Genomic DNA, 226187 nt, shown 5'->3' with positions numbered 1-226187 from the left:
TGCTTTGGGTGGTGGTCCTCGCGGCCAAGGTCCACTACTACCTTCAGGCTAGCGCGCCGCCGGCCTGACGCGCTTCGCCTCGAGCACGGCTTGCACCAGCTCCGCGAGCGAGCTCACGCCGAGCTTCTCCATGATGTGCGAGCGGTGGGCCTCGACGGTCTTGATGCTGATGTCGAGCTCCTCGGCGATGACGCGGTTCAGCTGTCCGGCCACCACGCGGTCCATGACCTCCCGCTCGCGCTGCGTGAGCGCCGCGACGCGATCGGCGAGCATGCGCCGTTGCTCGCGCTCCGAGCGCAGCCGCGAGTCGCGCTCGAGGCACTCGCGCACCAGGGCCACGATGCGCTTGTAGTCGAACGGCTTCTCGACGAAATCGAAGGCGCCGCTCTTCACCGCCTCGACGGCCCGCGATACGTCGGCGCGGCCGGACAGGAAGATCACCGGCACCTCCACCTCGTGCGCGTTCAGGTACTGCTGGAGGTCGAGCCCGCTCATGCCCGGCATGAAGAGGTCGAGCACCAGGCAGCCGGGCTGGTTCGGCCGCCATGCCTTGAGGAAGCTCTGGGCATTGCCGAACGCCTCGACGCGCAGCTTCTCGCGCTTCATGAGCCAGGTGAGCAGCTCGCGGATCGACTCGTCGTCGTCGATCACGTAGACGATCGGCTCGGTGTCCTGCCCGGCTGCGCGCGGATCGGCGATCACGGTCCGGCCTCCGGGCGAAGCGCCGCGCGATCGGCCAGCCCGAGCAACGCGCGAACGCGCGCCACCAGCTCGCGCGTCGCGAACGGCTTCGTGAGGTAGTCGTCGGCGCCGGCCTGCAGCCCTTCGTCGCTCGAGCCGCCGCGGGCGGTCAGCATGAGCACGCGGGTCCCGCGCCATTCGGGCCGCGCGCGGATCTCCGCGCAAACCTCCAGGCCGCTCTTGAACGGCAGCATGAGGTCGAGGATCACCAGGTCCGGATGGAAGTCGGCCAGCCGCTCCAGCGCCTCGCGGCCATCCGCGGCCGTACAGGTGTCGAAGCCGTCGCGCCGCATGAGGAATTCGAGCGAGGTCACGATGCTCTCCTCATCTTCGGCGATCAGGATGCGCTGGGGCATGGCAGCACGAAGGAGAAGACGGAGCCGCGGCCGGGTGCGCTCTCGACCCACAGGCGGCCGCCGAAGTGGCCGATGATGCGCCGGCAGATCGAGAGCCCGAGGCCGGTGCCCGAAGGCTTCTGGGTGAGCGTGTCGCCGACCTGGCGGAACTTCTCGAAGATCATCGCCTGGTGCTCGGGGCTGATGCCCGGTCCGTTGTCGCGCACGTCGACGCGCACGCCGCCGCCGTCGGCCTCGAGCCTCACCTCCACGCGTCCGGTGCCGGCGGGGCAGAACTTCACCGCGTTCGAGAGAAGGTTCAGGAGCACCTGCGTCAAACGGTCGCGGTCGGCGACCACGGAAGGGACGAGCGCGGGCATCGCCGTCTCGATCGACACGCCCTTCGAGCGGAACAGCGGGCTCGTCGCATTGACGGCGTCGACGACCACTTCGCGCAGGTCCAGCTCCCCGGTGTTCCACAGCGCGTGGCCGGACTCGATCTTCGCGAGGTCCAGCACCTGGTTGATGAGGCGCGTGAGGCGCTCGGACTCCTTGATCACGAGGCCGAGGAAGCGCTGGCGCTCGGCGCCGTCGAGGTCGGGATTGTCGTGGAGGATCTCCGAGAACGCGCGGATCGAGGTGAGCGGCGTGCGCAGCTCGTGCGTCACGGTCGAGATGAAGTCGTCCTTCATCCGGTCGAGCTCCTTCAGGCGCTCATTCGCGGCCTTGAGCTCGCTCGTGGCCGCTTCCAGCTCGCGCTGCTGGTCCTCGAGGCGGTGGCTGTACGCGATCACCTGCGACGCCTCGTCGAGGATCGTCATGACCTCGTCGATGCCGAGCGGATCCTCCTGGGCGACCGTGGCCACCATCGCCCGCGCCGAGGCCGTGCCGATCGTCCCCGCGAGCTGCAGCTCGGCGTGGCGGACCAGCTCCGAATCGCCTTCGAGCTCGTCCACGCTCTTCAATCCCCGCTCGCGCGCGTAGGCGCTGAAGAGCTCGGCGGCGCGCGCCGGCCCCTGGAACCGTCCGAGGAGCGTCTGCAGCGAGGAGGCCGAAGCCGTGCCGCGCCACTGCACGCCGCGCTCGCCCGTCTGCTTGTAGACGTCGACGAACATCGTGGCCTGCGCATGCTCCGCGGCGCTCTGGCGCCCGAGCACGGAGACGCCCACGTAGAGGCCGATGTTGGCGATGAAGCTCCAGATCATCGCGTGGGTGATCTGGTCCAGCCCCGCGAGCCCGAAGAGCTGCGTCGGCCGCAGGAGATCGATCCTGAAGGGGCCCTGGTCGAGGAACTCGAGGCCGAAACCGAGCCAGCCCGATTTCGCGAACGCCGGAAGCAGCAGCGTGTACGTCCACACCAGGAAGCCCGCGGTGAGGCCGGCAAGCGCCCCGGCGCGCGTCGCACCCTTCCAGAAGAGGCCCCCGATGATCACCGGGCCGAACTGCGCGACCGCCGAGAACGAGATCAGCCCGATGGACACGAGCGCGTACGCCTCGCCCGCGAGCAAATAATAGAAGTAGCCCATCATCAGGATCGCGACGATCGCCGTGCGGCGGATGTCCAGCAGCAACGACGAGAGGTCGCCCGCCGTGACGCGGAACTTGCGCAGCCGCAGCACCACCGGCATCACGAGGTCGTTGCAGACCATGGTCGAGAGCGCGATCGTCTCCACGATCACCATCCCCGTGGCTGCCGAGAGCCCGCCGATGAACACCAGCAGCGCCAGCGCCTCGTTGCCGCGCGCCATCGGCAGCGTGAGCACGAACGTGTCGGCATCGACCCCGCTCGGAAAGTGCAGCAGGCCGCCGACCGCGATCGGCAGCACGAAGAGGTTGATCGCGAGCATGTAGAGCGGGAACACCCACATCGCGCGCTTCACGTGCTGCTCATCGACGTTCTCGATCACTGCTACTTGGAACTGGCGCGGCAGGAACATGATCGCCATCATCGAGAGCACCGTGAGCCACACCCACGAGGCGTAGCCGCCCGCCGCCTCGCCGAAGGGCGCCATCAGCGCGGCGAGATCGGGCCGCTCCGCGGCGCGGCCGAAGATGTCTCCCGGGCCTTCGTACATCACGAACGTGACGTAGACCCCCACGGCGAGGAACGCCACCAGCTTCACGATCGATTCGAACGCGATCGCGGCGACCATGCCCTCGTGGCGCTCGGCGGCGTCCAGCTGTCGGGTGCCGAAGGCGATGGTGAACATCGCGAGGAAGAGCGCCACGTAGAAAGCCGTGTCCTGCATCACGCTCACGGTGCCGGCCTTCTGCGGCATCACGATCTGCGGGTACTCGAGCAGGATCTGGAAGCTGGTGGAGATCGCCTTCAGCTGGAGCGAGATATAGGGAAGGATGCCGATCACGGCGATCACCGTGACCAGCCCGCCGATGAGGGCGCTGCGCCCGTAGCGCGCGGCGACGAAGTCCGCGAGCGAGGTCGTGCGGTTCAGCTTCGCGATGCGGATCATCTTCCGCACCACCAGCCACCACAGCACGATCATCAGCGTGGGGCCGATGTAGATCGGCAGGAAGCCCACGCCGTCGCTCGCCGCGCGCCCGACGCTCCCGTAGAAAGTCCACGCCGTCGCGTACACCGCGAGCGACAGGCTGTAGATCCACGGGTTCGCGATCACCGAGCGCCCGGCATCGGCGCGCTGGTCGGCGTAGTACGCGATGGCGAAGAGCAAGCCGATATACGCGAACGACGCGCTGACGATCACCCAGCCTTCGAGCATGGCCGCTTCAGTCCTTCCGTTCCATCACGACGGCCAGCAACACGATGAGCAGCAGCCAGGCCGCGAACATGTACGCATAGAGGACCGGGATGCCGAGGATCCGCACCGGCACGTTGAAGATCGCCAGCAGCGGGAAGTTGAACAGCACGCAGCCCAGCAGGAACAGGCAGGCCAGCTGGGTGCCGCGGCGGCCGGGACGCTTCATCGGTCGGCTCTCCGCGGCGCCAGGCGCCTACAGGTTCTGCTTCAGCTGGTCGAGGATGGCCGGGTTCTCCAGCGTCGAGACGTCCTGCGTGATCGCCTCGCCCTTCGCGATCGAGCGCAGCAGCCGGCGCATGATCTTGCCGGAGCGCGTCTTGGGCAGGTTGTCGCCGAAGCGGATGTCCTTCGGCTTGGCGATCGACCCGATCTCCTTCGCAACCCAGGCGCGGAGCTCGTTGGCCATCGCCTTGGCTTCCTCGCCGCTCGGGCGCGGACCCTTGGTCACGACGAATGCGACCACCGCTTCCCCGGTAAGGTCATCGGGGCGGCCTACCACCGCGGCCTCGGCCACGAGCTTCGAGTTGGAGACCAGCGCCGACTCGATCTCCATCGTGCCCAGGCGATGCCCCGAGACGTTCAGCACGTCGTCGATGCGGCCCATGATGGTGATGTTGCCCTTCTCGTCCTTGGTGGCGCCGTCGCCCGCGAGGTAGTACTTGCCCTGGAAGTCCTCGGGGAAATAGCTCTTCTTGAAGCGCTCCGGGTCGCCCCAGATGGTGCGGATCATCGAGGGCCAGGGCTTCTTGATCACGAGGATCCCGCCCTTGCCGTTGCCCACCGAGTGGCCGGTCTCGTCGACGATGTCGGCGATCACGCCCGGCAGCGGCGCCTGGCAGGAGCCGGGCTTCAGCGCATGCACGCCCGGCAGCGGCGTGATCATGTGGCCGCCGGTCTCGGTCTGCCACCACGTGTCGACGATCGGGCAGCGGCTGCCTCCCACCGTCTCGTAGTACCAGCGCCACGCCTCGGGGTTGATCGGCTCGCCCACGGAACCGAGGATGCGAAGGCTCTTCAGGTCGTAGTTCTTCGGAAGGTCGCCCCCCGCCTTGATCAGCGAACGGATGGCCGTGGGCGCCGTGTAGAAGATGTTGACCTTGTGGTCCTGGATCATCTTCCAGAAGCGCCCGGCATCCGGATACGTCGGCACGCCCTCGAACACCACCTGGGTGGTGCCGACCGCGAGCGGGCCGTAGGCGATGTAGGTGTGGCCCGTGACCCAGCCCACGTCGGCCGTGCACCAGAAGATGTCCTTGGGCTTGATGTCAAAGACCCACTTCATCGTGATCATCGCGTGCAGCAGGTAGCCGCCCGTCGAGTGCTGCACGCCCTTGGGCTTGCCGGTCGAGCCGGAGGTATAGAGGATGAAGAGCGGGTGCTCGGCGCCGACCCAGGTGGGCTCGCAGTCCGTGGGCTGGCCGGCGACCACGTCGCTCCACCAGGCGTCGCGCGGCGCGGTCATGGGAATGCTGGTGCCGGTGCGCTTGTAGACGACCACGCTCTTGATCGCCTCGCAGCCGCCCATGGCGAGCGCCTCGTCGATGGCGGGCTTGAGCGGGATCTCCTTGCCGCCGCGGAACTGGCCGTCGGCCGTGATCACCGCGACCGCGCCCGCATCCACGATGCGCTCCTGCACGCTCTTCGCGGAGAAGCCCCCGAACACGACGGAATGGGTGGCCCCGATGCGCGCGCAGGCCTGCATGGCGACGATCGCCTCCACGGACATCGGCATGTAGATGAGGACCCGATCACCCTTCGCGATGCCGCGCTTCTTCAGGCCGTTGGCGAACTGGCAGACCTTCTCGTAGAGCTGGCGGTAGGTGACGTGGGTCACCTTGCCGTCGTCCGCCTCGAAGACGATCGCGATCTTGTCGGGCTGCGTCTTCAGGTGCCGGTCGAGGCAGTTGTAGGAGGCGTTCAGCTCGCCGTCTTCGAACCACTTGAAGAACGGGGCATTCGACTCGTCCAGGATCCTGGTGAACGGCTTGTGCCAGAGCAGGTTCTCGCGCGCGAGCCTGGCCCAGAAGCCCTCGAAATCGCGCTCGGCCTCGTTGCACATCGCCTCGTAGGCGGCCATGCCCGAGATGTTGGCCTGCTTCACGAAGGCTTCGGGCGGCGGAAAGGCGCGGGTTTCCTGCAGGACCGACTCGATGGTCGACGACATGAATCTTCTCCTCGGGGAGTCGTTCGGAAAGGACGACGTGTTTTGTCCGATTTATAGCACAGGGCCCCGGTGGTTGCGCCCCAGTCACCGAGGGAAAACCCGGGGTTTGGCCCCAAGTCCCATATCTTATATAAGACCTATTGACGCAGCGCAACACGGGGTGCTAGCTTGGCGTCGCGTCCCCCGACCGGAACCGCCATGAACGCCCCCCTCGCCACCTCCCGCCTCACGCCCGACCGCGAAAGCGCCGCCCTCCTGGGCGACTACTGGCCCGGCATCCAGATCTACTACCCACCGGTGAAGTACGCGCCCTCCCTCGGCATCTACGAGGACCTGGACCAGGCGGCCCAGCGCTTCAAGAAGCACGCGTGCCACACCACCGCCCACACGCTGCTGTTCGACCTCGAGGACGGGTGCCGGCAGAAGGAGATGAGCCGCGAGCTGCTGCGCCGGGAGCTCCCGGGCCTCGCGCGGAAGAAGCAGGTGCAGATCGCGGTCCGCATCAACCCGTTCCGCACGGAGGAGTACGAGAAGGACCTGCAGATGATCCGCGACCTCGCCGGTTGCTTCGACGTGGTCATGCTGGCGAAGGCGGGCGAGGCCTACGGCTCGCCGGAGATTCGCGACCTTTCCGCCGTGCTCGTGGGCCTGAACGGAAACATCACCATCCAGCCGATCATCGAGCATCCGAAGTCGCTCAAGATCGCGCCCGACCTCATGCAGTACCCGACGGTGAAGCACGTCGTCTTCGGCATCCACGATTTCTCCAAGGCGATGGGCATCCACATCACGCCGAGGAACTGGATCGAGGAGCTCAAGTTCTACCTGCACGACATCCTCTTCGAGGCGCGCATCGCGGGCAAGGGCGTGATCGGCGCGGTCGAGACGCTGATCGGGCAGTCGACGATGCCCGAGGCCTGCGTGGAATCCGACGACGTCCGCCGCTGGCTGGACCTCCACGGCGACGAGGAGTCGCGCGTCGTCTACAACCACGCGCTCGCCGAGGCCTCGATGGGCCTTTCCGGCAAGCAGGTGATCCATCCCTCGCACATCCACCCGTGCAAGGTCGCGTTCACGCCTTCGCCCTCCGAGATCAAGACCAAGATGGCGATCCTCGCCGCGGCCATCGAGGCCGACGCGCTGCTGGGCGGGGCCATCAAGTTCAACGGCGAGATGCTCGACCCGCCGATGTTCGGCAAGGCGCTGCAGACGCTGCTGCGCGCCCACGCCTTGCACGCGCTCTCGGATGCGGACACCGCCTTCGCCATCGATGTGCTGAAGCGCCTCCCCGCGCAGGTCGTACGCGAGAACTGGCCGTACGGGGTCATCCTTTGAACGCCGTTCGCGAAACCGCGCGGCCCGCGCCCTTCCCGCCGTGGAAGTGGCAGGTGCCGGAATTCCTCAACATCGGCGTTGCCTGTACCGATGCTCACCTCGAAACGCCCGCGGCCGGTCGCGCCGCGATGATCGTCGAGGACGACGCGCTCGGCACGAGCACGATCACGTATGCGGAGCTCGCCGAGCGCACCAGCCGTTTCGCGCAGCTGCTTCGCCACCTCTGCGTGGGCGCGGGCGAGCGCGTGCTGATCCGGCTGCCCAACGCGATCGACTATCCCACCGCCTTCCTCGGCAGCCTGAAGCGCGCCGCGATCGCGGTGCCGACCTCGACGCTGCTCACGGCCGACGAGGTGCTCTTCCTCGCGCGCGATTCGGGCGCCGCGGCGATCGTCGTCGACAAGGCGGCCTGGCAAACGCTGGGACCGCGGCTCGCCGGCTCGGGCCTTCGCTTCGCCCTGCTCTCGGGTGCCGGCGCGGTCACGCACGTGGCCGGCATCGAATCGGTGGATCTCGACCCGGCGCTGGAGCGCATCGAAAGCTGGGAGCCGTCCGAGCCCACGCGCGCCGACGATCCCGCCTACCTCGTCTACACCTCGGGCACGACGGGATTTCCGAAGGGCGTGCTCCACGCGCACCGGTCGCTCATCGGCCGCTCGCCGGCATCGACGTATTGGTTCCCTTTCGCGGGCGACGGCGAGGGCGCCCCTGTCGACAGGATCGTCCATTCGGGCAAGTTCAACTGGACCTACGTCCTCGGCTCCGCGCTGATGGATCCGCTCTACCGCGGCAAGACCGTCATCGCCCACGAGGGCCGCAACGACGCCGCCACGTGGCCGCGCCTCATCGCGAAGCACGGCGCCACCATCTTCATCGGCGTGCCGACGATCTACCGCCAGATCCTGCAGAAGACCGAGTTCGGGAAAGCCGACGTGCCGACGCTTCGCCATTGCATGAGCGCCGGCGAGCACCTGTCCGACGAGGTCTTCGGCCAGTGGAAGGCGCGCTTCGGCCTCGACATCTACGAGGCCGTGGGCATGAGCGAGTTCAGCTACTACTTGTCGCAGGGCAAGCAGCGGCCGATCCGTCCGGGCAGCGCGGGCTTCGCGCAGCCGGGGCACGACATCGCGTTGCTCGATCCGGCGACGATGAAGCGGGTGAAGGAGGGGGAAGAGGGGATGATCTGCGTCCCGGACACAGATCCGGGCCTGTTCATCGGCTACTGGAACCGGCCGGAGGAGACGGCGCAGTCGCGCCGCGCCGGCTGGTTCCTCACCGGCGACTACGCACGCCACGACGAGGACGGCTACCTGTGGTTCCTCGGCCGGCGCGACGACATCATCAAGAGCTTCGGCTATCGCGTCTCTCCGTACGAGGTCGAGCGCGTCCTGAAGGGCCACCCGGATGTCGCGGATTGCGCCTGTGTCGGCGAGCAGGCCGGAGCCGACAAGCTCCTCGTGGTCGCGTACGTGATTCCCCACCCCGGAGCGAAGGTCGCGCCGGAAGCGCTGCTCGCCTATGGCCGCGAGCATCTCGCCGCGTACAAGGCACCCAAGGCGGTCTATCTCGCCCGGGATTTTCCCCGCACCCGCAATGGTAAGATTCTGCGTCGGGAAATCACGCCTTCGATCGCCGTTTCGCGCTCCTCCGCCTGACATCCCGCCGCAACCTCACGCCCGGAACATGACGCTTCCGGGTGTTTTCCATTTTTTGGCGCACACAATGAACGAACAAAAGCCCTTCCAGCCCCTGAAGCCCCTCCCCAACCTGATCTTCATGAGCCGGTGGCTGCAGCTGCCGCTCTATCTCGGCCTGATCGTCGCCCAGGGGATCTACGTCTGGGTCTTCTGGCAGGAGCTCTTCCACCTCGTGATGGCGACCTTCGGCAACGCCGACTCGCTCACCCACGTGCTCGATGCGGTCACGGTGGAAGGCGGCCAGCGCGCCGCCAAGCCCAACGAGACGGTGCTGATGCTCGTGGTGCTGGGCCTGATCGACGTGGTGATGATCTCCAACCTGCTCATCATGGTGATCGTCGGCGGCTACGAGACCTTCGTCTCGCGCATGGGTCTGCAGAACCATCCGGACCAGCCGGAGTGGCTCTCGTCGGTGAACGCCTCGGTGCTGAAGGTGAAGCTCGCGACGGCCATCATCGGCATCTCGTCGATCCACCTGCTGAAGACGTTCATCAACGCCGCGCACTATCCCGACCGCGTGATCATCGCCCAGGTCGGCATCCACCTCGTCTTCCTGTTCTCGGCGCTGGCGATCGCCGCATCCGACCGCCTGATGCCGCACGGTCCCTCCCCCGACAAGCCAGCCAAGCATTAGAGGCCCGCCATGACCACGATCCGCGAAGAAGACTTCATCCAGTCCGTCGCCGACGGCTTCCAGTTCATCAGCTGCTATCACCCGATGGATTACATCTTGCCGCTCGTGGAGGCCTACGAGCGCGAGGAGTCTCCCGCCGCGAAGGATGCGATGGCGCAGATCCTCATCAACTCGCGCATGGCAGCGGAGGGCCGGCGCCCGATGTGCCAGGACACGGGCATCGCGATCGCTTTCATCAAGGTCGGCATGGATGTCCGCTGGGACACGAAGAAATCGCTGCAGGAGCTGGTGGACGAAGGCGTTCGCCGCGCCTACACCGACAAGGACAACCCGCTGCGCGCCTCGATGCTCGCGGATCCGGACGGCAAGCGGAAGAGCACGGGCGACAACACGCCGTCGGTCACGCACGTCGAGCTCGTCCCGGGCAACACGGTCGACGTGGTCGTCGCCGCGAAGGGCGGCGGCTCGGAGAACAAGTCGAAGTTCGCGATGCTGCTGCCCTCCGACAACATCGTCGACTGGGTGCTGCAGCAGGTGCCGACGATGGGCGCGGACTGGTGCCCGCCCGGCATGCTCTCGCTCGGCATCGGCGGCTCGCCTGAGAAGGCGATGCTGATGGCCAAGTGGGCGATGATGGAGCCGCTCAACATCCATGAGCTGAAGGCTCGCGGACCGAAGACGCGCAGCGAAGAGCTGCGCCTCGAGCTCTACGAGAAGGTGAACGCGCTCGGCATCGGCGCCCAGGGCCTGGGCGGCCTGACCACCGTGCTCGACGTGAAGGTCACGGACTACCCGACGCACGCCGCGTCGAAGCCCGTGGCGCTCCTGCCCAACTGCGCCGCCACGCGCCACGTGCACTTCGTGCTCGATGGCTCGGGCCCCGCCAAGTTGGAGCCCCCCTCGCTCGACGCGTGGCCGAAGCTCGCGTTCGACACGTCGAAGAGCAAGCGCGTGAACCTCGACACCCTGGACAAGGCCGAGATCGCCACGTGGAAGGCCGGCGACCGCCTGCTGCTGAACGGCAAGCTGCTCACCGGCCGCGACGCGGCGCACAAGCGGCTGGTCGAGATGCTCGACAAGGGCGAGAAGATGCCCGTCGACTTCACCAACCGGTTCATCTATTACGTGGGCCCCGTCGATGCGGTTCGCGACGAGGTGGTCGGCCCCGCGGGCCCCACGACCAGCTCGCGCATGGACAAGTTCGTTGAACCGATGCTGGCGCAGACCGGTCTCATCGGCATGGTGGGCAAGAGCGAGCGCAAGGAAGCGGCCACCGCGTCGATCAAGAAGCACGGCGCGGTGTATTGCATTGCCGTCGGCGGCGCGGCGTACCTCGTCTCCAAGGCCATCAAGGGCTCGAAGCTCATCGCGTTCGAGGACCTCGGCATGGAAGCCATCCGCGAGTTCGAGGTGAAGGACATGCCGGTCACGGTGGCCGTGGATTCCACCGGCAACGCGGTACACAAGAGCGGGCCGGCGGAGTGGAGAGCCAAGATCGGCAAGATCCCCGTCGCGGTGGTTTGACGGCGCAACACCCTCCCGTCGCCGCCACGGGAAGCTCTGACGCGCTCCACCTCGCGCGTCTCGCGCGTGAACGCCGTCCGCTGCTGGTCCTCGCCGCCTCCGCCCTCGACGCCGAGCGCCTGCGCGCGGAGATCGCGTGGTTCGATCCCCACCTGCGCGTGCACCGCCTGCCGGACTGGGAGATCCTTCCCTACGACCAGTTCTCGCCGCACCCCGATCTCGTCTCCGAGCGCCTTGCGACGCTTTGGCAACTGGCCGCAGGGGCGTTCGACGTAGCCATCGCGCCGGTGACCACCGCGCTGCAGCGCCTGGCGCCCAAGGCCTACCTCGCGGGCCGCACCTTCGACCTGAAGCAGAAGGAGAAGCTCGACCTCAACGCGCTGCGCGACCAGCTCGTCACCGCCGGCTACGCGCACGTGCAGCAGGTGATGTCCCCGGGAGAGTTCTGCATCCGCGGCGGGTTGATCGACCTCTTCCCCGCGGGCAGCGCGATTCCTTACCGCATCGACCTCCTCGGCGACGAGATCGAGACCATCCGCACTTTCGATGTGGACACGCAGCGATCGATCTACCCGGTGCCTTCGATCCGCATGCTGCCCGCGCGCGAGTTCCCGCTCGACGAGACCGGCCGCGCGAAATTCCGTGACGCGTTCCGCGAGCGCTTCGAGCGCGACCCGACGCGATCGCGCATCTACAAGGATGTCTCGAGCGGCCTGGCACCCGCCGGCGTGGAAGGCTACCTGCCGCTCTTCTTCGAGGCGACCGCGACGATCTTCGACTACGTCCCCGACGACACGGCCTTCGTGCTGCACGGCCCGGTGTCGCAGGCGGGCGAGGCCTTCTGGAAGGATCTCAAGTCGCGCTACGAGCTCCTGCGCGGCGATGCGGACCGTCCCCTGCTCGAGCCGCGCGAGCTCTACCTCCCGGTCGAGGACCTTTTCGTGGGCCTCGCGGAGTTCGATCGCTACGACGTGAAGGCCGCGCTGGGCGACGAGGCCGCGCAGCAAGGTCTTCCGCGCCTCGACGTCGACCGCCGCTCGGTCGAACCGCTGCGGGCCTTGAAAGCCTACGTGGATGGTTTCGACGGACGCGTGCTCATCGTCGCCGAAGGCCCCGGCCGGCGCGAGACGCTGTCGCAGTTCTTCGGCGAGCACGATTTCCATCCGGCGCTGGTCGACGACTGGGACCGCTTCCGCCATTCCGCCCACCCCCTCGCACTCACCTATGGCCCGGTTGCCGCGGGCTTCCAGGTTCCGGGGGAGAACATCGCGATCCTCACCGAGGCCGAGCTCTATCCCGGCCAGGTGCGCCAGGCGCGAAGGCGCGATGCGCGCGCGCGTTCGAGCGCCGAGGGGATGGTGCGCGATCTCGCCGAGGTGAAGGCGGGAGACCCCGTCGTCCACAGCCAGCACGGCATCGGCCGCTATCACGGCCTGGTCACGATGGACCTCGGCGAAGGGCCTACCGAGTTCCTGCACCTCGAATACGAAGGCGGCGACAAGCTCTACGTGCCGGTGTCGCAGTTGCACGTGATCAGCCGCTACACCGGCGCCGCACCGGACCAGGCGCCGCTGCATCGCCTCGGCAGCGGCCAGTGGGACAAGGCCAAGCGGCGCGCCGCGAAGCAGGTGCGTGACACGGCGGCGGAGCTGCTCGACCTCTACGCCAAGAGGGCTGCGCGCCAGGGCTATGCCTTCCCGCTCTCGGCGAAGGACTTCGAGGCGTTCTCGGCGGGCTTCGAGTTCGAGGAGACGCCCGACCAGGCCGCGGCCATCGAGGCCACGGTGAAGGACATGACGAGCGGCAAGCCGATGGACCGGCTCGTGTGCGGCGACGTGGGCTTCGGCAAGACCGAGGTCGCGATGCGCGCGGCGTTCGTCGCGGTCGCTGCCGGAAAGCAGGTTGCCATCCTCGTGCCCACGACGCTCCTGGCCGAGCAGCACTTCGGCAACTTCAGCGACCGCTTCTCGCAGTTCCCGGTGAAGATCGCCGAGCTCTCGCGCTTCCGCAACGCGAAGGAGATCGACGCGGCGGTGGCGGGGCTTGCCAGCGGCGGCATCGACATCGCGATCGGCACGCACAAGCTGATCCAGAGCGACGTCGTGTTCAAGAACCTGGGGCTCGTGATCATCGACGAGGAGCATCGCTTCGGCGTGCGCCAGAAGGAGCAGCTGAAGAAGCTGCGCTCCGAGGTCGACGTGCTGACGCTCACCGCCACTCCCATCCCGCGCACGCTCGCGATGTCGCTGGAAGGGCTGCGCGATTTCTCCGTGATCGCCACCGCGCCCCAGCGCCGCCTGGCGATCAAGACGTTCGTGAACCGCTACTCGAAGGGCATCGTGCGCGAAGCGGTGCTGCGGGAGCTGAAGCGCGGCGGCCAGGCCTATTACCTGCACAACGAGGTCTCGACGATCGAGAATGCGAGGGCCGATCTCGAGGAGTTGCTGCCCGAGGCGCGCATCTCGGTGGCGCACGGCCAGATGCGCGAGCGCGACCTCGAAGGCGTGATGCGCGACTTCTACCACCAGCGCAGCAACGTGCTGCTGTGCTCGACCATCATCGAGACCGGCATCGACGTGCCCACGGCGAACACGATCCTCATCAACCGTGCCGATCGCATGGGCCTGGCGCAGCTCCACCAGCTGCGGGGCCGCGTCGGCCGCTCGCACCACCAGGCGTATGCCTACCTGCTCACGCCGCCCGAGGAAGCGCTGAACGCCAACGCGAAGAAGCGCTTGGAGGCGATCCAGATGATGGAAGACCTCGGCGCCGGCTTCTACCTCGCGATGCACGACCTCGAGATCCGCGGGGCCGGCGAGGTGCTGGGCGATTCGCAGTCGGGCGGCATCCACGACGTCGGCTTCGCGCTCTACACCGAGATGCTCGATACCGCGGTGAAGTCGCTCAAGGCCGGCAAGGAGCCCGACCTCTCGCAGCCGCTCAACGTGGCTACCGAGGTGAACCTGCACACGCCCGCGTTGCTCCCGGAGGTGTATTGCCCGGATGTCCACGAGCGCCTCGTGCTCTACAAGCGTCTCGCCAACTGCAACAGCGACGAGGACCTCGGCCGCCTCACCGAGGAGCTGGTCGACCGCTTCGGCCCGCTGCCGGATCCGACCCGCACGCTCCTCGAGGCGCATCGGCTGCGCGTCCAGGGCGCTCCCCTCGGCGTGACCAAGATCGACGCCGCCCCCTCCGGCATCGTGGTGCAGTTCATGGCCGAGCCTCCGATCGATGCGCGCAAGGTCCTCAAGCTCGTGCAGTCGGACCGCACGTACAAGCTTCCGGGTCCGGACCGCGTGCGCATCGACATGAAGCACGACGACCTCAAGGCCCGCGCCGGCGAGGTCCGCCAGTTCCTGAAGAAGCTCGCATGACGACCGACCTCGTGATCCAGGGCGAAGACGTCCCCACGCCGGATCTCAAGCGGCTGCACGCGATCGCGCATGGGGATTTCATCCAGCGCGCGGGCGAGGCCTTCCGCATCACGGGGGCGGATCCTGCGACGCGTACAGCGGTGGCCGAGCATTGCGCCGAAGCGAAGCTCGACTGGGCCTTCGTGCCCGCGGGCCGCAAGCTCGCCGACTTCGGCCTGCTCGCGATGGACATGGATTCGACGCTGATCTCGATCGAGTGCATCGACGAGATCGCCGACTTCGCCGGCCGCAAGGCGGAGGTGGCCGCCGTCACGGCCGCGGCGATGCGCGGCGAGATCGACTGGCCGGAGAGCCTGCGCCAGCGTGTGGCCCAATTGGCCGGCCTCGAAGAGTCGGTTCTCCGCCGCGTGTACGACGAGCGCCTGCGCTTCAACCCGGGCGCCGAGAAGCTCATCGCCGCCGCTCGCGCCGCGGGCGTCACCACGTTGCTCGTCTCCGGCGGCTTCACCTATTTCACCGACCGCGTGCGCGATCGCCTCTCGCTCGATCACGCCTATTCCAACGTGCTGGTGATCGAAGGCGGCAAGCTCGCCGGAACGACCACCGGCCCGCTGGTCGATGCGCGCGGCAAGGCCGCCCATGTGGCACGCGTCGCGGCTTCGCTCACGCTGCCGCGCGACCGTATCCTCGCGATCGGCGACGGCGCCAACGACCTGCCGATGATGGCCGAAGCCGGGACCAGCATCGCCTATCACGCGAAGGCGGTGGTGAAGGCGCAAGCCACCTACGCCCTCGACTTCGTGGGGCTGGACGGCGTGCTGGGCTTGTTTCCCGGGACGTGATCCCGGGCGGTGCTACTTCGGGTGGGGAAAGTAGACGTACGACGAGGCGGGCGAATCCGACTCGCGCCGCTCCCGGGCGGTCTCGAGGTCCTGCGGGCGGTCCCACCAGGTGGCACGGAGCTTGCGACGCTGCTCCTCCAGCTGCGGATTGTGGGCGAGCAATTCCTTGAGGAACTTCGTGGCTTCGGATTCGTACATGGCTCGGGAGGACCGTTGATCGATTCGGCGATAATGGTAGCACCCACACCCGCGGGCGAGGCATGAGGCTCACCTATCCGCGCTCCTTCCTGTCGCTGCTGCTGATCGGCTTCACGATCGTGGCCGCACCGCTGCTCTTCGCGCTCTTCTCGAATGCCGTCGCGTTCGAGCGGCTGGCCGCGATCTCCGAGCAGGCGGTGCTCTCGGCGGTGAAGGTGACGCAATCGTCTCGCGCGCTCACGGGGAACGTGACGGCGCTCGAGCGCTCGGCCCGCCAGTACGCGGTCGCCGGCGAGGCGACGTTCCTGGAGGCCTACCGCGCCAACCGTTCGGCGTTCCAGGGCGCGGTGAAGCAGCTGGAGGAAATGGCGCTCACGGACGAGCAGCGCGGTGAGCTCACGTCGCTCTCCCGTCAGGAAGAGTCGATCGCCGCCGCCATCGGCCGCAGTGCACCCACGCCGGATCTTTCGATTCGCCTCGCGAGCGAGTTCGCGCAGCTCTCCACGCGTGCCCAGGCCCTGGTGCGCCTCGGCGACCTCGTCATCGACGAGGGCATCGAGGAGCTGCGGGTCCAAGCCGTCAAGTCCCGCAACCGCGTCTTCTGGCTGATGATCGCGATGATCCCCACCGCCATCCTGCTCATCGCGTCGTTCACCTTCCTCATCGCGAAGCCGATCTCACAGGTGAGCGCGGGCATCCGCGGGCTGGGCGAGGGACAGTTCGCGCGTCCGATCCGCATCGAAGGCCCGGGCGACATGGTGCGGCTCGGCGAGCAGCTCGATTGGCTGCGGGAGCGCCTCGTGACGCTCGAGGCGCAGAAGACGCGCTTCCTGCAGCACCTCTCGCACGAGCTGAAGACGCCGCTCACGGCGCTGCGCGAGGGCTCCGACCTCCTCTTCTCCGGCGTGGTGGGAAATTTGAATCCGGAGCAGCGCGAGATCGCGCGCATCCTGCAGGAGAACTCGATCGAGCTGCGCCGCCTGATCGAGGGCCTGCTCAACTACAGCGCCGTCCACCACCAGGCCTCGTACATCGACGCGAAGATCGTGCAGCTGCGCGAGGTGGTCCGCCGCGTCGTCAACGACCGGAAGCTCGCGCTGGTGGCGAAGGGAATCCGAATCGAGCTCAACTGCGAGAACGTCACCGCGTTCTGCGACGAAGAGAAGGTCCGCGTGCTCCTCGACAACCTGATGTCCAACGCCGTGCGGTTCTCCCCCGAGCGCGGCCTCATCTCGATCAAGCTCTACAAGGATGCCGCCGACGCGGTGTTCGAAGTGCTCGACGAAGGCCCGGGCATCCCGGAATCCGAGCGCGACAAGGTCTTCGACGCCTTCTTCCGCGGGACCGACGCGCCCGTCTCCGCGATCAAGGGCAGCGGCCTGGGCCTGTCGATCGTGAAGGAGTACGTGCAGCTCCACAAAGGGCAGGTGGAGATCCTGGAAGGCCCCGGAGCGCACTTCCGCATCCGCATTCCCCGGAAGAGAGACATGGAGGAGGCCGCATGAGGCGGAGCCTGAAATACCTCGGAACCCTCCTGCTGGCCGCCACCCTCGGCGCCTGCAGCGTCCTGCCCGAGTCCTCGACGTCCACCACCGCACCGCCTCCGCCCCGCCCGCCCTCCACCGCCGACGAGCTGGTGGCCTACCTGGCGCGGCTCCGCGACCTGGACGACACCGGCCTCACGCTCGAGGCCACGCGCCAGCGGGAGTTCATCAAGCAGCAGCCCGGCGAGGTGAGCCGCCTCAAGCTCGCCCTGGCGCTCTCGGCCCTGCAATCGGAGGAAAGCGAGATCCTGATGCTCGTGGAGCCGCTGGCCCGGGAGCCGAAGGGAATCGATCCGGATGTGCGTGCGATGGCAAGCTTCTTGCAACACCAGACGGTCGAACGCCGGAAATTGAAGGAAACCGCGGCGGCCGCCGGTACAAAAGCCAAGGATGACCGGCGGGCCCTCGAGTCCCAGCGGCAGCGCGCGGACACGCTCCAGGAGCGAAACGCGCAGCTGCAGCAGAAGCTCGATGCGCTGACGAACCTGGAAAAAAGCCTCTCGGGGCGCAAGGGAAATTGATGTCGAAGGAAGGCAAGGCTTCGCTGCTGCTGGTCGACGACGATCCGGATCTCCTCCGGCTCCTCTCCATTCGCCTGAAGGCCAACGGATACGCGGTGACGGCGGTCGAGAGCGGGCAGCGCGCGCTCGCGTCCATCTCGCACTCGCGTCCCGAGCTCGTGCTCACGGATCTGCGCATGGACGGCATGGACGGCATGGCGCTCTTCCAGGAGATCCAGGCCTCTTATCCCGGGTTGCCGGTGATCATCCTCACCGCGCACGGATCGATTCCCGAAGCCGTGACCGCCGTGAATCGCGGCGTCTTCGGCTACCTCACCAAGCCCTACGATGCCGACGAGCTGCTGGCGCAGATCGAGCGCGCGCTCACCCTGCATGGCGGGGCGCTGCGCTCCGGCGGCGGCCAGGTGTGGCGCGAGGATCTCGTCACGCGCTCCTCGCTGATGGAAGACCTGCTCGCGAAGGCGCAGCGTGTTGCCGCGGGCGACGCGAGCATCCTCATCCAGGGCGAGAGCGGCACGGGCAAGGAATTGCTCGCGCGAGCCATCCATCGCGCCAGCCCGCGCGCCAACCATGCCTTCGTCGCGATCAACTGCGGCGCCATCCCCGAGACGCTGCTGGAGAGCGAGCTCTTCGGCCACACCAAGGGCTCGTTCACGGGCGCGATCGCCGACCAGCGCGGCCTGTTCGTCGCGGCCGACAAGGGAACGCTGTTCCTCGACGAGATCGGCGACATGCCGCTCGCCCTCCAGGTGAAGCTGCTGCGCGTGATCGAGACGCGCGAGGTCCGGCCCATCGGCGCCACGCGCGCCATTCCGTTCGACGTGCGCATCATCTCCGCGACCCATCGCGACCTCGCGCGCGAGAAGGAGACGGGCGGCTTCCGCGAGGATCTCTACTACCGGCTGAACGTCGTCACGCTGCGCCTGCCTTCGCTCGCCGAACGGCCCGAAGACATCCCGATGCTCGCCGATCATTTCCTCGAGAAGCTCGCGCCGCGCTATGGACGCGAGAAGTCCGCGTTCGCGCCGGAAGCGCTCGAGCTCCTCGTGAAGGCGAAGTGGCCGGGCAACGTGCGCCAGCTCTACAACGTGGTCGAGCAGTCGATCGCGCTCTGCCCGACGCAGATCATCCCGCAGGCCTTCGTCGAGCAGGCCATTCAAGTGGAAATGCACGAGATGACGTCGTTCGAGGACGCGAGGAAGCGCTTCGAGCGCGACTACCTCACGCGCATCCTCAAGCTCACCAAGGGAAGCGTCACGCAGGCGGCGAAACTCGCGCGGCGCAACCGCACGGAGTTCTACAAACTGCTGCAGCGCCACGGCATCGAGGCCGCGCTTTTCAAGCCGGACGTCAAATGACACCCTGTCGTTTTTCAGCGACATGAATTTTCGTAACTAAATCAACACGATAGGCCAATACAGCCCACCCCCTGTCGCCGGAACCCGACACATTGGTGGGTACTCACCGTAACGCCAGAACTGTGACAAATGTCATATCGTTGGGATTCAGGGACTTGGACAATGTGGCATCGACCTTGCTGAATAGCTGTGAGCACTCCCCCGGGAGTGTCGCTCCCTCCCGAAGGGAGCGATGACCGAAGCGGTTCCATCCCCCCGCCAAGTCATTCACCCTCCTGTATTTAAGAGTGCGCCTTGTGGGGCAGGTTTCCTGCCCCTTTTTTTTGCCCTTTTTTCCCGTGAGGATGGCGCCATGGCCACCGAGCGCTGGACGAACGAGGAGGGCAAGGCGCTCACCCTGCGCCCGCTGGTCCCTGCCGACTTCGACATCGCCCGCGAGGCCCTGCGGCGGCTGTCGCCGCGCTCGCGCTACCTGCGCTTCTTCATCCGCGCCTGGAAGCCGAACGACGAGCGCCTGCGCAAGACCGTCGATCCCGATCCGAAGCTGGCCCACGCACTCATCGTGACGGCCGAGGACGCCGGCCGCGAGATCGCCGTGGGCGCGGGCCAGTTCTTCGTCGTCGCTCCGGGGGACCGCGCCGAGTTCGCGCTGCTGCTGGCCGACGAGTGGCAGGGCAGCGGCATCGGCACGCGCATGTTGCGGGCCTTGGTCGACGAGGCGCGGCGGCGGGGACTACGCGAGCTCTTCGGAGAGATCCTCGCGGGCAATGCCGCGATGCTGGCGCTCGCCCGCAAGGTGGGTTTCTCCGTCACGCCCCATCCCGGCGACCGGGGCATCCGCGTAGCGAGCCTCGCGCTTGCTCCCGGAAGCGATCCTGGAAGCGAATCCTAGAAACGATAACGAACCGTGAGCGATCCCATGGCGTTGCGCGGCGGCGCCGGTTCGAAGAAGCGTCGATTGGCCTCGTTCACGATCACCGAGCCCGCGTAGTTGCGATCGGTCGCGTTCTCGAGACGAGCCAGGGCCGTGGCCTCCCAGTCGCCGAAGCGCCACGTATAGGCGAGGCGCAGGTTGGTCACGGTGACCGACGGCGCGCTGTCCTCGTTCGCATCGTTCACGAAGAGGCGCCCGGTGTGCACGACCTCGACGCCGGCCTGCAGGCCGGGCCAGGCGCGCGGCACCCACGCAAGCTCGGCGAACGCGCTCTTGTCGGGCGTGGCCGGAAGGAAGCCGCCGCTGTCGAACGTGGCATCCAGGCGCGTGGCGGAGAGGGTGTAGCGCAGGTCGCCGCCGAGCGGTCCATTGGCCGAGATCTCCGCGCCGCGCCGCGTGGTCCCGCCGGCGTTGCGAAAGGTCGAGCGGCCGCCGACGTTGGTGTCGACGACGATCTCGTCGCGCGTGCGGATCTCGTACACGGCCGCATCGATTGCGTGCGCGCCGACGCGCCACTTCACACCCAGCTCGCCGTGGCGGCTCTTGGAGGCGTTGAGGCTGGTGTTGAGGCCCGATGCCCCGTTGCGATACGCGAGCTCGGTGAAGGTCGGCGACTCGAAGCCGCGCCCGGCGTTGGCGTAGACATTCACCGACGGCGCGGCGTGCCAGGTGAGCCCGAGCGCGGGGCTGGTCGAGGTGAAGTCGAGCGAGCCGCTGTCGTCGGGGTTGCCGGGCGCGATGTAGTGGTCCTGCGTCTTGAAGTGAACGCCGCTGTAGCGGGCACCGCCGGCCAAGCTCCAGCGCTCGCCGAGGTCGAGCGTGGCGAGCACGAATGCGTCGCCGTTGTAGACGGTGTTGTCCTCGTCGCGCTTCAACGCCCCGCGCTGGCCGGCGTTGTTGATGTAGCCCTGGCGATCCTCTTCCATGCGGTCGTACTCGAGGCCCGCCACGACGCGCCCGCCGATTCCGGCATCCCAGGTGAAGCGGCGCGCGACCTGCGCGGCTGCACCGGCATAGATGCGCTCGAACACGACGATGCCGCCCGCCGAAGTCGGCGCGACCTGGTTCGCCAGCGGCGTGGAGAGCGCGTTCTCGAGATCGCGCTGGCCCACGTAGGCCCGCGCGGTGAATTGCGTGCGGTCGTCGAACGCATGCTCGAGCACCGTGCCCACCTGCTTCTGGCGCACGGTCTTGCTCGCGTCCTGCGTGTAGGCGATCGCGGGAGCCTGGCGCGGGTTCTCCTCCCACTGCGCGCGCGTGAGCCCGAGAGGATCGAGCGAATGCGGCTGGTCCAGCACGTTCACCACGGTCTCCAGCCGCGTGGCCCCGCTCACGTCCCAGCGCCACTTGGCGTTCAGCTGGTCGCGGCGCGCCTCGCTGTGGTCGCGATAGCCGTCGGTGGAGAACGTCGCGGCGTCGACCGTGTAGGCATGCGCTCCGCTGGATCCGGAGAACTGCAGGTCGTAGCGCTGTGCGTCATAGGAGCCGATCGAGCCGCCCGCGGTCAGCGTCGGTTGCGGCGAGCCGGCCTCGGAGAAGGCCTGCACGACCCCGCCGGCCGAGTTCCCGTAGAGGAGTGCGAGCGGGCCGCGCAGCACCTCGATGCGGCTCGTGGACGACAGCATGATGTTCGACGCCTGGCCCTGGCCGTCCGGCATGGTCGCGGGAATGCCGTCGACGACGAGGCGCACACCGCGGATGCCGAAGGTCGAGCGCGAACCGAAGCCGCGGATCGAGAGCTGGAGATCCTGCGCGTAGTTCTGGCGATTCAGGATCGTGAGGCCGGGCACGCGCGAGAGCGCCTCGGAGAGGTTCACCTGCGGGCCCGCGAGGCGGATCACCGAGCCGTCGACGACGCTCACCGAGGCGGGCGTGTCGAACACGCGCGTCTCGCCGCGCGTTGCGGTGACGACAATCGGATCGAGGGGAACCGGATCTTCTGCGCCCGGTGACTGGGCCGCAACCGGCAACGCGGCGAACGCCGCGGTCAACGCAAGGGAACCCTTCAAGGCTTCTTCTTCAGCTCGATGGCGATGGCCGAATAATACGCGGCCAGCTCGGCGATCTCCGCGTCGGTGAGCGGCTTCGCGATCACGCCCATCACCTCGTGCGTGCGCTTGCCGCTGCGATAGGCACGCAGCTGGTCACGCACGTAGATCTCGGGTTGTCCCGCGAGGTTGGGTGCGTCCGGCTGGACGCTCAGGCCTTCCACGCCGTGGCAGGCGACGCACAGCCTGGCCTTTTCAGGAGGAGCTGCGGCCGCGGCGCCCGAGAGCGCCGCGACCAGCAGGATGGATACCGCTCGCCTCACCGGGCGGGCGGCGCCTCGCCGACGTAGACGACGCGGTAGATGGCGCCCGCGAAGTCGTCGGAGATGAGCATCGAGCCGTCCTTCATCATCGCCACGTCCACCGGGCGCCCGCGATACAGGCCCGTCTCGGCGTCGAGCCAGCCGTCGGCGAAGACTTCCGTCTTGTCGGCGGTGCCATCGGCCTTGAGGCTGGTGAACATGATGCGGGCCCCGATCGGCGTCGTGCGGTTCCAAGAGCCGTGCTGCGCGCTGAAGAGCCCGCCGCGGTACTTCGCGGGGAACTTGTTGCCCGTGTAGAACGCGAGCCCGAGATCCGCGGCGTGCGCATCCATGTACACCTGCGGGTTCGTCACGTTGTTCGGCAGCGGATCCTTGTCGTAGCCGAACTCGGTGATGCGGGTCTTGCCCTGGATCCACGGATAGCCGAAGAACTGGCCGGCCTGCGTCGCGCGGTTGATCTCGCCCGCGGGGATGTCGTCACCCATCCCGTCGGTCTGGTTGTCGGTGAACCAGAGCGTGTTGTCCTTCGGGTTGAACTCCAGGCCGACCGAGTTGCGGATGCCGCGTGCGTAGACCTCGCGCTTGCTGCCGTCGAAAGCGTTCATGCGCACGATGCCGCCGATGCCCCACTCGTCGAAGATCTTCAGCTTCTCGCGCGGCTGCACGTTGAACGGCTGGCCCAGCGTGATGTAGAGCAGACCGTCCTTGCCCACGCGGCAGGTGCGCGCCCCGTGGTTGTACGACTCCTCTTCCACGGGGATCAGCTTGCCCTGCGGCACCACCTCGATCACCGCGACGTCCGGGCCTTCATAGAAGAACTCGGCCGCGGGGAAGTTCAGCACGCGGTTGTGGTCGATTACGAGGAGGAAGCCGTCCCTCGTCCAGCACACGCCGTTGGGCACGCTGAACTTGAGCGAGGGCGCGAACGCCTTCACTTCGTCGGCCACGCCGTCGCTGTTGCGGTCGGTCACCGCCCACACCGTGGTTTTCCGCGTGCCGACAAACAGCATGTTCGTCGACGGCGCGACCGCCATGTGGCGTGCGTCCGGGACGATGGCGTACAGGTCGATCTTGAAGCCCGGCGGCAGCTTGACCCGCTTCAGGTTCTCGCGGATCGCCGTGGCATTCGGTCCGGTTTGCAGCACGGGCGGGATGTTCAGGTCCGTGCCCGAGACCTTCATCTGCTTCAGCTTCTCGATGTTGGGCGCCTGGGCGGAAGCCGGGATCGAGAATCCGATCGCGAGCGAGCCGACCAGCGCACAGCAAAGCGCGGCGTGGCGGTTCATGCGTTCTCTCCTCTGAGTGGCCCTCAGGACGGGGCCTTCGAAGATCGTACGCCTGGCGACCCCGGTGTCAAACCGGGGACCCACCACGCCGGTATGCAGCGCCGTTACTTAATCCGGCAGCGCGTTCAGCAGGTACATCATCAGCAGCGGCGGCGTGGGCTTGCCCAGCGGCGAGAGCCACTGCGCGTAGATCTGGTCGATCTCCGTGCGATAGACGTTGGCGAGGATGCGATCCACGGCGAGGCGGAAGTCGGGATCGCCCCGGCGCAGCACCAGGCCGTACGGCTCCATCGAGAGGTCCTCGCCGAACACCACGAGCCCCTGCGCGCCGCCGCCGCCATAGAAGGTACCCACGAGCACGGTGCGGTCGCCGGCCATCGCGTCGACCTTGCCGGCCTTCAGCAGCTCGAAAGCCTCGGCCACCGTCTTGGTCTTCACGATCTCCGCTTTCAGCGAACGGCGAGCAAGCGCGCGTTCCACGGCACCGACCGTCGTCGTGTTCTCGGCAACGGCGATCTTCTTGCCCGCCATCTGCACCATGGTGTTGGCCGACGACTCGCGGCCCATCAGCGTCGAGGAGTCCACGAAGATGGGGACGCTGAACTCGACCTTCTCGCGGCGCCCGAGGGAGGTCGTCGTGGTGCCGCACTCGAGGTCCACCTTCCCCGAGGCCACGGCCGTCACGCGATCGGCCGGCGTGAGAGCGACCCATTCGGTCTTCAGGTCCGCCAGCTTCAGCTGCTTCGCCACGCCCGCGGCGACGCGCTTGCAGAGCTCGACGGAGTAGCCAGCGACCTCGCCGCCCTCCGCCTTCTTCCACGAGAACGGGACGGAGGTCTCGGAATAGCCGAGGCGGATGGTGCCGCGCTTCTTGATGTCGTCGAGCGTGCCGGCCTGGGCCGACGCGATCAGGCCGGCGCAAAGGATGCCGGCGAGGGCAATACGTTTCATTCGGGGGACTCCCTGGAGGGTGGAAGCGCCATTATCCACGCCCCCGCCGGGACCCGCTTCCGCTACGGGCTTCCTTACACCTGTATTCCTCGGTGAATCCCCTTTGTGATCAGTCACACACGCGTCCGCGGCCCTCGCCGATACGATGCCCGGCATCCCATATGAACAACGTTGCAACACAACAAGAAAGAAAGTGACGATGCGCACATTTCTGCTGATTGCCGCCCTGCTCCCCCTGGGTGCCGCCCTGGCCCAGCCGGCGAACAACAACGTCTCCAGCGCCGCGATCTCGGCGAAGGCGGCCGCCGCCTCGTCCCCGAAGGCCGTGCCCCCCGGAGCGAATCCCTTCCGCATCGGCAACAGCGGCCCGTCGAGCGGACCCAACTCCGCCTCGATGCTCGAGCTCCTCGACGGCGCCAAGCTCTACTTCGACATGGTCAACGAGACCGGCGGCGTGAAGGGCCGGAAGATCGAGGTCCTTCAGCGTGACGACAACTTCGAGGTGACCCGGACCATCAAGAACGTCGAGCAGCTGGTCGACGTCGATCACGTGGACGCGCTGCTGCTCGTGCGCGGCACGCCGCACAACGAAGCCATCCTGCCGATCATCGACAAGGCCGGCGTGCCCCTCATCGGCCCGTCCACCGGCGCGATGGTGCTGCACAAGCCGGTGAAGAAGATGGTCTTCAACGTCCGCACCGCCTACCGCTCCGAAGCGACGAAGCTCGCCTCCTTCCTCGCCCTGCTCGGCAAGCAGCGCATCGCGCTCATCCACGTGCAGGACTCGTTCGGCGACGATGTGGCCGAAGGCATCGTGGCCGGCCTCGCCGAGCGCAACCTGAAGCCGATCGGCGTCTACAAGTTCGACCGCAAGACGGTCGACATCGCGAAGCTGGTCCCGGACGTGAAGAAGGCGAACCCCGATTCCATCGTGCTGATCGGCGCCGGCCAGGCCGTGGCCACGGGCATCGAGGCCCTGCGCGGCCAGGGCGTGATGGCTCCGGTGGCCACCGTCTCCAACAATGCGTCGACCGGATTCGTGAAGTCGCTCGGCGGAAACGCGACCGGCGTGATGGTCACGCAGGTCTTCCCCGACGAGCGCGTGGCCAACGTACCCCTCGCGCGCGAAGCGACCCGCCTGGCCCAGAAACGCAACATGCAGCTCACCCCCGCCATGATGGAGGGCTACGCGGCGGCCAAGGTGACGGTGGAGGCACTGCGCCGCTGCGCCGGCACGTGCACGCGCGCCGACCTGCAGCGCTCACTGGAAACCCTCGACATCGACCTGGGCGGCGTGCGCCTCGCCTACTCGCCCACCGACCACAGCGGGCTCGAATTCACCGACCTCTCGATCATCGACCGGTCGGGCGCCTTCCGCCGCTAGGGCAGCATCACCGGCGGGAAGGCGAAACGCTCAGTCGGCTTCCTCGATCCAGGTCATCTGGATCGCCTCGAGGATCTTCTCGCCCGAGCGCTTCGGGTCGTCGTCGAAGCCGTCGAGGGCCAGGACCCAGTTGCGAAGGTCGACGAAGTTCACGGCCTTCGGATCCACGTCGGGATGCTTCTCGCAGAGCGCGATGGCGATCTCGCGCGTGTCGACCCACTTCATTTCTCGTGCCTTTCGAAGGATGGATCCCTGCCTTCGCGGGGATGGCGAGATGCTACTTGCTCTCGCTCACCTGGTTCAGCGTGTACTTGGGAATCTCGATAGTGAGCGGTGAGCCGTCCACGCGCGCCTGGCAGGAAAGCCGCGAGGTGAGCTCGAGGCCCCAGGCCTTGTCGAGGAGGTCGTCTTCCTTGTCGCTCGCGGTCTCGAGGGAATTGAAGCCCTCGCGCACGATCACGTGGCACGTGGTGCAGGCGCACGACTTCTCGCACGCATGCTCGATCTCGATGCCGTTCTCGAGCAGCACGTCGCAGATCGAGCGGCCCTCCGCGGCCTCGATCACCTTGCCGCCCGGGCACAGCGTCTCGTGCGGCAGGACGGTGAGCTTGGTCATCGCGAGGCGACCTCGTCCACGGTGCGCCCCGTGAAGGCCGTGGCGACCGCGCGATTCATGCGGCGCGCGGCGAAGGCTTCGCTGCCGTGGTTCACGGCCTCGATCGCCGCCTTCAGCGCCCGGTGGTCGGAGCCGAGGCGCGCGGCCTCCAGCTTCGCGAGCAATCCGTCCAGCGAAGCGCGCTCTTCCTTCGAGAGGAGGTCGCCGTCCTTGGCGAGCGCCGTGCCGACCGCGGCGATCATCGCCTCGGCCTCGACCTGCTGCTCACCCAGCGCCCGCGCGTCGCGATCGCCCTCCGCGTGCACGAAGCCTTCCTGCAGCATGCGGGCGACCTCGTCGTCCGTGAGCCCGTACGAGGGCTTCACGACGATGGAGGACTCGACGCCGGTGGTCTTCTCGCGTGCGGAGACCGCGAGCAGGCCATCCGCGTCGACTTGAAAGGTGACCTGGATGCGCGCGGCACCGGCCACCATCGGCGGAATGCCGCGCAGCTCGAAGCGCGCGAGCGAACGGTTGTCGGCCACGAGCTCGCGCTCGCCCTGAACGACGTGGATCGCCATCGCCGACTGGCCGTCCTTGAACGTGGTGAATTCCTGCGCACGCGCGACGGGGATCGTGGAGTTGCGCGGGATGACGCGCTCGACCAGGCCGCCCATCGTCTCCAGCCCGAGCGAGAGCGGGATCACGTCGAGCAGCAGCCAGTCGTCGCCGGTGCGGTTGCCCGCGAGCACGTTGGCCTGGATCGCCGCGCCGAGCGCGACGACCTGGTCCGGGTCGAGATCCTTCAGCGCGGGCTTGCCGAAGAACTTCTCGACGCCCGCCTGCAGGTGCGGCATGCGCGTGGCGCCGCCGACCAGCACGACGCCTTCGATCTCCTCCACGCGGAGGTTCGCATCGCGCAGGGCCTTCCTCGTGGGCGAGAGCGTCTTCTGCACCAGGCTCGCGGTGATGTCCTGGAATTCCGCGCGCGTGAGATGAAGATGAACCTTCTGCCCGTGCGAGAGGGCCACGTGCGCATCGGCTTCGGTCGCGGTGGTCAGGGCTTCCTTCACCTGGCGCGCGGTCGCGAGCATCCTGCGCGTGTCGCGGCCCGACGCGTCGGCGAGCTGGTGGCGGGTGCGCCAGTGCGTCGCGATGGCCATGTCGAAGTCGTCGCCGCCCAGGGCCGAGTCGCCGTTGGTGGAGAGCACCTCGAACACGCCGCGCGTGAGGCGCAGGATCGAGATGTCGAAGGTGCCGCCGCCGAGATCGAAGATCGCGAAGGTGCCCTCGCTGCGATGGTCGAGGCCGTAGGCGATGGCCGCTGCCGTGGGTTCGTTCAGCAGCCGCAGCACGTTCAGGCCCGCGAGGCGCGCGGCATCCTTGGTGGCCTGGCGCTGCGCGTCGTCGAAGTACGCGGGAACCGTCACGACGGCACCGAAGAGCTCGCCGCCCAGCGCGCGCTCGGCCTGGTCCCGCAAGCGCTTCAGGATCTCCGCCGAGACCTGCACCGGCGAGCGCACGCCCGCGGCCGTCTCGATGCCGACCATGCCGCCGCCGCCGCGGAAGCGATAGGGAAGCGCGCCGTACTTGGCGACATCGGCCACGCCGCGGCCCATGAAGCGCTTCACGGAGACGATGGTGTTGGCGGGATCGTCGGCCTGCGCGGCCCGCGCCTCCTCGCCGACCACGATGGAACCGTCAGGCAGGTAGCGGACGATCGAGGGCAGCAGCGGACGGCCCGCCTCGTCGGCGATCACCTCCGAGGACCCGCTGCGGATGGTGGCCACGAGCGAATGCGTGGTGCCGAGGTCGATGCCGACCGCGCGGCGGTGCTGGTGCGGGTCCGGGGTCTCGCCCGGCTCGGAAATCTGCAGCAATGCCATCGGTCAACACTCCACCGTTTCGCGCAGCGCGTGGCACACCACGCTGCTCGCGACGCGGCGATAGAGATCGTCGCCCGAGTGGCCGCATTCCTCCCAGCACGAGTAGGCGAGCTTGATGTCGTGCTCGTCGGTGCATCGGATCGCCCGCGCGTGGATGTCCTTCCAGGCGAGCGCGTCGCTGCCCTTCAGCGCCTCGCCTTCGGCGGCGGGACTGCCCGCGCCGAGGTAGGCCGCGACGACCGCCTGCCACAGCTGCGCGGTGGCGAGCGCGGGGGCGGACGAGAACGGCGCCAGCAATCGGAACGCATGCGTGCCGGTGACGCCGTGCAGCATCGTGAAGTCCGTGGACGCCGCGTAGACGCGGATCATGGCCGCGGCGATCGAGGCCACCGAGAGCTTCGCGGGATCCACGCGGGCGACGAGGCCTGCGAAGGCCGGGTCGCGCGAGGCGGACTGCAGGCGCTCGGCGATGTTCTTGCCGGGAAAGCGATGCTTCGCGAAGCGCGGATCGCGCGAGATCGCGATCAGCACCTCGTGCGGCGTCTCGCTGCCCGTGAGCGCGGGCGGCGCGGGCAGCGGCTCGAAGGCGAGCGTCCAATAGGCGAGCGCATGCGCCATCTCCCGGTCGCTGCCCGATTCGAGCGCGAAGGCCGTGCGGATCGCGCCATGGAAGGCTCCGCTGCCGGTCCCGGTGACGAGGTGACCGATCGTGGAGCGCAGGACCGCGTCGCGGCCCTCGAGCGCGATGCGTTGCGCGAAAGCTTCCACGGCCTGCGCGAAGCGCGGATCGTTGCCGATCGGCTCCAGGTGCGTCTCGACGTGCTGCGCCTCGAAGCGCTCCAGCGTCGCCTCGTCCGCACCCATGCGGTCCAGTGAGGCGAGCGCCATCGGCAGGTGGTTGGCGAGGTAGCCGCGATAGAAGGCGCCGAAGCGATGCGCCGCCTCGATCCGTGCAACCGTCGAAGGCTTGAGGCTCATCGCGCTTCCTCGTGCATCAGCTCGAGCGCCTCGTCGAGCTCCTCGTCCAGTTTCTCGAGGAAGCGGAGCTTCCTCACGAGCGAGCAGCCCGCGTCGTAGTTATGGTCGGCGTCGAGGGCGCGGCCAAGCTGGCGGATCATGTCGTCGCGGCTGGCCGCCAGGGTCTTGTGCAGGCCCTGGAGGGCGGAAGCGTCGCGGGCGGCGCGCGCCTCGGCGGCGGCCTCGCGCAGCTCCATCTGCTCCATCAGGAAATCGGGCGGCATGGAAGTGTTGGTCTCTTCGCCGGTGTCGAACCCCTTGAGCGAGAGCATGTAGCGAGCCCGGGCGACGGGATCCTTGAGGGTTCGGTACGCCTCGTTGGCGCGCGTGGCCCATTGCATGGCGAGGCGCTTGTCGGTGCCCGAGCCGGCGGCGAACTTGTCGGGGTGCACGCGGGACTGCAGCTCGCGGTAGGCACGCTCGAGCTTGGGAGCATCGATCGCGAAAGCGACCGGCAGTCCCATCAGCTCGAAGTGGTTCGCGCCCTCATTCAAACGTTGAACGACTCACCGCAGCCGCAGCGATCCTTCTCGTTCGGGTTGTTGAACTTGAAGCCTTCGTTGAGGCCTTCCTTCACGAAGTCGAGCTCGGTGCCGTCGAGGTAGGCAAGGCTCTTCGGGTCGATCAGCACCTTCACGCCGTTCGATTCGAATTCCTGGTCGCCATCCTGCGCGGTGTCGGCGAACTCGAGCTTGTACGCAAGACCCGAGCAGCCGGTCGTCTTCACGCCCAGGCGAAGGCCGATACCTTTCCCACGCTTCGCGATATAGCGCTGAACGTGGTCGGCCGCAGCAGAGGTAAGAGTGACCGCCATGTCAGTCCGCCGCCCTCAAACCGGGCTTCTCCGTGTTCTCCGTGCTCTCCGGGGTTCCATGCTTCTTGCGGTAGTCCGCGACAGCGGCCTTGATCGCATCTTCCGCAAGGATGGAGCAGTGGATCTTCACGGGGGGGAGTGCCAGCTCCTCCGCGATCTGCGTATTGCGGATGGTCTCCGCCTCGGCGAGCGTCTTGCCCTTCACCCACTCGGTCACGAGCGAGGAAGAAGCGATGGCCGAGCCGCAGCCGTACGTCTTGAACTTCGCATCGGCGATGCGCCCGTCCGGGCCCACCTTGATTTGAAGCTTCATCACGTCGCCGCACGCAGGTGCGCCCACCATGCCGGTGGCCACGCCCGACTCGTCCTTGCCGAAGGAGCCGACGTTGCGCGGGTTCTCGTAGTGATCGATGACTTTTTCGCTGTATGCCATTTTAGGTGCTCCTCAGTCTTGCTCTAGTGCGCGGCCCACTGGACCGTATTGAGGTCGATGCCGTCCTTGTACATCTCCCACAGCGGGCTCATCTCGCGGAGCTTGCCGATGCGCTCCTTGAGAAGCTTCACCGCGAAGTCGATGTCGGCCTCGGTCGTGAAACGGCCGAGGGTAAAGCGGATGGAGCTGTGCGCGAGCTCATCGTTCCTGCCCAGCGCACGCAGCACGTACGAGGGCTCGAGCGACGCCGAGGTGCACGCGGAGCCCGACGAAACCGCCAGCTCCTTGATGCCCATGATCAGCGACTCGCCCTCGACGAAGTTGAAGCTCACATTGAGGTTATGCGGGACGCGTTGCTCGAGGTCGCCGTTCACGTAGACCTCTTCCATGTCCTTCAGGCCCGCGAGCAGGCGGTCGCGCAGCATGCGGATGCGCTCGCCCTCGGTGGCCATCTCCTCACGCGCGATGCGAAACGCCTCGCCCATGCCGACGATCTGGTGCGTGGGCAGCGTGCCCGAGCGGAAGCCCTTCTCGTGGCCGCCGCCGTGCATCTGCGCTTCGAGGCGCACGCGCGGCTTGCGGCGGATGTAGAGCGCGCCGATGCCCTTCGGGCCGTACGTCTTGTGCGCGCTGAAGCTCATGAGGTCGACCTTCAGCTTCTCGAGGTCGATCGGCGCCTTGCCGGTGGACTGCGCGGCATCGACGTGGAAGATGATGCCCTTGGAGCGCGTGATCTCGCCGATCTCCGCGATGGGCTGGATCACGCCGATCTCGTTGTTCACGTGCATGATCGAGACGACGATCGTGTCGGGGCGGATCGCGGCCTTGAACACCTCGAGGTCGAGCAGGCCATCCGGCTTCGGATCGAGGTACGTGACCTCGAAGCCCTGGCGCTCCAGCTCGCGCATCGTGTCGAGCACGGCCTTGTGCTCGGTCTTCATCGTGATGAGGTGCTTGCCCTTCGTCTTGTAGAAGAAGGCGGCGCCCTTGATCGCGAGGTTGTCGCTCTCGGTGGCCCCGGAGGTCCACACGATTTCCTTGGCATCGGCGTTCACGAGCTTCGCGACTTCCGCGCGCGCGTTCTCCACCGCTTGCTCGGCTTCCCACCCGAAGGCGTGGCTGCGCGAGGCGGGATTGCCGAACTGCTCGGTGAGCCACGGGATCATCGCCTGCGCCACGCGCGGGTCGACCGGCGTGGTCGCCGAGTAATCGAGGTAGATGGGCCGCTTCATGTTCAGGCCGATACGGGTTCCGGCTTGGCGGGATTGCGCACCATCGCCACCGGGCGCGTGCGCTGCTTCTCGACCAGCTGCGAGAGCTTCACCGTCGACAGGAAGCCGTAGACGGTCTCGTTCAGCTCTTCCCAGAGGTCGTGCGTCATGCAGCGCTCGTTGTCGCGGCAGTTCTCGCGGCCGCTGCACTGCGTGGAATCGATCGGCTCCTCGACGGCGCAGATGATGTCGGCGACCGTGACTTCGGTGGCCGGGCGGGCGAGGTTGTAGCCGCCGCCGGGGCCGCGGACGCTTTCCACCAGCTCGCGCCGGCGGAGCTTGCCGAAGAGCTGCTCCAGGTACGACAGCGAGATCTTCTGGCGGCCGCTGATGCCCGAAAGCGTGACCGGCCCGTGTGTCGAGTTCAGCGCCAGGTCGAGCATGGCGGTGACCGCGAATCTACCCTTGGTGGTGAGTCTCATAGTGGCCTCATTCTAACAAATCCGACTAATTTAGTCGACTTTAGTTCTGGCGCCCCGGTAAGCCCTTGCTAACGCTGGCTGCCCGCCGAGCGCCGCCCGGATTCTTCAGCTGGTGTTTCAAGCGCTTGAATCCGAAGGAGAATCTCTTCCAACCGTCCGTCGATGTCATCGGACCGGGTTCCCAGGGCCTGGATCACCCGGTTCAGCGGATCATCCAGGTCCGCGCTGACGGCATACGCGTCGAAGGCCATGCGGCCCGCCTCCGACTTGCTGTTCATCTCCACGACCCGGGCGGGGATGCCCACGACGGTGGCCCCCGGGGGGACCGCTTTCACGACGACGGAGTTGGAGCCCACCTTGGCGCCGTCCCCGACGATGAAGGGGCCCAGGATCTTGGCCCCCGCGCCGACAACCACCCCCTTACCCAATGTGGGGTGCCTTTTGCCCTGATTCCAGGACACGCCGCCGAGCGTAACTCCGTGGTAAAGGGTGCAATCGTCGCCGATCTCCGCCGTTTCACCGATAACGACGCCCATCCCGTGGTCGATGAAGACCCGCCGGCCGATCGTGGCGCCAGGATGAATCTCGATGCCGGTGAAGAAGCGGCCGAAGTGGGAGCCCAGGCGGCCGAGCCACTTGAAGCCGGCATTCCAGAGGCCGTGGGAAATCCGGTGGAATTGCAGCGCGTGGAAGCCCGGATAGCACGTGAGCACCTCCCAGACCGTGCGGGCGGCCGGGTCGCGCTCGAAAACGCACTGGATGTCCTCGCGGATCTTTCGGAACATGGCTGGGCTCAGGGGGCGTCTGGACCGAATATATAATTCCCGAGTAAAGTTATCAACTATTGCCCCGGGGCCACCCGGGCTTTTTTCCTCGCTCCCGACCCTCGCATGCAGCCGTTTTTCCGGCGGTACCTCGATTTCCTTCGCCAGCCCGACGTCGCCACCCTGATGGTGGTCGCGCTGCTGTCGCGCATGCCGATCGGGATGGTGGGGTTCGCGATGCTCATGTTCCTGCGCGAGCACCTCGGCTCTTTCACGCTGGCGGGAAGCGCCAGCGGGATCTTCTTCCTCTCGATGGCGATCGCCGCTCCGATCCAGGGCCGGTTGATCGACCGCAAGGGGCCGCGCCTGCCGCTGATCGTGACCGGCCTCGTGCAACCCATCGCGCTCGCGTGCGTCATCGCCTCCACGCTCGCGGGGATGTCGTTCGCCGTGGTCGCGATCGCGGTCGCGGTATCGGGCGCATTCGCGCAGCCGATCACGGTCCTCACGCGCACGATCTGGCGCCATCGCTTCGAGAGCGAGGAAGACCGGCGCACGGCCTTCTCGCTCGACTCGGTGCTGATCGAGATCAACTTCACCGCCGGCCCGGCGATCATCGCGCTGGTGCTCGCGGTGTTCGGGACCACGGTCGCGTTCGGGCTCGCGATCGGAGTCGTCGTGGCCTCGTTCGTGATCTACCAGGTGTCGCCCGCGCTCTCGTACTTCAAGCGCGAGCCCGCCGGCGAGCGCCACTTCCTCGGCCCGCTCACGGAGCCGCGCCTGTGGCTGCTTTTCCTCGCCTCCTTCGGCCTCACGACGTCCTTCGGCCTGCTCGAAGTCGGCTATCCCGGCTACGGCACCTACCTCGGATCGCCCGCGACCGCCGGCCTGCTGCTCGCGTTGAACGGGCTGGGAAGCGCGTTCGGAGGCGCCATCTTCGGGGGACTGAGGCTCAAGCTTCCGGTGGAGCGGCAGTTCGTGGCCGCGATGGGCCTCATGACGATCCCGCTGCTGCTGCACCTTCCGGTGATCGACGTGCCGGTGCTCTTCGCCGTCGTCGCGTTCCTGGCCGGCATGCTGATCGCGCCGTCGATCGCTTCGCAATCGGTGCTGGTGTCGCGGCTGGCACCCGCCAAGTACGCCACCGAGGCGTTCACGTGGTCCTCGACGTTCATCGTGACGGGCCTCGGCGCCGGGATGGCGCTGGGCGGCACGCTCATCGAGACTTACGGGCTCCCGAGCGTTTTCGCGACGGCGGCCGCGCTGGCTTTCGCGATGGCGCTGCTCGCTTTCGCGCTGCCGGTTTCGCCGGCGCCTTCGGTTTCGCCGCGGCCCGCGGAGTAGCCGCGCTCGCCGCCGCCGCGGCCTTCGCCTCGAGCGCTCCCAGCAGCCCGCGCAACAGCTTTACCTCCGGCCGCTCGAGCCGCGCCCGCGCGAAGAGCCGGCGCATGTGCTCGAGGAATCGCCCGGGCTTCACGGGATCGACGAAGCCGGTGTGCAGCGAGGCTCGCTCCAGGTGCGCGAACAGGCCCTCGAGGTCGTCCATCGTCGCGGGCAGGCGCTCGCGCCCTTTCGCAGGGACGTGCGCGTTGGCGGCGACCGCGACCTCGTAGCAGGCCACTTGCACGGCCATCGCGAGGTTGAGCGAGCCGTACGCGGGATTGGCGGGGATCGTGGCGAAGGCCTGGCAGCGCGCGAGCTCGGCATTGCTCAGGCCCGAAGTCTCGTTGCCGAACACCAGCGCCACCCGCCCCTCGAGCGTGGCCGCGACGATCGCCGGTGCCGCCTCGCGAAGGGCCACGACGGCATGCGAAAGATCCCGGCGCCGCGCGCTGAAGCCCACCGCGTGCACGCAGCCCGAAAGCGCCGACTCGAGCGTCTCGTGCACCGTGACGTTCGCGAGCCGATCGGAGGCACCCGCGGCCATCGCGGTGGCTTCCGGGTGAGGGAAATGGCGCGGCTGCACGAGCGCGAGGTCGGCGAAACCCATCGTCCACATCGCGCGCGCCGCAGCGCCGATATTGCCCGGATGGCTGGTGCGGACGAGGACGATGCGAGTGCCCGAAAGGGCGTTGGCGGGCTCCATAGTAAAATTCTGCCATGCATCCCATGCTCAATACCGCCGTGAAGGCCGCGCGCAAGGCGGGCGCCGTGATCAACCGGGGGGCGAACGACCTCGATCGCCTCACCATCCACCGCAAGCGGCAGAACGATTACGTCTCCGAGGTGGACCACGCCGCCGAGGCCGAGATCATCAAGATCCTCAAGGAGGCCTATCCCACCCACGGCTTCCTCGCGGAGGAGAGCGGCAAGGACCGCGCGAAGAACGAGTACGTCTGGTGCATCGATCCGCTCGACGGCACGACCAACTTCCTGCACGGCAACCCGCAGTACTGCGTGTCGATCGCGCTGCTGCACAACGGCGTGCCCGAGCAGGGGGTGGTGTTCGATCCGAACCGCAACGAGCTCTTCACCGCCACCAAAGGCTCGGGCGCCTACCTGAACGAGCGGCGCATCCGCACCTCGAAGCTGGAGAACTTCAAGGACTCGCTCATCGCCACGGGCTTCCCGTTCCGCGAGGAGTCGCAGTTCGACGAGTACATCGCCCAGTTCTCCGCGATGGTTCGCGCGACGGCCGGCCTTCGCCGCCCCGGCGCGGCCGCACTCGACCTCGCGTGGGTCGCCTGCGGGCGCGTGGACGGCTTCTGGGAGATCGGCCTGTCGCCGTGGGACATGGCCGCGGGAGCGCTGCTGGTGCGCGAAGCCGGCGGGCGCATCGGCGACCTGCAGGGCGAGGATAAATTCCTCGAGAGCGGAAAGGTCGTCGCCTCCAACCCGAAGATCTTCACGCAACTGCTGAAGACGCTCGGCGCGCGGGCCGAGTCGCCTCAGTAGTCCACGACGCCGTCCAGCTCGGGCGGCACGGGCAATCCCGCCATCCGCAGGTACATCCGCACGACCCCCGCGACCGTGCGATGGACCGCGCGGTTGCGGTACGCGGTGTACGTCCCGAACTGGATGTGCGGATAGGGATTCGCCTCCCAGACGACGGGCTCGCCCTGCGCGTCGAGGCCATAGTCCACAGCGATCATGTCCAACCCCATCGCCTTTCGCAGGGCCTGGAAACGGGTGTGGAACGGGTCCGGGTTCCCGACGTAGGCGAGCTCCTCGGCCTGTGTCTGCTCGTTCGTGATGCGCTTGTTGCCCCGCGTGATCCACGATTTCGAGACCTGCACGTGGCCGGAGACGCCGGTCTCGCCGCACGCGAAATACCGGTACTTGTGGAAGAGGCCGTCGCGCGGATCGCGCACGTCGATCAACTCCACGGCCACCGGCCGCCGGTAGCGCTCGAGGGGAACGAGGCGCGCGGCCTCCGGTGTGTCGGCCTGGTGGATCACGGAGCCGTGCTCCCAATCCTCGCGCACGAAGAGCGGGAACGCGAGCCCGCCGAAGTCGCGCCGGAACGCGGCCGCATCGGTGATGAGCGACATGCGCGGCGAGCGCAGTCCCAGAGAGGCGGCGATCTCGGAACCGCGGGCCTTGCCTGCGTTCGCGAGCCGGTCCACACGGTTCACGACGGGAATGCCGGTCGCATCACATTCCGCTTGCAGCGCCATCACGAGGTCGTAGGTCTCGCGCGACCAGGCTTCCACCGGGTCCTGGAGCCACGGCACCAGCAAGCGCGCCCCCGCACCCAATTCGCACGGCAGCTCGCGAATCGACAGCAGCTCCGACAAGTGCGGAAGGTTGTTGCCGATCCACGCCGGGATCACGTCGAACAATCGCTTCTGGTAGCTCGCGTGGCGGACGATGCGGATAGGCCCCATCAGCCGTCCTCGCGCCGGTCGGCAAAGTAGCGCTCGAGGCCCCGGTGCATCTCCGGCTTGTCGCTGGCCCAGCGCCAGCTTCCCGCCGCGTGGGGCGCGATGTCCGTGTAGGGATCGAACTCGTGCGCGGCCAGGAGCCGGTGGCGATCGTAGCTCTTGCGATCCAGGAGCGTCCCGTGGTGCAGGTGCAGCAGGTGGCCCTCGAGCGCGTGCACCTCGCGCTTCACGTCGGCGAACCAGGGCTCGGCCCATGCGCGGTAGTAGTCGCGATGTCGCGGCGTCATGGCATGCCGCATCTCGACGGCGTCGAACGCGCCCCACCCGGCGCAAAGCATCGCCGTATCGCCGCCGCCGATGATGTTGCCGTCGAAGAGCCCGTGGCGATCGAGCAGGTCGCGCCGGTAGGCCCAGGCGAAGCCCGGCGTGCAGCGGCCCCGGCCATGCGGCCCCGGTTCGCGAAGACGATCGAGCGTCACGGCTCCCGAGCGCAGCGCCCAGCCGTACCCCGGGTCACCCCCTTCGCGCCCCTGCTCGAGAACCTCCTCGACCCGGTCCGAAGGCTCGAGGTAGTGCATGCGCTCGAACAACTGCAGCACCGGCACCGTGCGCAGGCGCTCGCGGGCCGCCTCGGTCCAACCGCGCCGCGTGAAGACCACATCCGCGTCGAGCATCGCAACCGCCTCGCATTCGGCCGGCAGGTGCGCGCGGCCGAGATTGAGGAGTCGCTCCTTCTGCCACATCACGTCGCCGCCCTCGACTTGCACCAGCACGTCGGCGTCTTCCGGACCGAGCTCGAAGCGGCCATCGAACGAGAGCTCCACCGCGACCAGGGGCACCTCGAGGCGGGAGCGGAACTCGCGGAAATTGGCGATCCGCGCGCGATAGCGGCGCGGATTGAAGAGGCAGGAGATCGCCCAGATCGGGGACGCGCTCATGGGACGTCGCGCCGGCGCACGACCGTGAGGCCGTCGGCCAGCGGGAGGTCCAGCACCTGCAGGTCCGGGTCCGTGCGCAGCGTCTCGATGAAATCCACCACGCTGTGCTCGTACGCCTTGTCCGGGCCATAGATGCGCGAGGTCCGCTGCCGCACGCTGTCGTGGAAGAGCACGGGCGCGCCGGGCAAGAGCTTGTCGCGGAAGGCCTCGTAGTCATAGCGCGCCTGCTCGTGCGTATGGAGGCCGTCGATGAAGAGCAGGCCCACGTCCGCAAGCGCCCGATAGACATCGGTCTCGACGAACTGCTGCGTGGTCGCGCGGTGGTGGGTGACGTTGGGAGCACCGCTCGCCTCGAAGTGCGCCGCGACGGCCGCGGGGTCCTTCCAGAAATCGTCGACGAGCGAGGGATCGATGAACACGACCTGCCCGCCCTCGACGTTGTCGGCCAGCGCGCGCGCGAGCACGATGGGCACGAAGCCTCGCCACGAGCCGATGACGACCACGCGCTGCGGACGCAGCGCCCGCGCGAGCGCGTAGTAGATCCATCCCAGCCCGAGGTTGCCGTCCTCCGCGCGCTGCCCGTGGCCCATTTGCCTCATCGCGGAATTCGCGAGCAGGCCATCGATCCACTGCCGCATCTGCCGTGCACCCTATAATTTGTCCGATGCAGCCTACCGCAATCGCCTCCAACCCGCAGCCGCACATTCCGCACCGCATCGTCATCGTTGGCGGCGGCGCGGGCGGCCTCGAGCTCGCCACCAAGCTCGGCAATTCCCTCGGCCGCTCCGGCCGCGCCGAGGTCACGCTCGTGGACCGCGACCAGACGCACTTGTGGAAGCCGCTCCTGCACGAGGTCGCCGCGGGCAGCATGGACATCCACCAGCACCAGCTCGACTACCTCGCGCAGGCGCGCTGGCACCGCTTCACGTTCGCGCTGGGCGCGCTCTCCGGCCTGGACCGCGAACGGCGCGAGGCGATCGTGGCTCCGGTTCGCGACGACGAAGGCGCGGAGGTGCTTCCCGAGCGGCGCCTCGCGTACGACACGCTGGTAATCGCGATCGGCAGCCAGTCGAACGACTTCGGCACGCCGGGCGTCCGCGAGCACGCGTTCACCATCGACCAGGCCCGCGACGCGAACGTATTCCACCGCCGCCTGGTGAACGCCTGCTTCCGCGCCAACTTCGCGGCCGACGGCAGCGTGCTGCACATCGCGATCGTCGGCGCCGGCGCCACGGGCGTGGAACTGGCGGCCGAGCTGCACAACACCACGCGCACGCTGGCCGCGTACGGGCTCAAGAACTTCGATCCCACGAAACAGATCCGCATCACGCTGATCGAGGCCGGCCCGCGCATCCTTCCCGGCCTGCCCGAGTACGTGGCCGAGGAGACGCTGAAGGTCCTGCAGTCGCTGGGCATCGAGGTGCTCGTGAACGAGAAGGTCGTGGGCATCACGGAAGAGGCGGTGAAGACCGCGACCGGCCGCGAGGTCCCGGGCCGCTTCACCGTGTGGACCGCCGGCATCCGCTGCGCCGACGTGCTCGCGACACTCGGCCTCGAGACCGACCGCATCAACCGCCTCGTCGTGAAGCCCTCGCTCGAGACCACCCGCGATGCGAACATCTTCGCGATCGGCGATTGCGCCGCCGCTCCGTGGACCGAAGGCAAGACCGTGCCGCCGCGCGCGCAGGCCGCGCACCAGCAATCGAGCCACCTCGTGAAGACGATCAAGCGCCGGCTCGCCGGCAAGGCGAGCCAGCCGTACCACTACCGCGACTTCGGCTCCCTCATCTCGCTCGGCCACTACGACACCATCGGCCAGCTGATGGGCTTCGCGGGCGGCGGACGCATGCGGGTCGAGGGCTACCTCGCGAAGCTCTTCTACGTTGCCCTTTACCGGCAACACATCTGGGCGCTGCATGGCTTCTGGCGCATGGCGCTCGATACCCTCGCCCGCCTCATCAAGCGGCAGACCGAGCCGAAGGTGAAGCTGCACTAGATTCGCCCTCGCAGCGTTGAACGCCGCCCCCGGTACGCTGTCGATCATCGGTCCATACTGAGGACACGGAAGTCCCATTCCAAGGAGGTCCCGATGAGCGACACCCCCGATTTCTCCAACGTGCAAAGCGGCGGCAGCTCTACCGCGACGAAGATCTATGTCGTGAAGTCCGGCGATTCATTGTCGAAGATCGCCAAGAACGAGTACGGCGACGCCAACGCCTGGAAGCGGATCTTCGAGGCGAACAAGGACCTCATCAAGGATCCCGACAAGATCTTCCCCGGCCAGAAGCTCAAGATTCCCCCCAAGGCCTGACCTCCGGAGACCCGACATGAATACCTACCTGCGTTACCTCGCCGTGGCCGTCATCGGATTGGGCCTCGTGGCCTGCGGCAAGAAGGAAACCCCGCCCCCGCCCGCACCGGCCCCCGCACCGGCACCCGCGCCCGCACCGGCTCCTGCCGTGGTGGCCGTGTCGTCCGCGACGCTCGGCACCGCCGTGGGTGCGGACAAGAACATCACCGCTCCGACCGAATCGTTCGCGAAGAAGGACACGATCTATGTCGCGGTCGCCACCACGGGCTCCGGGACTGCCACGGTCAAGGCGCGCTGGACCTACACCACGGGCGGCAAGTCGGTTCCGGTGAAGGAAGACACGCAGACGATCCAGGCCACGGGCCCGGCCGTCACCGAGTTCCACATCAGCAAGCCGGACGGATGGCCCGCCGGCGACTACCAGGTCGAGATCCTGCTGAACGACCAGGTCGTGCAGACGAAGAAGTTCGCGGTCAAGTAACGGCAGGCCGAACGGGGCGTGCCGCTCGCGGCGCGCCCCGTTTTCTTTTCAGCGCGGCGGGGCGCGGCCCTCGATCTCGGCCGCCATGCGCTCGATGTCGGGATTGCCGGGCTCGAGCTCGCGCAAGAGCTTCATGCGCGCACGCGCGGAGGCGAGGTTCCCCGCTTCGCGTTCGTACGTGGCCAGAGCGACCAGCGTCTCGCGGTCGTAGGGATTGCGCGCGATTCCCGATCCGAGCGCCTTCAACGCCTCCTCGCGCTTGCCCATGTCGTGCAGCGCCACGCCGTAGACGTAGGCATAGCGAGCGTCGTCCGGTGCGAGCTTCGCCGCCTCGCCCAGCAATCCGAGCGCTTCGGCCGTGCGCCGTTCGCGGATCCTGAGCAGCCCCAGCGCGTGCTTCACCGGCGCGGAAGCCGGGTTCGCCTTCATCGCCTCCGCCAGCACCGCCTCGCCCTCCGCGTCCTTGCCCTGGCCGCGATAGAGGTCCGCGAGGTTCACCGCCGCCTGGATATAGGAGGGATCGATCCTGAGCGCGGTGCGGTTCGCCGTGATTGCCGTGGCGGTGTCGCCCCGCGCGAGCGCCACGGCCGCGATCGCGCCTTGCGCCTCCGGACGATCGGCATTGAAGCGCTGCGCCGCGAGGAACTCCTCCAGCGCTTTCGTGAACGCCTCGCGCCGCGGGGCCTTGAGCTTGCGCTCCGGCTCGCCCGCCAGCGCGCTCGCCGCTTCCATGCGAACGACGCGCAGCGGATCGGCGAGCATGCGCGGGAGGTAGCGCAGCTTCATCTCCGTGTCGCCGCGGCCGAGCGCCTGCGTGGCCGCCATGCGCACGTTGGCATCGGGATCGTTCAATGCGCCGGCGATCACGTCGACGCTCTGGGGATCGAGACCGCGGCCGAGGCGCGCGATGGCACTGGCTCGCGCGATCGGCGATTGCGACGCGTCCTTCGCCACGCCGCGCAGCGCGCTCTGCGCCCCGGGCGCTCCGAGATCTCCCGCATGCAGCGCCTCGGCAAAACCCTGGAAGCCGGGATTCGCCTTCGGGAACCAGCCGCGGAGCGCCTCGGCCGCCCACGGCGGCTTCTTGTCGCCGTGGCAAGCGTTGCACGCGTTGGGTGCGCCCATCGAGACGGTGCGGTCGGGGCGGGGAATGCGAATCGAGTGATCGTGACGCGGGTCCACGACCATGTACGTGTTCGTCGGCATGTGGCACGCGGCGCATTCCGTGCCCTTCGAGCCCGCGCGATGATGATGATGCGATTCCGCCTGGTACTTGGCGGGCGCGTGGCATTGCGAGCACGCCTCGTTGCCGGGAGCGCGCAGCTTCTGCGTGTGCGGATCGTGGCAGTCGGAGCAGGTCACGCCATGCGCGTGCATGCGGCTCTGCAGGAAGGAGGCGTAGTCGTAGACCTCGTCGCGTTGCTGGCCGTCGGGCCAGTAAAGGCCGCGCTCCAGCACGGCGGGACGGAAGGCAGCGTGCAGCGGCTGGCCCGCGACGTGTTCGTCGGTGAACTGGCCGCGCCGGGCATGGCAGCGCGCGCACACCTCGATCTCACGGTCCGATACCTTCGCCTTCGAGCGCTTCGCGTTGCCGCTCGCGGCGTCGATCGCCCAGCTCACGCCACGGCGTTCGTCGAGCGCGGCGGTGAGCCCTCCCTTGCCCTTCGCGTTCACGTGGTTCGAGCCCGGCCCGTGGCAGCTCTCGCACGCGACGTTGATCTCCGACCACGTTGTCTTGAACGTCGAGGTCGCCGCATCGTAGTTCTTGCGCAGGTTGGTGGAGTGGCAATCGGCGCACTGGTAGTTCCAGTTCTGGTCGATGCCCGTCCAGTGGAGCGCGCTCCCGGGCTTCGGATTCGCGGGCGTGACAGCGAACCAGCGCTGCCCGCCCTCGGCTTTCCCGCGCGTGTCCCAGGCGAGGCCGAGCGCCTGCATGCGCCCTCCCGGCATCGCGATGAGGTATTGCTGCAGGGGCTCGACGCCGAACGTGTACTTCACCTCGAAGTCCGCGAGCTTGCCGTCGGGTCCGTCGGTGCGGACGAAGTAGCGGCCTTCCTTCGTGGTGAAGGTGGACGTGACGCCCGCGACCGTGGCCTTCGCGTTGGCGAAATCGCCACGAACGCTCGACGCATTCGCCTCGATCATCGCGGCCGCATGCTGCGAGCCGCTCCATTGCTTGTGTTGTTCCGCATGGCAGGACGCGCACGCCGCGGAACCGACGTAACTCGCGGGAGTAACCACGGCCGTCGCGCGCTCGGCGGGAACCGGTGCCGGGGAAACGCCGCGCTTCAGGACCTGCGAGGCGAAGAGGCCGATCGCGAACGCACCCGCCAGGGCCGCGAGCAACCACCATCCCGAGCGGGACTTCGAAGGCGCGGGGGCCGCGGCAGCTTCGGGCTTCGAGGGCGCGCTGCCCGCGCGATTCTTGCGCTTCGTCATGGCTGCGGGCGATGGTATCACCGTGGCATCATGGGCAGACTCGATGGAAGGAGCCGCCATGAATGCACGCGTTGCCACGGTAGTAGCACTCGCGTTCGCTGCAATTCCTACATTCGCTCAAGAGAAGAAGTCGCTGCAGGCCGCCGCGCCTGTGCCGGTGACGATCGAGAACTTCGCGCGCGCGGAAACCGACATGTACTCGGCTGCCAACGCGAAGGACGGCGCCTTCGGCAAGCTGCTGCACCGCCGGGAGCCCGCCTCGATCGACAACCAGACGGTGATCCGGATGAACCGCGACACCCTCTACTCCTTTGGCGTCTTCGATCTCCGGGCAGGCCCCATGACCATCGAGATGCCCGATGCGGGCAAGCGCTTCATGTCGTTGATGGTCATCGACGAGGATCACTACGTGCCCGGCGTGTACTACGGCAAGGGCAAGCGCACGCTGACCGAGAAGGACGTGGGAACCCGCTACGTGAACCTCGCGATCCGCACACTGGTCGACCCCAACGATCCCGCCGACATCAAGGCCGTGCATGCGCTGCAGGACGCGATCAAGATCACCCAGAAGGACCCGGGCAAGCTCGAGCTGCCGAACTGGGACGCGGTGAGCCAGAAGAAGGTGCGCGACGCGCTCCTCGTGCTCGGCTCCACCGTGCAGGATTACAAAGGGTCCTTCGGCACCAAGGCCAACGTCGATCCGGTGAAGCACCTGATCGGTACCGCGACGGGCTGGGGCGGCAATCCGGACAAGGATGCGTCCTACGCGAATATCACGCCGGCCGAGAACGACGGCAAGAAGGTCTACCGGCTCACCGTGAAGGACGTTCCCGTGGACGGCTTCTGGTCGATCAGCGTCTACAACGAGAAGGGCTACTTCGAGAAGAACGCGCTCAACTCCTACTCGGTGAACAACATCACGGGCAAGAAGGCGGCGGACGGATCGATGGCGATCCAGTTCGGCGGCTGCGACGGCAAGATTCCGAACTGCATCCCGATCATGAAGGGCTGGAACGCCGCCGTGCGCCTCTACCGGCCGCGCGCCGAGATCCTCAAGAACACCTGGAAATTCCCGGAGCCGGTTCCGGTCTCCTGAAGCGGGCGTAGCGGGACGGTAGAATCGGGGGCTTGAACGATCGAGCCCCCGCCGCCCACACCCCGATGATGCAGCAGTACTTCGCCTTGAAGGCGGGGTACCCCGACATGCTGCTTTTCTACCGGATGGGCGACTTCTACGAGATGTTCTTCGCCGACGCCGAGCGCGCCGCGAAGCTGCTCGACATCACGCTCACGACGCGCGGCGCCACCGCGGGCCAGCCGATTCGCATGGCGGGCGTGCCCTTCCATTCGGTCGAGCAATACCTGGCGAAGCTCGTGAAGGCCGGCGAGTCGGTCGCGATCTGCGAGCAGGTGGGCGACGTCGCGACCTCGAAAGGCCCGGTCGAGCGGAGGGTCACTCGCATCGTGACGCCCGGCACGCTCACGGATTCGGCGCTGCTTCCCGCAACGCGCGAGAGCCTGCTGGCTGCCGCGTACGTCGCGGGATCCACCGCGGGCATCGCGTGGCTGTCGCTCGCGAGCGGCAGGCTGCGCGTCACCGAGGTACCGCGAATTCGCCTGGCCGCCGAGCTGGAGCGCCTGCAGGTGGCGGAGCTGCTCCTGCCCGACGATCTCGAGGCTCCGGTGATCCGCGAGGCGCCGTCCGTGAGGAAGCTCGAGGCGTGGCGCTTCGATCCGGAAGGCGCCAAGCGCGACCTTGCCAAGCAATTCGGAACCGCGGACCTCTCGGGCTACGGCGTCGAGGGCCTCGAGGCGGCCCTCGGTGCGGCCGGCGCGCTGCTCGGCTATTGCCGCCACACGCAGCAATCCGCGCTGCCGCACGTGACCGGCCTGGCGGTCGAGCGCGAGAGCGAGTTCGTGCAGATGGACGCGCCCACGCGCCGCAACCTGGAGATCACCGAGACCATCGCCGGCGCGGATTCACCCACCCTCTTCTCGCTGCTCGACCGCTGCGCGAGCTCGATGGGCAGCCGCCGTCTTCGCCACTGGCTGCACCATCCGCTGCGCGACACGGTGGTGCTCCGCCAGCGGCAGGGCGCCATTGCCGCGCTCGCCGATCGGCAAGCTACCGTGCGTCATCCGCATGTCGCCGCCGAGCTGCGTGGGTGGTCGGACGTCGAGCGCATCACCTCGCGCATCGCGCTGCGCAACGCCCGCCCCCGCGATCTCGCCGGCCTGCGCGATACCCTTGCAACGCTACCGGGGCTGCACGAGCTCCTCGCGAGCAGCGCCCAGCCCGCGCTCGAGCAGGCCGCGCGCGCCCTCCAGCCGGTTCCCGCGATCCACGCTCGCCTCGCCGCCACGCTGCAGGACGAGCCCGCGGCCGTGATTCGCGAGGGCGGCGTGATCCGCGACGGCTTCGATACGGAGCTGGACGAGCTGCGCGCCATCCAGAACGACTGCAGCGCCTTCCTCCTCGAGATGGAAAAGCGCGAACGCGAGCGCACCGGCATCGCGAACCTGCGCGTCGAGTTCAACCGCGTGCACGGCTTCTTCATCGAGGTCACGCAGGGCCAGCTCGACAAGGTGCCGGTGGAGTACAAGCGCCGCCAGACGATGAAGAACGCCGAGCGCTTCATCACGCCGGAGCTGAAGGCCTTCGAGGACAAGGCGCTCGCCGCCGGGGACCGGGCATTGGCGCGCGAGAAGGAGCTCTACGAAGCGCTGCTGGACGAGCTCGGCACCCATGTGGTCCGCCTGCAGGAGATCGCCGACGGCGGCGCGGGCCTCGATGCGCTCGCCGCGCTCGCCGCCTCCGCCGAGTCGCTGGGCCTCTCCTGCCCGGAATTCATTTCGGAAGACTGCTTCGAGATCCGCGAGGGCCGCCATCTCGTCGTCGAGAGCCAGGTCGATGCGTTCATTCCCAACGACACGGACCTCTCGCGCTCGCGCCAGCTGCTGCTGATCACGGGGCCCAACATGGGCGGCAAGTCGACGTACATGCGGCAGGTGGCCCAGATCGCGCTGCTCGCCTACTGCGGCGCCTTCGTCCCCGCGGCATCGGCGCGCATCGGGCCGATCGACCGCATCTTCACGCGGATCGGCGCCTCCGACGATCTCGCCGGCGGCCGCTCGACCTTCATGGTGGAGATGACGGAGGCGGCGACGATCCTCAACAACGCCACGACGCGAAGCCTCGTGCTCGTCGACGAGATCGGCCGCGGCACTTCCACGTTCGACGGCCTCGCCCTCGCCTACGCGATCGCCCGTCATCTCGCCGAAACCACGCGCTGCTATACGTTGTTCGCCACGCACTACTTCGAGCTCACGCAGCTCGCCACGGCGCTCACCAACATCGCGAACGTGCACCTGGACGCCGTCGAGCACAAGGACCGCATCGTGTTCCTGCACAAGCTGGAGGGCGGCCCCGCGGACAAGTCGTACGGCATCCACGTGGCGCATCTCGCGGGGATCCCGAAGGAAGTCGTGCGTACCGCGCGCAAGCACCTGGGCGAGCTGGAGCAGCACCTCCGCCCGGCGGGCGCGCAGCCGGATCTCTTCTCGGCGCCCGCGGCAGCCGTGGCCGAGCCGGAAGTGTCGCCATTGCACGACGCACTCGACGAGATCCGCCCCGATGAGCTTTCGCCGCGCGAGGCCCTCGAGGCGCTCTACAAGCTGAAGCGCCTCGCCGATGACGAGGCTTAGCGCCCTCCTCCTCGCCGCCGCGCTCGCCCTCGCGGGCTGCGCGACCCGGCCGCCGCACCCCGAGGCTTTCGCCTTCGGCATCCTCGGTGATGCGCCCTACAGCGCGAACGAGACGGTGCGCTTCCTCGAGCTGATCCATTACATCAACGTGGAGCCCCTCGCCTTCGTGGTGCACGTGGGCGACATGAAGGCCGGCGGCAACTCGCCGTGCACCGACGCGCTCTACGAAGAACGCCGCGCGCAGTTCGAGCGCTTCAAGGCGCCGTTCCACTTCGTGCCCGGCGACAACGACTGGGTCGACTGCCGGCGCCCCACCAACGGCAGCATGGATCCGCTGGAGCGCCTGGAGAAGCTGCGCTCCGTGTACTACGGAACGGGCGGGCCGTTCGCCCCGACGGCGAAGCGCATCGAGGGCGAGCGGCAAGCGGGGTACCCGGAGAACCTCCGCTGGACGCGATCGGGCGTGGTCTTCACGACGCTCAACGTGCAAGGCAGCAACGACAACTTCGGGTTCGACGCGGCCAACGACGCGGAGCACGCGAAGCGCCTCGCCGCGAACCTCGAATGGCTTTCGATCGCCGTGCGCGCGGCGCAAGCGCCCGGCATGCGCGGCCTCGCCGTGATCCTCCATGCCAATCCGTGGGAGGCGAGCAGGCAGGACATCTACCGGCGGTACCTCGACGCGATCCCCGGCGCCGCTGCCACGCTCGGCAAGCCCGTGGCCTTCATCCATGGCGACACGCACCACCAGAGAGTGGACCATCCCTTCAAGGATTCGCGCGGCGAGGCGATCCGCAACCTCACGCGCATGGAAACGTTCGGCAGCCCGTGGGTGGGCTGGGTGAAGGTCTACGTGGATCCGGACGACCCGCAGCTCTTCAGTTTCGAGCCTCGGCTGCCGTGATGCCGAGATCTTCGGCGGCCTGGCCTTCTTCCAGCTCCTCTTCGGTGGCCTTGCGCACTTCCTTCACCGTGGCGTGGAAGATCAGGCGCTCGCCCGCGAGGGGATGGTTGCCGTCGACCACCACCGCTTCGGGCGTCACGTCCGTCACGGTGTAGATCAGGGCTTCTTCGTCTTCCTCGCCGGGCACGCCTTCGAAGCGCATGCCGACCTCGAGCGTCTCGGGGAATTTCTTGCGCGGCTCCACGCGCAGGAGCTCCGCGTCGTAGTCGCCGAAGGCATCCGCGGGATCGAGCGAGAGGTCGAGCACGTGGCCCACCTCCTGGCCCTGAAGCGCGCTCTCCACCTTGGGGAAGATGCCGCCGTAGCCGCCGTGCAGGTAGGAGACGAGTGTGCCTTCCTCGAGGGATTCGCCGTCGCTGTCGCGCACGTCGCACGAGAGCGTGACCACCATGTCGCGATCGATCCGCACTAGTTCGCCGGGCCGTTTCCGTTCAGGGTCTTGACGACCTTCAGCACCTCGTCCGCGTGGTTGCGCGGATTGACCTCGGAGAGGATGTGGCGCACGAAACCCTTCTTGTCGATCACGAACGTGGAGCGGCGCACCATCGTCTTGTTGCGGCCTTCGTAGCTTTTCTCGGCGAGCACGTCGTACATCTTGCAGACTTCCTCTTCAGTGTCGGCGAGCAGCTGGACCGTGAGGCCATGCTCGTCGCGGAACGCGGCGTGCGAGAGGACATCGTCGCGCGAGACGCCGAAGATGACGGTGTCGAGACGCTGGAATTCCTTCTCGCGATCGGAGAAGTCGATCGCCTGGATGGTGCAGCCCGGCGTGCCGTCCTTCGGATAGAAATAGAGGACAACGTTCTTCTTGCCCCGATAGCTGGAAAGACTCATCATTTCCATGCTCGCGTCGGGGAGGGAAAATGCCGGTGCCGGTTGTCCTATCTGAAGCATGGCGTTTTTCGCTCGACCTCTCGAACCAATATTAATCCAAATCCATGACGTGCAAGCTGTGAAGCACGGCTTCCTCGGCGGCCTCGATGCCCGCGCTTTCCTCGCGCGCCACTGGCAAAAGAAGCCGCTGCTGATACGCGGCGCGTTTCCTTCGTTCGCCGATCCGCTCACGCCCCGCGAGGTGCTGCGCCTCGCCGGCGATCCGGATGCGAGCGCTCGCTTGGTACAACACCGCGGCAAGACGTGGACGCTCGAGCATGGCCCCTTCTCCGCGCGCGCGCTGGCCCGCCTTCCGAAGCGCGACTGGACCGTCCTCGTGCAGGACACCAATCACTTCTCCGCGGCGGCCGCGAGCTTGCTCGAGCGCTTCGACTTCATTCCGCACGCCCGAGTGGATGACCTCATGGTGAGCTACGCGGTTCCCGGCGGGACCGTCGGCCCCCACGTCGATTCCTACGATGTCTTCCTCCTGCAGGGGCACGGGCGGCGTCGCTGGCAAGTGTCGACTCGCAAGGATGTGCGATTCGTGCCGGGACTGCCGCTGAAAATCCTGCAACGATTCGAAGCAGAATCGGAGTGGGAGCTGGGCCCGGGGGACATGCTCTATCTCCCGCCCGGCGTCGCGCACCACGGCGTGGCGACCACGGAATGCCTCACCTGGTCGATCGGATTTCGCGCACCGAGCGACCGCGAGTTGGTCGGCGGCTTCCTCGATTTCCTGCACGATCGCCTCGCACCCACGGGCCACTACGCGGATCCGCGCGCGCAAGCGCCGCGCCATGCGGGAGAGGTGCCGGGCGAGATGGTGCACCACGCATCGAAGGCGCTGCGCGGCATTCGTTGGACGCAACGCGACGTCGCGGAGTTCGCCGGACGCTTCCTCTCCGAGCCCAAGGCCCACGTCGTCTTCGATCCGCCGGAAAAGCCGCTGTCGCCCTCGCGCTTCCAGGCCCGCGCATCCCGCGCCGGCCTCGTGCTCGACCGGCGCTCGCGCTTCTTCTTTTCTGGCAGGATGTTCTTCATGAACGGCGAGGCCCTCGCAGCAGGCGGTGGAGCGCGCGAGCTGCGCGCGCTGGCCGACGCTCGCGCCCTGCCGGGGCCGGTGAAGGCGGGCGCCGCGTTCTGGCGCCTCGCGCACGGCTGGTACGTGCAGGGATTCCTCCATCCAGGCGGCGGGAGCGCACGATGACCGAGAACGCAACACCCGAGCCGAGCTACCGGCAGATCTCCGGCATCGCCGAGTCGAACGCGGCGATCGAGCAGGTGATCGGCAGCGCGAAGCGCACGCTTCGCATCTTCGACTTCACGCTTTCCAACCGCGGCTTCAATTCGCCCGCTCGCGCCGACCAGCTCCGCGCCTTCTTCGTGTCCGGCCGCGTGCATCGGCTGCACATCGCGCTGCACGAGCCCGAGCACCTGGTGCGCGAGTGTCCGCGCCTGCTCACGCTGCTGCGCCAGTTCCCCATGTCGATCGAGATCCATCGCACGCTCGCGCAGGCCCGCAATGCGGCGGATCCTTTCGTGATCGCCGACGACCACAGCGTGTGGCACCAGATGCACCACCTGCAGCCGCGCGCGATTGTTGCACTGCACTCGCCCGCGGACACGCTGCCGATCCTGCAGCGCTTCGAGGAGATCTGGGAGCTCACGGAGCCCGCCGTTTCCGCGACAACCCTGGGCTTGTGACTCCCGAAAGGGAACTTTGGTAGAATCTTCGGTTGGCTACGGTCGTTCCTGCGTTTCGTTGCACTGCAGCGAGCCCCGGATGTCACGAAAAATTAAAGCGCCTCACAACAATCCACCGCTAAAACCAACCAAGGAAGCTCGAATCATGAACGCGAAGTTCCTTCTCGCCGCCCTTTTCGCCGTTGGCCTGACCGCCTGCGGCAAGACCGAAACCCCGCCGGCGCCGGCTCCCGCCCCCGCCCCCAAGGCCGAGGCTCCGAAGCCCGCCGAAGCCCCCGCCGCCGCGCCCGCCACCGGCGCTGCCGATGCCGCCAAGCCGGCTGACGCCGCTGCTGCCCCGGCCGCCGCTGCTCCTGCCGCTGCTGCTCCCGCCACCGCCGCTCCGGCTGCCGCGACCCCGGTTCCCCCGGCCGCCGGCACCGCCCCGGCTGATGCGGGCAAGTCGCAGGTTCCGGAAGCGCCGAAGAAGAAGTAATTCGGTTCTCCGAATGGAAAAGCCCGCTTCGGCGGGCTTTTTTTTCGTCTGCGTGGACCGCTGCTTGAACCCACTCGGGACCCCTTGAACCACGGAGGCGCGGAGACACGGAGGGCCACGGAGAAAAGCTTTAAGGGAAGTCAGTTGCGGGTAGTCGCGATTCGCCACCGACCGCGTCACTCACGTTCATTCGAGCATTCCTCCGTGGCCCTCCGTGTCTCCGTGCCTCCGTGGTTCAAGGGGTCCCGAGTCTCCCAAAAGCAAGCCGCTAGGCTTCCCGCCAGTCGAACCCCGTCTCCTGCTGCGCGATGCCCACCCACGTGTGCTCGCAACCCAATGCATGGGCAAGCGCAGCGATGGCAAGCGCCGGCGTGTTGTTCTGCTTGGAGAGGTGCGCCGCGACGATGTGCTTCAAGCGCGAGCAATCCACGTTCGCGAGGATCGCGCCCGCATCGCGATTCGACAGGTGCCCGAACCGCCCCGACACGCGATGCTTCAAGCTCACCGGATACGCCCCGCCCATCAGCATGTCGAGGTCGTGGTTGCACTCGAGCACCAACGCATCGCAGCCGCTCAGCTTTTCTTCCACGTGGGCCGTGGTGCAACCCAGGTCGGTGACGACGCCCACGCGCGACGCGCCGTCGCCGAAGACGTATTGCACCGGCTCGCGCGCATCGTGCGGGACCGGGAAGGGTTCCACCTGCAGGTCGCCGATCGCGAAGACGGTGTGCGAGTCGATGATGTGCACGAGGCTCAGCGGGAAATCCTCCGGCAGCCACTGCGCGGTACCGCGCGTGAGGTAGACGGGGATCGCGAAGCGCTTGGCGAAGCGCGCGACGCCGCCCAGGTGATCGTCGTGCTCGTGGGTGACGACGATGGCGGTGAGCTGCGAGGGGGCGAGGCCCAGGCGCTCCAGCCGCGCCTTGGTTTCGCCGAGGGCGAAGCCGCAATCCATCATCACGCGCGTGCCCGCGCGCTCGACGATCGTGGCGTTGCCCGAGCTCCCGCTGCCCAGCGAGGCGAAGCGGATCACGCCTACTTGAGCTGGTCGTACAGGAGGTTGAGGATCTTCTTGCCGGTGGGGCTCGCCTCGGGCGTTCCCGCCTGCGACTGCACCTCCACCTGCGAGACGTTGGTGCCGGCGTCGGCCACATGGATGCGGTACTGGGGCTGCGCGGCCTTCGGCGCCGGCTTCCAGAACGCGAGCTTCTCCATGAAACCCTGCTTCTCGCCCGTCTTGAGATCCACTTCCGGGTCGATGTAGCGCACGAAGAACACGCCCTTGGAGCGGTCGCGGTCCTCGACGGTGAAGCCCACGCGGTCGAGCGCCAGGCCGACGCGGCGCCAGGCGCGGTCGAAACCGTCGTTCACCACGAGCGGGCCGGCGCCGTTGTTCTCGAGCACGGCGTTGCGCGATTCGGGCGTGGGCAGCGTCGTGCCGCCGGTGGTGGCCGAGGCGGCCTTCGTCGCCGGATTGAGGCCCGCCGCGGCGACGGTCTTCTTGTCGTCGTAGCCGAACTTGAGGGCCAGCAGCTGCAGGAACTCGGCCTCGAGCTCCGGGTTCGGCGGGCGCGGTTGCCAGATCGTGCGTTCTTCGGCGTTGCTGGTGTAGACCTCTTCCATGCCGCGGTGGCTTACGTACACCTCGGTGGAGGTGCCGTCGGCGCTCTTCTCCAGGCGCGTGCGGAACTTGTCGCGCTGCGGCGTCGAATACAGGCCGTCGAACACGCGGCCGATGGTGCGGCGGATCACGTCCTGCGGGATCTTGGCGCGGTCCTCGGCCCAATCCGTTTCCATGATCCCGGCCTGCGGATTCTCGCGCTGGATGGTGAAGCCCTTCTCGATCCAGAACTCGCGGGCGACCGGCCACACCTTGTCCGGCGTGGTCTTCACCACGAGCCAGCGCTGGCTGCCCGAGCGCTCGACGCGGATGCCGTCCACGGCCGGAAGCACGCCCGCGGTGGAGGGAATCTGCGGACCCGCGGCGCGATCGCGCGAATACGTGGAGAACGTGGTCTGTGCCTTCGGATCGGGGACGGCGAAGCGGTCGTCGATCGTCGGGCTGCTGAGCTCCGGCGGGATTTCGAGCGGCGCGTTGTTCTGCTTGGTCTGCGCGCTGCGGTATTCCATGCTCTTGTTGCCGGTGGAGGAGCAACCCGCCATCAGGAGGAACGCGAACAGGGGCAGGACGACGAGGCGGATGTGCTTCATGGGGAAATCCTTGTTCTAGGCGATGCACCCGGCTTCGCGAAGCGCGGTGGCCAGGGTGTCGTGGTGCGGGGCGGCGAAAGGTGTGAGCGGGAGGCGGATGCCCTCCGCGATGCGCCCCATCTTCGCCAGGGCCCATTTCACGGGAATCGGATTGGTTTCGAGGAACAGGTTCTTGTGCAGTCCGAGCAGGCGGTTGTTGATCTCGATGGCCTTGCGCGAATCCCCCGCGCGCGCCGCGGCGATCATGTCGTGCATGAGGCGGGGGGCCACGTTGGCCGTCACCGAGATTACGCCGTGGGCGCCCAACTGGACGTAGGCGAGCGCCGCGTCGTCGTTGCCGCTGAAGACGAGGAAGTCCTTCGGCACGCGCTTCATGAGCTCGGTGACGCGCTCGATGTTCGAGGTGGATTCCTTGATGCCGACGATGTTCTTCACCTTCGAGAGGCGCACCACCGTGTCGTTCTGGAGATCCGCGACCGTGCGCGAGGGCACGTTGTAGAGGATCACGGGGATGTCGGCGGATTCCGCGATCGCCTTGAAGTGCTGGTAGAGCCCTTCCTGCATCGGCTTGTTGTAGTACGGCACGACCGACAGGACGTAGTTGGCGCCGGCCTTCTTGGCGTACTGGGTGAGCTCGATCGCTTCCTTGGTCGAGTTGCCGCCGGCGCCCGCGATGATCGGCACGCGGCCGGCCGCGTACTCCACCGAAGAGGAGATGACGCGGTGATGCTCGTCGAAGTCGACGGTGGGCGATTCCCCCGTGGTGCCCACGACGACGATCCCGTCCGTTCCTTCCTGGACGTGCCAGTCGATGAGCGACTTCAGGCGGGGGAAATCGAGCCCGCCGTCGGCGAGCATGGGGGTGACGATCGCAACCAGGCTTCCGGCCAACATTCCAGACACGCTTCTCGGGCCTTGAAAAACCGCGATTTTAGCACCTCATTCGCGCCGGGCGGCCATGCGCTGGACGGCGGCGGGCCGGGGCTCCAGGACGGTGACGTCCTCGTACCCGATGACCCTCAATCGTCCGCGAACGGCGTCCAAAAGCTCGCCCGGAGCCAGCAGGAAGGCCGGATTGGAGGGCTTCCCGAAGCGTTCGTTGCCCCGGGCGAAGGTCTCGTAGACCAGCAGGCCGCCGGGCTCGAGGGAATCCACCAGCACGGGCAGCAAGGGGCGATGGAGGTAATTCGTGACCACGATGGCGTCGAACCGCTGTCCGGCGTAGGGCCACGGGCTTCCGTCCTCGAGATCGGCGGCGCGCAGGGTCACCCCGGACGGCGGGCCGGTAAAGAGCGACGTATCGCGGTCCACGGCGTCCACCTCGAAGCCGAGGGCCGCCAGCCAGCGCGCATGCCGGCCGGAACCGCACGCCACGTCGAGCACGGCACCGCCCGGGCGGATCATCGACGCCCAGCGCGTGACCCACGGGGACGGCGAAGCGATCGGTTCGTGGCTCATCCGAAGAGCTCCGCGATCGTTTCCTCGCCGATGGCGAAGCCCGTGCTCATGCCCAGGCCGTTGGTGACCGCGATCACGCGGGAGCGCGGCGTGGGCGATTCGGCCAGCAGCGGCTTCGCGTCCGCCACGGGATAGATGCCGGTCCAGCGGTCGACTACCTCGGCTCCGGGCGCATGGACCAGCGCGGCAAACTCATCGAGGATGAGCGCTTCGTCTTCGCTGTCGCACTCGCGATCGTAGCGATGCGAATCGCCGACGACGAGCGAGCCGTCCGCGCTTTGCGCGACGATCACGTGCACGCCCGCGGCGACATGGCGCGGCTGTTCGGCCGCCACGCGCTCACGCAACGCCGCGGCCGAGCGCAGCGTGGCAAAGCCTTCGTAGCGCAGGAAGCTCAGGTCACCCATCACGACCCCGGGCAGCTCCACGCCGGGTGCGCGCAGGCGCAGCATTTGAAGGCGGCAGTCGTGCGCGCGCGTCCGTGTGGCGAGCCCCGGTGCGAACGCGGCGACATTCGATCCGGGCACCACGACGACCGCGCCCGCGTCGATGAAGCCCGCGTCTGTTGCAAGACCGTTGGCCTCGATCGCGAGCGCCGTACGTCCACGATGCACCGTGACGCCTTTCGCCTCCTCCAGCCAGCGAAGGATCGCGGGAATCGCATCTCGCGCCTCGACGCGAAGCTCGTCCGGTGAATGAAGGCCACCCACGATGCCGGCCGAGGCGGCGGCGAATCGTTGGCGCACCGCCGCTGCCGGAAGCAACTCGCAGCGAGCGCCGCTCGGCGTGGCGCCGTATTCCTCGAGTACGGCGAGCGACTCGGCGCGCCGAGCCACGAGGAGCGCCCCGCGCTGCAGTACCGGAATGCCGGCGCTGTCCGTCACCTCGAGCCACACCTCGCGCGAGCGCAGGACGCGCGAACGCGTCACGCCCTCCGCCTGTCCCGCGAGCGTGACGAAACCGAAGTTCTGGACGGAAGAGCGCCGGGCGTGCGGGTCGCGTTCGACGATCGCGACCTTCAGGCCCCGGCGTGTCGCGGCGAGCGCGTGGGCGAGGCCCAGGATGCCCGCGCCCGCGACGACGAGGTCGAATGCGGCCATGCCGCCATCATAGCGGCACGGCCGTGACGGGCTTACTTCAGGCCGGCGAGACCCGCGGCGGCGACCATGCCGTCCTGCTCGGACGTGACGCCGGAAACGCCGATGCCGCCGACGATCTTGCCGTCGACCGTGATCGGGATGCCACCTTCCACCGGGCTCGCGTAACGCAGCCCGAGGAATCGCACGCCCGCGCCGCCGGCGGCGAGCGCGTCCTGGATCACTTTCGTCGGACGGCGCAGCATCGCGGCCGACACGGCCTTGTCCTGCGCGATCATCGTGCTCGCGGTCTGCGTCTGGTCGAGTCGCTCGAATGCGACGAGCTGGCCCGCGGTGTCGACGACGGCGATGGCCACGGGCCAGTTGTTCTTCTTGGCCTCGACGACGCCGGCCGCAACCATCTTGCGGGCCTGTTCGATCGTGACGTTGGGGCCGTACTGCGGAACCTGCGCGAACGCGATGCCGGCCGTGAGCGCTGCAATGCCGCCCCCAAGGGCGGCCAATCGGGCGAATCTCATCGTCTTTCCTCCATGGATTTGTTGGTTTGGCCTGCGATAAACACCTGCACACGCAAAATACTCCCGGCATTGCGCGAAGGCTAATATGGAGCGCTAGTCGTTCGAATGATGAAAACAGACCAAGACCCTGGAGGGGACACCATGCGAATCACCCGGATCGCCGCTTCACTGGCACTCGCCGTGCTCGCCGCCGCGTGCGCCGAGCTCACGCAGCAAACGCCCGCGCCGGTTCGCGGCCACAACCCCGAAGCCACGCCCAAGTTCGCCGTCGATCCGTACTGGCCGAAACCGCTGCCGGAGAACTGGATGCTCGGCCAGGTCGCGGGCATCGCCGTCGACAAGAACGACCACATCTGGATCGTGCATCGTCCCAAGTCGCTCGTGGACGACGAGAAGGGCGCGCAGTTGAACCCGCCGACGACGAAATGCTGCAAGGCCGCGCCGCCGGTGATGGAGTTCGATCGCCAGGGCAATCTGCTGCGCAGCTGGGGCGGCACGGGCACCGACCAGTATCCGTGGCCGAAGAACGAGCACGGCATCATGGTCGACGCCGACGGCAACGTCTGGATCGGCGCGCAGGACGACAACGACAACTACCTCCTCAAGTTCACGCCCGACGGCAAGTGGCTGATGACGGTGGGCACGCCCGGCAAGACGGGCGGCAGCAACGATCCGAACTTGCTCGGCAAGCCCGCGCACATGATCGTGGACGAGGCCGCGGGCGAGCTCTACATCGCCGACGGCTACAAGAACCGCCGCGTGCTCGTGGCCGACGCGAAGACCGGCGCCTACAAGCGGCACTGGGGCGCGTACGGCAACAAACCGAACGACGACAAGCAGGCACCGTACGACCCGAAGGCCCCGGCCCCGCAGCAGTTCTCCAACCCCGTGCACTGCGTGCGCCTCTCGAACGACAACCTGCTCTACGTGTGCGACCGCGCCAACGACCGCATCCAGGTGTTCCAGAAGGACGGCAAGTTCGTGAAGGAATTCAGCGTCGAGCCGCAGACGCGCCAGAACGGCTCGGCCTGGGACCTCGTGCTCTCGGAGGACCCGCAGCAGCGTTGGATGTTCGTGGCCGACGGCGCAAACGGCGAGGTGCACACGCTTCGCCGCAGCGATGGCGCCGTGGTGGGCACCATCGGCCGCCCGGGCCGCATGGCCGGCGAGTTCCGCTGGATCCACAACATCGCCATCGATTCGGCCGGCAACCTTTATACGGCCGAGGTCGGCAACGGTCGCAGGGCGCAGAAATTCAATCGGACGCAATGACCGCCGTTCCGGGCCGCAGGTCGCGGCCCGGCTAGGGCGGGAAGATTCGCTCTTTTCGCGAGAAATTCAGCAAGTTCTGCGAGAGATACACCTGAACCGACCCTTCGTCGATTTCGAAGAGCAGTCCCTTCCCGTCCATCGAATCCGGGACAACGCCTCGAATCGGGATTGCCAGGCTTCGCTGACGGCCATCCGAGGGAATCCACGAAAGGTAGGCGGCATCGGGCACGGGTGAGAACTCGAAGCGGGACACTCTCGCCCTTGGCCCCAGGACCGACCTGTCGATGTCGAACGCGTTTGCGTACTGGAACTGAACGTTTCGCAGATCCGCGCTCCCGACATTTGCGATCTCGATCGCCTGTGATTGCTGCCGCGAACCGGGGCCTGCACAGCCGGCGAGCAGGACAACGGTCGAAAGGAGGAGAGTCCTTCGGGGCCTGTTCATGCGAGTGATCATGAACGAAAGAAACCTCGCTCGCTAACCCGTTCGCCCATTCCGTCCGTTCACAGGGGCTGATCCCGAAAAAAGGAGAAGCCCCGTGAAACGGTTCCCGATCGTTGTCCTCGCCGCGGCGCTCATTGCGGCCGCCCTGCCCGCCACCGCCCGTTCGCTCATTCCCATTCCGCCGGCCAAGACGCTGACCGCGTTCAAAGACGAGGCGGAGTTGAAGGACTGGCTGGAGAAGGAACGCAAGCGGCAGGCGCCTCCCGGCCGGCGCGCGCTGGGGGCGATGGCCGACTCCATGTCGGCGCAAAACGCTCCCGCACTCACCTCCCCCGCTGCACCCGCCGCGAAAGCAATGGCGGGCACCGCGAAGGAAGAATCGATCACCAACACGCAGACCGTCGGTGTCGACGAGGGCGGCATCGTGAAGGTGCACGGCGAGCACCTCGTGATCCTGCGCCGCGGGCGTCTCTTCACGGTGGCGATGGGTGCCAGCCTCTCGCCGGCTTCCTACGCGGACGCGTTCGGCGAAGGCGTCGATCCGCGCGGCGCGTGGTACGACGAGATGCTGATCCACCGCAACACCGTGATCGTGATCGGCTACTCGTACGCGCGCGGCGGCACCGAGGTCGGCCTCTTCGACATCGACCGCGCCGGCAAGCTCTCGCATCGCGGGACCTATCACTTGAAATCCAACGACTACTATTCCTCGCGCAACTACGCGAGCCGCCTGGTCGGCGACAAGCTCGTCTTCTACACGCCGCTTTATCTCAATTTGCACGGCGACACGCTCGCGGGCTTCCCGGCGATGCGCAAGTGGAGCAAGGACGCGGTGCCGGCGGACTTCAAGCGCATCGCGCCCGCCACGCGCATCTATCGCACCGACGACGCGGTCGAGGGCCAGGGCCTCACGCTGCACACGGTGACCTCCTGCGATCTCGCGAAGCGCGACATGGCGTGCGAGGCCACGGGCGTGCTCGGCCCCGCCGGCCGCGTGTTCTACGTGTCGCAGGAGAACGTGTTCGTGTGGACGACGGATCACCGCCGTGTCGCGAAGGAAGCGCGCTCGGCCTCCGCGGTCTTCCGCATGCCGCTTTCCGGCGCGCCGCCCACCGCGCTGAAGGCGAGCGGCAGCCCCATAGATCAATTCAGCTTCCTCGAGAGCGACGGCTTCCTCAACGTGCTCGTGCGTTCGGAAGGCCGCGGCGAGACAATGTGGTCGTCGGAATCCTCCGCCGGATCCACCGCGCTGATGCGCGTCTCGCTCGATCGCTTCGGCAACGGAACCGATGCCGCGCCCGCCGAGGCTTACCGCAAGCTGCCCTCGCCCGCCGGCTACACCGTGCAGAACCGCTTCGTCGGCTCGTGGCTGCTCTATGGGTCCGGCAGCACCTGGGGCGGACCGAACGCGACGAAGCGCAATCCGCTCCACGCCGTCCGCTGGGACCTGTGCGATGCGCCGCAAACGATCTCGCTCCCCCATGGCGTCGATCGCATCGAAGCGCTCGGCCGCCACGCGCTCGTCGTCGGCACCGCCGGCAAGGACCTGCTCCTCTCGAGCGTTCGCCTCGACGACACCGCGACCGTCGCGCACCGCTTCACACGCGAGGACGCGGCGCAGGGCGAGACGCGCAGCCACGGGTTCTTCTACAAGCCGGACACCGACGACACGGGCCTGCTTGGCCTTCCCGTCGTGGGCGGCGGCCGCGCGGGCCACAAGCAGCTTCGCGACGGATCCGCGGCCGTGATGTTCATGCGCAACGACGCGCTGATGCTCGGCGACATCGGCGAGCTGGGCGCGAAGGCCACCGGCACCGACGATGCGTGCAAGGCCTCGTGCGTGGATTGGTACGGCAACGCCCGCCCGGTGTTCCTGCGCGGGCGCATCTTCGCGTTGCTGGGCTACGAGATCGTCGAAGGACGTTTCTCGAGCGGCACGATCAACGAGGTGGGACGAGCGAGCTTCGCACCGGGCGCGCAACGCATCGCCCGTGCGCCCTAGGGAGCACGCGGGAGTTGCATGGGAGAATGTCCGCCCCGCACCTGACGACATTCTCCCGGGAGTCCTGATGAAATCCCGTATCGCCGCCACACTCCTGATGTCCGCCGCCGTCGCATCGTGCGCCATCCAGGACGCACCGATTTCCACCGATCAATATCGCGCCCTGCTCGCGAATCCGATCCGCACCGACCGCGACCGGAAGATGGACGAGACGCGCCGTCCCGTGGAGCTGCTGCAGTTCGCCCAGGTGCGGCCCGGCATGGAGGTGCTCGACATGGCCACCGGTGGCGGCTACACCGCTCAACTGCTGACGCTGGCGGTGGGACCGTCCGGAAAGGTGTGGGCGCAGGCGCAGCAGCCGGGCACGGTGCTGAACGAACGCATGGCCGCGCATCCGCAGGCGAACCTCGTGGTGGCGAAGCGGACGTTCGACGATCCGGTCCCGCCGGAAGCGGCCCCGCTGGACCTCGTGACCCTGGTCCTCAACTATCACGACATCAGCTACCTGCCGGTCGATCGCGACGCGATGAACCGGAAGATCTTCGCCGCGCTCAAGCCCGGCGGCCGCTACGTCGTCATCGATCACTCGGCGCTGCCGGGCACGGGCATCAGCGCGGGCAAGACGCTGCACCGCATCGAGGAGGCCTTCGTGATCGCCGAGATCCGGCGCGCGGGATTCGTGCTGGACGGCGAAGGCTCATTCATGCGAAACGCCGCGGACACGCGCGCGGAATCGTCGAACCAGGCCACGCCCCCGTCGGACAAGTTCGCGCTGAGGTTCGTGAAGCCCCGCTAACCCGGCGCAACTACGGCTTGCGCGCGAGGAAGAAGTACATCCCGGCGAAGGTTTGCGGATGCGCTTCTTCGAACGACTGCCAGTTGCCGAGCACGAGGCCGTGGGGATCCTCGGGAAACTGCCTCGCGTAGAGCTGGCGCGTGGACGGTGGCACGCTGAAGCCCGCGAAGGCGAGGCCCGCGGATTCGAGGAGCGCAGCGATCTTCGAAACCGTGAAGCGATGCTCCTGCACATGGAAAAGCAGGTCGCGGCACTCGCTGCCCACGAAGAAATCGTCGAACGACATCACCTGCGCGAGTTCGCCCGCATCGGCCGCGAGGATGTCGCGCCGGCAGCGTCGGATGCCGTCCGCGGTCGGCGCGTAGCCTCGCTCCGCGATGTGGCGCCGCGCTGCGACCACCGCACGGCGGCCGAGCTCGCTGTACAGGCCCAGCATCATGTATCCCCCGGGGCGCAGCAGCGGCACGAGGTTGCGTAGCCCTTCGGCGGGATCCGCGAGATGGTGCAAGACGCCGCTCGACGAGATGTAGCCGAAGGTGCGCCCGATCGAGCCCAGCCGCACGATGTCGGCCTGCGCGAACTCGACGTTGTCCGCGCCGAGCTCCACCGCCTTGCGCTGCGCATAGCCGAGGCTCGCGAGGCTCAGGTCCACGGCCAGCACCTGCGAGCCCGCCACCTGGCGTGCGAGGCCGATCGGTTCGCGGCCGGTGCCGCACCCTGCGACGAGCAATTGCGTTCCTTCGATCGGTTCGCGCGGAAGTCCGGCAACCCGTTGGCGCAGGTACGTGTCGAGCGCAACCGGCGCACCCGCGGGTTCGAGGCTCGACCAACGCGGATACGGACTCTCCTCGTATTGCGCACGCACCGCTTCGGAAACGCCGTCCGCGATGTCGGTGAGCCGCGGCATCCGCGCGCGAAGCCCGCGCTCCTCGATCGGCTCGCGCACGTGGACGCGAAGCACATCTTCGAGACGAGCACTCCACGCAGGGTCCAGCAGCGCCGCCGAGTGCGTGAGGCCCACGAGCGGAAAGTAGCAGGCCGCGGCGAGCAAGCGACGCTCGCCGACCGGTCTTCCGGATCCCAGCGCGGCCTCGAGATCGCTTCGCAACCGCGCCACCACCGAGAGCTCGTCGTCCAGGGCATCGAAGACGAAGTCGTTCCGCAGGCACACGTGCGCCAGCGCCGCTTCGAAATCCGTCACGACCGAATCGTCGTCGCGCACGGCCGCCTCGAGCAACTCGCGGCGCGCTTGCGTGAGGAAGCGCTCCAGCTTGGCGTCCGGCACCGGCGACGTTTCCAGCAGCGCGAGCAAGAGCGGATCCGTGCGATCGATCGGCGGGGAACCGCGCAACAGGCTCACGGCACCGCGAGCGAGGTCCTCGGGGCGGATCCAGGCCTCGCGCAGCGCCCGCACCACCAGCGCGCGCACCCGCGACGGCACGCGCGTGAGCCGGGCGCTCTCGATGCAGCGCGTGAAGACGTACCGGGCTTGCGGTGTTTCGGCGCGGTCGAGCTCCGCGAGGGCAATGCGGATCGCCTCGTCGACGCGGCCGGCCTCGGCCAGCCCGAGCGCCTCCCCGAGCGTCAAGCCGCGGCCAGCAGCTTCGGCGCGACCTTCTGGACGCCCATTTCCTTGAGCGTCTCGGCGACCGCGGAGACGACGTTGCGCATCTCGTTGTGGTCGATGGCGCCGATGCAGCCGACGCGGAAGGTCTCCACCTGCGTGAGCTTGCCGGGGTAGAGGATGTAGCCGCGCGCCTTCACCTTCTCGTAGAAGTCCTTGAAGGTGTACGCGGGATCGCCGGGCGCGTGGAACGTGACGATCACGGGCGCCTGTACTTCCTTCGAGAGGAACGTGCGGAACCCGAGCGCGCCCATGCCCTCGATCAGCGTCTCGCAGTTCTTTCGGTAGCGTGCACCGCGCGCCGGTTGCCCGCCCTCGGCCTTGAACTGGCCCAGCGCCGCGTGGAACGCGGCTACCACGTGCGTCGGCGGCGTGAAGCGCCACTGCGTGGTCTTCTGCATGTACGTCCACTGGTCGTAGAGGTCCATCGCCAGCGAGTGCGAGTTGCCCTGGCACTTCTCCAGCACGGCCTTGCGGGCGATCACGAAGCCCATGCCGGGCGGGCCTTCGATGCATTTCCCCGACGCGGCGATGACGGCATCCATCGGATGCTTCGACACGTCGATGTCGAGCGCGCCGAAGGAGCTCATCGCATCGACGATCAAGCCCTTGCCGTGCTTCGCGCAGACCTCCGCGATCTCCGCCAGAGGATTGAGGATGCCGGCGCCGGTCTCGCAGTGCACCTGCGCCACGTGCGTGATCGACGGATCCTTCACCAGGGCTTCCTCGATCATCGCGGCGGTCGGATGCTTGTCCTCGGGAATGTCCAGCGCCACGTGCGCGCGGCCGAGGTACTTGCAGATCTTCAGGATGCGAAGGCAGTACGCGCCGTTGTTCGGCACCAGCACCTTGCCGTCGCGCGGCACGAGGTTGCCGATCGCGGCCTCCACCGAGAACGTGCCCGAGCCCTGCAGCGGCACCGCGACGTGCGTCGCCTTGCCGTGGACCACGTCCACGACATCCTCGCAGATGCTCGCCGTGATGCGGTTGAACGTCGCATCCCAGGAGCCCCAGTCGCGGAGCATCGCCTGCTTGGTCTCGAGCGACGTCGTGAGGGGGCCGGGGGTGAGGAGGATGGGGTCGTTGCCTTTGATCATGGTCTTTCCTTTCGGATCTCTACTTCTGCGCTACCGCGCACACAAGCTGAACCACGGAGGCACGGAGACACGGAGGGCCACGGAGGAATTCTGGTATTGCAATGGCGATCATCGTCCAAGGGTCCCCACCGCGCCACTTCCCGCCCATTCAAGCCTTCCTCCGTGACCCTCCGTGTCTCCGTGCCTCCGTGGTTCAAGGGTTGCCTCTAAAGCCGCCAGGCTTGCGTCCTGCGGTCGAGCCAGACCTGGAGGAAATAATAGACCACGCACATCGCCGCCGACGTCAGCACCACCAGCGTGGCCATCGCCGCCGCCGGCCCGATGTCGCCCGCCTCGTCCAGGTTCACGATCGCCACCGAGGCCAGCGTCGTCTTGGGCGAATACAGGAACACGACCGCCGACACGGTCGTCATGGCGTTCACGAAGAGATACCGGCTGATGTCGAGCATCGCCGGCAGGCACACCGGGAAAGTCACCTTGAAGAACGTGCGCCAGAACGGCACGCGCAGCGACGCGCTGACCGCCTCGAACTCGTTGTCGATCTGTTTCAGCGCCGTCACGGCCGTGAGGTGCGAGGAGGTGTAGTAGTGCACCGTGGTGCAGATCACGAGGATGCCCATGCTGCCGTAGAGGAAGTGCAGCGGGTTGTCCGCTTGCACGAAGAAGAAGATATAGCCCAGGCCCAGCACCATGCCCGGCACGCCCATCGGCAGCACGGCCATCAGGCGCACGAAGGGCCGCAGGGGGTCGACACCGCGCGTTTTCTCCATCAAGTAAGCGGTGGCGAAGATGAAGACCGCGCCGAGTGTCGCGCACCAGAGCGCCATCTTCACGCTGTTCCACCACGAGACGATCACGCCCGCATCGATGAGGCCGAGGCGGTAGTGGTCCAGCACCAGCGAGAAGTTGTACGGCCAGAGCTTCACCAGCGAGCCGTAGATCGCCATGCCCAGCACGGCGAGGAAGACGATGGCGAGCAGCCAGCAGTACGCGGCCATGATCCAGTCGTAGAGCTTCGAAGGCTTGGGCACGTACGGCACCGATCGTGCCGAGAGCAGAGCCTGCTGTCGCTTCTGCACGTAGCCGTCCACCACGTATGTCACCGCCACGGGCACGAGGAGGATGATCGCGACCACCGCGCCCTTGGGGAAGTCCTGCTGGCCGATCACCAGCTTGAAGATGTCGGTGGCGAGCATGTTGAAGTTGCCGCCGATCACCTTCGGGATGCCGAAGTCGGAGAGCGCGTAGGTGAACACCACCATCCATGCGCTGATGATCCCGTACTTGGCGCCGGGCAGCGTGATGGTCCAGAACTTCCGGGCCGAGCTGGTGCCCAGCGCATCGGCCGCCTCGTAGAGCCGCGCGTCGGTGAGAGATAGCGCGGTGACGAGGATCATGAGCGCGTGCGGGAACGTCGCGAACACCATCGAGATCACGATGCCGGGCGCGCCGTAGATCTGCGAGCCCATGAGCCAGCTCTTCAGCAACCCCTGGTTGCCGAACCAGAAGATGAACGAGATCGCCGCCAGCAGCGAGGGCGCGAGGATCGGCACCAGAGCGATGTTGCGCAGCAGCGGCTTGAAGCGGATGCAGCTTCGCGTGAGCGCGTAGGCGAACGTGAAGGCGAGCGGGATGGTGACCGCCGTCACCAGCGTGGAGACCCACACGCTGTTCCAGATCGACTTCGCGAGCGAGGGCGTGTGGAAGTACTGCTCGAAGTTGGCGAGGGCCACGAAGGCGCCCGATTTGTCCTCGAGGCTCTTCATGAGGATCATCGCGAGCGGCGCGATGAGGAACACGGCGAGCGAGATGCCCGCCACGACCAGCAGCACGTTGCCGATCCGGTCGGTCCAGTGGACCTTCAAACGCACCGTCGTCCCCGCGGAGGCGGGGACCCAGTCTGGATTCCCGACGTCTCGGGAATGACTGCTCGCGGCGTTCAAGGGGTCAGGCGTTCGCGAAGACCCGCAGGCGATCGGCGGGGACGGCCACGCGCAGCGTTCCGCCCGGACGCGGCGTGAACTCCGCCATGTCGTTCAGCGACAGATCCGCCGTGAGCGGCTGCTCGATGCCGTTCAGCCGGAACGTCACGCGCGAGAACGAGCCGAGATATTCCACTTTCTCGATCACCGCGGCGGCGGAGTTGGGCGTGGCGCTGGTCACGCCTCGCACCATCACATCCTCCGGCCGGAAGAAGACCTGTACGGCGCCCTTGCAGGTGGCGCCGTTGGTGTGGCATTCGAAGCGCTGCTCGCCGACCTGCACGCGGTTCTCCACCGTGCACTGCGCGGGCAGCAGGTTGGTCTTGCCGACGAAGTCCGCGACGAACGGCGACGCGGGCCTCGCGTAGATCTCGGTGGGCGTGCCGATCTGCTCGATCTCGCCCTGCTTCATCACCACGATGCGGTCGGCCATGGAGAGCGCTTCCTCCTGGTCGTGCGTGACGAGGATGGTGGTGATGCCCACGCGCTGCTGGAGGCTGCGGATCTCGCCGCGCAGCCGAGCCCGGACGCGCGCATCGAGCGCGGAGAGCGGTTCATCGAGGAGCAACAATCCCGGCGAGGTGGCGAGCGCTCGTGCGATCGCGATGCGCTGCTGCTGTCCGCCGGAGAGCTGCGCGGGAAACTTGGGACCGCTGTCCGGGAGACCGACGAGCGCAAGCAACTCCTGCACGCGCGCCTCGCGCTCCGCGCGGGGCTTGCCGCGATTCACGAGACCGTAGGCGACGTTCTCGGCAATCGACAGGTTGGGGAACAGCGCATACGACTGGAACACGATGCCGTAGTCGCGCTTCATCGGCGGCAGCCGGGAGATGTCCTTCCCGGCCTGCACGATGCGTCCCGAGGTCTGCGTCTCGAGGCCGGCGATGATCCTGAGCAGCGTGGTCTTGCCGCACCCGGAGGGCCCGAGGAAGCAGATCAGCTCCCCCTGGCGAACCTCCAGGCTCACACCCTTCAGCGCGGCGAAGGTACCGAAATCCTTGCGGATATCGGTGAGTTCGAGGAACCCCCGGATCCCCGACGAATCGGGGATGACGTTGCCATCCGGGGTCTCGCGCAACGTCACTTGGGCTCGGTCTTCGACGCGTAACGCTTGTTCCATTCCGTGAGGATCTTGTCGCGGTTCTTCGCGGCGAACGCGAAGTCGTTCTTGATGAGGAGCTTCTCGAGATCGGCCGGGACGAACTCCAGCTTCATGTTGAGCCCCGGGTAGGCGACGATCGCGAAGTTCTTGGCATAGGCCTCGTTGGCTTCCTTCGAGGCGACCCAGTCCATCAGCTTCTGGGCGGCGGCCATCTTCTTCGTGGACTTCATGATCCCCGAGCCCTCGATGTCGTAGCCCAGGCCCTCCTTCGGGAACACGATGTCGACCGGCGCGCCTTTCTTCTTCACGTCGTTGGCGCGGTACTCGAACGAGATGCCGATCACGAACTCACCCGCGCCCGACTGGCGGCACGGCTTGGAGCCCGAGTGCGTGTACTGCGCGATGTTCTCGTGCAGCGCGTCCATGTACTTCCAGCCCTCGGCCTCGCCGAAGAGCTGCAGCCACGCCGTCACGTCGAAGTAGCCGGTGCCCGACGACGCGGGGTTCGGCATCGTGATCTGGCCCTTGTAGATGGGCTTGGCGAGATCCTTCCACGTCTCCGGCTTCGGGATGCCTTTCTTCGCGGCTTCCACGGTGTTGAAGCACACGGCGGCTGCGTACACGTCCTGCCCCACCCACATCGGCGGGCGTGCCTTGTCGCTGTACGTCGCGTTCAGCTTCTCGAAGCCCTTGGGCGTGTAGCCCACGAGCATGCCCTCGGCCTTGAAGATCTCCATGCCGGAAGCCGCGACGCCGAGCACCACGTCGGCCTGCGGGTTGGCCTTCTCGGCCAGCAGCTTGGCGATGATGACGCCGGTCGAGTCGCGGACGAACTTCATCTCGACGTCGGGCGCCATCTTGGCGAACGACTCCGAGTAGGCCTTCAGCTGGTCGGTCTCGAGCGCCGTGTAGACCAGCAGCTCGGTCTTCTGCGCCCACGCCGGTGCGGCGGCGAGAACGGCGGCGGCGAGAAACAGCGCCTTGCGAATGGGATGGGTCATGATCCTCTCCTGGGTGTCTGCGTTGGTTTTCTGGGGTTGGGTCGGCGAGGCGGCTCGATGAGATTATCAGAGCCGGCTGATGCTCGCACTTGCCGCAGCGCCTTCGCGATCTCGAAGAAAGCGCGCACCACCCGGGCGTCGCGCCGCTCCTCGAGGCACACCACGTGGGCGAAGGTGTAGATCTCGGCGTCGGCGATGCGCACGGCGCGAATCTGCGGGTGCGGGATGTATTCGACCTCGGAAACCGTGCCCAGGCCCACGCCCATGATCACCGCCTCGCGGATCGCCTCGCGCCCGCCGATCTCCATCACGATCCGCGGCTTCACGCCCGAGCGCCGCAGGGCGTCGTCGAAGGCCTTGCGCGTGGTCGAGCCCTCCTCCCTCAGGATCATCGCCTCCCCCTCGAGCTCCTTGATGCGGATCGACTTCCTCGCGGAAAAGCGGTGGTCCTTGTGCATGAAGACGACGACGGGGTGGCGGCTGTAGGGCATGGAGTGGAAGCGGGCGTCGTGGGTGTATTGCGCGAGCACGGCGACATCGGTGTGGTACTCGATCAGCTCCCCCAGCACCGCGGTGGAGTTGCCCACGCGCACCGACACCTGCATCTGGGGATAGCGCTGATTGAACCGCGCCAGCATTTCAGTCACGTGAAAGGGGCCGACCGCGCCCACCCGGAGCGACCCCGAGCGCAGCTCCCCCGAATCCTGCAGCAGGTGGATGGTCTCGCCCTCGAGGGCGAAGACGCGCTGCGCGAGCTCGTAGAGCTGCTCGCCCAGCGGCGTGAGCTTCACGGTCCGGCCGCGGCGATAGAAGAGCTCGATGCCGTAGGTCTCCTCGAGGAAGCGCACCTGGGTCGTGACGGTCGGCTGGCTGATGTGCAGCAGGCGCGCGGCCCCCGTGAAACCGCCGGCGCGGGCCACGGCGTGGAAGGAGCGGAGCTGGGTGAGGCGCATCGAATCCTCCGTGACGGTTCCGGGACCAAGAATAGCTTTTTTGAATGGACAACCCAAAATAAAAGAATTTGATCTATGGCAGCGCGGACCCCGACACTCGCCGCACCGGTCGACAGAACCGGGACTGGAGGAGAAGTCGTGTCGCACCGCTATCACAACCCGGTTGCCATCCGTTTTGGCGCGGGCGCGATCGGCGAGCTGCCGGAAATCCTCGGCAAGCGCCGCGCGATGCTCGTCACCTTTCCGGAAGCCGAAGGCCTCGGCCTCGTCGCGAAGCTGCGCGCCATCCTCGGCGGCTCCCTCGCGGGCGTGATCGACCGCATCGAGCCCAATCCCGACGTGAGCTACCTCGCGTCGATGTACGAATCCTTCTGGCGCGAGCACGCGGACGTCGAGGCGATCGTCGCCGTCGGCGGCGGCAGCGCGATCGACACCGCGAAGGCGCTGATGGTCGGCACCACGACAGGCCGTTTCGACGATCTCGTGGCGCTCCTCGCGACCGGCAAGCCTTTCGTTCCCGCGCGCATCAAGTCGCTCATCGCCGTGCCCACCACGGCCGGCACCGGCAGCGAAGTCACGCCCTGGGCCACGATCTGGGACAAGGCCGCGGGCCGGAAGCACTCGCTGCACCTCCCGCAGACCTGGCCCGAGGCCGCCGTGGTCGATCCGGACCTCATGCTCACGCTCCCCAATTCGGTGACCGTGCAAAGCGGACTCGACGCGCTGTCGCATGCGCTCGAGTCGATCTGGAACGTGAACGCGAACCCGATCTCCGACACGTATGCGATCGCGGCGGCGCGCGAAGTCATGGCGACGCTCCCGCGCCTGCTTCGGGAGCCGGGCAGCCGCGAGCTTCGCTCGCGCATGGCGCTGGCGGCGCTGAAGGCCGGCATGGCCTTCTCGAACACCAAGACCGCGCTCGCCCACTCCATCTCGTACGAGATGACGCTGCGCTTCGGCCTGCCGCACGGCATCGCCTGCTCCTTCACGCTGCCGATGGTGCTCGAGCGCGCCGCCGGGACCGACCCCGGGCGCGATGCCGTGCTGGCCGCCATCTTCGACGGCGACCTCGCCACGGCGCCCCGGCGCCTGGCGGCTTTCCTCGAGGAGGTGGGCGTGAAGACGGATTTCTCGGCGTACGGCGTGACCGAGGACGATTCCCGCCGCATGATCGCGAACGCGCTGGACGGCGTGCGCGGCAAGAACTTCATAGGAGCGCGCGCATGAGCCGATCGACCGACTGGATCGACCGCGTCACGCCCGTCGTCGATGCGATCAGCACCGCGGCCGGAAAGATCGTGTCCTGGCTGATCGTGCCGATGTTCGGCGTGCTGTTCTTCGAGGTGATCGTGCGCAAGTTCTGGACGCCCACGCTCTGGGCGAACGATATCGCCACCATGTGCTTCGGCGCGCACTTCTTCCTGGCCGGCGCCTACACGCTCAAGCTGCAGAAGCACATCCGCACCGACTTCTTCTCGAAGAACTGGTCGCTCAAGAACCAGGTGCGCATGGACATCGCGCAGTACGTGCTGCTCTTCCTGCCCGGGATGATCATGTTCACGTACATCAGCTGGGGCTACGCGGCCGAGTCGTGGGAGCTCCGCGAGGCGCTCATGACCACGTGGCGGCCGCCCGCGTACTGGTACAAGTCCGTGATCCCGCTGAGCTCGGCGCTGATCCTCCTGCAGGGCATCGCCGAAGTGCTGAAGTGCTTCAAGACGCTGCAGACCGGCATCGATTACCGCGAAGGCGAGGGCCCCAGTGAGCTCACCTGACCACCCCGCCGCGGAGGCGCGCGCATGAGCCCGGAAGTCCTCGGCCTGGTCCTGCTCGGATGCATGTTCGTGGTGATCCTCGGGGGCTTCCCGATCTCGTTCACCCTGATCCTGCTCGGCCTCGTCTTCGGCTACATCGGCCTGGGCGACAAGGTCTTCCACCTGATGACCTACCAGGTGTTCGACACGATGACCGACACGGTGCTGGCCGCCGTGGCGATGTTCACCTTCATGGGCTACGTGCTGGAGAGCGCGGGGCTCATGAACCGCCTGTTCCACGCGGTGCAGCTGATGTTCGGGCGCGTGCACGGCTCGCTCTTCCTCGCGACCATCTTCACGGCGACGCTCTTCGCCGCGGCCACGGGCATCGTGGGCGCCTCGGTGACGATCATCGCGCTGATGGCCGCGCCCGTGATGCTGCGCTCCGGCTACGACGTGCGGATGTCGGCCGGCACCATCTGCGCCGGCGGCACGCTGGGCATCCTGATCCCGCCTTCGGTGATGCTGGTGGTGATGGGCCCGGTGCTGCAGGTCTCGGTCGCGCGCCTCTACGCCGGGGCGCTGCTGCCCGGGCTGCTGCTGGCGGGCCTGTACCTCATCTACACGATGGGTCGGGTGTGGCTGAACCCGAAGCTCGGGCCGCCGCTGTCGGAGAAGGAGCTCGACGTCCCGAAGTCGTACGTGTTCAAGGAGCTGGCGTTCGGCTTGGTACCCCCGACGGCGCTCATCGTCGCGACGCTGGGCTCGATCGTCACCGGGTGGGCCACGCCCACCGAAGGCGCGGCCATCGGCTGCATCGGGGCTCTGGCCGTCACGGCCGCGCACGGCAAGCTCACGTGGGCCGTGTTCAAGGACTCGACGTATCGCACGGTGCAGACCGCGAGCATGGTGATGATCCTGCTCATGGCGTCGAACTTCCTCGGCAGCGTGTTCTCCGCGCTGGGCACGCCGAGCTTCATCGCCGAGACGCTGGTGAGCTGGAACATCCCGCCCACGGCGCTGATCCTCTCGATCCTGGTGCTGTGCTTCATCCTCGGCTGGCCGCTGGAGTGGGTGCCGATCGTCGTGATCATCGTGCCGATCTTCCAGCCGATCCTCGAGACGCTGAAAGTCGACATGGTGTGGTTCAGCATCCTGCTCGCCGTCACGCTGCAGACCTGCTGGCTGTCTCCACCGGTGGCGCTCTCGGCGTACTACCTCAAGGGGATCATGCCGAAGTGGGACCTGGCGGACATCTACAAGGGAATGATGCCTTTCATGATCCTGCAGTGGATCGCGGTCCTCATCCTGTATTTCTTCCCGCAGATCATCCTGGTGCTGCCCAACCTGGTTTTCGGAGCGAAGTAGCAACCCCCAACGAAGGAGGAGAAAACGATGCAACGCAGAAGATTCCTGGCCGGCGCCGGACTCGCCGCAGGCGCCGTAGCCGTTCCCTCGGTCGCCAACGCACAGGCGACCCACCGCTGGAAGCTGCAGAGCGCCAATCCGTCGGGCACGCCGCACATGACGCTGCTGAACCGCTTCGCGTCGCACGTCGACAAGATGTCGGCCGGGCGCCTGAAGATCGAGATCCTCACCTCCGGGGCCATCGTGAAGCCCGATGCGATCCTCGACGCCGTGAACAAGGGCGTGGTCGACGCCGGCCAGTGGTGGGCGCACTACGCCACGGGCAAGCATCCCGCGGGCGGGCTCTTCAGCGCTCCGCTCGGCGGCTCGGGCAGCGGCCTGGACCAGATGGGCCAGCTCGCCTGGTACATGCAGGGCGGCGGCCGCGATCTCTACGTCGAGTACTACCAGAAGATGCTGAAGACCGACGTGATGCCGTTCCTCTACGCGCCGGACGGCCCGGAATGCTTCGGCTGGTTCAAGAAGCCGATCACCTCGGTGGCGGAGTTCACGAAGCTGCGCTTCCGCATCTCCTCGGGCCTGCCCTCCGACGTGCTGAAGGACATGGGCGGAATCCCGGTCAACCTCGCCGGAGCCGAACTGATCCCGGCGGCCGAGCGCGGCGTGATCGACGGCGTCGAGTGGATCAACCCGGCCAACGACATCAAGGTGGGCCTGCAGGACGTGTTCAAGTTCTACTCGATCCAGGGCCTGCACCAGGCCATCGACATCGCCGACATCGTGATCAACGGCGCCAAGTGGAAGGCGCTGGGCCCCGACCTGCAGGCGATCGTCGAGACCGCGCTCACCACCTCGCTCTTCGACGCGCTCGTCTACTTCCAGTTCGAGAACGCGAAGGCGCTGGCCGAGATCAAGACCAAGGGCGTCACGGTGTTCGACGCGCCCGCCGACTACGCGCCCGCCTTCATCAAGAGCGCGAAGAAGGTGCTGGGCGAGCTGGAGAAGAAGGACGCGTTCTTCAAGAAGGTGCTCGATTCCCAGCGCGCCTACGCGAAGATCACGGTTCCGTACACGCGCGAGACCGCCAAGCTCTCGCAACTCATCGCAGGCGCAGCCGAGGTGTAAATGAAACGTCGTGAGCTGATCGTGTCGACCGGGGCGGCGCTGGCCGCCCTGGGGTTGAAGGAGCTGCTGGGCCCGTTGGACGCCCTCGCGCAGGGCGCGCCCAAGCGCGGCGGGAAGTTCGTCTACACGAACCTCTATCCCAACAATCGGATGGGCGACGCGAAGACCGGCCGCCATCCTTACTACCTGCTGGACATCAACACGCGCAGCGCCTTCAACGGCCTCGCCTACGTGAACGCGAAGCTCGAGGTCGAGCCCGAGCTCGCCACGTCGTGGGAGCCGGACAAGGACCTCAAGGTCTGGGACATCCAGTTGCGCGAGGGCGTGAAGTTCCACAACGGCCGCGACATGACCGCCGACGACGTCATCGCTTCCTTCCTGTTCCACCAGGAGAAGACGTCGTTCGCGAAGCAGATCGTCAGGATCGAGAAGACCGGGCCGTTCAAGGTGCGCATGCACCTCGATGCCCCGAACAGCGAGTTCCCGTACATCCTCGGCGAGTACCAGCTGATGGTGATGCCCGCCGAGCCCATCGCCACCATCGGCCTCTCCGGCATCGGCACGGGCCCGTTCAAGATCGTGGAGCTCGACCCGAAGCGGCGACTCATCATGGAGCGCCACGAGGCTTATTGGCGCAAGGGCATGCCGTACGTCGACCGCCTCGAGGTCGTGAGCACGCCCGGCAAGATGGAAGGCGCGCTGAACGGTTTCCGCGGCGGCCTCTTCGACGCGGTGCTGGGCGTGGACCCGGGCCTGCTGCCGGACCTGGAGCGCATCCCCGGCACCAAGATCGACTTCTCCGAAGCCGGCGACCAGGCGCTGATGATCCTGCCCAAGCACGAGGGCTCGATCTTCAACGACAAGCGCATCCGCCAGGCGCTCTCGCTCGCCATCGACCGCGACAAGGTCATGAAGATCGTCTACGGCGCGAAGACCGGCTGGATCGGCAACGACTCGCACCTGACGCCCGCCAACGACGCGTTCGTCCCCTTCCCGAAGCGCGACGTCGCCAAGGCGAAGAAGCTCCTCGCCGAAGCGGGCTACCCGAACGGCATCACGCTGCCCACGTTCTACTTCACCGCGTCGTGGCCCGAGATCCCGCGCGTCTTCCAGGTCGTCGCCCAGACCGTGAAGGAAGCGGGCATCACGCTGCCGATCGAGCAGCGCCCCGCCGATGGCTATCGCGACTGGCGCGTGGAGAACAAGGAGAAGACCACCAAGCACAAGTTCGCGTACGGGCCGTCGGGCGTGCGCAACGCCGGTGTCAGCCTCTACCGCATGCGGCCGGACAACAACGAGAGCGGCTACTGGAGCGGCCCGGCGTGCGAGGAGTACATGAAGCTCTACGCTTTCGCGGTGGCCGAGCGCGACCCCAAGCAGCGCCTGCTCATCTACCGAAAGATGCAGCTGATCCTCCTCGAGGACGTTCCCGCGGTGCATCCCGTGGGCCGCAAGAACATGCTGATCCACAAGCCGGGCGTGCGCGGGCTGGGCAACCACTCGCAGTTCTGGTCGATCCGCTTCGACGAGGTGTGGAAGGCCTGACATGCTGAAGGCGATGGCGCGCCGGCTGGTCCTCTCGGCGCTCGTGGTGTTCCTCGTGACCGTGCTCGTGTTCGTCGCCACGGAAGTGTTGCCGGGCGACGCCCTGCAGGTGAGTCTCACCGCGGACGAAGCCTCGCAGATGAGCGACGCGGATTTCGCCAAGCGCCGCGCCGAGCTGGGCCTCGACCGCCCCGCCGTCGTGCGCTACGGAAGCTGGCTCGCCCACGCGGTCACCGGCGATTTCGGCAAGACCATCATCGGCCGCGAGGACGTGGCCACCGTGATCGGCTACCCGCTGCGCAATTCCATGCTGCTGGGGCTCGTGACGGCGCTCTGCGCCATTCCCATCGCGCTCGCGATCGGCATCGCGGCGGCGTATTGGCGAGGTCGGACCCCCGACCTCATCGCCTCCACGGGGGCCATCGTCGGCTACTCCATTCCCGAGTTCGCCTCGGGCAACTTCCTCGTGCTGTGCTTCGCGATCTGGCTGCCGATCTTCCCGGCGATGATCACGGCCTTCACGAGGGATGCGCCCACGACGCTGATCGCGGCCTCGTTCCTCCCCGTGCTCACGGTGGTGATCGGCTCGATCGCCCACCTCGTGCGGTTGGTGCGGGCCGGCTTCATCGAGTCGCTCAACAGCGATTACGTCGAGCGCGCGCGCCTGGCCGGCGCCTCGAACCTCTCGCTCGTGCTGCGCCACGCGCTGCCGGCCTCCGTGATCCCGGCGCTCAACTCCGCCGCGCTCTACGTCGCGGGGCTGCTGTCGGGGATCATCGTGGTCGAGAAGGTGTTCGCCTATCCGGGCCTCGGGCTCGTACTCATCAACGCCGTGGAGAAGCGCGAGGTCGCCGTGGTGCAGGCCATCAGCCTCATCGCCGCGCTGGTCGTGATCGGCATGAACTTGCTCGCCGACGCCGCCGTGATGGCGCTCGACCCGCGCGCGAGGAGCCGCTAGCCATGGCCCTGCGCATCGACCGCTTCGCCTTGAAGAAGCCCGCGGCCATCCTCGGCCTCACGCTGGTCGCGATCCATCTCTTCCTCGCGCTCTTCTCGCCGTGGATCGCGCCCTACGATCCCACCGCGCTCGTGGGCGGCCGCGCCGAGTCGCCCGGGGAGTTCCTGCTCGGCACCGACGTGCTCGGACGCGACTATCTTTCGCGCCTGCTCTACGGCGGGCGGATGGCGTTGCTCGTCACCTTCACGGGCGTCGTGGCGGCCGTGTCGATCGGAAGCCTGCTGGGTGTCGCCGCCGCGTACTTCGGCGGCCTGCTCGACGACATCGTGATGCGCATCTGCGACATCAAGCTGGCGCTGCCCGGCATCCTCTTCGTCTCGCTCTTCATCACCGGCTTCGGCGAATCGCTGCCGGTGCTGATCACGCTGATCGGCCTCGTGTACTTCCCGGGCGTGATCCGCATCGTTCGCGCTCAGGCGATGACGCAGGTGAACCTGGGCTACGTGAAGGCGGCGCAGCTGCGCGGCGAGTCGTCCGCGTCGATCATCGCGCGCGAGATCCTGCCCAACACGATGGACGTCGTGTACGTGGAGTTCGCCATCCGCATGTCACATGCGGTGCTGCTGCTCTCGACGATGTCCTATCTCGGCCTCGGCCTCTCGCCGCCCACGCCCGACTGGGGCCTCATGGTTTCCGAAGGCGTGGGCCAGATCTCGTTCGCGCCGTGGCTGGTGCTCTTCCCCGCGGTCTTCATCAGCACCCTCGTGGTCGGCCTCAACTTCGGGGCCGAGGCACTCGCGAATGCGCTGGGCATGGACGCCGCGCGCGGCTACGTGGGAGGCGTATGACGCCGGTGCTCGAAGCGAAGGGCGTCAACGTGAGCTATCGCCGCCCCGACGGCGCCCTGGCCCCGGCCGTCATCGACGCGTGCCTCTCTCTCGCCGAGGGCGAGAGCCTGGGCCTCGTGGGCGAGAGCGGCTCGGGCAAGTCGACGCTCGCCCGAGCGCTGATGGGCTACTGCCGGCCCGGCGGCGTGATCACCTCCGGCGACATCCGCATCGACGGCCGCGACATCCGCCAGATGGCCGCCGCCGAGATGAAGCTGCTGCGCGGCGGCAAGGTCGCGTTCGTGCCGCAGAACCCGCTGTCGTCGCTCACGCCGCACCTGCGCGTGGGCAGCCAGGTCGCGGAGGCGGTCCGGATCCAGCGCGGCTGCGGCAAGGCCGAGGCGCGCGAGGTGACGCTGTCCCTCTTCGCGCTCACCAACCTGCCGGATCCGGCCACGCTCTACGATCGCTTCCCGCACGAGCTCTCCGGCGGGCAGCGCCAGCGCGTGGTGATCGCCGCGGCGCTCGCCGGCAATCCGCGCCTCGTGATCCTCGACGAGCCCACGACGGCGCTCGACAAGACGACGGAGATCCAGGTGCTGGAGCTGGTGCGCGACCTCCGCAAGCGCCTCAACACCTCGCTCATCTACGTGAGCCACGACCTGAACGTCGTCTCCGAGATGTGCGACCGCGTGCTGGTGATGCTGCGCGGCACGGTGGTCGAGCAGGGTGTGACGCGCGCCGTCTATCGAACGCCGGAGCACGACTACACACGAAGGCTCATCGCCGCGGTGCCGCGCATCGATCGCGAGCCTACGGGCGTCGCGCCGCCCTCGTCCGCGCCCGCGTTGCTCTCGGTTTCCGGTCTCGGCTTCCGCTATGCGCGCCGCGGCGGCTGGTTCACGCGCGCGCCCGAAGCGGGCCGGCCCGCGCTCGAGGGCCTCTCGTTCGACATCGCACCCGGCGAGACACTGGGCCTGGTCGGCGAATCGGGCAGCGGCAAGAGCACCGCCGCAGCCCTCGTCTCGGGATTGCTCGCGCCCGCCTCGGGCAGCATCCGCTTCGACGGCGCCGAGCTTCCCGGCCTCGCCCGCGAGCGCACGCAGGAACAACGCCGCCGCATCCAGATCGTCTTCCAGGATCCGCTCTCGTCGCTCAACCCGCGCCAGCGCATCGCCGCCATCCTCGAGCGTCCCCTCGCGCTCTTCGAGGGCGTGACGGGTGCCGAGGCGCGGCAGAGATCCCTCGCCCTCTTCGAGCAGCTCCAGTTGGACCCGCACCTGCTCGACTGCTATCCGCGCCAGCTCTCCGGCGGCCAGCAGCAGCGTGTCGCCATCGCGCGCGCCTTCGCAGCCAAGCCCGATCTCGTGATCTGCGACGAGGTCACCTCGGCGCTCGATGTCTCGGTACAGGCCCAGGTGCTCGCATTGCTGAAGGAGCTGCAGCAGCGCTCCGGGACGGCGTGCCTCTTCATCAGCCACGACCTCGGCGTGATCCGGCAGGTGGCCGGGCGCGTGGTGGTGCTACGCGACGGGACGGTGCGCGAGGCGGGTGCCACCGGCGCCGTCTTCGCGAGGCCCGCCGACGACTACACTCGAAAGCTCATCGATGCCGCGAGCCGCGGATACGGCAACCTGCCGGACCCCGCGCCCGCCTGACCGCCATGAAACTCGTCCACATCACCGACACGCACCTCGTGACCCCCGGGCAATCGCTCTACCAGACCGATCCCTACCAGCGCCTCGCGCAATGCATCGACGACGTGATCGCGAACCACGCCGACGCCGCGTTCTGCGTGCTGACGGGAGACCTCGCGCACAAGGGCGAGCCCGCCGCCTACCAGGGCCTCGCGAAGCAGCTTGCGCGGCTCGCGATGCCCGTCTATCCGCTGCTGGGCAACCACGACTTTCGCGCTCCGTTCCGCGAAGCATTTCCGAACGCGCTGCGCGACGAGCACGGCTTCGTGCAGGGCGTGCTGAAGCGCGACGAAGGCGACTTCCTCTTCCTCGACACGCTCGACGAAGGCGTGAACGGCGGCAAGTACTGCGAGAAGCGCGAGGCGTGGCTGCGCGCACGGCTGGACGAGGCCGGGAAGCGCCCCGTGTACCTCTTCATGCACCATCCGCCGTTCTCGATCCGCATCCCCTGCGTGGACCGCATCGCGCTCGCCGAGCCGGAGCGCTTCGCCGCGCTGGTGAAGGACCGCGACATCCGCCACCTCTTCTACGGCCACGTGCACCGCCCCGTGTGCGGAAGCTGGCGCGGCATCCCGGTCTCCACGATGCGCGGGCTCAACCACCAGGTGCCGTTCGACTTGCACACCGTGACGCCGGTGCCGAAGAGCCATGAGCCGCCGGCCTACGCCGTCGCGTTCATCGATCCCGACCAGGTGACGGTCCACTTCCACGACTACCTCGATCGCACGACGTTGCGCCGCGTGGGCGAGGACCACTACGAATACGTGAGATGAAGGGCGCGGTCCTCGTGGTCTGCGACAGCCTGCGCGCGGACCTCATCGACGACGCGACGGCACCCACGCTGGCGCGGCTGCGGCGCGAGGCAGCCAGCTTCACCGCCTTCCGCGGCGTCTTTCCCTCCACCACGCGCACCAGTGCGGCCTCCATCGCCACGGGCTCGCGTCCCGCATCGCACGGCCTCCTCGGCAACACCATGGTTCTCGACGAAGGCGCGGGCCTCAAGTGCTACTCGGCCGGCAAGCCCGATTTCCTCGAGCGCCTGCGCCGCGTGACCGGCCGCGCGCTGCATCGGCCGACGCTCCACGAGCGCGTGGCCTCGCTCGGCCCCGCGGTGCTGATGTCGAACGTCTCGCCCGGCGCTGCCTACGTGCACGATCCCGAAGGCGCGGGATACGTCTATCACCGCTCCGGCTCGTTCGGCCCCGGCCGCGCTCCGCTCGCCGACGGCCTCGACATCCGCGTGGGAGCGGATGGCGACGACACGATGACCGCGCGCTTCTGCTCCGAAATCCTCGAGCAGCGCCGCCCGCCCTACGCCGTGCTGTGGCTCTCCGAGCCCGACCACACGGGGCACCACACGCCGCTGGGTTCGCCCGAGCACCGTGCCGCCATCGGGCGTGCCGACGCCAATGTCGCCCGCGTGCTGGAAACCGTCGATCGCCTGGATCCGGGTGGCAAGGAGACTCTCTTCGCGGCGTGCTCCGACCACGGGATGCAGACGATCCGCCGCAAGGTCGACCTCGATGAAAGGCTGGTCGAGGCAGGCTTCAAGGCGAGCCTCGATTCGAGCGATGTGGTCGTCGCACCCCAGGGCACCTCCGCGATCCTGCACTTCTCACCCGCGGCCGCCGATCGCATTCCCGCCGTGCTCGCATGGCTGCCGAAGCAGGACTTCGCGGGCGAGATCGCGAGCGGCGAGACGCTATCGCAGTGGGGCCTGCCGCGCGGCGGCACGCTGGCGATCGCGGTCAGCCTCGCGGGCGACGACGAGCCCAACGCGTTCGGCGTCCGCGGCCGCAGCGATGTCGCGGAGAACGCGCTGGGCGGCGAATCGCTCCCGGGCCATGGCCAGCACGGGGGCCTGGGACGCTACGAGCAGCGCCCCTTCCTCGTGATTCGCGCGCCCGGCATCGCGCACGGCTCGCACTTCACGAACGCGAGCCTGGTCGACATCGCACCGACGATCCTTCGCCACCTGGGGCTGGCCGAAGACACCCTCGACGGCCGGGCGCTGACGGGCGCGTGAACGCGCGTGGCTCAGGCGGACGCGAGCGTTCGCGTCCATTGCAGCTTCCCGTCGGCGTCGAAGCAGCGCGCGACGAGCGTGCGGCCGGCGCCCGCGCCCGAGAACTCCAGCGTCCCGAAATTCTGCGTCTCGACGGCACAGTCCTTGTCGAGCCTCGGATTCGCGAGGTCGTGCTTGTTGAGCTTGACGATCTTCGACGTCATGGGCGAGCACGAGAACTCGTGCACCGGCGGCCGCCCTTTCGTCTCGCGCCGGAAGAGTTGCGTGTTGTGCCGGTCGCCCGAGAGCAGCACCAGCCCCTTCACGTCGGAGCGGTCGAGCCAAGCGAAGAAGTCGTCCCGCTCCCCCGCGTAGCTGTGCCAGCCCGACTCGACGCCGTTGGGCGCCTCGCTCAGGAACTGCGTGCCGGCCGCGACCACCTTGAACGTGGCGCGCGACTCCGTGAGCGAGCGCTTGAGCCACGCCATCTGCTCGCGGCCGAACATGACCTTCGCGGGATCCGCCGGAGCGGTCTCGGCATCGCGATACCAGCGGTTGTCGAGCAGGAAGAACTCCGCGTCCTGGTGCGTGAACTTCGTCCACGTGCCCGGCAGCGCTTGCGAGCCCATGTCCGGGTTCGGCCAGTAGCCCTGGAACAGGCGCAGGCTCTCGTCCCTCAGCGGGAAGGTCCTGTCGCTGTTGTTGTTGCCGAAGTCGTGGTCGTCCCAGATCGCGTAATGGTGCGTGGCGGCGAAGAGCTTGCCGAGGATCGGCTTGGCGCGGACCTCGCGGTAGCGCCGCGCCATCGCCTCGGCCGTGGCGAAGTCGTCGGGATTGCCGTCCTTGCCCGAGCCGCGCAGGTAGAGGTTGTCGCCCATCCACAGCATGAAGTGCGGCAGCGCGTCGGCGGCCATGCCCGCGGCCATGGTGTCGAAGATCTGGTGGTTGGCTCCGTAGACGTTGCCCCCGCGGGTCATCACCTCCGTGTAGGCGCAGGAGCCCATGTACACGCGGAAGTCGCGCGGGCTTGCACCCGGCGCGGGCGCCGTGCGGAACGTGCCGGCGATGCCCTCTCCTCCGCCTTCGAGCGTCGCGCGATAGCGGTAGCGCGTGTCCGCGCGCAGCCCGGCGATGCGGGCGATGCCGCAATCCTCGCGACCCAGTGCCACGGCGACGGTTCGCGCGTCGGCCTCGGTGCCGTCGACGGGCCAGTACTTCAGCGCGGCCACCCCGGGTCCATTCGCCTGTACCCAGAGCCGCACCGCGTCTTGCGTGAAGTGCCCGGCCACCGCCACGGTCGGCGTGGGCGCGGCGCGTGCATCGAGCGGCAGCGTGGCGAGCGAGGGAATCAGCAGGGCGGATTTGAGGGCGTCGCGTCGGGAAGTCATGGTTTCGTCGGCTTGCGGGAAGTTTGCAGATTGTCTACAATCTACCACATGCCCACGCCCGCCCCGGCCGCGACCATCGCGTTGCTGCGCAGCCATTCCCTCACCACGGTGGTGCTGGGCGAGCTGGAGCGGCGCATCCTCGCCGGCGAACTCGCCCCGGGCGACAAGCTGAACGAGGCCGACCTCGCCGCCGAGCTCAACGTCTCGCGCGGCCCGGTCCGCGAGGCCTTCCGGGCCCTGGAGCAGGCGGGCCTCGTCCGCACCGAGAAGAACCGCGGCGTCTTCGTCCGCCAGGTCTCCCTCGAGGAAGCCGACGAGATCTACGAGGTCCGCGCCGGGCTGGACGAGATGATCGGACGCCTCGCCGCCGAGCGCGCCACCGCCGAGGAGGCCGAGGAGCTGCGCGAGATGGTGAAGCGCATGCAGCAGATCGCGCGCGGCAAGGACGTCGCCGCCTACTACCCCCTCAACGTACGTTTCCACGACCGGCTCGCGGACATCTCCGGCAACAAGAAGCTCGCCGCGACCTACCGCCGCCTCGTGAACGAGTTGCACCTCTACCGCCGCGAGACGCTCGCACGCGGCCCCAACAGCTTCCCCATCTCCACCCGCGAGCACGCGCAGATCGTCGATGCGATCGCGCGGGGCGACGCGGAAGGAGCCGGCGAGCTGCTTCGCGAGCACGCCATCGAGAGCCGCGACCGGCTCCACGCCACGATCGTCAAGAAAGGCAAGGTCACCAAATGAAGACCCTCGAAGTGAATGGCCGCCAGTACAAGTGGATGCGCGAGCCCATCGTCGCCGTGTGCGTCGACGGCTGCGAGTTCGACTACCTCGAGGAAGCCGCGAAGTCGGGCACCGCGCCCTTCATCGCGAAGATGCTGCGCTCCGGGTCGGTGTTCAAGGGCGATTGCGTCGTGCCGTCCTTCACCAACCCCAACAACCTCTCCATCGTGACCGGCGTTCCGCCCGCGGTGCACGGCATCAGCGGCAACTTCTTCTACGACCCGCAGGCCGACGCGGAAGTGATGATGAACGACCCGAAGTACCTGCGGGCCGGCACCATCCTCGCCGCCTTCGCCGACGCGGGCGCCAAGGTCGCCGTCGTCACTGCAAAGGACAAGCTGCGCCGCCTGCTGGGCCACAAGATGAAGGGCATCTGCTTCTCCTCGGAGAAGGCCGCGGAGGCCACGGTGGCCGAGAACGGCATCGACAAGGTGGTCGAGCTGGTCGGCATGCCCGTGCCCTCGGTCTACAGCGCCGAGCTCTCGGAGTTCGTCTTTGCGGCCGGCGTGAAGCTGCTCGAGACGCGCCACCCCGACCTCATGTACCTCTCGACCACGGACTACATCCAGCACAAGTACGCGCCGGGCACGGAAGGCGCGAACAAGTTCTACGCGATGATGGACAAGTACCTCGCCAAGTACGATCGCCTCGGCGCCGTCGTGGCCCTCACCGCCGACCACGGCATGAACGCGAAGACGAAAGCCGACGGCAAGCCGGACGTGATCTACCTGCAAGACCTCATGGATTCCTGGCTGGGCACGGCCACCGCGCGCGTCATCCTGCCGATCACCGACCCGTACGTGGTCCACCACGGCGCCCTCGGCTCCTTCGCCACGATCTATTTGCCGGAGGGCAAGCGCGAGGAAGTGCGCAAGCGCCTCATGGAAACGCGCGGCATCCAGGTCGCGCTGCCGAATGCCGATGCCGCCACGATGTTCGAGCTGCCGCCCGACCGCATGGGCGACCTCGTCGTGGTTTCCACCAAGCACGTGGTGCTGGGCACGAGCGAATCGCGCCACGACCTCTCCGGCCTCGATGCGCCGCTGCGCTCGCACGGCGGCATCTCCGAGCAGACGGTCCCCCTCCTCTTCAACCGCAAGACGGCCGGCATTCCCGGCAAGGCCAAGCTGCGCAACTTCGATCTCCTGGACATCGCCCTCAATCACGTCGAAGTCCGCGACCACGCGACGGCGGTGGCCTGACATGAGCGCCGTCCTGAAGTCTTCGCGCGTCATCGAGGTGCACAGCCCGTTCACGGGCACCGTGTCCGGGACCGTGCCCATGGCCACCGTGGACGACGTGCGCCAGGCCTTCGCCACGGCACGCGCCTACAAGTCGAAGCTCACGCGCTATGACCGCGCCTCGATCCTGCAGAAAGCCGCCACGCTCCTGCGCGAACGCGTGGAGGCCGCCTCCGACCTCATCACGTCCGAGTCGGGCCTGTGCAAGAAGGATTCGATCTACGAAGTGGGCCGTGTCTGCGACGTGCTCAACTTCAGCGCCACCGAGGCCCTGAAGGACGACGGCCAGTCCTTCTCGTGCGATCTCACGCCCCACGGCAAGAACCGCCGCGTCTTCACCAAGCGCGAGCCGCTGCTGGGCGCCATCTCCGCGATCACGCCGTTCAACCACCCGATGAACCAGGTGGCGCACAAGGTCGCGCCGTCGATCGCCACGAACAATCGGATGGTGCTGAAGCCCTCCGAGAAGACGCCGCTCTCCGCGATCTACCTCGCCGAGCTGCTCTACGAAGCCGGCCTGCCGAAGCCGATGTTCACCATCGTGACGGGCGACCCGCGCGAGATCGCCGACGAGCTGATCACCAACGTGGACGTGGACCTGGTGACCTTCACCGGTGGCGTCTCGGTCGGCAAGTACATCGCGTCCAAGGCCGGCTACCGCCGCATCGTGCTCGAGCTGGGCGGCAACGACCCGATCATCGTCATGGAAGACGCCGACCTCGAGGAGGCCGCCACGCTGGCGGTGCAAGGTTCGTACAAGAACAGCGGCCAGCGCTGCACGGCGGTCAAGCGCATGCTGGTCCAGGAGAGCGTCGCGGAACGCTTCGTCGACCTCGTGGTCCAGAAGACGAAGGCGTGGAGCTACGGCAACCCCACGGACCGCAAGATGGAGATGGGCACGGTGATCGACGAGGCCGCGGCCAAGCAGTTCGAGGCGCGCGTGAACGAGGCGGTGGCGCAAGGCGCGCGGCTGCTCGTGGGCAACCTCCGCCAGGGCGCGCTCTACTCCCCCACCGTGCTGGACAACGTGAAGCCGGAGATGACCGTCGTGAAGCAGGAAACCTTCGGCCCGGTGTCGCCGATCATCCGCTTCGGAAACATCGATGAAGCCATCGCCATTTCCAATGGCACGGCCTACGGACTCTCCTCGGCCGTCTGCACCAACCGCCTGGACTACGTCATGAAGTTCGTGGCCGAGCTGCAGGTCGGTACGGTGAACGTGCGCGAAGTGCCGGGCTACCGCCTGGAGCTCACGCCTTTCGGAGGCATCAAGGACTCGGGCCTCGGCTACAAGGAAGGCGTGCAGGAAGCGATGAAGAGCTTCACCAACCTGAAGACCTTCAGCCTGCCGGGGGCCTAGCAAGGGATTGGAAACTCTCCTCAACCTGATGGCGAGCGTGGCCCTGCTGGTGTGGGGCACGCACATCGTCCGCACCGGCATCCTGCGTGTCTTCGGCGCCAACCTGCGCCGGTTCCTCTCCCGGAGCGTGGCCACCCGCCCCTCGGCGTTCCTCTCCGGCCTCGCGGTGACGGCGCTCGTGCAGTCCTCCAGCGCCACGGCGCTGATCGCGAGCTCCTTCGTGGCCCAGGGCCTGATCGCCCTCGGCCCGGCCCTCGTGATCATGCTGGGCGCGGATGTCGGCACGGCGCTGATGGCGCTGGTGCTCTCGCTCGACCTGCGCTGGATCTCGCCGATCTTCATCTTCTTCGGCGTGGTCTTCTTCCTGTCGCGCAAGAACACGCGCGCCGGCCAGCTCGGGCGCGTGGCCATCGGCCTGGGGCTCATCCTGCTGGCGCTGCAGCTCGTGAACCAGGCCACCGCGCCCATCACGCAGGCGCAAGGCGTGAAGGTGATCTTCGCCTCGCTCTCGGGCGACATGCTGCTGGACATATTGATCGGCGCGGTGTTCACCATCCTCTCGTGGTCCAGCCTCGCGATGGTGCTGCTCTCCGCCTCGCTGACGGCCTCCGGCGTGATCACGGTGCCCGAGGGCATGGCGCTGGTGCTGGGCTCCAACATCGGCAGCGGCATCCTCGCGCTCCTGGTGAACCTCCGCACCCCCGGCGAGGGACGGCGCGTGGCCGTCGGCAACCTCATCTTCAAGGCTGTGGGCTGCGTCATCTTCCTCTTCGGAATGCAATACGCGATCCGCGTCATCTCGAACTTCGACCTCGATCCCGGCCGGCAGGTGCTGCACTTCCACGTACTCTTCAACCTCACCATCGCGGTGCTGTTCTTCTTCCTCACCGACAAGGTCGCCGCGCTCGTCACGCGCTTCGTGCCCGGCGTGGCGTCGAACGTGGCCCAGGTGGAGCCGCGCCACCTGGACAGCGGCGCGCTCGGCACGCCCGCCCTCGCGCTGGCCAACGCGGCTCGCGAAACGCTTCGCATCGGCGACCTGATCGAGCAGATGCTGAACGGCATGCTCAAGGTCATCAAGACCGACGACAAGGCGCTGGTCGACCAGATGATCAGGCTGGACGACGACGTGGACCGCCTCTACACGGCGGTCAAGCTCTACCTCACGCAGATCAGCCGCGAGGCGCTCGACGAGCGCGACGGCCGGCGCTGGACCGAGATCATGCAGCTCACCATCAACCTCGAGCACGTGGGCGACATCCTCGAGGGCACCTTCCAGGCCCTGCGCGACAAGAAGATCGGCCAGCGGCTGCAGTTCTCCCAGGAAGGCATGAAGGAGCTGGAGGAGATGCACGAGAAGCTGATCGAGAACCTGCGGCTCGGCCTCTCGGTGTTCCTGAACGGGGACCTGAAGAGCGCCCAGATGCTGATCGCGGAGAAGGAGCAGTTCCGCGACCTCGAGCGCAAGTATTCCGGCACGCACCTGGACCGCCTCTCGGGGCAGTCGGTGCAGTCGATCGAGACCAGCTCGCTGCACCTGGACATCATCAGCGACATGCGCCGCATCAATTCCTTCTTCTGCTCCACGGCGTATCCGATCCTCGAGCAGGCCGGCCAGCTTCGCAGCAGCCGCCTGCGCTCCGGCATGTCCACCGGGGTCTTCGCCGCCGCCGTCCCTGTCCCTGCCGCCAATCCCACTCCCGCGGAGGCCGAAAATGGCTCTCACCCTCCCCGACATCGAGAAGCTCTTTAAGGCCCACGGACACATCGAGTACAGCGGCGAGGGCGTGACGCAGCTCGAGCACGCCCTGCAATGCGCCCAGCTCGCGGAATCCGAGGGCGCCGGCGACGCACTGGTGGCCGCCGCGTTCCTCCACGACCTGGGCCATATGCTGAACCCCCAGGGCGAGTCGCCGACCGTTCGCGGCATCGACGATCAACACCAGTACTTCGCGGTGCCGTTCATCCGCCCGCTCTTCCCGCCCGATGTGGTCGAACCCATCCGCCTGCACGTGGATGCCAAGCGCGCGCTCTGTGCGCTGGAGCCGGGCTACTACGACGCGCTCTCCGCCGATTCGAAGCGCTCCCTCGAGCTCCAGGGCGGCACCTACACGCCCGAGGAAGCCAGGATCTTCGCCGCCAAGCCCTATGCCCGCGATGCGATGCGCGTGCGCCGCTGGGACGACCAGGCCAAGGTCCACGGCAAGCCCACACCCGACCTCCAGCACTACCTCGGTATCGTCTCCCGCTGCGTCCGATAAATGGGGTCAGACTCCATTTAGGCTAATCTTTGTCGACGTGAATGGAGTCTGACCCCATTTAATCGGAGGCAGGGAATGGCGAAGGATGTCGTCGAAGCAATCCGCAAGTCGAACGCAGGCAAGGTCAAGGTCGCGGTCTCGGACATCGACGGCGTCCTGCGCGGCAAGTACCTCCATCGCGACAAATTCTTCTCCGCGGTCGATGGGGGCTTCGGCTTCTGCGACGTCGTATTCGGCTGGGACATGCACGACCAGTGCTACGACAACGCGCAGCTCACGGGATGGCAGCACGGCTTCCCGGATGCATTGGCGCGGCTCGACCTCTCCACCCACCGCAAGGTGCCGTGGGACAACAACGTCGACTTCTTCCTCGGCGATTTCGTCACCGCCGACGGCAAGCCCCACCCCGCCTGCCCACGCCAGACGCTGAAGCGCGTGCTCGCCCGCGCCGAGAAGATGGGCTTCGGCGCGATGGTCGGCGCCGAGTACGAGTTCTTCAACTTCGCCGAGACGCCGCAGAGCTGGAACGAGAAGAAGGGCGTGGGACCCACCACGCTGACGCCCGGCATGTTCGGCTACTCGCTGCTGCGCGCGAACCTGAATCGTGAATATTTCAATGCGCTCATGGACGAATGCGCGGCGTTCGGCATTCCCATCGAGGGCCTGCACACCGAGACCGGGCCGGGTGTGTACGAGGTGGCGATCCAGTTTTCCGAAGCGCTCGAGCAAGCCGACCGCGCGCTGCTCTTCAAGACCGCGGCCAAGGAGATCGGCCATCGCTTCGGGATCATGCCGTCGTTCATGGCGAAGTGGAACGCGAGCTACCCGGGCTGCTCGGGCCATTTGCACCAGAGCCTCACCGACGGCAAGAAGAACCTCTTCCACGACGCGAAGGGGAAGAACGGCGGCATGTCGAAGCTCTTCGAGAGCTACCTCGCCGGCCAGTGCGCGGTGCTGATGGAGATGGCGCCGATGTTCTGGCCCACCATCAATTCGTACAAACGCCTCGTCGACGGTTTCTGGGCACCGGTGAAGCCCACGTGGGCCGTGGACAACCGCACGGCCTCGTTCCGCGTGATCCCCGGATCATCGAAGTCGATGCGCCTCGAGACACGATGCCCCGGCGCCGACATGAACCCCTATCTCGCGACGGCCGCCGTCATCGCCGCCGGACTACACGGCGTGGAGAAGGGATTCAAGCTCACGCAGAAGCCGATCCACGGCAGCAACCAGGGCTCGGAGCACATTCCCCGTGCTCCGCGCACGCTGATCGAGACCACGCGCAACCTCAAGCAATCGAAGGTCGCGCGGGACTGGTTCGGTGACGAGTTCGTCGACCACTTCGCCGCCACCCGCGAGTGGGAGTGGCGGCAGTGGCTGGATGCCGTGACGGACTGGGAATTGAAGCGCTACTTCGAGATCATCTAGCGCTTCACTGGATCCGCCACGTGTAGGTTGCCGGGGTCGCATCGAAGACCCCGCTGCTGTTGCGCGCGCGCACCTGGAACGTGTGCGTCGTGTGAGTAAGCCCGCCGTACGTCGTGCCGCTCGGTGAGCAGCCCACGAACGGCTCGCCATCCATCTTGCATTCGTACCCTGCCGCGCTGGGGCTCGCCGAATAGCGGAACGTCGCCGTCGTCGACGTCGTCACGGCCGCCGGCATCTGGGTGATCGTCGTCTCCGGCCCCGCCTGGAGGGAGAACGTGACCTGCGACGGCGTGGGATCCACGTCGTTGCCGAACCGAGCGCGCACGAAGAGCACGTGGACGCCCAAGGGGCCGGTGACCGTGTACGGGCTCGCGCAAGGCGCGTAGCCGCCGCCGTCGAGGCGGCATTCGAACGTGGAGCCCGGGAGCGAGGACGTGAAGGTGAACGTCAAGCTCGAGGCCGCCGGCGGCGCGCTGGGCGAGACCGACGTGTTCGGCACAGCCGGCTGCACCTGGTTCCAGCTCGAGATGGCCGGCGTGGGGTCCGGCATGCCGCTTGCGATCGCCCGGACCTCGAACGTACGCGGCCCGAGGGGGGGCATGCCGAGGGTGATCGGGCTCGAGCACGGGAAGGGCGAGCCGCCGTCCACGCGGCACTCGAACGTCGCCGGCGAAACGCTCGACGTGAAGGTAAAGGCCGCGATGCCGGTGGACACGCCGCTCGGCCCGCTCGTGATCGTCGTGTCCGGCGCACCGGCAGCCGCCTGGGTCCAGCTCGCGGTTGCGGGCGTGGGATCCGGCATGCCGTTCGCGATCGCCCGGACCTCGAACGTGCGCGGTCCCGGCGGAGGAGTACCGAGGTTGAACGGGCTCGCGCAGGCGAAATACGAGCTGTTGTCCACGCGGCACTCGAACGACGCGGGCGACGCGCTGGCGGTGAACGTGAAGACCGCCGGGGCGCTGGAGACGCCCGTCGGCCCGCTGGTAATCGTCGTCTCCGGCGGAGCCAGGGAAGTCGTCCACTGGTAAACCACCACCTGGCTCACATTGCCCGCGAGATCCTTGGCGCGCAACGCGAACACGTGCGACCCCGGCGGCAAGCCCGTGCGCGTGAACGGCGACGCGCAGGGCGCGAAGTCCATCCCCTCGTTGAGGCATTCGAACGTCGCTGCGGACTCGTTGGCCGAGAACACGAAGGTCGCAGTGCTGCTCGTCGAGGGATTCTCGGGCTTGCTCGTGATCATCGCCATCGGCGGTTGGGTGTCGATCGTGAAGGTGCGCGAGACCTCGGGCGAAGATTGGTTGCCCGCATCCATCGCACGCACATACAGCGTGTAGGTACCGTCCGAGCCGCCCCAGAGGTAAGGCGTCTGGCACGGGCCTTGCCACATCGGCCCCATCGGACTCTCGAAGCGGCAGTAGAACGTCGCGGCGGGATCGTTCGACAAGAACGTGAACGTGATCGGCATCGCGTTGGTCGGAGCCGTGGGTCCACCCGTGATCTCGACCGTCGGCGGCAGGTCGACGATCCACGCGCGCTCGGCGGGAGTCGGGTCCTTGACGCCTGCCGCGTCGATCGCACGGACCCGGAACGTGTGCGTGCCCTCGGAGAGGTTCGTGAACGACACCGGGACCGTGCAGGGCGTGAAGTCGCTGCCGTCGAGCGAGCACTCGAACGTGGACCACGGCTTCGACGACTGGAAGGCAAACATCGCGTCGCGGACCGGCGTCGGCGACTGCTGCGGCGAGAAGTAGTCGATCACTGTGTCGGGCGGCACCACGACGTCCGGCTCGAAGCGCGCGAGGATCCACGCCGCGCCCTCCGGCGAAGAATCGCTGCCGGCGACCACGACGCGGCCGTCGGCCTGCATCACGGAGGTGACCGCGTCGCCGTTGGTGACCGGCAGATTGGAGCCCGTGCCCGAAACGGCAGGATCGAGCGTTCCGTCGGCTCGCACGAGCGCGATGCCCAGGCCGCCCAGGTGGTCGATGGCCGCGAAGGTCTTGCCTTCGGCCGTGACATGCGCGGAGACGGCGCGCTCGCCCGAGGGCGTGAGCGTGTGCACCACCCGCCCGTTGACGCCGAAGCCCCAATCGAGCTGGCCGTTCGACTCGAGGCGCGCGAAGCAGGGATGCGCCACCGTATTGCCGCACGCCCCCGCGAGCACCACCTTGCCGTCGGCACCGATCGCGATGCCGCGCGCCGCGCTCGACATGCCGAAATCGACGATCGAGAACGCGCCGCCGCCCCACCCCGCGTCGGGCTGCAGCATGTCGGTGTAGCGGTACACGACCATGCCGAGCGTGCTCGACATGCGCGTATAGCCCGCGGCGAGCGCATTGCCGTTCGCGTCGAGCGCCAGGGCGGCCGGGACGTGTGCCTCGGCGCCGGTCCCAAGTAGAGTCGCGCTCGCCTGGATCGAACCGTCCGTCGCGAACTGCGTGAGGGCCATGCGTTCCGGTGCCGTGACCGCGGTGAGAAGGACCACGCGTCCGTCGCCCTTGATGGCGATCGCGGCCGGCTTGCCGTCGACCACGTACGAAATCCAGGTCGCATCGCGAGTGCCGTCGGCGTTGAGGCGGATCACGAGGACGATGGCCTGGCCCGCGTTGAAGCCCTCCAGCACCGCACTGCGAAGTGCCACGAGGATCTTGCCGTCGGCTTGCACGGCCGCGGCCTGCGCGGCGAGCGAGCGTGTGTTTCCTTCAATGCCAAGGTCGTAGTAACCGCCGGTACCGAATGTCGTGTCGGGTTGCCCGGACGCGGTGAGGCGTCCGACGCGCGCTGCACCTGCCTGGGAAGTGGCGGCGACGATCAGCTTGCCGTCCGGCTGGACGGCGAGCCCATTCACCGCGACCTGCGAAGCAGCCCAGGGCGCATAGATCCCCGCGCCGTTCGTGCCGTAAGCGGTGTCGATGGTGCCCTCGTAGTCCGAGAAGCGTGCGACGGCCACGGCATCGCCCTTGCGGCCGACGGAGAGGAACTTAAAGTTGCTCGTGACGTAGAGGCCGAGCACGCTGCCGCCGTCGGCCGGCGGCGGTCCGAAGTAGCGCCCGCCCTGGCCACAGTACGTCGCGATCCGGTTGTCCGGGTAGATACAGGCATACGCCGTGCGCGTGCCAGTGGCGTTCGAGACCGTACCCGCCACCATCACGATCCAGCCATCCTGCGTGATGTGCAGTGCCGAGGCCGACGCGTTGGCGTCGTTCGCCACGTCCATCGGGATGTCGATCGCTTGCGCGCCCTCGGCCGTGGTGTAGCCGGTGTCGGCAATGCGCCAGATATAGAACTTGGAGCTCGACTGCCCGTTCCAGTGCGTGTAGCTCGCCGTGCCTGCCACGACGATGGTGCCGGAGTTCTCGATGGCGACCGCGCGCGCCGTATCGCCTTCTCCCGTGTAGGACACCCAGGCGTTGTTCGTCATGCCGAAGGGGCCGACCTGGCCGTTGGCCTGGAAGCGCGTCGCGATCATGACGCGCGGGGCGCCCAGGCTCGCCGTGCCGTAGCCGACGCCGACGATGCGATCCGTGGCATCCACCGCGAGGGCGAGCAGCTCATCGTCGCCCACGGCCAGGGATTGGGTCGAAAGGCCCGGGGTGCTGAATTGATTGCCGAAGCTCGCATCCGGCGTTCCGTTGGGGAGGAAGCGCCGCATGAACGCGTTCGAAGTCCCCGTGGGCGTCTGGCGGCGGCTGCCGCCGATGATGATCCGCCCCTGCGAATCGACGGCGACGGCGCGCGCCGTCAGCACGCCCGCATCGTCGATGCGCCAGCCCGCGCCCCAGGGCCCGAAGCCGCTGGTCGGCGTGCCATCGGGAGTGATGGAGAAGAGCCCGATGCGGCCGCCACAGGAGGCCAGCGCGACGATCGAGGACCCGCCGCGCGCGATGCCCGTCGCGGTGCAGGAAAGATTGGTGCTCGGCCACCCGTCGGTCATCGGCGCCGGCATCGTGACCCAGCCCGCGTCTCCGAACGTGGCATCGAAGGTGCCGTCGCTGTTGAGGCGCGAGAAGACGACGTGCTGCAGGCCGTCGACCGGCGAGGCCATGTCGCCCACGACCGCGATGCGACCGTCATGGAGCTTCACGGAGCCCATCACGTTGACCGCGCGGCCTTCCGCGTAGGACAAGCGCGCGATGCCGGCGGTGCCGAACGTGGGGTCGAGATCGCCGGTTCCCGCGCTCGCCTGGGCGGTTAACAGCAGGAAACACGAAGTGACGAAAAGCGTCAGCAGATTGCGCATGATCTTTTTTCTCCCTGAGTACGCATGGTTTACCACGACCGATGCGCTTCCTCCAACCGGCTAAGATGACGATTCCAGGGGGAAAATTCGTGAGACAAATCCGCATCGCCGCAATCTCGGGCATGGCCGCCTTGCTGCCCGTGCTGGCCGCAGCCGCCGACACCTACATCACCGCCGAACGTCTTCTCGACGTGCGCGCCGGCAAATATCTCGAGAAGCCCGCGATCCTTGTTCGCGACGGCAAGATCGTGGACGTGAAGACGCAGGCGCAGTTACCCGCACCCGCCGATGCGAAGCGCATCGATCTCGCCGGCCTCACGCTGCTGCCCGGCCTCATCGACATGCACGTGCACATGGACAGCGATCCGACCTATGGCGGCTACACCTACCTCCAGTTCACCGACCGCTTCTGGTCGATGATCATGGTGCCGCAGGCGCGCCGCACGCTGGACGCCGGCTTCACCACCGTGCGCAACCTCGGCGCCTCCGACTGGAACGACGTGGGCCTGCGACAAGCGATCGAGGCCGGAAAAGTGATCGGCCCGCGAGTCGTGACGGCCGGATATTCATTTGGCTCTACCGGTGGGCACTGCGACCGCACGTACCTCCCGCCCTCGTTCAAGGCGAGCAACCCCTACAGCTTCGACAGCCCCGATGAAGCGCGCAAGAGTGTCCGTGCGGTCCGCAAGTACGGCGCGCAGGTCATCAAGATCTGCGCCACCGGCGGCGTCTTCTCGCGCAACACCGAGCCCGGGCAGCAACAGGTGAGCCTCGCCGAGATGAAGACGATCGTCGAGGAAGCGAGGATGCAGGGCCTGCAGGTCGCCGCGCATGCGCATGGCACCTCCGGCATCAAGGACGCCATCCGCGCCGGCGTGAACACCATCGAGCACGCGAGCCTGATCGACGACGAGGGCATCGCGCTCGCGAAGCAGCACGGAGCCTGGCTCTCGATGGACATCTACAACGGCACGTACACCGCGCTCGAGGGCAAGAAGAACGGCGTGCTCGAGGAGAACCTCAAGAAGGACCGCGACATCACCGACCTGCAGCGCGAGAACTTCCGCAAGGCGGTGGCAGCCGGCGCAAAGATGGTGTTCGGCACCGACGCGGGAATCTACCCGCACGGCGACAACGCGAAGCAGTTCGCGGTCATGGTGAAGTACGGCATGACGCCGCTGCAGGCCATTCAAGCGGCCACGCTGAATGCTTCGCAGGCGCTCGCCCGCGACGACGTGGGCATCGTCGAGAAGGGCCGCTACGCCGATCTCGTTGGCGTGAAGGGTGATCCCTTGAAGGACGTGACGGTGCTGGAAACCGTCGCCGCTGTCGTGAAGGGTGGGGAAGTCATCCCGCCCGCACGCTGAACCGCTGCTCCCATAACAACCCGGAGGAGATGGACATGGAAACGCTCGCTCGCCGCCGCACCCTGCGCTTGTGGACCGCACTGGCCGCGTTCGTTCCCGCGGCCGCCCTGGCACTCTCCCCGCTGCCGGCCGCGAAGCCGGAGGACGTCGGCATGTCCTCAGCCAAGCTCACGCAGATCGACAAGGTGATGAAGCAGGAGGTCGCCGACGGCAGCTTCCGCGGCGGCGTCGTGATGGTCGCGCGCAAGGGCAAGCTCGTCTATCACAAGGCCTGGGGCAACCAGACCGCGTCGGGCAAGCCCATGGTCGAGGACTCCATCTTCCGCATCTACTCGATGACCAAGCCGCTCACCTCGGTCGCGGCCATGCTGCTGGTGGAAGACGGCAAGATCCAGCTCACCGACCCGGTGTCGAAATACCTGCCGGGCTGGGACAAGATGCAGGTGAGTGTCGCGACCAAGGACGCCGCGGGCGCGACCACCTACGCGACGGTGCCGGCCGATCGTCCGATCACCGTGCAGGACCTGCTGCGCCACACATCGGGGCTCGCGTACGGCGAGATCACGCAGAACGCGCCCGTGAAGGAAGGCCTGGAGAAAGCGGGCGTCTATCGCAAGGACCTCGACTACGACTCGCGCGGCGTGACGCCGGCCGAGCAGGTCGAGCGCATGTCCACCGTGCCGCTCGCGTTCCAGCCGGGCACCACGTGGAACTACAGCCTGTCGGTGGACATTCTCGGGCGCGTGGTCGAGGCCGCCTCAGGCAAGCGGCTCGCCGAAGTGATCGAGGAGCGCATCACGAAGCCGCTCATGATGGTCGACACCGGCTTCTGGGTCCCGGCCGCGAAGATGCCACGCGTCACCGAGACGCTCGACAAGGACCGCTTCGCGCCGCGCGGCTTCCCCCTGCTCGACGTCTCCGCGCAACCGAAGAACGATTCGGGCGGCGCGGGCGCCGTTTCCACGGCCAGCGACTACCTGCGCTTCAGCCAGATGCTGCTGAACGGCGGCACGCTCGACGGCAACCGCATTCTGAGCCGCACGACCGTCCGCCTCATGACCTCCGACTCGCTCGGAGGCAACATCGCCACGCCGTTGCAACCCGGCGAGCTGCTGATGGGCGTGAAGGGCTACACGTTCGGCCTGGGCTTCATGGTCCGGCAGGGCGACGGCGTCGCAGGCGTGGCCGGTTCCGCGGGCGAGTTCATGTGGGCGGGGTACTCGGGCACGTTCTTCTGGGTCGATCCGAAGGAACAGCTGGTGGCGGTGTTCATGACGCCGGCGGCGAGCCCGAATCGCCCCTACTTCCGCCGCATGATCAAGAACCTCGTGTACCAGGCGATCGTCGACTGACGCCCGGCCCGGATTACGTGGCCCGAAGTCGCTAGGCGTCGGCGGCGTCGGGCTCCACGTCGCGCAGGAAGACCGTGAGATCCATCGTCGGCGGCTTCACCTTGTCGCGATAGAGCATCTCCGCGATGTAGCCACGGTGGTAGGTCTTGTGGTTGACGATGTGCAGCAGCATGTCGACGCGCGCCATCCTGGCTTCTTCGCCTCCGACGAACGTGAACGGCACGACCTCGCCCAGTTTCTCTCCGCTCAGGCCCGCCGCGTAATCCACGTACCAGGTGTCGATGCTGCGCTGCTCGACGGTGAGCTCCGCGAACGCCGGCAGCGTCGGGGTGTTGCGCGCCGTATAGCCGTGCTCCCGGCCTTCGAGGTTCGCCTGCCAGATGCGGTCCACGATGTGCATGTGGTTCAGGGTCTTCAGGATGCTGCCGGCACCGCCGCCGTCGCGCGCGAGCGCCTCTTCCGGCAGCGACTCCAGCGCCTTGAAAAGGCGGGCATGGGCCCACGCGGAATACCGCGTGAGCATTCGAACCTGTCGCAGGGCGCTCATGGGCGAATTATACGAGGCCGGGCTGGTACGATGATCGCGTCCCTATAGCAGCCATCCGCCATGTCCATCGACAAGTTCTCCTTTCCCACCACCATCCATTTCGGCGCCGGCGCCCGCGCGCTTGTGGCCAAGCACCTCGCCGACAACGGGCTCAAGCGCCCGCTCATCGTCACCGACAAGGGCCTCGCCGCGCTTCCGATCCTTGCGGACTTCCGTGCGTCGCTGAAGGGCCTGGAGGTCGAGACCTTCGGCGGCGTCTTCGGCAATCCCACCAAGTCGCAGGTCGATGCCGGTGCCGCCGCGGCGCGCGCCCACAAGGCGGATTCCATCATCGGCTTTGGCGGAGGCGCGGCGCTCGATGTCGCGAAGGCCGTGGCACTCATGGCCACGCATGACGGCGATGTCCTCCAATACGCGTGGGACCACCCGCAGGTGTTGCCGATCAAGAACGCCCTGCTCTACTTCGTGGCGCTGCCGACGACCAGCGGCACGGGCAGCGAGGTCGGCCGCTCGAGCGTGATCTCGCACGACACGACGCACGTGAAGAAGGTGATCTTCAATCCGGCGCTGCTCGCCAAGGCGGTGTTCGCCGATCCGGAGCTGACGCTGGACCTCCCCGCGAAGGTGACTGCGGCCACGGGCATGGACGCGCTCACGCACAACGTCGAGAGCTATCTCTCGCCCGCGTACCACCCGCTCTGCGACGGCATCGCGCTGGAAGGCGCGCGCCTCGCGGCGCGCTCGCTGGAAAAGGCCGTCGCGTCGCCGAAGGACATCGCCGCGCGCTCGGACATGATGATGTCCTCGCTGATGGGCGCCATCGCTTTCCAGAAGGACCTCGGTGCCGTGCACTCCTGCGCGCACGCGTTGGGCACGGTGGTGGACATGCACCACGGCTTCGCCAACGCGATCATGATCGACCACGTGATGCGCTTCAACGCGGACGCCGCGGCGGAGAAGATGTCGGAGCTTGCGCGGGTGTGTGGCGCCGGCTCGACCCCCGGGGACTTCATCCAGTGGCTCACGGCGCTCAAGTCGCGCCTCGGCATCCCCGCGAAGCTGGGCGAGGCCGGCGTCACGAAGGACAAGATTCCGGCGCTCGTCGCCATCGCCGTCGACGACATCTGCCACCAGACCAACCCGAAGCCGTGCACGAAGGCAGACTTCGAGAAGCTCTTCGCAGACGCGATCTAAAGCAGGGGTCAGACTCCTTTATTCGAATCGTCACCGGGCATCAGCCCGGCCGAACCGACTCGAATAAAGGAGTCTGACCCCTGGCTTTTGATGTGCTCGACGATGTGCCCGACCAACTCGTCGTGCAACACCGTCGGCAAGTCGTGCCCCATCCCCTTCACCACCACGTGCTTCACGCTACCACCCGCCTCGCGAATCACGCGTGCGGTGTCGGCGCCGCAGGGCGGGCGCAGCAGCGGGTCTTCGTCGCCATGAAGCACGAGCGACGGAACGCGGATCTTCGCGACGGTCTTGGTGCGGTCGCCCGCCGAGGCGATCGCCAGGATCTGCCGCGCGGCACCCGCGGGATTCGAGCCCTGCGAAACGTGGCGCTCGCAGAAGGCGCGTAGCTCGGCTTCAGGCGAAGGATGCGTCCGGCTGCCGATCACGCGCAGCAGGAACATGAGGTGGCGCACCGAGCTCTCGTAGTCGCCCGGCTTCGCGGGAGGCGAGAGCAAAGCCTTGAACGCCCGCCGCTCGGGCTTCGGCAGCTTCCGGCTCCCCGTCGTCGACATCACCGAGGTCATCGTCGAGATCCTCTCCGGGAACAGCGCCGCGAGGTTCTGCACGATCATCCCGCCCATCGAGGCGCCGATCACGTGCGGCTTCACGAGCCCCAGCGCATCGATGAACTCCGCGGTGTCGGCCGCCATGTCGTCCAGCGAATAGGGAGAATGGATCGGCAGGCGCAGCAGGTACTTGATCGCTTCCTTCGGGATGTTGGGCGTGCCGAGGAAGTCCAGCTGCGTGGAGCGGCCCGCGTCGCGGTTGTCCATGCGCACGACGTGGAACCCCGCGGCCGCGAGCTTCTCGCACAACGCGGAAGGCCAGAGGCGCATGTTCGCGCCCAGGCCCATCACCAGCAGGATCGAAGGATTCGAAGGGTCGCCGAGCGTCTCGTACTCGATCGAGACGCCGTTCGCGGAGACGCTAGGCACGCTTCGGGTCGTGGAAGGCCCACTGCCGCCAGCCGCGGCGATGGAACGGCTTCCAGCGTCCCTCGCGTTGCGCGAGCCGGTCCGCGATCGCATACCAGGCGGCGGGGTTCAGCCCCATGCCGACGTGGCTCGCGGTGAGCTCGATGTTCTCCGCGAGCGGGCTCGGCTCCTGGTACGAGCACTGCCACGACACGATGCCGTCGGTGCGGCTGAAGATGGACGTGGTCGGCACCGGCGGCGGCGAACGCACTTCCTTGAACACGTCCGGCTCGTCCAGCTTGTGGCCGCTCGCGAATTCGTAGATGCGCCAGGCATTCGTGGCCTTCGGGTCGCCGGTGAAGGGCGAGCCCAGCGTGACCACGCAGCGCACGTCGCGCGGAAGCCGCTTGGCGATCTCGCGCGCGTACACGCCGCCCAGGCTCCAGCCCACGAGGCTCACCTTCCGCCCGCTGGACTTCCGCAGTGCGAGAACGCGCTCGATGCTTTCGTCCAGCACGCCCTCGCGCGGGCCGAAGTTGCGCTTCAATTCCCAGCCGTGGGCGTCGAAGCCCATGTGGCGCAGGAAGAGGCGCAGGGGAAGCGTGCTGGTATCCGTGAGGACGAGGCCGGGATAGACGATGACGGAGTGCCCGTCGCCGGAAGCGGCCTTCCGCAGCCAGGGCATGGCGGCGAGGGTGGCTCCGGCCTCCCAGGGCGCGCGGCCTTCGAGGGCGAGGAGGAGCGGTCCGGGCGGCAACAGAGCCTGTTCGGCCTCTTGTGGAACACGTGTCGTTTTCGGCACCCCGTCATTCTGTCACAAGAACCCTTGTCGTCCAGCGGCGTCGAAAAGGGATAAATCCGGCAAAATGACCCCATGGACCCCCTGAAGATCGGCCTCTCCGCCCGGCTCCTGTACCCGGATCCGTCGCGCACCTTCCTGCCCACCAAGACCGTGCAGTACATGGAGCAGTCCGCGGCCAACTGGGTGATGTCCGGCGGCGTGCTCGCCTACATGATCCCCGAGATCAGCCTCGCCTCGCCTCACCTGCCCATCGGCATCACGGTGAAGGACTACGTGAACTCGCTCGATGGCCTCGTGCTCCAGGGCGGCGCCGACATGTCGCCCGAATCCTATGGCGAGACGCCGATGAGCCCCGCATGGTCGGGCGACAAGATCCGCGACCGCTACGAGATCGAGCTCTTCAACGAGTTCGTGCACCAGGGCAAGCCGGTCTTCGGAATCTGCCGCGGTTGCCAGGTCATCAATGTGGCCCTCGGCGGCACGCTCTACCAGGACCTTGCCACGCAGGTCTCGGCCGGCCACCACCGCGACGAGGCGAAGTACGAGAACAACTTCCACGACCTGGTCGTGCTGCCCGACACGTGGCTCGCGCGCATGTATCCCAAGGTCACGCGCACCCGCATCAACACGATCCACCACCAGGCGGTCAAGACGCTGGGCGAGGGCCTCGTGGTCGAGGCAAAGAGCGATCCGGACGAGATCGTCGAGGCCGTGCGCTGGGAGGGCCACAGCTTCGTGGTCGGCGTGCAGTGGCACCCGGAGTTCATGGATCCGAAGGATGTCTCGTTGATGGATGGGAAGCCGCTGCTCGACGCCTTCCTGGGCGCCTGCACGCAGCGCAAGCAGACAGGGAAGCCGTCGCCGGTCCTGGCGCAAGCGGCATAAGGGGAATCATGGCGAAGTTGAAGGTAGTGAACCCGGCGACGGGCAAGGTCGCCGCGTCCCTCGACGCCGACGACGCGAAGAGCGTCAAGGCGAAATACGAACGCGCCCGCGCGGCGCAGGCGAAGTGGGCGAAGGTCCCGCTGAAGAAGCGCCTCGCCGCCATCTCCGCCTTCCGCGAGAAGATCGTCGCGGAAACGGAACACCTCGCGAAGGTGCTCACCACCGAGGTCGGCAAGCCCATCTCGCAATCGCGCAACGAATTGAAGGGCCTGCTGCCCCGCATCGACTTCTTCCTCGAGCAGACGGCGAAGACGCTGCGCCCGAAGACGGTCACCCAGGGCGGTACGGAAGAGCGGATCTCGCTGGAACCCCTGGGCGTCGTCGCCAACATCTCGGCGTGGAACTACCCCTACTTCGTGGGCGCGAACGTCTTCGTGCCGGCGCTGCTCGCGGGCAATGCGGTTCTCTACAAGCCTTCCGAGTACAGCGCGATGACCGGCCTCGAGATCGCGCGCCTGCTTCACGCGAGCGGCATTCCCGCCGACGTGTTCATCCCGTTGATCGGCGCGGGCGACGTGGGTGCCGCGCTCTTGAAGCAGCCCGTCGATGGCGTGTTCTTCACCGGCTCTTACGGCACGGGCAAGAAGATCGCCGAGGCCGTGCGCGGCCGCATGATCAAGCTGCAGCTGGAGTTGGGCGGCAAGGACCCGGTGTATGTGTGCGAGGACGTGGATGTCGCGAAAGCCGCCGCCGGCATCGCCGATGGCGCGTTCTACAACACCGGCCAGAGCTGCTGCTCGGTCGAGCGCATCTACGTGCACCAGAAGGTCTTCAAGTCCTTCGTCGATGCCTTCGTTGCGGAGGTGAAGGGCTTCAAGTCCGGCGACCCGATGGACGACAAGACGTACATCGCCCCGCTCACGCGCGCCCCGCAGGTGAAGGTGCTGGAGGCGCAGGTCTCGGACGCGAAGAAGAAAGGCGCCAAGGTCCTCACCGGCGGCAAGCGCGGCAAGGGCAGCTTCTTCGAGCCCACGGTGCTGGTCGACGTGAACCACTCGATGGCGGTGATGCGCGAGGAGAGCTTCGGCCCGATCATCGGCCTCATGCCCGTCGCCGACGACGCCGAGGCCCAGCGCCTCATGAACGACACCGACTACGGCCTCACCGCCGGGGTCTACACCGCCAACCGCAAGCGCGCCGAGAAGATCCTCGCAGGCGTGAATTCGGGCTCGGTGTACTGGAATTGCTGCGACCGCGTAAGTCCTGCACTTCCGTGGTCAGGCGTGGGACACTCGGGGGTCGGCCTGACCCTGTCCAGGTACGGCATAGAGACCTTCGCCAGAACGAAGGCGTGGCACCTCCGCAAACCCTAGGAGATTCCCCCATGAGTGCGTCGTCCCGCACGACCTTGTCCCGCGCCTTCGCCTCCGCGATCGCGCTCGCGGCGAGCGCAGCCGTCATGTCCGCAGACCATGCGGAATCTCCTGGCACCGATGCGGATCCCGCGGCCGACCTCGCCGACGTCTTCATCTTCACCTCGCCGCAGTCCGGCGCGAAGACGGTTGCCGCCATCACCTTCGGCGGCCGCGCCGCGCCGCGCTCCCGCATCGACGGCAGCTTCTACTGCGACCCGAACGTCCTCTACACCCTGCACATCGACCGCGAGGCGCCCAACGGAACGTTCGACAACGTCCCGGACGTGGAGATTCGCGCTCGCCTGGGCACCAACGGCAAGGGCGAATGCGGCCTGCAGCTGGAAAATGTTCCCGGCGCGGGCGGCACCTTCTCCGGCCCCACGGAAGAGGTGTTCACCTCGCCCACGGGCATGCGGGCGTTCGCCGGCCTTCGCAACGATCCCTTCTTCTTCGATGGGGAAGGCTATGCGGCGCTGGTCGCCTCCTTCGCCGCGCCCGGGCAGAACGGCGACGTCGTGGGCGCCTTCCGCCTCGTCGGCAACCAGCCGCGGCGCGACTCGTTCGCGAACCGCAACGTCTCGGCGATCGTCTTCGAGATGCCGAACGTCGACCTGGCGCCTCCCTCGGGCAATTTCCGCCCGCGTGTGCGCGTGTGGGCCACCACCGCACGGCTCGTGAGCTGACCGCCATGATGACCCTTCCGCGTTCCTTCCTTTTCCTCCCGGCCGTTGCCGTCCTGCTCTCGGGTTGCGGCGGCGACAGCGACAGCAATGGCAACTTCAGCTTCAAGAGCGACGCACCCGACCGCTACGTGCGAGTGGATCGCACGGGGCAGCCGGCGCTCGCCACCGCGCTCCTCTCGCGCGACCCGGCCGTGCCCGCACCGGGGCCGACCGGCGCGCAGCTGAACCCCGGCAACGCCTCCAACTCGTTCAACAACCAGCGCGATGCGTTGAACCGGGGCGATCCGGTCAACGACGCGCGCGACTTCGCGGTCCTGCTCACGGTGGGCGCGCAGTCGAACTCGCTGCGCAACATCCACTACAAGGTCGGGCCGCAGCTGCGGGCGCTGGGCCTCACGCCCTGCTCCACCGAAACGGCCACGCCGCCGGCGAGCAGCGCACAGGTCGACATCTCGGTCTGCGCCGCGCAAGCGGCACCCGTCGTCGTCCCGGACGTGATCACGTTCGACCTCGGTGCCCCCAGCGGCTGGCCCAACGGCCGCGGCTTCGACGATCCCGTGGTGGACCGCCTGCTGGCCGCCGCGCTGCTCAGGATCTCCGGCACGGCACCGCCCCACACGCTGAACGCGCTCGTGGGCGTGATCAACCCGACGCGAGACGAGGTGAACACCATCCTCCCGCTCGCCTTCCCGCACCTGCGGGACCGCCATCCTTGAGATGGCCGGGCACAGGGCGCGGCCTTGCCGCGGCCCTGTCGGTGCTGGTGCTGTCCGTGACCGCGGGCTGCGACCGGTCCGCCGTCGCATCCACGGCGCCCGCGGCGAAGCCCGCCGCGGCAAAGCCGTCCTATGCGAGTGAGCTCGCCAACCTCGACGCGGCGATCGCCGACGGCGTAGCCCTCGCCGCGAAGCGGCCCGACGACACACTGGTGCCCCTGGAGGTCGTCACGCTCTACCTCGAGCGCGCACGCCTCACGGGCAACTACGAGGATTACCGCCGCGCCGAGCTCCTCCTCGACGCGCAGCCCGGCGCCCGCGTGCCCACGGCTTCGTTCTGCCTCGCGCGCGCCCGCCTCCACTTCACGCTGCACCGCCTGAAGCAAACCGCCGCGGCGCTCGACACCTGTCCCGCCGGCACGTCGGCGCCCGACATGGCGGCCCTGCGCGCGGACATCGCGATGTACTCGGGCCGCTACCGCGACGCCGAGGAAACCTACCGCGCGCTCGTGAACCAGCTCGGCGGCTCGCAACACTTCACGCGCCTGGCCCTGCTGCGCAAGTCCCTGGGCGCGCCCGGCGAGGCCGCGGCGTTGCTCGAGGCGGCCGAATCGCGTTACTACGGCGTCTCCGCGACGCAGAAGGCCTGGTACAAGCTGCAGCGCGGGCTGGTCGCGCTCGAGCGTGGCCGCTACGACGAAGCACTCGCGCTCTACCGCCGCGCCGAAGAAGCGCTGCCGGGCTGGTGGCTCGTGGAAGAGCACATCGCGGAGGTGACGCACTTCCGCGGCGACAACAATGCGGCGGCCACGCTCTATCGATCGATCGTCGAGCGCACGCGCGCTCCGGAGTTCATGGACGCGCTCGCCGCGATCGAGCACGCCCAGGGCCAAGAAGAAAAAGCGCGTGAACTGTCCGCCCAGGCACGGGCCCTGTACGAGCGCCGGCTGTCGGAATTTCCGGAGGCTGCCGCGGGCCACGCGCTCGACCACTTCCTCGTGCATCCAGTCGACGCGCCTCGCGCGATCACGCTCGCCGAGTCCAATTTCCGCGTGCGTCCTTACGGCGAATCCGCCGTCGGTCTCGCCAAGGCCTGGATCCTCTCCGGGCAGCCGAAGCGCGCGGTTCCCATCCTCGCCACGCAGGTCGCGAACGGCTGGGATACGGCCGAAGCCCGCTGGGTTCTCGCCGAGGCGATGGACCGGTCCGGCCAGCGCTCCGATGCCGAGCGCGAACGCGCCCGGGCCCTCTCGAAAAACCCCGAAAGCGCGAGGATGTACGCGCTTCCCCAATGACAATCCCGTGGAGATTGCCGTGAGAAAAACCCTGCTCGCCTTCGCCCTGCTCTCTTGCGGTGACCTCGCCGCGCAATCGCGGCCGGTGTACGTCGACGAGACCAGCGACGCCTACAAGTCCGGCTTCAAGGAAGGCTACTCGCAGGGATTCCGCGAAGGCCTCGCCGAGGCGCAGAAGCGCGGCGTCTCGGTGCAGCCGCCCCCGCAGGTCATCGTCGCGCCGCCGAGGCCGGGCCCGAGCGGGCCGATCACGATCTCCAGCGCCGTGTATGGCTCCGAGAAGAAGAGCTGCAACGCCCTGGGCTGGCTCTCGCGCCGCGTGAACGGGCGCATGACGGCGAGCGTGGAGGTGGAGAATTCCATCTGCGGCGATCCGGCGCCGGGCGCGCGCAAGCAGCTCGAGGTCGCCTACATCTGCGGCGGCTTCGCCAAGACCGCTTCGGCCTACGAGCACCGCACGCTCTACCTCGACTGCACCAGCTAATCAGGCCCCGTCGCGGTTCGCGGCGACCCAGCCCATGAAGATCTGGTAGCCGAGCGCCAGCAGCACGGCGCCCACGAACATCCCGAGGATTCCCGCGGCGGCCATGCCGCCCAGCGCGCCGATGAGGATCACCGGCATGGGCGCATCGACTCCGCGGCCCAGCATCAGCGGCTTCAACACGTTGTCGGCCATTCCCGAGACGAAGATCAGCGCCGTGTAGAGCGACGCTTCGAGCGTGCCGTAGTCGCCCCGCCACCAGATCCAGCCGATCGCCGGCAGCGTGACGATGAGCGCGGGCACCTGCGCGATGCCGAGCACCAGCACCACCAGCGCCAGCACGCCGGCCCAGGGAACGCCCGCGACCAGCAGGCACAGCCCGACGATGATCGCCTGGATGAACGCGACGCCGATCACCCCCTGCGCCACGGCGCGGATGGTCGCGGTGCACAGGCGCGTGAACTCCGCGCCGCGCCCGCCGCCCACGACGCGCTCGAAGATCCGCTCGCTGCTGGTTCCACCCGACTGGCCGTACGCCATGATGATGCCCGCGACGATGAGGGCCCCGAGGAACTGCAGCAATCCGGTCGCGATGCCGCCGACGAATCCGAGCACCGTCTTCGCGAGCTCGCCGATCTTCGGCTGCAGGCTCTCCACGAAGGCCTTCGGATCGTCGTGCGCCCGGGTCCACGTTCCGTGGATCTTCTCGCCGACAAAAGGCCAGCCCGCGATGAAGTCGGGCGGCCTCGGGACCTCGATGCTGTGGTCCTGCACCTTCGAGATGAGCTGGTGCACCGAGTCGCCGAGCGAGCTCATGAGCACGGCCGTCGGCACGATGAGCACCACGAAGGCCAGCAGCACCATCAGCGTGGAGGAGAGGCCCTGGCGCCCGCGCAGCCGCGCGGCCAGCACCTGGTGGATCGGATACATCGTGATCGCGAGGATCACCGCCCAGACCATCAGCGTGAGGAAGGGCGCGAAGATCCGGTAGCAGAGCATCGCCAGCGCGACGAGCAGGCCCGCCCGGATGAGCGTGTCCATCAGCCGTGTCGAGGGGCGGGGCTCCGGTGCTTTGTCGGTCGTGACGGCGTCCATGGGCTTCTCCCGGAATTCTCGGGCGAAGTATGCGCCGCCCAACCCCCGTAATGAAAAAAGTACAAAATGGTCCCCACAGTGCAAGGGGGAATCATGGCGGTCATCATCCTGCTGTCGGCATTCATCATCGCGATCGTCGCGCTGGTGTTCTTCATCGTCGCGATGCTCCGCGGCTGGTTCGACCCCGATTCGAAGGGCGCCGAGGTGATCTTCGCGCCCAACGAGATCGGCAGGCCCGAGGATCCGGCCGCGAGCCCCGAGGCCCGCCGAGCGCTGGAGCACGACGCCGGGGCCGAGGGCGCCCACACGCCGGACGCGAACGAGCTCGCTGCCCGGGCAGCGGCCGACCGCTCGTCCAACACCATCACCTTCGTCTTCATGTGCTGCGCGATCGTGTGGCTGCTCGCCGCGTCGTTCGCCGGCCTCACGGCATCCATCAAGCTGCACGAGCCCGACTGGCTCGGCGCCTACGAGTGGCTCACGTTCGGGCGCATCCGCACGCTGCACCTGAACGCGCTGGCCTACGGCTTCCTGCCGATGGCGGGCCTCGGGCTCGCGGTGTGGCTGCTGCCGCGCCTGCTGAAGACCACGCTCGTGGGCGGCAACTTCGCGCTGCTGGGCGCCATCCTCTGGAACGCGGGCCTCATCGCGGGGCTGGGCGCCATCGGCGCGGGCTTCTCCGACGGCATGGAATGGCTGGAGATGCCCTGGCAGGTGGACATCCTGCTCGTCGTGGGCGGAGCGTTCGTGGCCATCCCGCTGGTCCTCACGCTGCGGCAACGCAAGGTGGAGCACCTCTATGTGTCCGTCTGGTACATGGGTGCCGCGCTCTTCTGGTTCCCGATCCTCTTCTTCGTCGGCAACATTCCCGGCGTGCACTTCGGCGTGCAGCAGGCGGCGATGAACTGGTGGTACGGCCACAACGTGCTGGGCCTGTTCTACACACCGCTGGCGCTCGCCACCATCTACTACTTCCTGCCGAAGGTGATGGGCACGCCGGTAAAGTCGTATGCGCTGTCGATCCTCGGCTTCTGGACGCTCGCGTTCTTCTACGGCCAGGTCGGGGCGCACCACTTGATCGGCTCGCCGGTGCCGAGCTGGCTCATCACGCTCTCCATCGTGCAGAGCATGATGATGGTGATCCCGGTGTTCGCCTTCGCGGTGAACCAGTTCTACACGATGCGCGGCAAGAACCGCATGCTGATCCACTCGCCGACGCTACGCTTCCTCGCGTTCGGCGGCCTCATGTACGTGGCGAGCTCGGTGCAGGGTTCGTTCGAGGCGCTGCGCGCCGTGAACACCATTGCGCATTTCACCCACTACACCGTCGGCCACGCGCACCTGGGCCTCTACGGGTTCGTGGCGATGGCGTTCTTCGGGGGCATGTACTTCGTGATGCCGCGGGTGATGCAGCGCGAATGGCCTTACCCGAAGCTGATCCTCGTGCACTTCTGGCTCTCGGTCCTGGGCATCGGCATCTACTTCGTCTCGCTCACCTTCGGCGGCTGGTTCCAGGGCCTTGCGATGCTCGATGCCGCGCGGCCCTTCATGGATTCGGTCACGCTCACGCTTCCCTACCTCAAGGCGCGCAGCATCGGCGGCGGCATGATGACGCTCGCCCACGTCATCTTCGCGGCGCACTTCCTCGCGATGGTGCTGCGGCTGGGGCCGACGCGCGACACGCCCGCGCTCTTCTACGGACCGAAGGGAGAGCGCGCATGAAGAGCGAGAAGGTCTTGATCGGCGGCGCGCTGGTGATGATCGGGGTCGCGGGCACGCTGCTCGTCGCGATCCCCTACGTGCAGCTGAAGGACGTGAAACCGCCCAAGGGATTGAAGCCGTACACCACGTCGCAGCTACGCGGGCGCGAGGAGTACATCCGCCAGGGATGCGTGTACTGCCACTCGCAACAGCCCCGCGACCGGCGCCAGGCGCCCGACGGCGAGCGCGGCTGGGGCCGGCCCTCCGTGGCGGCCGATTACTACTACGACAAGCCGCACCTGCTGGGCACGATGCGAACCGGCCCGGACCTCCTGAATATCGGCGCGCGCCAGCCGAGCCTCGACTGGCACCTGGGCCACCTCTACCAGCCGAGGGCCTACGTGCCGGGCAGCATCATGCCGCCCTACGGCTTCCTCTTCGACGTGAAGGAGAAGGCGGATGCGGGCGAGCGAGTGTTGAGCTTGCCGCCCGACTTCGCCCCGCCGGGCAAGGTCGTCGTCGCGCAGCCCCGCGCGCTCGACCTCGCCAACTACCTCATCGCGCTCGACCGCACGTATCCCGCGATCGACGCACCCGCCGAAACGAAGCGCTGAGGAGGCCCCATGGACCCCAACAACATCTCGGCGCAGGAACAACGCGAGCACTCCGATCCCCACGAGCAGTCCATGGCGATCCCGATCCCGATCCTCATCCTGATCGCGAGCATGGTCATCTTCGGGATCTTCTACATCCTCGCCTCCGACGCCGCGGTCACGCCCCCCGAGTATGGCGATGGCCGCACGATGAAGGACCTCATGGCCAAGGCCGCCCCGGCGCCGGGTGCGGCCCTCGACGGCGCCGCGATCTACAGCGCGCGCTGCGTTGCCTGCCACCAGGCGAACGGCGCGGGCCTGCCGGCCGTGTTCCCACCGCTCGGCGGATCGGAATGGGTCACGGGCAAGCCCGAGCTGATCGCGAAGATCGTGCTGCACGGCGTGCAGGGGACGCTCACCGTGAAGGGCACGGCATACAACGGCGCCATGCCGCCGTTCAAGGACCAGCTGAACGACGCGGAGATCGCCGCGGTGGCGAGCTACGTGCGCAAGCAGTGGGGCAACGCGGCTCCGCCCGTCGGAGCCGACATCGTGGCCGCCGCGCGCACCGAGACCACGGCGCGCACCGAACCGTGGAAAGGCGACGCGGAGCTCGCCGCGATGAAATGAGCGCCGCGCGGCCGATGCTTCCCACGCTGGCCGCCGCGGGCCTCCTCCTGGGTGCGGCCTTCGCGGCCGCGTCCTCCCTCACCCTGGGCTTCCGCGCCTTCACCGCCGAGGACGCGCGCAGGATCCGCGTGGCCGAGGTCGCGATGCCGCTCTCGCCCGTGGAGATCGTCGATGCCGCCGGGCAACGCCGCACGCTCTGGAATGCCGATCCTGCGACGCGCGCGTGGCTCGTCACCTTCGTCTACACGCGCTGCCCTTCCGCATGCCTGTCCCTCGGCACGGAGCTGCAGCAGCTCCAGGCGTCCGTGCAAGCCTCCGGCACGAAGGGCGTTCGCTTCGCGAGCCTCTCCTTCGACCGCGCCTACGACACCCCGGTTGAGCTCTCGAAGTACGCGAAACGCTTTCGCGCCGACCCGGCGTTGTGGACCGTGGGCGTGCCCGTGAGCGATGCGGCGCTGGGCTCGCTCCTGCGGGAGAGCGGCGTCGTGGTGATCCCGGATGGCGTCGGCGGCTACGCGCACAACGCCGCGATCCACGTCGTGACGCCCGAGGGCAAGCTGGTCGCGATCTTCGACATGGAACGGCACCGCGAAGCCCTCGCCTTCGCCTCGACGCTATGAACCCCTTCACCTGGCTCGAAGCGGACATGGCGCGCCACATGTTGATCGAGATTCCGCTCATCGTCGCCGCCGGTGCGTATCTCGCCGGTTTCGCGCCTGCGCGAGTGCACGCGGCGATCGCGCGCTTCGACGCCTTCGGCCTCGCCGGCTGGCTCTTCGCGGGCCTGGTGACGGCCTTCTGGATGATCCCGGCGGCGCTCGATGCCGCGGTCGCTAGCCCGGCGATGAATGCCGCGAAGTTCGCGAGCCTCGCGGCGGCCGGCTTGGCGCTGCGCAGTTCATCCCGCCGCTCGCCGCTCGTGCTCGAGGCCTTCTTCGTCGGCAACTTCACGTGGATGGCCGCGACCGTGGGCTTGGTCTACCAGGATGCCGAGACGCGCCTCTGCCTCGCGTACCTCACCGATTCGCAGCAGCGCGCCGGAGAAGGCCTGGTGATCGTCGCGGTTGTCGCGTTCGCCGCGTGGCTCGTGGTGCGGGTTGGTCGCGGCGCCCAATGGGATCACAGAGGACACAGAGGAATCACAGAGGACACAGAGAAAAACCCGGAGCTTGGATTGGCGGGATCGGTGAATCAAAGGCTGGATTGAAAGGGGAGGATGGGGAGGAAAGGCGGAGGAAGGAGAGGAAAACCAAGGACTGTTGATTTAAGCGCGGCAATGGCAATCACCTCCACGGCATGACCCCGTATTGCTTTCCTCTCCTTCCTCCGCCTTTCCTCCCCATCCTCCCCATAAAAAGCGGCGTCCGAACCTTCGAAACCCCGCCCAGTTCGTTTACATCTTGTCCAGCGCCTCCGCGGGCGTCCAGCCCTCGTCCGGCGGCGCAGACCGCAGCAGCGCGATCCGTCCCAGGTAGCGCTGCGCCACGAGGTCCTCGGATCGCAGGGCGAAGATCGCCTCGAACGCGCGATGCGCCTCCTCCCAGTCCCGTTTCACGAAGGCCTCGAGGCCCCGGACCGTGAGCTCGCAAACCTGCCGATCCTCGTCGAACGTGAACACGTCCACGGGCTCGCTCTTGCCCTTCACGATCACGCTGGCGAGCGGTCGCAGCGGCGAGCCGGGCGGGATGCGCGCGATCGTCGCACCGCTCACGAGGATTCCCGAGCCGAAGATCTTGTTCGCGCCCTCGAGCCGCGCCGCGAGGTTCACGCCGTCGCCGAGCGCCGTGTAGTAGAAGTGGTCCTCGGAGCCGAAGTTGCCGACCATCGCCTCGCAGGTGTGGATGCCGATGCGCATGCGGATCTCCGGCAGCCCCTGCGCCACGAGCTCCGCGCGCAGCGCCTCGATGTCGGCCTGCATCTCGCGCGCGGCGAGGCACGCGTTGGCCGCGTGGTCGGGATCGTCCAGCGGCGCGCCCCAGATCGCCATCAACGCATCGCCGATGAACTGCACCAGGGTGCCGCGCCGGTTCCGCACGATCGCCTTGGCGCGCGTGAAGTGCTGCTTCAGCACCCGCGAGACCACCTCCGGCCCGTGCTTCTCGCTGATGGTCGTGAAGCCGGCGAGGTCGGTGAAGAGCACGGTGATGGTCTTGCGCTCGCCGCCGAACGTGAGGCGGCCCGGCTGCGCCAGCATGTGGTCCACGACCTCGGGCGCCACGTAGAGCGCGAAGGCGCGCTTGATGTACGAACGGCGCTGCCGCTCCTCGAGGAAGCCCATCGCCCCGTAGACGAGGTACGACGCCGCGATGGCCGAGAGGATGCCGATGCCGGGAAGCCACAGCGACTTCGTGGCGAAGATCCAGTACGCGGGGCCGATCACGAGCGCCGCGAGTGCCAACCCGGTCACGACACTCAAGATCGGGCGCCACCGGCGCATCAGCACCGACGAAAGCGCGGAGACGATCGCGAGCACCGTGAGCTGGATCCACAACGGCAGCGGCGTCACGGCACGGCCCGTGATCGCGCTCTCCAGGACATGCGCGTGCAGCTCCACGCCCGGCGTGACGAGGCCGGTGGTGGACGTGAACGGCGTGGCGAACATGTCGTTCATCGTGAGCTCGGTCCCCACCGACGCGGTGAGCCGGAGACCCACGAGGACGATCTGGTCCTGGAACGCCCCCTTCGGCAGGAACTGCGCGGGATCGAGCGCCTGGTAGTACGACACGTAGGGATAGGCCCCGTCCTCCCTCATGTGCGAGTAGCGGATCAGCGTCCCCGTGAGGTCGCGCGGCTCGGCGAGCAGGCCCGGGCGGACGACGTTCGCCCGCCGCACGATCTCGCGCCACAGCGCGTCCTGGCCCTCGGGCAGGTCGCGCACGACGGAGTCGCGGTCGCGGGTCACGTTCGCGAGGCCCACGCCGGGTCCCGCGGCGCGCAGGATGGGCAGCGGATCCGTGCGCGTCCATTGGCGAAAGTAGGCGCTTTCCTGGAACGTCTGCTGGGCGGCGATGACCACGTTCCCGGCTTCGGCGATCGCCGCGGCCAGCTCGCGATCCTCCGCCTCGTTGGCCGACGGCACGTCGAAGAGCATGTCGAAGACGATGACCATCGCCCCCGCCTCGTTCAGCGCCTTGATGAGCTTCGCATGCGTGCTGCGCGGCCACGGGAGCTGCCGGCCCACTTCGGCGAGCGAGGCGTCGTCGACGCCGATGATCGTGATCGGGAGCTGCTGCGGCGTCGCGGAGACGACCGTGAGATCGTCGAAGCCCTTCCGCTCCATCGACCGGCCCCAGTCCGTGAGCGCGATGGCCGCGAACACCGCGAAGACCGCGGCGGCGATCGTGCCCGTGATGCGCCACGACAGCGGCGCCGCGCGCTCGCCCGAGGGGGTGCGGAGGAACGCGTACGCCGAGGCGAAGCCCCGGCGCAGCGCCTCAGAAGCGCCAGCTCGCGACGGCACCGAACACGTCCGATTGTTCCTTCTTCGCGAGGTTGAAGCCGTAGACCTCCACCGCCCAGCGCTTGTCCGGGCTCTCCATGAAGACGTTGAAGCGCGCGTCCCAGCCCTGCGGCACCGGCACGAAGTTCGCCTCGTCGGAGTAGCGCTGGCTTCGCCACGCGGCCTGCAGCGTCACGAAGATGTGACGCCCCGGCGCCCACGTGAGGCCCAGGTCCGCATGGTGGCGCGCGAGCCACGGGATCTTGCGCCCCGGGAAGAGCGGGTCCGTGTTCTCGCTGTCGGTGTACGTGTAGTGCGCCCGCGCCGCGAAGCCCGCGCCGAGGATGCGTTCGTACGCTGCATGCGTGCGCTTGGCGAGGCCCTCGGCGTAGACCGGCGTGTCCTCGAGCTCGTCGGGACGGCCGGGCGGTGTCAGCACGCGGTTCCTCAGGCGGTCGAGGTTGGTGATGTCGGTGCGCGTGTTGAGGATGCCGTCCAGCGGCGAGACGAGGTTCTGGATGCGCGATTCCTCGTAGTGCGCGTTGAAGAACGAGCGCTCGGAGATCGCCCACTCCCATTGCGCGCGGCATTGGCGGAGCGTCCCGCCGGCGAAGACGAGTTGGTCCTCGAGCGGAATGCCGGCGATGGCCACGGGCATCAGCGTATCGAGCGCCACCGGCCGCACCCAGCGGCGGCACGCGGCCCGCAGCGTCTGGCCGTCGAACGGCTTCCACACGAAGCCGCCCATCGGATCGGTACCGCGCACTTTGTAGTGTTCCTCGAACGGCGTGTTGCCCTGGGGCTGCATCACGAGGATGTCGCGGTCCTTGGTGTAGTCGCGCCAGCCCAGGCCGATGTCCGCGACGAACGCTCCCTTGCCGAAGCGGCCGATCGCATACACCGACTTCATGCGGTCGATGTCGGTCTGGTCGAGCGACTCCTGCGGGACGGTGGCTCCCACGAAGTGCAGGCCCGTATCGCGCACCAGCGTCTTGGGCTCTTCGCGTCGCGAGTACTCGGCGCCCCAGGTGATCTCCATCGCGTCGCGAACGCGCCAGGTCTGGCGCAGCGCCGCGTCGCGCGCTTCGGGCTTCGTCTTGAACGCCGAAAGCCGCTCGAGCGCCTGGCCTGGCAGCTCCACGAAGCCGCGCGTGTCGTAGTCGGAATCTTCCTTGCCCGCGCCCGCCTTCACCCACCAGGCGACGTTGGCGCTCGGCGAGTAGCGCGCGCCGATGTCGATGCGGCTCGCGTAGCCGTCGATCTTCCCGAACTCGCCCGTGGCGTCGCGCTTGCCGAGCTCCACGTCGGCGTCGAGGCGGTTGGCGTAGAGGAAGAGCGAGAGCTCGCTCGTGGGCTTGGCCCCGAGCGCCACGGTGAAGGTCTTCGCGGTCGCGTCGAAGTCCGTGTTGCCGGGCTCGATCCGCGTGCCGATGCCTTCGACGAAATACGAGAACGGCATCGACCCCGCCGTGGAAAGCCCGTTGGCGGTGAGCACCGGCTCCACCAGCGAGACGTCGTCGCTCTGGTTCACCCGCAGCGACGCGGTCGCGTGGTGGCCCGGCGCGGGCACCAGCGCCTGGAAGCGGTTGGAAGCACCGAACGACAGCGGCTCGGAGAGGAAGCCCTGCATCAGCTCCGAGCGCCGGTCGAACGCACCTGGATAGCGATCGGCGAGGAAGAGATGGCTCGCCCCCCAGAACGGGATGTAGGAATCGTGCGCCGCGCCGCGCGACCAATCCTCGAGGCCCATGAACGCGAGCGCGGAGCCGACGTTCGCGATGCCCTTCTGGTTGTCGCCGATGGCATCGAGCGACTTGAGATACGGAATGCGCTTCAACGCCTCGCCCGCTTCGGCGGCCGCGGCGGCGGGCTCGATCGCATCGATGCGGATCTGCGCGGCGAGGATGTGGGGCAGCGGATCGTTGGGATCGGTCTCCGCGGCGCGCTTCAACTCGTCCAGCGCCGGGCCCTTTCGCTCGGCCTGGTAGTACGCCACTGCGAGATAGACATGGCCGCGCGAATAACGCGGCTCGATCAGCGTGGCCTTCAGCAGCGCCTCGATGGCGGCATCGACATTGCCGGTGCGAAGCTCGAGGATGCCCTGCCCGGTCCACGCGACGTAGTTCTCGGGCTGCATCGCGAGTGCGCGATCGAACGCCGAACGGGCTTCGGCATAGGCGGCCGCAGAGGTCGCCGCCGTTCCCGATTCCGAATAGGTCTCGGCCCGGTTGGGATCGAGCGTGATGGCTTTCGCGAGCAGCGAGCGCCCGCGGCGCAGGTTGTCGCGCTCGGCTTCGAGCACGCCGAGTCCATGCCAGCCGCGTGCGTCACCCACCGCGAGGTCGATGGCGCGCTGGTAGGCATCCGCCGATTCACGCGCGAGGCCTTCCAGCCGCGCCGCGTCGCCGAGGGCCAACGCTGCCTCGACGGAACTGGGTGCCGACTGTACCGCTTGTCGTGCGAGCGCCAGCGCCTTCGGACCTTCGCCCGCAAGCATCGCTAGGCGTGCGGATGCGGCCGCGAGACGCGCATCGCCGGGGAATTTCCCGAGGCCGGCCTGCAACACGCGTTCTGCGCGACCGAGATCACCGCGATACGCCTCGAAGTCCGCGTAGAGCAGGAACGCTTCCGGCGGCGTGCCGGGCTGCTCGATGTCGCGCTGCACCTTGGCGTAGGCCGCGGGCAGGTCGAGCCCGCGCGTGCCGGCATAGCGTTCCGGATCGACCGTCACCGACGACACCCACTGGATGCGGTCGCGCGACACGACGACCTGCAGCTTCACCGGCGCCTTGCCCTTCTCCGCCACGGCCTGCTCGCCGCGGCGCACGTTCACCGAGCCGAACTCGTTCGAGAGATCCACCTCGCCGCTGAAGACCGAAAGCGTCGAACGTCCATCGGGCTCGACGGCCATCTCCCAATCCGTGCCGCGAATCGCCGCCACCGCCGTGGGCGTTTCCACGCGCAGGTTCTGCGGCGCGCTCTTCGATTGCATCCACGAGCGCCCCGCATTGAGATTCACCGTGGTCTTCGCGTCCGGGCCCTTCCCTGCCTCCTTGATCTGCAGCAGGCTGTTGGGTGCGAGGCGCATCTGCGTACGGTCCGCGAACAGGATCGCCATGCGCGAGAGGTCGAGCGTGCGCACGAAGTTCGATGGGAAGAGGCCCTGCTTCGTCTTCGCGGCGTTCCACGAGGCCTGTGCCGCCTCGCGGTACTCGCCCTTGCCCTCCACGCTCACGATCTCGGCGGCGGCCGGTGCCTGGGCGAATGCAGGTGCCACGGCCAGCGCCGCACAGGCTCCCATCCAGCGAATGAGGTTCGTCATCGTCGTTCCTAGAACTCGTACCGGATCAAGCGCGTCGAGCGGCCGTTGGGCAGCGTGAGCGTCGCCGTGGTCGCGGAATCGAAGGTGAGCGAAAGCGGCGCCACGTCGGCGAGGCGGGTGTTCTGCCTGAACGCTCCGGTGAGCGTCTGCCCGTTCGCGAACTGCCACCAGCTTCCCGACCAGCTCTTCGGATTCGCCGTGGGCTGCATCGTGAGGTACCAGATGGGATTGCCGGCCTCGTCGTACATGTAGCCGGCGATGTCCACGGACCCGTTCTGGAACTCGATGAAGAAGCCGCGTCCGTCCTCGGCGGGATTCCACCACCATCCGCTCTCGGGCACGCCCGCCTGCGGCGGCGCCGTGAGGCCCTCGGGCGCGAACGCGAAGCGCTGGATCGGCACGAGGCCGCCCGGCCAGACGATCGTGCCCTGCGTCGCGCTGTTGAACGCCAGGGTCAGCACGCCCGCCTCCGAAGTTTGCCGGCCTCTCGTGGGATAGGCGCCGCCCAGGGTCTGCCCGCCCGTCACCTTGATGAGCGGCGCGCTGAACGAAGAGCCGTCCAGCGTCGTGCGCCCTGCGGCCACGTACCAGCTTGCGCGGCCGTCGGTGTCGTAGAGGAAGGCCGCGAAGAAGAGCCGATCGCCGCGAGTTTCCATCGAGAAGCCGCGCCCGCCTTCGGCCGGATTCCACCACCAGCCCTTCTGCGGCGCCTGCGGCCTGCACTCGACCTGGCCCGGAATCGTGGCCACGCTCGAACCCGTGGCGTTGCCGAACATCGCCGCCGCGCTGGTGCCGTAGCCCGTGAAGATCGTCGCGCCCGCGATGGTCGCGGTCGTGACGCCGTTCAGCACCGTGACGCTCGCCGTCGCGCTGTTGACGATGCCCGTCACGAGCGCCTGCAGGCCGGAAGCGCTCACCTGCTGCAACTGGCCGCCGGCGGTGAGCTGTGCGAGCACGCACGCGACCGCGGTGTCCTTGCCGTCGGCGGCCGATTTCGCGAGGGCGGGCGGCGGTTCGTCGGCGTCGCCGCCTTTCGTGAGCAGCGAGGTCACGCGGCTCGCGGGCACGAGGGCATAGACGTACACGTTCTGCGCCGTGCCCTGGTCCTCGGGGCGGATGCCGATGGTCGCGTTCACGCGCGACTGCGCGCCCGAGACGTTGCCCGTGGCGAGGATGTTGACGGCCGTGGCCAGGACCGCCGGCAGCGAGACGCCGTCGCCCTGCGTGAGATCGAGCAGTCCGCTGCCGCCCGCGCCGCGAACCGCCGCCTGCGTCGGACGCGCCGCGAGGTTGCCGACGCCGAGCAGGCCGTTGGCGTTGTCGCCCCAGCAGCGCACCCCGCCATCGGTGACGATCACGCACGTGGCGTAGACGCCTCCGGCGATATCCGTGACGCCGCTCGAGAGCTGCGCCACCGCGATCGGCCGCGAGGTGTTGGTGCGGGTACCGTCGCCGAGCTGTCCCTGCAGGTTGAAGCCCCAGCAGAGCACGCCGGATTCGGGTGTGCGCACGCACGTGTGGTACGAGCCCGCCGCGACCGAGAGGCTTCCGACCACGGGGCCCGTGACGTTGACAGGCGTCGGGCGATTCACGAGCGTGCCGTCACCCAGCTGCCCGAAGTCGTTGCGGCCCCAGCACAGCACCGCGCCGCCGGTCTTGAGCGCGCACGTGTGGTAGCCGCGCGTCGTGACGGAGGCCACGCCGGATCCGAGGCCGCTTGGCGTGATGGGCGTGGGGCGGTTGGTCGTGGTGCCGTCGCCCAGCTGCCCGTAGGTGTTGTTGCCCCAGCATCGCACCCCGCCCGCCGACGTGAGCACGCAGTTGTGCTCGTAGGCGACCTGAAGGTCCACGACGCCGCTCGTGAGATCGGTGACCGGTACCGACGTGTTCTTGCTGTCGATGGTGCCGTCGCCGAGCTGCCCCGCGCCATTGAAACCGGAGCAGCGCACGCCGCCCGCGGTGGTGACCGCGCACGTGTGCCCGCCGCCGCCCTTGATCAGGCGATAGGTGCCGGGGAAGCCCGTCGCATCCGTGGGCGTGGCGCGGTCGGTGAAGGTGCCGTCGCCAAGCTGCCCGGAGCTGTTGAAGCCCCAGCAGCGCGGCGCACCCGTCGGCGTGAGCAGGCACGCGTGCACCGATCCCACGCCGATGCGCGCAGCGGTGGTCACCGCGACAGGGAAGGTGCGGTCGATGCCCGTGGTGCCGTCGCCGATCTGGCCGGCGTTGTTCGCGCCCCAGCAGGAGACCGCGCCGCTGTCGGCGAGCGAGCAGCCGTGGAAGACGCCCAGGTCGAGGGTCTTCACCGGCGTGAGCTGTGCCTGCGCGGCGAGCGAGGTTGCGGCGAGCAGGAGCACGGCGCCCGCATGGCGGAGGAAGGATCGATTCGTCATGGCCTAGAACCTCAACCGCGTGAGTTGCGTCGTGCGTCCGTTGGGCAAGGTCATCGTCGCCGTGGTCGCGCTGTTGAACTGGATCGTCACGGGCGCCACGTTGGCGTTGACCGGCGTCGCGGGCTTGAAGGCTCCGGTCAGCGTCTGGCCATTGGCGAAGAGCACCCAATTGCCCGTGTAGCTGCGCACGTTCGGCACCGGCAGCAGCGTGAGGTACCAGACGGCGTTGCCCGCATCGTCGTACATGTACCCGGCGATGTCGGCGCTGTCGCCCTGCCACTCCATGAAGAAGCCGCGTCCGCTCTCCTGCGGGTTCCACCACCAGCCGCTCTCCGGCTGGTTGGTGCGCGCCGGGACGTTGAGGCCCGCGGGCGTGAAGGCGAAGCGCTCGATCGACACCGTGCCGCCGGGCCACACCATCGTGCCCTTCGCCGGGTCGGTGAACGCCAGCGTGATGGCCCCCGAAGCCTGCGCGGCGTTCGGTGCACGGAAGGTGCCGCCGAGCGTCTGCCCGCCGGTGAACTTGTTCAGCTCGCCGGTGAAGTACGAGCCGTCGATCGACGTGTTGCCGCTCGCCGTGAGCCACTGCGCGCGCCCCGAGTCGTCGTAGAGATAGGCCGCGTAGAAGATGCGGTTGCCCTGCGTCTCGATCGAGTAGCCGCGCCCCCCCTCGGCCTTGTTCCACCACCAACCGTTGTCCGGCGGCGAGGGACGGCATTCGATCTGCGCCGGAATCGTCCTCACCGGCTGGTTGTTGCCGGCGGTGAGCATCTGCTGCGGGCTGGTGCCGTAGCTGAGGTAGAACGTCGCGCCGCCGATCTGCGCCGTCGCGACGTTGTTCACGATCGACACGGACTGGCTCGCGGAGCCGAGCACGCCGGTGACGAAAGCCTGGAGGCTCGAGGCCGAGACCTGCTGCAGCTGCCCCGCGCCGTTCAACTGCGCAAGCACGCACGGAATCGACGCGTCGGCCTTCGCCCGCTTGCGAAAGCCGCTGCTCGCGGACGCCTTCGCGTAGCCGAGAACCAGCGGTTCTTCATCGGGGCTGCTCTTCAGCAGGGGCATCGTGACGGTGATCGGCGCGACCGCGAACTTGTAGACGTTCTGCGGCGTTCCCTGGTCCTGCGGGCGCAGCGAGAACGTCGCATTGAGGTTCGCTGTCGGCGGACCCGTCGTGCCCGTCACCGTCATCGGGAATACCGAGCTCTCGGCCTTCACCGTGACGAAGGTGGACACCTCGTAGCCGGCGACGAGCGTGGCGCCCGGCAGCATCGGATGCGTCTTCTTGTCGACGTAGGTCGCGAAGCCCGCGAAGACGATGTATTCCTGTCCGCTCTGGAGCGTGCCCGCGGGGACCGAGAAGCTCCCCGTGTTGGAGGGATTCGACGAGGCGAACTGGTGCACGTTCGCCCATCCGCACCCGTGCGGCTCGATTTCCTCGAAGGGCAGCTTGAAGGCTCCGCCGATGATGGCCATGCAGATCACGTCCTCCGCGTGCGTGCCGTAGCCATTGAACGCACTCGTCGTGACGGTGAGCGGTTGCGAGGGATCGATGACGTAGCGGCCGTTGGACCACGACCCGCCGGTGAGCGTCATCGTGGGCGGCGGGCTCGGGAACAGGTAGCCCATGAGGTTCAGGCCGAACGTCGCCCCGTTCACGGTGAAGGTGTAGGTGCCGCCGCCGAACTTCGCGTCGAGGTCCGCGATCGTGGAGGTGCCGAAGTCGTCGGCGTTCACGCCGTAGCGCCAGCCGCTGTCGCCCGCCCGGTAGACCAGCACGCCGTTGTTGTGGAACGCCCCGAGCGCGCCCGCGTTGATCGGGCCGGATACGGTGGGCGCCGGAATGCCGCCGATGTTGAAGCCGTCCACGTCCGCGCCGAATCCAAAGGCGTTGACGGTGGGATTGGCGACGACCGTGGAGGGCCCGGTCTGGACGTACTCCCAGTTCTTCTTGACGGTGACCGCCGTCACTTGCGCAACGGCGGGTGCGGCGAGGAGGGCCAGGAACAGCGGGAAAAGCGTGGAGCGAAGCAAGTGCGTGTGCGCGCAGGTCTTCATTTTTTGTGGGTCCCTTTTAGAAACGATACCTCACGAGCTGCGTGGAGCGGCCGTTGGGCAGCGTCATCGTCGCAGTGGTGCTGCTGGTGAACTGGATGGAAAGCGGGGCCACGTTGCTGTTGATCGGCATGGCGGGCTTGTAGGGTCCGGTGAGCGTCTGCCCGTTGCCGAAGAGCAACCAGTTGGCCGTGTAGTTGAGGATGTCCGGAGTCGGGAAGAGCGAGAGATACCAGACCGGATTGCCGACGTCGTCGTACATGTAGCCGGCGATGTCGACGCTGTCGCCCTGCCACTCCATGAAGAAGCCGCGGCCGCTCTCCTGCGGGTTCCACCACCAGCCGCCCTCGGGCTGGTTGATGCGCGGTTGAACATTGAGGCCCGCGGGCGTGAAGGCGAAGCGCTCGATCGACACCGTGCCGCCAGGCCACACCATCGTGCCCTTCGTCGCTTCGGAGAACGCGAGCGTGATGGCACCCGAAGGTTGCGCGGCACCCGGGGCGCGGAAGGCACCGCCGAGCGTCTGCCCGCCCGCGAACTTGAGCAGGTCGCCGGTGAAGAGCGAGCCGTCGATGGACGTGTTGCCCGCGGCCACGTACCACTGCGCATTGCCCTGCGCGTCGTAGAGATACGCCGCGTAGAAGATGTGGTTGCCCTGCACCTCGATCGAGTAGCCGCGTCCGCCTTCGGTGCTGTTCCACCACCAGCCGGTCTGCGGCGGCGAGGGCTTGCACTCGAGCGCGGCCGGCACCGTGACCACGTTGCGGTTCACGCCGCCCGAGATCATCGACTGCGGGTTCGCCCCGTAGCCGACGTAGAAAGTCGCACCGCCGATCTGTGCCGTGGCCACGCCGTTCACCACCGCGATCGACTGGCCCGCGGATCCGAGCACGCCGGTGACGAAGGCTTGCAGGCTCGAGGCCGACACTTGCTGCAACTGGCCCGCGCCGTTCAGCTGCGCGAGCACGCATGCCACCGTGGTTTCCTTGCCGTCGCGCGTCTTCGCGTATGCGAGCGGCGGCATGGCCGGGCCCGCGTCCTTGAGCAGTGAAGGCAGGACCTGCGTGATGGGCGCGACGGCGAAGACGTAGACGCTCCCCGCCGAGCCGACATCCTGGGCGCGGTACGTGATGTCCGCGCGGACCGTCGCGGTCGTGCCGATGCTCGCGGTGACCTTCAGCGCGAACGGTGGTGCCCCCTCCACCTTCAGGGTGCCCGAGAAGATCGGCGAATCGACGTTGCCCGTATTGAAGGTGACGGTCGCCGTCGTTCCATTCCACGTGCCGGTGAATGTGAAGATGACATCGCCCGTGGGAGGCGACGTGGTGCAGACGCCGTTGTGCCCGTCGACTTCGAAGGAGGCGTTCGCGAAGCGCGCGGTTCCGGAAATGGGCCCAGGGGCCGCCAGCGAAAGGCCGGTGATCGTGATCACGTCGGCGAACGTGATCGCGTTGTTGCACTCGACGAACTTCGCGCGCAGCGCGAAGTTGCCGACGCACGGATCCGCGCCGTCGCAGGAGAACGTGATGACATCGGTCTCGAAGGCATCGGAGCCGGTCAGCGTGCCGGAGATGCGGGTCGGAACCTGGGCAAACGCGGTGGCTGCGGCGAACAACAGTGCGCCGCAGGCCATCGCCATCCCCCTGTGCGCGAGGGTCGGCATGTTGCGCTCTCCTTCTAGAATCGAAACCGGACGAGTTGCGTCGTCCGGCCGTTGGGAAGCGTCATTGTCGCGGTCGTCGCGCTCGTGAACTGGATCCCGAGCGGGGCCACGTTGTTGTTGATCGGTTCGGCGGGCTTGTAGGGCCCGGTCAGCGTCTGGCCGTTGGCGTAGAGCAACCAGCGGGCCGAGTAGTTGAGGATATTCGGCGTCGGGAAGAGCGAGAGATACCACACGGCGTTGCCCGCGTCGTCGTACATGTAGCCGGCGATGTCGACGCTGTCGCCCTGCCATTCCATGAAGAAGCCGCGGCCGGGTTCCTCGGGGTTCCACCACCAGCCGCTTTCGGGCTCGTTGGCACGCGGCGGCGGATTCAGGCCCGCGGGCGTGAAGGCGAAGCGCTCGATGGCGACCGATCCGCCGGGCCACACCATCGTGCCCGATGCGGCGTCGGTGAACGCGAGCAGCAGCGGGCCAGCGCTTTGCGCGGGGCCGGACGGACGGAACGCGCCGCCCAGCGTCTGCCCGCCCGTGACTTTCAGGAGGTCGCCCATGTAGAGCGAGCCGTCGAGCGAGGTATTGCCGTTCGCCACGAACCAGTTCGCCCTGCCCGCGTCGTCGTAGAGATACGCGGCGTAGAAGATGTGGTTGCCCTGCACCTCGATCGAGTAGCCGCGCCCGCCCTCGGCCTTGTTCCACCACCAGCCGGTCTGCGGCGCCTGCGGCTTGCACTCCTTCGGCCCCGGCACGTTCACGACGCCGCGGTTGGTGCCCTGGTTCAGCATCGACGTGCTCGAGGCGCCGTAGCCCACGTAGAACGTCGCGCCGCCGATGACCGCGGACGACACGCCGTTGATCACGGTGACCGCCGCGCCCTGCGAGCTCAGCACCGTGCTCACGTAGGCGTTCAGCGACGAGGCCGACACGCCCTGCAGCTGGCCCGAGCCGGTGAGCTGCGCGAGCACGCAGTTGAGAGCCGTGTCCTTGCGGCCGTCGCGGCGCGTGGCCTTGCCGAGAACCAGCGGCGGCTTGCCGTCCTTCGCCGCGAGCACCACGTCCTGCGGCGCCGAGGCGAACACGTAGAGGTTGCTCGACGTGCCGATGTCCTGGCCGCGGAACTGCACGTTGGCCGTCACCGCGCCCGAGGCGCTGGTGGTGACGAGGAGGAAGATCGGCACCGGCGTCGGCGCGGCCTTCGGCACCGAGGGGTTGAGATCCAGGAACCAGTTGTTCGCCTCGAGCGTGCCCGCTCCGTCCTCGCGCACGACGACCACCGGCGTGCCGCGCGAGACGAACGTCCCGTCGCCGAGCCGCCCGTCCACGTTGCCGCCCCACGCGTACACGGTGCCTTCGGGCTTGAGCGCGAGGCCGCCGTTGCCGCCGCCCGAGATCGACGAGACGCCCTTCAGTCCTTCGACCACGACCGGGCTCACCTGCTCGAAGCCCGAGCCATCGCCGAGCTGTCCGTCGTAGTTCGCACCCCACGCCCACACCGTGCCGTCGGCGGCGATCGCGAACGAGTTGCTGCTGCCCGCGCCGATCGCGACGATGTTCGAGAGTCCCGGAACGACGGCGGGGAGGCTCCGGTCGTTGTTGGTGCCGTCGCCGAGCTGCCCGGAGTAATTGCCGCCCCACGACCAGACGGTGCCGTCGGTGCGAAGCGCGAGCGAATGGTTGTCGCCCGCAGCGACGGCCTTCACGCTGGTCAGGTTCAGCACGCCGACCGGCGTGAGCACCACGCCCACCACGCCGTAGCCCAGCTCGCCCGAGGTATTCACGCCGAACGCGAACACGCGGCCGTCGGATGTGCGGGCCAGCGTATGCGACGGGCCGACGCTGATGTCCGCGATGCCCGAGAGCGCGGGGACTTGCACCGGAGTCCTTCGCGTTTCCTGGTCGCCGACGCCGCCCACGCCCTGGAAGTTGTAGCCCCACGACCAGACCGTGCCGTCGTTCTTGAGCGCGACCGAGTTGAAGATGCCCGCGCCCACGTCCTTCACGCCGGCAAAGGCCGGAACCGGCCCGGCGCTCGAGCGTGAGTCGTCCACGCCGTCGCCCAGTTGGCCGAACGTGTTGTTGCCCCAGGCGACCACCGTGCCGTCGGACTTGAGCGCGAGCGAATGCAGCGCGCCGGCCGCGATGCGCGTGATGCCCGCCACGTTGGGAACCAGGGCCGGCGTAGAGCGCAGCGGCTTCACGCCGTCGCCCAGCTCGCCGAACTCGTTGGCACCCCACGCCCGCACGCGCCCGTCGTTGCCGACGGCGAACGTGTGATAGCCGTTCGCGGAGAGCGAGATCGTCGGCGGCAGGCCGTTCACGCGCGCGGGAACGTTGCCGAGTTGCACCGTGCCGTTGCCGAGCTGGCCGAAATTGTTGCCGCCCCAGGTCCACACGCCGCCGTCCGACGTGCGCGCGGCGGAATAGAAGACGCCGGCGGAAACCTCGACGACGTTGGTGAGGGTCGAGACGCGCACGGGCACCGCGGAGGGGTTCTGGAGCCCGTTGCCCAGCTCACCCGAGAAGCCGCTGCCCCAGGCGCCGACGCCGCCGTCGCCGAGGATCACGAGCGTGTGCCCGATGCCCGCGGCCACGCCCGTGGCGGAAGGCACGCCGGGCACCACGGCCGGCAGGGGGCGGGCCGGACCATCGCCCGTGCCGAGTTGACCGAAGCTGTTCCCGCCCCACGTGTAGACGAGCCCGTTGGTCCCCAGCGCGACGCTGTGGATCTCGCCCGCGGAGATCGCCTGGATCGCCGGCAAGCCGCTCACGCGCACCGGCGCGGGACGATCGGTGGTGGTCCCATCGCCGAGCTGCCCGTTGTCGTTGCGGCCCCACGCCCAGACGCTGCCGTCGCCGCGCAACGCGAGCGAATGGCCACCGCCCGCGGAGATCGAAGTTGCATCGGTAATGCCGGTGACCATCCCCGGCACGATGTTGTCGCCTTCGCGGCCGATCTCGCCGTGGTAGTTCTCGCCCCACGTCCAGATGCGGCCCGCGGCGAGCGCCATCGAATGCGACGACGCGGAGATCGCCGTGACACCGGTGACGCCAGGCACGGGCCCGGGGGACGAACGGTTGGTCGTCGTGCCGTCGCCCAGCTGGCCGAGCGTGTTCACGCCCCAGGCGCGAACGGTGCCGTCGCTCATGAGCGCGAGCACGTGGCTATAGCCCGATGCGACCTTGGCGACCCCCTGGAGATTGGTGACGAGCGCCGGCGTGCTGACGGCCAGCGTGCGTCCGAGGCCGAGCTGGCCGCCGGAATCGTCGCCCCAGGCTCGCACGGTTCCGTCCGCGTGCAGTGCGACGCCGTGCTTGTAGCCCGCGCTGACGGCCGGTGTCGCGGCATGGGCGGCGACGCCCAGGCACATCACGACGCATGCAACGACGGCAGCGGTTCCCGACCTCAAGCTCGCTCTCCCAACCGGTCTCTATCGGGCCGGTACGGTCATTCTGCTGGAAAGCGGCCAGTCTCGCAGCCTGCCCGGGGGCGCGGTGTAGGACGATCAGACGGCAGGGGCGGCAATAGTGGACGGCAAAGGGATGGACGAATGCCGAAACCGAAAGGCACGCGAGCGCGTGCCCGGGAAGAAAAGAAGCGCCGGGATCCCCCCAGGGAGACCAGGACCCCGGCGCTCGGGGACTATTGGGGCAACGTGCCCATGAACATGCTGCAGCGGTAGCTGGCGGTGGCGCTCAGCGTGCCGACGATCACCTGCCCGTCGATGGCCGAGTTGCGGTGCGTGAGCGTCGCGCGCGGTGCCAGGAGCGTGCCGCCCCAGCCCCAGGCTTCGATCACGAGGCCGCCCATCTGCGCCATGTTGACGATCACCTGCGAGGCCGCGGCGTTGCCCTGCAGCGGCTGCCCGTTCCACGTCATCTGGCCGTTGCGCACCGTGGCCGCTCCACCCGTCACGTTCACCAGCACGCTCGAGGTGGCCGGGTAATTGAGGTTCAGCGTCTGCGCTTGCGAGAGCTGCGTCGCGCTCACCGTGCAGACGTTCCACGTCGCGTTCGTGCCCGTGCAGGTGAGCGAGTTGCCGCTCCCCATCACGCCCGGCGTGCCCGGCATCGCCGCGAGGCGGTCCGAGAGCGCGTTCTGCTGCGCGCGCAGGGCATTCCAGTTCTCGACGCTCACACCCGACTGCAGGCTGCTGCGGCCCACACTCTGGCCGATGGCGGCCGCACCCGCGACCCGGATCACGCCCGAGCCTCCGGTGCCCACGCTGCCGTTGTTCCACGATGCGCTGCCGCCGGTGATGAGGCGGGCCGTGACGCCGGTGACGCGGCTTGCGATCGAGTACGACGAGAGGCTCGCCGATCCGCCCACGCCGACCGAGCCGTGCGACTCGCCGTTCACCAGGCTCGCCGAACCGAACGCCATCACGTTGTAGTTGCTGCCCGTGGCGGTGCTGGTCGGGCAGGAGGCCGGTGCCGGCTCCGCCGCGTCGAGGCGCGACAGGTAAGCCTGCAGGCCGACCTTCTCCGAAGCGGTGAGCGCTCCGACGTGCACGGTGTTCTGCAACACGTCGGCGACCGTCGCCGCGGAGCCGTCATGCAGGTACGGGCTCGTCGCCCACACGTTGCGCAACGACGGCGTGCGGAAGCCCACGTTCGCGAGCGGCACGCCCTGGCCCACTCCCGAGGTCGGCTTGATCGTGCCGACATCCCAGCGCTTGCCGTCCGTGAAGTTGTCGCCCGCGTGGCACGACATGCAGCTCCTCACGAAAGTACGCCGGCCCAGCTCCACGTCGGAAGGCGACGAGCCCCCGTTCGCGGCATCGGCATGGCGATACGGGCTCGGCGGGAACTTGTCGAGCGACGTGACGTAGGCCGCGAGCGCATCGAGGTCCGCGCTGTAGCCCGACTTCGGGGCGCCGAGCGGGCTCGCCGTGGCGGCGAACACCGTGTCGGAGAGGAAGCCCGTGCCGCCGGCGAAGTGCCGGATGTCGTTCTCGAAGTCCTGGATCTCGTCGAAGTTCGCCGTCCAGTGGACGCGGCCGTGCTTCATGCCCGCCTTGCCGATGAGGTTGATGGTGTTGCGGAAGCCCTCGCCCACCTGGCGGAAGTCCCACACCTGTTCATCGCTGCCGCCGTCCAGGTGGCAGCTCGCGCACGAGATGTACTGGTCACGGCTCATGCGGGTGTCGGCGGCGTTGTAGAAGATCCGCTTGCCCTGCACGATCTCGGGCGGCAGCTTCTCGACGGTGATCGTCGCGATCTCGGCCAGCAGCGGGGTCGCGTTGGCGCGGCCTGCCACCAGGTCGGCCGAGTCGAACACCGAGACCGAGCGTCCCATGAAGTTGTGGACGAAGAGGCGGCTCGCATCCGGGCTGAACACCATGCCCTGCGGGGCGCGGCCGGTCTGCGCGTTGCCCAGCGTGTTGCCGCTGTGCGCGTCGAAGAACTCGACCGTGTTCGTGCCCTGCGTGGAGACGAGCAGCACGTCGCCGAACGGACTGTAGATCGCCGCCTGCGGCATCGCTCGATCGTTGATATCGATCCGCGCCACCAGGTTCTCGGCGTTGGCCACGAGGTCGATCTCGGACACGATCGCCCGCACCATCGTCTCGAACGTGAGGTCCTGCCCGTCGCGGATCTGGCCGCGCGCGAGGTTGTCCTTCTTCGAGGGCACGGCGACGCTGCGGCCGTCCGGACTGATGGTGAGGCTCGTGAGGTAGTTCGGGGCACCGCGGCCGGCGACCGACGAATCCTCCTCGGGGTCGAATGCGAGCTCGAACGTGCGGACCATCTCGAACGTGGCGCCATTCACCTCGCGCACCTTGCCGGTCGTCCCCTTCGAGACGAACTGCGAGACCAGGATGCGGGTGCCGTCGCCGGAGATCGCGATGCCACGCGGCTTCGGTCCGACCGCGACCCGTGCTTCGATCACGCCATTCATGCCGAGGCGAGCGAGCTCACCGGTGGCGTGCAGCGTGACATACGCCTTGTCGCCGGAGAACACGATGCCGTAGGGCTGCGTGCCGCGCGGCAGCAGGTGCGTGCCGAGGCCCGCGCCGGTGACCGGATGGAGCACCGAGATCGACGCGTCGTCCTGGTTCACGACCCACACGTCGCCGTTGGGGGCGAGGGCGACCGTGCGCGGATGCGTTCCGACCACGACTTCCCAGCGGGCGAGCAGTGTTGCCGCGTCGACCGCGGTCACCGAGTCGTTGTCCGCGTTCACGGCGTAGACGATGCCGTTGCCGTACGCGATCGTGCTCGAAGCTTTCGAGGGCAGCGAGGTGAGCGGGTAGTGCACCACCTGCGTCACCGTGCAGCTTCCGTTGCCGGCGTTGTTCGAGACGTTCAGCACGACCGAGTAGCGGCCCGGCTGCGAGTACGCATGCGTGGCGCCGGGCGTCGGCGAGAGCGCCGTGTGCGGCGATCCGTCGCCGAAGTCCCACGAGTAGCGCACGCTGCCGCCGGTGCCCGTGGCCGAGAAGCTGCCGGCCGAGCCGACCGTGATCGGGCCGGGCGCGTCCAGCGTGCAATCCGGCGGCGATTCGGCGACCGGGATCACGACCACGTTGTACATGCTCGCGTTGGCCGTCGGCGACTCGTTGCCGCCGAGCACCACCGGGCCGATCGGAAAGGCCTTCGAGTACACGACACGGGTGGGGCTCGTCGCGTCGCTCGTGGTGACGACCTCGCCCGTGGCGGTCCACGACGAGAGCCAGGACGGCACGGGCACGCGCGGATCCAGCAGCACGTAGACCATCGCGTCGTAGTGGAGGTCGAAGCGCAGGGAGTCGATCGCCGTGCCCTGCTTGTCGTCGTTGCGCGTGAGGATGTAGGTCCGTCCCTCGAACGACGGCGTGTACGGCGTGCGCACGAAGTACTGCGTGCCGGTGAGGATGCGGTCGCTGTAGAGCGGCACGCCGTTGGTGAAGCGGCCGACGGAGCCCAGCGGCGCGGTGGTGCCGCCCGCATACGTGAGGCCCGTCACGGCGAGCTGCGCGCCGGTCTTGAAGGTGCTCGTGAAGCGCCCGCCCACGTTGCCGCCGTAGTCGCGCAGCCCTTCGACGATCACTTCGTACGTGGTGTTGGCGAGCAGCGGCTGGTCGGGCGAGAAGTTCAGCAGGTGGTGCTGCTTGCTGTACTTGCCGGAGATCGCGGAGCCGCCGACGGGACGCACGATGAACGTCGCCGCGTTGGCGGAATCCAGGTCGAAGATCTCGGAGACGGAGACACCGACGCGCGACGTCACGGCCTGGTTCACCGATTCGTCGGCCGGGTGGACCCATTCGATCCACGGGGCGATCGTGTCCGGCTCGGCCTGGTGCGCGACGATCGTCGAGCCCGTGCCGTGGTCGTCGCCGACGAACATCACGTTGCCGAGCGCGACAGCGAAGTCTTCGTCGTCGCCCGCGTTGCCGGAGGCGGCCTGGCCCACGGCCGTCATCACCGGATCGATCTTGAATTTCGCCGCGCGGTTGGAGAAGCCCGAGAACACGTAGCCCGACTGGATGCTCGCGTAGCCGCCGTTCTCGAAGTTGCCGGTGCCCGGAAGAGGACCCGCGCTTTGATGCGGCGTGATGACGCCGTCGTGCGTGAGGTTGTACGAATGCATCTGCACCAGGCCGCCGTCGCCGCCCGAGGTGTACACCTTGCCGCCGGCGACCATCATGCTGTAGCCGCGCTTGGTGTTGCCGTGGTTGTAGACGTTCAGCACGCGCGGGTTCACCGGGTCGCTGATGTCGAGCGTCGCCTGGCGGTGGCCGTTGCTCTGCGAGCCGGCGACCACGAGCAGGTTGCCGATCGCCTGCGCGATGCCGATGTTGAAGCCGCCGATTTCGCTCGTGAGCATCCGGCGCACCAGCACCGGGTTCGAGGGATCGGTCGCGTCGACGACGTAGAGGCCGCTGCCCTGGCCCGCGACGTAGACGTACGGCGCCTGCCAGAAGCTCCACCACGCGCCCGAGTAGTCGCCCGCGGCGATGCCCGGAAGTGCCAGGTACTTCAGCAGCCGGACGTTGAGCGGATCGGTCACGTCCCAGAAGAGCAGGCCGTTGTGGCCCTGCACGACGAGGTAGTCGCCGGGATAGCTCGAGGAGAGGCCGAAGCCGTGGTTCTCGCGGTTGCCGAAGGTCTCGGCGTTGTTGTGACGCACCACGCGGAACGGAAGCCGCGGGTTGCCCACGTTCCAGAACTCGATGGCCGCGCTGTTCGCGGTGCCGCCGCCGTCGGATTCGGTGAGCACCATCAGGTAGCCGTTCACCATGTCGACGTTGCCGGGACCCTGCCGCGGCGTGGTCGGCGGCGCCGCGATGCGCGAGAGCGTCGTGAAGAGCTCCGCGGGCGTGTACGTGAGGTTGCCGAGGCCCGGGCCGTCGTTGGGACTCGTGTGCACCTGCGCGTGGGCAGGGAGAATCAACATCGCGAGAACAGCGGACAGCAGCGCGCAAGCGCGTTCGAGCTTAGCCATGGTCGTCACTCCTCCAGGAATGTTTGTTCTATTCGCTCGTCTACTGCGAACGTTTGTTCTATTCCCGGACTCTACGCCCCGCTGCAAGCTTCGCGCAAGATGAAAAGTTGTAACAGTCGTGCGAATTTTTCGATGCGTGGATCGCATCGTGAAAAGCAATGGGCCTGCGCACTCTTTATGTCGCGATCGCGCCCGCGAGAGAGCCCAGGTACTCGCGGAAAGGCGCGTGCGTGCCCAATTCCGGCAGCGATGCGGCTTCCGTGATGCGCCCCTTGTTCACGAAGATGAAGCGCTCGCAGATCTCCTGCATCAGCTCGACCTGGAAGGCTTCGTTCGGATGCAGGCAGACAAACACGACCTTGCCTTCCGAGCGCAGCCGCCGGAAGAAATCGAGCATGAAACCGACATAGCCGTCCTGGATGCTGAACTGCGGCTCGTCGAAGAGGTGCACGAAGGGCGACGTGCTGCGCGCCTTCTCGAGCATGAACGACGGGCGGCGGTCGCGGAACGAGCGCACCTGGTAGGACTGGTGGTAGTGCATCGCAATGCGCGCGCGCTCGTCGCAGCGCACCTGGTGGATGTCCTGGCCGGCGCAGACGACGCGGCCCGACGTGGGGCTGTTGTTGCCGGTGATCAACTCGAAGAGCGTGGTCTTGCCCGAGCCGTTCGGCCCCATCACGCCGACGATCGCGGGCCCCGGAACGTTGAAATCGGCCTGCAGGGTGAACGTGGGCGTGCGATCGAATCGCCCGCGCGTGTAGACCTTCTCCAGCTTCTCGACCGAGAGCATCGCTAGGCTCCGAGCAGGCGGCGGCGAAGCGCCTCGTCGCCCTTCAGTTGCGCGGCCGTTCCCGCGAAGACGATCGAGCCGCGGTCGAGCACGTAGGCCCGGTCGGCGACTTCGATCGCGGTGTCGAGGTTCTGCTCGACCAGGAGCACGCCCGCGCCCTCGGAGCGCAGGCGCTTCACCGTGGCCATGACTTGCTGCACGATCCTGGGCGCCAGGCCCTGGCTCGGTTCGTCGAGCAGCACGAGGCCCGGGCCGCCCATCAACATGCGGGCGATCGCCACCATCTGCATCTCGCCGCCCGAGAGGTTCTCGCAGTCGCGCGCCATCAGGTGCTCGAGCGCCGAGAAGACCTCGAAGCATTCCTTCAGGCTCCACGAGCGGAAGCGCGTCTGCTTCACGGAGATCGCGAGGTTGCGCGCGACGGAGAGTGCGGGGAACACGCGGCGGTCATCCGGAACCCAACCCACGCCGGCGCGCGCGATCTGGTGCGTGGGCTCGCGCGTGACGTCGCGCCCGTCGAACGACACGCGGCCGCGGCGGGGCCGCGTGAGGCCGAGGATGGAGCGAAGCGTGGTCGTCTTGCCGGCTCCGTTGGCGCCCAGCAATGCGACGACCTCGCCGGCGCCGACTTCGAGCGACAGGCCGAAGAGTGCCTGCGACTCGCCGTAATACGTATCGATGCCCTCGATCGCCAGCATCACGCGCCGATTCCCGAGCGCTGCACCCACGGGTTGGCGCGCAGCTCGTGCGGCGTGCCGCGGGCGATCACCTGCCCCCAGTGAACGACCGAGATGTAGTCGGCCAGGCCGAAGAGGAAGCGCATGTCGTGCTCGATCACGAGCATGGTGACGCGGCCGCGAAGGCGATTCACCAGCGCGGTGAGGCGCTCGAGGCCCTCGGCACCGAGGCCCGCCGTGGGCTCGTCCAGGAACAGCATCTGCGGATCGGAGGCGAGTGCCACGGCGATTTCGAGCGCGCGACGGTCGCCGTACGAGAGGCTCTTGGCGCGGACGTCTTCTTTCCCCGCAAGTCCGACATCCGCCAGCGCCGCCGCCGCCCGGTCGATGGCGGCGCGCGCTCCGGCCGCACCGCGCAGCGCATCGAAACCGCGCGCGCGAAGCTCCCTCGTGGCGATGGCTGCATTCTCGAGCGCGCTGTATTCGTCGAAGAGGTTCATGAGCTGGAAGGAGCGCGCGATGCCCAGGCGCGCGATGTTGCGCGGCTCCATGCCGGTGATGTCGCGTCCGCGGAACGTGACTCGCCCCGCATCGGGCTTGTGCTTGCCGGTGAGCACGTGGAAGCACGTGGTCTTGCCCGCGCCGTTCGGGCCGATGATGCCGTGGATCTCGCCCTCGGCGAGCTCGAAGCTCACGTCCTGGAGGACGAGACGGTCGCCGAAGCGCTTGGCGAGGCCGCTCGCCGCGAAGAACGCACTCATCGCGCCGCCGCGGCAGCCCGCCGGCGCTGCAGGCCCGCGATCCACAGGCCCGCGATGCCTTCGGGCTTGAAGATCACCACCGCCATGAAGACCAGGCCATACCAGAGGAGCCACGCCTCGGTGTAGGCGCCGAGCAGGTCGCGCGTCAGCAAAAAGAACGCCGCCCCGATCAGCGGGCCCCAGAAGCTCACGAGTCCGCCGCCCACCAGCACCATCATCACCACGAAGCCGGAGTTGTGCAGGCTCATCACGTTGGGATAGGCCGATTGCTGCGCGAGCGCGAAGAACGAACCGGCAAGGCCGGCCACCGCGCACGAGATCGTGAATGCACTCCATTTATAGAGCCACGTGTTGTAGCCCGAGAACGCGGCCCGCGCCTCGTTCTGCTTCACCGCGCCGAGGATGCGCCCGTACGGTGAGTGCACCAGGCGCCAGAGGAAGAGCGTGACCAGAACCAGCGCGGCGAGCACCACGTAGTGCAGCGATTCGTTGGACTTGAGCGACCAGCTCGCGAAGCCGAGGTCGAGCGGCGGGCGCTGGATGTTGAGCAGGCCGTCCTCGCCGCCCGTGACGCTGTGCCACTTGTTCGCGATGAACCAGAACACCTGGCCGAACGCGATGGTGAGCAGCGCGTAGTAGATGCCGCGGCGATGCGAGATGCACGCGGCCACCAGCGCACCGGCGAGCACCGCGGCGCCGATACCCGCGGCGAGCGCGGCGAAGAGCGGAGCCCCGAGCTTCACTTGCGCGAGACCGCACGCGTACGCGCCGAGACCAAAGAAAGCGCCGTGCCCGAACGAGGGCAGGCCCGCGTGGCCGAGCAGGAGGTTATAGCCCAGCGCGAAGATCATCCAGATCATCACTTCGAGGGCGATATAAGGATAGAGGCCGACCTTCACGATCCAGAGCGGTGCGGTGGCGAGCACGGCGATCGTGATGAGCAATGGCACCGGGAATGCCGCGGCGCGGGGGAGGTTCGCGTTCACGAATTAAATATACGTTCCAAAGTTGCAATAAGCAAGAACGTTTGTTCTAATATCCTCGACATGAGCCACCCCGCCGCGAACTACGAAGAGATCCGTGCCGAGATCGGCCGGCGTTTCCCCACGTTGTCCCGCCAGCTGCAGGCCATCGCGAGGTTCGCGCTCGAGCGCCCGCACGATGTCGCGCTGGACACGGTCGCCGAGGCCGCGGGCAAATGCGAGGTGCAACCTTCCGCGATGGTGCGTTTCGCGCAGACGCTGGGCTACGGCGGCTACTCGGAGATGCAGCGCATCTTCCGCGAGCAGCTGGTGCAGCGAAGCTCCAGCTACCGCGAGCGCATCGCCACCATGCGCCGCGCCGAGCCGAACCTCTCGCGGCCCAAGGCGGTGCTGCACGATTTCGTTTCCGACTCCATCGCGCACCTCACCCACCTGGAAGAGCACGTGACGGCCGAGCGCCTCGACGACGCGGTGGCGATCATCTCCCGCGCGCGCTGCACGCACGTTCTCGCGCAGCGCCGTGCCTTTCCGGTGGCCTGCTACCTTTCTTATGCACTGGGCCAGCTCGAGCTCCCCGTCTCGCTGCTGGACGGCGTGGGCGGCATGCTTCGCGAGCAGGTCCATGCGATTCGCGATGAAGATGCGCTGATCGCCGTGAGCTTCCGCAACTACACGCCCGAAGTCCTCGAGCTCACCGCCGACGCACACCGCCGAGGTGTGCCCGTAGTGGTGATCACCGACAGCGCCGTGAGCCCGCTCGCACGCAGCGCCACCGTGGCCTTCGATCTCGGCGACGACAGCGACCGCCCGTTCCGCTCGCTGGTCGAGCCCATCTGCCTCGCGCAGGCGCTGGTGGTGAGCGTGGGCCACCACCTCACGGGAACGACGCGCGCCAAGGCGAAGCGTCCCGCGAGGCGCGGCAAATGAGCGGCACCGCCCGCGAGTTCGACCTCGCCTGCCTCGGCCGCGCGGCGGTGGATCTCTACGGCGAGCAGATCGGCACCAGCCTCGAGGGCCTCTCGACCTTCGCGCGCTACGTCGGCGGCTCGCCCGCGAACACCGCGGTGGGTACCGCACGGCTGGGATTGCGGCCCGCGATGCTCACGCGCGTGGGCGACGAACAGAACGGACGCTTCGTCCGGGCGGCCCTGGAACGTGAAGGCGTCGATGTCTCGCAGGTCGCGACCGATCCCAAGCGCCTCACCGCGCTCGTGTTCCTCGCCATCCGCGACCGCGACGACTTCCCGCACCTTTTCTATCGCGACAACTGCGCCGACATGGGGCTCGTGGAGGCGGACATCGATCCGGCCTTCATCCGCCGCTGCGGCGCGGTGCTGATCTCGGGCACGCACCTCTCGACGCCGTCCACGCACGCCGCGGTGGAGCGCACGGTGCATGCGGCCCGCGAGTCGGGCGGCCGCGTGATCCTCGACATCGACTATCGCCCGGTGCTGTGGGGCATCGTCGGCCACGCCGGCGGCGCCGAACGCGCGGCGGCCAGTGCGGCCGCCACGGAGCGCATCACGGGCCTGCTGCCCGCGTGCACCCTCGTGGTCGGCACCGAGGAAGAATTCTGCGTGGCGGGTGGGAGCGGGGACGTGCTCACGGCGCTGCGCAACGTCCGCAGCCACACCCAGGCGCTCCTCGTGCTGAAGCGCGGCCCGCACGGCTGCGTGTGCTTCGAGGGCGCGATCCCTCAGGCCGTCGAACAAGGCCTGGTGGTGCCCGGCTTCCGCATCGAGGTGTTCAACGTCCTCGGCGCGGGCGATGCCTTCATGGCGGGGTTCCTCCGCGGCTGGCTGCGCGATGAGCCGCTGGAAACGTGTTGCCGCTACGCCAACGCCTGCGGGGCGATCGTCGTGTCGCGCCACGGATGCGCGCCGGCGATGCCCACGGAAATCGAGCTGCATCATTTCCTCACCAAGGGCTCGAGCACGCCGAGGCTTCGCGATGATGCCGACCTGGAGCACGTGCACCGTGCCAGCGTGCGCCGGCCGCTCCATACGCCGCTCTACATCCTCGCGTTCGACCACCGCTCGCAGCTCGAGACGATCGCCGGGACGGATGGCGCGCCCGGAGATCGCATCGCGGCCTTCAAGGCGCTGGTGTGCGATGCGTTCCTGCGCTGCGCCTCGCGCCATCCCGGCGGCGGCGTGATCGTCGACGACCGCTATTGCGAAGCGATCCTGCCGCGCCTCACCGCCGCGGGCCATTGGGTCGCGCGGCCGGTGGAGCTGCCGGGATCCATCCCGCTCGCCTTCGAAGCGGGCGGCTCGCTGGGCCTTCAATTGCGCACCTGGCCTGCCGAACACGTCGTGAAGTGCCTGGTGTTCTATCACCCGGACGATCCGCAGGAATTGTGCGATCTCCAGATGGAGCAGATGCGCGTCGCTGCACGCGCCTGCGCGGAAACGGGGCGCGAGTTGCTGCTCGAGATCATTCCGCCCACGCGCGTGCCCGCGAGCAAGCATCCGGTGGCGCGAGCGCTGGAGGCGATCTATGCAGCCGGCATCCGTCCGGACTGGTGGAAGCTTCCGCCCAGCGTCGACGGCGCCGACTGGAAAGCCGTCGACAAGCTCATCTCGAAAAACGATCCCCTGTGCCGCGGCATCCTGGTGCTCGGCATGGAAGCCTCGGCGCAGCACCTGGGCGAGAGCTTCGCCGCCGCGGTGAAGAGCCCGTGGGTCCGCGGCTTCGCCGTGGGCCGATCCATCTTCGCGCCGGCGGCCGAGCACTGGTTCGCCGGGCGCTGGAACGACGAGCAGGTCATCGAAGACGTGGCGCACCGCTACGAAGACATCATCGCGAGCTGGGAGGCAGCGGCAGCAGCCGTTGCACGAGCCCCGGCCGGCAAGGAGAAAATCGCATGAGCAATCCCCGCATCGGATTCATAGGCGTCGGCATGATGGGCCACGGCATGGTGAAGAACCTGCTCGCCAAGGGCTTCCCCGTCACGCTCAAGGTCAACAAGAACCGCGAGAAGGCCGCGGACCTGCTCGCCTCGGGCGCCAAGGAAGCGAAGACGCACGCCGAGGTGGCCGCGAATTCCGACTTCGTGATCATCTGCGTCACCGGCTCCCCTCAAGTGGAAGACGTGATCCTCGGCCCCGAGGGCGTGCTCTCGGCCGCGAAGAAGGGCCTCGTCGTGATCGAGACCTCCACCGCGGAACCCGGCTCCACGGCGGAGCTGCGCGAGGCGTTGAAAGCCAAGGGTGCGACGCTCGTCGACTGCCCGCTCGCCCGCACGCCGAAGGAAGCCGAGGAAGGCCGCCTCAACACAATGGTGGGCGCCTCCGACGACGACTTCGCGAAGGTGAAGCCGGTGCTCGCCGCGTTCTGCGAGAACATCTTCCACGTCGGCCCCCCGGGCGCCGGCCACACGCTGAAGCTCATCAACAACTTCATGGCGATGACGATCGTGGCCTCGATCGCCGAAGCCTTCGCCGTCGCCGCCAAGGCGGGGGTGAAGACCGACATGCTCTTCAAGGTGGTCTCGATGGGCGCGCTCAACTCGCCCATCTTCCAGATGATGGCCGGCGGCGCGGTCGAAGGCGACCTCACCAAGATGAAGTTCGCGATCGTGAACGGCGCGAAGGACATGCGCTACTACACGCACCTCGCGGAGAGCCTGCCCATCGCCTCGTTCGTGGGCGAGGCGGTGCACCAATCGTTCGAGCTCGCCGTGGCGCTGGGCCTTGGCGACAAGATGGTTCCCTCGATGATCGAAGCCCAGGAAAAGCTGAACTCGCTCCAGATCGTGAAAAAGAAATAAAGAAAAGCAATGGAACCACGGAGGACACGGAGGACACGGAGGAAAAGCAAAGGCAATTCAGGGTGGACCGCGATGTTTGCCCGATCACTGCCCATGACGCTCTTTTGCTTTTCCTCCGCGTCCTCCGTGTCCTCCGTGGTTCAACCCGCCCTAGTTTTCTAAAACCAAGACGGAGGACACATCCATGAACAAGCACCGCAGAAGCCTGCTGCAAGCGATAGCCGCCGGATCCGCCACCACGTTCATGGGCCCCTGGGCCGTGAACCGCGCCTGGGCGCAAGCCGCGACGAAGAAGCCCCTCGTGATCGGCCTCACCATGGACGCCTCCGGCCAGTACGGAGCCTCCGGTGGCGAGGAGCGCCTCGGCGCGATGATGGCCATCAAGGAGTTCAACGAGAAGGGCGGTGTCCTGGGCCGCACGATCGAAGCGCTGCACATGGACACGGAGACGACGCCGGCCACGGGCTCGCGCGTCGCCGAGCGCATGATCACGCGCAACGAATGCGCCTTCCTCGTGGGCGCCCTGCACTCCGGCGTGGCCAACGCCATCTCGCAGGTCGCGCAGAAGTACGGCTGCGTGTTCCTGAACACCAACTCCAGCTCGCCCACCGAAGCCGGCAAGGACTGCCACCGCACCAAGTTCGTCTGGGACGGCAACGGCACCAACTTCGCCCACGCCATCGTGAAGAACGCGATGAAGGTGAACGGCAAGAACTGGGTGCTGCTCACCAACGACTACGTGTGGGGCCACAACACGTCGAAGGCCACGCGTGCCATCGTCGAGGCGAACGGCGGCAAGATCGTGGAGGAGCTGCTGATCCCGCAGAACACGCGCGACTTCAGCGCCTACCTCCTCAAGCTGCAGCAGATCAAGCCGAACGTGGTGGCCGCGGCGGTTGGCGGCGACGACATCAAGGCGCTTCGCAAGCAGGTCGTGCAGTTGAAGCTCAACAAGAGCTTCGCCTTCATCAACAACCAGCAGGATTGGCCGGATGTGTACGGCCTCGGCCCCGAGGACATCTTCGGCGTGTTCGGAACCAACTGGTACTACCGCCTCGACCTGCCGGGCGTGAAGGAATTCGTCGAGAAGTACCAGAAGGCCTACCCGGGCGTGCAGATCAAGGTGCCGGGCAACGTCTACTACAACGGCTACATGGCGACGCGCGAGCTGCTGCGGGCCGTGGAGCGTGCGGGATCGACGAACAACATCAAGGTGATCAAGGAGCTCGAGAACCTGAAGGTGAGCGCCAAGGACCGCATGCAGACGTACGACGCATACATGAACCCGGCCACGCACCAGATGCAGCAGACGATCTACATGGCCACGTACAACGACCAGCCCGCGGAGAAGGACGACATCTTCAAGATCCTCACGGCGGCCACACCGCAGGAAGCCGAGGACAAGGATGCCGCCGGCGCCTGCAAGCTGGAGACGTACGAAGCGACGCCGACGTACGAGGTGTAGGTGGATTTTGTCGCCAACCTCCTGCCGCACCTGCTGAACGGGCTGTCCCTGGGGCTGCTGTTTGCGTTGATCGCCCTGGGGTTCATGCTCATCGTGGGCGTGATGGAGGTGATCAACCTCGCGCACGGCTCGCTCTTTGCGCTCGGCGCGTACGTCGCGTTCACGATGATGGGCTGGAGCCCCTTCGCGGGGCTCCCGCTCGGCGTGCGTTATGCGCTGGTGCTTGCACTCGCTCCGGTGGCCGTCGGGCTCTTCGGCATGCTGCTGGAGCTGTGCATGCGTCGCACGTACGGCAAGGATCCGCTCTATGGGCTCCTGCTCACGTTCGGCGCGGCGCTGGTGATCGAGGAGATGATCCGCGTCACCTGGGGCTCGCAGGAGAAGACGCTGCTGGTGCCCGAGTCGATCAGCGGCGCGGTGCTGCTGGGCGACCTCATCTATGCGAAGTACCGCTTCTTCGCGTGCGCCGCGGCGATGGCGCTGATCGTGATGCTGTGGCTGCTGATCGAGAAGACCAAGTACGGCGCGATCATCAAGGCCGGGGCGCACGACGGCGAGATGGTGCGCGCCCTCGGCTACGACCTCGCGAAGCTGCGCACGGGCGTCTTCGCGCTCGGCACGGCGCTGGCGGCGATCGCCGGCATCGTGATGGCGCCGATCTGGGGCATCCGCCCGCACGTCGGCGTGGATGCCGTGGTGCCCGCCTTCCTCATCATCGTGCTGGGCGGCGTCGGCAGCTTCTGGGGCGCGGTCGTCGCGGGCCTCATGGTGGGCCTGGTGGTCGGCCTCACCGGCGCCTATGCCTCCGAGTGGTCGCTGCTCTCCATGTACATCCTCTTCATCCTCGTCGTCACCTTCCGCGCCCGCGGCCTCTTCGGCAAGAAGAGCGCCCTGGACAATTAATTGGGGTCAGACTCCCATTTCGAAACTGGGGTCAGACTCCCATTTTCGAAGCAAAATAGGAGCGGCAGGACCCAACACGACATCGACATCCACCCCAACACTCAACGAACGCGACAAAGAAAGGGAGTCTGACCCCCGTTTCGAAATGGGAGTCTGACCCCAGTTAATTCATGACACTTACTGGAAAGACCGCGGTTGTTACGGGCGCGGCGGGCACGATGGGCACGGCGGCAGCGAAGTTCCTGCTCGAGGACGGCGCGCAGGTGGCGCTGGTCGACATCGACGCGCTGCGGCTGGACAACCTCGCGCGGTTCCTCCGCGGCAAGACGCTCGGCGTCGCCTGCGACATCGCGGATTCGATGAGCGTGAAGACGGCGTTCCAGCGCATCGAAGGCGAGCTGGGGCCGGTGGACATCCTGGTGAACAACGCCGGCGTGCTCTCGAACGACAAGGCCGAGCAGACCTCGGACAGCGAATGGCGCCGCGTGATGTCGATCAACCTCGACGGCGCGTTCTACTGGTCGCGAGCCGTGCTCCCGGGCATGAAGGCACGCGGCTGGGGCCGCATCATCAATGTGTGCTCCCTCGCCGCCAAGACCGGCGGCCTCACCGCGGGCACGGCGTACTCCACCTCCAAGGGCGCCATGACCTCGCTCACCTTCTCCCTCGCGCGGGAAGCGGCGGCCCACGGCGTCACCGTGAACGGGATCTCGCCCGCCTACGTAAAGACGCCGATGATCACCGAGGGCCTGAACGACTCGCAGCGCCGCCAGCTCCTGTCGCAGATCCCGGTCGGCCGCTTCTGCGAGCCGGACGAATTCGCCCACGCCGTGCGCTTCCTCGCCTCTCCCCTGGCCGGCTTCATCACCGGGGAGATCGTCGACGTGAACGGCGGCCTCCAGATGGACTGATTAATGGGGGTCAGACTCCCATTTCGTAATGGGAGTCTGACCCCAATTAATCTAAAACCGATCCCATGAAAGAGCTCTTCGACCTCAAGGACAAGGTGGCCTTCGTGCCGGGCGGCTACGGCGGCCTGGGCGGCGCGGTGGCGGAAATGCTCGCGGAAGCGGGTGCCAGCGTCGCCATCGCGGGTCGCAGCGCGGACAAGGCCAAGGCCCTGGCGAAAGAGCTCACCGCGAAGGGCCACAAGGCCATCGGCCTCGAAGTGGACGCCGAAAGCGTCGACAGCATCCGGAAAGCCACCGACGCCGTCGCCTCCGAATTCGGCCGCTTCGACATCCTCGCCAACTGCGTCGGCAAGAACCGCGAGCAGAAGGTGGCGGAAGTCACCGAAGAGACCTTCGACGAGATCTACCGCACCAACCTGCGCTCGGCGATGTTCTTCGCGCAGGCGGCAGCGAAGCACCAGGTGGCCGGCGGCCGCGGCGGCAAGCAAGTGCACCTGCTCTCCGTGCGATCGATGCTCGGCATGAAGGGCTACGGCTACTCCGCGTACTGCGCCACCAAGGGCGCCCTCGTGATGCTGGTGAAGCAGCACGCCGTGGAGCTCGCCCAGCACGGCATCACCGTGAACGGCGTCGCGCCCACCGTCGTGCTGACCGAGGCGGCGAAGAAGTGGCAGTCCGATCCGGGCCGCTGGGAGGCCCTCCTCGCGCGCATCCCGCTCGGGCGCGTGGGCGAGCCGCGCGACATCGCCGCCGCCGCCCTCTATTTCTGCGCTCCGGCCTCCGATTTCGTCACCGGCCAGGTGCTCTACCTGGACGGCGGCATCACCGCGACGCAATAACTTCCCGCCAAGTAGGACGATTCCGACGCGCCATTCCGTGTGCGTCCGGCCCCGCGGGAAAACCACTCCGACAGAGTTGAAGGCGCATTCCTTCGACCATGGCTCAGTCCCATGAGCCAGTCCGGAGCGAACATGAAGAAGATCCACCTGATGGTCCTGCTGACCACCGCGCTGACCGCGGCCACCACCGTCGGCATCGGCGCCACTGTCGTCTCCACGCCCTCGCTCATGACCACCGAGAACTACGTCGCCCTCAAGCGCGCCATCACGGCCGAGACCAGCGACCTGCAGCTCGCCTGCGGATCGCTCCGCGGTCCCGACAGCCACGTCTGCCGCGCGGAGAACGTCGCCAGCGAGCGCGTGATGCTGGCCGAGCTCGACGCCCGCTACAAAGGTACGTTCCGGGCCTCGCGCGAAGCGATGCTCGCCCGCATCGCCTCGAGATTCGACGTCGACCGCTCCAAGTGCTTCCTCGTGACCGGCTTCCAGCGCGACAACTGCATCGTCGCGGCGCACGCGGAAAAGTCGCGGTCCCTGATGGCCGTCAAGGCCGAAGGCTGAGCGCTCAGCGGAGCGCGTGCCGCAGCCAGAGCGCGCAGGTGAGCACGATCACGGCGTTGCCCTGGTGCGCGGCGCCCAGCTCCACCGGCACGCGCAGCAGCAGCGTGAAGATCCCCAGGGCGATTTGCAGCGAGACGGCGAAGACCAGCGCCGTCGCCGCCCACGAGGCGTGCCGCGCGACCGCCGGCGACCGCCAGGCCTGGAGCCACGCCAGGGGCACGAGGATCGCCAGCGCCCAGGCGACGATGCGATGGTCGAACTGCACCGTCGCCATGTTGTAGCCGAAGTTCTTCCACCACGGCTGCAGCATGAAGATCTCGGGCGGGACGAAATGGCCGTTCATGAGCGGGAAGGTGTTGTAGGCATAGCCCGCGCGAATGCCCGCGACCAGGCCCCCCGTCACCACCATCGCGAACACGAGGACCACCAACAGGGAGCCGAGCTTCCGAAGCCCCGGCGGAGACCCGTAGCGCTCCGGCACCAGGATCCCCAGCGCGACCCAGAACATCGCCGCATAGATCAGGAAGGCCAGCGTGAGGTGCGCCGTCAGCCGGAACTGGCTCACGCGCGGATCGTCCACCAGGCCCGAGGCGACCATGTACCAGCCGAGCGCGCCCTGCAGCCCGCCCAGCACGAAGATGCCGCCCAGCCGCCACGCGAGAGGCTTATCCAGCTGTCGTCGCGCCAGGAAGTAGAGGAAAGGCAGCAGGAACACCACGCCGATCGCCCGCCCCAGCAGCCGGTGCGCGTACTCCCACCAGAAGATGCCCTTGAAGCCTTCGACGGTCATGTCGAAGTTGCGCTGCTTGAATTCCGGCGTGCGCTTGTACTTGGAGAACTCCGCCTCCCACGCCGCATCGTTTAGAGGCGGCACCGCGCCGATCAACGGCTGCCACTCCACGATCGAGAGGCCCGAATGGGTCAGGCGGGTCACCCCGCCCACGACCACCATCGCGAACACCAGCGCGCAGCACACGAGCAGCCACACCGCCACGGCGCGGGGACCGCGGGGCGCGACCTGGAGCGAATGGGAGCCGGCGAAGGCGAAATCGGGATTGCGGAGGGACACGGACGCCATTTTAGAGGTTGTGGCGGCCCCTGCGACGTAAGACCCGTCCGATGCCGGATTCAGCGCTTCATGTAGATCCGGCGCAAGCCGTCTTACAGACTTGGAGGGGGGCCGGAGCGACGATGCTTTCCATGAAACGCGCCCACTTCCTCGTCAGTCTCGGTCTCGCCGGCATCGCGGCGGGTTCTCTCGTCTACGCAGCCGTCGATGGCCCCCGCGCCACGCTCATGAGCGAGCGCGACTACGAAGCGGCCGCGCGCAACATCGAAAAGGACGTGCGCAAGCAACGCGTCCACTGCGCCAGCCTCGCCGGCTACGAAGCCTCGGTGTGCGGCACCGAGACCCAGGCGCAGCAAAGCATCCTGATGGCGGAGCTCACGGCGCGCTACCTCGGGACCGTGTCCGCGCAAGCCGAAGCCCGCAAGGCCCGTATCGAAGGCGAGCTCGCCGTCGACAATGCGCGCTGCGAAGCCTTCGACAACGATTCGCGCAACACCTGCCGGCAGATCGCGATCGACCAGCGCCACGCGGCGCTTCGCGCGCTCGACGGACCGGCCTGATCGCCATGCGACAGTTCAGCCTTCGCGCACGCAGCTTTTCCGACACCTCGTCGAAGACGAGCAGCGCGGGGAACGCGGACTACCGGAAGGAATACTTGAAGACGACGGAATCGCGCCGCACCGAGATGTGCTCGGGCGTGAGGCCTTCGATCGCCGGCATCCAGTTGCGCGTGGGCCGATAGACCAGCCGTCCTTCCCGGGAGTCGTAGCAGAGCTCGACGCTCCCCAGGGTGCATGCCCCGGTGAGCGTTCGGCCATTGGCGTCGACACCGGCACGCAATTCGGGAAGCTCGATCTGGCGGCCGGGGGCGGCCGTGGCGGGGATGGATGCGGGGACGGCAGCGGCGATCGCTTTTTGCCGACTGGTCGGCTCGATATCCAGCGCCCAAGCCTGGAGTCCGCCCACCGCGGCGATCAAGCCCACGACCCTGCAGACGCGCTTCATATCGGCCTCCTTCAGGAGGGAAATGCCTTCTCAGGCACAGACCATCCTACGCGCCGCGAGTTGCGACGCTATGCCGAATATCACACTACCGAGGGCATCATTTCAGGGACCTCGGGGCGGCGACGCTCGTCCTCGAGGTAGCGCACCAGGTCCGGTTCGGTGAGTGGGGGCTTACAAAAATATCCCTGGAACTGGTCGCAGCCTTCCTTGAGGAGTGCGTCGAACTGGCCCTGGTGTTCCACGCCCTCGGCGACCACGTCCATGCGCAGGCTGTGCGCCATCGCGATGACGGCGCGGGTGATCGCCACGTCGTCGCCGTTGTGCGGCAGGTCGCGCACGAAGCTGCGGTCGACCTTCAGGCTCTGGATGGGGAAGCGCTTCAGCACGCCGAGCGAGGAGTAGCCGGTGCCGAAGTCGTCCATGGCGAGGCGGATGCCCATCGCGCGCAGGCGCCTCATGGCGTCCGCGGCGGCGTCGGGGTCGCGCATCACCATGCTCTCGGTGATCTCGAGCTCCAGGCGGTTCATCGCAAGGCCCGAGGCCCGCACGATGCTGCCCAGGCGTTCGGCGAGGTCTTCCTGGCGGAACTGGCGCGCGGAGAGATTCACCGCGACGGAGATCGGCGGATGGCCCGCGTCGCTCCACGACTTGGCGTCGTGGCAGGCCGTCTGCACGACCCAGTAGCCGATGCCGACGATGAGCCCGGTCTCCTCGGCGAGCGGAATGAATTGGTCCGGCTGCATCAGGCCCCAGCGCGGATGCTGCCAGCGCAGCAACGCTTCCACGCCCGCGACGCGGCCCGAGGCCATGTCGATCTTGGGCTGGTAGTGGAGCCGAAGCTGGTGCTTCTCCGCGGCGTGGCGCAGCTCCGCCTCGAGCTCCAGGCGATCGACGCTGCGCTCGTCCTTCGTCTGCGAATAGAAGCAGTAGCCGCCGGGGTTCAGCTCCTTGGCGCGGTACATCGCGGAGTCGGCATTGGCGACCAGGGCCGGCGCATCGCGGGCATCCGCGGGGAACGTGCAGATGCCGACGCTGACCGAGAGGCTGAGCGGATGCCCGTCGATCTCCAGCGGGGCGCTGAGGGCGGAAATCACTTTCAGCGCGACTTCGCCCAGGTCCTCGGGATTGCGGTAGTTCTCGACCAGCACCACGTATTCGTCGCCGCCCAGGCGGGCCACGACGTCGCTTTCGCGCACGGCGCTCGCCACGCGGCGCGCCGCGATCTGCAGCACGCGGTCGCCGACCGGGTGGCCCAGCGTGTCGTTGATGTTCTTGAACCGGTCCAGGTCCATGTAGAGCAGCGCCACCGGATGCTTGTGGCGCGTCGCCTGCGACATCGCGTGCTCGAGCGTTTCGTTGAAAAGAACGCGGTTGGGCAGGCCCGTCAGCGAATCGTGCGTCGCCATGCGCTGGATCGTGCCGAGCGCGGCACCCAGCTCGTCGTTGGTGCGGCGAAGGCGCATGCGAAGGTCGCTCACGCGCCCGCCGATGTAGCCGAAGAGCGGGAGGACGCAGGCGAGCGTGAGCCACTGGTAGAACTCGAGCCAGACGTCCACCGTGTCGGGCTTCTTCCACATCGCGAGGTTGATGACCGCCGCGTAGCCGGCCAGCATCACCACGGAGGCGAAGATGTACTCGCGCACCTTGAAGCGGAACACGCCGAACACGAGGATCACCAGGCACATCAGGAGGGCGACGCCGCGGCTGCGGTCGAAGCTATAGGCCACGAACATCAGAAGCGTCGTGGCGGTGAGCATCTGCAGCCAGGTGAGGCTGGGGTCGCCGAAGCGCAGGTTGTAGCCGTTGCGCAGCAGCCAGAAGAACGCGATGTTCACGACAGCCATCGCCGTGCCCGCGACCAGCGCCGGCTCGCGCGCGATCAGGCCTACGAAGGTTGCGAAGCCGAGCAGGGGTATCGAGACGATGTAGACCGACGCCGCGAGCCAGAACCGACGCATCCGCACCGCCTGCAGGACTCTTGCGTTGTCTTCGAGGAGGTAAGGGAGGGCGGCCATGGCTGCGCGAATCTTGCAGTGTTTACTTATATTCGCTCGTGAAGTGCGTCACAAAAACGCATGCTTCACCCCATTGCAATTGCAATCGCCGAAACGGTGCATCGGCGTCATCGGATTTGTCCGAGGTGGAAAAGTGCGGTGTCCTACTTTTGCTATCCGCATTTCTCGACGCCCGAAAAGGGACATTCACCCCTGACGAAGCGCGTGGTTCCGTCGGACACTTCATTCCATGCAAGGGCGCTGATCGCCCCTAGGAGAGGTCCAAATGGAACCCCTGATGAACCAAGAGCGTCTCGAGTACGACAACGCGATCCGGTTCGAAACGCATGCTGACGAGTACCTTGCGCTGGGCTTCATTCCGGCCTATCTCGATTTCGGCACCCAAACGTTGCATGTCGCGCGCTGGAGCCCCTTGTTGGTGCCGGGCTTCGAGCGCAACGGCTATTTCTATACCCGCGCCGCGGCTGCGAAAGCCGTCGTCGAGTGGGGATACGCCCAGAACTGAGTTGGCTTAGAGTGGTTGCCTCCAGCAGGCAAGCCCGGAGGTGACCATGAAGAAATACGGCGCGGAGTTCCTCGGAACCCTTTGGCTCGTGCTCGGCGGCTGCGGCAGTGCCGTCCTCGCGGCCGCTTTCCCGAACGTTGGAATCGGCCTGCACGGCGTGTCCCTGGCCTTCGGCCTCACCGTCGTGACGATGGCCTATGCCATCGGCCACATCTCCGGCTGCCATCTCAATCCCGCCGTGTCGATCGGCCTCTGCGCCGGCGGACGCTTCCCCGCGAAGGAGTTGGTACCGTACATTGCCGCGCAGGTCCTGGGCGCCATCGCCGCGGGCGCGATCCTTTATACGATCGCGAGCGGTGTCCCCGGCTTCGATGCCGCGAAGAGCGGCTTCGCCTCCAACGGCTTCGGCGCGCATTCGCCCGGGGGCTATTCGTTCGCGGCGGCCGCGGTGTGCGAGATCGTGATGACCGCGTTCTTCCTCTTCGTGATCATGGGCGCCACGCATGGCCGCGCGCCGGCGGGCTTTGCGCCGCTCGCGATCGGCCTCTGCCTCACGCTGATCCACCTGATCAGCATCCCGGTGACCAACACGTCGGTGAATCCCGCGCGCAGTACGGGCGTCGCGGTGTTCGCGGGTGGTTGGGCGCTGGAGCAGCTCTGGCTCTTCTGGGTCGCGCCCATCGTCGGCGCCGCGATCGGCGCCCTCGCCTATCGCTTCGTCTCCGAGGATGATCCCGCTCCGGCGCCGATCGTCGGAAAGCACTAATCGCGTAATCTTGGGGGCGATGCCGCCTACTGCACCGCCTCCTATCCATTTCTGCGCCAGCGCCGACGGTACGCGCCTCGCGTACACCGTCACCGGCAAGGGCACGCCGCTCGTCAAGGCGCCGCACTGGCTCACCCACCTCGAGTACGAATACCAGAGCCCGCTGTGGCGCCCGTGGATCGACGGCCTTTCGCGCGGGCATCGGCTGCTGCGCATGGACGCACGCGCCTGTGGGCTTTCGGATGCCGACGTAAAGGACGTGTCGTTCGAAGCGAGCGTGCGTGACCTCGAAGCCGTCGTCGACGCGGCCGGCTACAACACCTTCGCTCTCATGGGCCACTCGCAGGGCGCGGCGATCGCGATCGAATATGCGGCACGCCATCCGGACCGCGTGACGGCGCTGGTGATTCTCGGCGGCTATGCGCGCGGCGTGTTGAAGCGCGGCCTTCCGCCCGAGCGCGTGTCGGAGTTCGAGGCGCTCGTGCAGCTGATCGAGGCCGGCTGGGGCCGCGAGGACGGCAGCTACCGCACGATGTTCGCGATGCAGTTCGCACCGGGCGCCACGCCCGAGCAGATCGCATCGCTGAGCGACCTGCAACGCGTATCGTGCTCGGCCGTCAATGCGGCGCGGTTGGTGCGCTCCTACTACATGATCGACGCCACGCCGTCCGCGCCGCTCGTGCGCTGCCCCACGCTGGTGATGCACCAGCGCGGCGACCGGCGCGTGCCCTTCGAGGAGGGCCGCGTGATCGCGGGGCTCATTCCCGGCGCGCAATTCCTGCCGCTCGAATCCGACAACCACGTGCTGCTGCCGCAGGAGCCCGCGTACGCGGAGTTCTTCGAGGCCCTGGAGGCCTTCGTGCCCCGGGCCGCGGGCGACGAGACAACGGACGCATTCCCTTCCCTCACGCCGCGCGAGGCGGGCATCCTCGACTGCATCGCACGCGGCCTGGACAACGCGCAGATCGCCACCCAGCTCGGCATTTCCGGGAAGACGGTGCGCAACAACATCACGAGCATCTTCGACAAGCTGGGCGTGGAGAACCGGGCGAAGGCGATCGTGCTCGCGCGAGAGCACGGGATGGGCGGCGCCTGAACCCGGGACCGTGGTCCCGGCCGGGCCCTGGCGTGGCCGTGCGACCGGGACAGGGGACTCATGCGCCGGGCACGGCCCGGAGGCATCGTGGGAGCCTGCGCTCCAAGCGCTTCCCTGGAGACCGACCGTGACCCGCATCGCCAGCCTGCTCTACGCCTCCCTTTCGTACGTGATCTTCCTCGCGTCGTTCCTCTACGCCATCGCGTGGCTGGGCGGCTTCCTCGTGCCCAAGACGATCGACAGCGGCCCGGCCTCGCCCCTCGCGGCGGCGGTGATCGTGAACCTGCTGCTGCTCACCGCCTTCGCGCTGCAGCACAGCGTGATGGCGCGCCCCGGCTTCAAGCGCTGGTGGACGCAATTCGTCTCGCCGCCCATCGAGCGCGCGACCTTCGTGCTGGCGGCGAGCCTGCTGCTCTTCGCGATCTGCTTCGGGTGGCGCGCCCTGCCGGAGACGGTGTGGCAGGTGCAAGGACCCGCCGCGACGGTCGTGTGGGCGCTCTTCGCGACGGGATGGCTCATCGTCCTGCTGTCCACGTTCATGATCAGCCACTTCGAGCTCTTCGGCCTGCGCCAGGCGTGGCTGCATGCGCGCGGCCGCGTCTACACGACGCCCGACTACGTCGAGCGGTTCTTCTACCGCTTCGTGCGCCACCCGATCATGCTGGGCTTCATCATCGCGTTCTGGTCGGCGCCGACGATGAGCGTGGGCCACCTGCTGTTCGCTGCGGTGACCACGGCCTATATCCTCGTCGCGCTGCAGCTCGAGGAGCGGGACCTCCTCAAGGAGCACGGAGCCTCGTACGCGTCGTACCGCGAGCGCGTGCCGATGCTGGTGCCGGGGTTGAAATGGAAATCGCGGGGAACTCCGAGCCCGATCCGTCACTCCGAAGGGTGATGATCCGCGCACCCCTCCTCGTCCTCGCAATGGCAGCGGCCGCCGTCGCCCCGGCCGCCCTCGCGCAACAGCCGGCGATGAAGGTCCTCGTCGTCGAGTCGGTCGACGGCTTCCAGGACTGGCTCCGGACCACCGCCGCCGCAGGCACCGCGGGCACCTACCCGCCGAGCCTGAAGGAGGTTCCCGAGGGGCGGCAGATCCACTTTCCGATCGTCGTGAGCGGCTTGCGTCCCCCGGCGGCGGGCGTCATGGAACTGGTGGCCGATGTGGAGTTCGTCGGGCCCGATGGCGTGACGAGGGTCGAGGCGAAGCAATGCTGCCGGTTCACGATCGCGAACCAACCCGAGGTCCGCACCGTGATGCTCGGGCCAACGACGAACACGAAGCTCCTCGCCGCCGACGCGCCCGGCATCTACACCGTGCGCGCGACGGTCACGGGCGGGCCGGAGGTGCTCGTCGCCAGCGAGACCTTCCGCTACGTCGGTGGCACGCCTCCCGTCAGCGCCGCACCTGCACCCGCTGCGGCACCGCGGCTGAACATGAACCCGCCCGCCAGGAACCCCGGCGACGACTCGGACAAGCGGGATTGCCTCGCGCTTCCGACGCCGACCGAGGTCATCAAGTGCACGGAGCGGAAAAGGTAGCGGCGTCCGCCAGGGGCCGCCTCCGGCGGTGTAGCATTTCCGCATGACCAGAATCGCCCCCATCGAGCAGCGCGTGGCAGCCATCCAGGGCGCGCTCGACGCCCACGGACTGGATACGTCGAAGGCCGTGGAGGAGCTCACGCACCTCGCGGAGGAACAGTGGGTGCCGCGCAACGGTGCACGCGTCGTCGCCAAGGCGTGGGCCGATCCCGCGTTCCGCAAACGCCTGCTCGCCAACGGCCGCGATGCCGTCGCCGAGCTGGGCCTCGCGATGCCGAAGCATCACCGCCACCTCGTCGTGCTCGAGAACACGCCCACGCTGCAGAACGTCATCTGCTGCACGCTCTGTTCCTGCACCGCGTTCACGATCATCGGGCTGCCGCCCGACTGGTACAAGGACCTCGAATATCGCTCGCGCGTCGTCCGGCAATCGCGCACGGTCCTGAAGGAGATGGGAACGGAGCTTCCGCCCGAGGTGGAGATCCGCGTCTGGGATACGACGACCGACACGCGCTACATGGTGCTGCCCGTGCAGCCGCCCGAGACGATCGGCTGGCCCGAGGAGAAGCTCGCGGAGGTCGTCACGCGCGACGGCATGATCGGCGTGGCTCGCCTCTAGGAGACGGACGATGGACGGCATCCACGATCTCGGCGGCAAACAGGGCTTCGGACCCGTTCGCTACACGTTGAATGCGGGCGCTTTCCACGCCGAGTGGGAGAAGCGCGTGAATTCGCTCTATGCGTTCGCCGTCCGCTCGGGCGTTTTCAACATGGACGAGTACCGCCATGCCATCGAACGCATGGAGCCGCGGCACTACCTCACGGCGAGCTACTACGAACGGTCGCTCACGAGCCTCGCGACGCTGTGCGTGGAAAAGGGAATCGTCACGCACGAGGAGCTGGAACGGCGAGCCGGTGGCGTGTTCCCGCTGGCTGCCGAAAGCGCGCCCGGCCGCACGAACGTGGCGACTCGGCAGGCGTTCAAGGTCGGCAATGCCGTCCGCGTCCGCTCCGAGCACGTTCCCGGCCACGTGCGCATGCCCGGCTACATTCGCGGCAAGAGCGGCATCGTCGTGGGTGTGACGCCCGCCTATCCGTTCCCGGACGCGCATGCGCATTCCATCGAGGCCGCGGACGAGCCGACCTACGACGTGCGCTTCAGGAGCGAGGATCTGTGGCCCGACTCAGCCGAGCCGGCTCTGGTGCACGTGGGGGTGTTCGAGAGCTACCTGGAACGCGCCGTATAGCCCTGGGGGACGCTCAGGCCGCTGCGACGCCGAGCTTGCCGATCGCCGCACACAGCTCCTGGGCACCGCGCCGCGTGATGTAGCGCTTGCCGGAGGTGAGCGTGATGATGGAGCGCAGCTCGCCCGCCTTGCTGTCCTTCACGGCTTCGATCTGCACGATGTGCTCCACGGCGAAGTGCAGCGAGATGCTGCGCCTCGTCTCGTAGGTCACGATCCTCATGCCTTCCTTGTCGCGGGAATCGGCGGAGAAATCGTTCTCCACGATGGACACATCTTCGAGGATGAATTGAGAGGTCATGGCCGAGCATATACCCGTCGGCCTATGCCCATCGGTGCGGTGGCGTACAAAACCCCTCCACGCCTACTTGGCCTGGGCCAACGCGACGGCATCGGCGCCCGCCGGGAAGCGAAGCCGCTCCGTCGAGTCGTTCGCGGCGCGCCACACGCCCTGGGCCACGTCGGCCTCGTTGGTCACGGCGGCGGGCTGGGTGAATGCGGCGAAGACGCGCTGCGCAAAGGGCGCGTAGGGCTCGGGGATCAACCCCTCCATGCGCGCTGCACCATTGCTCGTGAAGCTCGTGGTCGGACCGTAGCCCGGCTCCACCAGCTTCACGCGCACGTTGAACTCCTCCAGCTCGTGCGCGAGCGACGCGGTGAACCCCTCGATGGCCATCTTGCTCGCCGTGTACGCGGCCACGAGCGGCATCGGCGCCAGGGTCGCGCTGGAGGTGACGTTCACGACGACGCCCGAGTTGCGCGCCCGGAACTGCGGCAGCACCGCCTGCGTCATCGCCATCATCCCGAAGGTGTTGGTCTCGAAGATCTCGCGGACGGTGGCCATGGGCGTGGCTTCGAATGCGCCGAAGAGGCCGAGGCCCGCGTTGTTCACGAGCACGTCGATCGGCCCACTCGCTTTCAGCGCGGCCTCGATGCTCTGCGGCTTCGTGACGTCGAGCGGCACCAGCCAGATCCGGTTGGACTTGGGCAGCACGTCTTCGCGCGGCTTGCGCATGGTGGCGATCACGTTCCAGCCCTGCGCGTGGAAGTGGCGGGCGGTCTCGAGGCCGTAGCCGGACGAGCAGCCGGTGATGAGGACGGTCTTCATGGCGGTTTCCCTTCGGGGTTGTGATGGGATCCACGATAGCGGCGCCGGGCAGGACTCTCTACAATGGAGAGTCCGTATTTCATTGGCCATCGTCCAGACATGAGCGACCCGCTCTCGGAAGTCATCGCGCTGCTGCAGCCGCGTACCGTCTTTTCCAAGCGCATCAGCGGCGCTGGGCGCTGGGGCGTCCGCTACTCGAAGTTTGGCCAGCCGAGCTTTTGCGCGGTACTGGAGGGAAGCTGCCGCCTCGCCGTGGACGGCTACGCCTCCATCACGATCGAAGCGGGGGACTTCGTGCTGTTGCCCGCCACACCGGGGTTCACGATGTCCGGCTTCGAGAAGGTGACGCCCGAGGACTTCGATCCGCACGTGGCGTCGAAGTCGAGGGCGGAGGAAGTTCGCCACGGCACGCGCGGGGGACGTCCGGATGTGCGCCTGCTCGGTGGCTACTTCGTCTTCGGCTCGTCCGATGCAACGTTGCTGGTTTCGCTGCTGCCGGGACTGGTGCACGTGAGGAGCGCCGAGCGCCTCTCGACGCTGGTGCGGCTCGTGGGCGACGAGTCGATCGAACAGCGCGCGGGCCGGGAGCTCGTGCTTACGCGCCTCGTGGAGGTGCTGCTCGTGGAAGCCCTCCGGTCTGCGCCCGGCGACGATGCGCCACCGGGCCTGCTGCGCGGACTGTCCGACGCGCGCCTCGCGCTCGCGATCCGCCAGATGCACGGTGACCCCGCGCGCCCATGGACGGTCGCCCAGCTCGCAAAGAGGGCCGCCCTCTCGCGCTCCGCTTTCTTCGACCGCTTCACCCGCGCGGTGGGACTGCCACCGATGGAATACCTCCTGGCCTGGCGAATGGCATTGGCCAAGGACCTGCTCCGCAGCGACGACATCGGCGTGGCCGAGGTCGCCGAGCGCGTCGGCTATGGCTCGGCGAGTACGTTCAGCACCGCATTCAGCCGGCACGTGGGCCAACCTCCGGGCCGCTACGCGCGAGATGCGTGGCAGGATAGAGCGCATGGGCGACAGTGAAATGAAGCACGTGGCCGCTGGTCCGGAACCCACACTGGAACCGCTTGAGCGCGTCCAGCGCGAAGAGTGGAAGAGCGACATCGAACCGCCTGTCCAAAGCCCGCTTACCTACCGGGAGCATCTGCTGGGGGTCGCAATCCACCGGGGACCGGTTGCCGCGAAATGGGTCGCCGGCGTGGCCTTGATCTACGCCCTGCTTTTCCTGGTCTTCATGGCCCCGTTCTTCTTCGCGAAGGTGTTCGCCGCGGTGGCTGCAGTCATCGTGCTGGTGCGCGTGGTCTTCTTGTTGCGTCGATAAGGAACGCTTGAAGTCACATCGCCCCTTGTTCTGGATCCTCGCCAGCTTGGCGGCAGCGGTGTTCATCGCCATCACCATCAAGACCCATGACGGCGCAGAGAACACGGGAGTTCGAACCCAGGCCGACGGCCCTGCGCGCGGGGCGGGCTCGAGCGTCACTGCACGGCCCACAGAGGATCCCATGCGAGCGACCGTCAGCTCGTCGAGCCCGACTGTCGCCGGCCGCTACACGGCAGAGATCCATGCGACCAATCGCACCGAGGCCTACCTGCGCTTGGTGGGGAACAACGATCCCGCCGCAATCATGGTGAGGGATCAGCTCGCCGGCTCGTGCTCGAACTTCGTATATTCCGGCGTGGCCAGGGCGAATGCCGCCGCCATCGAAGCCCTCACGAACCCCGTGGACAAGGCGAAGCGAAAGGCGGTGTACGACCGCATCGCAACCATGTGCCGCGACTTCCCCTTCCTGGAGTACGGCACCCAAAGAACCGAGGTCATGCGCGGACTCGTGGCGAGCGGGGATCCGCGAGCGTTGCTGCGCGAGCCGATCGAGAAGGATTTCGGCGCGCGGAAGATCGCGGCCGCGGAGGCTGTTGCCGCGACCAAGGATCCCCTGGCCCTGCAGGAGATGGGCGCCTTCTTTCACCGTCGCCCGGACCGAGGCCGTGACTACCAGTACGACCTGGGCGACGGTACGAAGGTGGGCGTCCCGGTGATCCGGGATGCGTTTCTCATGGCCTCGTGCGACTTCGGCAACCAATGCACCGCCGATTCCGGCTTCGTGTCGGTGCGCTGCGTGACCGAAGGCAAGTGCGACGCCACCTCGGTGGAGGACTACCTGCTTCGCTACAACTATCCGCCTGCCGAGGCGGAGAGACTGCTTGCTGCGCGCCAAGTGATCGTGAGGGGCATCAATACGGGGAACTGGCCGCCGGGCTTCTGGTAGACCACCGGCCGCAAACCCGAACGCGGCTTCCGCCCGTTTGAAGCAAAAGGCGGCCAGTGGCAGCATGGAAGCGCAGGACGACGTCGCCGATTCTTCAACCGGACTGGGGGATGCGATGAACTACCGCGCCGAGAAGCAGAATTTCACGGGCATCGGGCTTGTCGTGCTGATCCACATTGCCGTGGGCTACGCACTGATCACCGGGCTCTCACGCACGTTCATCGACCGGGCGCTACAGCCCACCGACGTCACCTTCGTACCCGAGCCGCCCAGGCCGCTGCCGCGCGATGTGGCACCGCCGGAACCGCGCATCGTGCCCGTCCCGACGACCGCTTACGTGCCGCCGCGGGAGATCGACATCCAGGTGCCGGCCGATTCCGCTCCCATCTTCGATTCGCGCACGACAATCCCTCAACCGCCTGCCGACTTCGGGGCCCGGGACGATTCGGGAACAGGGAGCGCCATCGGGCCGGCCGTTCGCAAGGAGTTCAGGCCCGCGCATCGCGTCGATCCGATCTACCCGCGCGTCGCCCAACGCGAGGGCATCGGCGGGCGCGTCATCGCGCGCCTCCACGTCACGCCCGAAGGAACGGTGAGCCAAGTGCAGATCGTGTCCGCGAGCAACCGGATGTTCGAGCGCGAGGTGACGCGGGCGCTTTCGCAGTGGAAGTTCCGGCCCGAACCGGTGGGCTTCATCGGCGAGTACGAGATCGTCTTCAACCTCACTCCGTGATTCGTTCGCTTCTCTTCGCCGCGTCTATCGCGTGCGCTGCCTTCGACGCCGCGGCGCAGACACGGAAGGTTGGAACGATCTTCGAAGCGACCGGTGAGCGCGGTACGGCGTACATCGCCGCCTCCGCGCACGCGAATAGCCACGTCCGCCTCGAGCTCAACGCCACGGCCGTCGGCGCTCTCGAGAAGTCCGACGTGATCGGGTTCGAACAATTGCCCGACAGCCCGATCGAGAGAAGCCCCCGTGCCGGGGTGAACGCCATGATCTCGCGCCCGGCCGGTAGCTCGCTGAAAGACGACCTCCCGGACGACCTCGCGCTTCGCCTCGAATCACAGCTGAAGCAGTTGGGAGCTCCTCCCGGGGCCTGGGAAATGCTGGTCACGCGCAAGACGCAGTACGCAGCCACCCTCCTGAGCGAGATGTCCGCGGTTCACGGCAGGTCAACGCGCGGCAAGGTCTATCCGTCCCTGGACGATACCTATCGGAAGGCCGCCGAGTCGCGAAGCATTCGCGCAACGGACATCGAGGGGAGCCTGCGCGCGTACGGCTCGCTTCTCGACGTCACGACCGACGAGTCGATTGCCGCCATTCGCCTGTTCGCGGAGGAGATGGACAAGCCAGATCACCAGGGGATCTCGGATACGCGGCTTGGGGTCGTGCTCGACGCGGTCTATGCCGGCGATTTGGCTCGGGTGCGCGAGATCATCGAAGCCAACGCGTGCATGACGCCGCTCCTCGCGAGTCGCTGCCGAAAGATCAGCGATGCGCGCAATCCCTTCATGGCTGAACAGATCGACCTCCTGGTCAAACGGGGGCAGCATCCGTTCGTTGCCATTGGCGCGCTGCACCTTACCGGCCCGAACAGTGTCCTCGCCGAGCTGGAGAGGAAGGGGTACAAGGTTCGCCGCCTGCAATAGCGACTCCGCGAAAAACTAGCGATCCTTCGCGCCCTTTGCCTCCATGGCCTTGATCTCTTTCTCGATGATTGCCATTGCGGCCCGGGAGACCATCGAGACCTTCATCATGTCCATGGAGCCCGAACGTTTCTCGCACTCGACGATGGTCGAGCCGATCGTCCAGCGCATCTGGACCTGATCGAACTCGGCACCCGTTCGATCCCGGATCCTGGAGGTCCTCGTATGGGGCTTTCCAAAGCGCTTCGTCAGCGCACGGCCGACGATGTCGAAGGAACGCGTGTAGAGCTCGAACGAGAGGGTGAAGATTTTTTCGCTGGACGGGTCGAGCGTCACGAACGCACTCTCGACCGGCTCCCCGGCGAACGTATTCAAGTTGGGCTCCGCGCCGATCCAGCTCGCCGGGATGCCGATCTCCTTGGCCATCTCGGAGCTTGTACCGAAGTACATGCAGTAGACCCGGCCCGTCGGCATCTTGCGGCAGCCTTTGGCGAATACCGGATAGAGCGCGTCGAAGTCTGCCCGGGTCATTTCGGGATAGATCCCGTTGAAGTCCGGCCTGCCGGGCGCCTTCTCCTGGGCGACTGAGGACCACGCCAGGGTCGCGAGCAGTATTCCAGCCAGGTACGCCCTGTTCATTCGCGCCTCCCGATTTGCGTCTGCCCTATGTACCCCTCGGCCGCACAAATGGAAAGGGCCAGTCTCTCGACTGGCCCTTCACTTGATTCTGGCGCGCCCGGCAGGATTCGAACCCACGACCCCCTGGTTCGTAGCCAGGTACTCTATCCATCTGAGCTACGGGCGCGTTGCTGCGATGAGCTTGAAATTATAGCGTTTTCCGCGCCGAAAGGCACTACCCCACCAGGCTCTCCAGCAGGACGGAGGGCTCCAGCGGCTTCACCAGGTGGAGGTCGAAACCGGCGTCCTCGCAGCGACGGCGGTCCTCCTCCCGGCCATAGCCGGTAACCGCCACGAGGCGCACGCCCGCCAGGGCCGGCTCGGCGCGGATCGCCCGGGCGACGTCATAGCCGCTCGCCCCCGGCAAGCCGATGTCCAGGACCACCACGTCGGGCCCGAACTCGCGCGCGCGCTGGATGGCCTCGAGGCCGTCGTGGGCGGTGTCGACCTTGTGGCCGTTCAGCTCGAGCACCATCGCGAGCGTCATGGCGGCATCGAGGTTGTCGTCGACGACGAGGATGCGCAGGGGCGCCCCCGCCTCGGGCGCGGCGACCGACGGGGAAGCGGCGCGGTGGGGTGCGGGAATCGTGGGGAGCGACATGGTGAAGGTGCTTCCTTTTCCGAGGCCGTCGCTCTCGGCGGCCACCTGGCCTCCGTGCAGTTCGGCCAATTTCTGGACAATGCGCAGCCCGATGCCGAGCCCGCCCGCGGAGCGGTCGAGCGATCGGTCGGCCTGCGTGAAGAGCTCGAAGATGTGCGGCAACACCTCGGCGTCAATGCCGACGCCGTTGTCTTCCACGGTCACATGCGCCGACATCGCATCGACGCGGATCTTGAAGCGGATCTCGCCCTTCTCGGGCGTGTACTTGGCGGCGTTGTGCAGGAGGTTGCTGAGGATCTGGTAAAGACGCGCGGGATCGCCGTCGACCCAAGCCTCTTCGCAATCGATGTCGACCTCGAGCTTGTGCGCGCGGGTCTCGAACCAGGCACGCGCACCATCGGCCACGCGACGGGCTAGCGCGCAGATCTCCACCGGCTCGCGGCGCAGCACGATCTTGCCCGTGGTGATGCGCGAGACGTCGAGGAGATCCTCGAGCAGGCGCGACAGGTGGCGTACTTGACGGTCGATCACGTCGGCGGCGTAGCCCACCGCATCGCGCGATTCGCCGTGCGTACGCAGCACGTCGGCCGCGGTGCCGATCGGCTGTAGCGGATTACGAAGCTCGTGGGCCAGCATCGCGAGGAACTCGTCCTTGCGGCGGTCGGACTCGCGAAGCTGCGTCTCGCGCTCGGCCAGGGCCTCGAGGCTGTCGCGGATCTGGTATTGCCGTTGGCGGCCGCGCAGGGCGATACGCGCAGCACTGGCGAGCTCACCGACTTGAGTAGGCCGCTCGATCACCTGAACGTTGGCGAGCGCCTGCAGCGTGCGCGCCACCGTATCGGACGCGGCGCCGGAGCGGGCGAGCAGCAAGATGGGAAAGTCGGACCACGGCGGCTGGACGGAGAGGGAGGCCATCACCTTCGCGAGGCCGGACGCGTTCAACGCCTCCTCCGCAATGACGGCTGCGCCCGCTTCGTCCTCGATGCCATCCAGCACCTCGTCGATGCTCGCGCACCGGCGGCCCGAGACTCCCGCAGCCTTCAGCGCGCCCTCGATCAGCGTGCCGTCCTTGCCGGTCGGCGCCAGGATCAGCACCTGCCGGTCGAGCGACTGCTGGACCGCCACCGCGTTCAAGGACGCGATCTCATGAGCGAAGCACTCTGCCCGTCGTAGACCGGCACGCCGGTCAGCACGCCGCGGAACTGGCGCAGCGGCTCGCCCACGCGGATGCCGCCCGCGTCGAGGCTGAACTCGCTCACCGTGCGCTCGTGCGCGCCGCCGCGCTTCTTCATGATGGAGATGGCCTGGCGCACCTCGCCCGCGTTCTCGAAGTAGCGCAGCAACATCACCGTGTCCGCGAGATAGCTCGTGTCGATCGGCGAGGTCATGTGGCCGATCAGCCCTTGCTGCACGCTCACCAGCAGCGTGGCCACGCCCTTCTGCGCAAGCCACGTGAGCAGCTCATGAAGCTGCAGCAGCAGGAACTTTTCCTCCGGCATCGCGTGGAGGTAGCCGTTGAGGCTGTCGATCGTGATGACGCGCGCGCCCTCGTTGGCGGAGCGCACGACGCGATGGATGAACTCGCCCGGCGAGAGCTCGGCCGGATCGATCTGGTGGACGCGCAGCTGGCCGTTGTCGAGGTACTTGTCGAACTGCATGCCGAGGCCTTCGGCGCGAGCGGCGAGCGTCGCGAGGCTCTCGTCGAAGGCGAAGATGTCGGCGCGCTCGCCGCGCTCGCAGGCCGCGATCGAGAACTGCGCGGAGAGCGTGGACTTGCCCGATCCCGCCGCGCCGATGATGAGCGTGCTCGTGCCGCGCTCGAGGCCGCCGCCCAGCAGGCGATCGAGCTCGGCGACACCGCTCTCCAGCGCTCCGTGCGGCCGGCGTCCGCGCGTCTCGGCGGCCACCAGGCGCGGGAACACGACCAAGCCGCCCTGGACGATGTTGAAGTCGTGGAAGCCGGACAGGAAGCGCATGCCGCGGTACTTCTGTACTTGCATGCGGCGGCGGTGGGCTCCGTAGTTCGCGGGAAGCTGCTCCAGGCGGATCACGCCGTGCGCGATGCTCTGGATCTGCATGTCGAAGAGCTGGTCGTCGAGGATCAGCACCGTGCAATGCCGCCCGGAGAAGAAGCGCTTCAAGGCGAGGAGCTGGCGGCGGAACTGCAGCGGGCCGTCGGCCAGCAGGCGCAACTCCGAGAGCGAATCGACGATGACGCGCGTGGCGCCGAGGCGCTCGACCTCGTCCAGGATCTTGCGGAAGGCCGCGGCCAGCTCGACGTCGGAGGGATGGAAGACCGTGTACTGCGAGGCCCCATCGATGAGATCGTCCGCCGCGATGACTTCGAGCGTGTTGATGCCCGAGTGATCCCAGCCGTGGGCGTGGGCGATCGACCGCAGCTCTTCCTCGCTCTCGGAGAGTGTCACGTAGAGCGTCTTCTCGCCGGCGCGCACGCCCGCGAGGAGGAATTGCATGGCGAGCGTCGTCTTGCCGGCGCCGGGGGTGCCTTCCAGCAGGTAGACGCGGTCGGGTGTGAGGCCGCCGCCCAGCACCGTGTCGAGGCCGGGAACGCCGGTCTCCAGCAAGCGCGGGGCTTCTTTCGCGGGAGCCTTGGTGACTTCTTTTTGCATGGCCGTGGTTGGAAGTAGTTTCGTGGCGCTTGTAAACGTATCAAGCGGGTGGAGCGGATTACATCGGAACTGTCCTACAAGGCGGAAAGCCGACCGGCCTTTGAACGCTCGGACACTTCCTACGGGAGGGGACGCAATAAAAAGGGGCCGGCAGGCGCCGGCCCCTCGTGCACAACGTGCTGGACTAGCGGCTCTTCGACGAGTCGCGGTTCTGGTCGGACGAGTCCCGTTCGCCAGCCTGGCCCGCCTGGCCTTTGCCACTGCCGGGCGTCTGGTTCGGGTTCTTGCCGTCGGAGCCCTGCCCGCCCTGGCCGCGGTCGCCCTGCTGGCCCGGGTTGCGCTGCGGGGATTGCTGCTGCTGGTCGCGATCCTTCTGGTTCTGGTTGCTGCCCTGCTGGTTGCCCTGGTTGCTGCCCTGGTTACCTTGCTGGTTGCCCTGGTTACCGTGGTTCTGACCCATGAGGAATCTCCTGATGTTTAGTGAGAACGGCAAGGAGACTCTCCGCAACCGCCGTGCCAGCCGGTTACGGGTTCCTAGGGACGCGCAAGCCGTTTCCCCGGGGCAGCGATTGCGCGAATACGTGGAAGTGTTTGCAAAGACAATTCCACGCAGGTTTGGAATTTCATTCCGCGAGCATGGCGAGGGGCGACGTGCCCATCAGCCGGCGAAACATCTTCGCGAATGCACCGGGGCTCGAATAGCCGAGCTCGAGCGCGACGCGCGTGACGCCGAGGCCTTCGTCGAACAGTGCGAACGCTTTCAGCAATCGCGCTTGCTGCTGCCAGCGCCCGAAGCTCAATCCGGTTTCGATCGGGAAGAGCCTGATGACACTACGTTCGCTGAGGCCCACCTCGTGTCCCCGCTCCGCGATGGACGCTGTGGATGCGAGATCCGTTAGAAGTCGATCGCACAAACGAGCGAGCCGCGGATCGCCCGGCATGCGAAGTCCCAGCGGGCGCGGTGTGAGCGAGACCACTTCATCCACGATGAGCTGCATCAAGCGGCCGTCCCGGCTGCGCTCGTCGTAGAGCGGTGGGATGTCCATCGCGCTCACGACGAGCTCGCGCAGCAACGGAGGCATGAAGAGCACCTGGCATTCCCTGGGCGCGCCTCGCACTCGCCGCGGCTCGAAGTAGAGCGAGCGCATCTCCACGGCGCTATCCATGTGGACGCCATGCTCGACGCCGCTGGGCATCCAGAGCGCGTGGCTCGCGGGTACGGTCCACATCGATCCCGCCGCGCGAACCGTCATCACGCCTTGCACCGCGAAGATGAGTTGCGCGCGAGGATGGCTGTGCGGCGCGATGTCGTGAGACTTCGGATACGACGTCGCGAGCGCGGAGACGGGGCGCGGCACGCGGTTGGCCACGACGTGGTCCGTGTTGGCTCCGGGCGCCCTGCGAAGCGTTGGCGGTTTTGGACGCATGATTGGCATTCTAGGGCAAGACGGCCATGCCCTGCCCGGGCGATGATGTCTCCATGCACAACACCCCTACCCGCGTCCTGCTCAACGTCGGCCACGCGATCGACCACATGTTCCTGCTGATCTTCGCCACGGCCGTGACGACGATCGCCCTCGAGTTCGGCCTCACGCGCTGGGAAGACCTCATGCCGTACAGCGCCGCCGCATTCCTCTTCTTCGGGCTGGGCGCGCTTCCGGCGGGCAAGCTCGGCGACCACTGGGGACGGCGCTCGATGATGATTCTCTTCTTCATGGGCATGGGTGCCTCGGCGATGCTGGTCGCCGTCACGCAATCGCCGTTGCAGTTGGCGCTCGCGCTGGCGCTGCTCGGCTGCTTCGCGTCCATCTACCACCCGGTAGGCATCCCGATGCTGCTGCAGGGCTCGACCAAGCCCGGCTGGACCATCGGCGTGAACGGTTTCGCGGGCAACATTGGCGTGGCGCTCGCTGCCGTGATCACGGGCTACCTCGTGAAGCACTTCGGATGGCGGCTCGCGTTCGCCGTGCCGGGCGTGCTGAGCCTCGCCTGCGGCATCGCGTTCGCGATGGTCTCCACCGTGGAATCGGCGCCGCCCGCCAAGCGGAAGGCCACGCAGGTTGAGTTACCGACGCGCCTGCTCGCCCGCGTGTTCCTGGTGATGACGCTCGCGGCCACGGCCGGCAGCCTGCTCTTCAATTTCTCGACCAACGGGAACTACGAGCTTTTGCACGAGCGCTTTGCTGACATCTCGCGCGATCCGGCGTTGCTGGGCGTGCTGCTCGCGGTCGTTTATGCAGTGGCGTCCATCGCGCAGCTGGTCGTCGGCCGGCTCATCGACCGCTTCGCGCTGAAGCCGCTCTACCTCACGGTGCTGCTGCTGCAGATTCCGTTCCTGCTCTTCGCCGCGCACGCCGAGAGTTGGACGCTCTACGTAATGCAGGCGCTCTTCATGACGGCGATCTTCGGCGCCATCCCCTTCACCGACGCGATGATCGTGCGCTACGTGGACGACCGCATGCGTTCTCGCGTGGCGGGAATGCGTCTCGCGGTGTCGCTAGGTGCGAGCTCCGTCGCGGTGTGGCTGTTGGGACCGCTCGTGAAGCAGTCGGGCTTCGCCACGCTGCTGTGGGTGATGGCCGGGATCGCGTTCATCACCTTCCTCGTCGTCACGCAGCTCCCGGATACGCGGACGCTGGAAACGGAAAAGCCAGCCGTTTGAAGGGCTGGCTTTCGCGGGAATCCTGGCGGAGAGAGAGGGATTCGAACTGACAGAGTGTACACATGGGGCGAATAGCCCTTTTTTTCGTTTTGATGCAAACGCCGTGCAAACACGACGCTGCCGTAAGCTATCTCATGCGCCTTGAGTACCCAAGGCGGCGGGCTCGCTCACGGGAGAGCACAACATGACCCCTGAAAAAGTAGATTTTCTCAAGTTCCTTGGCGGCGAAGAACAGAATCTGCTTACGTCGTTTACGAATCTCCGGAGGGAGTTCGACCTCCTGTCGCACTTGGACGGGCTATGGCAAGGCGCGGCGGACCTTATCGACGTGCCGGAAAAGGAACAGGCCGTGCCCGCGCTGTTCCTATATGTTCACTTTCACTTGTACGTTTCGGCCGCAGCCCTCATGCGCGGCCATCTCTCCGAAGCTCTCGCCTCGACGAGGAAGGCTATTGACGCGACTTTCGCTGCTTACGAAATGATCCTAGACCCTAAGCAGATTGAGTTATATGAAAAACGTGACGGCCACTTCCAATTCATTAAGACCCACATTGCGAAGGCAAGGAAAGCCGACGCGAATCGCTATCCATTGGCGAAAGCACTCCTAGAGCAACACGAGGTTTGCTCGCAGTTCGGTTCGCACGCAGACGTTAGCTCTTTCGTCCATCGAATTGAAATGAAGCCGACGGATAAGCCGAACAAGAGCCAACTATTCTTTCACTACTTTCAGATCCCGCGCGATGCTGACCAGTATCACTACTACTTCGTCGAACTTTTGATCGCCTACTACCACATGCTCCAAGTATTCCGGCCAATGGTCGTGAAGCTTGCAGTTGGCCTAGATGAGAAGTCGTGGGAACAGGGAATCGCCGCGCTCGAAAAGGCACTAGGAAAGGAAGTGGCCGCCGCCGAGGCATACTTCGCGAAGATGCAAGGCCCCAACAATCCAGAGGAAGAAGTGCCCGCGTAAGCCAGTTAGTGTCGGCGGCTCGGCTCAAGTCCCAACCGTGCAAGGAATCGAACCCACGCCATGTGTCGCCGGTAGCGCGACCGTGCGAGGCGGCCACGAAGGGGAATGCGAGGGGGCGGGAAGTGCATGGGCGCGAGCGTCGCCCATTTCCACGGGGGCTCGCAATCGAAAATCCGAAGTCGCGAGAGGGCGATTACGCCGAGCGAGCGTGGATAACCCGCCCTAGATCGCCACGGCCGAGAGGCTTTTCCACAATCGACCGCCCGAGACGCTCTCCGGAACCCGCGCCGGTAAGATGGCCCCGAGCCAATCCGGGTTCTGGAAATCTGCTGTCATAATGCCGCCCATGCTTGAGATCGCCCACGAAAATACCCCCGAGCGCAAGGCGAGGGGCGCATTTTTCACTCCGGCGCCACTCGCAAAATTCATCGCCGACTGGGCCATCCGAGCGCCGTCCGACTCCGTCTTGGAGCCGAGTTGCGGCGAGGCGGCTTTCATGTCGGCGGCGGCAATCCGCCTCCGCGAACTCGGAGCCGCCGCGCCCGTCGTATCGGGCGTAGACATCCATGCGGAGTCCGTTCGCGTCGCGGCGGAGTTGCTCCGACAGCATGGGGCGGTACCGAATCTTTACGTTGGCGATTTCTTCGCGCAAGCGCCGGAGCCTAAATTTGGCGCCGTGATCGGAAATCCGCCCTACGTCCGATACCAACAATTTAGCGGCGAGGCGAGAACGGCGGCACTTGAAGCCGCGCTCCGCCAAGGCGTGCGACTTACGGGACTTGCAAGTTCGTGGGCGGCGTTCACAGTTCATGCGGCCGCGTTCCTCGCGCCGGGCGGGCGCCTCGGGCTCGTGCTTCCGGCAGAGCTACTCTCGGTCAACTATGCCGCCGAGATTCGGCGCTTCCTCCTCAAGAGATTTCGGAGCGTTCGGCTCGTCCTTTTCGAGCAACTCATTTTCCCGGGCGTATTGGAGGATGTCGTACTGCTACTCGCCGAGGGCGAGGGCGGCGCCGATCGCTTTGAGGTTTTCCAAGCGCGAAACGCCGACGACCTTGCATCAATTGCGAACAAGGCGTGGACCGGCTACCTACCCAAGGGCAACGAGAAATGGACTCAAGCGCTCATCTCCGGCGCCTCGTTGGAAGCATACGAGAAGGTCACGCTTTCCAATGACTTCGAAGTCATGTTGGACTGGGGCGAGACTTACCTTGGCGCGGTCACGGGAAATAATGACTACTTCACGCTCACACGGGCGCGGGCGCAATCGTTGAAACTGCCCCCTTCCGAACTCGTGAGGATTTCGCCGCCAGGTTCGCAGCATCATCGCGGACTTGTGTTCACGGAAGCGGGCTGGGAGGCGCTCGCGCGTGCGGGCAAGGCTTGCTACTTGTTTGCCCCGAAAGACGAACTGTCGGCCGGCGCAAGGCGTCTCGTAGCGAGCGGCGAAAAGACGAAGGTTGACGACGCGTATAAGTGCCGGATGCGTTCGCCGTGGTTTAAGGTTCCGCTCGTCAAGCGCCCCGACCTCATTTTCACGTACATGAATCATGATCGCCCGCGACTACTCACGAATGCGGCGAATGTTCACGTGCTGAACAGTTTGTACGGCGTGAGTCTCGCGGCAAAGCGCCGAGAAATCGGTAGGGAACTACTGCCGATTGCGATGCTGAATAGCGCCTCGCTCCTCGGCGCCGAAATCGTCGGCCGCTCGTACGGAGGCGGCATGTTAAAGCACGAGCCAAAGGAAGTGGACAAGCTTCCGATGCCGTCGCTCGCGCTCCTCAAGGCCGCAAAAAAGCGCCTTACGCTGCTCGCGCCGCAAGTCGCGGCATATCTGCGCCAAGCGGATATTGCCCCCGCCGTCGAAATCATCGACCGCGTCCTCTTTACCGACATATTGGGCTACAAGGCCGACGAGGTCGCTGCGCTTCGTGCCGCTCGGGAACATCTCATGCAACGTAGGTACTCACGCGCGAAAGGCTAAGAACAATGGCGCGAATCCTCGAACTGCTAGAGGAGGCTTTGAAAACCCTTGGTCCAAAGCCTCCGGATTCCGCCAAGCCCGCCGTTAAGAAGGCGTATAGCGAGAACATTTCGCGTGTCGTCTCGCTCGCCGTTGCCCAAGAGCTTCGCCATCGAGGTTTGGAGGAGGCACGTCCCGCGGGCGCCGACGAACTCGGCGACTCCGGCGCAGAGCGCCGAATGGCGGGCGGGTTGGGCGCGAAGAAAGTTGATGTTACGTGGGCGACTGCCGAAGCCGGACTCTTGTTGGGAATCTCGATCAAGACCATTAATTTTCGAGATGCTACGACTAAGAACTTCCAGAAAAATCTAGTGAATCGGCGCGGCGATATGTTGATGGAAGCGGTAACTCTCCATCGTCGTTTCCCATACGCCGTGCTCGTGGCGTTTTTTTTCCTCGACAAGGACGCCGCCAAGGATGAGACGCCGCAACGGCGATCAACCTTCGTGAATGCTCATCATCGTCTTAAGTTGTTTACGGGGCGTGATGATCCGGCGGACCGCGACGAACAGTTCGAACGGTTCTACCTCCTCCTCCTCGGCGCGTCGCCGACAGAGGTTTCGATTCAAGCAACGCTCGTTGGCAAACCCGACGAGCCGGTCGACCTTGAAGACGCGATGGACGATGTATTAAAGCTCGTCGCCGAACGCAATCCCGACTTCTACGAATTCAACAAGGGCAAGCTCCGAAAAGCTGGCGTAGAGCGCGCCCCCAAGGCCAGCAAGAAATCGGGGAAGGCATCGCCGCCCGTTGTTTCCGACGACGACGACGACGAGTCAGTCTGAGCGGTCGGTATCCGTTGATGGCCCGTGGCGGCCGTCTACATCTCTCGGGACCCATCCCGGCCCGACGATGCGCCCGCCTCGCGCCTCGATGTCGGCCTTCTTCGCTTTCCAACGCGCCCGGACCCATCGTCGCTTGATGGGATCGAAGTAGTCGAACGGGAAAATCGCCTTCGGGTTGTCGTCGTCGTTCATGGGCGAGAGCTTGCCTCATGCTCGACGCGATAACGCGACACACTCGAAATTGTGGATAACGCGTTCGCCCCTTGCGTAGCGCGTCGGCCTATCTCTTGTTAAGTGACGCTTACGCCGTGTTAAGTCTGGCGTTTGCGTATGCTGTTGATACCGTCCGGCGCAATGGTTCCGATTGCCTTTGCTGTCCGGCGGCGGTAGGCCGTTGGGGCTTCGGCTCCGGACAGTCCTATTGAAACCCCGTCGTTTTGCGGGGTTGCCTTACTCGCCGACTGGTTGACGAACAACGCCACTACGACACGAGGCAAGGCATGGCGAGGAATCGGGCATCGGCCGGGAGGGGAAACCCTTCCGGAGTGATGCTCACAGTTTCCCGAACCAGTTCGGCCCCCAGCCCGATACGCCGATGGCGGCGGCGGCGGCATCGGGCGACCATCCGCGCCGCACGAGCGACTCCTCGTTAAAAACTTGGTTCGTGATTGAGCCATAGCGCGGCGGCAACTCCGGTCCGAGTTCGTTCGGCGCGCACGAGACAGGCTCGAAGCGATGCACGACGGCGGGCATGCGCCCGCCATCGGGCGGAATCTGGGCGAGGAGCGGAGGTTGCCTTACCAAGTGCGGGCGGCGGCTTCCAATTTTTCTCGCGTGAGCCCGGCGGCTCCGATACTGCCGTCCGGGCGCAACAAGTCGTACTGGTCCGACGCAACGCGGTTCCTCGCGATGATGTAACCCGCACGCTTCGCCGCCTCGAAAATTTCGGGGGCAAACTCGGGTTGCGAATTCGGTTGCTCAATCATGGGAATCTCCTTGGGTCTGTAAGTGACACGGATAACGCGCTTGCTCATGCGATGAGCCTTTGCCGCGTGGCGGCCGTGCAAACGCTCGCGGGTAAGTGTTGGGTTACGGCTGCTCGCGCCTTGTGGAGCATTCGAACCGCGAGTCGTCCCGTGCATATCGCGTCGAGCGGTAGCATCGGCTCGTGCGCGAGATACGCGTCGCTCGTAAAAACTCGATTCAACTCGATGCACGAGTCAACCGACAACCGAGCCCGCCAGTAGTGGGCCGAGCACGCCGCGACGAATTGGTCGATGGCTCCGAGGCGCGACGCTTTTTCGATGTCCGACTCCGACAGGAAGTCGTCGAGCCGCCCCTCGGCGATGGCCTCGCCAATATCCTTCGGCCCGAGATGGAATCCCATTGGGCCGCAAGCCGCCCATGCGACGAGGGAGGCGCGGTCGATGCTTGCGCGGAGCGGCTCGGGCAACGCGAGCACGCATTCCCCGTCGCCCGCCGGTTGCTTCGCGGTCAAGGTAATGAGCACGCGAACGTCACGGATGTTCGGGAGTTGGCACAGGAACGCTTGTCCCGCGACCGCGTGCAGTAGCTCATGCATGGCCGTCGGATGCGGTCTCATGGCATGCGCTCCGAATCGAGCGAGGTAAGCCACGGCGGCGAGCCGCCCCGCTCCTCGATGAGCCGCGATTTTTCGTAAGCGGCTACGTGAACGAACGAACGCAAGTCGCGAAGCGTCTCCTCGATACCCAGCTCGTCGATAGTGAGTCGCAGTTCGTGCGAACGGTCCGCGCGCCGTAGCTCGGAGCGCATCTCGTCTCGGAGCTTGTCGAACATCTCACGTACGACCAAGCCCAATGCTTCTAGCGTTGCTTTGTCGGCGCTCATGCGGCGTTCTCCTCGTGTTCCATTTCGACGATTGCGCGAACGCGGGCGGCGATGTCCTGGCCTACGCGCTCGCCCTCCGCGTGACGTTCCATATTGCGGATAGGTTCGAGCCGTCGTAGTACGTCGATGGCGTGCGCGGCATTGCGCGCGGGCGTGGCCTCGTCGGCTCGTGGGTCGCCGACCGGCCCGTAGCAAAGGCGCGGGTCGAGTTCGCGGGGCAAGAGTCCGGCGCGACGCATCGCGCGAACAACGAGCCCCACGTCGTCGCACTTCTGCACGGCGCGCGGGAGATGCCATCCGACGACTTGCCCCGCTCCGATGATCCGACTCCATGCGCTCTTGTTGGCCGCGTCCAATCGGGCGATGCCGAGTGCCAGTTCGCCGCGAAACTCGCTCACGTCCGGCGTCTCGAATTCCGGCGCGACGCCGTGCACGGCTTGCAAGGCTCGGCGAAGGTAGCGGGCCGCTCGTATTGCCTCGTGGTCGCCGTCGAATTCTTCGCCGTCGAAGGCGCGCCGGATGTTCTGGAGTACGTCGAGCATGCGGTCGCTTCCGCGCGCGGCGCGAATCGCGTCGGCGAGCACGTCACAAACGGCGACGCTCGATGCCGTGAGTTTCTCGGGGTCGTGCTCCTCGGCGAGTGCGGCGGCGCGTTCGCGAGCATCCTTCGCGAGACGTTCGACGAGCCCGGGCGAGGCCGTGCGCGTTTGCGTGGGAAAGACGACGTGTAGTGCTCTCATGGTTTCGCTCCTCGTTAACGTCCCGACCAAGCCCGGACCATTCGCAAAGCCGTTTGCGAGATTTGGCCGGGAGCCTTTTTCTCTGCCGCCCATTCGTCGTGGCCCGCGAGCAAGTCGCCGCCGGGACCCGCGAACGTGCGGTCAATCGTTCTCGCCACGTCTTCGCGTTGCTTGCCGACGTGGATTTGCCGAGCCGTGCCGAAATTGGGGCGCGTCAGCCCGAGGTCGCTTACGAGGCGACGTTCGCGACGGGTCAACGCGGCGAGGGCGGCGATAGCCGGGTTCGCTTTCTTGGAGCCGCTCGCGCCCTTGATCGTGGGTCCCTCGCGGTCGAGGCGCTTTGCCATCGTGCGAGCGCGGGTACGTAACGCCGCGAGTTCGGCGACCGCCCCGACATCGCCCGGGCCGAGGCGCTCGGCGTGCTCTTCCCAGATTCGACCGAACGCGGTCCGCACGGTCGCCGGAAGGCCCTTGGGGGGCGCGGGGAAACGCGAGGGATGCGTCGATGCCTTCGCGACCTTGCGCGGCTTCTGAGCCTTCGTGGGCGTTTTGCGCGGCATGGCTACCTCCGAAAGACGGGACGGCCGCGAATTCTCACAACGGGAGGACTCGTAAACTGAGAAAGGCGGGCGAGCCCCGCTCTCGGAAACTTTCGTTTTTGCTCATTGGGTACCGCCCCGGCCGTACTCCGCCCCGTCGTCGTCGGCTTCCGCCGCGCCGCGAGTAGCGCGGAGGCTTCCAGCCGTAGCGCGTTGTGATTCGGACACGCGTTGCGTTTCGGACGCGTCCGAACTACGCCTTGTATTACGTAGTAATAGGGGGGCATCACGTTTCGGACGCTTGCCGAAAACGGTTTCGGACATTTCTCGGACGAATCTCGGACGGCGGTTCGGACGCCTTTCGGACAAGATTCGGACGCGTTTCGGACTGTCATGGGACTCCCTCGACGGGGGCAACGTGGACACGGTCGATTACGATTAGGCGACGCTCGACCAAGTCGTTTAGAAGTTCGTGGAAACGCCGCCGGTCGATGCCTCGGCGTGCGAGGTCGGCCTTCCAACCGTCAATGAGAATGCAAGCCTTGGTCGGGTCGTCGCCGCGCTCCTGTAGGTTCTTGCGGGCGGCCGTAAGTAGGGTCCGCAAAGCGCGCATGGCCGTCTCTTGATTCTTTCCCATGCCCACGGCGCGCGGCGTGCGAGGCGGCGCGGGACCGTTCAGGCGGTCGAGTACGACGCTCGTTAGTTCCTCGCCCTCCTCGTCGAACCATCCGAGAGCGACCTTGCGCCACGCGAAGGCGAGCGGCTCGGGGCGCTCGTCGTCTTTCAACTTGAGCCATTCGAGTTCGACGACCTTGGATACGTCGTCGTAGGTCGCACGTATGCGAATGTCGGCCGCGCCCACGAGTGCGTAGCTCCCGCGCTCGCGTTCCGATTGACCGTGGCCCACGTGATGCACGAGGAGCACGGCAGCGCCAGGACTTGCATTGCGCGCGTTGTTTATCGCGACTTGCATATCGGTCGCGTGGTTCTCGTCTCCCGCGCCGAAATTCGCCGCGAGCGTGTCGATTACGACCAAGCCCACGGGCGCGCCGTAGAAGCGCTCGACCTCGGCGACCGTCGCGCGAAGTTCGCCCGGCTTCGACATGAGGTCGGCGGGGGCGGTCGTCACGTGGACCCACGGCGGCTCGCTCTCATCGGTATAGCCACGGTCGAGAAGCCACGCGCGAAGGCGCTTGCGTATCCCGGCGTGACCCTCGCCCGCCACGTAGAGCACGGGAACGCGGCGCACTTTGAAGCCGTGGAACGGATGTCCCGTGCCCGCGCACATGGCGAAGTCAATCGCGAAAACGCTCTTGAAGTGCGCCGATGGAGCGAAAAGAACCGTGATCTGTCCCGGCGCGAGAAAATTTTTCACGAGAGAGGGGCTCGCGACGAGTTCGCCCCAGACCTCCGATACGGGGAAACACGACAACGGCCGGACCCACGAGGGTTTCGCGACCGTGACGGTCGTTCGTGCGTTCGGCGTTGCGAACGGCGGGTCGGGAGCGTTCATCGCTTCGGGCGGCACGTGTCCAAGGCTCGAAGAATCCGACCGGACGCCTCGCGAAGTCGCTCTCGTGCCGATGGCGAAAGCGGCTTGTCGTTCGCCATCTGCGCCGCGCAAATGACGGCGAGCATTAGGTCGGTTTCGAGCGTTCGCGCCAATTCGCTCAGAGGATGCGGAGTGCGACTCGAATTGCTCGACGAACGCTCGGGCTCGTACAGATTTGAAAATCGCAGCCCGGCCGCTTCGAGAACCTCCGAGGTCTTACAGCCCGCTCTACAGAGGCAAAGCGTGGTTCCGTTGTCGAGCCCGAGAATCGAAACCGACGGCCGCTTGTCGTCGTGATCCGGATTCGGGCAAGGCGCGACGAACCTGTCGCGTCCGACTGCTCGCGCTCCGACAAAGTGGGCGACTACTTCGGCCGTCGTCACGTTTCGGCGTCAACGGTTGCGGCCATAACGGCCGCTCCGATGCATGGCGGGAAAGAGGAGGAGTGTTCCATCGACGCGCGAGGCGCGATGCATGCCGCCCATCCTCGACAAGTTGACGACCCCGACGCCGTTACGGAGTCTCGTGGCGCGCCGCAAGGCGCGCGCGCTCATGAGCTTTCCGAATGGGGCACGCCCGCTCATCTGCGCTTGGGGAGCGGCGCTCCGCTACGAATCCAGCCTCGGAAACTTGCGAGATTGACGAGCCTCGGCGCGTTGGGCGCGCCGTCCATCTTCACGGACTCGAAGCAACCTCCGGCAGCAATCGCCCGGTAGATCGTCGGCTCAGACAATCCCGAGATAAGGGCGCAGTCCGCCGGTCTAACCCACTCAGCTTCAACGCCGACGCGGCGGGTCCGCCGTGCACTCGCGCGAACGTCTTGCATCTGATCGCTCCAACGCAAATCCGAGGCGACCAGATTGCTCTATCGTGACAAGGGGCTGTCAACGCCCGAACTCGCGCTAACGCCGGCCTACGCTCTGCAAGCAGTCGTCAACGCCTAGCAGCAATCGATTCTGACGAAAAAAACTCAGGCCGACGCTACGGTATGCGCCCAATAGGCGGCGAGCTTGCGGCGCTCGTCCACAAGTTGCGCCCGGTTGTACGCGCGCTCGACGGCCGTTCCGACGATGTGTGCGAGATGCAATTCGACGACTTCGCGGCGATGCTTGCCGGATTCGTTCGCTTGCGTCGAGAACAATGCGCGGAAGCCGTGCCCCGTCATGCGCCCCGCGAATCCGGCGGCGGCGAGCGTGACAAGCGCGGCATTCTCGGAAGCGTGCCGGTCTATCCGCGTCGGATGCGGAAACACGTAGCGACAGCGCGCGGGCACGCGCTCACGTTGAGCCTCAAGCAAAGCGACGACCTCGGGCGCAAGGTACGCAACGTGTTTGCGGCGAGCCTTCATGCGCGCCGCCGGAATCGTCCACGTCTTCGCCTCGAAATCGAATTCGTCCCACGTCGCGGCGCGTGCCTCGCCCGTGCGGCACGCCATCATGGCGACAAAGAGCGTCAGCGTTTTCGCGGTCGTATCGGAAGGGAGCGCGCGAATAGCGCGCATCAGCGCGGGAAACTCTCGCGGTTCCACGCAAGGGAAATGCTCGCGCGGTTTCTGGCGTAGTGCTCCCTTGAGCCGCTTCCCGAATTCCTTTCGTGCCGATGCGGCGGCGTTGTATTCGGCGTACTCATGCGCGACGGCGTATTCGAGAACGCTTCCGATGCGTTGGAATGCGCGACGGGCGGTTTCAGGCTTTGAGAGTATCGGCACGAGAGCGTCCAGCACGTCGGCGGGCTTCAACGTCTCGACGGGACGGTCGCCGGCGCGCGGGTACACGTGGTCGCGAAGACATTGCACGACTTGCGCGTGATGGCGCGGCGTCCACGACTCGGCGTTCGACTTAATCCACTTCCCGGCGACTGCCTCGAAAGTGTTTTCCTCTTGCCGCTCGATTTCGGAAACTCGGCGCGCCTCGTCGTCGGCCGCGATGCGACGTTGCTTTGCCGGATTCAACCCCTCGGCACGAAGCCCCTTGAGCCGGTCGCGCTCACGGCGAGCGTCGGCCAGCCCGAAAGGCTTTGGATACCGCCCGATTGTGTGACCGACGACGCGCGCGCCGTCCCGATAGAAGAATCGCCACGTCTTCGAGCCGCCCGCCGCCACGACGAGGAACAGCCCGCCTCCGTCGGACAGCCGATACGCCGTCTCTTTCGTGGGCGCATTGCGACACGCCGCCTCCGATAACCCCTTCATTCCCGCCCGTCTCCCGTGCAAACAATGTGACGCCGGGCGCGTTTAGTGCAAACGCCATGCAAACAGAACCCGGACAGGATGGGATTCTACCGGATCGGACTGGAGGGGGCTTTTCAGAGGAGAAACGCCCGCGCGGGGCGGGCGTTCATTCGCATCTTGGCGGAGAGAGAGGGATTCGAACCCTCGATACAGGTTTAAGCCCGTATAACGCCTTAGCAGGGCGCCACCTTCGGCCACTCGGTCATCTCTCCGGTGGCCGGTATTTTACCACTGCTCACCCCTCAGCCCGGCGCCTTCTTCACGCTATCCGGAGCGCGGGCTTCGGCCGGGCCCTTCTTCACGGCCCCGGCGGCGCGCGCGTCGGCGAGCACCTTGCCGCAATCCGAGTCCTTGCCCGGTCCCGTTTCCACGAACGCGAGCGCAGCCAGCGGCGGCGCCACGGCAGCGAGCGCACCGGCCGCTACCACGCGAGCCACGAGCGGCCCGGGCTTGGGGCTCACTTTCGGATGCTTGAAGCTGCCCTGGACGATGATGGGCGAGCGCATCGCGAAGATGCTCGGATCCTTCGGTTCGGGCCGCGCGAGAAGGTCGATTTTCTCGGTGCCGAGGTTCACGCTCCCCTGCACCTTCACGACCGTGTCGGTCGTATCCACAACGAAATTCTCCGGCTCGGCACGGCCATCCTCGATCTTGAAGGTGCCGGCGGCGCACCGCAGGCCGACTTGCGAGTTCTTCGTGCCCAGCACGACCAGCGCCTCGCCGAAGTCCAGCCCGAGCAGCTCGACAAGAAGCGAGCTCACGCGGCCGCCATCCACGGCCACGGCGAGCTGGCCGTCGGCCGTCGCAAGGAGGTCACCCACCGACTCGCCCTGCCCCGCGAGCTTCCCGTGCCCGTAGAGCGTGCCCAGTGCGGCCTTCATCGTCTCCGAGGTCGGGAATAGCTTCGAGAGCTGAAGGCCCTGCGCGTCGATGTCGATGCTGCCCTGCGAGGGCTTCTTCCTCGCATCGACGTTGATCGCGGAAGCGACCTTCCCCCCCGCGAAGCCGAAATTGAACGGGTCGAGCTTCATCACCGAGTCCTTCAGCACGAGGTGCGTGGTGAAGCCCTCGAACGCTAGCTGCTTGGGACGGCGAAGCTGCTTCGCGGTGAGGCGCACATCGGCATCCATGTCCTTCCAGCGCGTGGTCTGGAACGACATGCGCGGCAGCACGCGATCGACGGCGCGGTGCTCAGCGGCCTGCGCCACCTGCTCGGGTGACGCGGTCTGTCCCGGGCCCGTCTTCGGCGGCGTGCCGACCACGGTGCCCAGATCGTCGAGATCCAGCACCTTCGACGTGAGGTTGGCCTCCAGCAGCGGACGCGGCTTGCCCTTGGTGTACTTGATCGTGCCCTGCAGGTCGCTGTCACCCACGTGGCCGTCGAATCCCTCGAACACCCAGCGCTCTTCCGCGCGATCGAGATGGCCGGCGAGCTTGAAGGGAGGCGTGTTGGGCAGGTTCACGCCGAAGATCTTGTCGAGGTCGTTCAGCGTCTGCCCGGCGATCGTGAACTTGAAGTCCATGTGGTTCAGGTCCGGCGCGATGGTGCCGTCGACCGTCATGTCGGTGCGGCCCACGCGCGCCTTGCCGACCAGCGGGATGGGCTTGCGGAACACCGGCTCCAGGTGGGCGATGCGCCCCTCGCCCGTCGTGGCCTGTTCCTTGAATGTGCCCTTCATGGTCCAGTTCACGTCGTCCTTCTCGCCCAGTGCCCCGGAAACCTTGAAGTCCAGCGCCGTCTTCTGGTCGACGTAGCGGTAGCCGACGTCGCCGTCCGCCATGAAGACGCGGCCGATGTGCGCTCGGCTGGGCTTCCGCTGTCCGTCGCCGAAGCGCCAGGTGCGCTGCTCGCCCTTGCGCTCGATGCCGAGGGCGGCGGCGCGCGCGCCTATGTACGGGAACTCGAAGTAGCCGTGGAGCAGCGGCGGCATCTCGAGCTGCGCGTAGACCGTCTCGGCGTTGATGAAGTCCTTGCGTTCCGCCCACTCCGGATTGGAGATCCGCAGCTTCGTCACGTTGAAACCAACGGGCCAGCCGAGATCGACGTCGATGTCGCCCAACTCGACCTCGCGGTGGATCATGGCGCCCCAGCGACTGGCCACGAACTGCGATCCGCTGGGCGACTCGATGAAGAGGACGACGCCCGCCACGAACACCACCGGCAGGAGGATGACGATGGCGGCGGCGATGAGAATCCGGCGGAGGGTGAAGAAGGAGCGCATCTCACTCTGATGCGCTCCGTGGCTGAGACGTTCCTCTCCCGCGAAACTTCTGACCTACGCGCCCTGCGACGTAGGACACACCGCCGGGCGCGTGTCAGCGGAAACGGGCTAGAACAGCTCGCGCGTGAAGAACGTGTACACGAGCGACCACGTGTAGGCCTGCTGGGTCGGGTTCGTGCCCGCCGCGTGGCCGCCTTCCATGTACTCGAAGTACGAGATCCCCTCGTGCCCCTGCTCCCTCATCTTGGCGACCATCTTGCGAGCGTGGCCCGGATGCACCCGGTCGTCGCGCGTGGAGGTGGTGAAGAGGATGTGCGGGTACTTCACGCCCTTCGCGACCTTCTGGTACGGCGAGTACTGCGAGATGAACGCCCAGTCCTTCGGGTCATCCGGGTTGCCGTACTCGCCCATCCAGGAGGCGCCGGCCAGCAGCTTGTTGAAGCGCTTCATGTCGAGGAGCGGCACGCTGCACACGACCGCGTTGAAGAGCTCCGGGCGCTGCGTGAAGGCGGCACCCACGAGAAGCCCACCCTGGCTGCCGCCCATGATCCCCAGGCGGCGCGGCGAGGTGATCTTGCGCGCGATCAAGTCCTCCGCGACGGCGATGAAATCGTCGTGCGTCTTGTAGCGCCCTTCGCGGCGCGCCGTGAGGTTCCACGCGGGGCCGAACTCGCCGCCGCCGCGCAGGTTGGAGAGCACCCACACGCCGCCCTTCTCGAGCCAGGCGGAGCCGATGGTGCCGCTGTAGCTGGGCGTCATCGAGATCTCGAAGCCGCCGTAGCCATAGAGGATGGTCGGGTTGGAGCCGTCCAGCTTCGCGTCCTCGCGCATCACCACGAAGTACGGGACCTTGGTGCCGTCCTTCGAGGTCGCCTCGTACTGGAGGACCTTCAGGCCCTTGGCGTCGTACTGCGCCGGCAGCGCCTTCAGCTTCTCCAGCTTGTCCGAGGTGGCGTTGCCGAGATACAGCGCGTTGGGCTCGAGGAAGCCCGCGGCGCTCAGCCAGTAGTCGTCGGAGAGGTCGTGCTCGACCGCCGCGATCGTGAGCGAGGAGTTCTGCGGCGCAGGCACCTCGCGCACCTTCCACTCGAGCCCCTTGCGCTCGGCGACGAGCAAACGGCCCTTCACGTTGTCCAGCACGTCCATCACGATCGAGGTGTTGGTGATCGCGTAGGCCTGCAGCGACACGCGCTCCTTGGGCTCGAACACCACCTCGAACGAGCGGCCGCCCGACTGGAAACGGCGCAGCGGCATCGTGAGGAGCGAGCCCGCCTTGAAGGTCTTGCCACCCGTCGTCCAGTCCGTGCGCAGGCGCGTGGCGATGATGTTGTTGGCGATCGTGGTTTCGGAATCGTTCGGCACGTCGAGGCGGCGCCACACATCCCCGGGCATCCGGTAGTACGTCTCGGCCGTGCGCACGCCGATGCGGCGCTCGTAGATCTCGTGGCGCAGGTACTTGTCGATCGTGACCTTGGGGAAGACGCCGACGTCCGTCTCCTTGCCCTCGAAGATCACCTTCGCCGAGGCGAGCGGAGTGCCGCGGTGCCACTCCTTCAGGATGCGCGGGTAGCCGGACTGCGTGAGCGAGCCGGGGCCGAAATCGCGCGAAACGTAGATGTCGTTCGGGCCGCGCCAGGCGACGCCGCCCTTCGACTCGGACATCTCGAAGCCGCCCTTCACGAACGACTTGGAGACGAGGTCGAACTCGCGGATCACGACGGCGTCCGCTCCGGCGCGCGAGAGCGACAGCAGGCAGCGCTCGTACTGCGGCGCGAGGCAGTCGGTCGCCTTCAGCACCCACTTCTCGTTCTCGTCGGCGGAGAGCTTGCCGAGATCCAGCACGGTTTCCCACGCGGGTTCGGGCTTGCGGTATTCCTCGAGCGTGGTGCGGCGCCAGACACCGCGCGGGTTGGCCGCGTCCTGCCAGAGGTTGTAGTAGTACGGGCCCAGCTTCTTCACGCCGGGGATACGTTCACGCGCGTTGTAAACAGCGAGCAGCCGATCGTGCAGCGCCTTGAACTCGGGCCGCGCCTCGAGGGCGGAGGTGGTCTCGGCGTTGCGCTCCTTGGCCCAGGCGATGGGCTTCTCGCCCGTCACTTCCTCGAGCCAGAGGTACGGGTCGACAGGGTCGGCGGAAATGGCAGGGAGGGAAGCGGACAAGGCGAGGAGTGCGGCGATCAGGGGACGCATCATGGCTTCATGGTCTCTTGCGTGGGTTCCTTGTCGAGCTCGAAAGCCTTGTGCAGGACGCGCACCGCGAGCTCCATGTACTTCTCGTCGACGACGACGGAGGTCTTGATCTCCGAGGTCGAGATCATCTGGATGTTGACGCGTTCCTCGGCCAGCACCCGGAACATCTTGGCGGCCACGCCCGCGTGCGTGCGCATGCCGATGCCCACGAGCGAGACCTTGGCGATCTTGTCGTCGCCGACTACGCCGCGCGCTCCGATCTCGGGCTTCACCTTGCTCTGGAGGATCTCCATGGCGCGCTTGTACTCCGCGCGGTGCACGGTGAAGGAGAAGTCGGTGTGGCCCTCGAGCGAGGCGTTCTGGATGATCACGTCCACGTCGATGTTGGCGTCGGCGATCGGGCCGAGGATCGAATAGGCGACACCGGGCTTGTCCGGCACGCCCAGCACGGTGATCTTGGCCTCGTCGCGGTTGAACGCGATGCCGGAGATGATGGCTTGTTCCATGGTTTCGTCTTCCTCGAACGTGATCAGCGTGCCCATGTCGGTGGAGTTCACGTCCGTGAAGGACGAGAGCACGCGAAGTTTCACCTTGTACTTGCCCGCGAATTCAACCGAGCGGATCTGAAGCACCTTGGACCCGAGGGAAGCCAGCTCCAGCATCTCCTCGAAGGTGATGGTGGCCAGGCGCCGGGCGTCGGGCTCGATGCGCGGGTCGGTGGTGTAGACGCCGTCGACGTCCGTGTAGATCTGGCACTCGTCGGCCTTCAACGCGGCAGCGAGCGCTACACCCGTTGTGTCCGAACCGCCGCGGCCGAGCGTGGTGATGTTGCCCGCGGCATCCATGCCCTGGAAGCCGGCGACGACGACCACGTAGCCCTCGGCGAGATCCTTGCGGATGTTGGCATCGTCGATCGACAGGATGCGCGCCTTGGTGAACGCGTCGTCGGTGAGGATCTTCACCTGGAAGCCGGTGTACGAGCGCGCCTTCACGCCCGCGTTCATGAGCGCGATCGACAGCAGGCCGATCGAGACTTGCTCGCCGGTGGATGCGATGACGTCCAGCTCTCGCGGGCTGGGATCGGGATGGAGCTCCTTCGCGAGGCCGAGGAGGCGATTGGTCTCGCCCGCCATGGCCGAGGGAACCACCACGACTTGATGGCCTTCTTTCACGAATCGCGCGACGCGCTTTGCGACCTCGCGGATCCGCTCGGGCGAACCCATCGAGGTGCCGCCGTACTTCTGGACGATCAGGGACACAGGCTTGAACCGGGCAAAAGGGCGTATTTTATCGGAACAAGCGGTCCCGCGATCCATGAAAAAGACCCTCCGCCCACAAACACTCGCGTTGGCCACCCTGCTTGCCGGGGTCGTGCTCAGCATCGCGGCGTGGTTCTTCGTCGCGCGGCAGGTGGAAACGCAGGCGCGGGCGGACTTCGCCAACCAGGCGAGCCTCGCCGCGAGCCTGGTCGAGCGGCGCGTGCAGCGCTACGTCGATCTCCTGTACGGCCTCGAGGCCCTCGCCTCGCACGCCCCGCTCACGCGCCAGGACTTCAACCGCCACGTCTCGTCGCTCAAGGCGGGACGGCGGTTCCCCGGCGTGCAGGCGATGCAGTACGTTCGCCGCGTTCCCGCCGACCAGGTGGCGGCATTCACGAAATCGGTCCGCGACGACAAGACGCTCACGCCGTCCGGATACCCGCGCTTCGAAATCCGTCCGGCCGAGCAGAGCGACGAGTACTGGGTGATCGACTACGTGGAGCCCATGGCCGGCAACGAGCCCGCTTTCGGCCTCGAGCTGATGAGCCGGGCTGCTCCGCGTTTCGCCATGGAGCGCGCGCGAGACACCGGCGAACCAGCAGCCACCTCGCGCTACCGGCTGGCGCAGGAGCGCGGTGCCAGCTTCGGCCTCGTGGTCTACCTGCCGGTCTTCGAAGGCGGAGCGCCGCGCACGGTCGAAGGCCGGCGTGCGCTGGTGACAGGCTGGGTCAACGTGGTGCTTCGGATCGACGACGTCTTCCAGGACATCCTCGCCAGCCCCGTCTTCGCGGGCACTCGCCTCACGATGCACGACCTGGGTGCCACCCACTGGTCCGGGCGCGCGCAGCCCGTCGCCGGCACGGAGTTCTACCGCTCCTTCGCGCCCAACGACACGCAGGAAGCCAGCGCCTTCACGCTCGCCCTCGTGCAGGACGTGGACGTGGACATCGCCGGCCGGTTCTGGCGCCTGCACTTCGAAGCGAACCCGCCTCCCGCGCGTGCCGGCTTGCAGCCGCTGCCGATGCTGGCCCTCGGCGCGGGCCTCATCGTGAGCCTGCTGCTCTACGGCGTGCTGCGCGGCGTCACGCACTCGCGCACCGAGGCGCTCGATGTCGCGAGCCGCGCCACCCGCGACCTGCGCTCGCAGCTCTCCTTCAACCTGCAGCTCCTCGAGGCGATTCCCTACCCCGTCTATTTCAAGAACGCGGCCGGGCGCTACCTGGGATGCAATCGCGCCTTCGAGAAGGAGTTCGGCATCAGCCGCGACAAGCTGATCGGCCTCACGCCCTACGACATCCTGCCGCGCGAGAACGCCGACCGCATGGTGGAGGACGACAAGCACCTGCTCGAGACCGGCGGCGTGCAGACCTTCGAGACGCGCGCGCCGAACCCGAAGAACGGCGAGATGCGCGACACGATCTTCAACAAGTCCACGTTCCTGAACGCCGACGGGAAGGTGGCGGGGATCGTGGGCGTGGTCGTCGACATTACCGAGCGCAAAGTCCTGGAGGCCGAGACGGAAGAGAGCCACGCGCAGCTTCGTGCGATCGTGGAGGCGACACCGCTCGCGATCATCGTGCGCGATTTCGACAATATCGTGCGCGTGTGGAACCCCGCGGCCGAGCGCCTGTTCGGATGGAAGGCCGAGGAAGTGGTCGGCACGGCGACCTCGATCGTCCCCGACGAGCTGCGCCACGAGACGGTGGGGCTACGCGACCGGGCGAAGGCCGGCGAGCTGATCTTCATGGACGAGACGCAGCGCCGCAACCGCGACGGAACGCTGGTGGACGTGTCCGTGGCCATCGCACCGCTGCGCGACCGCACCGGCTGCGTCTACAGCACCATGGTCACCATCGCCGACATCCGGCCGAGGAAGCAAGCGGAGCGGGCGCTGCGGGAGAGCGAGGAGCGCCTCAAGCTCGCGATGGAGGCCGCGAACATGGGCCTCTGGTACTGGGACGGCGTCACCGACGAGTTCACGTACTCCGACGGCATGAACCTGCTGTTCGGCCGCTCGGTCAACGCCCCGCACGTGGACTACCGCGAGCTCCAAAGGACGCTGCATCCCGACGACCGGCCGCTCCTCGACGCGACGCTGCGCCACGCGGTGAAGGAGGCGGACGACTTCCTGATCGACTACCGCGTGATGTACGTGGACGGTTCGGTGCACTGGATCACCAACCACGGCCAGGTGCACCGCGGGCCGGACGGGCGCGCGATCCGCATCGTGGGCATCGCGATGGACATCACGGAGCGCAAGCTCGCCGAGCAGCGCATCGCGCACATGGCGCACCACGACGCGCTGACGGGGCTGCCCAACCGCGTGCTTCTGCACGACCGCATCCGCCAGGCCATCGCTCAGGCGCACCGCTCCGGCGGCGAGGTCGCGGTGCTCTTCATCGACCTCGACCGCTTCAAGACCATCAACGACTCGCTCGGCCACCCCTTGGGTGATCGCCTGCTGCAATCGGTGGCGAGCCGGCTGCTCGTGTGCCTGCGGGAGGGCGACACGGTCTCGCGCCTCGGCGGCGACGAGTTCGTGATCGTGATCCCCGGCTCCGAGGGTGCCGCGGGTGCGTCCACCGTCGCGAGCAAGATCCTCGAAGTGCTGGCGAATTCCTTCCACCTGCAGGGCAACGACTTGCACGTCTCGGCTTCCGTCGGCATCGCGCTCTATCCGGCCGACGGCAACGATGCGGACACGCTGATGCGCAACGCCGACACCGCGATGTACCACGCAAAGGATGCGGGGCGCGCGAACTTCCAGTTCTTCACGCCGCACATGAACGTGGCGGCCCAGCAGCGCCTCACACTCGAGAACTCGCTGCGCCGGGCGCTCGACAACAACGAGTTCGAGCTCCACTACCAGCCGCTCTACGACCTGCGCGACCGCTCCATCACCGGGTTGGAAGCGTTGCTGCGCTGGAAGCCGCGCGGTGGGGAGTACGTGCCTCCGGTGAAATTCATCGCCGCTGCCGAGGAGTCGGGATTGATCGTGCCGATCGGCGAGTGGGCGCTGCGCGAGGCGCTGCGGCAGGGCAAGGCGTGGCAGAGCGCGGGCCGCCCGCTGCTCATGGCGGTAAACGTGTCCGCGACGCAGCTCGCGCGCCCGGGCTTCGGCGAGCGCCTGCGGCGGATGCTCCAGGAAACGGGGATCGATCCGGCGCTGGTAGAGCTGGAGGTCACCGAGCGCGTGATCGTGGAGGGCATGGGCGAAGCCCGCGCGTCGCTTGATCAAGTGGCGGCCCTCGGCGTGGGCATCGCGATCGACGACTTCGGCACCGGCTATTCGGGGCTCGCCTATCTCAAGCGCTTCCCGATCGACACCGTGAAGATCGACCAGTCCTTCGTCCGCGACATCACGGTGGACCCGGACGATGCCGCCATCGTCACCGCCATCGTGGCGATGGCGAAATCCCTCGGCATCGACGTCGTCGCCGAGGGCGTGGAGACCGAGCAGCAGCTGGAGTTCCTGCGGCGCCTGGGCTGCAACCGTGCCCAGGGCTTCTTCCTCTCGCGCCCGATGGCCGCGCGCGACATCGAGAAGCTCCTCGGCTCGCCCTCCTCGGAGGCCGCCGACTAGAACCAATAAAGGGGTCAGACCACTTTATTCGTTCGCCTTCACGAATAAAGTGGTCTGACCCCTTTATTGGTTCTGCTACCGGTAGTCGGCGGCGAGGCCCTTCAGGTCTTCCGCGAACACGCTCTTCGTCCACGCGGTGCGGAGGGTGTTGAGCATCTTCAGCTTCACGGCGTCGTTGCCGGGCCAGAGGGTTTCGAGCCAGTTGAGCGCCGCGGCGGCGTGGCCGGTGTAGGCGTAGCGGTTCATCTCGGCGGAGACGGCGGCGAGCACGCCGGTGGCGTAGTAGTCGTCCCACTTCAACTGGTCGGCGGAGCGGCCCTGCTTGATCTCGGCGAGCTTGGTCTTGATCTCGGCCACGCGCGCGTTGCGGCGGGCGGATGTGTACTCGCCGCAGCGCTCCTTCAGCCACGGGTTGTTGGTCGCCGCGGGTTGCGCGCAGACGGGCGGCGGCTGGCCCGGGAGCTTGGAGCGCATGAGGTCCTGCGCGAACTGGAAGCGGCCCTTCGGCGACACCTCGAGGATCACGGCGGGGAAATACGAGTTGGCATAGGGCGCGAAGCCGTAGGCCGACGAATCGTCCGCGGTCACCATGATCGGCGTCTTGCGGCCGGGGACCTCGAGGAAATCGCCGCCGCCCACGTTGTTGGCGGGGTACACGGCGAGCTTCGAGACCTTGGGCTTCAGCTTCACGATGTAGTGGGTCGTGCAGCAATGCGCGCCGCCGGAGAAGCTGGAAACGTGGAGGTCCGGCTGGCCATCGCCGTCCAGGTCGTTGCCCATCGAGTGGATCGCCCACTTCGCCGCGCCCTCGTTCTCCTTGGGCGTGGTCTGGAAGACGGGCTTGCCCTTCTGGATGATCACGAGGCGCTGCTCCTTGGCCCCCGCGCTCTTCGCGACCACGATCTCGAGGTCCTGGAACGGCTTGATCTCCACGGCTTCGAGGCCCTGAGCGCCGAGCCACGTCTGTGCATCCTGGGCCGCGGCGGCGCCGGAAAGGGCTAGCGCGGCAATCATCATCGTGCGGTAAAGCATGGTTTCTCCCTGAGAGACCGATACGTTACCAAATTCAGAAGAGCCGCGATCCACCGAGGACGGAGTCGATGGCGCAGGTCTCGGTGTTCTCGAGCTGGATCGCGAGGCGCAGCGACATCTCGTTGGGCGTGACCAGGATGCCGTTCGTCGTGAAGCGGCCCTGCTTGCCGTCGCTGCACGTGAGCGTGCCCGAGGCTTCGCGCGTCGTTCCCACCTGGCGGTACGGTCCGACATACGTGCACGTGAGCCCGCTGGTGGTGGTCTCGTCGATCACGATGCGGTCGAGGTCGAAGCGGATCATCGACTGGTGGTAGGTGCCGTGGTTGCCGTTCGCGCCGTTGTTGCGGCAGCCGCTGCGCACCTCCATGTTGGCGCCGTTCCAGCGCCCGGCGAGCGACGGCGCGTCGTTGCGGACCTCCTGGATCACGAAGCTCTGCAGCCCCTGCTGCCACACCAGCACGGAGCTTTGCCCCGGTGACGGAAAGTCGTAGACGGTCGTGCTCCCGCTCTTGTCCGTGAGGAACTCCCCGCCGAGGTTCACGACGGTGACGCGGCGCGACGCGAACTCCACGCCGTCCGCCAGCGCGCGCACCGTGTGGACGCCGCTCGGGAAGATGCCCCAGTTGAAGAGCACCGAGAAACCGGTGTCGGGCTTGCCGCAGATCGCCGCGATATCCCGGCGCTCGGTGTTGGCGCCGGCCACGAGCGGATTGCCGTCGATCTGGATCTCGATCCGCCGCGCGGTGCAGTGCCAGCCGGAAATGGCGACGATCCCGCTCACCGGGATGTCGCCATACGGGTTCTCGAGGAAGCCTTGTTGCTGGGCCAGGGCAGTGAACGGAGCCAGGACCAGGGCCAGGATCGCGAGTCGAATGTTCTTCATGAAGCATCCGACCCGCGATCGGCGGGGACGTTCGCTACTTGATCGCCTGGACCCGGTCGTAGAGGTCCTTGGGCCACGGGGCGTCGGGCGCCGTGACGGCCTTCTGCACCGCCTGGATGAACGGGCCGCGATCGACCTTCACCACGTTGATGCCGCGCTTCTGGAAGTCCGCGACGAGCTTGTTCTCGGCGTCGAGGATGTCCTTCGAGGAGCGCGTCGTGGCTTCCCAGATCACCTCGCTCACGACCTTGCGGTCGGGCTCGGAGAGCTTCTTCCACGTATCGCCGGCGACGATGGCCACCAGCGACTCGGTGATGTGCCCGGTCAGCATGATGTACTTCTGCACCTCGTAGAACTTCTTCGCGTCGATGGTCGGAAGCGGATTCTCCTGCGCATCCACCGTGCCGTTCTGCAGCGCCAGGTACACCTCGGCAAACGCGATCGGCGTCGGGTTCGCACCCACCGCACGCGGGAACATCACGAAGAGCGGCGCATCGGGCACACGCAGCTTCATGCCCTTCATGTCCTCGGGCTTCTGCACCAGCTTGTTCGCGGTGAGGTGGCGCTGGCCGTAGTACGTGTAGCCGACGATCTTGTGGCCGCTCTTGTCCTCGTAGCCCTTCGCGACTTCGCGGAAGACCGGGCCCTCGCGGAAAGCCTGCCAGTGCGCGTAGTCGCGGAAGATGAACGGCCCCGAGGCGATCGACATCGGGGGGAACTGGCGGCCCGCGAAGGCCATGCCCGTGTAGATGATGTCCACGGTGCCGAGCGACAGCGCCTGGTTGATGTCGGTCTCCTTGCCCAGCGTGGACGCCGGGAAGACCTCGATCTGGATGCGGCCGTTGGTGCGCTTCTTCACTTCCTCCGCGGCCCACAGCGCCTGCGTGTGGTACGGCTCGGAGGTTTCGTAGACGTGCGCCCATTTGAGTTTCGTCTGGGCGTGGACCAGCGGGGCCGCGAGCACGGCGGCGGCGACCAAGAGACAGATGCTGAAGCTGCGGCGGATCATTTCGGGCTCCTCCTCGTTGTTTTCCTGTTGTCTGACAACTGTTGGCGGGCCTTGAGACGCTCCCGTCCGTTTCCGATGTGCGTGCGCATCGCGGCGCGGGCTCCATCCCCGTCGCCCCGCGCGATCGCGCTGAAGATGTCCTCGTGCTCGCGGTTGAGCGTGGCGAGGTAGTCGCGCCGGCGGTCGCCTCCCGCATCCGGCAGCTTGAGGTGCGCGCGCGGGATCGCCTTCGAGCCCAGCGAGGCCATGAAGGACGTGAAGTAGCGGTTGTCCGTGGCCTCGGCGATCAGGGAATGGAACTGGAAGTCCGCGTCGTGCGTTTCCTGGCCGGCGGCGAGCGCGGCCTCGAACTGGTCCAACGCAGCACGCATCGCGAGTAACTGCGCCTCTGAACGGCGTCGGGAGGCAATCGCGGCGGCCTCGCTCTCCACGCCGATGCGAAGCTCGAGCATGGCCAACAGGTCGACCACCGTGGCGATCTGCGCCACATCCGCCCTCAAGCCCGCCTCGCGCCGGTGGACGCTCACGAACGTACCCACGCCGTGCCGCGTATCGACGAGCCCCGCGGCCTGGAGCTGCGACCACGCTTCGCGGACCACCGTGCGGCTCACTCCGAATCGGCGGACGACTTCCGCCTCGGTCGGCAGGCGATCCCCGGGGCGAAGGTTTCCTTGCCGGATTTCGGCCGTAAACTCTCCGACTAGACGTTCCGCCAGGTTCCTTCCCATGCCCACCCCGAGTTGTCTGACGACATGATACCCAAATACGAACGGCTGCTCCTGACCGGCGCGGCCGGCATGCTGGGCCAGGTGCTGCGCCCCGCGATGCGCACGTGGGCAACGCACCTGCGGGTCTCCGACATCGAGCCCCTCGGACCCGCGGTCGGCAACGAGGAGTGCGTGACCTGCGACCTCGCGGACGAAGGCGCGGTGCGCGTGCTCATGGACGGCGTCGACGGCGTGGTCCACATGGGCGGCATCTCCGTGGACAAGCCGTGGCGCACGATCGTCGGGCCCAACATCGAGGGCGTGTACAACCTCTACGAGTCGGCGCGCATCCAGGGGACCAAGCGGATCGTCTTCGCGAGCTCCAACCATGCGATCGGCTTCCGCAAGCGCACCGAGCGCATCGACGCCGACGATCCCGTGCGGCCGGATTCGCTCTACGGCGTGAGCAAGGTTTTCGGCGAGGCGATGTCGCGCTTCTATTTCGACCGCTACGGCATCGAGTCCGTCTGCCTTCGCATCGGCTCGTCGCTCCCGGAGCCGAAGGACCGCCGCATGCTGGTCACGTACCTTTCCTTCGACGACCTCATCACGCTCGTGCAACGATCGCTCTTCGCGGAGAAGGCCGACCACACCATCGTCTTCGGCGCATCGGCCAACCGCGACTCGTGGTGGGACAACAGCAAGGCCGCGAACCTCGGCTGGACGCCGAAGGACAACACCGAGCCGTTCCGCGCGAAGAAGGAAGCGGAGCCGCCCGTCGATTCCACGAAACCCGAGCACATCCACCAGGGCGGGGTGTATGTCACCTTCGGGCCCTACGAATGAGAGACATGCGAGTGAGAGCCATGAATGACACTGACAAACCCGACGGCCTCTGGGCCCCCGCCACCCGCTACCCCGACCCGCGCATCGAGGTCATCGATCGCCGCTTCAACGCGCTTCGCATCGGCAGCGCGCGCGTGGAGCGCATCGCGCACGGCTTCCGATGGGCCGAGGGCCCGGTGTGGTTCGGCGATCATCGCGCGCTGCTCTGGAGCGACATTCCCAACAACCGGATCATGCGGTGGGATGAGCGCAGCGGCGACGTGTCCGTCTTCCGCCAGCCCTCGAACTACGCGAACGGACACACGCGCGATCGCGAGGGGCGCCTCGTCTCCTGCGAGCATGGCTCGCGCTCCGTCACGCGCACCGAGCACGACGGCACGATCACCGTGCTCGCGGACAACTACCAGGGCAAGCGCCTCAACTCGCCCAACGATGTCGTGGTGAAGTCCGACGGCTCCATCTGGTTCACCGATCCGCCCTTCGGCATCCTCTCGTACTACGAAGGCTTCAAGGCACAGGTCGAGCTGCCGACGAACGTCTATCGCATCGACGGCGTCACCGGAGCGATCGCCGTCGTGATCGGCGACATCAACCGGCCCAACGGCCTCGCGTTCTCGCCCGACGAGAAGCTGCTCTACGTCGTGGAATGCGGCACGACGCCACGCTACATCCACGCCTACGCCGTGAGCGGGAAGAAACTCGGCAAGCGCGTGATGACGATCGACGGGGCCGGTGGCGCGTTCGACGGCTTCCGCGTGGACAGCGCGGGCAACCTCTGGTGCGGCCTCGGCGGCGAGGATCCCGTTCTGGATGGCGTGCGCATCTACACGCCCAACGGCGAATCGATCGGCCACATCCACTTGCCGGAGCGCTGCGCGAACCTCTGCTTCGGCGGCGAGAAGGGCAACCGGCTTTTCATGGCGTCCAGCCAGAGCGTGTACGCGGTGTACATAAACGCTTCCGCGGCGTAGGGTGTTTCACACGCGCCGATTCAAACGAACGTTACGGAGAACAACATAACCCTATCGTTGTAAGGACCAAAACGAGACCCGGCTGGTAACGGGCAACGGCCCCCACAGGGAGGCAAACATGTCGGCAGTCAGGCATGCACTCGTTTTCATATCCGCCGCCGCGTTCTCGCTGGCGGCGCACGCGCAGGTTTGTCCTACACCGGCAGTCCTCGTCGGCGGAACCTGCACCGTGCCGCCCGGTACGACGATCACCGCGAACGCCCTAAACCCAATAGCGCTGAACGCATCGGCCACCGGCGTCATGACCGCCAACGGCATCACCGTGAACCTCGCCGCCGCGAACACGCTTTGCGCCCTCGCGCAGACGGCCGCGACGATCACCTTCAGCGGAAGCACGGCGACCACTACATCCGTCGGCGCCGCAGCGAATGGGCAGAACTGCATGCGGGCGACCGGGCTGGGCAGCGCCATCAACGCGACGGGCGCCACGATCAACATGCTTCCGACCGGAACGGTCGCCAACATGGTCGGCGTGCTGGCCGACACGCAAGCGGCGATCACGCTCGCCAACACCGCCGTCTCCATGAGCGGTGGAAATGGCGCGAGCGACTATGGGCTGCGTGCCACGACCCTGGGCACGATCACCTTCATGGGCGGCAGCGTCTCGACCAACGCTCGCGGCGGCTTCGGCGTATTCGCGGATGGAGGCACCATCAGCCTGCCCGGCGGCACGACCGTCACGACGGCCGGCGCGCAGATCGCCGCATCCAGCACCGGCAGCCATGGCCTCAACGCCACGGGCGCGGCGAGCACCATCACCGCGAGCGCCGTGACGGTCAACACGTCGGCCACGCTGGGGAGTGCCGCGTATGCCGAAGCGGGCGGCACCGTCTCCGTCACGGGCAGCGCGCTCTCCACGACGGGTGCCGGCAACACCAACTTCCCCGCCGCGGGCGCCCGCGCGGTCTCCGGCGGCCAGCTGCAAGTCACCGGGCCGGGTGCGACGATCAACGCGACCGGCCAGTTTGGCCATGGCGTCGCCGTGCAGGACGCAGGCTCCGCGATATCGCTCACCGACGCCGCGGTCACGGTGAGCGGAAATCGCGCGTACGGAATCCATGTGCTCAACGGTGCGAACCTGACGTCGCTGCGGACCTCTGTGCTCAACACCAACGGCGTGGGAGTCGTCCTCGACGGCGCGGGCACCACCGCGACCTTCACCGACAGCACGATTCGCGCGGTCCCGGCGACCGGCTACGGCGTGAAGTCGACGCTGGGCGCGACGAGCACCTTCACGAACGGGACAGTGAGGGCCGAAGGGCTCAATGCCGCCGCCTTCTTCGGAAGCACCTCCGCGATGACCGTCAACAACGTCACCATCCAGACGACGGGCGACGGCAACGCGATGGGCGTCCTTGCCGACCTCGGAGGACAGATCACCGTCACGGGCGGCAGCGTCACCACCACCGGAACCGCGACCGACCCTTCGACCAGCAACGCGCGCCGCCCTCACGGCCTTGCTGCGCGTAACCCCGGCGGCGTGCTCAACGTCACGGGTACACCGGTGATCACGCAAGGCGACGAGGGAATGGGCGTGGTCGCGGACGACGGCGGCTCGGCCACGATCGCGAATCTCACTGTCACCACGTCGGGCACGCTCGCGCTCGGGCTCTTCTCCGTCGTCGAGCAGGCCGGCGCGCAATTTCTCGCGAGCATCACGGGCAACAACGTCGTCGTGAACACGTCCGGACTACGTGCCTACGGTGCCGACTCCGAGCAGAACTTCCTGGTGGCCCCGTCGCTCATCACGCTGACCGGCTCGAGCATCACGACGCAGGGCGAACGGGCGATGGGGCTGCGTGCCGTGAGCGCGGGGACCGTCGTCGCGAGCAGCACCACGGTGTTGACCCAGGGACAGAACGCGCACGGCAAGCTCGCGCGCAGCAACCCCAGCTCGGTGACGATCAACGCGGGAACGACGGTGCTGGCCAATGGATTGAACGCGCACGGGTCCGTCGCGCAAGATGGCGGGCGCGTCGCCGGCACGGGCGGCACCGTGACGGCAACGGGCGGCGCGGCGGCCGCGCTCTATCTGTACGGCGAGATCGCAACCTCCATCGCCAACTACAACGGCACCAACCTCACCAACACTTCCGGACCGACCATCGGCGTTGGCGGCGCGGGCAACGCGACGCTCTCGAATCTCATCGTGCAGGGCAGCGGCCATTGGTTGCGCGTCGCGCGCATCGAAGACTTCCCGCTGCTCCTGCTGGACCCGCCCCTGGGCGGCATCCTCGACCTCGATCCGGAACCGCTGCCACCGGTCGTGCCGGTCTCGCTGCGCTTGCCCAAAGGCGCCCCCGTGCCCAAGGTGACGCCCGGCCTCGCAGGCATCACGGTCACCAACTCGACGCTGAACGGATTCGCCGACACGCTCCCGGGCAATGTCTCCAACGTCTCGCTCCTCGGCAACACGCTCTGGAACATGACGGGCAATTCCAATCTCACCAACACCGTCAACAACGCGAGCCGGATCCAGTACTCGGTACCGGCGCCCGCGTTCAAGACGCTCACGACCGTCACCTATGCCGGCGCGGCCGGGAACATCGGCCTCAACACATTCCTCGGCACCGACGGGTCGCCCTCGGACACGCTCGTGATCGATGCGGGCACCGCGACGGGGACGACGCTGTTGTTCATCGCGAACACCACCGGCCCCGGTGCGGTGACGAACCTGAACGGCATCCTCGTCGTGAATGCGATCAACGGCGCCACGACGACGGCAGGGGCTTTCTCGCTGGGTGCGCCGGTGACGGTCAACGGATTCACTTACCAGCTCTTCCGGGGCAGCGTGGACGCGAGCGCTCCGGAGAGCTGGTTCCTTCGCAACGTGGCATCGAGCCCCGCGTGCTTCCCGCCTCCCTGCGATCCGGGCGGAGTTCCGCGCGTCCCCACGCTCGACGACTCGCGGCTGGCCATCCTCGCGCTGGCGTTGCTGGTCCTGGCGTCGCGCCGCCTGCGCGTCGTGGTGACTAGAGCTTCAAGGTCATGAAGACGCTGTTCGGGTCTTCCTGGTAGTCGCCGAAGGGACCGCAGCGCTCGAACCCCACGCTCTCGTAGAGACGCTGCGCCGGCACGAAGCCGTCTTGTGAACCCGTCTCGAGGCTCAGGCGATCGTATTTCCGCTCGCGCGCGACTTCGAGGATGTGAACCAGCATGGCGCGCCCGGCACCGCGGCGACGCAGGGCCTTGGGCGTGCGCATGGATTTCACCTCTCCATGGCCGGGCTCCAATTCCTTGATCGCGCCACAGCCTAGAAGCTCGTCACCCTCCCACACGGTCCAGAAGGTGATGCCCGGAGCGCGGAGCTTCGAGACGTCGAGGGCGTGCACGCTCTCCGGCGGCGAGAGCTCGTACATGTTGGCGAGATGCTCGTTCAGCAGCGCCAGCACCTGGGGCCGGGTGAGATCGTCAGGTTCGATTCGCATTGCGTAAGATTAAGGCAGGAGGCCCCCAATGAGCTACGTCCTGCAGGTCGCATTGCGCATCAAGAAGGAAAACGTCGACGCCTTCATGAAGAAGGTGCTCGAGAACGCGGCCCATGCCCGCGGCGAGCCCGGCTGCCGGCATTTCGACGTGCTGGTCGATCCGAAGGATCCGACGCACGCGATGCTCTACGAGATCTACGACGACGAGGCGGCCTTTGTCGCGCACCAGGCGACGGAGCATTTCAAGAAGTACGTTGCGGAAGCAGTGCCTCTACTGGAGTCCCGGGAGCGGATCGTCTGGAGCCTCGCCCGCTGATGCGCGATGGAGCGGATTTGTAGGATTTCGCCGACAGGGAGACACATTCCGCCCTCGTAGACTTGGAGCGTCATTCTTCCCCCGATGCTCCATGGCGACTGCGGCATTCCTCGAAGGTGGCGGCGAGCTGGGCGCGCTGATGCGCGCCTACGATTGGTCCGCGACCCCGCTCGGCGAGCCCGAGGGTTGGCCGCGCAGCCTCAAGACCGCGGTGCGCATCATGCTCACGTCGCGCCAGCCGTTCTGGCTCGGCTGGGGACCGGATCTCACCTACCTCTACAACGACGCGTACAAGTCGATCATCGGCGGCAAGCACCCGCGCGCGCTCGGCCGGCCGTTCTCCGAGGTGTGGAGCGAGATCTGGGACGTGGTGGGCCCGATGGCGCAAGGCGTGATGACGCGAGACGAAGGCACGTACGTCGAGGAGCAGCTCCTCATCATGGAGCGGCACGGCTACCAGGAGGAGACGTACTACACGTTCTCGTACAGCCCGGTGCCCGACGACGAGGGACGCGTCACCGGACTCATCTGCGCGAATTCCGAGGACACGGGCCGCGTGATCGGCGAGCGCCAGCTTGCGCTGCTGCGCGAGCTCGCCTCGCGCACGGCCACGGCTCGCACGTGGCAGGACGCATGCCACCGCTCGATGGACGCTTTCGGCACGAACCGGCGCGACCTTCCGTTCGCCCTGCTCTACGCTCGGCGCGACAACGACCAGGCCTTCGAGCTCGCCGCCGCTTGCGACGGTAGCGGCAGCCTGCACGACCCCGCCCAGTGGCCCCTCGCGCGCGTCCTCCACACGGGCGAACCGGCGGTCGTCTCGCTGGAACGCATGACCGGGCTGCCCAAGGGCGATTGGCCTCGCCCGCCCGAACAAGCGGCCGTGCTGCCCGTGGTCTCTCCCGGCGGGTCGGGCCACAGTGGAGCGCTGGTCGTGGGGCTCAGCCCGTTTCGCCGCTTCGACGGCGCCTACCGCGACTTCCTGGGCCTCGTAGCGGGCCAGGTTGCTGCCGCGATCGCGAACGCGGAGGCCTACGAGCACGAGCGCCTGCGCGCGGAGGCCCTGGCCGAGCTCGATCGCGCCAAGACCGCGTTCTTCAGCAACGTGAGCCACGAATTCCGCACGCCGCTCACGCTGATGCTCGGGCCGATCGAGGAACTGGCGCTGAAGGCCGAGACCGACGGGCCCGCGGAAGACCATGCGCAGCTCGCCGCCGTGCAACGCAACGGCCATCGGCTCCTGAAGCTCGTGAACACGCTGCTCGACTTCGCGCGCATCGAGGCGGGCCGCGCGCAGACCTCTTTCGAGGCGACGGACCTCGCCGCGTTCACCGCGGATCTCGCCGCGAACTTCCGCGCCGCGTGCGAACGCGCCGGTATCGCGCTGCGCGTCGAGGCACCCCCTGCGAGCGAGCCGGCGTGGATCGACCGCGAGATGTGGGAGAAGGTCGTCCTCAACCTGCTTTCGAACGCGTTCAAGTTCACGCTGCAGGGCGAGATCGCGGTGACGGTGCGCGAGCGGCCCGAAGGCTTCCAGCTCAGCGTGCGCGACACCGGAGTCGGCATTCCCGCCGAATCGCTGCCGCACATGTTCCAGCGCTTCCACCGCGTCGAAGGCACGCGGGGCCGCAGCCATGAAGGCAGCGGCATCGGCCTGGCGCTCGTGCAGGAGCTGGTGAAGGTCCACGGCGGCCGCATCGAGCTGCGGAGCACCCTGGGCGAGGGGACGGAGTTCGTCGTCACGCTGCCGAAAGGGTTCGAACATTTGCCCGCCGATCGCGTCCAGGCGAAGGCCGTGCTCGCGAGCAGCGCGCCGCGCGCCGGCGCGTACGTGGAAGAAGCGTTGAGCTGGCTGCCGGACTCGGCGCCCGCCGCGAATTCCGAATCCCGGAACGTCGCGCGCGTGCTGGTCGCCGACGACAACCGCGACCTGCGCGATTACCTCCGCCGCCTCCTCGGGAAGGACTACGAGGTCATCACCGTGGGCGACGGAGAGGAAGCGCTGGCCGCGATGCGCTCGCAAATGCCCGACCTGGTCGTCTCCGACGTGATGATGCCGAAGCTCGACGGCATCGCGCTGGTGAAGGCCATCCGCGGCGATCCCGCGCTTCGGACCTTGCCGATCATCCTGCTCTCCGCGCGTGCGGGTGAAGAGGCCCGCATCCACGGCATGGCGAGCGGCGCCGACGACTATCTCGTGAAGCCGTTCAGTGCGCGCGAGCTGCAAGTGCGCGTCGCGGCGCTGCTCGAATCCGCCGAGGTGCGGCGCGAATCGCAGGCCGAACTCCAGCGCAATGCCGCGCAACTCTCCGCGCTGGTGGACGCGGCACCGCTGGGCATCTACATGGTCGACGGCAGCTTCCGCCTCGCGGCGGTGAATCCGATCGCGCTGCCGGTGTTCGGCGACATCCCGAACCTCATCGGCATGGATTTCGAGGAGGTCCTGCACAGGCTCTGGCCGAAGGCCGATGCCGAGGAGATGACGCGCAACTTCCGGCGCACGCTGGCCACCGGCGAGCCGTTCACGGTGCCCGAGTACGCGGAGAAGCGCGTCGACAGCGGCATCGTGGAGTACTGGCAGTACCGCGTGCACCGCATCCCGCTGCCCGGCGAAGAGTACGGCGTGGTCTGCTACTTCCGCGACATCTCGGCCGACGTCCGCGCGCGCGAGGCGCTGCGCGAAGCGGACCGCCGCAAGGACGAGTTCATCGCGACTCTCTCGCACGAGCTGCGCAATCCGCTGGCGCCGCTGCGTAACTCGCTGCACCTGCTCGGCATGGCGCGCGATTCCAATCCCGCCGCCCAGCGCGTGCACGAAGTGATGGAGCGCCAGGTGAACCACCTGGTGCGCCTGGTCGACGACCTGCTCGAGATGTCGCGCATCAGCCGCGGAACGCTCGAGCTGCGCCGTGAGCCAGTGGACCTGGCTTCGATCGTGCGCAACGCCGTGGAAACCGCGGACCCGTTGATGCAGGCCGGTGGCCATCGTCTCGACCTGAAGCTTCCGGAGGCTCCGGTGATGCTCGACGCCGACCCCGTGCGCTTGGGACAGGTGCTGGGCAATGTGCTCAACAACGCGGCGAAGTACACCGAGCCCGGCGGGAAGATCGACGTGGAGGCTCGTGTCGACGATGGCGTCGTCCAGGTTTCGGTGCGGGACAACGGCGCGGGCATCGCACCCGAGGAGCGCGAGCGCATCTTCGACATGTTCACGCGCGGCACCGGGCGGCAGAGCGTCGGAGGCTTGGGCATCGGCCTGGCACTCGCGCGCCAGCTCATGAAGCTGCATGGCGGCACCATCGAGGCGAGCAGCGAAGGCCTTGGCCGGGGGAGCGAGTTCCGCGTCCGCCTGCCGGTGCTGGACCACGCCCTCGCCGCCGAATCGTCAGCACCGAACCTCGCGCAGGGACTGGAAGGCAAGCGCGTGCTGGTCGTGGACGACAACCGCGACGCCGGCGACAGCCTCGCCATGATCCTGCGCATGCTCGGTTGCGACGTACGTGTTGCTGGCGAGGGGCCTGAGGCGCTCGAGGTGCTGAAGTCGTTCGCCGCGGAGGTCGTGCTGCTCGACATCGGGATGCCCGGGATGGATGGCTACCAGGTCGCTCGCGAGATCCACCGCAATGCCGGCGGTTCGCGGCCGGTGATCATCGCGCTCACCGGGTGGGGCCAGGAGCAGGATCGGCTCAAGGCCCGCGAAGCGGGCTTCGACCACCACCTGGTCAAGCCCGCGGAGATCGGGCCGCTGCAGGAGCTCCTGGCTTCGCTTTGAACGGAGGGTGCGCTTTATAGTGGGCAACCTTCCTCGACGACGTTACTCATGAAGACCGCAACCGCCGCCCTCACCGCCCTCCTGGGAGCTTCCGCCATGGCTCTTGCCGCCAGCCCCGCCGACGATCAAGCCACCGTCGCCCGCCTCGACACCGAGTACCAGGCCGCGGTGAAGCGCAACGATGCCGACGGCATGGCGCGCATCCTCGCCGAGCCGATGGTCCTCGTCTCCGGCGGCGGCCAGGTCGTGACGCGCGAGCAACTCCTCGCCGAAGCGCGTGCGAAGAGCGTGACCTACGAGCAGCAGGACGAGATGCCCGGCACGCAGGTCGTGCGAGTCTGGGGAGACACGGGCGTCGTCACCGCGCTGCTGTGGCTGAAGGGCGTGGACAGCGGCAAGCCGTTCGACCGGAAGCTCTGGTTCAGCGACACGTACGTGCGCACGAAGGACGGCTGGAAGTACGCGTTCGGGCAGGTCGGGCGGGTGGTGGAGCGGGATGGGAAGCCGGTCTCGCCTTGAGGGTGGCGGAGGGTGTGAGATTCGAACTCACGAGAGCTTTTCAGCCCTGCCGGTTTTCAAGACCGGTGCCTTAAACCGCTCGGCCAACCCTCCTCTTGCACCGCTGGTGCCTTGTCAAATGATTCTAAAGCGTTTGTCGCCGGCCGCACGCGTAGTCATACATCTGCTTCGCAAACGTGTCTGGCCTGATCGGCTTGAACAGGACGCTTGGCAACCCTACGGAGCTCTGTCCCAGCACCCTTCCGACTCCCCCGCGGCCTTCGAATTCGGCGAACGACAGGAAGCCCACTTGGCCCTTGACGCAGTCGATGGCCGATCGTGTCTGGACTGAGCGCGCGCAGCCCATCGGATGCTTCGACGCAACGAGCTCACCCTCGATGTACTCCACGTGCTGGGTCACGACTCGAATCGTTCCTTGGCCCTGTCGATCCGCGCGCAAGAACAACAAGTTCGAGTTTGCGTCCATCATCGGCTGAGACCAGCCATCGCCGATAAGCGCCTGCACCTTCTCAGCCAGCGTGCCGCGATCAACCGGCTGGAGCGCAAGCTCAATACCGCCCCTGGCCGCTCCTGCCGTGCCCTTGAGTGCCGAGTCCAGAGGCAATCTGCACACGTCCGCCACTCGCTCGGAGCCGAACGCGGTCACGTAAGACAAATGCCAACCAAACTCCGTCCGAAACGGTCCGACCACCTCGTTGGCAGTGCCGCCAAAGATGTTGCGCTCGAAGCCTGGAACCATCTCGCCGGGAAAGACCTTCCCGAGATCGCCGCCCGTGCGCGCACTGGACGCGTCGATGCTCGAGCGACGGGCGGCCTCCTTGAAGCGGGCGAATTGCTCGGGCGGGGCGACCGATTTGATTTCCTTCAACAGGCGCTGCGCATCCGCCTCTGATTTCACCAGGATGTGAAATGTCGTGGCGGTCCGAATCGTTTCCCCTTCGCGGGGTCGGCTTGCCTTCGAGAGTTCATCGGCATTTGCAAGGGCCGTGGCGAAGGTGCAAGCCCAGACGATCGCGGCCCGCCTCATTGCGCGGGCGCCGACGCACCATCCCAGCCGAGCTTGAGTTGCCGGAGCTCCTCCTGCGCCGGGCGGAATCCTTGGGCAGCCGCCTTCTGCCACCACTTGATCGCCTGCGTCATGTCCTTGGGACTGCCGTAGCTTCCATCGGCGTACATGTTCGCGAGATTGAACTGGGCGCCCGGTGACCCCAGGGCTGCACCCGCCAGGAACAATCGCCGGGCTTCCGCGGAATCCTGCGCGACACCTTTCCCGGCGACGTACATTGCGCCGAGGTTGTTGAAGGCGTCGGCGTAGTCCTGCGCCGCTGCCTTGCGGTACCACTTCAATGCCTCGACATGATCATTCGCGGCAGCGTAGCGACCCCCGAGATTGTATTGCGCCCTCGGATTGCCTTGCTCGGCCGCCAGGCGATACCACTTGAGACCCTCGCCACCGTCCTGCGCGACGCCGCGGCCGGACGTGTACATCACGGCCAGGCTGTTCTGGGCCTCCCCGTGGCCCCGTTGGGCGGCCTTTCGATACCACGCCACAGCCTCACCTTCGTCCTTGGCGACTCCGTGGCCCTTTTCATAGGCGAGTCCCAGATTGAACTCGGCTTGGGGATCGTCTTGCGCTGCGGCCCTGCGGTACCACTTCAACGCCTCCGCCTCATCTTTCGCGACGCCGGATCCGAGTTGATACATCAGTCCCAAGCCATTCTCGGCCGGCGCATACCCTCCCTCGGCGAGCGGGCGGAAGCGCGCGAGGGCCGTCTCGAAGTCACCCTTCTCGAATGCCGTCTTCCCTTCGTTGAATCGCGCGGCTTTGCTCTCGGGTTGAGTCGGATCCTCCGCTTGCTCGAGAAGCCGATACATCTTCGGAGTGCGTGTGCGCCAGACTCCGGAGAGCAGATCGTCGAATAACAGCGAGCACCGATACGCCAACATCGGATCGCTGAGAACCTTCAGTTGGCTCTCGAGCGCGGAGGACGCTCGGTAGATCATCGCGTTGTACTCCGGGCGCCCTTCGTATTCCTTCAGGTAGAGATCGGCCTTCTCGATGATGGCCTTCTCCTTCAGCTTCCAGGCGTCGAGCTTTCCATCGATCTCGCGGGTTCTTGCCGGAAACCGGGTACTGCAAACGTTGCGCACGGTGATTGCGTCCACCATCCTGGTCTTCATCATCCCAGCGGCCTCGTTAATGGTGGCCGCATCCGCGTACTGGACCTGAGCCAGCGCCGGCAGACAGGGAATGACTGCCATCACCGCGACGAATGTCCAGGCGTACTTCGCTGGGGACGGCACTGGAAGATCTCCGCTCAAGAAGGCTCCTCTCGTTTCTCGCGAAGGATAGTATCTTGAAGTCTTACTGCGTACCGACCGGCACCGCACGATGCGCTTGCGCCATCCAATAACTGCCAATTCATTCGCCCTCTGCATCGGCCTGGCGAGCGCGGGACAGGCGATGGCGGACGAGATCGATGCCAAGGTCCTGACCCTCGTCGTCGAAACGGCCGTGTTCATGGACGTATGCGGCGACCAATTTCCCGTATCGAAGGCAGATCTCGACAAGGCGTTCGCGGGATGGGTCGTTCTCAGGCTCCCCATCCCCGGGCTGGCGGACGTGCTGAGACGGGACAGCGCGGAACGCCGCGCCATGGAGGCCGCGATCGGGCCCTACTTCAAGCGCATCCCCGGCCATGAGAAGGAAATCGAATGCTCGGGGCGCTACAAGATGCTCGTGCAATCCCGTCCCACGCTTGAGGGAGACGCGGCCGAAGTGCCCAAGGACGTTCTCGATCGATACGGTCCGCCGGGGCGAACGGCGGTGGCGGTGGTGGCCAAGGAACGCACCGTGCCGATTCCTCCGCAGCGTCCGCCGTATTTCATTTCGCTCGACACGGCCTATGGCCAGAAGGCAGATCTCCGTGTCGTGATGGGCAATCACGCCTTTCGCGGTCCGAACTCGAGCTACGGGCCGACCACGGAGGTGCTTCCCAGGGAGATGACCGTCACGTGGAGGTACGCCGACGGCGAGGAGAAAACGAGGACCCTCGACCTCTCCCGCGGCGTACCCGCGGCCTTCGACCAAGTTCGCATCAAGCTGAACGGGGGCGATCCCCTGGTCCTCTTTGAAGTGAAGGATCGCGGCCGGGAATCGCGCATTCCCTATGGGGAGACGCCCGAGCAGGCCACGAAGCGGCAGTTCAGCGAGGCTCTCTGGCTGGCGGCCAACTTTGGCCGGCTGGAGGAAGTGAAGGACCTCTTGGAAAAGGGCGCCGACATCGACTACGCGCTCGACGACATCAACCCTTCGGTCCTGCGGGTCGCGTTCAATGCGCGGAAGCTCGAAGTGGTGGACTGCCTGCTCTCGCGGGGCGCGAAGATGCGCAAACCCGATTGGCGGGAGCCGTTGCTCGCGGAACGCGCGGTAGCGGCCGGCCAAGCCAAGCCCGCGCCCTAGACCTGTTTTTTGTAACTACCTGATTATAAACAGGTTAATTTCCGGCGTCACCGCTATCGAATATCGCGTTCAGGAACCGTTCAGGTTCTTGAAACCGACGCGGTTCTCCCATACTCTAATGTTCGGGTCGATCGCGACCCACACAGACACAGAGGATATCCATGGAATCCCGTATTCCGACCCCGCTCAACACCGGCTCCACGCTGGCGCTTGGCCAGAACCGGGTCCTGCGCAACACGTACGCCCTGCTCGCCCTGTCGATGGTGCCGACGGTTCTCGGCGCCTGGATCGGCGTGGCCACCGGCTTCAACCTCTTCAAGCTCGGCCACCCCGCCATCGGCTTCATCGTGTTCCTGGCGGCCGCGTTCGGCTTCATCTACGCCATCGAGAAGACGAAGAACAGCGCCGCGGGCGTTCCCGTGCTGCTGGCCTTCACGTTCTTCATGGGCCTGATGCTCTCGGCCATGCTCACGCACATCATGTCGTTCCGCAACGGCGCCTCGCTGATCGCGCTCGCGTTCGGCGGCACCGCGACCATCTTCATCGGCATGGCGGCCTGGGCCTCGACCATCAAGCGCGACCTCTCCGGCATGGGCAAGGCGCTGATGATCGGCGTGATCATGCTGATCGTCGCCGGCTTCGCGAACATCTTCCTGCAGTTGCCGGGGCTGATGATCGCCATCTCGGTGATCGCGATCGGGATCTTCTCCGCCTTCCTGCTCTATGACCTGAACCGCATCATGATGGGCGGCGAGACCAACTACATCACGGCCACGCTCGCCGTGTACCTCGACCTCTTCAACATCTTCCAGAACCTGCTGGCGCTGCTGGGCATCTTCGGCGGCGACCGCGACTAGACAGCCTCCCCCTGGGGCTTTGGAAGGGCGGCCTCGGCCGCCCTTTTTCTTTCCTACTCCGCCACGCGCTCGAAGAGCGCGATGGATTCCACGTGCCCCGTGTGCGGGAACATGTTGACCACGCCCGCGGACACCAGGCGATAGCCCTTCACGTGCACCAGCACGTTCGCATCGCGCGCCAGCGTGGAAGGGCTGCAGGAAACATAGACGATGCGTGAAGGACCCGGCTCGGGCATGAGCTTCGCGATATCCATCGCGCCGTCGCGAGGCGGGTCGATGAGGAGCTTGTCGACGTGGCCCAGGGCGTCCAGCGCGCCCTCCGCGTCCTTGTAGAGGTCGTAGGCGACGAAGGTCGCGCGATCGGAAAGCCCGTTGCGTCGCGCGTTGTCCTGCGCCCGCTCCACGAGGAAGGGCGCGCCTTCCATGCCGATCACATCCGCGCCGCGCGTGGCGATCGCCAGCGTGAAATTACCCAGGCCGCAGAAGAGATCTCCGACGCGCTCGCCGGGCTGCGGATCGAGGAGGTCCACCGCCCGCTTCACCAGCACGCGGTTCACGCCCGCATTCACCTGCGTGAACTCCGTCGGCTTGTACGCGAGCGAGAGGTCGAACTCCGGCAAGCGGTAGTCGAGCTGCGGCGCTTCCTTCGGGTAGTACGGCACGGCCGTATCCGGACCCTTCGACTGCAGCCACCACTGGATGCCGGGATGGCGGTCGGCGAAGTCGCGGAGCTTCTGGAGATCGCCCTCGGGCAGCGGATCGAGGTGGCGCAATACGAACACCGTCACATCCTCACCCACGGCGAGCTCCAACTGCGGCACGCGGTCGCGAAGCGCGAAGGTCATGAACATCTCGCGCAGCTCCGGGATCAGCGCAGACACCGAAGGCGGCAGCACTTCGCAGGAGCTTGTGTCCGCGACGAAGGAGGAACGCTTCTCGTGGAAGCCCACGAGCACGGCGCCCTTCTTCACGACGTAGTGCACCGAGAGGCGCGCGCGCGTGCGGTAGCCCCACGTGGGGCCCATCACCGGCGGCAGGATCATGCCCGGCTGCACTTTGCCGATGCGCGCCAGGTTGTCCTCCAGCACGCGCTGCTTGGCAGCGACCTGCGCCGAGGGCTCCACGTGCTGCATCGCGCAGCCGCCGCAGTTTCCGAAGTAGCGGCAGCGCGGCGTCACTCGCATCGGGCTCTCCTTCACGACATGCGTGACGGTGCCGACATCGAAGTTGCCCTTGCTGCGGCGCTTGCTGTATTCGACCAGCTCGCCGGTGATGGCGCCGTCGATGAAGACGACCTTTCCATCCACGTGCGCGACGCCGTTGCCCTCGTGGTCGAGGGACTCGATCTTCGCGACCGTCACGGCTCGCACTGCACGTGGGGCGAGGCGAAGGTCTGCCGCGTGATGTCCTTGACGACGGAGGTGCCGTTGATCGAGTACGTGATCGAGGCCTTGTTGCCGTTGGTGATGCTGATGGTCATGTTGCCGACCTGGATCGGAGTGACGGGCGTCCACGGCGAGGCGTTGAACGGCGGGCCGGACGTGCGATAGAGCTCGCCGCTGTACACGCCGTTGGAGGTACGGGCGCCGCGCGAGAGCAGGTACCAGCGCGGCTTGTTCTCGGCGTCGTACGTGAAGAGCGTGGCGAAGATGATGTTGCCCTGGTGCTCGAAGTTGATGCCCCAGCCCGGCTCGGCCGCGGCCCACCAGAGGTCGGTGTAGTTGAAGGCGTAGGTGCGATCGAAGTCGGACCAGTCGCAATCGGGGCGCGTGCCGAACTCCTGCGGCGTGATGTTCTTCACGACCTGCGTGCCGTTCACCGAATACGTCATGACGGCGGAAGTCTTCGAGGCGAACGTGAACTTCATGGTGCCCACGGCCACGGGGTTGAAGCTGCCCCACGGCTGCGCGTTGAACACCGGTCCTGTCACGCGATACAGATCGCCCAGGAAGGAGCCATCCGCCTGGCGCTCGCCGCGCGACATGATGAGCCACATCGGCGTGCCGTCGGTGTCGTACGTGAAGAGCGTGGCCACGATGATGTTGCCCTGGTGGTTCACGTTCACGCCCCAGCCCGATTCGGCCGCGTTCCACCACGAGGCGGTGTAGTTGTCCGGGCCCGCGTCGACCATGGTGACCTTGAGGCCGTAGGCGCCAGTCAGGGAAGGGTCCCAGTGCGCGACGTGGATGTAGTACGTGCCGGCCGGCAGGCTGTGGGTGATGCCCGAGTCGAGCCCGCCCGACTGCGCGTCGTCGTTGGCGGCGATGGCCTCGCCGCTCGCGTCCATGAGCGTGGCGACCGTGTCGATGCCGCCGCTCGTGCGCAGCGTCACCACGCGCTTGCCGGTGAGGTAGAAGCGGTAGATGTCCACGTCGCCGCCGTAGTTGATGACGTGGGTGCCGAAATCGATCGTGCCTCCGGGCTGCACGTTGAGCGGGAGATCCGTACCCGCGCCCGTATTGGGAACGGCCGCCCAGTCCTTCACGCGGTTCACCGCGTCGTCCGGGCCGGGATTGCTGATACCGATGAACGGCGCCATCTGCGGGTACATCACCTCGACGCGGCCGAAGATCGTGGCACCGGTGGTGGCGGTGCAGCTCAGGTCCTCGCTCGCCGCGGAGGTGACGCCGCGAAGCTCGAGCTGGCCCTGCGAGTTCAGCGTGTAGAGGCCGCTTCCGCTCGAGCCCGGCTCGATGAGGCCCTTGTCCATGCTCACCCAGTACATGTCGTACGGGAGGTCGAAGTTGCGCGTGGTGCCGACGATGGTGCCCGTCGTATAGCGCGCCGCATCGCCGCGCGGATGGCTCAGCGTGACGACCGCCTGGCCCTCGTTCGCGCGGAACTGGTTCAGCGGCGCGTACGTCACGCCCTCGGGCGGCGAGAGGTTCATGCGGAGCATGGTCATGTCGGTGTTGTAGTTCGGGAACACCATCGACATGCCGCCGGCCACCTGCTTGGTGAGCGGATCGAACGTCAGGAAGCCGCAGGGCGTCTGCTCGTAGAAGAAGTTGCTGGTGACGCTCGCCGCCGAGTTCTCGTTGCCGATGCAGTGGTTCGCCGTGAGGACGAAGGGCGCGTGCAGCGGTGTATCGACGAGCGTGGCCGAGCACAGGAACGCCGAGCCGCCGTCGATGAAGCTGATGCGAAGGAGCGATTTCTTCCGCTCGGCGATCGCGGCGTCCAGCGTGCCGTCGCCCGTGGGGCAGCTCGTGGATAGCGTGCAGGACGACGAGGCCTTCGGGAACGGCGTTTCCGTCATGTGGACGATCGCGCCGACGTTGAGGGACGCGTCCGGCGGACGCACGGCGCTGAAGATCTCGATCGACTGCGTCTCGCCTTCGGTCCACGGCGTCCAGGCCACGGGCCCCAGCAGTGGTTCGACGGTCATCGTCTCGACGCCGCCGCCCGTGCCTTGCGCGCGCAGTTCCACGGCACCCGGCAATTTGGAGAGATCGAGGCGGACGCGAAGGCTGAGCGCGCCCTTCGACGTGGCATTCACGCGCGCGACGTAGCCGCCGCGCTCCGCGGTCCACTCCGTGAGCGCGGCCGCCTTGGGCAGCGTGCGGACGATGCCGCTACGGTGGCGGCCGGCGGCATCCGCGGGCAGCGCGAGGGCGGCCTTGGACGGCGGGTCGAGCGTGACCTCCAGCGACGCAGCGGCGGCGAGCGCGGAGGTGGAAGCGAGGAGCAGGGAGAGCAGAAGGTTTTTCATGGCGTGATCGAATCGTGGGCGGCGGGCGTGCGGTCCCGGCGCCGGGGTTTGAGCGCGGCGCCCAGGCGAGCGAGGCCCAGCGCCTGCTGGCGCCAGAAGCCCGTGCCGTAGTCGCGGCCGTGCAGTTGGTCGCGCACGCCGGTGGCGGCAAAGCCGCCCCGGGTGTTCGCGGTTCCGAAGAGGTGGTCCCAGACGGGAAGCAGCGTGGCGAAGTTGCAGCCTTTGTAGTCGCCCTCGTGGCCGATGCCGATGGCGTGATGCGCGCGGTGGAAGCGCGGAGTCACCACCAGCGCCTCGCCGATGCGGCCGAAGGTGAGGCGCGCATTCACGTGGGAGAAGCTTTCGATCATGCGCGTCACCACGACCGCGAGCGCGAACTGCGCCGGCGGCACGCCGATGGCGAGCGCCACGAGCGCGAAGCAGGCATCCACGATGAGGTCATCCAGCAGATGGTTGCGGTCGTCCGTCCAGAAGGTCATCACGCGCTGGCTGTGATGGAGGCTGTGCAGGGCCCACCACCATTCGAAGCGATGCTGGGCACGGTGCAGCCAGTACGCGACGAAATCGAGGATCACCAGATATACGGCGAACGACAGGAACGGATGCTGGTGCAGGCTCGGCCACGCGTCTTCCAGCTTGAGCGGCACGATGTCGCGCATGCGAAGCCAGCCGTCGAACGCATCCACCGCGGGCGTGAGCAGCAGGAAGAACACCAGGGGTGCCACGCCCAGGCGCTGGAGGAATGTATAGATCACGTCCGCCCGGACGGCGCGACGATCGCTCCAGACTTCGATGGGGCGCCAGCGCTCGAGCGCCGAGAGCACGGCCCACAGGATGGCGATCTCGAACACGCCGATCAGCACCAACTCCGTCGCGTCGAAGGCTTGCTCCATGTACGTGGAGAGCCCGAGCGCGAAGACGAGGGGCTCCACCAGGTGCTCGAACACCCAGCCGTGGAGCAGCGCCCAGGCTTGCGTCAGTGCTTCCATGCCTTGCCTTCGGGAATGCGCGCGAAGCAGAAGCCCTTCGCCTTCAGGCCGCCGATCACCGTATCCAGCTTCGGCCACAGCGCGTCCTCGCGCGACCAGATGCCGAGGTGCCAGAGGAGCACGTCACCATCCTTGATGTCTTTGAGCTGCCGCTCGATCAGCTTGTCGCTCGGATACTTGTCCGAGGGGAGCTCATCGCCACTGAAGCCCGCGGGCGACCACGCAACGTGCTTGAACCCGCACGTCTTGGCGAAAGCCTCCGCGCGCGGCGTGAGCTTGCCGCCGGGGGCACGCCAGATGTGATCGAAGCCGCGGCCCGTCATAGCCTTGAACGCGATCTCGGGTTTGCGGAGCTCCGCACAGAACGCTTTCGCATCGAGGGATTCGGCTTGCTTGTCGTTGGAGACGTAGCGGATCTTGTCCTCGCCCACGTCGCTGCGCACGTACCAGTGGCGCCACGTGTGCGAGCCGAACGCATGGCCTTCATCGGCCAGGCGCTTCCAGTACGGGGCCCACGCGGGATCGAGCGTGGTGTCGCCGCGCTTGGTCTTCTCGTTGGCGAGGAAGAAGGTGGCCTTCACGTCGTGCTTGCGGAGGATGTCGGCCATGGCTTCGGCCGGTTCCATGTTGCCCGTGTCCAGCGTGAGGTACACGGTGCCGGTGCAGGCTGCGTGCACCGCGGGGGCGGCGAGGAGCAGGAGGGCGAAGCGGAACACGGTTTACTGGCGCGGCGCGTGCGACGCGAAGTAGATGCCATGCGGGGATTTGCCGACCGGGATGCGGCCGACCACTTTCTTCGTGCCCATGTCGACGACGGTGACCTGGCGGATCCAGCGCGAGGTGACCCACAACTGCTTCCCATCGCGGGTGAGCTCCATGCAGTCGGGCCCTCCGGGGACTTTGAAGGACTCCTTCACCTCGAGGGCCTGCTGGTCGATGATGGTCACGGTGTTGGAGACGCGGTTGGAGACGAGGACGTGGCGCCCATCGCCCATCGCGAGGAAGTTGTGGGCGCCCTCGCCCGTTTCAAGCTTCTTCACGACCTTGGCGGTGCGCCAGTCGATCACCTCCACGTGCTTGTCTCCCGTGTTGCCGACCAGGAGGTGCTTGTCGTCGGGCGTCATCCAGATGCCGGCGGGCTGCTTGCCGACGGTGATCTTCCACTTTACGGCTTGCGTGGCGAGGTCGATGGCGACCAGCTCGTTCGATTCCTGCAGCGTGACGAACGCGAGCGTGCTGCCCGCATCGAAGGCGATGTGGCTCGGGACCTTCGGCATCTCGATGCGCTTCACGAGCTTCAACGGGTTGGAATAGATATCGATGCGATCGAGGCGATTCGAGGCGGCGACGAACCACTTCTTGTCGGGAGAGAAACCAATTTGATACGGATCGCTGATGCGCTCCACGCGACGGATGATCTCGCCCGTCTTCGGGTCGAGGTAGACGAGGTCGTTGCTCGCGGCGTTGGCGACGATGAGTTCCTTGCCGTCGGGCGTGGCCATCAGGTGATGCGGCTCCTTGCCCACGGGGATGCGGTTGACCTCTTTCATCGCGATCGGGTCGACGATGGACACCGTTCCGTCCCCCGAATTCAGGACGATCACGCGCTCGCCGGGGCCGAAGTTCGCAAGCGCGGGGACAGCCAGCGCCGCGGCGGCCAGGAGAAGCGTTTTTGCAAGGAATTTCATGGGGTTATGTTAGCATGCGGAGGCACCTCCCCTAACGCGTCACCCCCGATTTTTGCTGACGGATGTAACGAACTTGATCCGTTTCTGCGCCCTCTGCGGCTCGGCCACCACCGAGCGCGTCCCCGAAGACGACAATCGCCTGCGCGCGGTGTGCAACGCGTGCGGCCACATCAACTACGTGAACCCGAAGATCGTCGCGGGCTGCCTGCCGGTGTGGGAGGACGGGCGCATCCTCCTCGCACGGCGCGCCATCGAGCCGCGCTACGGCCGCTGGACTCTGCCCGCGGGCTTCATGGAAGTGAACGAATCGGTCGCGGAGGGTGCCGCTCGCGAGGCCTTGGAAGAGGCGAATGCGCGTGTGGAGATCACGGACCTCTATACGGTCTACTCGATCCCGCACATCAGCCAGGTCTACATGATGTTTCGCGCGAAGTTGCTCGACGCGAACGTGTCTCCGGGTTCGGAGAGCCTCGAGGTGAAGCTCGTCACCGAAGACGAGATCCCCTGGGACGACCTCGCTTTCGCGATGGTGCGGCTGACGCTCCAGCACTTCATCGCGGATCGCAAGGCCGGCACGTTCGTCACTCGCTTCGGCGACATCCGTCCGCCCGAGCGGTAATCAGGGTCAGCTACTTTTTCTCGACGGTCTTGCAGCATTCCCCTCGTGCAGGCGACCAAAGCACCGCGGTGATGATGGCAACGACATCCGTTGCCGCCACCCCGCGTTCGATCGGGCTGAATGGCAGGTCGAACGTCACCACGTACGTGCCATCGTCCTCCTCCCACTTGATCCGGCGCAGGACACGAACGCCCGTCTCGGGAGATTGCACGACGACCAGTGTTCCCTCGGGCAACCCCGTGCGTCGCGCGCTCCAGGTATCCGCAAGCACGATGTCGCCGGCGCGAATCGTGGGCGCCATCAGCGCCGACGGCACATGGAAAGTTCCGTAGCCCAGCAGACTTTCCCGCACGGTCATCAGCGGCATCAATGCAACCGAGGTGGCCACGATCCAGGGGACGAGGAAATACCAGCGCGAGTACCAGGGGCGTGTGCCGCGTCCCGCGCGAAAACCGAGGATGGCGCTGTCGATCACCGAGAACAGCAGCATGCCGATGCCTGCAACGACGACCACGGCGAATCCCGGGAGCTTCGAGATCGCTCCGGACGCGGCCGCCCCGATCACGGTCGCCGCGAAGATCGCGAACACGACGAGGAAGCGCCGGGCGCGCCCCAGGTACAGGTGCCCCGTGCCCGGTACGGCGAATCCAAGAACGGCCCCGAAAGCGGCGTGGGGAATGGACACGGAAAAAGTAGCTGACCCTAATTTCCGACGGAGATCACTTCGCCGTCGGCGATGACGAAAACCTGGTCGCCTTCGCGGGGCCGCACCACGGCGGAGCCCGTGAAGGCGCCGAACGCGGGCAGCACGCCGACCCGCGGAGAGAACCAGAAGCACGGCAGCCGAACCGAGTCGCCTTCCCCGGAGAGGCGTACTGCGGGATGGATGTGGCCTGCGAGCACGTAACCCCCGCGCTTCGCTTCGGGATGATGATTCGCTATGAACGGCCCGAGCACGGCGCCTTCATCCACGCATTCGATGTTCCAGTCTTCGCGCGGATCGCCGGCGCTGGTGTCGTGGTTTCCGCGGACGAGGACCAGGTCCACGGCGCTGTGCTTCTCGCGCCATGCACCGAACGTCGCTTCGGTGGAGCGCGCCTTCGAGGCCTTCGCATGCAGGAAATCCCCGAGGAACACCACGCGCCGCGCTCCGGTAGACGCGATCGCCGAGGCGAGGCGCGTCACGTTGTCGGTGGTGGTGCCCGAGGGCATCGGGATGCCGGCGCTTCGAAAGGCCGCCGCCTTGCCGAGATGGAAGTCGGCCACGAAGAGCGTCGCCTCACGCGGCCAGTAGAGGGCCTTCTCGCGCAACATCACGACCTTCTCGCCGGCGACGATGCATTCGATCATGGGAGGAGTTTCAGCTGGATCCCCGCCTTCGCGGGGATGACGGTGCCCGTGGCGTCGCCGTCCGCGAAATCGGCTTCGGGCGGCGCAGCCTTGTCGAACTCGAGCTGCATCTTCTTCACCCGATCGACGAGCTTCTCGCTCGTGAGCTTCTCGCGGAAGCGGCTCACCATGATCGGGAAGGCGAAAGGCGTCGGCTTGTGCGTCTGGCGGATGAGGATGGGCGAGGTCTCGATGCGCTTGAGTCCGTCGGCCAGCCGCGTGAACTCGAGCTGGCGCTCCAGCACCTCGCGCTCCGCCTGGCCCAGCAGCGGGTTCTTCGGATCCCAGCGCGCGAACACCTCCCAAATGAGGCCGGAAGTCGCCTGCACCTGGCGATTGGTCTTCGGCTGCCCTGGGTAACCCTGGAACACGAGCCCCGCCACGCGCGCGATCTCGCGGAACTGGCGCTTCGAGAGCTCGGCGGCGTTGAGGCTCGCGATCATGTCTTCCAACAGATTCTCCGTGGAGACGAGGCCTCCCTTCAGCAGCGGCAACAACTCGAAGCGTTCGCGCGACACGAGCTCGAAACCATAGTCGGTGAAGCCGAGGCTGAACGAAGCTTTGCGGATGCGGGCAAGGCGATAAGCGAAAAGCGCCGAGATGCCGACATGCACCGACCGCCCCTCGAACGGATAGAAGAAGATGTGGTGGCCTTCGCGCGTCTCGGTCTGCTCCACCAGCATCTCGTGGCGGCGCGGGATGCGCGACCAGGAATGCTGGAGCTTGAGCAGGCGCGAGATGGCGCGCATCTCGGGCTCGTCCTCGCGATGGTCGATGTGGAGCTCGAGCAGTTCGCGGATGCTCTGCGACACCTCGTTGGAAAGCGGGCATCGGCCTCCGTCCCAGCGCGGCACCGTGGCCGAGCCGGGCTTCGCGGGACGAACGTACGCCGTCATCTCCTCCATGCGGATGAACTCCAGCACGTGGCCCGCGAAGATGAACGCGTCGCCGGGTGCCAGGTGCGCGATGAACGACTCCTCCACGCTGCCCAGGCGCTTGCCGCGCATGTACTGCACGTTCACCGACGCTTCGGAGACGATGGTGCCGATCGACATGCGGTGTCGCTTCGCGATCGCCGGCTGGCTCACGCGGTAGCGGCCGTCCTCGCCGAGCTCGACCTTGTGGTAATCGGGATACGCACGCAACGCCTCGCCGCCTCGCGTCACGAAGTCGAGCGCCCACTGCCATTCCGCGTCGGTGAGGTCGCGATAGGCGGCGGAGCTCATCACCTCGGAGCGCATCTCGGCTTCCTCGAAGCCCTCGCCCACCGCGATGGTCACGAGATGCTGCGTGAGGAGATCGAGCGGGCGATCGACGGGCACGCGCGATTCGATCCGCCCTGCCATCGCCGCTCGTCTTGCCGCCGCAGCCTCCACGAACTCCAACGCATGAGAGGGAACGCATGTCACACGGCTCGCCTGTCCTGGGGCGTGGCCCGAGCGGCCGGCTCGTTGAAGAAGACGCGCAACGCCCTTGGCACTGCCGATCTGCAGCACCTGGTCCACCGGCGAGAAGTCCACGCCGAGATCGAGGCTGGAGGTGGCGACGACGGCCTTCATGCGGCCTTCCTTCAGGCCCTGCTCGACATAGCGGCGCACGTCCGCATCGAGCGATCCGTGGTGTAGCCCGAGAATGCCCGCCCACTCCGGCTTCGCTTCGAGCAGCCCCTGGTACCAGAGCTCCGCCGACGACCGCACGTTCGTGAACACGAGCGTCGAGCGTGCGCCCTCGATCGCCTCGATCACCTCGCCCAGCATCGCCAGCCCCAGGTGCCCAGCCCACGGGAAGCGATCGATGTCCGTGGGGATGAGCGTGTCCATGATCACCTTCTTGTCCGACACGCCCTTCACGATTCTCCGAAGATCGTTCGTCGTCCCCGCGGAGGCGGGGACCCATGGATTCCCGCCTTCGCGGGAATGACGGAGTGCGACCTCGTGGCGCGGAACCAGCCGATCCATCGCTTCCTGCAGATTCCCTAGCGTTGCGGAAAGGCCCCACGTGCGAAGCGCGGGATTCCACTTGCGAAGGCGAGCGAGGCAAAGCTCCGCCTGCACGCCGCGCTTGTTGCCGAGGAGCTCGTGCCATTCGTCGACGACGACCAGACGCAAGTCGGAGAGCTTCTCTCGTGCATCGGCACGCGACAGGATGAGCGACAGCGATTCCGGCGTGGTGACGAGCGCGCTGGGGAGCTTGCGGTCCTGCTTCGCGCGTTCGGAGGAGGAGGTGTCACCGGTGCGAAGGCCCACGGTCCACGGAAGACCGAGGCCCTCCACAGCGCGCTGCATCGAGAGCGCCGTGTCGCCGGCGAGCGCTCGCATCGGCGTGATCCAGAGGACGCGAAGCGGCGGGGCCTTGCCCTCTCCCCGGCCCTCGGAGTTCTCCGCGATCCATTCCGCCAGCGGCCCGAGCCAGGCCGCGAGCGTCTTGCCCGAGCCGGTAGCCGAGTGCACCAGCCCCGATTCGCCGTTCAGGTACGCGGTCCAGACCTCACGCTGGAACGGGAATGCCGTCCAACCGTTGTCGCGGAACCAGCTTTCGAGCTTCTCGAGCACTTACCCTCGTACGTGGGCCTCAGCGCGGCGGCGTGAGGGGCAGCGGCTTGCCTTCCGCGGTGGCGGGCGGCGGGATCCCGAGCAGCCGCGCGATGGTCGGCGCGACGTCCGCCTCCTCGACGCGCGTGTCCACGCGGCCCGCGCCGATCCACGCCGGGCCGTAGAAGACGATCGGGATGTTGGTGTCGTACGGATGCGGCGAGCCGTGCGTGGTGCTGCTCGTGCTCGAGGTCATCATCCAGTAGGGCTTCAACGCATATTGGATGTCCCCCGAGCGCTCCGCATTCCACGACTTGCGCATCTGGTCGAAGAACGGCGCGCCGGCGCGGCTGTTGCTCACGATTTCGGCGCGCGTGTAGGCCACGGCCACGCCCTCTTCCGCTTCGAGCTGCTTGCGGGCCGCCTCGGTGATCGCGGCGAGATCGACTTTGCGCTCGGCGATGAGCTTCTTGTCGAGCTCCGCGGCCGACGCCGAGAAGTACTTCACCCACGCGCCCTCGCCGAACTGCTTGCCCAGCGCCGCGTTGATGCGCGCGATCGCCTGGCTGCCGCTCTGGCGCCCGGCATTGCGGCCGGCCGCGAGGCTTACCTCCGGCGCGGGCATGAAGCCGTGGTCCGCGGTGAGGATCAGCACGTAGTTGTCCTTGCCGACCATCCTGTCGAGGTCCTGGTAGAAGGACTGGAGCAGGCGATCGAGCTGCAGCGTGTGGTCGTGCGAAAGGCGCGACTCGGCGCTGTACGCATGGTTCACGTAGTCGTGGCCCGAGAGGCTGATCGAAATGATGTCGGGAGAATCGTCCGTGCCGAGGTTCTCGCCCACGATGGCCGCGCGTGCGAAGTTGAGCGTGAGGTCGTCGCCGAACGGGCTCGGCAGCAGGCCGCCGTAATAGAGCGGGCCGGGCTTGTCGCTGCCCTCGCCCATCTTCTTCGGGAGCGCTCCGCCCTTCGGATACCACTTCTGGCTGTCCGGCAGCGACTTCGCATACGACGCATCGTCGAGGAGCGGCTTCCACTCGCGGCCGAAGTACGCGTCGGCGGGCTTCGCGTCGTTGAACGCGGTGACCCACGGGGGGTGCTCCTTCATGTAGTACGTGGTCGAGGCGAATTGCCCGGTCTGCGCCATGTACATGTAGGCGGTGCCGCGATGGCCCGCGGGCAGGATCGCGCCGCGGTCCTTGCCCGAGATCGCGATCACCTTCGAATTCGGGTCGATCTTGCGAAGCACATCACCCACGGTATCGACCTTCAGGTTCTTCGGGCTGGTGCCGTCGAGCTTCTTGGTGGTGTGGCCGATGTAGGTGGCCGTGGGATCGCCGGTGCAATACACCATCTCGCCCGTGACGGGATCGCGCCACTCGTTGCCAATGATCGCCGTCTGGTGCGGATAAGCTCCGGTCAGCATCGTGGCGTGGCCGGCCGCGGTCACGGTGAACGCGTAGCCGTAATGCGCGTCGGAGAACCAGGTGCCGCGGTCGAGGAAGCGGCGGAAGCCGTCCGGGGCGAGCTGGTCGCGGTAGTCGACGAGCTGGCGTTCCGGGAAGCCGTCGATCGCCATGAACACCACCAGCTTCGGCTTCGAGGCGGTCGGCGCGGGGGTGCTGGCACAACCGGCAAGCAGGAGAAGCGCGGCGAGTGTCGCGAGGATTTTTTTCATGGTCTCTGGGGTCCGGGGCGGTGGAAAAGACAGCGGCTCTGGCGGCCACCGAAGTCGTCCATATTACGGCCTGATGCGTTACTTTTGGGGACCATGCCTTTCGCGTTCTACGACCGGCTCTCGCCCGCCCGCAAGCGCATCTATCGCAAGAGCGATGCGATCCTGCGAGTGGACATTCCGGATTTCCCCGCCCTGGTCCCGCTGGCCCGGGCGATCGCCGCACCCCTGGAAGGCGGGGATCGTGCCGCCCTCGAGCGTGCCTGCCAGGCGCTGGTCGAGGCCTTCAATGCCCGCCTCGCCACGCCGCCGCTGAAGGTCAAGGTCCTCGAGCGCCGCCCGAGCAACGACTACGGAGAGCTCCACGGTCTCTACGAGCCGCGCGAGCTGGACGAATACGCCCGAGGCGAGCGTGCCGTCATCACCGTCTGGATGCGCACCGCCCGCAAGGAGCAGCTCGTCAAATTCCGTACGTTCCTGCGCACGCTCGTCCACGAGTTCGTCCATCACCTGGACTACGAGCATTTCAAGCTCGCCGAGACCTTCCATACCGAAGGGTTCTATTCGCGGGAGTCCGCCCTGCTCAAGGATCTGCTCGAAGGCGATTGAGAATGAGCCAGAGCAGGCCGCCGCCCGCGGCGAGCGGCCAGAGCGCGAACACCATCACGATCAGGAGCTGCATCTCCCCGTCGCTACTGCCGCCCAGGCGATGGAAATGCCAAGGGACGAGGCGATAGATCACGAGGAGGCCCGCGAAGGCAGCGGCGAGCAGGAGCGGAATCGCCCCCGCCACCATCGACTTCGAGCGCGACGCCATGCCGATCACGGCGAGCGGTGGCCCGGCGTAGAACACGAAGACGAACGGCGCCACGAGCACGTCGGTCATCCCGAAGCCGTGTGTCTTGGAGAAAGCGGCCAGGCCCTCCGCGATGACGATGCTCGCCAGCACGGCGAGTGCGATCACCACCGTGATCATCCGCATGAGGAGCAGCGCGCCGCTGCGGTCGGCCATGGCCGCTCAGGGCACCAGGCGCAGCACGTACGCGGACTGCGAAGCGTCCGGCTTGGTGGGAATGGTGATGTAGTCCACGCGGGCCCAGCGCTCCGCGAGGTTCGAGTACCACCTCGACGCCACGTGCCCGGATTGCCCGGTCGAGTGCATGAAGACGGAGTTCTCGAGATTGGAGAAGTCGTAGATCGCCCGCAGGCTCGGCGCGTGGCGATTGGAGAACGGGAAGGCTTCGTCGCGGATCGTCGTGGCGCCCACGTTCACGCTCGTCGCATCGCCCGCGCTTTCCGGCTCCACGTTGAACAGGCGGCCGACCACGGGCGTGAATCCCAGCGGCCGATGCTGCCCGGCGGCGAAGTGCGCGTGCCCCCAGCGCCATTTCGATTCCTCGCCGTAGCGCTTCTGGAGATCCGCCGCGGCGAGGTCGAAGGCCTGCGATGCCAGCTCCTCGCACGTCTCCGCGTCCTTCGTGGTCACGTTGTCGCACCAGCCGACGTAGGGACGCTCGCCTCGCATCACGCCGATCATGAAGGCCGAGCGCAGCTCCCAGCCTTCGGGGAAGAGCGAGCCGAGCTCGTCGGCATACACCAGGCGCGTCAACTCGCGGTACCAGGCGCTGAAGACGAGCGGCGCGGCCTCGTTCACCGCCATGTTGCCCTTCCATCCGGCCACCAGCGCCTTCGCGCGCTTTCCGCCCTCCGTCGTGGGCTCGGCTGCGGCCATCATTGGCAGCGCCTCCACGGCGAGCCGCGAGAGGTCATCGGCTTGCAATGCGCGCATCGAGATCATCGAGTGCTTGTCGCGCGCGAGCAGCACCTTCTCCACGCGGTCGGCACGGTACGGCGGGAACCAGTCCGTCGTCATGAACTCGCGGTAGTCCGGCGGCGTGATGCGATGGTTCGCCGTGACGATCATGCCGGTGCGCGGGCTCACGATCGCGGGCAGGTTGTCGAACGGCACGAGGCCGTCCCAGTCGTACTTCGAGATCCAGCCGGGCACGGGCACGCGGCCCATCGCCTCGTTGTCGGCGCGGCGGCGCGGCACGAGCGCCGGGGCGATCATGCCGATCGTCCCCTCGACGTCGGCGTACACCAGCGTCTGCTGCGGCGAGTGGAAATCGCGCGCGGCCTCGACAATGCCGGCGGCGTTTCGCGCGCGGTTCAGCGCGAAGCCGCCGCGTGCCGTGGCGTTCTCCTCGGTGAGCGCGGCCCATGCGAGCGCGATCACGTGGCCCTTCGGCGTCACGCCCGCGACGTTACGCACGGCATCCGAGATCACGGGGCCGTGGCGCGTCGAGCGGATGCGCACGCGACGCTCCTCGGAGCCGACGCGGATCACCTCCTCGCGAATGGTGAAGGGCGCCGTGCCGCCGCCCGGCAGCAGGTAGCGCGTGGCGTCGTTGGGGGCGACGCGCTCGACGAAGAGGTCCTGCGTATCGCCGCCCGTGGTCGTCATCGTCCAGGCCACGCGGTCGTTGCGGCCCAGCACCACGAACGGAACGCCGGGCAGCGTGGCACCGACGACGTTGCCCTCCGGTGTCGCGAGGTGTGCGAGGTACCAGAGCGACGGCGCCTGCAGGCCCAGGTGCGGATCGTTGGCGAGCAACGGCTTTCCGCTCTCGGTATGCGAGCCGTCCAGCACCCAGTTGTTGGAGCCCACGGCCTCTTCGGTGCCGGGGAAGGCGGCCATGAGCTGGCCCGCGATCGGCTCGATCTTCTTGTAGAGCTCCGTGTAGTCCGGCAACGCGATCGCGGCATCGCCCGGATACGGCGGCATGATCTCGTTGGTGCGCAGCGCCCCGAGCTGTGCCGCGAAGCGCGCGCGGGAGAGCTCCGAGCGCCAGTTGCCGGAGAGGTCCCACGCCATCACGAAGAGCCAGCCGATCGTGTCCTCGGGCTTCCACGGCTCGGGCTCGATGCGGAAAACGGTGAACTCGGGCGGCAGCGGGGAGCCCGCCATCACGGCGTTCACGCCGTCGGCATAGGCTTGCAGCGACTCGCGCGTCTTCGCGTCGAGCTTGCCGGCGATCGTGATCGAGAGCTCGCGGATGCCGAGCGTGCGCATGAGGCGGTCGTTGTCGTAGGCGCGCTCGCCGAGGAATTCCGCGAGGCGGCCCGAGGCGACGCGCCGCTGGAACTCCATCTGCCACAGCCGGTCCTGCGCGTGGACGTAGCCCATCGCATACCAGCCGTCGCGTTCGGTGGCGGCGCGGATGTGCGGCACGCCTTCCTTGTCGCGCACGATCTCCACGGGCGCCGAGATGCCGCGAGCGACGAGCTCACCCTCGGTCGTGGGTAGCGAATGGCGAAGCCAGATGAAGGCGCCGGCGAGGGCGAGGACGACGACCAGCAGCAGGCCCGCGACGATCCGGAGGAAAATCCGCACGCGGCTCCCTACTCTTTGATGAGGGCGTTGCGCCGCGCCTGCTCTTCCTCGCGCGCGGCCTCGTATTCGCGGTATTGCCGCTCGCGTTCGTACTCGTAGCGCTCGCGCTCGACGCGCCGGCGCGTCTGTTCGTCGCGGCGCTCCTGCTCGCGGTCGAACGCCTCCTTCGAGAAAGCCTTCTTGACGGGCTCGGTGGCCGCCGGCGCGGGGCCGCCGGGACCTTCCGTCATGGCGCGCTCCGCGGCCTCGGTGCGCTCCTGGGCGCTGCGCCGGCCGTAGTTCTGCATCCGCTCGGTTTCGCGCACGCGCTGCTCGGCCTTCTGCTGCGCCCGCTTCTCACGGCGATCGCCGCCGTAGTAGGCGAGCATCACCGCGATCACGAGGCAGAACGACATGATGCCGAGGATCTTCATGCGAGCGGCGCTGCCTTCAGGACCTCTTCGAAGGTGGTCAGGCCCTGGGCGACCTTGGTGGCGCCGGAAACGCGAAGCGGGCGCATGCCGGCCTTGTAGGCGGCCTGCGTCAACGCGACCATGTCCGTTTCCTGGCTGATGAGCTTCTTGATCTCGCGCGTCATCGGGAGGATTTCGTAGATGCCGATGCGGCCCATGTAGCCCGTGTTGCGGCATTCGAGGCAGCCCACCGGCCGGTAGACCTCCGTGGGCGGCGGCGCCTTGAACGGGTGGCACACGGAATGCCACAGCGCGTGCTCCTCCTCGCGCTGGAACGGCACCTTCTCCTTGCAGTGCACGCACAGCGTGCGCAGGAGGCGCTGCGCCATGATGCCGATCAGCGTGGAGCTGATCAGGTACGCCGGCGCCCCGAGGTCGAGCAGGCGCGAGATGGAGTTGGGCGCGTCGTTGGTGTGGAGCGTCGAGAGCACGAGGTGGCCCGTGAGCGCCGCCTGGATCGCCATGTCGACGGTCTCGAGGTCGCGGATCTCGCCCACCATGATGATGTCCGGATCCTGGCGCATCAGCGCACGCACGCCGGCAGCGAACGTGAGGTCGATTTCCGCGTGCACCTGCATCTGGTTCACGCGCGGATCGACCATCTCGATCGGATCCTCGATGGTGCAGACGTTCACTTCCGACGTCGCGAGCTGCTTCAGCGTCGTGTAGAGCGTGGTCGTCTTGCCCGAGCCCGTGGGGCCGGTAACGAGGAGGATGCCGCCCGGCTCCTTGATCATGCGCTGCCAGGTCTCGTGCTCTTCCTTCGTGAAGCCCAAGTCCTTGAAGTCCCGCTTCAGCACTTCCGGATCGAAGATCCGCATCACGAGCTTCTCGCCGAAGGCGGTGGGCAGCGTGGACAGGCGAAGCTCGATCTCCTCGCCGTCGGGCATGCGGGTCTTGATGCGGCCGTCCTGCGGGCGGCGCTTCTCGACGACATCCATCCTGCCGAGGATCTTGATGCGCGAGGTCATGGCCACCAGCACCGAGTACGGCACCTGGTAGACCTCCTGCAGCACGCCGTCGATGCGGAAGCGGAGCACTCCGGCTTCGCGCCGCGGCTCGACGTGGATGTCCGAGGCGCGCTGGTCGAAGGCGTACTGGAACAGCCAGTCGACGAGGTGGACGATGTGGTGGTCGTTCGCGTCGAGCGTGCGGCCGGCCTTGCCCAGCTCGACCAGCTGCTCGAAGTTGGAGAGGCCCGAGGTCTGCACCCCCGAGACCTCCGCGCGCTTCATGCTCTGCGCGAGGTTGAAGAACTCGCCCTGGTAGCGCTCGATGTCGATCGGGTTGGCGAGCACGCGCTTGATGTTCAGGCGCAGCATCTGCGAGAGCTCGGCTTCCCAGCTGGAAGAAAAGGGCTCGCTCGTGGCGATGGTGACGTCCGTGCCCTTCACCTCGACCGGCAGGATGCCGCGTCGGGCCGCGTAGTCCGAGCTCATGACCTTGGTGACGGCCTTCAGGTCGATCTTCAGCGGATCGATGTGGTAGTACGGCACCTTGGTGCGTACGGCCAGCCACTGCGTGAGGCCTTCGATGTTCGCGGCCTGGCCGGTGCCGACGTTGCGGGCCTTCGCCTCCACGATCGTCACGAGGGGGTGCTTGCCGCCGCGCGTGTACTTGGCTTCCTGGACGATCTTGTCCGCTTCCTCGCGGGCGACGAGGCCGTCCTCGACCAGCCAGTCGCAGACCTCCTTCAGCGTCAATTTGCGGTCGACGGAGGCCTTCGGGGGAGAAGCGGTAGCCATATGGCTGGAATTATAAGAGGTATCGAATAAAGGGGTCAGACCACTTTATTCTCGCATCCAGACCACGAATAAAGTGGTCTGACCCCTTTATTCAGCCCCTCCGATCAGTGCCCGCGCCGTCTCGACCGTGTCGGCGTCCTCGACCTTCTTGTCCGTCCGGATCCGGAGCATCCGGGGGAAGCGGACCGCGATGCCGGACTTGTGTCGCTTGGAGAGCTGGATGCCCTCGAAGCCGAGCTCGAACACCATGAACGGCTTCACGGTACGCACGGGACCGAACTTCTCGAGCGTGTTCTTGCGGATGAAGCCGTCGACCTCGCGGATCTCGTCGTCCGTGAGGCCCGAGTAAGCCTTGGCGAAGGGCACGAGCTCGCCGTCCTTCCACAGGCCGAACGTGTAGTCCGTGTAGAGGCTCGCGCGCTTGCCGTGGCCGCGCTGGGCGTACATCAGCACCGCGTCCAGCGTGTAGGGCTCGACCTTCCACTTCCACCAGTCGCCGCGCGTGCGCCCGACGCCGTAGGGAGAATCGCGGCGCTTCAGCATCAGGCCCTCGGTGCCGCGGGCGCGCGATTCCTGCCGCGCCAGCGCCAGCGTTTCCCATGACGGCGCGCGCACCAGCGACGAGGTCTCGAAGCGCGACCCGCCGGGAATCGCCTCGATCACGTCCTTCATCTTCTGGCGGCGCTCGTGCAGGGGCCGCTCCCGCCAATCCTCGCCCTCGAACTCGAGCAGGTCGTAAACGAGGAACGCGACGGGGTTTTCCGCGAGCATCTTCTTACCGGGGTCCTTGCGGCCAAGGCGCTTCTGCAGCGTGGCGAAGGACCGCACGCTGCCGTCCTTCCACGCGAGCACCTCGCCGTCCAGCACGCAGTCGGGGAGCTTCGCGGCCTCGGCGACGATCTCGGGGAATGCATGTGCGATGGGCTCGTCGCCGCGCGACCAGAGGAACGACTCCCCGCCGCGCTTCACGAGCTGCGCGCGGATGCCATCCCACTTCCACTCGGCGAGCCAGTCGGCGCGATCGCCGAGCGCATCGGGCTCACCGTCGAGCGGATGCGCGAGGAAGAACGGGTACGGCTTCGACGCATGCATCTCGCCGCCCTCGGGCGAGACGAGCGCCGTCCACGCTTCTTCCGTCGGCGGCCATTCACCCGCGAGGCGATGGGCGATCGCCTTGGCGTCGATGCTCGTTACCGCCGCGATCGCACGGACCACCAGCAGCGACGAGACGCCGACGCGGAACGCGCCGGTGATGAGCTTGTTGAAGACGAAGCGCTCCGCCGGTTCCAGCGCCGCCCAGTAGCCCAGCAGCCGCGCTTTCTGTTCTGCCTCGCCGAGTCCCCGCAGCGGCAGCACGCGCTCCTCGATCCACGCGTGCAAGGGAACGTCCTCGCGCTCCCCTTCGGGCGGCGGGAGCACGAGCGCGATGGTTTCCGCAAGGTCGCCTACCGCGTCGTAGCTCTCCTCGAAGAGCCACATCGGCAGCGACGCGGCCTCCGCGGCCCACAGGTGGAGCCGCTTCGTCGGCACCGCCTGGCGCGGCTTGTGGCCCGTGAGGAAATACGCGGCCCACGCGGCGTCGCGCGGCGCGGCCTTCGAGAAGTACTCGACCATCGCCGACACCTTCTCGTTGGTGCGAGTCGTCGAATCGATCTCCGCGTAGAGGGAGGCGAAGGATTTCACGACGGATCTCCCCCAAAACCCGGGTCAGAGTGGAGTTTTCCCTCTGGAGAACTCCACTCTGACCCGGGTTTTGTTTCTTCCGCGCCCGCCTCGCCTTCGAACTCCGTCTTCATCGCCTGTGCATCGAGACCGCGCTCGGAGAGAAAGCGCACCAGCGGCTCCACCTGCCCATGCGTCACGTACACGCGCTCGGCCCCGGTGGACCCGATGGCGCTCAAGAGGCTCGGCCAGTCCGCGTGGTCCGAGAGCACGAAGCCCTGGTCCACGGAACGCTGGCGCCGGGCGCCGCGGATCGCCATCCAGCCCGAGGCGAAAGCATCGGAGTAGTCGCCGAAGCGGCGCAGCCACGGCGTGGATTGCGCGGACGGCGGCGCCACGATGAGCGCGCCCGCATAGTCGCGCCGCGGATGCGAGTCGGACACGAGCGTGGTCTCGGGCAGCGCCACGCCGCACTCGCGATAGCCGTAGTTGAGCGACTCCACCGCGCCGTGCACGACGATCGGGCCGATCGAGGCGTCCACGCTCGCGAGGATGCGCTGCGCCTTCCCGAACGCGTAGCCGAAGAGCACGCTCGCCCGCCCATCGCGCGCGTTCCGGGCCCACCATCGGTCGATGCCTCCAAAGATCTCCGAGGGCGCCTGCCAGCGGTAGATCGGCAGGCCGAAGGTCGATTCGGTGATGAACACGTTGCATCGCACCGGTTCGAACGGCGCGCACGTCGGATCGGGGTCGAGCTTGTAGTCGCCCGAGACCACCCACACCTCGCCGCCGTGCTCGACCCGAACCTGCGCGCTTCCAAGGACGTGGCCTGCGGGGTGCAGCGAGACCTTCACGCCGCCGATATCGCGCACCTCGCCGTAGGCCAGGCCCTCGATCGAAGCATCAGGCCCCAGGCGCGTCTGTAGGACGGGCAATCCCGCACGGGAAGCCAGGTAGGCGCCGCTGCCGGGACGGGCATGGTCGCTGTGCGCGTGAGTGATGACAGCCCGATCCACCGGCTGCCACGGATCGACGTAGAAGTCGCCGGCCGCGCAGTAGAGGCCCTTGGGCGTCGGCGCAATCAACAAGGGCCGATCCCCTTGCGAGGACCGGCCCTGAGGGAGGAGAACGGCGGGGTTAGCGGGACTGGGCGATCACGGCCTTCACGGCGGGCGAAGGCTCGCCGATCGTGACCAGGGCCTTGCCCGACTTGCCGAGCGCATGGCGCTGCAGCGTGGAGGGCACTTGCAGCATCTTGTGGCGTTCGGTCCAGGCCACGTCGCGGGCGCCCATCACGGCGTCGTAGAGCGTGTCCGAGACGGAAGCCGCCGAGGCCTTGCCATCCAGCAGCTCCAGCATGGCGTGGTCCTGGTCGACCGGGGTGTAGCCCGGGCCGGCGACTTCGGTGGGGGCGGCGTGCGCCATGAAGCTGAGCGACGCGGCGAAGACGAGTGCGGAAGTAGCTTTGATTCTCATGGTCATTTCCCTGGTTGGGTCCATTAGTGGCCTCTGATGGACACATGGTCGCCGCTCGGGGAAATCGGGGCTGTGAGGCCCCGCACAAATCTCGCATGCCCCAGATTACAGCTGTCGCAGGACCTGCTTGCGACGGGCATCGACACGATGGGAAACCGCACGCACGGCCGCGGTGGCATTGCGGGACTGGAGGGCCGAGAGCAGTTGCTCGTGCTCGCGAAGCGCATCGCCCCATTGGGGGTCGGAAGCGAGCGCCGCGAAAAGAGCGCGCCGGACCTGGCCGCTCAGGTGGTCGTGCATCTGGCGCAGCGTCGCGTTGCCGGCCGCATTCAGCATGGCGTCGTGGAAATGCGCGCTCGCTTGCACGAACGCCCGCTTGTCGCGGCGCTTGTGGGCGGCCTTCATCCGGTCGACATGGCCGTGCAGCGCTTCCAGGCCCGCGGCATCGAGGCGCTTGCACGCAAGGTCGACCGCCAACCGCTCGAGGCACTTCACCACCGGGAAGATATCGTCGACCTTGTCGCTGTCCAACGAGGCCACGCGGGCCCCGCGCCGCGGCGAGAGCTCGACCAGCCGTTCCGTGGCCAGCAGCGCGAGCGCGTGGCGAAGCGGCGTGCGGGAGATGCCGAGGCGCGCGCCGAGGTCGCGCTCGGAAAGCTTTTCACCGGGCCGGAGTTTTCCCTCGACGATGGAAGCCCGGAGCACGCGCGCTGTTTCCTCGATCAGCAGCGGCGAGGTGACGGGACGCAAGGGCGCCGCTGTCGACGGCTTTTTCGACGGTTGTCGTGCGTCAGCGACGGGGTTTGGAGGCATCTGGTATTTGGTATACCATTTTCTGGCAGGTTTCGCCGAGTTTCACAGAGAGGAAAACCGCACGTGCAACGCATCGCCGCTTCGCTCCTGTCCCTCTTCCTGGCTTCAGCCGCGCTCGCCGCGGACGACTATCCCAACAAGCCCGTGCGTGTCGTGGTTCCGTTCGCTCCTGGCGGCGGCACCGATGTCGTCGCGCGCATCCTCGCGCAGAAGCTCTCGACGGAATACAAGCAGCAGTTCGTCGTCGAGAACAAGGCTGGCGCGGGCGGCTCGATCGGCACCGACATTGCCGCCAAGGCTGCGGCCGACGGCTACACGCTGCTCCTCGTGCCGACGAGCCACGTGATCAACCCGAGCATCTTCGCCAAGCTGCCGTTCAACACCGAGCGCGACTTCGCCCCGATCTCGATGGTGGCGTCCACGCCGATCCTCATCGCGGTGGCGACCAAGGTGCCGGCCAACACGCTGCCCGAGCTGGTGACGCTCGCCAAGACCAACACGGCGCTCAACTACGGCTCCGCGGGCAACGGCACCGTCTTCCATCTCGCCACGGAGATGTTCAAGCGCGAGAACGACATCCAGCTCACGCACATCCCCTACAAGGGCGGTGCCCCCGCCGTGTCCGCCCTCGTCGCGGGCGAGATCGACCTCACCTTCGAGACGATGCTGTCGCTGCAGCCCTTCGTGAAGGCCGGCCGCGCCAAGGCCCTCGCCGTGGCGAGCCGCGAGCGCAGCCGCAACATGCCCGAGGTGCCGACCACGGTGGAGCAGGGCTTTCCGAAGCTCGTCGCCACCAACGACTACATGCTGTTCGCGCCGGCGGGAACGCCGAAGGCCGTGCTGGACTCTCTCTACGCAGCGGTGACCCTGGCCCTCAAGGACCCGGACATCGTCTCGAAGATGGCGCTGCAGGGCGCCGAGATCGTCGGCAGCTCGCCCGCGCAGCTCGCGGCGTACGTGAACCTGGAGCTGCCGCGCTGGAAGCAGGTCGTGCAGCAAGCCAACATCAAGGCCGACTGACCGGAGGCACCCATGGCCGATCCCATCATCCGCAACAAGGACGAGTACCACGCGAAGACCAGCGCCAACATGGACCGCTTCTTCAAGGTCCCGGACTGGACGCCGCAGCAGAAGACCGCGCTCACCTGCCGCATCCTCGCCAAGGAGAACCACGAGTCGGGGCTGGCCGGGCAGATCACGATGCGCGGCCCGAAGCCGGGCACGTACTGGATGCTTTCCTTCGGCCTGGGCTTCGACGAAGCGGCGGCGAGCAACGTCGTCCTCTGCGACGACGATCTGAATCTCCTCGAGGGCGATGGCTTCGTGAATCCCTCGAACCGCTTCCACCTGTGGATCTACCGCCACCGGCCGCAGGTGAACGCGATCGTGCACACGCACCCGCCCTACGTCTCCGCCCTCTCGCTCACCGGCGAGCCGCTCATGGCCGCGCACATGGACACCACGATGTTCCATGACGACTGCGCGTACCTCCCCGAGTGGCCCGGCGTGCCGATCGGTGATGAAGAGGGACGCATCATCCACGACGCCCTCGGCACCAAGCGCGCCATCCTCCTCGCCCACCACGGCCAGCTGGTCGCGTGCGGCACGATGGAAGAGGCGTGCGTGCTCGCGGTATTCATCGAACGCGCGGCGCGCATGCAGTTGATGGCGCGCGCCGTTGGCCCGATCAAGGCCATCAATCCGGACCATGCCAAGGAAGCGCACGACTATCGCCTCAAGCAGAAGGCGGTCGGCGCGACCTTCCACTATTTCGCACGCCGCATCCTGAAGGAATCGGACGAAGCACTCGTGTAGCACCACCGCCGGGACGCCCCCCGCCTAGAGGGGACGGTCGGCACACATCAGGGAGAAACACCATGGACCACCTGCGCCTACGCGGCGTGGCGGTGCTTTTCGCCGCGGCCTTCGGCTGCGCGTTCGCCGCCGGCAAGGAGCCCTTGCTGATCGGGCAAACCGCCGACTTCTCGGGCCCCCAGGCCTCGCCGGTCAAGGAAACGACCGAGGCGGCGCGAGCCTACTTCGACTGGATCAACAAGCAGGGCGGCGTGAACGGCCGGCAGATCGTGCTCGAGTCCCTGGACGACGGGTTCGACCCCAAGAAGACGGTCGAGAACGCGAACAAGCTCGCCACCACGCGTCCGGTGCTGGCGCTGATGCTGAGCCGCGGCACGGCCAACGCCGAGGCGCTGATCCCGTTCACGCGCGAGAAGAAGATCCTCGTGCTGGCCCCGGTCGGCGGCTCGGAGAAGATGCACCGGCCGGCGGACCATTACCTCTTCAACATCCGCCCCACGCACCGCTCGGAGGCCGAGCGCGCGGTGGAGCAGCTGAGCTCGCAGGGGCTGCGCAGGATCGCGGTCGCCTACGTGGACGACGCGATGGGCAACGACGCGATGAAGGGCGCGCTCGCGGGACTGAAGACCGTGTCGCTCGAACCGGCCGCGCTGGTCACCATCCCGCGCGGGGAGCCCAAGGTGGAGGCTGCGGTGGAGGCCCTCGCCAAGGTGAGGCCGGACGCGATCGTGGGCCTGTGCATCGCGAAGAGCTGCGCCGCGCTGGTGAAGCAGTTGCGGGAGAAGGGCGTGTATTCGCAGTTCGTGTCGATGTCGAACACGAGCTCGGCGGGCTACGTGAAGGATCTCGGCCCGGCGGCGCGCGGCGTCATCGTGACGCAGGTCTATCCCTACCCGTTCTCCGACGCGACGCGCGCTTCCAAGGACTTCCGCGTGCTGGCGAAGGAGTACAAGCTCGCCAGCTCCTACTCCGCGATGGAAGGCTTCCTCGCCGCGAAGGTGATGACGGAAGCGTTGCGCCGGGCCGGGCCGAACCCGACCCGCGAAAGCGTCATCAAGGGCATGGAAAGCCTGAACCGCTTCGACGTGGGCGGCTTCGTGATCGACTTCGGCAACCACAGCCGCAGCGGCTCCGAGCACATGGAAATGACCATGATCGGGAAGGACGGGAAGTTCGTCCGATAAATCACGGTTCTGGATGCCTCGGGGGCTTGACCTTGCGCCATACTGTCGGCACATACAAGAATCACCGCCCCGGAGGCACACCATGAGAATGCCCAGCCTGATCATCGCCGCCGTCCTGGCCTTCGGCCTCGCCGCCGCGGAAGATTCCTTTGCCGCCAAGCGCTTCGGTGGCGGGGGCAATCTCGGCAAGCAGCGCGCCGTGCCCACCAAGGACGTGCCTTCCAGCCCGCCGGCCAGTGCTCCGGCCGCCACGCCGGGTGCGGCCGCTCCGGCCGCCGCCGGGGCAGGTGCCGCAGCAGCGGCTGCCAAGCCCAGCTTCATGAGCCGCTGGGGTGGCCTCCTCGCCGGCCTGGGCATCGGCGCCCTCCTCGCCTCGATGTTCGGCGCCAACATGGGCCCGATGGTCGGCATGCTCCTGGCCGTCCTGCTCGTGGCGGGCCTGGCCTTCTTCCTTTTCCGGATGTTCGCTTCCCGCGGCGCCCCCGGTCCCATGGCTTCGGCAGGCGGTGCGGCCGCCGGCACGGCTCCGCGCCCCTCGTTCTCGGGAATCGGCGCCAACGTCCCGGGCGCCCAGCCCTCGGATGTAGCCCCGGTCGCAGCGGCCGCGTCGGCCAGCTCCATCACCCCGGATTTCGATGTCCCGAATTTCCTGCGCGGCGCCAAGACCACGTTCATCCGCCTGCAGGCCGCGAGCGATGCGAAGGACCTCGACGACATCCGCGACTTCACCACGCCCGAGCTCTACGCCGAGATCGCCATGCTGCTGAAGGAGCGCGACGACGCGCCGCAGCGCACCGAAGTGGTCTCGATGGACGCGCGCCTCGCCGACTTCGCCCGCGAGAACGGCTACGACATCGCGAGCGTTCGCTTCACCGGCCTGATCCGAGAGAATGACGCGGGCAACCCGGAGCCGGTCGACGAACTCTGGCACGTGCGGAAGAAAACGGGCGACAAGAATCCCGCCTGGCAGATCTCGGGCATCCAGCAAGTCGCCGAGTAACCGCCGACCCAAAAGCAAAACCCGGGTCAGAGTAGAGTTTTCCGTGCGGGAAACTCTACTCTGACCCGGGTTTTGCTTTGTCAGGCGGCCTTGAGAGAACCGGCGCCGCGGAGCTGGGCGGCTGCGTGGTCCCAGTTGATGAGCTTCTCGATCACCGCGTTGGCGAAGTCGGGACGCTTGTTCTGGTAGTCCAGGTAGTACGCGTGCTCCCAGACATCGATGGTGAGGAGCGGCGTGATGCCTTCGGCGATCGGCGTCGCGGCGTTGGAGGTGGAGCTCAATGCGAGCTTCCCTTTGTTCACCACCAGCCACGCCCAGCCGGAGCCGAACTGGTCCACGGCGGTC

The 226187-nt window shown here is 67.1% G+C and carries 199 protein-coding genes, 3 tRNA genes and 1 pseudogene (2 of these 203 only partly in view); 96 read left to right on the top strand and 107 right to left on the bottom strand.

The genetic code is table 11. The features are described from left to right. Positions 1 to 68: the 3' portion of a hypothetical protein gene (locus DSM104443_RS06680; RefSeq protein WP_171090646.1), read on the top strand. 226 nt of this gene lie to the left of the window's left edge; the window shows 68 of its 294 coding nt (coding positions 227-294); its start codon lies beyond the left edge, outside the window; it ends in the stop codon at positions 66 to 68. On the opposite strand, the gene DSM104443_RS06675 is transcribed toward DSM104443_RS06680, so the two are convergent. From DSM104443_RS06675 to acs, 5 genes are read right to left on the bottom strand one after another with little or no spacing between them, the layout of a single operon-like run. Then, positions 49 to 702, bottom strand: coding sequence for a response regulator transcription factor (locus DSM104443_RS06675; protein WP_212757004.1), 654 nt, complete (start codon positions 700 to 702; stop codon positions 49 to 51). The two genes, DSM104443_RS06680 and DSM104443_RS06675, sit on opposite strands and share 20 nt — an antisense overlap. After that, positions 699 to 1097, bottom strand: coding sequence for a response regulator transcription factor (locus DSM104443_RS06670; RefSeq protein ID WP_171090644.1), 399 nt, complete (start codon positions 1095 to 1097; stop codon positions 699 to 701). Before DSM104443_RS06670 ends, DSM104443_RS06675 begins: the two co-directional genes overlap by 4 nt. Next, on the bottom strand, positions 1079 to 3814 hold the full coding sequence (locus DSM104443_RS06665) for a sensor histidine kinase (RefSeq protein ID WP_171090642.1): 2736 nt from the start codon (positions 3812 to 3814) through the stop codon (positions 1079 to 1081). The genes DSM104443_RS06670 and DSM104443_RS06665 overlap by 19 nt, the downstream gene beginning before the upstream one ends. A gap of 7 nt (positions 3815 to 3821) precedes the next feature. Then, entirely contained in the window at positions 3822 to 4019 is a 198-nt protein-coding gene (locus tag DSM104443_RS06660) for a hypothetical protein (protein WP_171090640.1), read from the bottom strand. Between the two features lie 27 nt (positions 4020 to 4046). Continuing rightward, entirely contained in the window at positions 4047 to 6017 is a 1971-nt protein-coding gene (acs, locus tag DSM104443_RS06655; RefSeq protein WP_171090638.1) for an acetate--CoA ligase, read from the bottom strand. A 198-nt stretch (positions 6018 to 6215) separates the two neighbouring features. Between acs and DSM104443_RS06650 the strand changes: the two genes are divergently transcribed. From DSM104443_RS06650 to serB, 6 genes are all read left to right on the top strand, one after another. Continuing rightward, positions 6216 to 7352: an HpcH/HpaI aldolase/citrate lyase family protein gene (locus DSM104443_RS06650; RefSeq protein ID WP_171090636.1), complete on the top strand. Its 1137-nt coding sequence runs from the start codon at positions 6216 to 6218 to the stop codon at positions 7350 to 7352. Beyond that, the gene (locus DSM104443_RS06645; protein ID WP_171090635.1) at positions 7349 to 9007 is read left to right on the top strand and encodes an acetate--CoA ligase; all 1659 of its coding nucleotides are present in this window, start codon (positions 7349 to 7351) and stop codon (positions 9005 to 9007) included. The genes DSM104443_RS06650 and DSM104443_RS06645 overlap by 4 nt, the downstream gene beginning before the upstream one ends. Before the next feature lie 67 nt (positions 9008 to 9074). Then, on the top strand, positions 9075 to 9683 hold the full coding sequence (locus DSM104443_RS06640; protein ID WP_171090633.1) for a YqhA family protein: 609 nt from the start codon (positions 9075 to 9077) through the stop codon (positions 9681 to 9683). Positions 9684 to 9692: 9 nt separating this feature from the next. After that, positions 9693 to 11207, top strand: coding sequence for a fumarate hydratase (locus DSM104443_RS06635; protein WP_171090631.1), 1515 nt, complete (start codon positions 9693 to 9695; stop codon positions 11205 to 11207). Further along, on the top strand, positions 11204 to 14584 hold the full coding sequence (gene mfd, locus DSM104443_RS06630) for a transcription-repair coupling factor (RefSeq protein WP_171090628.1): 3381 nt from the start codon (positions 11204 to 11206) through the stop codon (positions 14582 to 14584). Before DSM104443_RS06635 ends, mfd begins: the two co-directional genes overlap by 4 nt. Continuing rightward, positions 14581 to 15426 (top strand): phosphoserine phosphatase SerB, encoded by an 846-nt coding sequence (serB, locus tag DSM104443_RS06625; RefSeq protein ID WP_171090626.1) that lies wholly within the window; start codon positions 14581 to 14583, stop codon positions 15424 to 15426. The genes mfd and serB overlap by 4 nt, the downstream gene beginning before the upstream one ends. Before the next feature lie 12 nt (positions 15427 to 15438). Here the strand turns inward: serB and DSM104443_RS06620 are convergent, their stop codons facing one another. Then, positions 15439 to 15624 carry a DUF3460 family protein gene (locus tag DSM104443_RS06620; RefSeq protein WP_171090624.1) on the bottom strand — a complete coding sequence of 62 codons (186 nt, stop codon included), beginning with the start codon at positions 15622 to 15624 and terminating at the stop codon, positions 15439 to 15441. A 62-nt stretch (positions 15625 to 15686) separates the two neighbouring features. Between DSM104443_RS06620 and DSM104443_RS06615 the strand changes: the two genes are divergently transcribed. The 4 genes from DSM104443_RS06615 (at position 15687) to DSM104443_RS06600 (ending at position 19939) form a co-directional block, all read left to right on the top strand. After that, positions 15687 to 17129, top strand: coding sequence for a sensor histidine kinase (locus tag DSM104443_RS06615; RefSeq protein WP_171090622.1), 1443 nt, complete (start codon positions 15687 to 15689; stop codon positions 17127 to 17129). After that, entirely contained in the window at positions 17126 to 17689 is a 564-nt protein-coding gene (locus DSM104443_RS06610; protein ID WP_171090619.1) for a hypothetical protein, read from the top strand. Before DSM104443_RS06615 ends, DSM104443_RS06610 begins: the two co-directional genes overlap by 4 nt. Then, positions 17689 to 19047, top strand: coding sequence for a sigma 54-interacting transcriptional regulator (locus tag DSM104443_RS06605; RefSeq protein ID WP_171090617.1), 1359 nt, complete (start codon positions 17689 to 17691; stop codon positions 19045 to 19047). Before DSM104443_RS06610 ends, DSM104443_RS06605 begins: the two co-directional genes overlap by 1 nt. A 352-nt stretch (positions 19048 to 19399) precedes the next feature. Next, positions 19400 to 19939 (top strand): GNAT family N-acetyltransferase, encoded by a 540-nt coding sequence (locus DSM104443_RS06600; RefSeq protein WP_171090615.1) that lies wholly within the window; start codon positions 19400 to 19402, stop codon positions 19937 to 19939. Here DSM104443_RS06600 and DSM104443_RS06595 read toward each other — a convergent pair. From DSM104443_RS06595 to DSM104443_RS06580, 4 genes are all read right to left on the bottom strand, one after another. Continuing rightward, positions 19936 to 21990 (bottom strand): TonB-dependent receptor family protein, encoded by a 2055-nt coding sequence (locus tag DSM104443_RS06595; protein WP_171090614.1) that lies wholly within the window; start codon positions 21988 to 21990, stop codon positions 19936 to 19938. The two genes, DSM104443_RS06600 and DSM104443_RS06595, sit on opposite strands and share 4 nt — an antisense overlap. After that, complete coding sequence (locus tag DSM104443_RS06590) at positions 21987 to 22292, bottom strand: c-type cytochrome (RefSeq protein WP_171090612.1); 306 nt, start codon at positions 22290 to 22292, stop codon at positions 21987 to 21989. The genes DSM104443_RS06595 and DSM104443_RS06590 overlap by 4 nt, the downstream gene beginning before the upstream one ends. Continuing rightward, the gene (locus tag DSM104443_RS06585) at positions 22289 to 23578 is read right to left on the bottom strand and encodes a PQQ-dependent sugar dehydrogenase (RefSeq protein ID WP_171090610.1); all 1290 of its coding nucleotides are present in this window, start codon (positions 23576 to 23578) and stop codon (positions 22289 to 22291) included. Before DSM104443_RS06585 ends, DSM104443_RS06590 begins: the two co-directional genes overlap by 4 nt. A 108-nt stretch (positions 23579 to 23686) precedes the next feature. Beyond that, a complete protein-coding gene (locus DSM104443_RS06580) occupies positions 23687 to 24529 on the bottom strand; it encodes an amino acid ABC transporter substrate-binding protein (protein ID WP_171090608.1) in 843 nt (280 codons plus the stop codon). A 199-nt stretch (positions 24530 to 24728) separates the two neighbouring features. Between DSM104443_RS06580 and DSM104443_RS06575 the strand changes: the two genes are divergently transcribed. Then, positions 24729 to 25913, top strand: a complete 1185-nt coding sequence (locus tag DSM104443_RS06575; protein WP_171090606.1) for an ABC transporter substrate-binding protein — start codon at positions 24729 to 24731, stop codon at positions 25911 to 25913. Positions 25914 to 25943: 30 nt separating this feature from the next. Here the strand turns inward: DSM104443_RS06575 and iscX are convergent, their stop codons facing one another. From iscX to cysE, 10 genes are all read right to left on the bottom strand, one after another. Continuing rightward, positions 25944 to 26138 (bottom strand): Fe-S cluster assembly protein IscX, encoded by a 195-nt coding sequence (iscX, locus tag DSM104443_RS06570; protein WP_171090604.1) that lies wholly within the window; start codon positions 26136 to 26138, stop codon positions 25944 to 25946. A gap of 52 nt (positions 26139 to 26190) precedes the next feature. Beyond that, the gene (fdx, locus tag DSM104443_RS06565) at positions 26191 to 26529 is read right to left on the bottom strand and encodes an ISC system 2Fe-2S type ferredoxin (RefSeq protein ID WP_171090602.1); all 339 of its coding nucleotides are present in this window, start codon (positions 26527 to 26529) and stop codon (positions 26191 to 26193) included. After that, a complete protein-coding gene (gene hscA, locus DSM104443_RS06560) occupies positions 26526 to 28394 on the bottom strand; it encodes a Fe-S protein assembly chaperone HscA (protein ID WP_171090599.1) in 1869 nt (622 codons plus the stop codon). Before hscA ends, fdx begins: the two co-directional genes overlap by 4 nt. Positions 28395 to 28397: 3 nt before the next feature. Beyond that, the gene (locus DSM104443_RS06555; RefSeq protein WP_171090597.1) at positions 28398 to 29372 is read right to left on the bottom strand and encodes a questin oxidase family protein; all 975 of its coding nucleotides are present in this window, start codon (positions 29370 to 29372) and stop codon (positions 28398 to 28400) included. After that, positions 29369 to 29905: a Fe-S protein assembly co-chaperone HscB gene (gene hscB, locus DSM104443_RS06550; RefSeq protein ID WP_281359549.1), complete on the bottom strand. Its 537-nt coding sequence runs from the start codon at positions 29903 to 29905 to the stop codon at positions 29369 to 29371. Before hscB ends, DSM104443_RS06555 begins: the two co-directional genes overlap by 4 nt. Continuing rightward, the gene (gene iscA / locus DSM104443_RS06545) at positions 29902 to 30225 is read right to left on the bottom strand and encodes an iron-sulfur cluster assembly protein IscA (protein WP_171090595.1); all 324 of its coding nucleotides are present in this window, start codon (positions 30223 to 30225) and stop codon (positions 29902 to 29904) included. Before iscA ends, hscB begins: the two co-directional genes overlap by 4 nt. A gap of 1 nt (position 30226) precedes the next feature. Next, positions 30227 to 30658, bottom strand: a complete 432-nt coding sequence (iscU, locus tag DSM104443_RS06540; RefSeq protein ID WP_171090594.1) for a Fe-S cluster assembly scaffold IscU — start codon at positions 30656 to 30658, stop codon at positions 30227 to 30229. Between the two features lie 23 nt (positions 30659 to 30681). Next, positions 30682 to 31890 (bottom strand): IscS subfamily cysteine desulfurase, encoded by a 1209-nt coding sequence (locus DSM104443_RS06535; protein ID WP_171090592.1) that lies wholly within the window; start codon positions 31888 to 31890, stop codon positions 30682 to 30684. A 2-nt stretch (positions 31891 to 31892) separates the two neighbouring features. Continuing rightward, a complete protein-coding gene (gene iscR, locus DSM104443_RS06530) occupies positions 31893 to 32351 on the bottom strand; it encodes a Fe-S cluster assembly transcriptional regulator IscR (RefSeq protein ID WP_171090590.1) in 459 nt (152 codons plus the stop codon). Positions 32352 to 32419: 68 nt separating this feature from the next. Further along, entirely contained in the window at positions 32420 to 33136 is a 717-nt protein-coding gene (gene cysE, locus DSM104443_RS06525) for a serine O-acetyltransferase (RefSeq protein ID WP_171090588.1), read from the bottom strand. Between the two features lie 105 nt (positions 33137 to 33241). On the opposite strand from cysE, the pseudogene DSM104443_RS06520 reads away from it, so the two are divergent. Continuing rightward, positions 33242 to 34393: pseudogene (locus DSM104443_RS06520) on the top strand (MFS transporter); the annotation flags it as partial. Here DSM104443_RS06520 and DSM104443_RS06515 read toward each other — a convergent pair. Further along, positions 34332 to 35201 carry an RNA methyltransferase gene (locus DSM104443_RS06515; protein ID WP_343034655.1) on the bottom strand — a complete coding sequence of 290 codons (870 nt, stop codon included), beginning with the start codon at positions 35199 to 35201 and terminating at the stop codon, positions 34332 to 34334. The pseudogene DSM104443_RS06520 and the gene DSM104443_RS06515 overlap by 62 nt on opposite strands. Positions 35202 to 35215: 14 nt before the next feature. Between DSM104443_RS06515 and DSM104443_RS06510 the strand changes: the two genes are divergently transcribed. Then, on the top strand, positions 35216 to 36010 hold the full coding sequence (locus DSM104443_RS06510) for an inositol monophosphatase family protein (RefSeq protein WP_171090585.1): 795 nt from the start codon (positions 35216 to 35218) through the stop codon (positions 36008 to 36010). On the opposite strand, the gene DSM104443_RS06505 is transcribed toward DSM104443_RS06510, so the two are convergent. From DSM104443_RS06505 to DSM104443_RS06495, 3 genes are read right to left on the bottom strand one after another with little or no spacing between them, the layout of a single operon-like run. Beyond that, positions 36004 to 36942, bottom strand: a complete 939-nt coding sequence (locus DSM104443_RS06505; protein ID WP_171090583.1) for an ATP-grasp domain-containing protein — start codon at positions 36940 to 36942, stop codon at positions 36004 to 36006. The two genes, DSM104443_RS06510 and DSM104443_RS06505, sit on opposite strands and share 7 nt — an antisense overlap. Continuing rightward, positions 36942 to 37877 (bottom strand): hypothetical protein, encoded by a 936-nt coding sequence (locus DSM104443_RS06500; protein ID WP_171090581.1) that lies wholly within the window; start codon positions 37875 to 37877, stop codon positions 36942 to 36944. The genes DSM104443_RS06505 and DSM104443_RS06500 overlap by 1 nt, the downstream gene beginning before the upstream one ends. Continuing rightward, on the bottom strand, positions 37874 to 38515 hold the full coding sequence (locus tag DSM104443_RS06495; RefSeq protein ID WP_171090579.1) for an O-methyltransferase: 642 nt from the start codon (positions 38513 to 38515) through the stop codon (positions 37874 to 37876). Before DSM104443_RS06495 ends, DSM104443_RS06500 begins: the two co-directional genes overlap by 4 nt. Before the next feature lie 26 nt (positions 38516 to 38541). Between DSM104443_RS06495 and DSM104443_RS06490 the strand changes: the two genes are divergently transcribed. The 3 genes from DSM104443_RS06490 (at position 38542) to DSM104443_RS06480 (ending at position 40669) form a co-directional block, all read left to right on the top strand. Then, on the top strand, positions 38542 to 39873 hold the full coding sequence (locus DSM104443_RS06490) for an NAD(P)/FAD-dependent oxidoreductase (protein ID WP_171090576.1): 1332 nt from the start codon (positions 38542 to 38544) through the stop codon (positions 39871 to 39873). A 93-nt stretch (positions 39874 to 39966) separates the two neighbouring features. Then, positions 39967 to 40188, top strand: a complete 222-nt coding sequence (locus tag DSM104443_RS06485; RefSeq protein ID WP_171090574.1) for a LysM peptidoglycan-binding domain-containing protein — start codon at positions 39967 to 39969, stop codon at positions 40186 to 40188. Positions 40189 to 40204: 16 nt separating this feature from the next. Next, positions 40205 to 40669 carry a hypothetical protein gene (locus DSM104443_RS06480; protein WP_171090572.1) on the top strand — a complete coding sequence of 155 codons (465 nt, stop codon included), beginning with the start codon at positions 40205 to 40207 and terminating at the stop codon, positions 40667 to 40669. Positions 40670 to 40717: 48 nt separating this feature from the next. On the opposite strand, the gene DSM104443_RS06475 is transcribed toward DSM104443_RS06480, so the two are convergent. Continuing rightward, entirely contained in the window at positions 40718 to 43108 is a 2391-nt protein-coding gene (locus tag DSM104443_RS06475; protein ID WP_171090570.1) for a HEAT repeat domain-containing protein, read from the bottom strand. Positions 43109 to 43166: 58 nt separating this feature from the next. On the opposite strand from DSM104443_RS06475, the gene DSM104443_RS06470 reads away from it, so the two are divergent. The 3 genes from DSM104443_RS06470 to DSM104443_RS06460 all read left to right on the top strand — a co-directional run bounded on the left by DSM104443_RS06470 (position 43167) and on the right by DSM104443_RS06460 (position 47717). Continuing rightward, positions 43167 to 44204: a DUF1254 domain-containing protein gene (locus tag DSM104443_RS06470; RefSeq protein ID WP_212757001.1), complete on the top strand. Its 1038-nt coding sequence runs from the start codon at positions 43167 to 43169 to the stop codon at positions 44202 to 44204. A 65-nt stretch (positions 44205 to 44269) separates the two neighbouring features. Beyond that, complete coding sequence (gene mutS / locus DSM104443_RS06465; RefSeq protein WP_171096265.1) at positions 44270 to 46813, top strand: DNA mismatch repair protein MutS; 2544 nt, start codon at positions 44270 to 44272, stop codon at positions 46811 to 46813. Beyond that, entirely contained in the window at positions 46800 to 47717 is a 918-nt protein-coding gene (locus DSM104443_RS06460; protein ID WP_171090565.1) for a metallophosphoesterase family protein, read from the top strand. The genes mutS and DSM104443_RS06460 overlap by 14 nt, the downstream gene beginning before the upstream one ends. Here the strand turns inward: DSM104443_RS06460 and DSM104443_RS06455 are convergent. Both DSM104443_RS06455 and DSM104443_RS06450 read right to left on the bottom strand, forming a co-directional pair. Then, complete coding sequence (locus DSM104443_RS06455) at positions 47692 to 48186, bottom strand: FKBP-type peptidyl-prolyl cis-trans isomerase (RefSeq protein ID WP_171090563.1); 495 nt, start codon at positions 48184 to 48186, stop codon at positions 47692 to 47694. The two genes, DSM104443_RS06460 and DSM104443_RS06455, sit on opposite strands and share 26 nt — an antisense overlap. Next, complete coding sequence (locus tag DSM104443_RS06450; protein ID WP_425509622.1) at positions 48186 to 48614, bottom strand: peroxiredoxin; 429 nt, start codon at positions 48612 to 48614, stop codon at positions 48186 to 48188. Before DSM104443_RS06450 ends, DSM104443_RS06455 begins: the two co-directional genes overlap by 1 nt. A gap of 106 nt (positions 48615 to 48720) precedes the next feature. Here DSM104443_RS06450 and DSM104443_RS06445 point away from each other — a divergent pair, with 106 nt between their 5' ends. The 3 genes from DSM104443_RS06445 to DSM104443_RS06435 all read left to right on the top strand — a co-directional run bounded on the left by DSM104443_RS06445 (position 48721) and on the right by DSM104443_RS06435 (position 50832). After that, a complete protein-coding gene (locus tag DSM104443_RS06445; RefSeq protein WP_171090559.1) occupies positions 48721 to 49860 on the top strand; it encodes a cupin domain-containing protein in 1140 nt (379 codons plus the stop codon). Then, the gene (locus tag DSM104443_RS06440) at positions 49857 to 50357 is read left to right on the top strand and encodes a DUF7931 domain-containing protein (protein ID WP_171090557.1); all 501 of its coding nucleotides are present in this window, start codon (positions 49857 to 49859) and stop codon (positions 50355 to 50357) included. The genes DSM104443_RS06445 and DSM104443_RS06440 overlap by 4 nt, the downstream gene beginning before the upstream one ends. 145 nt (positions 50358 to 50502) lie before the next feature. Beyond that, entirely contained in the window at positions 50503 to 50832 is a 330-nt protein-coding gene (locus tag DSM104443_RS06435; protein WP_212756999.1) for a hypothetical protein, read from the top strand. Between the two features lie 268 nt (positions 50833 to 51100). Here DSM104443_RS06435 and DSM104443_RS06430 read toward each other — a convergent pair whose 3' ends face one another. The 6 genes from DSM104443_RS06430 to DSM104443_RS06405 are packed head-to-tail and all read right to left on the bottom strand — an operon-like array spanning position 51101 to position 56116. After that, entirely contained in the window at positions 51101 to 51862 is a 762-nt protein-coding gene (locus DSM104443_RS06430; protein ID WP_171096262.1) for an MBL fold metallo-hydrolase, read from the bottom strand. A 5-nt stretch (positions 51863 to 51867) separates the two neighbouring features. Beyond that, positions 51868 to 53043 carry an outer membrane protein assembly factor BamC gene (gene bamC / locus DSM104443_RS06425; RefSeq protein WP_171090555.1) on the bottom strand — a complete coding sequence of 392 codons (1176 nt, stop codon included), beginning with the start codon at positions 53041 to 53043 and terminating at the stop codon, positions 51868 to 51870. Between the two features lie 15 nt (positions 53044 to 53058). Continuing rightward, complete coding sequence (dapA, locus tag DSM104443_RS06420) at positions 53059 to 53937, bottom strand: 4-hydroxy-tetrahydrodipicolinate synthase (protein ID WP_171090553.1); 879 nt, start codon at positions 53935 to 53937, stop codon at positions 53059 to 53061. A gap of 45 nt (positions 53938 to 53982) precedes the next feature. Then, the gene (locus DSM104443_RS06415) at positions 53983 to 54501 is read right to left on the bottom strand and encodes a class I SAM-dependent methyltransferase (protein WP_171090551.1); all 519 of its coding nucleotides are present in this window, start codon (positions 54499 to 54501) and stop codon (positions 53983 to 53985) included. Beyond that, the gene (locus tag DSM104443_RS06410; protein ID WP_171090550.1) at positions 54498 to 55601 is read right to left on the bottom strand and encodes a TIGR03364 family FAD-dependent oxidoreductase; all 1104 of its coding nucleotides are present in this window, start codon (positions 55599 to 55601) and stop codon (positions 54498 to 54500) included. The genes DSM104443_RS06415 and DSM104443_RS06410 overlap by 4 nt, the downstream gene beginning before the upstream one ends. Positions 55602 to 55633: 32 nt before the next feature. Continuing rightward, positions 55634 to 56116, bottom strand: a complete 483-nt coding sequence (locus DSM104443_RS06405; RefSeq protein WP_171090548.1) for a GlcG/HbpS family heme-binding protein — start codon at positions 56114 to 56116, stop codon at positions 55634 to 55636. A 141-nt stretch (positions 56117 to 56257) separates the two neighbouring features. On the opposite strand from DSM104443_RS06405, the gene DSM104443_RS06400 reads away from it, so the two are divergent. Further along, positions 56258 to 57388, top strand: a complete 1131-nt coding sequence (locus DSM104443_RS06400) for an NHL repeat-containing protein (protein WP_212756997.1) — start codon at positions 56258 to 56260, stop codon at positions 57386 to 57388. A 31-nt stretch (positions 57389 to 57419) separates the two neighbouring features. Here the strand turns inward: DSM104443_RS06400 and DSM104443_RS06395 are convergent, their stop codons facing one another. Then, positions 57420 to 57845 carry a hypothetical protein gene (locus tag DSM104443_RS06395; protein WP_212756995.1) on the bottom strand — a complete coding sequence of 142 codons (426 nt, stop codon included), beginning with the start codon at positions 57843 to 57845 and terminating at the stop codon, positions 57420 to 57422. A gap of 82 nt (positions 57846 to 57927) precedes the next feature. Here DSM104443_RS06395 and DSM104443_RS06390 point away from each other — a divergent pair, with 82 nt between their 5' ends. Beyond that, on the top strand, positions 57928 to 59835 hold the full coding sequence (locus tag DSM104443_RS06390) for a beta-propeller domain-containing protein (protein ID WP_171090545.1): 1908 nt from the start codon (positions 57928 to 57930) through the stop codon (positions 59833 to 59835). A gap of 67 nt (positions 59836 to 59902) precedes the next feature. Beyond that, positions 59903 to 60631 (top strand): class I SAM-dependent methyltransferase, encoded by a 729-nt coding sequence (locus DSM104443_RS06385; protein ID WP_171090544.1) that lies wholly within the window; start codon positions 59903 to 59905, stop codon positions 60629 to 60631. A gap of 10 nt (positions 60632 to 60641) precedes the next feature. Here the strand turns inward: DSM104443_RS06385 and DSM104443_RS06380 are convergent, their stop codons facing one another. From DSM104443_RS06380 to DSM104443_RS06355, 6 genes are all read right to left on the bottom strand, one after another. Beyond that, positions 60642 to 62219: a class I SAM-dependent methyltransferase gene (locus tag DSM104443_RS06380; protein WP_171090543.1), complete on the bottom strand. Its 1578-nt coding sequence runs from the start codon at positions 62217 to 62219 to the stop codon at positions 60642 to 60644. Further along, complete coding sequence (locus tag DSM104443_RS06375) at positions 62216 to 63352, bottom strand: 2-aminoethylphosphonate--pyruvate transaminase (protein WP_171090542.1); 1137 nt, start codon at positions 63350 to 63352, stop codon at positions 62216 to 62218. Before DSM104443_RS06375 ends, DSM104443_RS06380 begins: the two co-directional genes overlap by 4 nt. A gap of 206 nt (positions 63353 to 63558) precedes the next feature. Next, positions 63559 to 65223, bottom strand: a complete 1665-nt coding sequence (locus DSM104443_RS06370; protein ID WP_212756993.1) for a putative 2-aminoethylphosphonate ABC transporter permease subunit — start codon at positions 65221 to 65223, stop codon at positions 63559 to 63561. Positions 65224 to 65299: 76 nt separating this feature from the next. Further along, entirely contained in the window at positions 65300 to 66418 is a 1119-nt protein-coding gene (locus tag DSM104443_RS06365) for a putative 2-aminoethylphosphonate ABC transporter ATP-binding protein (protein ID WP_212756992.1), read from the bottom strand. Continuing rightward, positions 66415 to 67437 (bottom strand): putative 2-aminoethylphosphonate ABC transporter substrate-binding protein, encoded by a 1023-nt coding sequence (locus DSM104443_RS06360; protein ID WP_171090538.1) that lies wholly within the window; start codon positions 67435 to 67437, stop codon positions 66415 to 66417. Before DSM104443_RS06360 ends, DSM104443_RS06365 begins: the two co-directional genes overlap by 4 nt. Continuing rightward, a complete protein-coding gene (locus DSM104443_RS06355) occupies positions 67434 to 68390 on the bottom strand; it encodes a LysR substrate-binding domain-containing protein (RefSeq protein ID WP_171090536.1) in 957 nt (318 codons plus the stop codon). Before DSM104443_RS06355 ends, DSM104443_RS06360 begins: the two co-directional genes overlap by 4 nt. A gap of 138 nt (positions 68391 to 68528) precedes the next feature. Between DSM104443_RS06355 and psrA the strand changes: the two genes are divergently transcribed. The 10 genes from psrA to DSM104443_RS06305 are packed head-to-tail and all read left to right on the top strand — an operon-like array spanning position 68529 to position 79690. After that, complete coding sequence (gene psrA / locus DSM104443_RS06350; protein WP_171090534.1) at positions 68529 to 69617, top strand: iron-containing alcohol dehydrogenase PsrA; 1089 nt, start codon at positions 68529 to 68531, stop codon at positions 69615 to 69617. Beyond that, on the top strand, positions 69614 to 70165 hold the full coding sequence (locus DSM104443_RS06345) for a TRAP transporter small permease subunit (protein WP_171090532.1): 552 nt from the start codon (positions 69614 to 69616) through the stop codon (positions 70163 to 70165). The genes psrA and DSM104443_RS06345 overlap by 4 nt, the downstream gene beginning before the upstream one ends. A 24-nt stretch (positions 70166 to 70189) precedes the next feature. After that, positions 70190 to 71512, top strand: coding sequence for a TRAP transporter large permease (locus DSM104443_RS06340; protein ID WP_171090531.1), 1323 nt, complete (start codon positions 70190 to 70192; stop codon positions 71510 to 71512). 27 nt (positions 71513 to 71539) lie between these two features. Continuing rightward, positions 71540 to 72637, top strand: a complete 1098-nt coding sequence (locus DSM104443_RS06335; protein ID WP_171090529.1) for a TRAP transporter substrate-binding protein — start codon at positions 71540 to 71542, stop codon at positions 72635 to 72637. Continuing rightward, entirely contained in the window at positions 72638 to 74182 is a 1545-nt protein-coding gene (locus DSM104443_RS06330) for an ABC transporter substrate-binding protein (RefSeq protein WP_171090527.1), read from the top strand. Position 74183: 1 nt separating this feature from the next. After that, the gene (locus tag DSM104443_RS06325; RefSeq protein WP_171090525.1) at positions 74184 to 75140 is read left to right on the top strand and encodes an ABC transporter permease; all 957 of its coding nucleotides are present in this window, start codon (positions 74184 to 74186) and stop codon (positions 75138 to 75140) included. A gap of 2 nt (positions 75141 to 75142) precedes the next feature. Next, a complete protein-coding gene (locus DSM104443_RS06320; protein WP_171096258.1) occupies positions 75143 to 75988 on the top strand; it encodes an ABC transporter permease in 846 nt (281 codons plus the stop codon). Continuing rightward, entirely contained in the window at positions 75985 to 77625 is a 1641-nt protein-coding gene (locus DSM104443_RS06315) for a dipeptide ABC transporter ATP-binding protein (RefSeq protein ID WP_171090523.1), read from the top strand. Before DSM104443_RS06320 ends, DSM104443_RS06315 begins: the two co-directional genes overlap by 4 nt. 5 nt (positions 77626 to 77630) lie before the next feature. Beyond that, on the top strand, positions 77631 to 78437 hold the full coding sequence (locus DSM104443_RS06310; protein WP_171090521.1) for a phosphodiesterase: 807 nt from the start codon (positions 77631 to 77633) through the stop codon (positions 78435 to 78437). Further along, positions 78434 to 79690: an alkaline phosphatase family protein gene (locus tag DSM104443_RS06305; protein ID WP_171090520.1), complete on the top strand. Its 1257-nt coding sequence runs from the start codon at positions 78434 to 78436 to the stop codon at positions 79688 to 79690. Before DSM104443_RS06310 ends, DSM104443_RS06305 begins: the two co-directional genes overlap by 4 nt. 11 nt (positions 79691 to 79701) lie before the next feature. Here the strand turns inward: DSM104443_RS06305 and DSM104443_RS06300 are convergent, their stop codons facing one another. Then, entirely contained in the window at positions 79702 to 81057 is a 1356-nt protein-coding gene (locus tag DSM104443_RS06300) for an alkaline phosphatase D family protein (RefSeq protein WP_171090518.1), read from the bottom strand. A gap of 48 nt (positions 81058 to 81105) precedes the next feature. Here DSM104443_RS06300 and DSM104443_RS06295 point away from each other — a divergent pair, with 48 nt between their 5' ends. From DSM104443_RS06295 to DSM104443_RS06270, 6 genes are all read left to right on the top strand, one after another. Then, on the top strand, positions 81106 to 81804 hold the full coding sequence (locus tag DSM104443_RS06295) for a phosphonate utilization associated transcriptional regulator (RefSeq protein ID WP_171090516.1): 699 nt from the start codon (positions 81106 to 81108) through the stop codon (positions 81802 to 81804). Next, positions 81801 to 83045 carry a phosphonoacetate hydrolase gene (gene phnA / locus DSM104443_RS06290; protein ID WP_171090514.1) on the top strand — a complete coding sequence of 415 codons (1245 nt, stop codon included), beginning with the start codon at positions 81801 to 81803 and terminating at the stop codon, positions 83043 to 83045. Before DSM104443_RS06295 ends, phnA begins: the two co-directional genes overlap by 4 nt. A 1-nt stretch (position 83046) precedes the next feature. Further along, positions 83047 to 84444: a phosphonoacetaldehyde dehydrogenase gene (gene phnY / locus DSM104443_RS06285; protein ID WP_171090511.1), complete on the top strand. Its 1398-nt coding sequence runs from the start codon at positions 83047 to 83049 to the stop codon at positions 84442 to 84444. A 7-nt stretch (positions 84445 to 84451) separates the two neighbouring features. Then, on the top strand, positions 84452 to 86197 hold the full coding sequence (locus DSM104443_RS06280; protein WP_171090509.1) for a Na/Pi cotransporter family protein: 1746 nt from the start codon (positions 84452 to 84454) through the stop codon (positions 86195 to 86197). Further along, positions 86160 to 86705 carry a phosphonate degradation HD-domain oxygenase gene (locus DSM104443_RS06275; RefSeq protein ID WP_171090507.1) on the top strand — a complete coding sequence of 182 codons (546 nt, stop codon included), beginning with the start codon at positions 86160 to 86162 and terminating at the stop codon, positions 86703 to 86705. Before DSM104443_RS06280 ends, DSM104443_RS06275 begins: the two co-directional genes overlap by 38 nt. A 75-nt stretch (positions 86706 to 86780) precedes the next feature. After that, positions 86781 to 88133, top strand: a complete 1353-nt coding sequence (locus DSM104443_RS06270; RefSeq protein ID WP_171090505.1) for a glutamine synthetase family protein — start codon at positions 86781 to 86783, stop codon at positions 88131 to 88133. 4 nt (positions 88134 to 88137) lie between these two features. Here the strand turns inward: DSM104443_RS06270 and DSM104443_RS06265 are convergent, their stop codons facing one another. Next, a complete protein-coding gene (locus DSM104443_RS06265) occupies positions 88138 to 92376 on the bottom strand; it encodes a hypothetical protein (protein WP_171090503.1) in 4239 nt (1412 codons plus the stop codon). 89 nt (positions 92377 to 92465) lie between these two features. Here DSM104443_RS06265 and DSM104443_RS06260 point away from each other — a divergent pair, with 89 nt between their 5' ends. Next, on the top strand, positions 92466 to 93743 hold the full coding sequence (locus DSM104443_RS06260) for a Xaa-Pro dipeptidase (protein WP_212756990.1): 1278 nt from the start codon (positions 92466 to 92468) through the stop codon (positions 93741 to 93743). A 35-nt stretch (positions 93744 to 93778) separates the two neighbouring features. Continuing rightward, complete coding sequence (locus DSM104443_RS06255) at positions 93779 to 95095, top strand: serine hydrolase domain-containing protein (RefSeq protein WP_171090499.1); 1317 nt, start codon at positions 93779 to 93781, stop codon at positions 95093 to 95095. 31 nt (positions 95096 to 95126) lie between these two features. Here DSM104443_RS06255 and DSM104443_RS06250 read toward each other — a convergent pair whose 3' ends face one another. Next, on the bottom strand, positions 95127 to 95642 hold the full coding sequence (locus DSM104443_RS06250) for a DinB family protein (RefSeq protein WP_171090497.1): 516 nt from the start codon (positions 95640 to 95642) through the stop codon (positions 95127 to 95129). Between the two features lie 60 nt (positions 95643 to 95702). Between DSM104443_RS06250 and DSM104443_RS06245 the strand changes: the two genes are divergently transcribed. Next, a complete protein-coding gene (locus DSM104443_RS06245) occupies positions 95703 to 96836 on the top strand; it encodes an iron-containing alcohol dehydrogenase (protein WP_171090495.1) in 1134 nt (377 codons plus the stop codon). Between the two features lie 8 nt (positions 96837 to 96844). Here the strand turns inward: DSM104443_RS06245 and DSM104443_RS06240 are convergent, their stop codons facing one another. Both DSM104443_RS06240 and DSM104443_RS06235 read right to left on the bottom strand, forming a co-directional pair. After that, entirely contained in the window at positions 96845 to 97813 is a 969-nt protein-coding gene (locus DSM104443_RS06240; RefSeq protein ID WP_171090493.1) for an alpha/beta fold hydrolase, read from the bottom strand. Continuing rightward, the gene (locus DSM104443_RS06235; RefSeq protein WP_212756988.1) at positions 97806 to 98549 is read right to left on the bottom strand and encodes an alpha/beta fold hydrolase; all 744 of its coding nucleotides are present in this window, start codon (positions 98547 to 98549) and stop codon (positions 97806 to 97808) included. The genes DSM104443_RS06240 and DSM104443_RS06235 overlap by 8 nt, the downstream gene beginning before the upstream one ends. A gap of 117 nt (positions 98550 to 98666) precedes the next feature. Here DSM104443_RS06235 and DSM104443_RS06230 point away from each other — a divergent pair, with 117 nt between their 5' ends. The 6 genes from DSM104443_RS06230 to DSM104443_RS06205 are packed head-to-tail and all read left to right on the top strand — an operon-like array spanning position 98667 to position 104072. Beyond that, entirely contained in the window at positions 98667 to 99479 is an 813-nt protein-coding gene (locus tag DSM104443_RS06230; RefSeq protein ID WP_171090490.1) for a gamma-glutamyl-gamma-aminobutyrate hydrolase family protein, read from the top strand. Positions 99480 to 99487: 8 nt separating this feature from the next. Beyond that, complete coding sequence (locus DSM104443_RS06225; RefSeq protein WP_171090488.1) at positions 99488 to 100852, top strand: aldehyde dehydrogenase family protein; 1365 nt, start codon at positions 99488 to 99490, stop codon at positions 100850 to 100852. A gap of 11 nt (positions 100853 to 100863) precedes the next feature. Further along, entirely contained in the window at positions 100864 to 101577 is a 714-nt protein-coding gene (locus tag DSM104443_RS06220; RefSeq protein ID WP_171090486.1) for a DUF4331 family protein, read from the top strand. A 5-nt stretch (positions 101578 to 101582) separates the two neighbouring features. After that, on the top strand, positions 101583 to 102293 hold the full coding sequence (locus tag DSM104443_RS06215) for a hypothetical protein (RefSeq protein ID WP_171090484.1): 711 nt from the start codon (positions 101583 to 101585) through the stop codon (positions 102291 to 102293). Next, positions 102290 to 103588 carry a tetratricopeptide repeat protein gene (locus DSM104443_RS06210; RefSeq protein WP_171090482.1) on the top strand — a complete coding sequence of 433 codons (1299 nt, stop codon included), beginning with the start codon at positions 102290 to 102292 and terminating at the stop codon, positions 103586 to 103588. Before DSM104443_RS06215 ends, DSM104443_RS06210 begins: the two co-directional genes overlap by 4 nt. Positions 103589 to 103607: 19 nt before the next feature. Further along, on the top strand, positions 103608 to 104072 hold the full coding sequence (locus DSM104443_RS06205; protein ID WP_171090480.1) for a hypothetical protein: 465 nt from the start codon (positions 103608 to 103610) through the stop codon (positions 104070 to 104072). On the opposite strand, the gene DSM104443_RS06200 is transcribed toward DSM104443_RS06205, so the two are convergent. After that, positions 104073 to 105164, bottom strand: coding sequence for an AI-2E family transporter (locus tag DSM104443_RS06200; RefSeq protein WP_171090478.1), 1092 nt, complete (start codon positions 105162 to 105164; stop codon positions 104073 to 104075). 93 nt (positions 105165 to 105257) lie between these two features. Between DSM104443_RS06200 and DSM104443_RS06195 the strand changes: the two genes are divergently transcribed. Genes DSM104443_RS06195 through DSM104443_RS06175 form a run of 5 tightly spaced genes read left to right on the top strand, consistent with a single transcriptional unit; the run spans position 105258 to position 109295 of the window. Continuing rightward, positions 105258 to 106886: a cbb3-type cytochrome c oxidase subunit I gene (locus DSM104443_RS06195; protein ID WP_212756987.1), complete on the top strand. Its 1629-nt coding sequence runs from the start codon at positions 105258 to 105260 to the stop codon at positions 106884 to 106886. After that, positions 106883 to 107479 carry a cbb3-type cytochrome c oxidase subunit II gene (locus DSM104443_RS06190; RefSeq protein WP_171090476.1) on the top strand — a complete coding sequence of 199 codons (597 nt, stop codon included), beginning with the start codon at positions 106883 to 106885 and terminating at the stop codon, positions 107477 to 107479. The genes DSM104443_RS06195 and DSM104443_RS06190 overlap by 4 nt, the downstream gene beginning before the upstream one ends. 9 nt (positions 107480 to 107488) lie before the next feature. Next, on the top strand, positions 107489 to 108088 hold the full coding sequence (locus DSM104443_RS06185; protein ID WP_171090474.1) for a c-type cytochrome: 600 nt from the start codon (positions 107489 to 107491) through the stop codon (positions 108086 to 108088). Beyond that, on the top strand, positions 108085 to 108708 hold the full coding sequence (locus DSM104443_RS06180) for an SCO family protein (protein WP_171090473.1): 624 nt from the start codon (positions 108085 to 108087) through the stop codon (positions 108706 to 108708). The genes DSM104443_RS06185 and DSM104443_RS06180 overlap by 4 nt, the downstream gene beginning before the upstream one ends. After that, complete coding sequence (locus tag DSM104443_RS06175; protein ID WP_171090471.1) at positions 108705 to 109295, top strand: hypothetical protein; 591 nt, start codon at positions 108705 to 108707, stop codon at positions 109293 to 109295. The genes DSM104443_RS06180 and DSM104443_RS06175 overlap by 4 nt, the downstream gene beginning before the upstream one ends. 186 nt (positions 109296 to 109481) lie before the next feature. Here the strand turns inward: DSM104443_RS06175 and DSM104443_RS06170 are convergent, their stop codons facing one another. The 11 genes from DSM104443_RS06170 to DSM104443_RS06120 form a co-directional block, all read right to left on the bottom strand. After that, positions 109482 to 111548 carry a CHASE2 domain-containing protein gene (locus DSM104443_RS06170; RefSeq protein ID WP_171090469.1) on the bottom strand — a complete coding sequence of 689 codons (2067 nt, stop codon included), beginning with the start codon at positions 111546 to 111548 and terminating at the stop codon, positions 109482 to 109484. Further along, positions 111523 to 114849: a FecR domain-containing protein gene (locus tag DSM104443_RS06165; protein ID WP_171090467.1), complete on the bottom strand. Its 3327-nt coding sequence runs from the start codon at positions 114847 to 114849 to the stop codon at positions 111523 to 111525. The genes DSM104443_RS06170 and DSM104443_RS06165 overlap by 26 nt, the downstream gene beginning before the upstream one ends. An 8-nt stretch (positions 114850 to 114857) precedes the next feature. Continuing rightward, a complete protein-coding gene (locus DSM104443_RS06160) occupies positions 114858 to 117239 on the bottom strand; it encodes an RCC1 domain-containing protein (protein ID WP_171090465.1) in 2382 nt (793 codons plus the stop codon). A gap of 3 nt (positions 117240 to 117242) precedes the next feature. Then, complete coding sequence (locus DSM104443_RS06155; protein WP_171090462.1) at positions 117243 to 119297, bottom strand: hypothetical protein; 2055 nt, start codon at positions 119295 to 119297, stop codon at positions 117243 to 117245. Positions 119298 to 119313: 16 nt separating this feature from the next. Next, positions 119314 to 120957, bottom strand: a complete 1644-nt coding sequence (locus DSM104443_RS06150; RefSeq protein WP_171090460.1) for a hypothetical protein — start codon at positions 120955 to 120957, stop codon at positions 119314 to 119316. Between the two features lie 14 nt (positions 120958 to 120971). Continuing rightward, complete coding sequence (locus DSM104443_RS06145; RefSeq protein WP_171090458.1) at positions 120972 to 124361, bottom strand: RCC1 domain-containing protein; 3390 nt, start codon at positions 124359 to 124361, stop codon at positions 120972 to 120974. A gap of 233 nt (positions 124362 to 124594) precedes the next feature. Next, the gene (locus DSM104443_RS06140; RefSeq protein WP_171090456.1) at positions 124595 to 129379 is read right to left on the bottom strand and encodes a collagen-binding domain-containing protein; all 4785 of its coding nucleotides are present in this window, start codon (positions 129377 to 129379) and stop codon (positions 124595 to 124597) included. Between the two features lie 175 nt (positions 129380 to 129554). Continuing rightward, positions 129555 to 130169, bottom strand: a complete 615-nt coding sequence (locus DSM104443_RS06135) for an ATP-binding cassette domain-containing protein (RefSeq protein WP_171090454.1) — start codon at positions 130167 to 130169, stop codon at positions 129555 to 129557. Positions 130170 to 130171: 2 nt separating this feature from the next. Continuing rightward, the gene (locus tag DSM104443_RS06130; RefSeq protein WP_171096252.1) at positions 130172 to 130867 is read right to left on the bottom strand and encodes an ABC transporter ATP-binding protein; all 696 of its coding nucleotides are present in this window, start codon (positions 130865 to 130867) and stop codon (positions 130172 to 130174) included. After that, complete coding sequence (locus tag DSM104443_RS06125) at positions 130867 to 131607, bottom strand: ABC transporter ATP-binding protein (RefSeq protein ID WP_171090451.1); 741 nt, start codon at positions 131605 to 131607, stop codon at positions 130867 to 130869. Before DSM104443_RS06125 ends, DSM104443_RS06130 begins: the two co-directional genes overlap by 1 nt. Further along, on the bottom strand, positions 131604 to 132593 hold the full coding sequence (locus tag DSM104443_RS06120; RefSeq protein ID WP_212756985.1) for a branched-chain amino acid ABC transporter permease: 990 nt from the start codon (positions 132591 to 132593) through the stop codon (positions 131604 to 131606). The genes DSM104443_RS06125 and DSM104443_RS06120 overlap by 4 nt, the downstream gene beginning before the upstream one ends. 60 nt (positions 132594 to 132653) lie before the next feature. Between DSM104443_RS06120 and DSM104443_RS06115 the strand changes: the two genes are divergently transcribed. From DSM104443_RS06115 to DSM104443_RS06080, 8 genes are all read left to right on the top strand, one after another. Next, on the top strand, positions 132654 to 133517 hold the full coding sequence (locus tag DSM104443_RS06115; RefSeq protein WP_171090449.1) for a MurR/RpiR family transcriptional regulator: 864 nt from the start codon (positions 132654 to 132656) through the stop codon (positions 133515 to 133517). Next, on the top strand, positions 133514 to 135460 hold the full coding sequence (locus DSM104443_RS06110) for a bifunctional 5-dehydro-2-deoxygluconokinase/5-dehydro-2-deoxyphosphogluconate aldolase (protein ID WP_171090448.1): 1947 nt from the start codon (positions 133514 to 133516) through the stop codon (positions 135458 to 135460). Before DSM104443_RS06115 ends, DSM104443_RS06110 begins: the two co-directional genes overlap by 4 nt. Then, positions 135457 to 136362 (top strand): NAD(P)-dependent oxidoreductase, encoded by a 906-nt coding sequence (locus DSM104443_RS06105; protein WP_171090446.1) that lies wholly within the window; start codon positions 135457 to 135459, stop codon positions 136360 to 136362. Before DSM104443_RS06110 ends, DSM104443_RS06105 begins: the two co-directional genes overlap by 4 nt. Positions 136363 to 136546: 184 nt before the next feature. Next, the gene (locus tag DSM104443_RS06100) at positions 136547 to 137827 is read left to right on the top strand and encodes an ABC transporter substrate-binding protein (RefSeq protein ID WP_171090444.1); all 1281 of its coding nucleotides are present in this window, start codon (positions 136547 to 136549) and stop codon (positions 137825 to 137827) included. After that, positions 137828 to 138730: a branched-chain amino acid ABC transporter permease gene (locus DSM104443_RS06095; RefSeq protein WP_171090442.1), complete on the top strand. Its 903-nt coding sequence runs from the start codon at positions 137828 to 137830 to the stop codon at positions 138728 to 138730. 170 nt (positions 138731 to 138900) lie between these two features. Next, complete coding sequence (locus DSM104443_RS06090) at positions 138901 to 139641, top strand: SDR family NAD(P)-dependent oxidoreductase (RefSeq protein ID WP_171090440.1); 741 nt, start codon at positions 138901 to 138903, stop codon at positions 139639 to 139641. Between the two features lie 65 nt (positions 139642 to 139706). Further along, positions 139707 to 140480, top strand: a complete 774-nt coding sequence (locus DSM104443_RS06085) for an SDR family NAD(P)-dependent oxidoreductase (RefSeq protein WP_171090438.1) — start codon at positions 139707 to 139709, stop codon at positions 140478 to 140480. Between the two features lie 132 nt (positions 140481 to 140612). Continuing rightward, entirely contained in the window at positions 140613 to 141041 is a 429-nt protein-coding gene (locus DSM104443_RS06080; RefSeq protein ID WP_171090436.1) for a hypothetical protein, read from the top strand. A gap of 4 nt (positions 141042 to 141045) precedes the next feature. Here DSM104443_RS06080 and DSM104443_RS06075 read toward each other — a convergent pair whose 3' ends face one another. Beyond that, the gene (locus DSM104443_RS06075; RefSeq protein WP_246232540.1) at positions 141046 to 142110 is read right to left on the bottom strand and encodes a COX15/CtaA family protein; all 1065 of its coding nucleotides are present in this window, start codon (positions 142108 to 142110) and stop codon (positions 141046 to 141048) included. 131 nt (positions 142111 to 142241) lie between these two features. On the opposite strand from DSM104443_RS06075, the gene DSM104443_RS06070 reads away from it, so the two are divergent. Continuing rightward, complete coding sequence (locus DSM104443_RS06070; RefSeq protein ID WP_171090431.1) at positions 142242 to 142670, top strand: hypothetical protein; 429 nt, start codon at positions 142242 to 142244, stop codon at positions 142668 to 142670. Between the two features lie 79 nt (positions 142671 to 142749). Here DSM104443_RS06070 and DSM104443_RS06065 read toward each other — a convergent pair whose 3' ends face one another. Together DSM104443_RS06065 and DSM104443_RS06060 are read right to left on the bottom strand one after the other, a co-directional pair. Beyond that, complete coding sequence (locus tag DSM104443_RS06065) at positions 142750 to 143115, bottom strand: hypothetical protein (protein ID WP_171090429.1); 366 nt, start codon at positions 143113 to 143115, stop codon at positions 142750 to 142752. A gap of 80 nt (positions 143116 to 143195) precedes the next feature. Next, positions 143196 to 145130, bottom strand: a complete 1935-nt coding sequence (locus tag DSM104443_RS06060) for a putative bifunctional diguanylate cyclase/phosphodiesterase (RefSeq protein WP_171090427.1) — start codon at positions 145128 to 145130, stop codon at positions 143196 to 143198. A 265-nt stretch (positions 145131 to 145395) separates the two neighbouring features. Between DSM104443_RS06060 and DSM104443_RS06055 the strand changes: the two genes are divergently transcribed. The 7 genes from DSM104443_RS06055 to nthB all read left to right on the top strand — a co-directional run bounded on the left by DSM104443_RS06055 (position 145396) and on the right by nthB (position 150283). Next, positions 145396 to 145635 (top strand): hypothetical protein, encoded by a 240-nt coding sequence (locus tag DSM104443_RS06055; protein WP_171090424.1) that lies wholly within the window; start codon positions 145396 to 145398, stop codon positions 145633 to 145635. A 46-nt stretch (positions 145636 to 145681) separates the two neighbouring features. Further along, entirely contained in the window at positions 145682 to 146401 is a 720-nt protein-coding gene (aqpZ, locus tag DSM104443_RS06050) for an aquaporin Z (protein WP_171090422.1), read from the top strand. 19 nt (positions 146402 to 146420) lie between these two features. Next, positions 146421 to 147497, top strand: coding sequence for an alpha/beta fold hydrolase (locus tag DSM104443_RS06045; RefSeq protein WP_171090420.1), 1077 nt, complete (start codon positions 146421 to 146423; stop codon positions 147495 to 147497). Between the two features lie 127 nt (positions 147498 to 147624). Continuing rightward, positions 147625 to 148392: a methanethiol S-methyltransferase gene (gene mddA / locus DSM104443_RS06040; RefSeq protein ID WP_171090418.1), complete on the top strand. Its 768-nt coding sequence runs from the start codon at positions 147625 to 147627 to the stop codon at positions 148390 to 148392. Further along, entirely contained in the window at positions 148392 to 149036 is a 645-nt protein-coding gene (locus DSM104443_RS06035) for a hypothetical protein (protein WP_171090415.1), read from the top strand. The genes mddA and DSM104443_RS06035 overlap by 1 nt, the downstream gene beginning before the upstream one ends. Before the next feature lie 43 nt (positions 149037 to 149079). Next, positions 149080 to 149655 (top strand): nitrile hydratase subunit alpha, encoded by a 576-nt coding sequence (locus tag DSM104443_RS06030; RefSeq protein ID WP_171090413.1) that lies wholly within the window; start codon positions 149080 to 149082, stop codon positions 149653 to 149655. A gap of 10 nt (positions 149656 to 149665) precedes the next feature. Continuing rightward, positions 149666 to 150283 (top strand): nitrile hydratase subunit beta, encoded by a 618-nt coding sequence (gene nthB / locus DSM104443_RS06025; protein ID WP_171090411.1) that lies wholly within the window; start codon positions 149666 to 149668, stop codon positions 150281 to 150283. Positions 150284 to 150296: 13 nt separating this feature from the next. On the opposite strand, the gene DSM104443_RS06020 is transcribed toward nthB, so the two are convergent. Further along, positions 150297 to 150581: a hypothetical protein gene (locus DSM104443_RS06020; protein WP_171090409.1), complete on the bottom strand. Its 285-nt coding sequence runs from the start codon at positions 150579 to 150581 to the stop codon at positions 150297 to 150299. 63 nt (positions 150582 to 150644) lie between these two features. After that, positions 150645 to 151388 (bottom strand): SDR family oxidoreductase, encoded by a 744-nt coding sequence (locus DSM104443_RS06015; RefSeq protein ID WP_171090407.1) that lies wholly within the window; start codon positions 151386 to 151388, stop codon positions 150645 to 150647. A 99-nt stretch (positions 151389 to 151487) separates the two neighbouring features. Here DSM104443_RS06015 and DSM104443_RS06010 point away from each other — a divergent pair, with 99 nt between their 5' ends. The 5 genes from DSM104443_RS06010 (at position 151488) to DSM104443_RS05990 (ending at position 155308) form a co-directional block, all read left to right on the top strand. Further along, positions 151488 to 152414 carry an AraC family transcriptional regulator gene (locus DSM104443_RS06010; protein ID WP_171090405.1) on the top strand — a complete coding sequence of 309 codons (927 nt, stop codon included), beginning with the start codon at positions 151488 to 151490 and terminating at the stop codon, positions 152412 to 152414. Then, positions 152401 to 152712 carry a hypothetical protein gene (locus DSM104443_RS06005; RefSeq protein ID WP_171090403.1) on the top strand — a complete coding sequence of 104 codons (312 nt, stop codon included), beginning with the start codon at positions 152401 to 152403 and terminating at the stop codon, positions 152710 to 152712. The genes DSM104443_RS06010 and DSM104443_RS06005 overlap by 14 nt, the downstream gene beginning before the upstream one ends. A gap of 25 nt (positions 152713 to 152737) precedes the next feature. Continuing rightward, entirely contained in the window at positions 152738 to 153658 is a 921-nt protein-coding gene (locus tag DSM104443_RS06000; RefSeq protein WP_171090401.1) for a hypothetical protein, read from the top strand. A 64-nt stretch (positions 153659 to 153722) separates the two neighbouring features. Then, positions 153723 to 154391, top strand: a complete 669-nt coding sequence (locus tag DSM104443_RS05995; protein WP_171090398.1) for an energy transducer TonB — start codon at positions 153723 to 153725, stop codon at positions 154389 to 154391. Then, entirely contained in the window at positions 154388 to 155308 is a 921-nt protein-coding gene (locus DSM104443_RS05990) for a TraB/GumN family protein (RefSeq protein WP_171090397.1), read from the top strand. The genes DSM104443_RS05995 and DSM104443_RS05990 overlap by 4 nt, the downstream gene beginning before the upstream one ends. Positions 155309 to 155323: 15 nt before the next feature. Here the strand turns inward: DSM104443_RS05990 and DSM104443_RS05985 are convergent, their stop codons facing one another. The 6 genes from DSM104443_RS05985 to DSM104443_RS05960 all read right to left on the bottom strand — a co-directional run bounded on the left by DSM104443_RS05985 (position 155324) and on the right by DSM104443_RS05960 (position 160641). After that, positions 155324 to 155944, bottom strand: a complete 621-nt coding sequence (locus DSM104443_RS05985) for a hypothetical protein (RefSeq protein WP_171090395.1) — start codon at positions 155942 to 155944, stop codon at positions 155324 to 155326. An 89-nt stretch (positions 155945 to 156033) separates the two neighbouring features. After that, positions 156034 to 156110, bottom strand: a tRNA-Arg gene (locus tag DSM104443_RS05980). A 48-nt stretch (positions 156111 to 156158) separates the two neighbouring features. Then, positions 156159 to 157709, bottom strand: a complete 1551-nt coding sequence (locus DSM104443_RS05975; RefSeq protein ID WP_246232895.1) for a hybrid sensor histidine kinase/response regulator — start codon at positions 157707 to 157709, stop codon at positions 156159 to 156161. Between the two features lie 5 nt (positions 157710 to 157714). Next, positions 157715 to 159214: a DUF7125 family protein gene (locus tag DSM104443_RS05970; RefSeq protein WP_171090390.1), complete on the bottom strand. Its 1500-nt coding sequence runs from the start codon at positions 159212 to 159214 to the stop codon at positions 157715 to 157717. A 184-nt stretch (positions 159215 to 159398) separates the two neighbouring features. Next, the gene (locus DSM104443_RS05965) at positions 159399 to 159674 is read right to left on the bottom strand and encodes a hypothetical protein (protein ID WP_171090388.1); all 276 of its coding nucleotides are present in this window, start codon (positions 159672 to 159674) and stop codon (positions 159399 to 159401) included. A 163-nt stretch (positions 159675 to 159837) separates the two neighbouring features. Further along, on the bottom strand, positions 159838 to 160641 hold the full coding sequence (locus DSM104443_RS05960) for an AraC family transcriptional regulator (protein ID WP_171090386.1): 804 nt from the start codon (positions 160639 to 160641) through the stop codon (positions 159838 to 159840). Positions 160642 to 160694: 53 nt separating this feature from the next. Between DSM104443_RS05960 and DSM104443_RS05955 the strand changes: the two genes are divergently transcribed. The 4 genes from DSM104443_RS05955 (at position 160695) to DSM104443_RS05940 (ending at position 165654) form a co-directional block, all read left to right on the top strand. Further along, positions 160695 to 161876 carry an MFS transporter gene (locus DSM104443_RS05955; protein ID WP_212756983.1) on the top strand — a complete coding sequence of 394 codons (1182 nt, stop codon included), beginning with the start codon at positions 160695 to 160697 and terminating at the stop codon, positions 161874 to 161876. A 184-nt stretch (positions 161877 to 162060) separates the two neighbouring features. After that, complete coding sequence (locus tag DSM104443_RS05950; protein ID WP_171090382.1) at positions 162061 to 162846, top strand: hypothetical protein; 786 nt, start codon at positions 162061 to 162063, stop codon at positions 162844 to 162846. Positions 162847 to 163192: 346 nt separating this feature from the next. Next, entirely contained in the window at positions 163193 to 164830 is a 1638-nt protein-coding gene (locus DSM104443_RS05945) for an HsdM family class I SAM-dependent methyltransferase (protein WP_212756981.1), read from the top strand. Positions 164831 to 164835: 5 nt separating this feature from the next. Next, positions 164836 to 165654, top strand: a complete 819-nt coding sequence (locus DSM104443_RS05940; RefSeq protein WP_212756979.1) for a hypothetical protein — start codon at positions 164836 to 164838, stop codon at positions 165652 to 165654. Here the strand turns inward: DSM104443_RS05940 and DSM104443_RS05935 are convergent. The 13 genes from DSM104443_RS05935 to DSM104443_RS05875 all read right to left on the bottom strand — a co-directional run bounded on the left by DSM104443_RS05935 (position 165646) and on the right by DSM104443_RS05875 (position 178255). Then, entirely contained in the window at positions 165646 to 165846 is a 201-nt protein-coding gene (locus tag DSM104443_RS05935) for a hypothetical protein (protein ID WP_171090378.1), read from the bottom strand. The two genes, DSM104443_RS05940 and DSM104443_RS05935, sit on opposite strands and share 9 nt — an antisense overlap. A gap of 360 nt (positions 165847 to 166206) precedes the next feature. Then, entirely contained in the window at positions 166207 to 166407 is a 201-nt protein-coding gene (locus DSM104443_RS05930) for a hypothetical protein (protein ID WP_171090376.1), read from the bottom strand. A 44-nt stretch (positions 166408 to 166451) separates the two neighbouring features. Beyond that, a complete protein-coding gene (locus DSM104443_RS05925) occupies positions 166452 to 166640 on the bottom strand; it encodes a hypothetical protein (protein WP_171090374.1) in 189 nt (62 codons plus the stop codon). A gap of 44 nt (positions 166641 to 166684) precedes the next feature. Continuing rightward, the gene (locus DSM104443_RS05920; protein ID WP_171090372.1) at positions 166685 to 167236 is read right to left on the bottom strand and encodes a hypothetical protein; all 552 of its coding nucleotides are present in this window, start codon (positions 167234 to 167236) and stop codon (positions 166685 to 166687) included. Positions 167237 to 167253: 17 nt separating this feature from the next. After that, the gene (locus tag DSM104443_RS05915) at positions 167254 to 167523 is read right to left on the bottom strand and encodes a hypothetical protein (protein ID WP_171090370.1); all 270 of its coding nucleotides are present in this window, start codon (positions 167521 to 167523) and stop codon (positions 167254 to 167256) included. Then, positions 167520 to 168263, bottom strand: a complete 744-nt coding sequence (locus DSM104443_RS05910) for a hypothetical protein (RefSeq protein ID WP_171090368.1) — start codon at positions 168261 to 168263, stop codon at positions 167520 to 167522. The genes DSM104443_RS05915 and DSM104443_RS05910 overlap by 4 nt, the downstream gene beginning before the upstream one ends. Before the next feature lie 14 nt (positions 168264 to 168277). Then, the gene (locus DSM104443_RS05905; protein WP_171090366.1) at positions 168278 to 168823 is read right to left on the bottom strand and encodes a P27 family phage terminase small subunit; all 546 of its coding nucleotides are present in this window, start codon (positions 168821 to 168823) and stop codon (positions 168278 to 168280) included. 370 nt (positions 168824 to 169193) lie between these two features. Then, positions 169194 to 170315 (bottom strand): AAA family ATPase, encoded by a 1122-nt coding sequence (locus tag DSM104443_RS05900; protein ID WP_171090365.1) that lies wholly within the window; start codon positions 170313 to 170315, stop codon positions 169194 to 169196. 1009 nt (positions 170316 to 171324) lie between these two features. Beyond that, complete coding sequence (locus DSM104443_RS05895; protein ID WP_171090364.1) at positions 171325 to 172545, bottom strand: tyrosine-type recombinase/integrase; 1221 nt, start codon at positions 172543 to 172545, stop codon at positions 171325 to 171327. Between the two features lie 157 nt (positions 172546 to 172702). Next, positions 172703 to 172796: transfer RNA gene (locus DSM104443_RS05890), tRNA-Ser, on the bottom strand. A 30-nt stretch (positions 172797 to 172826) separates the two neighbouring features. After that, positions 172827 to 174806 carry an AsmA family protein gene (locus tag DSM104443_RS05885; RefSeq protein ID WP_171090363.1) on the bottom strand — a complete coding sequence of 660 codons (1980 nt, stop codon included), beginning with the start codon at positions 174804 to 174806 and terminating at the stop codon, positions 172827 to 172829. Positions 174807 to 174914: 108 nt separating this feature from the next. Beyond that, the gene (locus DSM104443_RS05880) at positions 174915 to 176999 is read right to left on the bottom strand and encodes a prolyl oligopeptidase family serine peptidase (RefSeq protein WP_212756977.1); all 2085 of its coding nucleotides are present in this window, start codon (positions 176997 to 176999) and stop codon (positions 174915 to 174917) included. Continuing rightward, a complete protein-coding gene (locus DSM104443_RS05875) occupies positions 176996 to 178255 on the bottom strand; it encodes an aspartate kinase (RefSeq protein ID WP_171090362.1) in 1260 nt (419 codons plus the stop codon). The genes DSM104443_RS05880 and DSM104443_RS05875 overlap by 4 nt, the downstream gene beginning before the upstream one ends. A 55-nt stretch (positions 178256 to 178310) precedes the next feature. Here DSM104443_RS05875 and DSM104443_RS05870 point away from each other — a divergent pair, with 55 nt between their 5' ends. After that, positions 178311 to 181838 (top strand): bifunctional diguanylate cyclase/phosphodiesterase, encoded by a 3528-nt coding sequence (locus DSM104443_RS05870; protein WP_171090360.1) that lies wholly within the window; start codon positions 178311 to 178313, stop codon positions 181836 to 181838. A gap of 75 nt (positions 181839 to 181913) precedes the next feature. Here DSM104443_RS05870 and DSM104443_RS05865 read toward each other — a convergent pair whose 3' ends face one another. Genes DSM104443_RS05865 through DSM104443_RS05850 form a run of 4 tightly spaced genes read right to left on the bottom strand, consistent with a single transcriptional unit; the run spans position 181914 to position 185490 of the window. After that, positions 181914 to 182870 carry a hypothetical protein gene (locus DSM104443_RS05865; RefSeq protein ID WP_171090358.1) on the bottom strand — a complete coding sequence of 319 codons (957 nt, stop codon included), beginning with the start codon at positions 182868 to 182870 and terminating at the stop codon, positions 181914 to 181916. A 34-nt stretch (positions 182871 to 182904) separates the two neighbouring features. Continuing rightward, positions 182905 to 183753 carry a hypothetical protein gene (locus DSM104443_RS05860; RefSeq protein ID WP_171090356.1) on the bottom strand — a complete coding sequence of 283 codons (849 nt, stop codon included), beginning with the start codon at positions 183751 to 183753 and terminating at the stop codon, positions 182905 to 182907. Positions 183754 to 183787: 34 nt separating this feature from the next. Next, entirely contained in the window at positions 183788 to 184762 is a 975-nt protein-coding gene (locus tag DSM104443_RS05855) for a sialic acid TRAP transporter substrate-binding protein SiaP (RefSeq protein WP_171090354.1), read from the bottom strand. Continuing rightward, positions 184759 to 185490 (bottom strand): FadR/GntR family transcriptional regulator, encoded by a 732-nt coding sequence (locus DSM104443_RS05850; protein WP_171090352.1) that lies wholly within the window; start codon positions 185488 to 185490, stop codon positions 184759 to 184761. Before DSM104443_RS05850 ends, DSM104443_RS05855 begins: the two co-directional genes overlap by 4 nt. A 24-nt stretch (positions 185491 to 185514) precedes the next feature. Between DSM104443_RS05850 and DSM104443_RS05845 the strand changes: the two genes are divergently transcribed. The 3 genes from DSM104443_RS05845 to DSM104443_RS05835 all read left to right on the top strand — a co-directional run bounded on the left by DSM104443_RS05845 (position 185515) and on the right by DSM104443_RS05835 (position 190338). Further along, entirely contained in the window at positions 185515 to 186315 is an 801-nt protein-coding gene (locus DSM104443_RS05845; RefSeq protein WP_171090350.1) for an NAD-dependent epimerase/dehydratase family protein, read from the top strand. Positions 186316 to 186335: 20 nt separating this feature from the next. Then, positions 186336 to 187286 (top strand): SMP-30/gluconolactonase/LRE family protein, encoded by a 951-nt coding sequence (locus DSM104443_RS05840; RefSeq protein WP_246232536.1) that lies wholly within the window; start codon positions 186336 to 186338, stop codon positions 187284 to 187286. A 118-nt stretch (positions 187287 to 187404) separates the two neighbouring features. Continuing rightward, positions 187405 to 190338, top strand: coding sequence for a hypothetical protein (locus tag DSM104443_RS05835; protein WP_171090345.1), 2934 nt, complete (start codon positions 187405 to 187407; stop codon positions 190336 to 190338). On the opposite strand, the gene DSM104443_RS05830 is transcribed toward DSM104443_RS05835, so the two are convergent. Continuing rightward, complete coding sequence (locus DSM104443_RS05830; RefSeq protein WP_171090344.1) at positions 190319 to 190774, bottom strand: GNAT family N-acetyltransferase; 456 nt, start codon at positions 190772 to 190774, stop codon at positions 190319 to 190321. The two genes, DSM104443_RS05835 and DSM104443_RS05830, sit on opposite strands and share 20 nt — an antisense overlap. A gap of 28 nt (positions 190775 to 190802) precedes the next feature. On the opposite strand from DSM104443_RS05830, the gene DSM104443_RS05825 reads away from it, so the two are divergent. From DSM104443_RS05825 to DSM104443_RS05815, 3 genes are all read left to right on the top strand, one after another. Next, a complete protein-coding gene (locus tag DSM104443_RS05825; protein WP_171090342.1) occupies positions 190803 to 191090 on the top strand; it encodes a putative quinol monooxygenase in 288 nt (95 codons plus the stop codon). A 91-nt stretch (positions 191091 to 191181) separates the two neighbouring features. Next, positions 191182 to 194862, top strand: a complete 3681-nt coding sequence (locus DSM104443_RS05820; protein WP_171090339.1) for an ATP-binding protein — start codon at positions 191182 to 191184, stop codon at positions 194860 to 194862. A 48-nt stretch (positions 194863 to 194910) separates the two neighbouring features. After that, positions 194911 to 195381 (top strand): nuclear transport factor 2 family protein, encoded by a 471-nt coding sequence (locus DSM104443_RS05815; protein ID WP_171090337.1) that lies wholly within the window; start codon positions 194911 to 194913, stop codon positions 195379 to 195381. 3 nt (positions 195382 to 195384) lie between these two features. Here DSM104443_RS05815 and DSM104443_RS05810 read toward each other — a convergent pair. The 3 genes from DSM104443_RS05810 to DSM104443_RS05800 form a co-directional block, all read right to left on the bottom strand. Next, positions 195385 to 195474: transfer RNA gene (locus DSM104443_RS05810), tRNA-Ser, on the bottom strand. Positions 195475 to 195505: 31 nt separating this feature from the next. Then, positions 195506 to 196408: a peptidylprolyl isomerase gene (locus tag DSM104443_RS05805; protein WP_171090335.1), complete on the bottom strand. Its 903-nt coding sequence runs from the start codon at positions 196406 to 196408 to the stop codon at positions 195506 to 195508. Continuing rightward, complete coding sequence (locus DSM104443_RS05800; protein ID WP_171090333.1) at positions 196405 to 197703, bottom strand: tetratricopeptide repeat protein; 1299 nt, start codon at positions 197701 to 197703, stop codon at positions 196405 to 196407. Before DSM104443_RS05800 ends, DSM104443_RS05805 begins: the two co-directional genes overlap by 4 nt. Before the next feature lie 142 nt (positions 197704 to 197845). Here DSM104443_RS05800 and DSM104443_RS05795 point away from each other — a divergent pair, with 142 nt between their 5' ends. Both DSM104443_RS05795 and DSM104443_RS05790 read left to right on the top strand, forming a co-directional pair. Continuing rightward, entirely contained in the window at positions 197846 to 198844 is a 999-nt protein-coding gene (locus DSM104443_RS05795; RefSeq protein ID WP_171090332.1) for an ankyrin repeat domain-containing protein, read from the top strand. A 161-nt stretch (positions 198845 to 199005) separates the two neighbouring features. Beyond that, entirely contained in the window at positions 199006 to 199701 is a 696-nt protein-coding gene (locus tag DSM104443_RS05790; protein ID WP_171090330.1) for a Bax inhibitor-1 family protein, read from the top strand. A 53-nt stretch (positions 199702 to 199754) separates the two neighbouring features. Here the strand turns inward: DSM104443_RS05790 and rlmD are convergent, their stop codons facing one another. The 5 genes from rlmD to DSM104443_RS05765 are packed head-to-tail and all read right to left on the bottom strand — an operon-like array spanning position 199755 to position 206090. Continuing rightward, positions 199755 to 201062, bottom strand: a complete 1308-nt coding sequence (gene rlmD / locus DSM104443_RS05785) for a 23S rRNA (uracil(1939)-C(5))-methyltransferase RlmD (protein ID WP_171090328.1) — start codon at positions 201060 to 201062, stop codon at positions 199755 to 199757. Beyond that, a complete protein-coding gene (locus DSM104443_RS05780) occupies positions 201059 to 203413 on the bottom strand; it encodes a DVUA0089 family protein (protein WP_171090326.1) in 2355 nt (784 codons plus the stop codon). Before DSM104443_RS05780 ends, rlmD begins: the two co-directional genes overlap by 4 nt. Next, positions 203410 to 204402 carry a sterol desaturase family protein gene (locus tag DSM104443_RS05775; RefSeq protein ID WP_171090324.1) on the bottom strand — a complete coding sequence of 331 codons (993 nt, stop codon included), beginning with the start codon at positions 204400 to 204402 and terminating at the stop codon, positions 203410 to 203412. The genes DSM104443_RS05780 and DSM104443_RS05775 overlap by 4 nt, the downstream gene beginning before the upstream one ends. Further along, on the bottom strand, positions 204390 to 205118 hold the full coding sequence (locus DSM104443_RS05770) for a polysaccharide deacetylase family protein (protein WP_212756975.1): 729 nt from the start codon (positions 205116 to 205118) through the stop codon (positions 204390 to 204392). The genes DSM104443_RS05775 and DSM104443_RS05770 overlap by 13 nt, the downstream gene beginning before the upstream one ends. 3 nt (positions 205119 to 205121) lie before the next feature. Beyond that, positions 205122 to 206090 (bottom strand): YncE family protein, encoded by a 969-nt coding sequence (locus tag DSM104443_RS05765; RefSeq protein ID WP_171090322.1) that lies wholly within the window; start codon positions 206088 to 206090, stop codon positions 205122 to 205124. Between the two features lie 76 nt (positions 206091 to 206166). On the opposite strand from DSM104443_RS05765, the gene DSM104443_RS05760 reads away from it, so the two are divergent. Then, positions 206167 to 206709 (top strand): NUDIX hydrolase, encoded by a 543-nt coding sequence (locus DSM104443_RS05760; protein ID WP_171096243.1) that lies wholly within the window; start codon positions 206167 to 206169, stop codon positions 206707 to 206709. Between the two features lie 10 nt (positions 206710 to 206719). Here DSM104443_RS05760 and DSM104443_RS05755 read toward each other — a convergent pair whose 3' ends face one another. The 4 genes from DSM104443_RS05755 to DSM104443_RS05740 are packed head-to-tail and all read right to left on the bottom strand — an operon-like array spanning position 206720 to position 212304. After that, positions 206720 to 207394 (bottom strand): S24/S26 family peptidase, encoded by a 675-nt coding sequence (locus DSM104443_RS05755; protein ID WP_171090320.1) that lies wholly within the window; start codon positions 207392 to 207394, stop codon positions 206720 to 206722. Between the two features lie 17 nt (positions 207395 to 207411). Continuing rightward, positions 207412 to 208059, bottom strand: a complete 648-nt coding sequence (pdeM, locus tag DSM104443_RS05750) for a ligase-associated DNA damage response endonuclease PdeM (protein ID WP_171090318.1) — start codon at positions 208057 to 208059, stop codon at positions 207412 to 207414. Further along, entirely contained in the window at positions 208056 to 210650 is a 2595-nt protein-coding gene (locus tag DSM104443_RS05745; RefSeq protein ID WP_171090316.1) for a ligase-associated DNA damage response DEXH box helicase, read from the bottom strand. The genes pdeM and DSM104443_RS05745 overlap by 4 nt, the downstream gene beginning before the upstream one ends. A 19-nt stretch (positions 210651 to 210669) precedes the next feature. Then, complete coding sequence (locus DSM104443_RS05740; RefSeq protein ID WP_171090314.1) at positions 210670 to 212304, bottom strand: alkaline phosphatase family protein; 1635 nt, start codon at positions 212302 to 212304, stop codon at positions 210670 to 210672. A gap of 93 nt (positions 212305 to 212397) precedes the next feature. Between DSM104443_RS05740 and DSM104443_RS05735 the strand changes: the two genes are divergently transcribed. Continuing rightward, on the top strand, positions 212398 to 212910 hold the full coding sequence (locus tag DSM104443_RS05735) for a hypothetical protein (RefSeq protein WP_171090312.1): 513 nt from the start codon (positions 212398 to 212400) through the stop codon (positions 212908 to 212910). Here the strand turns inward: DSM104443_RS05735 and DSM104443_RS05730 are convergent. From DSM104443_RS05730 to DSM104443_RS05695, 8 genes are all read right to left on the bottom strand, one after another. Next, the gene (locus DSM104443_RS05730) at positions 212885 to 213313 is read right to left on the bottom strand and encodes a hypothetical protein (RefSeq protein ID WP_171090310.1); all 429 of its coding nucleotides are present in this window, start codon (positions 213311 to 213313) and stop codon (positions 212885 to 212887) included. The genes DSM104443_RS05735 and DSM104443_RS05730 overlap by 26 nt on opposite strands. A 6-nt stretch (positions 213314 to 213319) precedes the next feature. Then, positions 213320 to 215695 carry a penicillin acylase family protein gene (locus tag DSM104443_RS05725; RefSeq protein WP_171090308.1) on the bottom strand — a complete coding sequence of 792 codons (2376 nt, stop codon included), beginning with the start codon at positions 215693 to 215695 and terminating at the stop codon, positions 213320 to 213322. An 8-nt stretch (positions 215696 to 215703) separates the two neighbouring features. Further along, the gene (locus DSM104443_RS05720; RefSeq protein WP_171090306.1) at positions 215704 to 216108 is read right to left on the bottom strand and encodes a hypothetical protein; all 405 of its coding nucleotides are present in this window, start codon (positions 216106 to 216108) and stop codon (positions 215704 to 215706) included. Then, the gene (gene tfpB, locus DSM104443_RS05715) at positions 216105 to 217892 is read right to left on the bottom strand and encodes a type IV pilus assembly ATPase TfpB (protein ID WP_171090304.1); all 1788 of its coding nucleotides are present in this window, start codon (positions 217890 to 217892) and stop codon (positions 216105 to 216107) included. Before tfpB ends, DSM104443_RS05720 begins: the two co-directional genes overlap by 4 nt. Before the next feature lie 87 nt (positions 217893 to 217979). Then, the gene (locus tag DSM104443_RS05710) at positions 217980 to 219575 is read right to left on the bottom strand and encodes an ATP-dependent DNA ligase (RefSeq protein WP_171090302.1); all 1596 of its coding nucleotides are present in this window, start codon (positions 219573 to 219575) and stop codon (positions 217980 to 217982) included. Continuing rightward, positions 219572 to 220642 (bottom strand): ligase-associated DNA damage response exonuclease, encoded by a 1071-nt coding sequence (locus DSM104443_RS05705; protein ID WP_171090300.1) that lies wholly within the window; start codon positions 220640 to 220642, stop codon positions 219572 to 219574. Before DSM104443_RS05705 ends, DSM104443_RS05710 begins: the two co-directional genes overlap by 4 nt. A gap of 49 nt (positions 220643 to 220691) precedes the next feature. After that, a complete protein-coding gene (locus DSM104443_RS05700) occupies positions 220692 to 221030 on the bottom strand; it encodes a hypothetical protein (protein WP_171090298.1) in 339 nt (112 codons plus the stop codon). A gap of 105 nt (positions 221031 to 221135) precedes the next feature. Further along, positions 221136 to 221780 carry a GntR family transcriptional regulator gene (locus DSM104443_RS05695; protein WP_171090296.1) on the bottom strand — a complete coding sequence of 215 codons (645 nt, stop codon included), beginning with the start codon at positions 221778 to 221780 and terminating at the stop codon, positions 221136 to 221138. Positions 221781 to 221906: 126 nt separating this feature from the next. On the opposite strand from DSM104443_RS05695, the gene DSM104443_RS05690 reads away from it, so the two are divergent. From DSM104443_RS05690 to DSM104443_RS05675, 4 genes are all read left to right on the top strand, one after another. After that, on the top strand, positions 221907 to 222863 hold the full coding sequence (locus DSM104443_RS05690; protein WP_171090294.1) for a tripartite tricarboxylate transporter substrate binding protein: 957 nt from the start codon (positions 221907 to 221909) through the stop codon (positions 222861 to 222863). 12 nt (positions 222864 to 222875) lie between these two features. Further along, positions 222876 to 223658: an aldolase gene (locus DSM104443_RS05685; protein WP_171090292.1), complete on the top strand. Its 783-nt coding sequence runs from the start codon at positions 222876 to 222878 to the stop codon at positions 223656 to 223658. Between the two features lie 62 nt (positions 223659 to 223720). Beyond that, positions 223721 to 224842: an ABC transporter substrate-binding protein gene (locus DSM104443_RS05680; protein WP_171090290.1), complete on the top strand. Its 1122-nt coding sequence runs from the start codon at positions 223721 to 223723 to the stop codon at positions 224840 to 224842. Positions 224843 to 224924: 82 nt separating this feature from the next. Further along, positions 224925 to 225842, top strand: coding sequence for a Tim44 domain-containing protein (locus DSM104443_RS05675; RefSeq protein WP_171090288.1), 918 nt, complete (start codon positions 224925 to 224927; stop codon positions 225840 to 225842). Positions 225843 to 225922: 80 nt separating this feature from the next. Here DSM104443_RS05675 and DSM104443_RS05670 read toward each other — a convergent pair whose 3' ends face one another. Next, positions 225923 to 226187, bottom strand: the 3' end of a protein-coding gene (locus tag DSM104443_RS05670) for a superoxide dismutase (protein WP_171090286.1). Its footprint extends 371 nt past the window's final position; the window shows 265 of its 636 coding nt (coding positions 372-636); the start codon falls outside the window, past its right edge; it ends in the stop codon at positions 225923 to 225925.

Origin of the sequence: Usitatibacter rugosus (assembly GCF_013003965.1) — a bacterium.
Taxonomy (GTDB): Bacteria; Pseudomonadota; Gammaproteobacteria; order Burkholderiales; family Usitatibacteraceae; genus Usitatibacter; species Usitatibacter rugosus.
This window is presented reverse-complemented; position numbering and strand designations above follow the sequence as displayed.

What these genes read in the sequence shown, in the direction of transcription:
- DSM104443_RS06070 (WP_171090431.1), top strand. Translation starts at nt 142,242, where the DNA reads ATGAAACGCGCCCACTTCCTCGTCAGTCTCGGTCTCGCCGGCATCGCG.
- DSM104443_RS05945 (WP_212756981.1), top strand. Translation starts at nt 163,193, where the DNA reads ATGCTTGAGATCGCCCACGAAAATACCCCCGAGCGCAAGGCGAGGGGC.
- DSM104443_RS06015 (WP_171090407.1), bottom strand. Translation starts at nt 151,388, where the DNA reads ATGAAGACCGTCCTCATCACCGGCTGCTCGTCCGGCTACGGCCTCGAG.
- DSM104443_RS06620 (WP_171090624.1), bottom strand. Translation starts at nt 15,624, where the DNA reads ATGTACGAATCCGAAGCCACGAAGTTCCTCAAGGAATTGCTCGCCCAC.
- DSM104443_RS05995 (WP_171090398.1), top strand. Translation starts at nt 153,723, where the DNA reads ATGGAAGCGCAGGACGACGTCGCCGATTCTTCAACCGGACTGGGGGAT.
- DSM104443_RS06310 (WP_171090521.1), top strand. Translation starts at nt 77,631, where the DNA reads ATGAAACTCGTCCACATCACCGACACGCACCTCGTGACCCCCGGGCAA.
- DSM104443_RS06270 (WP_171090505.1), top strand. Translation starts at nt 86,781, where the DNA reads ATGGCGAAGGATGTCGTCGAAGCAATCCGCAAGTCGAACGCAGGCAAG.
- DSM104443_RS05805 (WP_171090335.1), bottom strand. Translation starts at nt 196,408, where the DNA reads ATGAGGCGGGCCGCGATCGTCTGGGCTTGCACCTTCGCCACGGCCCTT.
- DSM104443_RS05955 (WP_212756983.1), top strand. Translation starts at nt 160,695, where the DNA reads ATGCACAACACCCCTACCCGCGTCCTGCTCAACGTCGGCCACGCGATC.
- DSM104443_RS06130 (WP_171096252.1), bottom strand. Translation starts at nt 130,867, where the DNA reads ATGCTGGCGATCGAGGGCATCGATACGTATTACGGCGAGTCGCAGGCA.
- DSM104443_RS06175 (WP_171090471.1), top strand. Translation starts at nt 108,705, where the DNA reads ATGAACCCCTTCACCTGGCTCGAAGCGGACATGGCGCGCCACATGTTG.
- DSM104443_RS06065 (WP_171090429.1), bottom strand. Translation starts at nt 143,115, where the DNA reads ATGAAGCGCGTCTGCAGGGTCGTGGGCTTGATCGCCGCGGTGGGCGGA.
- DSM104443_RS06460 (WP_171090565.1), top strand. Translation starts at nt 46,800, where the DNA reads ATGACGAGGCTTAGCGCCCTCCTCCTCGCCGCCGCGCTCGCCCTCGCG.
- bamC (WP_171090555.1), bottom strand. Translation starts at nt 53,043, where the DNA reads ATGAAGCACATCCGCCTCGTCGTCCTGCCCCTGTTCGCGTTCCTCCTG.
- DSM104443_RS06110 (WP_171090448.1), top strand. Translation starts at nt 133,514, where the DNA reads ATGAGCGGCACCGCCCGCGAGTTCGACCTCGCCTGCCTCGGCCGCGCG.
- DSM104443_RS06295 (WP_171090516.1), top strand. Translation starts at nt 81,106, where the DNA reads ATGCCCACGCCCGCCCCGGCCGCGACCATCGCGTTGCTGCGCAGCCAT.
- DSM104443_RS05940 (WP_212756979.1), top strand. Translation starts at nt 164,836, where the DNA reads ATGGCGCGAATCCTCGAACTGCTAGAGGAGGCTTTGAAAACCCTTGGT.
- DSM104443_RS06440 (WP_171090557.1), top strand. Translation starts at nt 49,857, where the DNA reads ATGACCGAGAACGCAACACCCGAGCCGAGCTACCGGCAGATCTCCGGC.
- DSM104443_RS05930 (WP_171090376.1), bottom strand. Translation starts at nt 166,407, where the DNA reads ATGCCCGCCGTCGTGCATCGCTTCGAGCCTGTCTCGTGCGCGCCGAAC.
- DSM104443_RS05685 (WP_171090292.1), top strand. Translation starts at nt 222,876, where the DNA reads ATGGCCGATCCCATCATCCGCAACAAGGACGAGTACCACGCGAAGACC.
- serB (WP_171090626.1), top strand. Translation starts at nt 14,581, where the DNA reads ATGACGACCGACCTCGTGATCCAGGGCGAAGACGTCCCCACGCCGGAT.
- pdeM (WP_171090318.1), bottom strand. Translation starts at nt 208,059, where the DNA reads ATGATCGAATGCATCGTCGCCGGCGAGAAGGTCGTGATGTTGCGCGAG.
- DSM104443_RS05700 (WP_171090298.1), bottom strand. Translation starts at nt 221,030, where the DNA reads ATGAGAATCAAAGCTACTTCCGCACTCGTCTTCGCCGCGTCGCTCAGC.
- DSM104443_RS06415 (WP_171090551.1), bottom strand. Translation starts at nt 54,501, where the DNA reads ATGAGCCACGAACCGATCGCTTCGCCGTCCCCGTGGGTCACGCGCTGG.
- DSM104443_RS06080 (WP_171090436.1), top strand. Translation starts at nt 140,613, where the DNA reads ATGAAGAAGATCCACCTGATGGTCCTGCTGACCACCGCGCTGACCGCG.
- DSM104443_RS06135 (WP_171090454.1), bottom strand. Translation starts at nt 130,169, where the DNA reads ATGCTCTCGGTCGAGAAGCTGGAGAAGGTCTACACGCGCGGGCGATTC.
- DSM104443_RS06245 (WP_171090495.1), top strand. Translation starts at nt 95,703, where the DNA reads ATGTCCATCGACAAGTTCTCCTTTCCCACCACCATCCATTTCGGCGCC.
- DSM104443_RS05960 (WP_171090386.1), bottom strand. Translation starts at nt 160,641, where the DNA reads ATGCGTCCAAAACCGCCAACGCTTCGCAGGGCGCCCGGAGCCAACACG.
- DSM104443_RS06480 (WP_171090572.1), top strand. Translation starts at nt 40,205, where the DNA reads ATGAATACCTACCTGCGTTACCTCGCCGTGGCCGTCATCGGATTGGGC.
- DSM104443_RS06060 (WP_171090427.1), bottom strand. Translation starts at nt 145,130, where the DNA reads ATGGCCGCCCTCCCTTACCTCCTCGAAGACAACGCAAGAGTCCTGCAG.
- DSM104443_RS06265 (WP_171090503.1), bottom strand. Translation starts at nt 92,376, where the DNA reads ATGCGCAATCTGCTGACGCTTTTCGTCACTTCGTGTTTCCTGCTGTTA.
- DSM104443_RS06150 (WP_171090460.1), bottom strand. Translation starts at nt 120,957, where the DNA reads ATGCCGACCCTCGCGCACAGGGGGATGGCGATGGCCTGCGGCGCACTG.
- DSM104443_RS06215 (WP_171090484.1), top strand. Translation starts at nt 101,583, where the DNA reads ATGATGACCCTTCCGCGTTCCTTCCTTTTCCTCCCGGCCGTTGCCGTC.
- DSM104443_RS05860 (WP_171090356.1), bottom strand. Translation starts at nt 183,753, where the DNA reads ATGAAGAACATTCGACTCGCGATCCTGGCCCTGGTCCTGGCTCCGTTC.
- DSM104443_RS06090 (WP_171090440.1), top strand. Translation starts at nt 138,901, where the DNA reads ATGACACTTACTGGAAAGACCGCGGTTGTTACGGGCGCGGCGGGCACG.
- DSM104443_RS06250 (WP_171090497.1), bottom strand. Translation starts at nt 95,642, where the DNA reads ATGAGCGCCCTGCGACAGGTTCGAATGCTCACGCGGTATTCCGCGTGG.
- DSM104443_RS06435 (WP_212756999.1), top strand. Translation starts at nt 50,503, where the DNA reads ATGAACGCGAAGTTCCTTCTCGCCGCCCTTTTCGCCGTTGGCCTGACC.
- DSM104443_RS06450 (WP_425509622.1), bottom strand. Translation starts at nt 48,614, where the DNA reads ATGATGAGTCTTTCCAGCTATCGGGGCAAGAAGAACGTTGTCCTCTAT.
- hscA (WP_171090599.1), bottom strand. Translation starts at nt 28,394, where the DNA reads ATGGCATTGCTGCAGATTTCCGAGCCGGGCGAGACCCCGGACCCGCAC.
- DSM104443_RS06320 (WP_171096258.1), top strand. Translation starts at nt 75,143, where the DNA reads ATGGCCCTGCGCATCGACCGCTTCGCCTTGAAGAAGCCCGCGGCCATC.
- DSM104443_RS06030 (WP_171090413.1), top strand. Translation starts at nt 149,080, where the DNA reads ATGACCAGAATCGCCCCCATCGAGCAGCGCGTGGCAGCCATCCAGGGC.
- acs (WP_171090638.1), bottom strand. Translation starts at nt 6,017, where the DNA reads ATGTCGTCGACCATCGAGTCGGTCCTGCAGGAAACCCGCGCCTTTCCG.
- DSM104443_RS06195 (WP_212756987.1), top strand. Translation starts at nt 105,258, where the DNA reads ATGGCGGTCATCATCCTGCTGTCGGCATTCATCATCGCGATCGTCGCG.
- DSM104443_RS06470 (WP_212757001.1), top strand. Translation starts at nt 43,167, where the DNA reads ATGAATGCACGCGTTGCCACGGTAGTAGCACTCGCGTTCGCTGCAATT.
- DSM104443_RS05910 (WP_171090368.1), bottom strand. Translation starts at nt 168,263, where the DNA reads ATGAGAGCACTACACGTCGTCTTTCCCACGCAAACGCGCACGGCCTCG.
- DSM104443_RS06220 (WP_171090486.1), top strand. Translation starts at nt 100,864, where the DNA reads ATGAGTGCGTCGTCCCGCACGACCTTGTCCCGCGCCTTCGCCTCCGCG.
- DSM104443_RS06575 (WP_171090606.1), top strand. Translation starts at nt 24,729, where the DNA reads ATGCGCACATTTCTGCTGATTGCCGCCCTGCTCCCCCTGGGTGCCGCC.
- DSM104443_RS06600 (WP_171090615.1), top strand. Translation starts at nt 19,400, where the DNA reads ATGGCCACCGAGCGCTGGACGAACGAGGAGGGCAAGGCGCTCACCCTG.
- DSM104443_RS05870 (WP_171090360.1), top strand. Translation starts at nt 178,311, where the DNA reads ATGAAAAAGACCCTCCGCCCACAAACACTCGCGTTGGCCACCCTGCTT.
- DSM104443_RS06395 (WP_212756995.1), bottom strand. Translation starts at nt 57,845, where the DNA reads ATGATCACTCGCATGAACAGGCCCCGAAGGACTCTCCTCCTTTCGACC.
- DSM104443_RS06155 (WP_171090462.1), bottom strand. Translation starts at nt 119,297, where the DNA reads ATGAAGACCTGCGCGCACACGCACTTGCTTCGCTCCACGCTTTTCCCG.
- DSM104443_RS06660 (WP_171090640.1), bottom strand. Translation starts at nt 4,019, where the DNA reads ATGAAGCGTCCCGGCCGCCGCGGCACCCAGCTGGCCTGCCTGTTCCTG.
- DSM104443_RS06275 (WP_171090507.1), top strand. Translation starts at nt 86,160, where the DNA reads ATGGCTCTCACCCTCCCCGACATCGAGAAGCTCTTTAAGGCCCACGGA.
- DSM104443_RS06555 (WP_171090597.1), bottom strand. Translation starts at nt 29,372, where the DNA reads ATGAGCCTCAAGCCTTCGACGGTTGCACGGATCGAGGCGGCGCATCGC.
- DSM104443_RS05765 (WP_171090322.1), bottom strand. Translation starts at nt 206,090, where the DNA reads ATGAAATTCCTTGCAAAAACGCTTCTCCTGGCCGCCGCGGCGCTGGCT.
- DSM104443_RS05915 (WP_171090370.1), bottom strand. Translation starts at nt 167,523, where the DNA reads ATGAGCGCCGACAAAGCAACGCTAGAAGCATTGGGCTTGGTCGTACGT.
- DSM104443_RS06140 (WP_171090456.1), bottom strand. Translation starts at nt 129,379, where the DNA reads ATGGCTAAGCTCGAACGCGCTTGCGCGCTGCTGTCCGCTGTTCTCGCG.
- DSM104443_RS06475 (WP_171090570.1), bottom strand. Translation starts at nt 43,108, where the DNA reads ATGACGAAGCGCAAGAATCGCGCGGGCAGCGCGCCCTCGAAGCCCGAA.
- DSM104443_RS06490 (WP_171090576.1), top strand. Translation starts at nt 38,542, where the DNA reads ATGCAGCCTACCGCAATCGCCTCCAACCCGCAGCCGCACATTCCGCAC.
- DSM104443_RS06230 (WP_171090490.1), top strand. Translation starts at nt 98,667, where the DNA reads ATGGACCCCCTGAAGATCGGCCTCTCCGCCCGGCTCCTGTACCCGGAT.
- DSM104443_RS05680 (WP_171090290.1), top strand. Translation starts at nt 223,721, where the DNA reads ATGGACCACCTGCGCCTACGCGGCGTGGCGGTGCTTTTCGCCGCGGCC.
- mutS (WP_171096265.1), top strand. Translation starts at nt 44,270, where the DNA reads ATGATGCAGCAGTACTTCGCCTTGAAGGCGGGGTACCCCGACATGCTG.
- DSM104443_RS05795 (WP_171090332.1), top strand. Translation starts at nt 197,846, where the DNA reads ATGGCGGACGAGATCGATGCCAAGGTCCTGACCCTCGTCGTCGAAACG.
- DSM104443_RS05950 (WP_171090382.1), top strand. Translation starts at nt 162,061, where the DNA reads ATGACCCCTGAAAAAGTAGATTTTCTCAAGTTCCTTGGCGGCGAAGAA.
- DSM104443_RS06085 (WP_171090438.1), top strand. Translation starts at nt 139,707, where the DNA reads ATGAAAGAGCTCTTCGACCTCAAGGACAAGGTGGCCTTCGTGCCGGGC.
- DSM104443_RS06045 (WP_171090420.1), top strand. Translation starts at nt 146,421, where the DNA reads ATGCCGCCTACTGCACCGCCTCCTATCCATTTCTGCGCCAGCGCCGAC.
- tfpB (WP_171090304.1), bottom strand. Translation starts at nt 217,892, where the DNA reads ATGGCTACCGCTTCTCCCCCGAAGGCCTCCGTCGACCGCAAATTGACG.
- DSM104443_RS06115 (WP_171090449.1), top strand. Translation starts at nt 132,654, where the DNA reads ATGAGCCACCCCGCCGCGAACTACGAAGAGATCCGTGCCGAGATCGGC.
- DSM104443_RS06035 (WP_171090415.1), top strand. Translation starts at nt 148,392, where the DNA reads ATGATCCGCGCACCCCTCCTCGTCCTCGCAATGGCAGCGGCCGCCGTC.
- DSM104443_RS06255 (WP_171090499.1), top strand. Translation starts at nt 93,779, where the DNA reads ATGGAAACGCTCGCTCGCCGCCGCACCCTGCGCTTGTGGACCGCACTG.
- DSM104443_RS06005 (WP_171090403.1), top strand. Translation starts at nt 152,401, where the DNA reads ATGGGCGACAGTGAAATGAAGCACGTGGCCGCTGGTCCGGAACCCACA.
- DSM104443_RS06670 (WP_171090644.1), bottom strand. Translation starts at nt 1,097, where the DNA reads ATGCCCCAGCGCATCCTGATCGCCGAAGATGAGGAGAGCATCGTGACC.
- DSM104443_RS06020 (WP_171090409.1), bottom strand. Translation starts at nt 150,581, where the DNA reads ATGACCTCTCAATTCATCCTCGAAGATGTGTCCATCGTGGAGAACGAT.
- aqpZ (WP_171090422.1), top strand. Translation starts at nt 145,682, where the DNA reads ATGAAGAAATACGGCGCGGAGTTCCTCGGAACCCTTTGGCTCGTGCTC.
- DSM104443_RS06580 (WP_171090608.1), bottom strand. Translation starts at nt 24,529, where the DNA reads ATGAAACGTATTGCCCTCGCCGGCATCCTTTGCGCCGGCCTGATCGCG.
- DSM104443_RS05830 (WP_171090344.1), bottom strand. Translation starts at nt 190,774, where the DNA reads ATGCGAATCGAACCTGACGATCTCACCCGGCCCCAGGTGCTGGCGCTG.
- DSM104443_RS06305 (WP_171090520.1), top strand. Translation starts at nt 78,434, where the DNA reads ATGAAGGGCGCGGTCCTCGTGGTCTGCGACAGCCTGCGCGCGGACCTC.
- DSM104443_RS06495 (WP_171090579.1), bottom strand. Translation starts at nt 38,515, where the DNA reads ATGCGGCAGTGGATCGATGGCCTGCTCGCGAATTCCGCGATGAGGCAA.
- DSM104443_RS05855 (WP_171090354.1), bottom strand. Translation starts at nt 184,762, where the DNA reads ATGATCCGCCGCAGCTTCAGCATCTGTCTCTTGGTCGCCGCCGCCGTG.
- DSM104443_RS06640 (WP_171090633.1), top strand. Translation starts at nt 9,075, where the DNA reads ATGAACGAACAAAAGCCCTTCCAGCCCCTGAAGCCCCTCCCCAACCTG.
- DSM104443_RS05885 (WP_171090363.1), bottom strand. Translation starts at nt 174,806, where the DNA reads ATGCGCTCCTTCTTCACCCTCCGCCGGATTCTCATCGCCGCCGCCATC.
- DSM104443_RS06535 (WP_171090592.1), bottom strand. Translation starts at nt 31,890, where the DNA reads ATGAAGCGGCCCATCTACCTCGATTACTCGGCGACCACGCCGGTCGAC.
- DSM104443_RS05790 (WP_171090330.1), top strand. Translation starts at nt 199,006, where the DNA reads ATGGAATCCCGTATTCCGACCCCGCTCAACACCGGCTCCACGCTGGCG.
- DSM104443_RS05835 (WP_171090345.1), top strand. Translation starts at nt 187,405, where the DNA reads ATGTCGGCAGTCAGGCATGCACTCGTTTTCATATCCGCCGCCGCGTTC.
- DSM104443_RS06200 (WP_171090478.1), bottom strand. Translation starts at nt 105,164, where the DNA reads ATGGACGCCGTCACGACCGACAAAGCACCGGAGCCCCGCCCCTCGACA.
- DSM104443_RS06360 (WP_171090538.1), bottom strand. Translation starts at nt 67,437, where the DNA reads ATGACCCATCCCATTCGCAAGGCGCTGTTTCTCGCCGCCGCCGTTCTC.
- iscA (WP_171090595.1), bottom strand. Translation starts at nt 30,225, where the DNA reads ATGGCGGTCACTCTTACCTCTGCTGCGGCCGACCACGTTCAGCGCTAT.
- DSM104443_RS06160 (WP_171090465.1), bottom strand. Translation starts at nt 117,239, where the DNA reads ATGACGAATCGATCCTTCCTCCGCCATGCGGGCGCCGTGCTCCTGCTC.
- DSM104443_RS06505 (WP_171090583.1), bottom strand. Translation starts at nt 36,942, where the DNA reads ATGGGGCCTATCCGCATCGTCCGCCACGCGAGCTACCAGAAGCGATTG.
- DSM104443_RS06635 (WP_171090631.1), top strand. Translation starts at nt 9,693, where the DNA reads ATGACCACGATCCGCGAAGAAGACTTCATCCAGTCCGTCGCCGACGGC.
- DSM104443_RS05775 (WP_171090324.1), bottom strand. Translation starts at nt 204,402, where the DNA reads ATGGAAGCACTGACGCAAGCCTGGGCGCTGCTCCACGGCTGGGTGTTC.
- DSM104443_RS05840 (WP_246232536.1), top strand. Translation starts at nt 186,336, where the DNA reads ATGAATGACACTGACAAACCCGACGGCCTCTGGGCCCCCGCCACCCGC.
- DSM104443_RS06605 (WP_171090617.1), top strand. Translation starts at nt 17,689, where the DNA reads ATGTCGAAGGAAGGCAAGGCTTCGCTGCTGCTGGTCGACGACGATCCG.
- DSM104443_RS05850 (WP_171090352.1), bottom strand. Translation starts at nt 185,490, where the DNA reads ATGGGAAGGAACCTGGCGGAACGTCTAGTCGGAGAGTTTACGGCCGAA.
- DSM104443_RS06510 (WP_171090585.1), top strand. Translation starts at nt 35,216, where the DNA reads ATGCATCCCATGCTCAATACCGCCGTGAAGGCCGCGCGCAAGGCGGGC.
- DSM104443_RS05720 (WP_171090306.1), bottom strand. Translation starts at nt 216,108, where the DNA reads ATGAAGATCCTCGGCATCATGTCGTTCTGCCTCGTGATCGCGGTGATG.
- phnY (WP_171090511.1), top strand. Translation starts at nt 83,047, where the DNA reads ATGAGCGCCGTCCTGAAGTCTTCGCGCGTCATCGAGGTGCACAGCCCG.
- DSM104443_RS06400 (WP_212756997.1), top strand. Translation starts at nt 56,258, where the DNA reads ATGCGAATCACCCGGATCGCCGCTTCACTGGCACTCGCCGTGCTCGCC.
- DSM104443_RS05895 (WP_171090364.1), bottom strand. Translation starts at nt 172,545, where the DNA reads ATGAAGGGGTTATCGGAGGCGGCGTGTCGCAATGCGCCCACGAAAGAG.
- DSM104443_RS06615 (WP_171090622.1), top strand. Translation starts at nt 15,687, where the DNA reads ATGAGGCTCACCTATCCGCGCTCCTTCCTGTCGCTGCTGCTGATCGGC.
- DSM104443_RS06325 (WP_171090525.1), top strand. Translation starts at nt 74,184, where the DNA reads ATGCTGAAGGCGATGGCGCGCCGGCTGGTCCTCTCGGCGCTCGTGGTG.
- DSM104443_RS06165 (WP_171090467.1), bottom strand. Translation starts at nt 114,849, where the DNA reads ATGACGAACCTCATTCGCTGGATGGGAGCCTGTGCGGCGCTGGCCGTG.
- DSM104443_RS06335 (WP_171090529.1), top strand. Translation starts at nt 71,540, where the DNA reads ATGCAACGCAGAAGATTCCTGGCCGGCGCCGGACTCGCCGCAGGCGCC.
- DSM104443_RS06405 (WP_171090548.1), bottom strand. Translation starts at nt 56,116, where the DNA reads ATGAGATTCGCCCGATTGGCCGCCCTTGGGGGCGGCATTGCAGCGCTC.
- DSM104443_RS05900 (WP_171090365.1), bottom strand. Translation starts at nt 170,315, where the DNA reads ATGAACGCTCCCGACCCGCCGTTCGCAACGCCGAACGCACGAACGACC.
- DSM104443_RS06125 (WP_171090451.1), bottom strand. Translation starts at nt 131,607, where the DNA reads ATGAGTGCGTTCTTCGCGGCGAGCGGCCTCGCCAAGCGCTTCGGCGAC.
- DSM104443_RS06315 (WP_171090523.1), top strand. Translation starts at nt 75,985, where the DNA reads ATGACGCCGGTGCTCGAAGCGAAGGGCGTCAACGTGAGCTATCGCCGC.
- DSM104443_RS06650 (WP_171090636.1), top strand. Translation starts at nt 6,216, where the DNA reads ATGAACGCCCCCCTCGCCACCTCCCGCCTCACGCCCGACCGCGAAAGC.
- DSM104443_RS06300 (WP_171090518.1), bottom strand. Translation starts at nt 81,057, where the DNA reads ATGACTTCCCGACGCGACGCCCTCAAATCCGCCCTGCTGATTCCCTCG.
- DSM104443_RS06010 (WP_171090405.1), top strand. Translation starts at nt 151,488, where the DNA reads ATGAGCGACCCGCTCTCGGAAGTCATCGCGCTGCTGCAGCCGCGTACC.
- DSM104443_RS05675 (WP_171090288.1), top strand. Translation starts at nt 224,925, where the DNA reads ATGAGAATGCCCAGCCTGATCATCGCCGCCGTCCTGGCCTTCGGCCTC.
- DSM104443_RS06385 (WP_171090544.1), top strand. Translation starts at nt 59,903, where the DNA reads ATGAAATCCCGTATCGCCGCCACACTCCTGATGTCCGCCGCCGTCGCA.
- DSM104443_RS05905 (WP_171090366.1), bottom strand. Translation starts at nt 168,823, where the DNA reads ATGCCGCGCAAAACGCCCACGAAGGCTCAGAAGCCGCGCAAGGTCGCG.
- dapA (WP_171090553.1), bottom strand. Translation starts at nt 53,937, where the DNA reads ATGTTGGCCGGAAGCCTGGTTGCGATCGTCACCCCCATGCTCGCCGAC.
- DSM104443_RS06375 (WP_171090542.1), bottom strand. Translation starts at nt 63,352, where the DNA reads ATGATCAAAGGCAACGACCCCATCCTCCTCACCCCCGGCCCCCTCACG.
- DSM104443_RS05925 (WP_171090374.1), bottom strand. Translation starts at nt 166,640, where the DNA reads ATGATTGAGCAACCGAATTCGCAACCCGAGTTTGCCCCCGAAATTTTC.
- DSM104443_RS05740 (WP_171090314.1), bottom strand. Translation starts at nt 212,304, where the DNA reads ATGAAAAAAATCCTCGCGACACTCGCCGCGCTTCTCCTGCTTGCCGGT.
- cysE (WP_171090588.1), bottom strand. Translation starts at nt 33,136, where the DNA reads ATGTTCCGAAAGATCCGCGAGGACATCCAGTGCGTTTTCGAGCGCGAC.
- DSM104443_RS06665 (WP_171090642.1), bottom strand. Translation starts at nt 3,814, where the DNA reads ATGCTCGAAGGCTGGGTGATCGTCAGCGCGTCGTTCGCGTATATCGGC.
- iscR (WP_171090590.1), bottom strand. Translation starts at nt 32,351, where the DNA reads ATGAGACTCACCACCAAGGGTAGATTCGCGGTCACCGCCATGCTCGAC.
- DSM104443_RS05815 (WP_171090337.1), top strand. Translation starts at nt 194,911, where the DNA reads ATGAAGACCGCAACCGCCGCCCTCACCGCCCTCCTGGGAGCTTCCGCC.
- DSM104443_RS05820 (WP_171090339.1), top strand. Translation starts at nt 191,182, where the DNA reads ATGGCGACTGCGGCATTCCTCGAAGGTGGCGGCGAGCTGGGCGCGCTG.
- phnA (WP_171090514.1), top strand. Translation starts at nt 81,801, where the DNA reads ATGAAGACCCTCGAAGTGAATGGCCGCCAGTACAAGTGGATGCGCGAG.
- DSM104443_RS05780 (WP_171090326.1), bottom strand. Translation starts at nt 203,413, where the DNA reads ATGAAAAACCTTCTGCTCTCCCTGCTCCTCGCTTCCACCTCCGCGCTC.
- DSM104443_RS06225 (WP_171090488.1), top strand. Translation starts at nt 99,488, where the DNA reads ATGGCGAAGTTGAAGGTAGTGAACCCGGCGACGGGCAAGGTCGCCGCG.
- DSM104443_RS05825 (WP_171090342.1), top strand. Translation starts at nt 190,803, where the DNA reads ATGAGCTACGTCCTGCAGGTCGCATTGCGCATCAAGAAGGAAAACGTC.
- DSM104443_RS06190 (WP_171090476.1), top strand. Translation starts at nt 106,883, where the DNA reads ATGAAGAGCGAGAAGGTCTTGATCGGCGGCGCGCTGGTGATGATCGGG.
- fdx (WP_171090602.1), bottom strand. Translation starts at nt 26,529, where the DNA reads ATGACCAAGCTCACCGTCCTGCCGCACGAGACGCTGTGCCCGGGCGGC.
- DSM104443_RS06500 (WP_171090581.1), bottom strand. Translation starts at nt 37,877, where the DNA reads ATGAGCGCGTCCCCGATCTGGGCGATCTCCTGCCTCTTCAATCCGCGC.
- DSM104443_RS06485 (WP_171090574.1), top strand. Translation starts at nt 39,967, where the DNA reads ATGAGCGACACCCCCGATTTCTCCAACGTGCAAAGCGGCGGCAGCTCT.
- DSM104443_RS06055 (WP_171090424.1), top strand. Translation starts at nt 145,396, where the DNA reads ATGGAACCCCTGATGAACCAAGAGCGTCTCGAGTACGACAACGCGATC.
- DSM104443_RS06410 (WP_171090550.1), bottom strand. Translation starts at nt 55,601, where the DNA reads ATGGCCGCATTCGACCTCGTCGTCGCGGGCGCGGGCATCCTGGGCCTC.
- DSM104443_RS06185 (WP_171090474.1), top strand. Translation starts at nt 107,489, where the DNA reads ATGGACCCCAACAACATCTCGGCGCAGGAACAACGCGAGCACTCCGAT.
- DSM104443_RS05965 (WP_171090388.1), bottom strand. Translation starts at nt 159,674, where the DNA reads ATGGGTCAGAACCACGGTAACCAGGGCAACCAGCAAGGTAACCAGGGC.
- DSM104443_RS06180 (WP_171090473.1), top strand. Translation starts at nt 108,085, where the DNA reads ATGAGCGCCGCGCGGCCGATGCTTCCCACGCTGGCCGCCGCGGGCCTC.
- iscU (WP_171090594.1), bottom strand. Translation starts at nt 30,658, where the DNA reads ATGGCATACAGCGAAAAAGTCATCGATCACTACGAGAACCCGCGCAAC.
- DSM104443_RS06345 (WP_171090532.1), top strand. Translation starts at nt 69,614, where the DNA reads ATGAGCCGATCGACCGACTGGATCGACCGCGTCACGCCCGTCGTCGAT.
- DSM104443_RS05730 (WP_171090310.1), bottom strand. Translation starts at nt 213,313, where the DNA reads ATGGCCGACCGCAGCGGCGCGCTGCTCCTCATGCGGATGATCACGGTG.
- DSM104443_RS05935 (WP_171090378.1), bottom strand. Translation starts at nt 165,846, where the DNA reads ATGAACGACGACGACAACCCGAAGGCGATTTTCCCGTTCGACTACTTC.
- DSM104443_RS05970 (WP_171090390.1), bottom strand. Translation starts at nt 159,214, where the DNA reads ATGCAAAAAGAAGTCACCAAGGCTCCCGCGAAAGAAGCCCCGCGCTTG.
- DSM104443_RS06585 (WP_171090610.1), bottom strand. Translation starts at nt 23,578, where the DNA reads ATGAACCGCCACGCCGCGCTTTGCTGTGCGCTGGTCGGCTCGCTCGCG.
- DSM104443_RS06330 (WP_171090527.1), top strand. Translation starts at nt 72,638, where the DNA reads ATGAAACGTCGTGAGCTGATCGTGTCGACCGGGGCGGCGCTGGCCGCC.
- DSM104443_RS05880 (WP_212756977.1), bottom strand. Translation starts at nt 176,999, where the DNA reads ATGATGCGTCCCCTGATCGCCGCACTCCTCGCCTTGTCCGCTTCCCTC.
- DSM104443_RS05865 (WP_171090358.1), bottom strand. Translation starts at nt 182,870, where the DNA reads ATGCTTTACCGCACGATGATGATTGCCGCGCTAGCCCTTTCCGGCGCC.
- iscX (WP_171090604.1), bottom strand. Translation starts at nt 26,138, where the DNA reads ATGAAGTGGGTCGACACGCGCGAGATCGCCATCGCGCTCTGCGAGAAG.
- nthB (WP_171090411.1), top strand. Translation starts at nt 149,666, where the DNA reads ATGGACGGCATCCACGATCTCGGCGGCAAACAGGGCTTCGGACCCGTT.
- DSM104443_RS05985 (WP_171090395.1), bottom strand. Translation starts at nt 155,944, where the DNA reads ATGAACAGGGCGTACCTGGCTGGAATACTGCTCGCGACCCTGGCGTGG.
- DSM104443_RS06610 (WP_171090619.1), top strand. Translation starts at nt 17,126, where the DNA reads ATGAGGCGGAGCCTGAAATACCTCGGAACCCTCCTGCTGGCCGCCACC.
- DSM104443_RS06355 (WP_171090536.1), bottom strand. Translation starts at nt 68,390, where the DNA reads ATGCGCCTCACCCAGCTCCGCTCCTTCCACGCCGTGGCCCGCGCCGGC.
- DSM104443_RS06515 (WP_343034655.1), bottom strand. Translation starts at nt 35,201, where the DNA reads ATGGAGCCCGCCAACGCCCTTTCGGGCACTCGCATCGTCCTCGTCCGC.
- DSM104443_RS05845 (WP_171090350.1), top strand. Translation starts at nt 185,515, where the DNA reads ATGATACCCAAATACGAACGGCTGCTCCTGACCGGCGCGGCCGGCATG.
- DSM104443_RS06105 (WP_171090446.1), top strand. Translation starts at nt 135,457, where the DNA reads ATGAGCAATCCCCGCATCGGATTCATAGGCGTCGGCATGATGGGCCAC.
- DSM104443_RS06100 (WP_171090444.1), top strand. Translation starts at nt 136,547, where the DNA reads ATGAACAAGCACCGCAGAAGCCTGCTGCAAGCGATAGCCGCCGGATCC.
- DSM104443_RS05920 (WP_171090372.1), bottom strand. Translation starts at nt 167,236, where the DNA reads ATGCATGAGCTACTGCACGCGGTCGCGGGACAAGCGTTCCTGTGCCAA.
- DSM104443_RS05735 (WP_171090312.1), top strand. Translation starts at nt 212,398, where the DNA reads ATGCCTTTCGCGTTCTACGACCGGCTCTCGCCCGCCCGCAAGCGCATC.
- DSM104443_RS06340 (WP_171090531.1), top strand. Translation starts at nt 70,190, where the DNA reads ATGAGCCCGGAAGTCCTCGGCCTGGTCCTGCTCGGATGCATGTTCGTG.